Raw genomic sequence first — 230,686 nt, 5'->3', positions numbered from 1 at the left:
GCATCTTCGGTCGCGAGGTTTTCGGGACGCGTATTCGAAAATCCTTGCGCATCGACGCGACGGATACGTAACACCTTGCCCGTAGTATGACGATAATAGATAGATGAGGTAAACGAGCCTTTTTCGAAATAATTGATGTGTCCAAAATCATACGAATTGGTAAACTCAGGGTTCAAATCAGGGTTTCCGGAGAAAAAGTTACGCTGGTCGGAGAAAGTAACGTACGGACTCAAATCATTGTAGGTGGGGCGACGCACCCGACGGCTATAACTTACCTGTAAGGCATTGTCTTTGTTGAGGCTATACGTAGCGTGGGCGCTGGGAAACAAATTGGCATAATTGCGCGGATTGGTCTCGTTGGTCTCGCGCAGAATGGTCGTAATGTCCGTTATTTCGGCGCGCAAGCCCGCTTGGTAGCTTATTTTCCCCGTTTTATTACCAATGATTCCGTACCCTCCGTAGATGTTTTCTTTGTAGATAAAATAGTTGTCTAACCCTGGAAGTGTCTCAAACACGCCTTGGTCATTGCGTTGGGTCACGATATAATCATTAACCATATCCCTAAAACTGGTACGAACGCCTGTCTCAAATTTTCCTTCTTTTCCAACGGGGTGAATATAATCCAACTGCACCAAAAACTGGTTTTCATACTCGTCGTTTAGCGATTTTTGAAGCAGATTTCCTGCCTTATTGGGTGAGCCATTGGCAAACACGCTACTTTGCGTGAAGGTCTGGTCGGAGCGCTCCCAGTAGGTCAGATAGCGCACGTCGGCCGTCAGTTCTTGTCCTTTTTTATTGTACGTTTTCTTGTATGTAAGCGCATATTCCGAATAAGGCTCCGCTTCCGTTTCCCGCTGCTGGCGGTCGGTAATGGCACTTAGATTATTGAGGGTATTAATGTAATCTTTGTACTGGTTATCCGTAATCCGCAGCACATCTGTCCGCCGAAACTGATACGAAGCCGTTAGAATGTTTTTCTCATCAAAGAAGTAATCTAAGCCTCCACGAATGGTATTGGCTACGGTTTTGACCTGACTGTTAGTGGTTTGCTGCAACAGCGTTGTGGTATCTTTTCCCCGAACTTCTTGGTACAATCTGCCTGCACCGATGGGCACGCGGTACGCAATGCCGTAGTTGAGGAAAAAATTCAGTTTGTTTTTGCGGTAATTGATATTGGCCGCAATGCCGTAGTTGGGCCGAAAGCCCGTTACGACCTCAAACGAGCCGTTGAAGCCCTGTTTGCGTTCTTTTTTCAATACAATATTAATAATCCCCGACATTCCCTCGGCTTCGTAGCGGGCCGAAGGGTTGGTAATGATTTCGACGCGTTCTATTTGGTTTCCCTGCAATTGTTGTAAGCCTGCTCCACCCTTAAAACTCACCAATCCAGACGGTTTTCCGTCAATCAAAATGCGTACGCCATCGCTTCCGCGAAGTTTAACATTGCCTTCCGTATCTACCGACACCGACGGCACATTGCTCAAAATATCAATGGCCGTTCCACCCGCGTTGGCAAGGTCTTTTCCGACGTTAAATATCTTTTTATCCAACGACAATTCCATCGAGCTTTTCTCGGCCTGAACCACCACTTCATCCAATGTTTGGGAAGCTACCGCGATTTTCAAAACACCTAAGTCCTGCGAGGATTGTTCTTTCGAAAGGCTAAAAACCGCCGTTTTTAAGGGTTTATAACCAATAAATTCAACAACAGCGTAGTATTCGCCAAAGGCTGCATCGACCGTAAATTGTCCTTTTTCATCCGAAATCCCACCACCAGCCAAGGTGCTATCGGTGCTTTTCAGTACCCGAATCGTGGCGTAGGCCAAAGGTGCGTTGGTTTGAATATCGATAATTTTACCCTTAATAACGGCTACTTTCTTGGCAGTTTGGGCTTGCACGCACAGTGCCGTAAAGATGAAAAAGCTTATAATTCCAAAAGCTTTAAAAAGTGAATGGAGCGGTGTAGTAGTGTTCATAACTCTATAAAGAAAATGGGTTGCGGGATGTACTCAAATCAGGCGGTTTTTCTTTAAATTATCCAAATCCACCTGATTTTTTTTCCCTTCTTATTTTGCGGGAGGAGGTCCCTGTGGGCGACGCATTACGAGGCTGTCGGCGGGGTAATTGGCCTTCAGCGAATCCATGTTGGCTTCGGCCCAACTGATAAGTATCTGTTTTTGTGCTTCAGTCAGCTTTGCACCAGAGTGTAGGCCAAAATAAGTATACGACGGCAAAGGCATTTCGCCTTCTTTAATCATCTCAATCGTTTCTTCAAACTTATGGTTTTGATAGGCAATGGGTCGTGAGGTAAAATTAGAAAAGTTCAAATGCCGCTTTCCATCAACAACGTGATGATCCAGAAACCACGCTACCGGCTGAATGTTAGAATACCACGGGTATTCAGTTTTATTACTATGGCAATCGTCGCAGGCTACTTTCAACGTGCTTTTTACTTCTTCGGGCACCGCGTATTTGGTGGAAACATCATAGGTACGGTCATCAGAGAGGTTTTTTTCGGGGTGAAAAAATTGGATTACCACCAATACCACTCCCAAGCCAATCAAGATTTTCTTTATCATAAGTTTAGAGAGGTTAAAAATGAAATAACATTCAGCAAATCACAAAGATACCCTTCCCGTCCTTCCAGAAAAATGACTTACGTTGCTAATCGGCACTTACCGCGTTTTCACCGACAGATAACCAGAAAAGGTTGATTGGAGGATGAATGATACACAACTTAAAAGGTGTTATATCAAAAATATTTTTGACAATAAATTTGTTGTCAAAAATATTTAACAATAAATTTATTGTCAAAATAAGATAACAACAAAAATATTGTCAAACCATGTCCGTAGATTGGATTAGCCCCAAAATCATAATAGGCCCAACAGCCAAAGGTTCATATTACTACAATCGGCCACAAATAGTAGCAGCTATTTGGGAGCAAATCAACACTGGTACTCACGTACTGTTGGCGGCTCCTCGAAGAGTAGGAAAATCCTCGGTGATGGAGTTTATGGTGGAAAATGGCGAAGAAAATACAAAATGCGTTTTTCGGAATATTCAGGGCATTAAATCTTCGGATGAGTTCTATAAGCGATTTTATGAACTCATTATTTTTTGTCTCTCCAAATTCGACAAGGCAAAAAGTAGGTTTGCGGGCTGGTTTAAAGAAATTAATTTTGAGGAGGTTACCTTAGAGGGTGTCAAGTTTGGTGACAGAAAGTCAATAAACTATTTGGAGGAAATCGGGCGTATACTTCCCAAGTTACAATCCGAAAAAGTAAAAGTGGTGCTGTTTTTAGATGAACTCCCTGAGGTATTGCATAATCTCTATAAAGCTGGCAAAAAAGAAGAAGCTAGTTCCATTTTAGACAATTTGCGAGTGTGGCGGCAGGATGCTCGCCTGAAAGACTGTTTTTGTCTGGTTTTGGCTGGTTCGGTGGGTATTCATCACGTAGTGAAGACGATTGAAGGAAGAACGTCGGACTTAAATGATTTAAAGACCATTGACTTTGAGCCGCTTAATTATGAAGAAGCCTCCGACTATGTGGATAGAGTTACCTACGAGGCAACAGTACAGTACAATGATGAACTGAAAACTATCCTGCTCTCAAAGATTCACTACTACCTTCCGTATTTTATCAACTTAATGTTGGATGAGCTCAACAAAATAGCCCGCAAAACGGGCAACACAACCATATCTCAAAAATCCATCGATACAGCTTTTGATGCTATCGTCAAAAACAGCGACCACTTCAAAGAATGGAAAAACCGGCTGTTTGACTATTTTCCTGCCGACGATGCAGAATACATGAACGAAGTGCTGACGTACATTGCTCATAAAGAGGTGATTAATAAAAGGAAACTCTATGACTTGGCCGGCAAATACAATAAGAAGAATGTGTACGTAGATATGATGGATGGTTTGGAAAAAGACGGTTACATCACTGAGCAAGACGATCAATACGTCTTTATCTCTCCCTTTTTGAAAGCTTTTTGGAAACGCAATAACCCTATTTATGATGGCGAATAGTGAACTGAAAACAGGAAATTGGTTTGTCGATAAGCTTAATTATTATCAGGCAGCCAACAGCGACAACGAATCTCTGAAGAAGAATTTTGTGATTCGTAAAGCTGAATTTGAACTCATTATTGAGGCTTTACGGAGTAAAAAAGCAGACGACCCCTTACAACACGAGTTAGTGCTGGGACGACGCGGAAGCGGCAAATCTACCTTGCTCAAACGTATTCAGATTGAAATAGAGGAAGATGCCGAGTTATCTAAAAAATACATTACCATCAATTTAGCAGAAGAACAGGCTGGTATTTACCGTCTGTCTGACCTTTGGTTTGAAGTTTGGCAGGAATTGACAAATCAGTTAGGCATCTCCGTTTCGTTGCTTGACTTTTCCACGTTCAAGAATGACCAGGAGTATACTCGTTATTTGTTTTCAGAAATCCACAAAGCGTTGACCAAAGCTCATAAAAAGGTGGTGGTATTACTGGATAATCTTGACCGAATACTGGAAAACCTTGACGATGATGGCAATCTGCTGCGCGAACTGTTGCTCAACTATAATGATGTTCAGCTCATTGGCGGAAGCACGCGGATGGACGAGCATTTTTGGCAGTATGATAAACCGTTCTACGAATTTTTCAGAAGGCATCGCTTGGAATCTCTCACATTTGAAGAAATCAACTTGCTCCTGAATCATTGGAGTGATGCCATGGGACTTCCTCCGCTGCACGGGTATGCTCATCAAAACCGAGGTAAAATTGAAGCCATTCGGATTTTAACGGATGGACTGCCACGGACTTTGCAGTTTTTTATTCAAATTCTTCTGCACGAATCTGATTTGTATGGTTTTGACTACATCCGCAAAGTAATGGACAAGGCTACGCCCCTTTACCAGGAGCGACTAAACAGCTTGACGCCTGCACAACGAAAAATTGTTTTGGAAATGGCTTTCCTCTGGGAAGCGTGTTCGACGAAACAATTGGTGGAAAAATGCCGTATGGAGGGAAAACTCATTTCTTCTTATCTAAAACAGCTCTCAAATTATGGTATTATAGAGACAATTCCGACGCAAACAAAAAACCACCTTTATCGTCTTTCGGAGCGGTTTTTTAATATGTGGCTCATCATTACCCAAGGCAACCCGGAGCAAAAACGCAAAGCCATGTGGCTTACCATTTTTTTAGAATCTTGGTACGATGCCGCCGACCTGAAAAACCTTGCTCAGAACTATAAGCAGAAATTAAAAGAGGGAGAAGTGGCCTATGACAAAGCCAATGTATTAACAAAAGCCTTCAGCCAATCTAGGTACATTACGACGTTAGAACGCGACGAATTAATAGACCTGACCACACAATTGGAAAAAAAAATGGCAGGTAGCAGTCAGATATTACCTAAAAAATTTGAAGAAATTTATAATGAAGTCCTTAAATTAATAAATGCCGAAAAGTACGAATTGGCCTTACAAAAAGCAGACGAGATTGAGAATGAAGAAGACGGGGTCAAATTTGGATTAAAAGCGAATATATATGCCGATTTAAGGGAAATAGAAGAGGCTGAAAATTATTACTTGTTAGCCATCGAAAAAGGAGATACAGGTGCTTTGTTTAATTTGGCCAATCTGTACCGTGAACAGGAGAAATTGCAGGAAGCTGAAAATTATTACCTGTTGGCGATTGAAAAAGGAAATATACGGGCTTTATTCAACTTGGCTCTGATGTTCCATGAGCATGAAAAACCCCAAGAAGCCGAAAATTATTACCGGTTAGCCATCGAAAAAGGAGATATAGGTGCTTTAAACAATTTGGCAAATCTTTATCATAATCGAGAAAAATTGCAGGAAGCTGAAAAGTACTATCTGTTGGCCATCGAAAAAGGAAATACACTTGCTTTGTTCAATTTGGCTTTTCTGTACCGCAATCAGGAAAAACCACAGGAAGCGGAAAAGTATTACCTGTTGGCCATCGAAAAAGGAAATAGTAATGCTCTTTATAACTTGGCCTTTTTGTATTTTGAAGAAAACAGGCAGAAAAGTAAAGCTCTACAATATATTATCGAATATAATCAGCATTATAAAGACAAAGACTCTTCCGAATTAGAGATTATTTTCCTGATTTGGAATGGCATCTTCGATAATGTAGACGAAAAAATCAGCTCGTTTTTTGCCGAATACGGCTATGAGAAATTAGATTGGCTACTGGAAAATCTGCTGTACCTAGAACAAAAGCACTTAGTCTTATCTCTCTTTGAAAGTGAACAACATGGCAAAGAATTAAAAGACCGGTACTCATTGTTGTACTATGCAACGTTGATTTTAACCAATAAATCCGACAATAACCTTGAACTCAGAATTCCTCCCGAAGTGCAACCTACGGTGCAGGGAATCATTGAAAAAGTAAAGGAGAAAAATGCTTTTTACGCGCAATAGCTATTGATGCTTACTCCATTTCCAGGCAGCGCCTGGAGACCATAACCTGTCCGGAATGCTCATTTCTTTGTATTCAAAAAATCGCCTACTCATGAAATACCTTGTTCTAAACCTCTTCTTCCTTTTCAGTCTTCACTCATACGCCCAACAAGCCGAGCTCTGGCTCACTAAAGCCGACCAATCGGTGTTGTTCCAAAAACAAACGGAGTCGTTGGCCTTTGGTCCAGAGGTGGGCACTTCACCAAGCATTTACGTTGACGACACCAAGCGGTTTCAATCCATGGATGGGTTTGGGTATACACTCACGGGCGGGAGCGCCACGCTTATCAATGGCCTGAAATCGGCAGAAAAAGCGGCGTTGCTGAAAGAATTATTTGCCACCGATGCCAACAACATCGGCGTCAGCTACCTGCGCATCAGCGTCGGGGCTTCCGATTTGAGCGACCATGTCTTTACCTACAACGACCTTTCTGCGGACCAAACCGACCCCAAGCTGAGTCAATTTTCATTGGCAGAAGAACAAAAAGACCTTATTCCAGTATTAAAGCAAATTCTGGCCATCAATCCCCAAATCAAAATACTGGGTTCTCCTTGGACGCCGCCGTCTTGGATGAAAACCAACAATGATTCTAAAGGAGGAAGCCTCAAGCCTGAGTTTTACGAGGCGTATGCGCGTTATTTGGTGAAATACGTGCAAGAAATGAAAAAACAGGGCATCCAAATTGACGCCCTGACGGTACAGAATGAACCATTGAACCCCGACAATAACCCTAGTCTGCTGATGCCGCAGGATGAGCAGGCAGACTTCATCAAAAAGAGCCTCGGGCCTGCTTTCAAAACCGCTAAACTCAGCACAAAAATCATCATATACGACCACAATGCCGACCGCCCCGACTACCCCATTAGCATCCTGAATGACCCTGATGCCCGCAAGTACATCGACGGTTCGGCTTTTCACCTGTACGGTGGCGGCATCGATGCACTGCGCGATGTGCATGAAGCTCACCCTGACAAAAACCTTTATTTTACCGAACAGTGGCTCGGCGCACCCGCCAATTTCGGGGGAGATTTGCAATGGCACATCAAAAATCTGCTCATTGGCGCACCACGCAATTGGAGCAAAACCGTTTTAGAATGGAATGTAGCCGCCGACCCCAACCAAGGCCCACACACTGACGGGGGCTGCACGGCCTGCTTGGGTGCCGTTACGATTGGTGAAACCGTCACCCGAAATCCCGCTTATTATATCATTGCCCACGCGTCAAAGTTTGTACGACCAGGTTCTGTACGCATTGCCTCCAACGTGACCATGAGTCTGCCCAACGTAGCGTTTAAAACGCCCGACGGTAAAACGGCCCTGATTGTCCTGAACGAAAGCGACAAACCAATGACGTTTAATATCCGCACAAAAAACCGTCAAATCACACCCACGCTCAGCGGAAAAACCGTCGCCACTTTTATCTGGTAATGCCCACAAGGTGGCACTTCCGCGCGGCGGGCTGTTCCGAAGCACTATCCCATTGGAATTTTACACTACATTCACTTTCCTTTAAGAATGTCGGCAGGGAGAATATTCTCTAAATAGACATTTACTTAATTTTTTTCTTTAGTGGCCATCTTATTTTAAAATATTTTTTGAATAAAAAGATTTTTCAGGCATTTTTACAGAGACTTTCCGCCTATATGCACTATTTTAGTCGTTTAGATAACCTGACCCAATGAAACAACTTGACCGCAGAGAATTTTTAAAAACAACCTCATTGGCAGGCATTGGCACACTAATTCACGCCAATGCACTTGCCAACGAATTTCCCTTGGTGCGGGTCGCCGCTGGGCAACGTAAATTTAATAGCTCCGTCATTGAGGCCACGATAAGCCGCATGAAAGGTGTTATAAAAGACCCAGAATTGGCGTGGCTTTTTGAAAATTGTTTTCCCAACACTTTGGATACGACCGTTCATTTTAAACAAAAAGACGGTCGTCCTGATACATTCGTCATCACAGGCGACATCCACGCCATGTGGCTCCGCGACAGCACCGCACAAGTGTGGCCCTATTTGCCATTGGTGACAAAGGACGAATCACTTAAACAACTCATTGCGGGGGTGGTCAACCGCCAAACGGAGTGCATTTTGATTGACCCTTACGCCAACGCGTTCAACGATGGCCCTGGCCACAGCGAATGGCTCAAAGACCACACCGACATGAAGCCCGAACTCCACGAGCGCAAGTGGGAGCTTGACTCTCTTTGCTACACGGTTCGTTTGGCGTATCACTACTGGAAAACGGCGAAAGATGTCAGCGTTTTTGATGAAAAATGGCTAAAAGCAGCGCAGCTCATCATCAGCACCTGCCGCGTACAACAACGCTTGAAAGGCCGTGGACCTTACCGTTTTGGGCGCACCACATCATGGTCAACGGATACGGTACCTGGCAACGGCTACGGCAACAACACTAAACCCAACGGACTCATTCACAGCATATTTAGACCATCAGATGATGCCACGCAATATCCTTTTTTGATTCCATCCAACTTATTTGCCGTCGTTTCTTTCCGTCAAATCGCGGAGATTGCGGAGCAAGTTTATAAGAATCAGGCATTTGCGAATGAATGCAAAAGCTTTGCCAATGAAGTGGAACAGGCCATCAAGAAATACGCCGTTATCAACCATCCCCAATTTGGTCCGATGTACGCCATGGAAGTCGACGGATTCGGCAATTGCCTTTTTCAAGACGACGCCAACGTTCCCAATTTGCTTGGGTTGCCGTATTTGGGCGCGGTGAATCCCAACGATAAAATCTACCAAAATACGCGTCGGTTTGTATTGAGCGAGTCTAACCCGTATTTTTTCAAAGGCAAAGCAGCCGAAGGTATCGGTAGTCCGCATACGTTGGTGAACCAAATTTGGCCCATGAGCATCATCATGCGCGCCATGACGTCAAACGACGACGCCGAAATTCTCGCCCAATTGCGTTTTCTAAAAAATACGCACGCCAAAACGGGCTTTATGCACGAGTCATTTGACAAAGACGATGCGAGTCAATTTACCCGCAAATGGTTTGCGTGGGCCAACACACTTTTCGGAGAGTTATTGCTCAAAATTGAACGCGAGCGACCGCATCTATTAAGCAAAATATAATTCACAGAGAGACGCTAAGGCGTAGCGTAAATAAATCAAGATGACTTTTATTGATTATTTCTTCGCATTTGTCATTCGCACCAATATGCCCCTCACATTCTCGAATTTAAAAGACCATTAAAACCAATGAAAAAAAGTTTTTCTTTCTTACTAACGCTGCTGATTACGCATACGCTGGTTGCCCAACAACATTCGGAGCAAAATCACAGCAAATACATGGCCCCTTCTGACCCACAGGTAAAACAAAAACTGAGCCAGTGGCAAAATGTCAAGTTTGGTCTATTGATGCACTGGGGCCTTTACAGCCAATGGGGCATTGTAGAAAGTTGGAGCCTTTGCCCCGAAGACGAAGGCTGGTGCGAACGCAAAGGGCCTTACAAAGACAACTGGTTTGAGTACAAAAAAGCCTACGAAAATCTACAAAGCACCTTCAATCCCACGCAGTTTGCCCCCGAAAAATGGGCCGCTGCCGCCAAGAATGCAGGGATGAAATACGTGGTTTTTACGACCAAACACCACGACGGTTTTTGCATGTTTGACACCAAACAAACAGATTATAAAATCACCAAATCGCCTTTTGGCAGCAATCCACGCAGCAATATCGCCAAAGAAGTATTCGGGGCGTTCCGCAACGAAGGCTTTATGGTAGGGGCGTATTTCTCCAAACCCGACTGGCATACCAACGATTATTGGTGGTCGTATTTCCCGCCTAAAGACCGCAATCCGTCGTACCATCCTGCCAAATATCCTCAAAAATGGGAAAGCTTCAAGAAGTTTACCTACAACCAAATTGAAGAATTGATGAGCGATTACGGCAAAATGGACATCCTCTGGCTCGACGGCGGTTGGGTGCGGCCTTTCAGCAGCATTGATACGACCGTTTCGTGGCAAAAAGCCATTCCGTTTGACCAAGACATCGACATGGCGCGCATTGCCAAAAGAGGCCGCGAACTTCAACCGGGCTTATTAGTGGTAGACCGAACAGTGTCGGGCGAGTTTGAGAACTATGTGACACCCGAACACCAAATTCCTGACCATTACATGCCTATTCCATGGGAAACCTGCATGACGATGGGTGATTCGTGGAGCTACATTCCCAAAGAAAACTTTAAATCAGCGCGTAAATTGATTCATATTTTGGCCGACATTGTTTCTAAAAATGGTAACTTGTTGCTCAACATTGCCCCTAGTCCCGACGGAGATTTTCATGCCGAAGCCTATCAACGCTTAGAAGAAATCGGAAAATGGATAAAAGTAAATGGTGAAGCTATTTACGAAACCCGAGGCGACAATGAAGTCGGCAAACAAGGCAAATGGGTCTTTACACACAAAGGCACTAATACAACCTACGCGATTTATCTTGCCGATGAAGGCGAGGCTTTGCCGTCGAACGTCGAAATTGGAAAGTTAAATTTGGATAAGACCGCCAAAATCTCGCTCTTAGGAAATCCTGAAAACCTAAAATGGACCATGAAAGAAGGGAAAGTAGCCGTGCAGATTTCCGAAAAATTGGCAAAGAAAACGCCCAATAGTTATGCTTACGTTTTAAAAATCACAAAGTAAAGTATAAACTTTCTTACGAACACTACCCAACCTACAAACTAACACACATGCAATCAAGAAGACACTTCATCCGTTGGTCGGCGCTTAGCCTGCCGCTGCTTTCATTCAGCAAGGCATTTTCTAAGAAAATCGCCGTAACTAAGCCCATCGTTGTTTCCACATGGGACAGTGGCTTGCCCGTCAACGCCGTGGCTTGGAAAGTATTGAAACAACCCAACGGACGGGCACTGGACGCCGTGGAAGCGGGGGCGCGCTCCATCGAAGATACCATCAATTGCTGCGTAGGTTTGGGCGGCAATCCCGACCGGGAAGGGAAAGTCACCTTGGATGCGTGCATCATGGACGACAAATTCAACTGCGGCTCCGTAATGGCGCTCCAACACATCAAACACCCGATTTCGGTAGCGCGAAAAGTGATGGAAAACACCCCGCACGTCCAGCTCGTAGGCGATGGCGCCCTGCAATTTGCGCTGGAGAGTGGTTTTCAGAAAGAACCCGATAAACTTTCGGCCGATGCTGAAAAAACGTATAAAGAATGGCTAAAAAAATCTGAATACAAGCCTGTTATCAACATCGAACAGCAACAAAGCAAAGGCCAAAAAACCAAAGGCGGCCCATTTGCCCCCAACTTTTTTGACGACGGTACACCCAACCACGACACTATGGGAACCATTGCGATGGATGCTGCGGGCAACCTGTCGGGCGCGTGTACTACCAGCGGCATGGCCTTCAAAATGCATGGCCGCGTGGGCGACTCTCCCATCATCGGTTCAGGATTGTACGTTGACAATGAAGTAGGAGCCGCCACCGGTTCTGGCCAAGGCGAAGAAGTCATTCGCGTAGCGGGAACGCACCTCATTGTGGAGATGATGCGCATGGGTAAAAGTCCCGAAGAGGCCTGCAAAATTGCCGTGGAGCGCATTGTAAAAATCAACCCAACCAAGGCCAAAGATTTTCAGGTGGGATTCATCGCCATCAATAAGCAGGGCGAATACGGTGCGTACTCTATTCACCACGGCTTCAATTACTCCGTCACACACACCGACGACGGTGGTAAGGTATTTATGGCGAAGAGTATTTTTCCGAAAGGCTAATTTCTGCCAAGTTTTTTACTGACCTCGGTGTAGCTCCGTGTTTCCTCTGTGGTTAAAAACCGCCTCCTAACCCATGAAAAAATACTTTTTTCTATTCTTTGTCTATCAATCAGTTTTTGCCCAGGACTGGCTCGTTGCGCCTATTGCCCCAAAAAGCGAAGTGAAGCTCCTGAAAAATGGCCGAATCATTGAAATCAGCAACGGACTGATTGCCCGTCAAATTCAGATTTCGCCCAATGCCGCCACCGTCAGCTACAAAAACCTGACGACCAACGAGCAGTTTGTGCGGTCGGTGCGCCCCGAAGCCCGCGTAACGCTCAACGGTAAATCCTACAACGTGGGCGGGCTGTATGGCCAGAAGGAACATGCGTATATGTTGGAAGAATGGACGGACGCGTTTAATGGAAATTCAACTGATTTTCAGTTTGTTCGTCACGAAATCGTCGCTATAAAACCCCATTTTGAGTGGAAGCCTACCACCTGGACGGCCAACAAAAACCTACCGACGGGCAAAGGCGTGGTTCTGTATTTTGCCTCAAACAACGCTGAACTGAAGGGCGTAGAGGTAGCCGTTCATTATGAAATATTTGACGGAATACCTGTATTGGAAAAATGGGTAACGATTGAAAACAAATCGGGCAACGAGCTAAAAATCAATCAGGTAGTCAACGAGATTTTGGCCACGCCCGAGGAAGAATCGGCGGTGGTGGGCAAGCCCGAAAAGATGAAAAAGCCGCATAAGCTCTACATCGAAAACAATTTTGCCTACAACAACGCCATGCGCTACGAGCTATCTGACCAAGCCACGCACTGGAAAATCGACAGCAGCTATACCTCGCAAGTCAACTATTATCTCGAAACCCCCTGCGTGGTAGAAGTGTATCCAATGTTGGGCGTTGGCATCGATTTGGCCGCTAAAGAATCTTACACCTCCATTCGTTCGTACGAATTATTGTTGGACTCCTACGACCGCGAACGCAACGGCTTGGCGCGCCGCAAAATGTACCGCACGCTGTTTCCGTGGACCACCCAAAATCCCATTTTTATGCACCTCATCAGCACGGAGCCAGAAAAGGTCAAAAGCGTGATTGACCAGTGTGCCGAAACGGGTTACGAAATGGTTATTTTGAGTTTTGGCAGCGGCCTCAACATGGAAGATGCTTCAGAGGCTAACATTCAAAAATTTAAGGCATTAGCCGATTATGCCCACAGCAAAGGCATTAAACTAGGCGGTTATTCACTATTCAGCAGTCGCCGAATTGACGACGAAAACGACGTCATTGACCCCGTTACGGGCTTGCCCGACAAAGCCGCTTTCTTTGGTCATGCGCCTTGTTTGGCGAGCAAATGGGGGCTTAATTACATAAAAAGTCTGAAAAAATTCATCGCCGAAACGGGTTTTGACCTACTCGAACACGACGGCCCTTATCCCGGCGACGTATGCGCTTCGACCAAACACCCGGGCCATAAAGGATTGGACGATTCGCAGTGGGTACAAATGTCGATGCAAAAAGAATTGTATCAGTGGCTCAACGGTCGTGGCGTTTACATCAATGCACCCGATTGGTACTTTCTGGATGGTTCACACAAGATTGCATTGGGCTACCGCGAAGTCAATTTTTCGCTGTCACGGGCACAGCAAAAAATACTCAATCGGCAGAATATCTACGACGGGTTGTGGGAAAAAACGCCGTCGATGAGCTGGGGGTTTGTGCCACTTACCAAATACCAAGGCGGCACCGCCGACGCAGTATTGGAGCCGTTGAGCGAGCACCTGACCGACTACAAACAACTCATGATGCAGTACTACGGAGCGGGCGTGCAAGCCTGCTACCGAGGTCCCCGCCTGTACGATACCGACGCCACCAAACAGGTTGTAAAAGAAACCATTGATTGGTATAAAAAATACCGCGACATCCTCAATTCTGACATTCTTCACCTGCGCCGCCCCGACGGCCGTGACTGGGACGGCATCATGCACGTAAATCCAGCGTTGAAAGAAAAGGGACTGATGATGGTGTATAATCCCCTGAAAGAAGCCATTACCCGAAAAATAAAACTGCCGCTTTACTACACTGGTTTGAGCAAAGAAGCCCTGATTCGTACCCAAGAAGGCAAAGCCGCAAAGTATGTATTGGACAGAAATTATAACGCCGAAATTACCGTCACTATTCCTGCCGAAGGTTATACGTGGCTGGTGGTGGAATGATGTATGCCTCTAATGCAACGAATAAACCCTTTCAGGGTGACACTTTACGTTATTTCAATGAAACAACTACCTACCTTTCTTCTTTGCCTTTTTTCCGCCGTTGCTTTGGCCCAAGCCCCCATTGAGCTTAAATGGTGGAAACCCTCCGACAGTCCGTTTGCCGTCATTGATGGGCAGGCGTGGTCGGGTGAGATGCGCGATACTATTCAGCGTTTTCCACCACGAGCGGAGAGCATGGTTAGGAAAGCCGTTTGGAATCTGTCTCGCAACAGCGCAGGGCTTTCGATTCGGTTTGTGAGCGATGCCCCACAAATCATTGTTCGCTACAAAGTAACTGGCAACACCGCCATGCCGCACATGCCCGCTACGGGCGTCAGCGGGGTAGATTTATACGGCCTTGACAGCGACGGAAATTGGCATTTAGCAAACGGGAAGTACAGTTTTAAAGATACGGTTCAATACAATTTTGATAAACTGAAACCCAACGACAATTATCATAAACTGGGCCGTGAATACCGCTTGTTTCTTCCGTTGTACAATAGCGTCAGAGATTTGGAGATTGGCGTGCCTGCGGGCAGTATTTTTACCGTTCTTCCTCAACGGATGGAAAAACCCATCGTGGTCTATGGTACTTCCATTGCGCAGGGTGCGTGTGCCTCGCGCCCGGGCATGGCTTGGACCAATATTCTAGCCCGAAAACTCGACCGTACGGTGATTAATCTGGGTTTTTCAGGAAACGGGCGTTTGGAAAAGGAGGTTATTGACCTCATCAACGAAATCGACGCCAAGGTGTTTGTGTTGGATTGTTTACCGAATCTGATTTACCCCATTGTTGAACGCAAAGAGTTACAAAAACGAATCATCGAATCGGTCAAAACCCTGCGCACCAAACACCCCAATACGCCTATTTTACTCACTGAGCACGACGGCTACACCGACAGCTACTTGATACCACACCGTCAACCGCTGTTTGAAGAGGCCAACCAAGATTTGCGTGAAGCCTTTACTCAATTGACGAACGAAAAAGTGTCTAACATTTACCTATTGCCCATCTCTGCCATTGGAATTGACCATGAAGGAATGGTGGATGGCACGCACCCCAACGATTTGGGTATGATGCGGTATGCCGATGCTTACGAAAAAAAGTTGCGTGAAATCTTGCAACAACCCGTTGGCACACTCAAAACGCAAATTCCCGTGCGACACAACCGCGAGCCGGGCAGTTACAATTGGGAAGAACGACACAACGCAATCTTGAAACTCAATCAAACCGAGCCGACCAAAGTGCTAATGATTGGCAATTCAATCACGCACAATTGGGGTGGCAAACCCCTCAACAACCGCATAAAGGGGGCCGATGCTTGGCAAAAGTACCTAGAACCGTTTCAGGCCCGCAATTTTGGTTTTGGCTGGGACAGGGTTGAAAATGTGCTTTGGCGCGTGTATCATGACGAACTGGACGGAATTTCACCCGATAAAATAATCATTAACATCGGCACAAATAACCTCCACCTCAACACCGATGATGAAATTATTCAAGGCCTAAAACTCTTGGCGCAGGCCATTCAAACTCAACAGCCCAAAGCTAAAATCACGCTACTGGGCATCTATCCGCGTCGTGAGCAGGAAAACCGCGTCGTGACGTTGAACCAAGGCATTCAGGCGCTGGCCCAATCCATTGGCGTTGGTTACGCCAATATTGGCAAACCTCTACTCCTAAAAACTGGCAAAATCGACGAAAAGATGTTTTCCGACGGCCTGCATCCCAACGCGGCTGGTTATGAACTTCTAGGCAAAGAACTACAACCCATTTTAAAAGAAAATTAACCCTTCAACAAACCACCCCATTATGAAAAAAAATGCTATTTACATTGTACTCTTTCTGTTGGCAATTCTAAATTCTTTCGCTCAAACCAAGTCCAAAGAATTTAAAGTAGTGGGCTATTACGTTCCTACGATTCCCGCCGAACAAATCCCGATTGACTTACTCACGCATATCAATTTTGCCTTTGCTATTCCCGCCAAAACGGGCGATACGCTAGAACCGTTGAGAGACCCCGAGCCGCTGAAAAAATTGGTCAGTTTTGTACATAAAAACAAAAAACAAGTGTTCATTTCCATCGGTGGCTGGGGCATTGGTGATGGCGGCGGCGATGATACGCGCTTTCATAAAATGGCCGAACGCCCCGAAGGACGGCATACATTTGTCAAAAATGTAATGAAATTTGTTCGTACCTATAACGTTGACGGCGTGGACTTGGACTGGGAATACCCCGACGAAGACAGTCGCTCGGCCGATGATTATGTGGCGTTGGTCAATGAATTGGGCGATTCGCTTCACAGTAAAGGCAAAAAGCTGACGGCAGCGGTGATTTCGTACGGCAAAAAAGGTTACGGCATGAAAAAAGAAGCCTTGGATAAAATGGACTGGATCAACCTCATGGCCTACGACGACGACTACGGCCCGAGCTACATCAAAGCACATTCGCCTTATTCTTTGGCCGTCAAAAGTTTAGATTATTGGACGAAAGAAAGACAAATCCCCGTCAACAAAACTCTCTTAGGATTGCCGTTTTACTCCAAAAAAGGAATGGGAAACTACGGCCCCGACTACAAATCCCTGCTCAAAGATGGTGCCAGTCCGTTGGACGATTATTGGAAAGGAGCTTTCTACAACGGTACGTTGACCATCGAACAAAAAACCCGCATGGCCAAAGAGCGCGGTTGCGGTGGCGTCATGATTTGGGAAATTTCCTGCGACACAAACGACGAATATTCCCTTTTGAAAGCCATTAAACGCGGCGCTCAATAGTTTAATCTGTCTCTCTACACCTGTGGTTTAAAAAACTCGCTTCACTATGAAATCATTCCCTTTATTCATACTCTTACTGTTATGTTTCTACGAAAGCCGTTCGCAAACCAACGACGTTTGGCAGATTACGTATCTAAGAAAAAACAACGGAAAAGTACCACCCAATCAAGACCCGATTATTGTATTAGCGTCGGTCTCTGGGACGAGCGTTTCGTCGGAAAAAATCATCAAAGGCGAGACTAAAACTCCTTTTGAAATCAGCTTTGTAGACCGAGCCGATAACAGCCTGTATCAAATTGCGTTTTTCGCCAACGGTAAAACCCTCATGACGCAGGACAGCAAAGCATTGGCAGAGCAAAAAATTGAATTGCTACCAGAAACACAACTGATTTTAGGTTACACCTGCAAAAAAGCCACTACCGTTGTCAACTCCAACCGCATCGACCTTTGGTACACCGAAGAGCTAAAAGTAAAAGGTGCACCCTCGGCATTGGGACAAAACTTGGGGATAGTTTTGAAAATGGTACGCAACGGCAACAGTGAAACCGAAGCCGTGAAGATTGAAAAAAACACCCCTTGGGCGGCCAAAAACCAACTTCCTCAACCCAATCCGCAGCGAGTAGATGCCCTTACGTACAAGGACGAACTTTGGAAAAGTCGATTTATTCAACTGCCCGTTTTCAGCCACCAAATCATCAATTTTTCGGATTCGGTTCATGCCGCAAATCAAGTGGTTCGGTTTGCTCACGGCACCGTGATTGCCAAAAAAGTAAAATTCCCCTCGGTTGGTGCCAGCTCAAATGTTTTTCTAGAACTTTCGCAGTATTCCAACGGCGACGCCTACGACCGCACAGGTTCGGTATTTATGATTCCGACCCAGCGTAAACTATCGTTTTTGGACGCCCTGCAAAAATCGGTGAAAGAATTGCCCATTTACGAAAACGGCAATGGAAAACAGTACCAAGGTGTTGTCCAAACGCCTGATTATCTGCCCGTACTGGAGTTGATGCGGTTTTTTACGCCTTTTGGCGTACGTCAGTACAATTATTTACAACTCAAAAACAAAACTTGGGCCGATTCCACTTATTACCGTCAGGACATCAGCGACTTGCTGCCTGCCTACAACGGTCAGGAAGTGTGGGTGGCGGTCTTTATCGGTAATTACGACAAAGGCGGCCATAAAGTAAGTCTCAATTTTTCTGTTCACCCCAACGAACGCCCCACCGCTAAGCAGCAAGCCCGAATAGTGCCGCTTTTCAACACCACTAACGTCATGGAAATGGCAGGCCAAGAATACGGAACAATGTTCAACAACGAAAAAGGCTTACAAGTGACCTTCGATGTACCCGAAGGGGCCAAAAACCTAAAACTCCGCTACATCACAACGGGCCACGGTGGCTGGGGCAACGGCGACGAATTTGTACCCAAAGCCAATACAATCTCCGTAGACGGCCGACAGATTTTTACCATCACGCCGTGGCGCGCCGACTGCGGCAGTTACCGGCTGGTCAATCCTGCTTCGGGCAATTTCAACAACGGACTCTCGTCGTCTGACCTGAGTCGCTCCAACTGGTGCCCTGGCACCGTAACCAACCCAATTTGGATAGAATTGGGCAACCTACCGGCTGGCAAGCATACCCTCCAAGTACACATACCACAGGGCCTCCCCGAAGGCGGTAGCTTCAGCGCATGGAACGTGTCTGGTGCGCTGATGGGCGAATGGTAAGACCGCGCAAAACGGCACGAAGGTAACTTTCCTGCGTACATTTCGTTACCTTCGTGCAGTTATTTGCCTCATTTCCCATGCGCATGATTTCCCCAAACAAGCTTTTACTGCTCACCCCGCCGTTTACCCAACTCAATACTCCCTACCCGGCCACGGCCTATATCAAGGGTTTTTTGAACACGTTGGGCGTGCCGTCGTGGCAGGCAGATTTGGGCATTGAAGTCATTTTAGCGCTTTTTTCTCCCCACGGACTTACCCAATTGTTTGACGCCCTCGACCACGCCGAGCATGACATCGAACTATCGGACAATGCCTTTCGCATTTATAGTCTCCGGGACGAGTACATCACGACCATTGAGCCCGTAATTCTTTTTTTACAGAACAAAAATCCCACGCTCGCTCACAGCATTTGTGACCGTACGTACTTGCCCGAAGCCTCCCGCTTCAAAGAAGTAGAAGACCTCGAATGGGCCTTTGGCACAATGGGCACGCAAGACAAAGCCCGTCACTTGGCCACGCTATATTTGGAAGATTTGGGGGATTTTATTCAGGAAAGCGTCGACCCGCATTTTGGTTTTAGCCGCTACGCCGAGCGTTTGGGCCGCACGGCTACGCATTTTGATGAAATGCAAGTGTCGCTGAAGGCTCCCGATACGCTGATTACAACGCTGTTGACGGAATTGCTCGACCAAAAAATCAACATGTTTTCGCCGACGGTCGTTTGCCTGACCGTGCCCTTTCCGGGCAATCTTTTCGGGGCTTTCAAATGCGGTCAACACCTAAAAAAACACTATCCCGACATCAAAATCGTGATGGGGGGTGGGTTTTGTAACACCGAACTCCGCTCACTGTCAGACCCGCGCGTGTTTAAGTACGTCGATTATATCTGCTTAGACGATGGGGAAGCACCTTTGCGCTCGCTGTTGGAGTATCTGGAACAAAAACGACCGCTGGAAAAACTCAAGCGTATTTTTTCATTGGTGGATAACCAAGTGGTTTTCCAAAACGGAGCCTCCGAAAAAGACGTAGCCCAACGCGAAACGGGCACGCCCGATTATACCGATTTGAAATTGATGGATTATTTGTCGGTCATTGAGATTGTCAATCCAATGCACCGGCTCTGGAGCGACGGGCGGTGGAACAAGCTGACCTTGGCGCACGGTTGTTATTGGGGGAAATGCTCTTTTTGCGATATTTCACTGGATTACATCAAAAACTACGAACCCCTAACGGCCTCACTCATCTGCGACCGCATCGAAGAAATCATTCAGAAAACCAAACAGAACGGTTTTCATTTTGTAGACGAAGCGGCGCCACCAGCGCTGTTGCGGGATGTAGCCATCGAAATCATTCGTCGAAAATTAACCGTGGTCTGGTGGACCAACATTCGTTTTGAAAAGAATTTCACGCATGATTTGTCCATTCTCCTGAAGGCTTCTGGCTGCATTGCCATGTCGGGAGGGTTGGAAGTAGCATCGGACCGGTTATTGGAAAAGATGAAAAAGGGCGTTACCGTGGGGCAGGTTGCCCGCGTCACCGACGGTTTTACGCAGGCGGGTATCATGGTTCATGCCTATTTGATGTACGGTTTTCCGACCCAAACTACGCAGGAAACCGTTGATTCACTAGAAATGGTGCGGCAATTGTTCCAAAATGGCGTGTTGCAATCGGGCTTTTGGCACCGTTTTGCCATGACTTCACATAGCCCCGTGGGCTTGCACCCCGAAGCTTTTGATGTACAACGAATTGGCCCCGATTTCGGCGGTTTTGCCGACAACGACCTCTATCACGACGACCCAACGGGAGCCAATCACGACCAGTTTGGGGAGGGTTTGCGCAAGTCGCTGTTCAATTATATGCACGGCGTAGGGTTTGAGATTCCACTCAATAAGTGGTTTCCGTTCAAAGTACCTTCCACGACCATTCCTCCAAATTATATTCAAAAGCAAATTACCCAGTACGAAGATTCGGTTCGTAAAAACGCCTTTGTGGTTTGGTTAGGAAGCCTGCCTTCGTTGGCCAATTTTGAGGTAAAACAAGGCAAAAAAACAGTGCAGATGGCCGAACTTCATTTTTACCACAAAAAGCACGATTTAGTGCTTGAAGTACCTGCCGCAATGGGAGATTTCTGGATGGAGATATTCCCAAAAATTGCGATTACTAACTTCGAGAAGCCTTTTTTGTATCAACAATTACAAAGCGATTTTGAAACTAAATCCTTCGGAAGTTTTGACGCTTTTAGCAAAACTACCGCTTGGAAGCAATTGCGCGAGAATGGATTGTTAATTCTGTAATTTGTGATCGCCCCTGACTTCTGTCCCTTACGCCAATTTCAGTCCAACCACCAAGCCCCACATCAGCAAAAAGCTGATTAACAGTGAGATATTCACCAATACGCCCGCAATACGTGAGTCGTAATTAAGTTCATCGGCAAAAGGAAGAATCGTCATACCAATCGGTAGAATAACACAGACCAACAGCACATTGCGGGCAAGCGTAGGCTCGGGAATCAATACGTACAAAAGCAAAATCGCGATAAAACCACAGGCATAACGAATCGTCAGGACCTTCACCACTGCCCACACCTGACTTCGCTCCAACGAAAAACTCATATAAATCCCCATGAGTAGCAATACAAGCGGCTTGTTGGCTTTGGCCAATACATCCAAAAAATCATAAGCAACCACTGGCAACTCAATCTTTAAGGCATTGATGGTCAAACCAATAAACATCGCCTGCAACGGAGGCAATTGAATTACTTTTTTCAAAACTCTTCCGTAGTTCACCCGTCCTTCGCCCTTCACTGCAAAATAACTACCTACCGAATAAACCAAGCCAAAGGTGATGATGGTATTGCCGATGTCAAACATCGCCACGTACACCAGTCCTTCGCGCCCCCAAATACCCTCAATGATGGGAAACGCAAAAAGCCCTACGTTCAGCCCACCACACGACATGGTCAACACGCCACGCAGCCGATTGGGATAATCCTTAAACCAAACCCACCCCACCAACGTCATGACAACCCCCAAGGCAATGCAAATCAACGGAATAAGAAAAAGCGTAGGTTCAAATTTGATGCGAAGCATACTGACAATCATCAGCGCGGGAAAAGTGGTGTGCATCAAAAATTTTGAAATGGCTTTGCCATCCTGCTCGGTTACAAAATCAAATTTTTTAATCAAAAAGCCCATCGTCGCAATGCCGAGGGTGATTAAGAAAACACTGTTGGTTTGATTCATTTGAACGGGATGGGAAGATTCATTTACTTTAAAAATACAAAAGTAATAAAGGGACAATTAGTCTCCCCTAAAACTTTGAAAAGTATAATTTTTTATCATTTTTTCAGAATCACTTTTCTTACTATAAACTCGTTCAACACGGGGCCTATTCTTGATTCTTTACAATCTATTTTTTGTTAAGTACAATTCGGCAACGTTACCGATAACGTTTGCATAAAAATATCGGTCAAAATCATTGACTAACAACTAAAATAAAGATAAACTCAATCCGTCGGTTGCTAACTCCCCAAAAAGAGTCTGTAACTAGTTCTAACTGAAAAATACAATTTTAAATCTTTTATGCATCCTTCATTCGAAAAAGTACTGGTCGCCGACGATGACCTTCCGTGGGAAGTCGTCGATGAGAAAATAAAGCGTAAAGTCATGTCATACACCAATGAGTTGATGTTGGTAAAAGTTGCTTTTAAACAGGGAGGAATTGGAACAATTCACCAACACTCCCATTTGCAAATCAGCTACGTGGCAAGGGGCGTGTTTGAAGTGACCATAGGCGACCAAACCCGAAACTTAAAAGAAGGAGACGTCTATTTTGTACCTTCCAACGTATTACACGGAGCCGTTTGCTTAGAAGAAGGTTTATTGATTGACGTTTTCAATCCCATGCGTGAAGATTTTGTCTAACTATCAGCTATAAACTGAGTCATACTTTAAATATGAAACACCTACTATTTTGTTCATTCATTCTGGCCATCAGTCATTCACTCGTTGCCCAAAAAACGCCCTACTCGGTTCGGATGGCCGAATCGGTGATGAGTTGGCACAAAGATTCCATTACGGTCAAGGAAGGGAAGCCAGCAGGCTGGGATTACGAGCAAGGTTTGATTTATAAAGCCATCGAAAAAGTATGGAACCGCACTGGCGACGGCAAGTATTTTGAGTACGTGGTGCGGGATATAAACCGCTACGTCCAAAAAGACGGCAGCATTCGTACCTATAAGTATGACGATTTCAACCTCGACAATATCCCGACGGGACGCGCGCTGTTGACAATCTACCAACAAACCCAGCCCGACAAAGAAAAATACCGCAAAGCCGCCGATTTGTTGTGGAAACAAATTGAAAACCAGCCCAAAACCAAAGAAGGCGGGTACTGGCACAAAAAGCGTTATCCCAACCAAATGTGGCTCGACGGGCTGTTTATGGCCGAGCCTTTTTCGGCCGAGTACAGCCTAATTTTCAACCATCCAACGCATTTTAACGACATTGCAAAACAGTTTGCATTGATTGAGAAATACGCCGTTGACCCAAAAACAGGGCTCGTTTACCACGCATACGATGAAAGTAAATCCGAAAAATGGGCCGACCCAAAAACGGGCCTATCGCCGCATTTCTGGAGTCGGGCCATCGGCTGGTATGCTATGGCGTTGGTCGATGTGTTGGATTATTTTCCCCAGACTCACCCTGAGCGTGCCAATCTGGTCAACTACCTGCAACGTTTAGCACCCGCACTTGTCAAGTATCAAGATGCCAAGTCGGGCGTGTGGTATCAGATGACCACCCAAGGTACGCGCAAAGGCAATTATTTTGAAGCCTCCGCTTCCTGCATGTTTGTGTATGCATTGGCCAAAGGCGTACGCATGGGGTATTTGCCCCAAACTTATTTGCCTGCCGCCCAGAAAGGCTACGCAGGCATCCTCAAAGAATTTGTGGAAGAAGGGGCCAACGGCACAATTAACCTCAACAAAACGGTGAGTGTAGGTGGTCTTGGCGGCACACCTTACCGCGACGGAAGCTATGAATACTACCTTAGCGAGCCCATTCGAAAAAATGATTTGAAAGGCGTAGGCCCGTTTATCTTTGCCAGCGTCGAAATGGAAATTGCCGCCGAAAACAACCTTGGCAAAGGCAAAACCGTCGCCACAGATTATTATTTCAACCGAGAGTTTCGCAAAGACTGGAATGGGCAGGAAGAGCAGTTTCACTACACTTGGGAAGACCCCATGCATTCAGGATTCAAGGTGTGGGGGAATATTTTCCGTGATTTAGGCGCAAAAACCACGGCCATCCAATCCGCCCCAACGGCCGAAAATCTCAAAAACGTAGACGTTTACATCATCGTAGACCCCGACACGAAAAAAGAAACGGCTCATCCTAATTTCATTCAAGACACCGACATCCAGCAAATCAGCAATTGGGTAAAGGCCGGCGGAACGCTCGTGCTGATGGCTAATGATACAGCAAATTGTGAGCATAAAAATTTCAACCGTTTGGCCAATGAATTCGGCATTCAGTTTTTGCCCAAAAACGTGAATATGGTACAAGGCACGCAATGGGAGCAGGGACGCATTGACATTCCAACCGGAAATCTAATCTTCAGAAATACCAAGGCTGTATATATCAAAGAGTTGGCGCCACTCAACTTGAAAGCTCCCGCGCAAGAGATTTTGAGCCATAAAGGAGACGTAATTATCGGCGTAGCCAAAGTGGGAAAAGGAACGGTATTCGCCGTAGGCGACCCATGGCTGTACAATGAATACACCGATGGCCGCCGAATTCCAGTTGTTTATGAAAACTTTTTGGCTGCCAAAGATTTAGCTACGTGGCTACTTTCTGCCAAAAAATAGCCGTTCACTAAAACCAGTCAACCAATACGGCACCATGACATATCTATCTAAAAATGAATTAAAACAGCTTAGTGACCGACCGAATTTAATCGTTCCTAAGGAGTCTGTTTTTGAATTACCCGAAAAAGTGCTGCAATTCGGCACCGGCGTTTTGTTGAGGGGATTACCCGATTATTTGATTGACAAGGCCAATCGGCAAGGCATTTTCAACGGCCGTATCGTAGTGGTCAAATCGACCGATGGCGGCGATGCCTCCGCTTTTGACGAGCAAAACAGCCTCTATACGCTGTGTGTTAGAGGGGTTGAACTGGGGCAAAACGTCGCAGAAAATATCGTATGTTCGGCCATCAGTCGCGTGTTGTCGGCCAAATCGCAATGGCAGAGTATTTTAGATTGTGCCAAGAACCCCGAACTACAAATCATCATTTCTAACACCACGGAAGTAGGAATTCAACTCACGCAGGATGATATTTCTGCCACTCCGCCCGCGTCGTTCCCCGGGAAATTGTTGGCGTTTTTATACGCCCGGTTTCAGGCTTTCGGCGGCAGCAAAGCCTCAGGGTTGGTGATTATTCCTACCGAATTGATTACCGACAACGGCACTAAACTGGAGTCCATCGTCGTCGAATTGGCCCACCGCAACGGATTAGAGTCCAGTTTTCTGGATTGGCTCGAAAGCGCCAACCATTTTTGTAACTCATTGGTAGACCGAATTGTACCCGGTAAACCTGACGCTGATACTTATCAAGGACTTACCCAGGAATTGGGCTACGAAGACAAACTGCTCACCATGAGCGAAGTATTCAGACTGTGGGCTATCGAAGGCAACGAACACGTAAAACAGATACTTTCTTTTCACAAAGCCGACGATGGTGTTTTTGTTGAGCCAGATATTAACCTCTTTCGCGAACTTAAACTGCGCCTGCTGAACGGCACCCACACTTTGAGCAGCGGCTTAGCTTATTTAGCTGGGTTTGACAACGTTATTGGTGCAATGCAAAACGAAACGATGTCGGCGTATATAAGCAATCTGATGTTGTCCGAATTGGGTCTTGCTATTCCGTACCCTATGGACGAAAAAAGCCCGCAACGTTTTGGAATGCAAGTATTGGATCGTTTTCGTAATCCTCATCTCAACCACCAATGGCTCAGCATTACGCTCAATTATACCTCAAAAATGAAACTGCGTAATGTTCCAACGCTTCTCCGCTATTACGATATTTTCAACTGCGTACCTGAATATTTTTCGTTGGGTTTTGCGGCCTATTTGTGTTTTATGAAATCGGTTGCCAAGGAGCGTTTTGTCTATTTTGGCGAAAGAAACGGGCAGCTCTACCCTATTCAGGACGAAAAAGCGGAGTATTTTTATCAACAATGGCAAAAAAATACCCCTGCTCAATTGGTTGAATCGGTGCTGCAAAATAAAACGCTATGGGACACCGACCTTACTTTATTACCCGGTTTTGCCCAAAGTGTAATTGAAAACGTAGAAAATATGCTTGAAAATGGGGTAAAAACCACACTTGAAGCCTTTTTTTATAAAAATACCACTCCATTCATAGAAATTAACGCGACTCTCTAACCTTCTAGCTATACTAAAATGTTGGTCACTAAAACTTTTTTAGACGAAGACTTTTTGCTGCAAACCGATGCGGCACGCACGCTTTATCATGAGTTTGCGAAACAGATGCCCATCATTGATTACCACAATCACTTGCCACCCGACCAAATCGTTAACGATAAAAACTTTGAGAATTTAACGCAGATTTGGCTCTATGGCGACCACTACAAGTGGCGGGGAATGCGCACCAACGGCGTAGACGAGAGCTACTGTACGGGCGACAAAAGTGATTATCAAAAGTTTGAAAAATGGGCCGAAACCGTTCCCTATACCCTTCGAAATCCGCTTTACCACTGGACACATTTGGAGTTACAGCGTTATTTTGACGTTCACGATATTTTGAGCCCTAAAACCGCCCGAAAAATCTACGATGAGTGCTCCGAAAAACTCCGCACGCCCGATTATTCGGTACGAAATCTGTTGCGTAAAATGAACGTCGAAGTCGTCTGTACCACCGACGACCCGCTGGATTCGCTGGAATACCATCAGCAATTGAAAAACGAAGGCACCTTTGAAATTCAAATGCGTCCCGCTTTTCGTCCCGACAAATTTGTCTTAATCGGTAATCCAAACTTTGCCAATTTCATCCAAAAACTGGCCGCTATCGTAGGTTTTGAAATCAGGTCATACGACGACTTGACCAAAGCCTTGCGGGCTCGGGCAGACTTTTTTGCTTCCTTAGGTTGTTTGTTGTCTGACCACGGTCTAGAGCAATTATACGCCGCTGATTTTACGACCGAAGATGCCAACGCGATTTTCAAAAAAGCATTGGCGGGCCAAACCATCACTTCGGCGGAGCAGGTGTTGTACCAATCCGCGATTTTGCACCACCTTGGCACCATGTACCATGAACTGGGCTGGACGCAGCAATTCCACATCGGTGCATTGCGCAACAACAACACCCGCGCCCTGCGTCTGCTTGGTCCTGATACGGGCTGGGATTCCATCGGCGACTGGTCGCAGGCAATGGCTTTGTCTAAATTTTTAGGCCGTTTGGATGAATACAACCAATTGGCAAAAACCATCATTTATAACCTCAACCCTGCCGACAACGAAGTGATTGCCACCATGATTGGCAATTTCAACGACGGCTCAATAGCTGGTAAAATCCAGTTCGGCTCGGGTTGGTGGTTTATGGATCAGAAAGACGGCATGGAAAAACAAATGAATGCGCTGTCGAACATGGGGCTGTTGAGCCGGTTCGTCGGAATGCTTACCGATTCACGTTCGTTTTTATCGTTTCCTCGCCACGAGTATTTCCGTCGTATTTTGTGTAATATGTTCGGCAACGACATCGAAAATGGCGAATTGCCCAATGACACCGAGTGGATTGGACAGGTAGTTCAGAATATTTGCTACAATAACGCCAAGCAATATTTCGGATTTTAATAGTCTGTTGGGTTGATGTTAGAGCGCGTGTGGCGGCGGTTTCTCAAAACCGTCGCCACGCATTAAACCAGCCATGAACGTTAAACCGCAATAATCGTTTAATTAAACAATTGATAACCAAAAGAATACACCCTTGAGTACAGGAAATACTATTTGTTGTTTTGGAGAATTACTGTTGCGTTTTTCGCCGCAACTCAATGGTGAGTGGATTAAACAGGCGAACATGCCCGTTTTTGTCGGCGGTGCCGAACTCAACGTAGCCAACGCCCTTGCCAATTGGAAAGTACCAGTACGCTACAGCACAGTTTTACCCGAAAACCAACTCTCGGCCGAAATCGAAGCCTATATTGAAGAAAAGGGGATTGAAACATCTGGCATTCGGCATTTTGGGTCGCGCATCGGTGCGTATTATTTGCCACAGGGTGCAGATTTAAAAAACGCTGGCGTGATTTACGACCGGGCTTTTTCTTCATTTTCAGAATTAAAAGTGAACAAATTAGATTGGGAACAGATTTTGGAAGGTTGCTCATGGTTTCATTTTAGCGCTATCAGCCCCGCCCTCAACCAAGATGTAGCAGATGCCTGTCTGGAAGCATTACAGGTAGCTTCGCGCTTGGGCATCACCATTTCTGTAGATTTAAATTATCGCGCCAAACTGTGGCAGTTTGGTAAAAAACCCGTCGAAATCATGCCCGACTTGGCGCAGTACTGCGACGTAATCATGGGTAATATCTGGGCCGCAAATACACTTTTGGGGATTCCAGTTGATAAAACAGTGGAGCAAAACCCTACGCAGGAGAAGTATCTGGCCCACAGCATTGCTACTGCCGAAAATATTCAGGCAGCATTCCCGAAATGCAAAGTCGTGGCTAATACCTTCCGTTTTGACGCGTTTGAAGAAGGAATTCAGTATTATACTACTTTGTACAAAGACGGAATACAGTACGTTTCCCCCGAATTTACCACCCAGAAAGTAGTGGATAAAGTAGGCAGCGGCGATTGTTTTATGGGCGGCCTTATTTATGGCCTGCATCACCAACACACTCCGCAAGACATCATTGATTTTGCGGCAGCGGCGGCGTTTGGCAAATTGCAAGAATACGGCGATGCCTCGCAGCAAACCGTAGAAAAAGTAAAAGAAACGTTAAATAACGTTTTGAGTGAGAATTAATGTAATCAACAACGATATCAATGGCTTTTGAACCACAACTCGTTTATCAAACCCTGGCAAGCGCACCCATCGTCCCGGTGTTTTATCATCCCGACGCAGCAGTAACCTGCCAAATCATTAAAGCCTGTTACGACGGAGGGATTCGGGCGTTTGAGTTTACCAATCGCGGCGAAAACGCCAAAGAAGTTTTCAAAGTATTATGCGATTTTATCAGTACAAACTACCCAAAAATGGCTTTAGGTATTGGAACCGTTTTCAATGCTCTTCAGGCGGAGGAATTCATTGCACTGGGCGCTGATTTTGTGGTTCAACCGTGTACCACAATGGATGTGGCCGAGGTATGCAAAGCGCAAAATATCGCTTGGATGCCTGGTGCTATGACCGTTTCGGAAGTTTACAATGCTACTTCACTAGGGGCAGAAATTGTAAAAATCTTTCCCGGAAATGTCGTGGGTTCAGGATTTGTCAAAGCCTTGAAAGGCCCTTTACCTAAGGTTAAAGTGATGGTAACGGGAGGCGTAGAACCCACCCCCGAAAGCCTCAAAGAGTGGTTTAGTGCGGGGGTAAGTGCGGTGGGCATTGGCTCACAACTCTTTCCAAAGGCCGTCGTCGAAGCAGGTAATTTTGAAGAAATAGCCCAAAAGATAAATACATTACTAACCTATTACCAAACCCTCGCTCCAACTGCATAGAAACACAGATTGTATAGCCGGAAGCTATGTGCCCTTTGTGCCTATGTTGTTACAAAACCCTTCTTCTAAATGGAAAAAATCGGTAATTATCGCTGGACCATTTGCGGTCTGGTATTTTTCGCAACCACCATTAACTACCTCGACAGGCAGGTAATCAGTTTATTAAAATCCACTCTTTCGGAAGAACTGAACTGGAACGATGGTGACTACGCCAACATTGAAATCGCCTTCAAACTATTTTATGCCTTCGGGATGCTCGGCGCTGGGCGTTTGGTCGATAAACTGGGTACTAAAATCGGCTACGCCGTTGCTACTACTTTATGGAGCGTGGCAGCCGTAGCCCATGCCTTGGTAAATACTGTTTTTGGGTTCGCCGTCGTGCGTTCAGCGCTTGGTATTACAGAAGCAGGAAACTTTCCCGCCGCCATCAAGACCGTTGCTGAATGGTTTCCTAAAAAAGAACGTGCTTTTGCCACGGGCATTTTCAACTCTGGCACCAACTTTGGCGCCATCGTGGCTCCACTTTCGGTGCCTTTCATCGCCGCCGAAATGGGCTGGCAATGGGCATTTATCATTACAGGGATGTTGGGTTTTGTGTGGCTCGTACTTTGGCTGATGTTTTATGAAGTACCAAGCAAAAGCCCCAAACTTTCAAAAGCCGAATACGATTACATCCATTCTGACGCCGCTGAAGTACTGGCCGACAAAAACGATGTCAACAAACCGCAGGTTTCTTGGTTCAAACTTTTAAGTTTCCGCCAAACTTGGGCATTTGCCCTTGGAAAACTCCTCACCGACCCTATCTGGTGGTTTTATCTTTTCTGGTTGCCCGACTTTTTGCAAAGCCAATACAAACTTACGGGTACACAGATTGCCATTCCAGTGGCGGTAGTGTACACCCTTTCAACCTTTGGGAGTGTTTTGGGCGGTTATTTACCCATGTACCTTATCAAAACCGGCTGGCCTGTATTCAGGGCGCGCAAAACTTCCATGCTCATTTATGCCCTTTGTGTATCACCGATTATTTTCTCGCAAATTTTAGGCAGTATTGACATGTGGTATGCCGTTTGTGTCATTGGATTTGCCGCCGCTGCTCACCAAGCATGGAGCGCCAATATCTTCACTACGGTTTCCGATATGTTTCCTAAATACACCACCGCTTCCGTCACCGGTATTGGCGGAATGTTTGGCGCTTTGGGCGGGATTTTACTTTCTGCTTTGGTTCAAAAAAACATGTTTGTCTATTACCGTTCTATCAACCAAATCGAGACGGCCTATTACATCATGTTTTTCGTATGCGGAGCCGCTTACGTGTTGGCGTGGACGATTATGCACTTCTTAGTACCTAAAATGAAACCAGTAGATTTATAAAAATGACATGAAAAAGACACTCGCATTTTTACTGATTACTTGTTTCTCGGTTCTCAATACAACTTTTGCCCAATCGAAAGATGAAGCGGCGGTTGCGAGCGCCGTGGAAGCACTCAAAAAAGCAATGATTGACGCCGACAAAGCAACGCTCGAAAGTCTCACCGATGAAGCCCTCAGCTATGGCCACTCCAACGGCAAAATTGAAGACAAAGCGGAGTTTGTACGCGCTATTGTTAGCGGCGAATCTGATTTTGTGACCATCAATCTGACCGAACAAACCATCAAAATAGTGGGCAATGCGGCCATCGTTCGCCATAAATTGGCGGGGACAACCAACAATAGTGGTAAGCCCGGTACAGCAAACCTATCGCTTTTGATGGTATGGCAAAAACAAAAAGGAGGCTGGAAATTGCTGGCCCGACAGGCAGTAAAAATTTAACGGCTTCACTTTTCATAAAAAATCCCCTCGGCTTCGGCCAAGGGGATTTTTTATGGTTTATTTATTTGCAAAACCCGCTACCATTATCCTTCAACCGCTCTTTCTGAGGCAGTTTATAAAAAGAAAAAACGGATTATATGAGGGTAGTGGGCCGAAAAAACTATTTTTGTCCTGTAAATCAATCTTTAGTTCAACCCACTGGAATCCTATGAAAACCGTAGATTCGTACAATTTTGCAGGGAAACGAGCGCTTATTCGCGTGGACTTCAACGTGCCCCTCAATGAAAAATTTGAAATTACTGACGACACCCGCATTCAGGCTACCCTACCTACCATCCGCAAAATTTTGGCAGATGGCGGCTCCTGCGTTCTGATGTCACACTTGGGACGCCCGAAAGACGGTCCAACCGAAAAATATTCACTTAAACACTTAATCAACCCATTATCGGTAATCTTAGGGGTTTCAGTTAAATTTGCCGATGATTGCATCGGAGAATCTGCCTACGACCAAGCTACCACCCTCCAACCCGGCGAAATCCTGTTGCTCGAAAACCTTCGTTTTTATAAGCAGGAAGAAAAAGGCGATGTTGCCTTTGCCGAAAAACTTTCAAAACTCGGCGATGTTTGGGTAAACGATGCATTCGGAACCGCACACCGCGCCCACGCTTCTACGGCCGTTATCGGACAGTTTTTTGAAGACCGTATCTGCGGTTACGTTATGCAAGCCGAAATCGACAATGCCCAGCGCATTCTCGAACACGCCGAGCGCCCTTTCACGGCCATCATGGGGGGAGCCAAAATCTCGGACAAAATCCTCATCATTGAGCGTCTTTTGGACAAAGTCGACAATCTCATTATCGGGGGCGGAATGACTTATACATTCACAAAAGCCCTCGGTGGTCAAATTGGAAAGTCACTTTTAGAAGCTGACAAACAAGAATTGGCCCTCGAAATTCTGGAAAAAGCCAAAGCCAAAGGCGTGAATATCATCATGCCCGTAGATAATGTATGCGCCGATGCTTTTTCGAACGACGCCAATCGCCAAATCGTTGCTACTGGACAAATCCCCGACGGCTGGGAAGGCTTAGATATTGGTCCAGCAAGTATTGCCTTGTTTGAAGAAGTAGTACGTACGTCAAAAACCATTCTTTGGAACGGCCCAATGGGTGTATTTGAATTCCCTAACTTTGCCATCGGTACTGACGCAATTGCCAAAGCAGTGGTCAAAGCAACCGAAGAAAACGGTGCGTTCTCGCTCATCGGTGGGGGAGATTCGGCCTCGGCCATCAACAACGCCGGCTACGGCGACCGCGTGAGCTACGTCTCAACGGGTGGCGGAGCATTGCTCGAATACATGGAAGGAAAAGAATTGCCAGGCGTAGCAGCTTTGGCTTAATTTTTCAATATTCATTCAAAAAATAAGGGCGCATTTCCTGCGCCCTTATTTTTTTGAAGTACTCTAAAATTTTGATAATCAATAATTATTACCCTTCATACTTCTCCACTACGCGCAGAATATCCTCTTCTTTCGATAATTTCAACTTTTGGTCTTTGATAAACGTTTCGAGCTCGGCCTGCTTGTCGCCGAGAGCTTCCAACAACGCTTTTTTGTCTTTTTTGAGGCGGATCAGGGTGCCATTTTTAAACAAATACAACGCATCTTCTTTCATAAAACGTTTGGTCTGGGTGGCCGAGCTGTACAGTTTTTCGGTCTGAATCCTAACGGTGCTGTGTTTTAATAATTTAACATTTCCGTCGTACATTACCTGATAAAAATTTCGGGCGGTAAGGGATTCTATCGCTGGAAAACCGCTTCTAAACACGCCGTCGTTGGTCGAAAACTCCGTGATTTCGCTGCTGAATCGGTATGGCTTTTGATTTTCTTCGTATTCAAGTTCGTCTTTGTAGAGGTCATACCGCATTTTTGCCAGCTCATAAGTTTTGCCATTATTTTTGGCTTTGACACTCCCCCTCGACCATGCGTCGTTGAGGTAGGGCGAACCTTCGATTTCTACGTATCCATTTTCGAAGATAGGACGCCCGTTGATGTCCTGAATAAACATACTTTGGGCATAAGTTACGAGGGTTAGTAAAATCAATCCCCCACAGAGTAATGACTTTTTCATGTTGCGTTGTACTTTTGCGAGCAAATTAAACAATCTACCTTGCGACTCCAAGACCATCTTTACCACGTTATCCAAAGTCTGCCCGGTTTTTTACCTGAAACGTGGCTGGCAGGAGCCTTTTTATTCATTATTCTCAGTGAAATTCTGCTAAAATACAGCCCTTGGCAGTTGCAGACTACTGGCATCCTGCGTAGTTTAACCATCGGAGCGCTGGCGGTTGCTTTGGTCTTGGTTTGTCTTCAATGGAACGACTTGGGCGGTTATTTATTTCATCACCTGATTTATCTTGACCACAAAGCCGTTTTCTTCAAACTTATTATTCTCGTTACGGGGCTATTAGTGCTGCTGCACGTACAATTTGTGCAGGCAAAACTCCCCGCCGAGTTTTACAGTATTTTGTTGGCCGTAGTATTAGGGCTTTTTCTGATGACGATGGCCACCAATGGCCTGAGCGTGTACCTATCCATAGAGCTGGTATCGATTGGGTCTTATTTAATGGTCACCTTTGGCAGCGGTAAAAAACCCGCAGAAGGCGGAATTAAATACCTTTTGTTTGGCGCACTCAGTTCGGCTATCATGCTGTACGGACTTTCGCTGCTTTACGGGATGACGGGTACGTTGGATTTTACGAGCGACGTATTTGGCAGTCAGTTAGCCCAAAATCCGCCACTTATTTTGTTGGTGGTTGGGTTTCTCACCTTGAGCGGTGTACTATTCAAACTTTCGCTGGTTCCGTTTCATGTTTGGCCGCCAGATGTGTACGAGTCTGCCCCTACGCCCATTGTGTCTTTTTTATCTACCGCCCCCAAAGCCGCGGCGTTGTTGCTCTTGATGCGCCTTTTGAGTGTATTCCCTGCCGATTTTCAAAAACTCATGGCCATCATTGCGTTGGTGAGTATTTTGGTCGGCAATCTCGCTGCCCTTTGGCAAAACGACCTAAAACGACTCATGGCCTACTCTGGCATTGCACAAGCAGGATTTATCATTGTAGGATTGACGGCGTTTAATCAAACGGGTTTTGAAAGCGCGGCGTTTTACATCACGGTCTATGTCATCATCAACATTGCGGTTTTCTTACTTATTGATTTAATGGGGCAAGATACTCCTTCCCCCACTTTGGCTTCTATCACGGGCAAAGGCGCGGCCTATCCCTTACTGAGTGTTTGTTTTACGGTGCTGATGCTGGGTTTGGTTGGATTGCCACCTACGGCAGGGTTTACGGCTAAATTACTCGTATTCTCTTCGCTCTGGGAAGCGTATCAGGCCAATGGTGACCCATTGTTAGTGACATTGTTGGTCGTTGGGTTGCTCAATGCTGTTGTTTCACTATTTTATTATTTTAAAATTCCTTTTTATCTATTTTTTCGAAAAACCCCATCGACACTGGTTTCCTCGCCTATTTCGTACGCAGCAACAATTCTTATTTCTCTCCTGACAATCACCATTTTAGCCCTCTTTTTTAAGACCGATGGGTTGATTGAATGGATTCGACTGCTATAAGATGTTTTTCGCCTGTTCAACCGCCTTATGCTATACTGTATTGACTGATTCTTATCAGATTAGTGAATAATTTTGGGCTTCCGAGAACAACGGATAGCCCAAGCATTTATATTTGTCCGACTTTTTCACCAAATCTGCGGAAACCCACGTTCTAAAAGCGATTTAAAATTAGACATACATCCCTGCTTCATAACCAGTGCTTCCTATCATTTTATAGAACAAACGATTTTCATGGAACAAGGTAACGGTCACCACAATTTAGACAAAATCTCAGGCGCGGGATTATTGGTTGCATTGGGGATTGTGTATGGAGATATCGGAACCTCTCCGTTGTACGTAATGCAGGCCATAATTGGTAAAAGCCGTATCAATGAAGAGGTTGTATTGGGTGCGCTCTCGTGCGTATTCTGGACGCTCACGCTGCAAACAACCATCAAATACGTTATATTAATTTTACGGGCCGACAACCGGGGTGAAGGCGGAACTTTAGCCCTTTTTGCACTGGTACGACGTCATGCCAAGTGGCTCACCATCCCTACCATGATTGGAGGCGCCGCACTATTGGCCGATGGTATTATTTGTCCGCCGATTTCGGTTTCTTCGGCGGTCGAAGGATTGGAGATTTTATATCCGAATATTCAGACCGTCCCGATTGTATTGGTCATTTTGGCGGTTTTGTTTCTGATTCAGGTTTTTGGGACAAAGGTAGTGGGCGGAGCTTTCGGGCCTATTATGTTGGTTTGGTTCTCGACTTTGGGGATTTTGGGATTTTCGCACGTTATCCAAAACCCATTGGTTATCAAAGCCCTCAACCCTTATTATGCTTATCAATTGTTGGTTGAACACCCCGGGGGATTTGCACTTTTAGGGGCCGTTTTTCTATGTACCACGGGAGCAGAAGCACTGTATTCCGACTTGGGTCACTGCGGCCGGGGCAATATTCGCGTAAGTTGGGTATTTGTAAAGTTCACTTTACTACTCAATTACTTTGGCCAATCGGCATGGTTGATGGCGCACAATGGCCAGTACCTCAACGGCCGTAAGCCTTTTTATGAACTCATGCCAGACTGGTTTTTATTGCCTGGCATTGCCATTGCTACGATGGCGGCCATCATCGCCAGCCAAGCGTTAATTACGGGCTCGTTTACGTTGGTCAGCGAGGCGATTCGCCTCAATTTTTGGCCAAAAATCAAACTTAAGTACCCTTCAGCCCAAAAGGGGCAGTTGTATGTACCGAGCATTAACCTGCTTCTTTTTATCGGTTGTGTGGCTGTGGTACTGTATTTCAAGCGCTCCACCAACATGGAAGCTGCGTATGGTTTGGCCATCACACTCACCATGCTCGTAGACACCCTACTGATGTCTTACTATCTCTATACTCACCGCTACAATATGTGGCTAGTTATTGTATTTTTGGTAGTGTATTTCGCGGTAGAAAGCGCTTTCATGCTCGCCAATTTAGAAAAATTTGCGCACGGAGGTTGGGTGTCGGTATTGATTTGTACCATTCTGGCAACGGTCATGTTTATCTGGCTCAAAGCTGGCCAAATCAAAGCACAATTGACCGAATATACCAAACTTGCTACGTACATTGATGCGCTCAAAGAACTCAGCCGCGACGTAAGCATCCCCAAATACGCCACACATCTAGTGTTTATGTCAAACGCTTCGCGTACAAGTGAAGTTGAATCTAAAATTATTTACTCAATTTTCGAAAAACGCCCCAAACGGGCCGATATATACTGGTTTGTCCACGTTGACACGACCGATGAACCGTACACAATGCAATACAAAGTCGACGTCATTGAACCCGACGATGTCATCAAAGTCACTTTCCGATTGGGCTTTCGAATCGAACAGCGCATCAATCTCTACCTGCGCCGTATTATTGAAGACATGGTAAAAAACAAAGAAGTGGACATCACCAGCCGTTATGAATCGCTTCACCGCCACAACGTTATCGGCGATTTCCGCTTTGTTGTGTTGGAAAAATTCCTTTCTTATGAGAATGAATTGCCCATCTTTGAGCAGCTTATCATGAAAGCGTACTTCTTTATCAAAAGCTTTACCAACAGTGAAGATAAGTGGTTTGGATTAGATAGCAGTGCTGTAAAAATCGAAAAAGTCCCACTCATCATCAGGGCCATAGACAAAGTAAATCTGCAACGGATTTATGGCTAATTTTTAACCAAATATATATGGAATCTAACGAATCCCACCGGCACGACAACTCCAAAGTCACAGCAGCCGGGTTGTTGATTGCACTCGGTATTATTTATGGGGACATCGGTACCTCTCCCCTTTATGTCATGAAGGCTGTCACCGGAACTACCAAGCCCATCGAAGAAAACGAAATTTTAGGTGCACTTTCTTTGGTATTTTGGACACTCACACTTCAAACTACTTTTAAATACGTCATTCTGATTCTCCGGGCCGACAACCGGGGTGAAGGCGGTATCTTTGCGCTTTACGCTCTGGTACGCCGGCATGCCAAATGGATTACCATTCCAGCCATGATTGGCGGGGCGGCTTTGTTGGCCGACGGCATCATTACCCCTCCCATCTCAGTTTCATCGGCTATTGAGGGGCTAAAAATTATCTACCCTGAGTTGCAGACCATTCCGATTGTCATTGCGATTCTATCGGCCCTTTTTTTAATTCAGGGTTTTGGCACAAGCGTAGTAGGTCGGGCTTTTGGGCCAATCATGCTTATTTGGTTTTTGATGCTGGCAACTTTGGGTTTCATTCATATCAGCGACGCCCCCGAAGTGCTCAAATGTTTTAACCCCTACTATGGTTATTGGCTGTTGTTTGAATATCCAGAAGGTTTTTGGCTTTTGGGGGCGGTATTTCTCTGTACCACTGGGGCCGAAGCGCTTTACTCTGACCTTGGTCACTGCGGACGAGGCAACATTCGGGTGAGTTGGGTATTTGTAAAAATCGCACTTTTTCTGAATTACCTCGGTCAAGGCGCATATTTACTAAGCATAAAAGGACAGCCTTTGGGCACTCGTAATCCATTTTATGACCTTATGCCCGACTGGTTTTTACTTCCGGGCATCGGTATCGCTACCATGGCGGCGATTATTGCGAGTCAGGCGTTGATTACTGGTTCTTTTACATTGGTCAGCGAGGCAATACGCCTCAATTTTTGGCCCAAAGTAAGGCTTCGTTACCCAAGTCTCCAAAAGGGACAGCTGTACGTTCCGAGCGTCAATTGGCTTCTTTGGGCGGGGTGCGTCGGGGTTGTTTTATATTTTAAAGAATCTTCTCGCATGGAAGCGGCTTACGGATTAGCCATTACACTAACCATGCTGATGACCACGCTCTTGATGTCTTACTACTTATACGCACGGCGCTACAATGCCTGGGGAATTGTACTGTTTTTTGTGCTCTATTTAGGAATCGAAGGCTCTTTTTTGGTGGCCAATCTACTCAAGTTTACCCACGGCGGATGGGTGTCATTAATTATCGGCGGTGCCATTGTCTCTTTGATGGTCATTTGGTATAACTCGTTTTTTATCAAACAACAATTGACCGAGTACGTTAAACTAGAAAGATTTCTGGAATCATTGAAAGAGCTCAGCCGCGACGTAAGCATTCCCAAATACGCCACTCACTTGGTGTTTATGTCGAGTGCTTCGCGTATAAGCGAAATTGAGTCAAAAGTGATTTATTCAATCTTCCAAAAACGTCCCAAACGGGCCGACATCTATTGGTTTGTACACGTTGACACCACCGACGACCCTTACACAATGGAATACAAAGTCAGCATCATTGAACCCGACGACGTCGTCAAAGTCAATTTCTATCTGGGTTTCCGGGTAGAGCAACGCATCAATCTATACCTTAGAAAGGTGATTGAAGAAATGGTTAAGAACAAGGAAGTAGATATTACTAGCCGTTATGAATCACTCAACAAGCAAAATGTGGTCGGCGATTTTAGGTTTGTGGTACTGGAAAAGTTTTTGTCTTACGAAAACGAATTACCTTTGTTTGAACGAATCATCATGCAGGCGTATTTTTTTATCAAACAATTTACCCCTAGCGAAGACAAATGGTTTGGACTAGATGCCAGCGCCGTGAAGATCGAAAAAGTGCCGTTGGTCATTCAACCCGTAGAAAATGTCCTGCTTAAAAGAAGATATAATTAAATAGACCATGAAAATTCTGATTACCGGCGGCGCCGGCTTTGTAGGCTCTTCGTTAGCGATAGCATTAAAAACCAACTATCCTTCTTACGAAATTTATTGTTTAGATAACCTAAAACGAAAAGGTTCAGAACTCAACGTAGCCCGAATCTCCCAACTCGGAATCACGTACGTTCACGGTGACATTCGTAACAAAGAAGATTTTGATTCGCTACCAGCTGTGGATGCTGTCATTGAGGCATCTGCTGAGCCCTCGGTTTTGGCAGGATTGGACGGAACGCCCGATTACTTAATAAATACCAATCTTTTTGGCACCGTCAATTGCCTTAATTACGCCCTCAAACACCGCGCGAAATTCATTTTTTTGTCTACGAGCCGGGTATATCCCATCAAGACCATTGAAAAACTGAATTTTGTCGAATCCGAAACCCGGTTTGAATTGACCGATGAACAACCCGTTAAAGGGGTTTCATCCAAAGGAATTGCCGAAGATTTTCCGTTGGACGGTGCCCGTTCTTTGTACGGAACCACCAAACTAGCTTCGGAATTAATCATTCAGGAATACAATGAATTTTATGGTTTACAGACCGTGATCAACCGCTGCGGCGTGATTACGGGCCCTTGGCAAATGGGCAAAGTAGACCAAGGCGTGATGGTTCTTTGGATTGCAAAACATTATTGGGAACAACAACTGGGGTATTTTGGCTACGGCGGTACGGGCAAACAAACCCGTGATATGCTACACGTGGCGGATTTATACCGTTTGATTGACTGGCAATTACATAATTTGGAAAAAGTAAATGGTGAAATTCTCAACGCGGGCGGAGGAAACGAAAGCAGTACTTCCTTGCAAGAACTCACCAAAATCTGTCAGGAAGTAACGGGCAAGACCATCCCTATCAAACAAGTGGCCGAAACCCGCACGGCAGATATTCGCCTGTATATTACCGACAATTCGAAAGTAACACGGCTCACTGGTTGGGCCCCTCAGATTGGGGTACGCCAGATTGTCGAAGATATTACCGAATGGTTGGACCAAAATCACATTGCTTTAGCACCAATCCTGAAATAAGTCAGTGGCCGCGAGTAGGGCTACGCTGTGGCCCAACTGCTCACGACTCTTTAATCAATACACATTACTCTTATGCACATCCAAGTTCGACATGCTACCAATCCGACGGATTTCAAACGCTACGATACGCACCGAATCCGTGAGGAATTTTTGATGGAGAAACTGTTCGTTCCGGATCAGTTCCATTTCGTTTATTCCCACTATGATCGCATGATTGTAGGGGGAATAAAGCCAGTAGGGCAATTGCATAAACTACCCGTTTATGAGGAACTCCGCGCCGATTATTTTCTTGAACGCCGCGAATTAGGTATTCTCAACGTGGGTGGCGATGGGTTTGTGATGGTAGGAGAAGAACTTTTTACACTTCAAAAACGCGACTGCCTGTACGTAGGAAAAGGCCACAAAATGGTTTCGTTCAAGAGTTTGGACCCAGAGTTTCCTGCTAAGTTTATTTTGATTTCAACGCCCGCGCATCGTCTTGTGCCAACGGCCCTGATGAAAGCCGCCGATGCCATGCCCGTAGACATGGGCTCTCCCGAAAAAGCCAATACCCGTACGATTTATAAGTACATCCACGCGGGCGGCTTGGAGAGCTGCCAGCTCGTGATGGGCATGACGGCCATGAAATACAGCAGTGTTTGGAACACCATGCCGCCGCATGTCCACGACCGCCGTTCCGAAATTTACGTCTACTTTGACATGGAAGAAGACCAGCGTATTTTCCATTTTATGGGGGCTCCCGAAGAAACCCGCCACTTGGTAGTAGCCAACGAACAGGCCATTATTTCTCCGCCGTGGTCCATCCATGCCGGAGCCGGAACCACCAGTTATTCGTTTCTGTGGGCAATGGCTGGAGAAAATTATTCCTTCACGGATATGGATATGCTGACAATGAGTGAAATAAAATAAAATTTCAAAAAAACTAACCGTAATGCTTGGTTTTTAAGAAAAAAACACACAGTTTAGATTTACAATCGTTGAAGGTAGACTTCAATTTTAGAGATAGCGGTCTGGCGATGCAGACCGCTATTTTTTCCCCCTTTGAGTCCACAAATATGATTGTCAATTAATTGTTAAACTAAAACTGTGCGTAATTATGAGACTTCAAGTGCACGCGATCCACTTCGACGCAGATTCAAAATTGCTCGAATTTATTGAAAAGAAACTAGGAAAACTCGAAACATTTTATGACCGAATAACCAGTGGAGAAGTATACCTCCGATTAGATAAAAGTGAAAGCAGTAAAGTCAAAAATAAAGTTTTAGAAGTCAAAATCAAGGTTCCCAATGCGGAACTATTTGTCAAAGAAAGTGGCAAAAGCTTTGAAGAAGCCACCGATTTAGCCCTTGAGGCCCTCAAAATTCAGATAAAAAAATACAAAGCCAAACGGCAAGAAGTAGAAAACAAAACCATCAAAGAAGCCACTACCAATGGCTCAGAAGTAGCCGAAGAAATAGAAATAGAGGAGATTTAGAAAAGGCTGCATTCATAAAAAGGGCGAATACGACGGGTATTCGCCCTTTTTGTTAGACTTCATCGCCCAAAAGTCTTTAATCTTGATTAACTTTGAAATACCATTACACTCCATCTACCCCAACTTCCTTTATGAAAAAGCTTTTCTTCTTATTGTTCTTCTTTATCACCCAATTTTCACTCCCGATTTTGGCCCAAGTCCAAAAAGCACCCAACCGAGCCGAAGGAGACGGCCCTCACAAACGACTTATCATCAGAGGCGTGACCATCATCAACAGCACGGGCTCGCCCCCAATTGGTCCCATGGATATTGTGGTTGAAAATAACCGCATTGCCCAAATTCGTCAAGCAGGTTATCCAGGAATGCCCGCTGACCCCAAAAATGGCGTAAAAGCCAACCCAAGCGACAAAGAAATGAATTGTCAAGGCATGTACTTGATGCCAGGCTTTGTAGATATGCACGGCCATATCGGAGGTGTACAGCAGGGAGCCAATGCCGAATATGTGTTTAAACTCTGGATGGCCCACGGAGTCACGACCATCCGCGACCCATCTTGTGGGAATGGACTTGATTGGGTGCTGGACCAAAAAGAAAAAAGTGCTAAAAATCTGATTACTGCTCCGCGAATTAAAGCCTACACAGTATTCGGACAAGGAGCCAGCGATTTTATATCCACGCCCGAGCAGGCCCGTGAATGGGTACGCCAAAACGCAAAAAAAGGCGCTGACGGCATCAAATTCTTCGGTGCCGAACCCGAAGTTTTTAAGGCCGCCCTCGACGAAAACAAAAAACTAGGGCTTGGCTCTGCCGCCCACCACGCCCAAACCGAAGTAGGGCGCATGAATGCCTTGGCCACCGCTAGAGCTGGCTTGACAAGTATGGAACACTGGTATGGGCTCCCAGAAGCACTATTTGATGACAAAACCCTCCAAAATTATCCAACGGATTATAACTACAACAACGAGCAAAACCGTTTTGAAGAAGCTGGTAAACTCTGGAAACAAGCGGCTAAACCCGGTACCGAAAAATGGAATCAGGTGATGGACGAAATGTTGAAACTGGATTTCACCATTGACCCCACCTTCAACATCTACGAAGCCAACCGTGAACTAATGCTGGCCCGCCGCGCCGAATGGCATGAGGAATACACGCTGCCTTCTCTGTGGCGCTTTTATGGCCCGAGCCGCATCTCTCACGGGTCGTATTGGCACAACTGGGGCACGGAGCAGGAAGTAGCATGGAAAGAGAATTATCGTCTGTGGATGGCGTTTATCAACGAATACAAAAATCGCGGTGGGCGCGTTACCACAGGTTCTGATTCGGGATTTATTTATCAATTATACGGATTTGCTTACATCCGTGAACTAGAATTGCTCCGCGAAGCAGGATTCCATCCTATGGAAATCATCCGGGCCGCCACCCTCAAAGGAGCAGAAGCCCTCGGCATGGCCAAAGATATTGGCTCGGTAGAAGTAGGAAAACTGGCCGATTTTGTGATTACTGAAGAAAATCCGCTCGCCAACCTGAAAACACTTTACGGAACGGGAGCCATTCGACTCAATGAAAAAAACGAAGTGACACGCGTAGGTGGCGTAAAATACACCGTCAAAGATGGCGTGGTGTACGATGCTAAAAAACTGCTGGCCGACGTGCGTAAGATCGTCGCAGATGCTAAAAAAGAAGAGAATTTTGAAATTACCCAGCCGGGCATTCCCCAAAAATCAGGAAAAGTATCGGGCAGTAATTAGTAGTAATCAGTGATTGGTGGTTTGTGGTTAGTTGGGAAGAATGTTTAACTTTGCAGTCTATTATTGAAGCTAATTGAGTGCTGAAATTGTCCCTAAGCACTACCCACAAATCACTAATCACCCGATGCTAACCGAACGAGTCAAAGAGATATTTCAGGAAATAGAACAGTTTGAAGTTGCTACCAAGGAGCAACTAGAACAATATCGTCAACGCTTTGTAGGACGCAAAGGCGTCGTCGAAGCCCTTTTTGAAGGACTGAAAGACATTGCCAAAGAAGAGCGCCGCGCCGTAGGGCAGGAATTGAACGCTTTAAAAAATTTTGCCATCGACCGCTTCGCCGTCATTCAGGCCGAGTTTGAGGCCAACGACAGTGGCTCTAGTGGGCCGTCGGTTGATTTAACTTTGCCCGTCGTTCCTAACCAACTCGGCAGTATACACCCGCTCACCTTGGCCCGCGCCAAAATCATCGAAATCTTTGAGCGCATGGGTTTCAGCGTGGCCGACGGCCCCGAGATTGAATCCGATTGGTACAACTTTACGGCCCTCAATTTCCCCGAAAACCATCCCGCACGCGAAATGCAGGACACGTTTTTCGTGGCCAAAAATGCCGAAGACCCTACGCAAGATATGCTCCTGCGTACACATACCTCAAACGTACAAATCCGGATGATGGAACGCCAAAAGCCGCCCATCCGCGCCATTATGCCCGGGCGTGTGTACCGCAATGAGGCCATTTCGGCCCGCGCGCACTGCTTTTTCCACCAGGTAGAAGGCTTGTATATTGATAAAAACGTAAGTTTCAAAGACCTCAAAGACACGCTTTATCACTTCTCCAAAGAGATGTTTGACAAAGACGTAAAAATACGCCTCCGTCCGTCGTTCTTCCCCTTTACGGAGCCAAGCGCCGAGATTGACATTTGGTTGGGCACCGACACGGAAGAGACCTACCGTTTATCCAAAGGAACGGGTTGGGTAGAGATTGCCGGCAGTGGCATGGTAGACCCCAACGTCTTGGCCAACTGCGGCATCGACCCCGAAGAATACACTGGTTTTGCCTTCGGCATGGGTATTGAGCGCATTGCCCAGCTCCGCTACGGCGTTCGTGACCTACGCCTATACTCTGAAAATGATGTACGCTTTTTGCGTCAGTTTGAAGGGGTGTAAATCCACGATTAACGTCATCAAAAAAGGGTTGAAAACTAGTTTTCAACCCTTTTTTGATGACGTTTTTAGGTTTTATAGGATAAATAATTAACCAATTTCCTCATTAAATTTATCAATATTATCTCTGAGTTCACAGAATTTTTCTAAATAAAAATCTTCGTTACGTCTCGTTCCCGTAATAGGTACTGTTGAGTTAAATTTATCGACAATAATTGGAGCATTACCTCCGACCATTTTATCTTCATTTCCTGTGACCACAAACTCTTCAGATTGGTAAAAGAAAATCCACCCAAATTTAAATTCTACCGTTTCACTTTCCATTATTTTTAGACGGCGGGTAGCTCTTTTTTCAAGTTCTTTCAATTCACCTTCTACAAGTTTTTTTGCTTGTTCAATATTTAACATAAATATTTACTCAAATGAATTATTCAATTTTTTCAACTCAGCTACGGCTGCCTCTTTTAGCAATTGATTTTTTGAAGTTGCAAGCATCTGTAATTTTTTCAGAGACTTTTTATCGTTTATAGCACCTAAAGCCCATATACATTTCTTTGCTAATGGAATAGGTTCATCATCATATTTACTTTCATCAAGTAATGCAACGGAAAATAATGTGTCAATGCTATTAATATCTTTCAACTCCTCTAAATATTCAGCTACATCTTCTTGGCTTGAATGCCAATTTTCTTCCAATAGCTTACAAAATATGTCAGTATATTTATTATTCAGCCCATCTGTTTCTGAGGCGATTAAAGAGCATTCTAATAGTGAATCATTCTTTTGGAAACGTGCTTCATTAATTAACTCTATTAAACTGTCAGTATACTGATGTTTACGATAGGGAATAATTAATTTAATATCAGGGGCTAATGGTCTATTAATTTTCGCTATTTCCTTTAGCTGTAATAAGACATTCATCATTCTTCTGACTCTTGAAACTCTATGCTGAAAGTTTTATGGGTATTTTTCAACTGCAAGAAACGACGGGGGAAGAATAGTAGATTGAAAACGCAATCACTTGGCTAAAACCCACCACCAATCCACTGCTCGTCGTCAAAGTCTCCTTCCAACTCGCCCGATTTAGAAACGAACAACGGGCGGGCTTTTACGGGGCGCTCAGGTTTGACCGTCATGAAGTTGCGGTATTGCTCATCAGAAATTACCTCCAACGAAAGCGCCCGTTTTAGCACAATCGGGAACGGAACCCGAAAAAAATCAGCAATATCTACGGCCAGAGAAGAAGATATTTTGGTAATGCCCCGATGAAAGAAGCTCTGCACTTCACTTTCGGGCAGCAACGCATCAAAAACGAGTTTTTCCGAACGTTGACACAAGGCATCTGGCTGTGAATAACTCATGTACAACCCCAACGAAGCCGTCAGTAATGCCGTGTAATAACAGCGCTCATAATCATTGGCCTTGGCATTCAAAAACACCCACCCTTTGTTTTGAAACAAAGCTGAAAAGCCGACAAATTCGGTTTCTACCGCGTGTAATTGCGCCACTTTGACCACTTCTGGATAAGGCAAACGGCGGCCTAACTGGCGGATAATATCCTGCCCCGACGATACATCGGCGGCCTCACCAGCTGGCTCCAATAGCCAATCGCCCGCCAATAGTCCCTGAAATAAACGCTCACCGTCGCGCTGGGCCGCGATTTGCCCCAAATGAAGCAACGTACGGTCTTGCAATCGGAAGTCAATCGGGACTTGATTTTCAGGTTGTTTTTTCTTCCCCATTTTACCTTAAAAGGTTGAGTATAAGACAAAAGTAGACGAATTTTGAAAATGTACAAACGAAAAAAATGACAAAAGGTAATAAATAAGTGTATTTTCAAATTGTCCAGTTTTCAAATTTTCAAATTAGAAGGGTAGCTTTGTAGCAACATTTCAACAGACCACATATGACTGATCAACTTAAAACGGTTCCGCTCAACGACCTCCACCAAAAATTGGGAGCAAAAATGGTACCATTTGCGGGCTTTATGATGCCCGTTCGCTATTCATCCGACCTTGAAGAGCACCATTGTGTTCGCAACGGAGTAGGCGTATTTGACGTGTCGCACATGGGTGAATTTATCCTAAAAGGCCCCAAGGCCCTCGACCTCATTCAGCGGGTATCAGCCAATGACGCGTCGGTGTTGTTTGACGGCAAAATCCAATACAGCTACCTGCCCAACGAGCAAGGCGGTGCGGTTGATGATTTGCTGGTGTACCGAATCGACGAGGAGGAATACTTTTTGGTAGTCAATGCCTCCAATATCGAAAAAGACTGGAACTGGATTCAAAGCCATAATACCGAAGGCGTTCCGATGATTAACGCATCGGATGATTTGTGTCTTTTTGCCGTACAAGGCCCCAAAGCGGCCGAAGCGCTGCAAAAACTGACGAGTATTCACTTGGCAGAAATGGAGTATTATACCTTCAAAAAAGGGACCTTTGCGGGTTTGCCAGATATTATCGTTTCGGCCACGGGTTATACTGGGGCGGGCGGCTTTGAGTTATACATTCCCCGATACGCGGCCATTCATGTTTGGCACCACATTTTTGAAGCGGGCAAAGAGTTTGGCATCAAACCCATCGGCCTAGGTGCACGCGACACACTTCGCCTCGAAATGGGTTATTGCCTCTACGGAAACGACATCGACGATACCTCCTCTCCGCTCGAAGCAGGCTTGGGTTGGGTGACCAAATTCACCAAGAATTTTATTAATTCTGAAGCACTTCTCCAACAAAAACAAGCGGGATTACAACGCAAACTGGTTGGTTTTGAAATGATTGACCGAGGTATTCCGCGCGGCCATTATGAACTGTGCGATGCCGAAGGAAATATGTTGGGCCACGTAACATCTGGAACCCAATCACCTACCTTGGGCAAGGGCATCGGACTGGGGTATGTACCTACCGCTTATAGCAAACCAGGAAGTGAGATTTTTGTAAAAGTACGCGAAAAATTGCTGAAAGCGCAAGTCGTAAAATTACCATTTGTAAAACCAACCGTATAACCGAAAAACCGTTTTATGAACTGTGTTTTCGTTACGTTAATAACATCGTATGAAATCCATTGACGTCTGCCTGACCCCTGATTTATTACACCTTCATGCCATCGACAATACCATCGTCGTTGTTGCCGACATTTTCAGGGCTACCTCCTGCATGGTCACGGGACTGGCGTATGGCATCGAAAGCATTACGCCCGTTGCTACGGTAGAAGAATGCTATGCCTATCAGCAAAAAGGGTATTTCGCGGCAGCAGAGCGCAACGCCTTGAAAGTAGAAGGATTTGAACTAGATAATTCTCCTTTCAGCTACATGGACGACCGCCTCGTAGGTGGGCACGTAGCTATGACCACCACCAACGGCACCTTGTCTATCACCAAAGCCAAAGCAGATGCCGTAAAGGTATTGGTGGGTGCCTTTCTTAATTTAGGCGCCGTGGCCAACTACCTTCAATCTCAATCGTACGATGTGCTGGTGTTGTGTGCAGGCTGGAAAGGCCGCGTCAACTTAGAAGATACGCTTTTTGCGGGGGCGTTGGTAGAAGCCCTCAAAGAAGAATACATGATTGCCGAAGACAGCGCTCTAATGGCGATGCGAGCCTATCAGCAAGCCAAAGATGACTTATTGGGCTACGTGTCCAACTCGTCACACGTACGTCGCCTGCAACGTCTCGGTATTCAAAAAGATATTTCGTATTGCCTCCAACGAGACTTGTACGATGTAGTGCCCATTTTGCGTGGAAGTACGCTAGTGGCTATGTGATGAAAGCCGAGAAAAAGAAAAGTCAGGAGAGATAAGTTCTCTCCTGGCTGACTTTCTTCTACATCCTATCTGGTACTTCAATGCCCAATAGGCCCATTGCTTTTTGGATGCCGTCGGCTACGGCTTGTGAAAGCAGCAGACGCGCTTGTTGGGCATCGGCATTGGGTTCTTGCAATATTGATACTTCAGCATAAAACGTATTGTACGCCTTCGCCAATTCGTAAGCATACTGCGAAATCAAGGCAGGCGAATAATTGCGGGCGGCGTCGGCCACTCGCTCGGGGAATTGGGTAAGGCAAAAAATAACCTCTTTCTCCGAATCCGTCAACGGAACCGTCACGGCGGGTTTGGTCCACTCCACCCCCATCTGTACCGCTTTCCGCAGCACCGAACGAGTACGGGCGTGGGTATATTGAATAAACGGTCCAGTATGCCCATGCAACTCCACCGACTCGGCCGGGTTGAACAGCATTCGCTTTTGTGGGTCTACTTTCAAAAGATAGTATTTCAAGGCACCTAAGCCTAACATCGAGAATAGTTTTTGTTTTTCGGCCTCGCTAAAATCATCAATTTTTCCTTTGGCGTTGCCTTCCTCGGCGGCGGCGGCGGTTACTTCGGCCACCAGTTCATCGGCATCCACGACCGTTCCTTCCCGTGACTTCATTTTTCCCGAGGGCAAATCCACCATGCCGTAGCTCAGGTGATAACAGCCTTCGGCGTAAGCACGACCCAAGCGTTTAAGAATGGCAAACAAGACCTGAAAGTGGTAATCTTGCTCATTTCCGACAACCCAAATGGATTTATTGGTGTGAAAATCGGCAAATTTCAAGTCAGTTGTTCCCAAATCTTGGGTCATATAAACGGAAGTGCCATCGCCCCGCAACACGAGTTTTTCGTCTAAACCTTCGGCCGATAAATCAATCCACACCGAATTGTCAGGTTTTTGGAAGAACACACCCTTCGCCAAGCCTTCGTCCACGGCATCTTTTCCCAAAAGATAAGTGTTGGATTCGTAGTAGGTCTTGTCAAAACTGACCCCGATTTTTTGATAGGTATCGTTAAATCCAGCGTAGACCCACGCATTCATCTGCTTCCAGAGCGCAATCGTTTCGGCATCGCTTTGTTCCCATTTCAGGAGCAGTTGCTGGGCTTCGAGCATCCAAGGGGCTTTTTTCTCGGCTTCTTCTTTGGTCTTACCTTCGGCTACCAAGGCTTCAATTTGTCGCTTGTATTCTTTGTCAAACAAGACGTAATATTTACCAATCAGGTGGTCGCCTTTGAGTCCAGAAGACTCGGGGGTTTCACCGTTGCCGAGCTTGGCATAGGCCAACATTGATTTACAAATATGAATGCCTCGGTCATTGACCAAACAAGTTTTGACAACGTCGTAGCCGTTGGCTTTCAAAATTCTGGACACCGAGTCGCCCAAAAAGTTATTCCGTAAATGCCCCAAGTGCAAAGGCTTATTGGTATTGGGCGACGAAAATTCGACCATGACCGATTGCCCATTGGGGGCCGAAAAACCAAAGTTTGGATCAAGCGCCAAGGTGTTGAGGGCTGCAATCCAAGCCGATTCGGCAATACTGAGGTTCAAAAAACCCTGCACCACGTTAAATTTGCTCACCACGCCCGATTTTTCTACCAGATACTGTCCGAGGCTATTCCCGATTTCGACGGGAGGTTTGCGGAGGCTTTTGGTGTAGGGAAAAGTAACAAATGTATAAAAACCTTCAAAGTCTTTTTTGGTCGGCTGAAGCAGGATTGTTTCTTCGGCAACGTTATAAATTTCCTGCAATGCGCTTTGGATATACGTCTTGATAATTGATTCTATATGCATAATTCCGTATTCATTATTCCGTTATTCGTCGTAAATCGCTCATTGTTACCCTAAAAAGAATAGTAACCGATAAGGGTTTCAAACGAGTCGCAAAAGTACTTCAAATTCGTCAAGCAAATAATAATTTAATCGTATTTTCGTATCTTCAACCCCTCAGTGCGCACAAATAAGTTGATTTTAAATAAAGCGTTTGCTACTTTTATTGATAACAAGCGTTTATGATGAACTTCTAACCATTCGGCACTTAACAGTCAAGAAATGAAAATGTTGAAACAAATACTACGCTTATTGATGTTCACTGGTGCCCTGTATTCAGAAGCGCAGGCACAATTGGAACAATCTTTACGGTTGGAGTTTAAGGTCAGCCAAACTAACGATGAATATTTTGACGTTACGCCGCTCAACAAAGACGGCTTGTTGGTGACCCAGCGCAAAGAAGAATATTATGGCAACGAAAAATGGTCTTTTTTCCGTTTTGATACCCTGCTCAAACAACAATGGTCGGCAGAATATAAGTTATCTTACGAACTGCATCCTATCAAAACTTATCACAACCAAAATTACCTTTTTTGGCTGCTTCAAGAAACCGACAGCGACAAGCTGACCGTGCTACGGGTGGACTTACACAACGGTGAAATCGAGACTTTTAAGGGAGATTTGTTGACCCGCGCCGACATTGTGCATTTCAAAGTATTGGGCAACACCGCTTTTATCGGCGGCTACCACCACAGCCGGCCCGTGGTCATGGCTTTTTCTTTCTTTGACAAAAGCATCAAAGCGCTGCCGTATCTGTACACCACCAACACTGAAATCAGTAACATCGAACTCGACGAACAACGCAATCAACTCAATGTGTTGCTCTACACCATCAAACGGGGCGATTGTCAATTTACCATCAAAACTTATTCGTACGAAGGCAAACTCATCAAAACAACGACGATGCCTTTTGAAGACAACAACGGCCTGATTTCGGGCAAAATCTTACCGCTCGACGAGGCTTCGTCACTCATTGTCGGCAATTATGCGCAGGGCTGTACCCAATATTCGCAAGGGCTTTATTTCTCAAGAATCAAAGATGCCGAGCCGGAAAAACTGCAATGGGTCGATTTTTCTAAATTAGAAAACTTTTTTAATTACCTAAAACCCAAACGCAAACAGCGGGTAGTAGAAAAAATTTCTAAGCGAAAAGAAGAAGGAAAAGAGCCTAAGTTTCGGTACCGATTGCTGGTTCATGAAGTTATTAAATCCAACGATGAATTCGTGCTGGTGGCAGAGGTGTACTATCCCGTATATAAAAATGGGAACATGTATAGTGGCGGTATGGCAGCTCGAAACCCCAACCGCGAATTTGATGGTTTTCGCTATACACACGCCATCGTTTGTGGATTTGACAAGGCTGGAAATCTGCTATGGGATAACTGTTTTGCCCTCGAAAATGTCGAAAGCATTGAGCTACTGCCCATGGTTCAGGTCACCCGCCGCGATGGGCTGCTGGTGCTGGGCTATCCCAAAGACGGAAAGATTAACACAGAAGTGATAGAGCGCAACAAAATAGTGCGTGAAAAAGAGGCCTTTACCATCAAAAGCGCCGACGACAACGACCGCATTGTAGACAACGAACGCGGACTTTTGGCAGCGTGGCATGACCATTACTTTTTGGCTTATGGTTACCAGAAAATCGGCAGCGAAAAATGGGTAGGTGCCCCGCGTGAAGTTTTTTACATCAATCGCTTTTCTTACGACCCCAACGCACCTCGTTTAGATGCCAAGGAAGAAACAAAAAAGGGGAAATCATCGGGGAATTAATCAGGCAATAATTTTTTCGTTAAAGCTTCTGACCGCCTGCGCGATTTCGGGCAAAAGGTCGGGGTTTTTCTCAATGCCGTTTCCAACCACTACCACATCGGCTCCCGCTTCAAGCGCTGATTGCGCTTTTTCGACGGAATTAATGCCGCCGCCGACAATAATGGGGGTATCTACCGCTTGGCGAACCGCCGCAATCATCTCGGCCGAAACGGGCTTTTGTGCCCCACTTCCTGCATCTAAGTACATGATTTGCAACCCTAACAATTCGCCAGCCATGGCCGTACAGGCCGCCACTCCAGGTTTATCGTGGGGAATAGGAGTAGTGTTACTAATGTAAGACACCGTAGTGGCACGGCCACTCTCGATGAGCATATAACCCGTGGGCAGAATTTCCAATTTGCTCTTTTTCAACAGCGGAGCCGCAATAACATGTTGCCCAATGAGGAGTTCAGGATTTCGGCCCGAAATAAGCGATAGCAACAAAATAGCATCCGCCGACGGCTCTATGTGCAGGCTGTTGCCCGGAAAAAGAATCGCAGGAATATGGGTATGTTTATGAATGGCCGCAATAATTTCATCTGAAGCATACCGGGTAATGAGACTGCCGCCCACAAAGAAAAAATCGACTCCGTAACGCACACTTTCGGCGAGCATAAACGGAAACGACTCCAACTCCACCTTGTCGGGGTCGAGCAACACTGCGAACGCTTTTCGCCCGTTTTGAAGATTACTTTGAAGTTTCGTTCGTATCTGTGCCTGCATTCGTATTTTGCTGAGTAGCCAAAAAATCCATTAATTTTTGTCGTGCTAGTCCTAGTAGCCAAGTCGTTGCATAAGAAGTAACGGTTTTGACAACCCACGATGTTTTTTCTGTATGACGCTCAATGCCCCCCGAAACGTTGCTCGTATTTTTTGCTTTTATTTCAGGTTCATCTTCTGGCAATAGCGCATCTACCAATAAATAAACCACCGCAATCACGCCACCGATGACCAACGCCTGCTTGCCGATTTCGACGGCATCCACTTTTAAGTCTTCTATTTTTTCTTCCAACAGACGGCGATACCCTTCTGAGGCTGTTTGTAATTCGGTAATCCGGCCATTGGTGTCACCAAATGGCTCCTCAAAAGTCAGGATATTTTTTGGGAGTGAAGCCATTATGTGGATGTTTTTAAGTTGATTACTGGGCTTTTAAGGGTGAATAACAGAGACAATTTACGCCAAATCCATTCAATTCCACTTAAAATCAGCTAGTAAATCTTTCTCAAAAGTCGTAAAAACCTACTAGAAGCCCAAAACTGAACCTAATTTTTAAAGAAATTGTAACGCAAAAGCGTCTAAGCGTGTACCTTTGTATGTTTGTATGGAGTAGTTAGTACATTGCATCGTATTTATTAGGACCAGAATAACCCTTATTTGTAACATAAATTGAGTACCATCAATATAAAATAACCAATGCCACTCGACCAAGAATTTGATAAAGAGAATGCCACCGGCGACGAAATGAGTTTTATTGAGCACCTCGAAGAATTGCGTTGGCACGTAATTCGGGCCGTAGGGGCGATTTTAATTTTTACCATTGCCGCTTTTATTTACATTGAAGAAATCTATGACAAAATCATATTGGGCCCTTCCAAGTCTGATTTTTGGACTTACCGGATGCTTTGCAAAATCGCTGACTTTACGGGTGCCGAAGGGCTTTGCATTGAAAAACTAGACTTTGAGTTACAGAGTCGTGAGATGGCAGGCCAATTTACCATGGCACTACTTTCTTCGGTTATCATAGGTTTGTTGTTTGCGTTCCCTTATGCTTTTTGGGAAGTATGGCGCTTTATCAAGCCAGGTCTTAAGCCTGCCGAGCGGCGCGTATCGCGGGGCGCGGTTTTCTACGTTACGTTTCTATTTTTGTCAGGTGTTTTCTTCGGATACTATATTGTTTCTCCACTGGCTATCAACTTTTTGGCCAATTTCCAATTAGACCCCCGTATCAAGAACCAATTTGACATTACCTCGTATGTAGGGCTGATTTCGGTATTGACGCTTGCCTGCGGTCTTACATTCCAGCTACCAGTCGTTGCGTTTGTTTTGTCGCGAATCGGTTTTCTTAACCCTCGCTTCATGCGCGAATACCGCAAACACGCCTTTGTAGTTATTTTGATTTTGGCGGCGGTCATTACTCCTTCTCCCGATGTACTCAGTCAGGTATTGGTTGCATTACCTTTAACCCTTTTGTACGAAATCAGCATCTTAGTTTCAGCTTGGGTAGAGCGTACTAAAAAAGAAGATGCAGAATTGGAAGCCAAGGAAGAAGAAGCCAGTGCAATGGGTGAGCCTTGGAATCCTGATGCTGACATGTAATTAATCATGATTCAATTTACCGACATTTCTAAGTCCTTCGATGGACGCATGGTATTGGAGGATGTTTCTGGGACGTTCAAACCCGGCGATACAAACTTAATCATTGGCGGGAGCGGCACGGGTAAAAGCGTGCTGCTCAAATGCCTAATTGGTCTTGTCAAACCCGACCAAGGCAATGTGCTCTACAACGGTCGGGATTTTTGGAACAGCGATGAAGACACCCGCAAGCAGATTCGCCGCGAAATGGGCGTTCTTTTTCAGGGTGGGGCGTTGTTTGATTCCAAGACCGTGGCCCAAAATGTACGCTTTCCGCTCGAAATGCTCACCAACATGAGCGAAAGTGAAAAAGAAGACCGCGTAAATTTTTGCCTCAGCCGCGTAGGTCTTGAGCAAGCCGCGGGGCGGATGCCTTCCGAAATCAGCGGCGGAATGAAAAAGCGCGTCGGCATTGCGCGGGCCATCGTAATGAATCCAAAGTATTTATTTTGCGACGAGCCAAACTCTGGCTTAGACCCGCTCACGTCCATCAAAATTGATGAGCTCATCAAAGAAATTACGGACGAATATCACATTACTACCGTTGTGATTACGCACGACATGAACTCAGTCTTAGAAATCGGTGAAAAAGTGATGTTTCTGTACAAAGGTCATAAAGTCTGGGAAGGCAACAATAACACCATTACCGAGTCAAAAGTGACCGAATTGAATGAATTTATTTTTGCCAATAAACTACTACGAGACATGAGCCGCCAATAAGGTTTTTCGATTTATTTACGAAAACACATTACGGTAAATGGGCTTTCTGTACAAAAACTGCCCGTATAAAAGAGGGTAAAAAAGGTAATCTGTCAGGATAGAAGGTGTACGAAACTCGATTTCGTCCGCAATGATGGTATGCTCACCGTCTTTAATGATTCGGTGGTGGTGCCGCCAATAACTTAAGAAAAACGGAAGTTTTACACCTTCGTCAATAAAAAAAACCTCCTCGACATTGCCTTGCTGCTCCGTAATTTTGCTGGTCCAGAGTTGTTTGAAGAGAAAAAAATTCAATTCTAATTCCACAATATTTCCTTTCAGACATCCGTCAAAACGAACCACCCGAACGGGAGGAAAAGGAGGACTCAGCCGACGAAAAAGTGTTTCATCAAAGCCTCTCCAAACCTGTAGGTAAGACTGCTGAACGGTGGTTTTTAGAATAAGTTTCATGACTATTTAACACGCCCTACTCAAAAAAGTTTTCTACTTTGCAGTTCAATTCACCAATACTTTTACCCTTATGCTGACCGTTTACGGAATTCCCAACTGCGACACCGTCAAAAAAGCAATAACAGCGCTGAAAGAAAATCAACTTCCCTTCACGTTTCACGACTATAAAAAACACGGCATTTCGCACGAAAAGCTGACGCTCTGGCTCACCCAACAGCCCAAAGAAACTCTCATCAATCGGGCAGGAACCACATGGAAACAACTCTCTGACGAACAAAAAAACGCCGTGCAAGACAACGAAAGCGCCATTGCACTCATGATGGAAAAGCCTTCGGTGATTAAGCGCCCTATCGTTGAAAAAGATGGAAAGATTGTGGCCGTAGGGTGGAAACCCGATACGCTGGCGAGCATCGCATAAATTAACCCTGTCTTCAATGCCATTTATATATTGTTTAATACCCAAAAAATGAAGTTATTGACCGTATTCGGTACCCGCCCCGAAGCCATCAAAATGGCCATGGTGGTACGAAATTTAAGCCAAAACCCACATGTAGAGCATAAACTGTGCGTGACTGGACAGCACCGACAGATGCTAGACCAGGTATTAGATATTTTTGAACTAACGCCCGACTTTGACCTCAACGTGATGCAAGCTGGGCAGGATTTGACCGATATTACCTGCCGTATTCTGACGGGCCTACGCACGCTTTTTCAATCTTATCGACCAGATGTTGTGTTGGTACACGGAGATACCACTACGTGCATGGCTACGTCGTTGGCTGCCTTTTATGCAGGCATTAAGATTGCGCACGTTGAAGCAGGATTGCGTACGGGTAATCTTCAATCACCTTATCCTGAAGAAGCCAATCGCCTCATTACCGACCGTTTAGCCAATTATTATTTTGCTCCCACCGACCGCAACGTACAGGCGCTTTTAAAAGAAGGCATTGCTCCTACACTTATTTTAAAAACGGGCAATACTGTCATTGATTCTTTACTCTACGTCAGCCAACGAGCCACGCATTTTTCTGATGATATTCCGCCTTCTGTGCAACACATTTTTGAATCAGGTCGGAAAATTTTGCTCGTGACTGGGCATCGTCGCGAGAATTTCGGTGATGGCTTTATCCAAATTTGTGACGCATTACGTCATTTGGCCGAGAAATACCCAGACCTAGAAATCGTGTACCCCGTTCACCTCAATCCCAACGTTCAGCAGCCAGTTTATGACCGATTGGGCAACCTACCCAACGTACATTTACCAGCGCCGATGGATTACACCAATTTTGTGTACGCCATGAAAAAAAGCTGGGCCATTCTGACCGATTCGGGTGGGGTGCAGGAAGAAGCTCCGAGTTTAGGAAAGCCTGTTTTGGTCATGCGCGACACTACCGAGCGCCCCGAAGCCATCGATGCGGGTACAGTTAAGCTTGTGGGTGCCAATCGCGACTCTATTATACAATCGGTCAGTGAGTTGTGCGAAAACGAAACCCTTTACCAGCAAATGTCGGAGGCCAATAATCCCTACGGCGACGGCTTGGCAAGTGAGCGAATAGCGGCATTTTTGAGAGGTTTATAAAATTAAGCATCATAAAAAGCCTATATCGTTACTACAACGGCATCTTGGAAGGTTCTGTCACGGACTTCTTATTTACATTTTAAATTTTTTTGTTTTTCAGTTCTCAACTTTACCTTTCCGCTTTTTGCTCTTTTGGAAAAGGAATAACGCCCGTTTGTTCATACAACTGCAACCATTCTTTTTTGGGACTTTGAATCGTCAGGTAAAAATCATAGAAGGGCTTCATATCTTTGACGTAGTCGCCAGTGAGGTAAATAGGCTCACCAAATACCACCAGTTTTCGGGTATAATCAAAGCCAACAAGCACAAGCGGCACCTGGGCTTTGAGCGCCATAAAATAAAAGCCCGTTTTGAGTTTGGAGGTATTGCTGCGGGTGCCCTCGGGGGCAATAGCGATGTGAATAAACTCGTTTTGATTGAAAGTCTCGGCCACGGCATCCACCAAATTATTGGATTTTTCACGGTACACGGGATACCCACCCAATGCCCGAAAAAACCAAGCCGAATACCATTTAAAGAGAGAACTTTTTCCCAAAAAGCCCATTTTAACGCCAATGGAAGCCCTTGCGCCAACTCCAATAAAAAAATCAGAGCTGTTCCAGTGCGGGCAAACTACCCATATTCCCTTTTTTAAATCTTTGGGAACACGTCCGAGAATTCCCCATCCAAAAATTCGGTATAAAAATGCAAAGAGCCAATTCATCATCATCAAGGTTTAGGTACCTCAAATTTAGGAACTCCTTTCGATTTGGCAACAGGTAGCGTCAATGATTTCTCTACTATTTTACTATTGTTTATAAAATAGTTTACAGGCAAATCATGCTCATTCTCTTTTTATATTCCGTGGGGGTCTGCTCGGTGAAGTTTTTAAAGGCGTCGTCAAACAAAGCGATAGATTCGTACCCCACTTTGTACGCGAGGTCTTCCATTTTGCTTTGTTGGTATTCGGGCATTACGAGCAAGCGCTTGGCTTCCTGAATACGGTAAGTTGAAATCAATTCGGGGAAGCCTTGTTCTAAATTTTCGTCGATTACCTGCGTCAACTGCGCCGCCGTAACATTGAGTCGAGCCGCCAATGATTCTAGTGAAATATTTTTTTCGAGATACGGTTTTTCATCGTTCATGAGCCTGAACAGGCGATTTAGTAGACGAACGCCGTATTCTTGATTTGCCTTTCTACCAAAAAACAGCAAGTTGATTTTTATGGGTTTTTGAAGCATTTTTTCAGAGCGTACCACAAAAAGCAGCACCCAAACCAAACCTCCGAAGAGGCCCATCCACCACAATAACCCATTAAAATTAATCGGTAGTTCTTTCATCTCATGGCTGATTTAGTGATAAGATGAGAAAAGGACCCTCAACGTTGCACGAACTGTTAAATCAATTTTACTTTTTTCTCGTACGGGCCACACAAACAAAAGATTTTGAGCAGTGAGCCGCCTACGCGATGCCATTGCCGAGATTGATCCTTTGGCCTTTATTGTTCAACACGGAATAGATGACGCCCGCGGGGGTATTGTAAAAGGAAGGCCGTCGCATTAACCCATTGTCTATCAAACGCCGAACAAATTGAAAAACAGAGCAATACCCATATCTTTTTCGTCAGATTCTTTCTTTTATAGATTCAACGTGAAGTTTGGGGTATTCACTATGTGCAGGAATGCAGTGTTTAATAACGACCATTTTTTAAGTTCTTTTTTGACCTGAATTTCCCAAAACTAATGTTGCGGAACGCATTAGCAACTTCTTCCAAAAAAACTGAAAATTATCAATCTACCCCTAATAGTTGACAGTGCTGGCTATTTTCTATCCCAACATCGCTTCCAACAACTTCATTTGGCGAGGTTCGGGCAGGTTGAGTTTACGGAGAGATTTTTGGGCGTTGTGATAGGCAGTTACGCGGTCGTATTGGCGTTGAAGATTCAACCAAAACTCGGCTGAAATATCCAAAGCCTGTTCTAACCGTAACGCCATTTCTAGCGATACCCGTCGCTTTTTGTGCAATAACTGGCTAATAATCGCCTGACTTACACCCATTTGAATCGCAATCGTTTGCTGCGTCAGGTTTCTGGCTTCCAGTTCATCTGCCAGTAGTTCTCCGGGATGAGTCGCTACTGCAGGTATCAATTCGTTTGCTCTTTTCATTAGTGATAATCCGTCAAGTCTTCCAGTGTGAGTATTTCTATCGTTTCTTCTTCATCCAATCGAAAAATCAAACGGTATTGGTCATTTACCCTTGCGGCGTATTTGCCCGTTAATTCTTTTTTGAGTGGGTGAATACGCAGTGAGTTTATTTTTTTTGAGTTCATTAAAATTAGGAGCAGCGACCATGTAATTAACTACTTTCTGATACTGTCTCACCACAGAAGACTGAAAAGGGAGCTTCCCTCGGTGAGTGCCTTCATAATAGGCCACTAATTCGTTATTATCAAACTCAATAATCATTCACTAAAATTATAACATAGTATGTTATAAAACAATAAATTTACTCAGTTTGTAACAATTTGACAATAAATTGTCAATATCCACTGACTGCATTTTTGGCAGAATGCTCGTTTTCGAATAGCTTTGAGCCTTTCCTTTTTTTAACCTATGCTACAGTTAATCAAAAACGCCTCCCAAACCCAAGGCAATCAAGCCATTGTCGCTGACAATCAAACCTATACCTACCAACATTTACTGGAAGCTTCGCACGGATTTGCGTCAATATTACTTGAACAAACAACTGATTTGGCCGAAGCTCGCGTCGCTTTTATGGTCTCCCCCGGTTTTGATTATGTGCGCGTGCAGTGGGGTATATGGCGCGCTGGCGGCGTAGCGGTTCCGTTGTGTATCACGTACCCATTGCCCTCCTTACAGTACGTCATCGACGATACCGACGCGCAAATCATCGTGGCGGGGGCCGAATATGCCGAGCTTTTAGAGCCGTTGGTTACCCAAAAAGGCCTTCGTTTCATTGCCTTAACGGATATTAAAGACGCTGCTTTATCTCCCCAAAAATTGCCCAATATTTCGCCCGACCGTCGGGCAATGATTCTCTATACTAGCGGCACCACTAACCTACCCAAAGGCGTGGTCACGACGCACCGCACCATCGAAGCACAGGTATCAACCTTGGTAAAAGCCTGGGAATGGTCGGCCAATGATCACATTCTGTGCGTGTTGCCGTTGCACCACGTTCACGGCATCATTAACGTCATTTCGTGCGCACTGTGGTCGGGCGCGACGGTAGAGTTCTTGCCGTCATTTTCGGCAGAAGCGGTCTTTGGGGCATTTTTGCAAGAAAAAATCAACGTATTCATGGCCGTCCCGACCATTTATTTCAAACTCATTGCCTACTGGGAAAGTCTGCCAAAGGATAAACAACAAGTCATTTCAGACAACCTTGCTCGCTTTCGACTGATGGTTTCTGGCTCGGCGGCATTGCCTGTATCGGTTATGGAAAAATGGAAAACCATTAGCGGACACACGCTTTTGGAACGCTACGGCATGACCGAAATCGGCATGGGCATTAGCAATCCCTACCACGGCGAGCGCAAAGCAGGCTACATCGGCAAACCTCTGCCTGGCGTTCGGGTTCTGTTGGTCGATGAGCAAAATCAGGTCGTCAAAACGGGCCAACCTGGCGAAATTCAGGTGAAGGGAAAAAACGTATTTTTGGAATACTGGCAACGCCCCGAAGCCACCCAAAAGACTTTCACGGAAGATGGTTGGTTCAAAACAGGTGACGTGGCAGTGGTCGAAAAAGGCTATTACCGCATCTTGGGCCGCGATTCTATCGACATCATTAAATCTGGCGGTTACAAAATCTCCGCGCTCGAAATCGAAGAAGTATTGCGCACGCATCCCGCCATCAGCGATTGCAGTGTGGTGGGCGTTCCCAACGAAGAATGGGGGGAGTTGGTCGTTGCGGCATTGATGGTCAAAGCCCCCGAAATCGACCTAAAAGCGCTCAACCAATGGCTACGCGAGCGTATGCCCGCCTACAAAGTACCTCGCCACTACAAAATCATCGACGAACTCCCCCGCAATGCCATGGGCAAAGTCACCAAAAACGACATCAAGAAGTTATTTTAATTTCCTTAACGTCGGCAGGGTTAATCGTCACAATCTCAAACCCTGCCGACGTTCCCTAAACCTTTAACCTCCAAAAAATGATTATTTACGGCGTAGCCATTTTGGCTTTTTGCTACATCCTCGGCCAACTCATCGGTGAATTTTTGGGTAAACTCATCGGCGTCGACGCCAACGTCGGCGGAGTAGGTTTTGCCATGTTACTTTTGATTTTCCTGAGCGATTGGCTTCACAAAAAAGGTTATTTTGATAAATCTACCGAAAACGGAATTCTGTTTTGGAATCATATGTATATTCCGATTATCGTGGCGATGTCGGCCATTCAAAACGTAAAAGTGGCGGTTTCGAGTGGCTTTATCGCCATTGTGGCGGGGATTGTCCCTTTTGTGATTTGCCTGCTTGCCATTCCGCTTTTAGCCAAACTTTCTAAAAATACCAAGCCCGACTGAGCATGGAAATTATCGTCAAATTCCTCGAAAAAAATGGGTTGGTCTTTGCCTTTTTGGTCGTAGGGCTTATCATTTATCTGTCGGGCATTATTTCCGACAAACTTACTCGTCGTAAAATCCCCGCCTCGGCCATCGCTATTCTTACGGGTCTGGTCATTGCCTACTTCGGTGGGGTGTATTCGGGTGGGGAAAAGGGCATTGCCGATATTAAGATTTTTTCGGGCTTCGGTACGCTGGGCGGCTCCATGTTTCGCGACTTCGCCATTGTTTCTACCGCTATGGGCGCGAGTTTTTTAGTGTTGAGGCGCACGGGCTGGGTGGGCGCTTTATCGCTGTTTTTGGGCATTGTACTTTCTTTTTTGGGCGGTGTTGGCGTGGCATTGCTATGGGGTTATCGCGACGCCGTCAGCCTGACCACCATCGGCGCGGGGGCATGTACATACATTGTCGGGCCAGTAACGGGCGCGGCCATCGGTGCCTCGTCCGACGTCATTGCCTTGAGCATTGCGGCGGGGGTGGTCAAAGCCATTACCGTAACCATCGGTACGCCCTTCGTGGCCAAATACATCGGCCTCGATAATCCACACACCGCCCTCATCTACGGTGGATTGATGGGAACCACCAGCGGCGTAACGGCAGGATTGGCCGCCACCGACCCCAAACTTGTTCCCTACGGTGCCCTTACCGCCACATTTTACACGGGTCTGGGCTGCCTCGCCTGTCCTTCGATTCTGTACCTTCTAATGCGGCTGACGTTGGGGAGCTGATGCGCTTATTTTCTACAAAGGTTATGCATCTACGAGGCTTCTTTCTGTTAGGGGCTTTTGTTTAAGCTCTTTCACCTCCTTTTTTTCTCAATTAAATCGTCCATAGACACAATTCAATCATTTCTGGCTATTAAAAATGGGCACATTAGGGCAATTTTGGGGTAACGAGCGCTCTGAAACGCTCGTTGATGAATCCGATTTGTTTAACTACACAGCCAAAAATGAAACATTTTCTTCCTCGATTGACCATGGGCGTCTGGCTCGTGGGTCAAATTGCCTGCCAAACACCTGGCAGTCTTGTTAATGTTGAGCCGATAGGCAACCTCCCCGCCGAAATCACCGAAAAGGGAAAGCCCATCGGTGCGCCCGTTGCCAAATCTATCGGCCCCGAAGGTGGCACGCTGACTTCCCCCGACGGGAGCCTACAATTGACTTTTCCAGCGGGTGCGCTCAGTGCCCCTACCACCCTTCGGCTACAAATGGTAGAAAACAAAGCCGCTGGGGGTATCGGGCCAGCATTTGAAGTAACGCCCAAGGAGACAAAACTCAACAAACCTGTTTCACTCGCTTGGAAATTTGGCAAGGACGGCCTCAACGGCACCGCTACCAATGTGGTGGGTCTGGCCAGGCAGCGCGAAGACGGTGCTTGGCTTGGCAAGTCTAACCTCAAAGCAGACGTTGCTACTCAAACACTTACCGCCCCGACATTTGACCTAAAATACCCTCTCGCTTTTTATCAGAATTTTTATCTGAAATACGACGCCAGTGTGTTGGTTCCTAACCAACAAATAATGCTTACGGTGGCCTATCAACCCAACCACAGCGACAAAGAGGAGGCTGAGTCAAGAGAAACATTATTGGCTCCGCTTAAGCCGTGGGAGCCCGTTGACCATACCAACCTCAGAAACTGGCGTCTCAACGGCGAACCCGCACTGTCGGCCAACAAAGCCAATGGCTCGTTAAGTGTTCACAACAAAGGAGAAAAAGCACTTTATATCGCTCCCAGCAAAGTACCCGCCACCCACCCGATGACCATCAGTGTTGACCTAAAAACGGGAGGACGTAGTCAAATCATTTTGGTTGCTAACGTGACCGTTGCAGCGGCCAATCGAATGACCATCAATGGAAAAACCTACGAAAATCCTAAAGTTTCGGCCAATAACGACGAAAGCGGCAACAGTATTTATATCAGTATGCAAGAAGTTATGCCCCCAGATGCGAGTTATCCAGCAGGTCTAAGCGTTTCCATCAAAAATTTCAAAGGAAAAGGTACCTACACAATTGGGCCAGACGAGAACTGCCGTATGTCTGGTAAGGAGAGCGGAAAAACTGGGAAATTATTTAATTCTCAATACCTCGACCCCGTTAGTTTCGACTTGGTTTACTCCAAAGGCTCGATTACCATCACGGAATACAACGGCAAACTTGGCACCATTGCGGGTACTTTCAGCGCTACCCTCTACCATGAACCAGGTCGTTATAAACCCGTCCAAGCAGGTGCTTTCGGGGGAGAGTTTCGCACCATTGAGAATTAAGATTGGGGTAAGTCATCGCTCAAATAAACCGCTCCTTCCTTGCCTTTTCAATGGCTTCTGCTTTGGAGTGGACTTCGAGTTTCCAATAGATGTTTTTGATGTGGGTCCGGATGGTTTCTTTATCCACAAACAATTCGTCGGCAATGGTGGTGTAACTTTTTCCTTGCGCAATGCGCTCCAACACCTCCGTTTCGCGGGCGGTTAGGGGAGAATGATGATTTTTCTGGAACGACGCCACCACCATGCGGGCAATATTGGTACTCATGGGGGCGCCGCCCTGTCGTATCTCACGAATGGCCTCAATGAGACGACTGGGCGGCATGTTTTTAGTGAGGTATCCGCCCGCACCAGCGCACAGCGCTTTAAACACCAACTCATCATTTTCGTACACTGTCACCACAATAAGTTGGGTTTGAGGGCGTAGTTTTTTGGTGCGCTCAATGCCTTCTACACCGCCCATGCGCGGGAGTTCAAGGTCCATGAGCACCACGTCGGGGCGGTCGGTGCCGAGGTTGCGCAGGTAATCTTCACAATTAGAATACGAGCTAACGACCAAAAAATCTTCGGTATTGTTCAGCAAATCGGTAAATGCTTCGCGGATGAGGTGATCGTCTTCGACGAGGGAGAGGCGGATTGGCATTGTTGGAATAATTTAGTCAGAGCTAACGCCCCGTTTTGTCAGTTTTTGGGCTAAATTGTACTCCAGCCCTTACTTTTTTTCGAAATTCTATACAAGTTCCTTTGCCTTCCAGTGTTCGGATGATGGCGCTACCGCCTATTTTTTCAGCGCGGGTCTGGATGTTGGTCAGTCCGTTGCCCTGCCGGGTTTGGTCAGCGCAAAATCCCTTGCCGTTGTCTTCCCATTTGATGCTCATTTCACCGTTTTCAACGCCAAAAGTAAACGAAACGTCCGTGGCTTGGGCATGTTTGAGGGTGTTGCTGATAGCTTCTTTGAACAGCAACACTAAGTGCCGGCTTTCGCCCATGTAAAGCGTCACCGCGCGAAGCTCATCATTGAGGCCATTGACCGAAAACCGAATTCCCGTTTTATCAAATGCATCGTCGCCAAAATCTTTGAGGCGAATGGCAATCTCGTAAAAATTATCGTGTTCGGGATTGATAGCCCAAATAAAATCTTTCGTTCCTTGATACATGCGGTTGGAATTGTCACCGATTTTGGTGAGCAATGTCCCAATTTCTCCCTTGGCCTGACCGTTGAGGCGGGTTTTAATCATCTCCGTTAACAACGAAATCCGGGTCAATGTATTTCCGAATTCATCGTGCAAGTCTTGGGCGGCGAGTTTACGTACGCGCTCGTTCTCCTCCAACTTAACCCGCTCCAAGTCAAACAGATACTTAACTTTAGCCCTTACTCGATAATCGTAAAATAACTTAGATACGGTCACCAACATCAACAATGCCAACGCATAAAACCACCACGTTTGCCAAAAAGGGGGTTGGATATACAGCGGAATGCTGAGTATTTCTTTATCATTCCACAGCCCCTCGTTGTTGGCGGCTTTGACGCGCAGCGTATACTGGCCAGGGCTCAAATTAGTAAACGTCAAATAGCGACGTGTACCCGCCATAACCCATTCTTTGTCAAACCCTTCCAACTGATACGCAAATTGATTCTGGGTGGGGTTGGTATAATCTAACGCCGCCAATTCAAACGAAAAAAAATTTTCGTCGTATTTTAGGGTGATAGGCTCTTTCAACGCCAGCAGACTGTCAATATCCCATTCTTTTTCAAACTTTTTGAAGGACGTAACCGCGACTTTGGGCAAGTGCCGATTGGGCACTAATTCGGTAGGACGACAACTCAGCAACATACCGTTGCCTCCAAAAAACAACTCTCCATCGGCGCTTTGGTGAAAACCCCCAGAGTTAAATTCGCCACCGCCGAGTCCATCTTGGGCGGTATAATTGCGAAAAGTACGTTTGTCGGGGTCAAAACAAACCAAACCGCCGTTGGTAGTGAGCCATATTTTCCCTTTCGAGTCACTCAACGCCCCGTACACGAAGGCATTTAGAAGGCCTTCTTTTTCGGTAAAATGCTCAAAAGTCACCTTCCCTTTTTCTTCAATCACTCGGCTGAGCCCTTTGGTGGTACACACCCACACGCGCTGTTTAGCATCGACATGAACGTCCAATACAGTATTGTTTATCAACGATTTAGGGTCAATAGGCTTATTTTGGAATAATTGGGCAGCCCCTCCGTTGGCGGGCCATTGCACCAATCCGTTTCGCATCCCAATCCAGAGTGTGCCTTTGGTGTCCATCTGAATAGCCCCGACGTTACGCAGTTCAATTTTAGTATTTTGGGCAGCGGGTAGTTCCCGAATGATTTCGGGCGAGCCAGTCGGAGTGAATTTGGCCAGATAAGACTGAGTGCCTACCCACATTTTTTGTTGTTTGTCTTCGTAAATCCGTAAAACCCAAGGTTTTTTATTGTCGAATGAGGGCAGCACAAACGGAACAAAACGATCACGAGAGCGGTCATACCGAAGCAAACCCGCATTGCCACCTATCCACAACGTACCTTGCACATCTTCGGTGATGGTTTCGACCAAGGCATCATTGGGTAATGCGTATTTTTTAATGGTCTGAGACTGACGGTCAATTCGGTACAAATTGGCAAAAGTCCCCGTCCACAAAAACCCTTGTCGATCGGTGCCGATGCCGAAGTAACTTTTTCCAGCGGCATTTTCTTTACTAAATAGCCGTTCCCAATGCTGAAATGTATTTTTTGAACGTGAATACAACTGTACTCCCGCCTCGCGTGTACCTACCCAAACCACATCTTCGGATGCTTCTCGCCCTTCATAAATACACGTAATATGACTACTTCTGAGACCATTTTTGGCCAATAAATCTTCCTGAAAACTCCCCAGACGTACCAATTGCCGCGCGGTTGCGTCAAAACGATAACGAAAAATACCATTTCCCTGCGTTCCTATCCAAATCACACCGAGCCGGTCGGTCCAAACGGTCGAAATTTGGGCTTGGGCGGGCAAGGCTGCCGTCAGGTCTTCCCATGCACCCGTGTGGGGATTGGCCAACCCAAACTGCCCCTGAACACTCACCCACAACCCCTTACCACGCCCACTCCAGACGTGCGTAGGAGGTTGGTCAGCGTCATAAAGCGGCAAGGAGCGATTACGACTATTTTCGAAGCGTATGGTATTGCCCATCAATAGTTTATTGAGGCCTTTGGCCGTTCCTATCCATAAATTTCCATCGGCGTCAAGGGTCATACTCCCCACAAAATCGTGCGAAAGCGAATAAGCATCGTCTGCCGAATGACGGTACAAAAAATGCTGAAATTCATCTCCTTGTGGCCGCAGGCACCATAAACCTGACGACGTTCCTACCCAAATCGTATGGTTTTTATCTTCCACAATGCTCGTGACCATGCCTTGGATTTGCGGAAAATGTTGAAAAGTATGGTGGCGAAACAACCGCCTATTCAGGCCTTTGGTGGTGCCCACCCAGAGATGATGCCGCGCATCTTCGTACAAAAACGTAATGTCATCGTGCGAGAGGGTAGTAGAGTCAAACGGGTTGTGGCGGTATTTTTTGATGGTCTGTCCGTCATAACAATTGAGGCCGTCTTGTGTGCCCATCCACATCAACCCTCGGTGGTCCTGCACGATGCTACGCACTTCGTTTTGGCTCAGGCCTTCGTTGAGGGCAAGGTGATCCCAGTAGTCGGAAGGAATCACGTTGTTGGCCCAAACGACATTAGAGATGCAGATAGAAAGCAGTAACAGGTATTTTTTCATTGTTAACCTCACCGCTGCCCCTCTTCTTAAACAAGGAGAAGGGGTATACGAGTTATATTTTACAAAAGTAGGTTGGAACGCCCGTTGTTTCATTCACCCAAAATAGGGGATTATCAAAAGGGTATCCTCCTAAAACTTTGACGGGTAATTTATCCATTTTTCGTCAAATTCATTTAATACAAATCCCCCTAAAAGTTAATCTTGTTTTTACCTAAAAAAATAGCTAGGTTCGTCGACTTAAACCCCTGATGTTCAACGGCAATGAAATACCTTATTCTTTTCCTTCTGTGTACTGAGGTAATTGAAAGTGGAAGCAAAAACAACCGCACATCTCTTTCAAATGGAATTGAAAAAATCATCCGATAAAACCTTGCTTTTCACGGTTCATTATTCAGCACAAATCGCGCAAATCGTCAATGGTATCTTCCGGGTTTTATTCATTCGCATACATCGCTTTTTTGTTCAGAAAAAACTTTGCTTTGCTTAAACCTCAACACGCATAAATCATTGAAGCTGACTAGCGCTTCGTTTTTCAGCAACTAGAGAAGGGGAGCTGATGAAGTTGTTTTTGATTCTATTTGTCAATCACGGTTTTTTGGGGTGTATTGTGCCAGTGTGCAACATTCAGCCTCTCCGAGTCGTATTTAATTAAAACAAGATAGGAATCACGCAAATCAGCATTTTACATCCTTTTTGACACCCAAAACAGCGTGCTTTGTAAAGTTGCATTTCCCTTATAACTTCACCCCACCGTTTTTCGTTTATACAAGAAATACCCTTATACCCTTCTTATGCACTACCGTTTACCATTCATTCTCCTAGGGCTATCCTTTTTTTCATTGACTAGCTACGCGCAACTCAAACCATTGTATTCGGGCGAGCAACTGCAAAAAATCCACGAATCTCATAAATCCATTGAAAATCAACACCTTACCCTCAACTCCCGACTAAAAACCTTGGCTAGGCAGAACAATTGGCCTTTGCGGCAAGATTTCTCCGACGGCAGCGTAGTGATTTTGAGCGGAGTGAGCGAAACTGGGCAACCGCTCTATAACATCACAACAACCAACCGAGGGGCCGCAATCACGACCCGTACCAACGCACTCTACGATGGCGGCGGATTGGGCCTGAACCTCACGGGCGCTAGCAGCGTGATGAAAGACCGGTTGGGGATTTGGGACGGCGGTGCCGTTTTGAAAACCCACAGCGAATTGAACGGACGCATCACGCAGGTAGACAATGCAACCAGCGTAAGCAGCCACGCTACCCACGTAAGTGGCACCATGATTGCCACGGGCATCAATCCCCGGGCGCGTGGGATGGCTAACGGGGCTACCCTACTGGCCCATGACTTCAACAACGACACCCCCGAAATGGCCAATGCGGCCGCCAACTTACTCGTTTCAAACCATTCGTACGGAACACTGTCGGGATGGCGGTTGAATTCCGAGCGGCCTGGCACCGACAACAACCTTAAATGGGAATGGTACGGGGATTCGACCGTGAACAATCTTCAAGACTACAAATTCGGTTTTTACGATTCGCGCACCCGCGAATGGGACCGCATTGCTTATAATGCTCCTTATTATCTCATTGTCAATTCGGCGGGCAACGACCGGGGCACTACTGGCCCACCCGCAGGAACTGCCTATTTTTTGGGCAGTAGCAACCGTAAAAGCACCACTCCACGCACCGCCCAAACAGGATACGATTTAATCTCGACTTACGGAACCGCCAAAAACAGCCTGACGGTGGGTGCCATAAGCGTGTTGAATAATGGATATAATCAAATTTCTGACCCGCGCATTTCAAGTTTTAGCAGCTGGGGACCGACCGACGACGGGCGCATCAAACCCGACATTGTGGGGGTGGGTGTGAGCGTTTTCTCAACCACCTCCACGGGCAATAACGCCTACACAACCCTCAACGGCACGTCGATGTCGTCGCCAAATGTATCTGGCTCTATTTTTTTGTTGCAGGAATTATACCATAGCCTAAACGGTACGTTTATGCGTTCTGCCACATTAAAAGGGCTCGTATTGCATACTGCCGACGATGCGGGCAATCCTGGACCCGACTACCAATACGGCTGGGGATTGTTGGACCAACGGCAAGCTGCTGAAGTGCTACTCAACAAGGATAAATCGCATTTAATTACCGAGCGCACCTTGTTGCCCAACGAAATCTACACAACACAGGTGGTGGCCTCGGGAAAAGGACCGCTCATTGCCACCATTTGCTGGACTGACCCTGAAGCCCCTGTTTTTGCTGTCAACTCCGCCAATTTTAATAACCGTACCCCTAAGTTAATGAACGACTTAGACATCCGTATCTCCGACGGAACGACCGAATCTCTGCCCTGGGTGCTAGACCCTGAACAACCCGCCAACAACGCAACACGAGGGGATAACATTCGGGACAATGTGGAACAAATCTTGATTCCCAACGCGGTTCCGGGGCGCACCTACACCATTACTATAAAGCACAAAGGCACGTTGACCAACAACACCCAACTTTACGCACTGATTGTCAGCGGCATCGGCGGTAAGGCGTATTGTGAATCCCGGTCTATATCCGACGCAGACACTAAAATCACGAAAGTGGTACTGGGAAATGTTACACAACTTGCCAATAACGGCTGCCAAACGTACAGTGACTTTATGAGTCAAGTGGTAGCGATTTCTTCGGGGCAAAGTATTCCTTTGGAAATAAGCGTCGGCTCTTGCGGCGGAGATTTCAATAAAGTGGTAAAAGCGTTTGTTGACTGGAATTCAGACGGAGATTTTGACGATGAAAATGAAACGGTAGCTGCTTCGGCGGTCATGGGCGATGGCGTTTTTTCGACCGTACTTAAAGCGCCGTCTGGGTTAATCTTCAATAACCTGTCCCGCATACGCATCGTAACAACCGAAACCAACAATCCCGCTGCTGTAACGGCCTGCGGCACCTACACCAAGGGAGAAACGCAGGAGTTTTTAGTGCGTTTTACACGCCCCTCGCGCGATGTAATCCTATCTGCGTTGGTCACGCCTGAAAATAATTTTTGCAGCAATCAACTCAGCAACGTTACCGTTCGACTTAAAAACAACGGTTCGGAAGCGCTAACGGCTATTCCCGTTTCGGTTCAGGTATCCGAGCCATCAGGGGCCGTACTCGGAACCATTACCTCAACCCTTACACAGGCTTTAGCGGCTTTTTCGGAAGCTACATTTTCGTTGACCGCACCCTTTTTGAGTGAATTAAAACCCGCAACAAACTATACCTTTACCGTCAAAGCGCTCCTCTCCGACGATCAGGATTCGCTAAACAATACCTTAATTCAGGCACGAGCAGTGGCTGGTCTAACAACGATTACTTCGGCCACGGCTACTTACTGCGGCACCGACCCGCTATCGCTCATCGCCAAAGGCAACGGAACCGCTTTTTGGTATGATAGCCCTTCTTCTTCTCAATTTATTGCCGCCGGCAATTCAACGAGTAGCAGTATTCGTTTGCCCGGTGGGACATTTTACGTATCCCTCAACGACTTCAGCGGCACCTTAGGCCCCGCCACAAAATCCGCATTTACGGGAGGAACCTATTCGGGGAATTTCGGCCCCGCGCCGTTCATCCGCACCGAAGTACCCGTTTTATTAGAAAGCGCTCGGCTCTATACCTCCTCAGCTGGTCGATTGACGTTTACCGTATACGGTTTGGATGATAAATTTATTTCTACCACCACGATTGACGTGACCGCCAGCCGAAACCCCAACGCCCCCAATCAAGGTGCCCCGACGGGCCAAATCTCCGACGACCCCAACGACCCAGGCAAGGTATACCCACTTAATTTGCCCATTCCCGCCGCTGGAGATTATAAAATTACGATTGAGTACGAAAACGGTGCTACTATATTCCGAAGCAATGCGGGCGTATCAGGCTTTCCGTTCAGCATTCCCAATATTATTACGTTGAAAGGGGCATTGTTTGCCCAAAACGGCGGTATCGATACCCTCACCAACGCCTATTACTATTTTTATGATTTGAAGGTTAAATCGTTGGGTTGTTCAAGTGGCAGGATTCCCGTCGTGGCTCAGTCCTCCAGTAGCACTACTCCGACCATCTCGGTTACGGGAAGTACCACCATTTGCGAAGGCACGGTCATTGACCTCGCCGCCCCCGCAAACGGCGGCGCGTATCAGTGGTTTCTCAATAATCAGCCCGTCAGCGGAGCCACAAATGCTACCTTTTCGGCGGGCAATTCAGGCGTGTATACCGTGAGCACCTCGGTCAACAACTGTCTGCCTTCGGTATCATCGCCCGTGACCATCACGACCAAAAAAGCCGAAAAACCCACCATTACGACCAACGGTATCGAGCTTACATCCAGCGCAACTTCGGGCAACCAATGGTTGTTAAACGGGCTGCCGATTGCGGGTGCTACCGCCAAAACATACATGCCAACACAAACGGGCAGCTACTCGGTGAGAGGCAATGTAAATGGATGTGGCGAATTGATTTCAGACGAAGTACGGATTACAATTACGGCCGTGGATCCCGTTTCTCCGATTGCGGGGGTATATAAATTATATCCCAATCCAGCCGAAGATTTTGTTATTTTAGAATATACTTCACCGACCCCCATTTTGCAAAAAATAATGGCTTCTTTGTATGATTTACAGGGTCGTTTGATACTGAAAAAACAGATGGACGGGGATGAAAAAAAATTTAGTACACAATTTAACCTCAAAATGCTACAAAGCGGTACGTTTTTTGCTATAATTGAAGTGGAGGGTACACCAACGCGCATCATTAATGCCATCGTAAAACACTAAGTTGCGCGTCTGTACTGTGAGAGGATGTCTGCTATTTTACCCCGTAAACTATTTTTTAGTATTTCTTCGCTGATAGGTAGACTTTTAATGGTCTATCTATCAGGCATTTGTCTTTTTGTACAGGGCCAAACCATTGAAACCAGCCTAAAAATACCAGAAAACACGGCAGGTTTACGCCTCCTCGACCTCCAAAAACGCTACACCCTGAATCGCCAAAAGGCGCTGAATCTTGCCAAAAAACAGAAATGGTTTATTAGCAAAAAATATGCCAAGGGGCGCACTTTAACTTTACAGGGAGTTGATACATTTGGTATACCCGTTTATTACACTGTTCATAACATTCTGGCTTCTACAGGTACCCACACCACCAATCTCTACAAAGGCGGGGGCTTGGGGATTGACTTGAAAGGCGATTTGCCACAGCTTAATGGCACCCTTTGCCTCTGGGATGGCGGCTTACCTCGTCTTTCGCACATTGAATTTGGGGGGCGAATTCGTCAAAAAGACGGCAATACCCTACTGAGCGACCATGCCACGCATCTATCAGGAACGATGGCCGCTGCGGGTATCAATTCGCAAGTCAAAGGAATGGCGTACGCCGCTAAATTAGATGTCTGGGACTATACCGACGATTTGGTGGAAATGTCCCGCGAAGCATCAAAAATGTTGGTTTCAAACCATTCTTACGGCCCTGTTGTGGGGTGGTTTTACAATGAAAGCCGGCCAGGTAACGACCCGACTCGCAAATGGGAATGGTGGGGTAATACGAGCATCAGCACAAAAGAAGATTATCGCTTTGGGTTTTATGACGAAAAAGCGCGGGACTTGGATCAATTGGCCTACAACAACCCCTTTTACCTGATTGTAAAATCGGCCGATAACAAACGTAGCGAAACAGGCCCGCCCATCGGAACGCCTTATTTTTTACGAAATACAAACCAAACAAGTATTTTGGACCGGTACCGCAACGATGCCTACGACGTGATTCCCGCCGAAGCCAACGCCAAAAATATTTTAACCGTTGGCGGTGCAGAACTACAACTACAAAACGGCCGCATCGGTGGTTTCTCCGTCTCCGATTTTAGCGGTTGGGGGCCCACTGACGATGGCCGCATCAAACCAGATTTATTGGGCGTCGGGACAACCATCATTTCCTCCATCTCAAACGCCGACAACGCCTACGCAACCATGTCGGGTACTTCAACTGCCTCTGCCAATGTTTCGGGTACGTTGATTCTGTTACAGGAGCTTTTTTATCGTCAAAAAGCCTATTTTATGCGTTCGGCCACGTTAAAGGGACTCGTACTCCACACGGCCGACAAACCACTCAATAAATTGGGCCCAAGCTACGAATACGGCTGGGGCTTGCTCAACGCCGAAAAAGCAGCCAAAGTCCTGATTAATTCAGACAATAATCATGCAGTGCTGGAAAAATCACTTCGGCAGAATGAAACTTTCCAACAAAAAATAATCGCAACGGGCAACACTCCTTTGGTCGTAACGCTCAGTTGGACCGACCCCGAAGGTGCACCCACCAGAATTACGACCCAGACCGTAGATGACCCGGCCATCAAACTCATCAATGACCTCGATGTACGTCTAAGCGACGATGCGGGCAATACGTGGTTCCCGTGGGTACTTGACCCCGCCAATCCCGCCAAAGCAGCCACCAAGGGCGATAATATTAGGGACAATACCGAGCAAGCAGTGATTGAATCACCAACGCCCGGGAAAGTATACACGTTGACCATTCGGCACAAACGAACACTGCAAACTGGCACTCAGCCATACTCCCTGTTTATCAGCGGCATAAGCCCTCAGGATTGCAACGCCGCCGTTCAGTTAGTGGCTGGAAAAGATACCACGCTTTGCGGAAATCTGGCCCTGAAAATGCAAATCAAAGGCGACAATGGCCTGACCTATCAATGGATGAAAGACGGGCAGCTGTTTGCTACCTCCACTTCTACCTCATTGAATATTTCACAAGAAGGTGTGTATTCCGTCAAAGCCATCGGGTATCAATGTTCAGCCCAATCCAAAGCCATCAATGTCCGTGTTTCTACACTGACTGCTCAAATCAGCCCTTCAGGAAGTTTTGCTATCTGCACAGGCAAAGCGGTACGGCTGACGGCAAATGAAGGTTTGGGCTACCGCTATCAATGGCAGCGCAACGGCACTGCTATCGCAGGTGCTACCACATCGGTTCTTACCCCAACAGAACCCGGAACCTATAGCGTCATCATTCGAAGCAACAGCTGCATTGCCATTTCAAAGCCGACTCAGTTACTTTCAGCCCTTCAACAGCCCGTAATTTCAACCACCGATGGCACCCTCATCCCTCCGAAAGGGAGCATTAGGCTTACAACCATTACGGGCGAAAGAATGACTTACCGCTGGTTTTTAAACGACAATGCCATTGCGACCGCAACCGGAGCGCGGCTGACCGCCTCATTACCCGGGAAATATACGGTTGAAATTACCCAAAACGGGTGTTCAATTATGTCTGCCCCCCTCATCCTGATCAACGTTCCGTACCCAACAAATACCCCCGCCACCGTTCCGGAAATATTGATTGTGAAGGAAAACCTATCGATTTTTCCAAACCCTGCCGTTCATACCCTGACCGTCGCGTATGCATCCGACAACACGTACGATTTAACGGCACACATTGTAACGCTAGACGGTGTTAAACTCGCGGGCAAACTATTATACGATAACGGCAGTGTATTTCTGAATCAGTTTGATGTGTCAGAACTCCCACCAGGTAAGTACTTCATTCAGGTCAGCGACGGGCGGCGCTCCATTGCCAAACCTTTTGTGAAGCAATGACGTTTTGCGGGTATGAATCATGCCATCGAACTTAGTGTTTTATCGCCCATGGCCTCGGTCGAATCTATGCTTGAGGCTTTTGGAGCCGTGCAGCAAAATGGGTTTGCCACATTGACTGTCCCTCCTTTTTGGGTCAAAAAATTACATCGCGATTGGCCTGAATCCACCCAAGCTATTTTATCGACCGTGATTGGGTATCCTCTGGGCTACCAACGCACCGAAACCAAGCAAACCGAAACTGAATGTGCCCTTAACGACGGCGCGCGCGAAATTCAGGTGGTTATGAATACATCGGCTTGGTTTTCGAATTCAAACGGTTGGCCCAAAGTGGAATTTGCCAAACTCGCCAAACTGATTCACCAACGAGAAGCTATTTTTACGGTAATTATCGAAACCGATTTTTTTGACGAGCCTAGCCTCATTCGCGCCCTCAAAACTGCTGCCGACGCAGGAGCGGATTACATACAAAATACCACCGGATTTTTCCAAAAATCATTTGACCTAGAAAAAGCGTTGCGCTTCAAGCAGCTCACTCCCGCCCGAGTTGGCTGCAAAGTTTGGGCTGAGGGTGCCACAAACGAAGATTTTACGAAACTCTTGGAACACGGAGCGGAAAGGCTATGTTTGCCTTTTGGAAGCTAACGTACCTAATTTGTCCTTTTTGTTTCTGGAAAATTTTCATGCCTGTTATTTCAACCAATACCCACCGTCCGCCTTCGTGGTTGCCCAATGGACATTACCAGAGCATCTATCCTGCTCTTTTTCGGACCATCAATCCTTCCTATCAACGCGAGCGTCTTACCACGCCCGACGATGATTTTTTAGATATAGACTGGAGTTTTTCAAAAAAGAACAAAACAACCGATAAAAAAGAAACTGTCAATCTACCTACTTCATTACCTCCTTTGGTGATTCTGTCGCATGGGTTGGAAGGAAGCAGCACCCGGCAGTACGTAACGGGAATGGTGAAATTTCTGACCACCAACGGATTTGATTGTTTGGCCTGGAATTACCGAAGTTGCAGTGGCGAAATAAACCGCCAACTGCGATTTTACCACAGCGGTGAAACCACCGATTTGGAGTTTGTGATTCAATACGCCCTCGCCAAAGGCTACACCGAAATCAACCTGATGGGATTTAGTTTGGGGGGAAATGTGACGTTGAAATACGTCGGCGAAAACGGAGCTAATATTAATCCTGCCATCAAAAAAGCGGTGGCCTTCAGCGTGCCGATGGATTTATTGGCTTGTAGCCGCAACATCGAAAAACCCGAAAATAAAATCTATTTGTGGCGATTCTTAAAATCGCTAAAGCCCAAAGTAGCGGCCAAAGCCCAACAATATCCCGAGCATTTTGATTTAAAGAAGTGGAAAAGCATCAAAACATTCTGGGATTTTGACCACGTTTACACTGGACCGCTGCATGGGTTTGAAGGTGCTGATGATTATTACCAGAAAAGCAGCTCCAAAGGTTTTATTCACGCAGCGGCCATCCCAACGCTCATCGTCAATGCCATCAACGACCCTCTGGTGCCCTACCAAAGCCTACCTGCCGATGTAATTGCAAATATGCCCAACGTGTGGCTGGAACTCACGCAGTCGGGCGGGCATTGTGGTTTTAGGCCCGATACCTTTAGCCACAAAGACGCGTATTGGTCGGAAGTTAGGGCGTTAACATTTCTTACTGAGGCATGAATGCGCTGATTCTGGCGGGCGGGCGCAGTACGCGGATGGGTACTGACAAAAGCCTATTGACCTACCATCATCAACCCCAATGGCGCTATTTATATGAATTGCTGACGCCGTACTGTTCTACCGTTCTTATCTCCTGCCGAGCCGACCAAAAAGACAATTTTGACAGTTTCGCCTGCTTGATTGATAACCGTGAAATCGGGCCGTTGGGGGGGATTTTGTCGGCGTTTGAACATAGTCCAAACGAAGCATGGCTGGTCGTGGCTTGTGATATGCCTTTTGTGTCGCCAGAAACGATTGCTTTTTTGGTCAGTCATCGCAAGCTCAATCAAATAGCAACGGCCTTTCAACACCCCGAATCCCTATTTCCTGAACCTTTATTAACCATCTGGGAGCCTGAAAGTTACGCATTCATACAAGCACAATTTCAGCAAAACCGCTTTTCGCCACGGCAAATTCTAAAAAAAGCCAACGTCCATTTGCTCCCCTGCCCTACACCCCGTTGGCTCCAAAACATCAACACACCAGAAGATTTCAAAAATACAACTGGGCAATGATTTCGACGGATTGAAAATACCCGTTCTACACCGTTCATAAAAAAGCATAGACGTTATTTTCCGTTGCCTAAAAAGGCTTTCATTAATTAGTAAACGGCCATTTTTTTCGCCTTAACTACCTTATTTTTGAAAAAAACAACGCTATGTTTAAAGCCATCCTTGTTGACGACGAACGCATGAGCCTTGAAGTTCTGGCCATCAAATTGCGTAAAGTTGCCCCCGAAATCAACATTTTAAGCACTTTCCAGTCGCCCGAGGAGGCGGTTGTGGGTATTCGACAACTAAAACCTGATGTGCTTTTTTTGGACATTGAAATGCCGCTGATGGATGGTTTTACGCTTTTACGTCAATTAGAACCTTATTCGTTTGAAGTTATTTTTACCACGGCCTATAACCAATACGCCATTGAAGCCATTCGTCAGAGTGCGCTAGATTTTTTGTTGAAGCCCGTTCGAGAAATTGAACTCAGCTCCGCACTGCAACGCCTTGAAAAAAAACGCCACAGCCAACAGGCATCTCACAACGAAAGCCTAGCTTTGTCTTCGTTACAGTTCAATAAAATCGCCATTCCCTCTTTGAAAGGCGTCACGTTTGTGCCCATTCAGGACATCGTTTGGCTCGAATCAGATAGTAATTACACGGTTTTTCACCTCGCTGCTACCGGAATGCCCCCTCGTAAACTGGTGGCATCGCGCACGCTTAAAGAATTTGAACACATGCTTGCCTCAGCTCACTTTTTACGCGTCCATCGTTCGGCCGTGATTAACCTATTGCGGGTCAAAGAATACGTACGCGGAGAAGGAGGCACTGTGCTGATGGACGATGGCTCGGAAGTAGAAATTTCACGGAATGAGAAAAAAGGATTTTTGGAAAAACTGGGGTTATAATCTTTGTTCATTTACAGGATTATGTACTTTTATTCCTTCAAAACCACCTAATTCTGTTTTTTTATGCCGCAGTCACGCACCAATATTTCTTCGGGCTCTCCGTGGGAGGCCACCGTGGGGTATTCAAGAGCCGTCAAAATCGGCGCTGTCATTGAAATCAGCGGAACCGTCGCCGTTGAAGATGGCCAAGTAGTAGGATTGGAAGACCCCTACGTCCAAACCAAAGTTATTCTCAAAAAAATTGAGGCTGTATTGGCCGAAGCGGGCGCTTCGCTCAAAGACGTGGTACGTACCCGTATTTTTGTAACTGACATTTCTCAGTGGGAAGCCGTTGGTCGGGCGCATGGCGAGTTTTTTGGGGAGATTCGGCCGTGTACCACGATGGTAGAAGTATCTCGTTTAATTGCCCCCGAATACATGGTGGAAATTGAAACTACCGCAATTCTTGAAAATTAACCCCAAGACTTTTAAAACAAAGCGGGGGAAGCTTTCGCCTCCCCCGAATGTTTAAATATATTGGCTGCCTAGCTGCTTGGCATCCGCCACAAAGTCTCTGACTCGCTGCTCTTCGTCAATTTTACAAATCATGAGTACACCGTCGTTTTCGGCGATGATGTATCCATCCAGCCCTTGCACCACCACGAGCTTATCTTTAGGTGTCTTTATAATACAATTCCCTGTATTATAAAGCTTTATATTACCCTCAGTGGCATTTTGCTGAGCATCTTTCGGCGAAATATCGTAGAGCGATTTCCACGTTCCCAAATCTGACCAGCCAAAATCACTTAAAACAACGTAGACATTCTGGGCCTTTTCCATGATGCCCACGTCGATAGAGACGTTTCTACAAAGCATATACGCTTTATCAATAAAGGTTTTTTCCTGCTCGGTATAGTAATCTTGCTCGCCCGCCATAAATACCTCCGCTACTTCGGGCAAATAAGCCGCGAATGCATTAATAATGGCCTGGACATTCCACACGAATATCCCTGCATTCCAGACGAAATCACCACTTTCTAGAAATTTAACCGCAATTTCCAATTGAGGTTTTTCGGTAAACGTTTTTACTTTTTTGGTCTCACTTTCGGAAGGTATGAACTGAATGTAGCCATAGCCCGTATCGGGACGAGTGGGTTGAATGCCGAGCGTAATCAGAATTTCTTCTTTTCCAGCCGCCTCAAGTGCAAAAAGAATTTTTTCACGAAATATTTCTTCTTTCAGAATAATATGATCGGAAGGAGCCACCACCACCCTAGCCTGAGGGTCTTTTTTGGCAATCTTATAACACGCATAAGCAATACACGGGGCGGTATTGCGGCGATTAGGTTCCAGCAAGATTTGATCGTCTGTCAGGAATGGAACTTGTTTTTTAATCAAATCATAGTATTCGGCACTGGTCACGATGTAGATGTTTTCGGGAGGGCAAACCCCTTCAAAACGACTTACGGTTTGTTGAAGCAGTGTTTTTCCAGTTCCCAATACATCATGAAACTGCTTGGGGTTGTTGTTTCGACTGAAAGGCCAGAACCGTGTTCCAGCACCGCCTGCCATGATAATTACAAAATTGTGATTCATAAGCGATGAGTGATGTGAAGCGTTAATAGTTGACAGGAAAAGTACTGTATTCAGACGATAAATCCCCTTTTACGTTACATTTTCTGGTTTATTTTTGCTCTTGTTGGATATAGTTTTCAACTCGTAAAGCTACATTTTCCCGGATACTTTGCCAAAAAAGGTTTATGTCGGCCGAATGCCACACTTTATTCCGTATCAAAGACCTCCCTTTTACGTAGGGTTTGTTAATCCACAAGAGCCCTTGGTGAACCTGCGCATCAGCCAATTGTGGCACAAACGTAAACTTTAGGCCCACACCACCTTTGTTCAGGCTTTGAGAAGCATATTCTTCGGTTAAACGCCACGTCAGCGGATTGGTGCAAGCCGCAGTAGAAAAGTGATTGGGAACGTACTTGTCGGGAAAAAAGCCGCGCAAATACGTGTGCCACGAGGCAAAACCACCTACTTCTTCGGGAGTCTTTGCTGGTTTAATGGTTTTAAATTCATCGGGCTGGGCAGGCACCCCCGTGATGTCTCCTACCAAATAGGCAAACACTAGTTTTTGTCGGAGCGGGCTGTCATCAAAAAAATCCTTCAGCAAGCGTTTGGCGTGGGCGGTTCCTTGGCTATGCGAAGCAATGACGATGGGACGGCCCTGATGAAAATTTTGTAAATAATACTCAAACGCAGCTTTCACATCAGAATACGCCAAATCCATTGCTTTTTGTTTTTCCAGTTGGTTTTTCGTCACAAAGCTGTAGTAATGCGCCTGACGATAACGGGGCGCGTACACTTTGCAAGAACCATTGAAGACCGAAGCCTGATTGAGAATGGTGGAGTTGTCCACCTTTTGATTCAACGCTGCATCATTTACATCGGCATTCCACTCAAAAGCGCCGATGGTTGGTTGCTGCGTATAAATTGTAGGGTGAATAAAAAAAACATCTGCTTTTGCGAATGCTTGTCCATCTTTGAGACCCGACTTCAGAGGCACACTATCGGCGGCATCTTTTACCGTGGGCAGGGCCGCCCAGTAGAGTGATTTAGCATAATCGGGAGCAGCGGGAACATTCTCTAAAACGTACTGACTTTGTAACGTCACTGATTTTGAACACCCGGCTACAATCACTAAAAGGGCTGTAAAAAGTACCGATGGAAGAGATTTTAGTTGATTCATTATTGTACTTTTCTAATAATTATGCGTGCATAACAATTTTTTTTATGAATATAGGAAGAAAAAATTGTAACCTATTTTCAAAAGAACGAATATTACACAAAATTACGAATGAGTTACACCCAAAAACAACTTTAAACCTATGGATAAAATTTTAAGAAATGCCATACTATATTCTGTGGCATGGTTAATGAGCGCAGGCATAGTATTGGCTCAAACAAAAGTCGCCGGAAATGTAACGGATGCAACAACGCGTGATGGATTGGTGGGAGTGAGCATTCAAGTGAAAGGAAAGGTGGTTGGAACTATTTCGGACGCAAAAGGTAATTTTTCATTGACTACCAATACCCCCACACCTTTTATTTTGGTCGTCACGTCTGTTGGGTTTGAAACCCAAGAAGTACAAATTAACGGCGATCGCACGGACCTCAAAATTGTCCTCAAAGAGCAGGCATTGATTGGTCAGGAAGTAGTTGTATCGGCTTCTCGGGTCGAGGAAAGCGTTTTGAAATCGCCCGTGAGTATTGAGAAAATGGACATTCGTAACGTCCGTGAAACCCCAGCAGCTAACTTTTATGATGCCATTCGTAACCTAAAAGGGGTAGAAGTGAGCACTCAATCATTGATGTTTAGTTCTGTTAATACGCGTGGATTTTCAGGAAATGGCAATACACGCGTGGTACAAATGATTGACGGAATAGACAATCAGGCTCCGGGGCTCAACTTTGCCGTAGGCAACATAGTTGGGATTTCCGAACTTGATTTAGAAAGTGTTGAACTTCTTCCTGGATCTGCTTCTGCTTTGTATGGCCCCAATGCCATCAATGGATTGTTATTGATGAACAGTAAAAATCCATTTCTTTATCAAGGAGTAAGTGCTTACACAAAATTGGGCTTGATGAGCGCCGATAATCGCTCCACCAAAACTACGCCTTTTTATGATGTAGCTTTTCGGTATGCCAAAGCCTTCAATAATAAATTCGCCTTCAAACTCAATGTTGGCTACATCACTGCTCAAGATTGGCAAGTGAATGATTATCGCGACCAAAGTTTTCGAGGAACTACCCCTGACAATGGAACTCGCAGTAATCCTGGGTATGACGGCATAAACGTTTATGGAGATGAGAATTCAAGCGGTGCTGGCTTAGCGAGTTTACGTGGCACATTCGGCCAGTTACTTGGAATACCTCTTGCTCAATTAAACGCTATCAGCGCTCCATTGGCTCAACTGGTTGGCGGTATTAATCAGTTTTCTACTGCTACGGGTATTCCAAGCTCGCAGTTGATAAACGATATTTTGCTTCCTAATGTAGCCGTATCGCGTACAGGCTACAATGAGTTTGATTTAGTGAACTATACCACAAAAAGTTTGAAATTAAATGGTGCATTACACTATCGTATTAACGATAAAGTAGAAGCCATCGTTCAGGCCAACTGGGGAGCGGGGTCAACAGTATATACTTCTTCAGACCGGTATCAGCTCAAGAATTTTACAATGGGATTGTATAAAGCTGAATTGAGAGGATCTAACTTCTTTGTTCGTGGCTACATGACCGCCGAAAACTCGGGAGATACCTATGCCGCTGGTTTGCTCGGCACCTACATCAATGAAGCGTGGAAACCAAGTGTACCACCGGCGTCAGCGGGTTTAGCAGGCTTGGCGCAAGGGTGGTATCCACAATATGCCCTTACGTATGCTGGTGGTGCATTCCAAACTTTTGTACCTGCTTTTCAAGCAGCATTGAGGGCTGGGCAAACCCCACAAGCTGCTTATGCTACTGCCTTAGGTACAGTTAATTCAAACGCTGGCGCATTGCATACCGCAGCTCGCGGTGTGGCAGACCAAGGCCGTGTTTTGCCAGGAGATCCGCGCTTCGACCAAATTGCGGCTCAGGTAAAAGCCAATGCCATTCCAAGCGGAGCCTTATTTGTAGATCGTACCCGGTTGTACCACGCTGAAGCCATGTATAATTTCAATGAAGTAATTGATCCTAAAGTAGTTGAAATTATTGTAGGGGGAAATTTTCGAAAATATGCATTGAATTCTAATGGTACACTATTTTTGAAGAAATCAGATGGGAGCGAGTTCAGCATTAACGAATTTGGAGGATATACTCAAGTGAGTAAAAATTTCAATGATGTATTTAAGTTGACGGGTTCTGTTCGTTATGATAAAAATGAAAATTTTGCTGGCCAATGGAGTCCACGTATCTCGGCGGTTTACACTGTCAATAAAAACCACAACATCCGGGCTTCTTACCAAACAGGTTTCAGAATTCCGACCAACCAAAACCAATACATCAATCTTAATACGCCCGTATCTTTATTGATTGGTGGGTTACCTGCGCTCTGGGACAATTACAAACTTCGGGAGGGAGCTGGCTCTGTTAATATTGCTACTGGTCAGGCATGGAGTTTTCCAGAATTCAAACCTGAACGCGCTTTGAGTTTTGAAGTGGGATACAAAGGAATGATTGCCAAAAAATTGTTGATAGATGTATATTATTACAACACCACAATGAAAAACTACATCGGTGGTGTTTTACTAAGAAACGCGGCTATTCCGCAAGTGATATCAATGTCAACAAATTATACAGGAGATATTAAGACACAAGGTTTTGGTTTAGGGTTTGATTATTTATTACCCAAAAACTATACTTTAGGCTTTAACCTTTCCAATAATACCCTTGATGCGGGCGGCGTCAAGATGTTTAGTGGAGAGAAAAATCGCAACGTGCTGGATGACGGTTTTCAAGTGGGATACAACACCCCTAAATATCGACACAATATAACATTTGGGAATCGTAATTTAGGCAACTCAGGTTGGGGCTTCAATGTAGTATGGCGTCATCAGACAGCATTTGATTGGTTGGACCTCCTTCAACCTGCTTTGGCCCGACAGCCCCAGAACAGTACTCAACTTACCATACCAGCATTCGGTACTTTAGATGCCCAAGTGAGCAAGAAAGTTTCTTCTATTAAATCAATTTTTAAGATTGGTGGCACTAATCTATTAGGAACTCAATACCGCACAGGCTGGGGAAATCCAGTTGTTGGTTCGATGTACTATGTTTCACTTACTTTTGATGAATTATTAAATAAATAGCGCCTAAACAACGCTCTTATTTTTACAAACAAAAAAGGCTCCGCTCGGAGCCTTTTTTGTTTGTGTACAGTTTCCTACTTTCCAAGTTTCTAAAACTTGGAAAGTATTCTGCTCTTGTAGCATTAATTGCCCCCACCAGTGCCTTTGGTACCAGTAGCTACTATAGGTGGCGGAATGGTAAGCGCTGTGCCGTTGCCAGCTTGGTCGGCTCCGATGTCTGGTTTTGCACCTCTTGCCCCGCCGTCGTAGTCTTTTTCTACCAAAGTCCCCAGTGCTTTTCCTATACCGATGCAAGGGCTGCCCGCGGTGAGGTGGTATTGACCGTCGAGTTTAGGGTCAACGTTGATGCTGCTTGCATCAAATTTAGATTGGGTTTTCCAGTTTGCAAAACCCTCAAATTCAGTATAATCATCATCAGACTTATCAATTCTGAAAGTGAGCGTTCCGGGTTTGAAATAAACGTTATTGCTCAATTCGTTGGTCCCTTGGGGAATTCCCCGCAAGCGGGCAATATAGCCTTTGGCAGCGGCGGTTTGTACAAAAATATTATTAGAAATTTTAAGGTCTTTGCAATTTGGGTATTGATCGCCTTTGGGTGTGCCATAAATTTCGCCCCGGGCAATCATCAAGGCTGCGCTTGCTTCCTGCGCTACGTTGATGAGCGTATTGTTATAGACTTGAGCATTAAGTGCCGCATAGAGTCCAATCCCTTCCCATTTAGTATTGACCACAATATTGTTCCGGATAATGATGTTTATGCTTTCAAAATACGTAGGGTTAGAGATTGTATTGAACCACTCCGCATCAGTATCCAAGTAGCCCGCTACCAATCCACCCTCGCCGCAATTCATGATGAGATTTTGCTCAAAAATGCAATCTTTTGCCCCTCCTTTAGCGTACAGCGCGTTGGTGGCGATGTCGTGAAAATAGCAATTACGAACCGTCATATTGGAGCCGTTTACGTTGTCAATTCCTTCGGCATTTTGCGCCGATATGTTGGCTGGCCCCACGCCAGAGCGGTAAATTTCGCAGTTAAGGACCTGAATATTCTGGCATCCTGGCGTAATTTTGATACAATCGCGGCCTGTATCGTGGATTTTGCAGTTCAAGATTTTAATATTACGTACCCCTCTCCGCTTGTCAAAAGGTACGCTTCGGTCATCGTCCCAGTTGCTTTCAAATTTAATTCCGTAGTAATACCCCCCAATAATTTCTACGTTTTCAATGGTTATATTTTCACTCTCTGGTTCTCTAAACCAGAGGCAGCTGGAAATATCTTCCACCGTCATTATCGCTTTGATAACTGCCCACTCACCCGGATAGGAATGCAGATTGATATTGGAAGTTCTGAACTTTACTTCTTCGCTCAGGTGGATACCACCACGCAGAATGATTTCCAAACCTTTGGCGGGGTCGGCAACGTCAGCGGCTTTTTGGATGGTTTTGAAAGGCTTCCCTTCACTGCCATCATTGGAGTCGCTGCCGTTGGGTGAGACATACACCTTTCCACTGAGGGTCTGCCCGCCATTATTTCCTGGGTCGCTGCAACTTGGCGGCTCCTGTGGGCAGCCGCAGGCAGTAGGGTCAGCGTCGCATTCGTCGGTTTCAACTTCCGCTTTTTTACAACCTTCAATGATCGAAAAAAGGGAAATGAGGGCAAAGAATAGTAGCTTTTTCGCATCCATATCAGATACAATCTTATTGTTTTTGGCGATTAAGGGTAACGGTTACTTTTTTATCAAAACGCGGGTCTGCACTACTCCAAAACGAAGATTTATTGGGTCGACGAAAACTGAAATTCAGCGTCAAGCTCATTGAATCATCGCGCCAATTGTTAGGGTCAGAATCGTTGATGTAAAAGTTATTAATTGGCAACATTTTCGTCTCATCCGTAATAAAATCAAGGGTAAACAAATGATAGTCATCCTTATTCACGCCTCCCCACAACTCATAACTTTCCTTACCTAACTTACTCTCAACCAACGCAACACCCTCAAAATTTCGGCGGGCCGAAGAACCTCGCCGACGGCGGCTCTTTCGCGCTGCCTTCTCCCATCGTTCTTCATCGGTGATTGGCACAAAAATTTCTAATGCAAGCTTTTTAGCCACCCCATCCGGATCAGTAAAGCGGCCTTGCCATTTCCCTACGAGTAGTTTGGCGTTTTCGTCGCGACTATAAGCCCACGGTCGGTCTTTGAGATCGGAGTAGTAGCTGTAATAGTATTTACATTCATACACTCCCCAACTTAATGCTGCCAAAACACCCAAAAAAAGCAATAGCTTTATACTCTTTGTCATTGATTATCTACAATTTATGGTAGGTGTAAATTAATGTATTCTGTTTGTACGGGCCTATTTTGGTTGCATCTACCCTTAGAGACATTATTTTTGCCTCGGATGAAGTCTCAATTGCATAGGTTAAATCACTACTTTGGCCTAACGTTTCGGCCAATTGTTTTTCTTGGGTACCTATAATTTTCAACTCCCCGACATCAATGTTCACCCCATTCAATCGCTTGACTTTCAGCTCCCAACGCACTTCACGGCTTTTCCCATCCTGCGTAGCGACCAATCTTCCATCGCTGAAAAATTCCCATATGATGACATTTCCTTTTGATTTAAGTTCAGTTCCAGTAGCGATTTCAGACCCATCCTGTTTCACTATTTCGTAAACAAAGCGTATCGCCTCCCACTTACCAATTAATGACTGGAAATTATCGGGCTGAGCGGCTTCGGTTTTCGAGCCGCAACCAGCACTCAAGTTGAGGACTAAAATGCTCAACAGTACGGCGCAAGAAAGTAGTTTTTTCATGGCCTTATTGGGTTCTTTTCATATACCACCTCACCAAACTATAATCGGTATTTCCCACAAAAGGACTGCCATTAACTACCCAGATAATCTCATTGTCGCTAAGTATTTCCAAGTGTCCTATTAGTTGGTCTCCATAAACTTCGGCGATGTCTTTATTGTCATTGTAGAGCGTTAATTCGCCCGTTCCAGCGGCGGCATTTTTTACTTTGTAAGACCATCGGCCTTGCTTTTCGCAGGTTTGTTGGAAGCAGCCATCCATTGAGCCATCCGTATAAAATTTATAGCCTAAGTAGCCATCTTTAATAGTAAGGGTGATTTTATCACTTGCTGATTCAGAATAGGTTTTGTACACATCCCAGCGGCCGCCAACCAGCAGTTTAACATATTCGGGCTCGGGTTCTTCTTTTTTGTCACTGCAACCCGCTCCCGAGTTGAGGATGAAAACGCTGATTAACACAACGTACGCGATTATTTTTTTCATGGTTGTTATTGATTAAGGTTTTATTTGCCCCATCCTTCTTTTTCTATCCGTTCTGCTTCTTTCACAAGCCTCATCGCCTCCCCTTCAAACTCTTCCTTTCTTTGAAAAGTCTCTCCCGAACGCGGCCGCAATTCCCGCATCCTCCGTTCTGGAAGTGTATTCAAATAATAGCGAACTGGGTTAAAAACGCCGTTTTCGTGTCGAACATAGTTGAAAATAAGCTCCGGTACCTGCTGCGTCAGATTCCAAATCAACCTTTCATGTGGAAATTGCGAATAGGGATAACCAAATTGGTTTGGGTCAGCATGAAGTATCAGAAATCCTTCGTCGTGACTACACATCCCCGTGAGTTGTGCCTCGGTGTGGTCTCTGCGTAGCGCTGGCCTGCCTTTTGCCGACATGTATATATTGGTCAATAAAACTGCCGCAAACTCACCAAAAGTATGGTAATAAAAATTCGGGGGAACAAACAATGCCATATCTTGCTTTGTGCCATGATGCATAAAATAAGCATGAATAAGTTCGTGTAAAATTATTTCATCAGGCATAAAACCTGGGCTTTTGTTAGCTGTTCCCTTCACATATTCTACTGAAATAGGAATTTCTATGGCATTGCCCCAACTGGGATTTCGTCTATCTTCCGCACAAGCATTTCCATTGATGGGGTCAGGCGTGATAATGACTTTTTTATTGCTCATCTGGCCAATAAGGTTGATGATTCCTAACCCCGTCCAATTCGCTTTCATAATATCTGCCAACAACGACAGCACTCGTTTTTGGAAATCTTCAAAATCGTCTACGTATTTGGTTCCCGGTGCAACGATGATATTGGGAGCATAGATAAAAGAGATCGATTTACTCATGGTCGTATTATTTTCCAGCGTTGTAAATACTCATCAACAAAGCCTTGCTGATGCGCTGCCCTGCTTTTTTGCCGATGTGCCCCTGTCCGTCGGAAGAATCAATACCATTTACATCCGACGGATCGGAGGCGGTGTTACGGTTTTCGGTACAAATACGCCAAACGTTATTCTGTTGACACGCGCCGTTGTTGCTTTCCAATTCCTGTAAATCAAAGATGACATCGGTATTTTTGAAGGTATCTTTCATCCATTGCCCCACCTTCATTTTGGCGGCGTTTCCCTCAAACGAAGTGGTGGAGTAAACCAACGGCGGCGTGACATGAACAAATCGGAGCGTGGGCGATTGAGCCCTGAGGGCATCTACGAAGGCTTTGTATTCAGTTTTTACTTTTTCGAAATTATCGTCCATTACGTCGGCATAACCAAACTTAAAAATCGCGATTTGAAGCAGGTCTTTATTGCGGGTTACATTTTCCCGAAAAACCCTGATTTTTTCGAAAGGGTTACCATTGGCAATGCCGCCTACATCCACAAAGATACCCCCTCGTAGGCCGCCATCGGTTTTGTCGTTGGGGCCATAATAATCAAACGGAAATCCGTTGGCTTTACAGCCTTCTTCTAAATCTTGGCCAACAGACTGATGCAGAAACAACGCATTCCAATTCTTGATGCGGTCTTTTTCGCTCGATGCAAGTTTGTCCCAGGCCTCTACTCCCGCGAGGCCCACCACACCCGGCTGGCCTTTGCCGAGGGTGCCGCCACCTGTGTTAGAGCCATTGTTAGTATTATTTCCTGAATTATCGGGCTCTGGATCGCCTCCACCGCATTGAAAAAGGCCAATAGATAGGGAGAGCAAAAAAAGGAAAATGAGAAATCGTGACATTTTTGGTACACTGTTAAATTTTGGTCAAAAATCAGGGAAAATACCGTGAGTCAACAAGTAAAAAACGGACATTATACAAAAATCAGAATCAGCACCAGCACCACGAGTAGTACATACAAAAAGCCCTCATAGATGCTTTGTCGAGTAATACGCTTCTTCATACAAAAAAGATAGTGCCTATAATTTGATAAACGAAAGCTATACAAAACTCCCAAACGGCAATAGCACCCTTGCGTAAATGGCTGCACCCAGTGAGCCAAAGGCCAAAACGCCTTAGGGAACTACTCTTTCAGTTAATACAAATCACCCATCGTGATAACGATGACGAAGCTCATACGCCCTGCCTCATCCTGAGCAAAATCATTCGTTTTGTTGTATTTTATCATTCAATTGTTATGTTTCAACGTCTAGCTTCGCCTTAGTTTTTTATCACTGCTTACTTTCATCAATCGCTACTTTTACTATGAAGCTGACAGATTACTTATTCAAAAAACGGTTCGTTTTGCTCTTGCTTTTCGTGCTGAGCGCTCAGGCAGCATTTACGCAAACCACCTTTGTAGGCTTCAAGTCAACGGGGTGGAAATATCGGACGGCCAATCAGGAACCCGCTACGTTTGGCAACGGAACGTGGAAAACCAACGCTTACAACGACGCAGCTTGGGCGAGTGGGCAGGCTACACTGGGCTATGACGACGGCACGCCTACTCACACCATCAATACGTGGGTGTGGCCATACAGCGCAAGCCGAACGGGCAACAATAGCGCCAAAACCCACTATTTCAGGAAGACATTTAATGTAGGGAATCCTAATGATTATAGTAGCTACAAAATCAAAACTTGGTGTGACGACGGTTTGGTGGTGTACCTAAACAATAAAGAAGTATACCGCCTCAATATGCCTGCGGGTGCCGTTGACTCGCTTACTTCGGCCTCAATGGCACCCGCCAATGATTCCATTTATGGCGAAGTCACAATCAATCTACCAAGTGATTTACTCCCAGGAACCAACGTCATCGCTGTAGAAGTGCATCAATCAGGCGTGAGCCTTGACCGCTATTTTGACTTATCCATTGAAGGAACATTAGGGAGCATAGTTACGTATCCCGAATGGCCAGTTACTTTCAAATCAACGGGTTGGAAATACCGCACTGCCAATCAAGAGCCTGCCACTTTTGGCAACGGAACTTGGAAAACCAACGCTTACAGCGACGCGGCTTGGGCGAGCGGGCAGGCTACGCTGGGCTATGATGATGGCACGCCTACGCACACCATCAACACGTGGGTATGGCCATACAGCGCAAGCCGAACGGGCAACAACAGCGCCAAAACGCATTATTTTAGAAAATCGTTTAACATAACCAATCCTGCCCTCTTTTCGGGTTACAAAATCAAAACTTGGTGCGATGATGGGTTGGTTGTCTATCTCAACAATAAAGAAGTCTATCGCTTAAATATGCCTGCGGGTGCCGTTGACTCGCTTACTTCGGCCTCAATGGCACCCGCCAATGATTCCATTTATGGCGAAGTCACAATCAATTTGCAAGGCGATTTGCTCCCAGGCACCAACGTCATCGCCGTGGAAGTGCACCAGTCAGGTGTGAGTCTGGATCGTTATTTTGATTTATCCATTGAGGGAATCCAGATTATCACCTGCCCCGAATGGCCAGTTACTTTCAAATCAACGGGTTGGAAATACCGCACCGCCAATCAAGAACCCGCCACTTTTGGCAACGGAACTTGGAAAACAAACGCTTACAGCGACGCGGCTTGGGCGAGTGGGCAGGCTACACTGGGCTATGATGACGGAGCGCCTACTCACACTATCAACACGTGGGTATGGCCACTCAATCCGAGCCGTACTGGCAACAACAGCGCCAGAACGCACTACTTCAGAAAGTGTTTTAATGTTACCAATAAAAACCTTTATACTGGGTATCGCATCAAAACTTGGTGTGATGATGGGTTGGTGGTCTATCTCAACAACAAAGAGGTATATCGCCTCAACATGCCTGCTGGACCCGTTGACTCGCTTACCTCGGCTTCTACCGCCCCCGCCAATGACTCCATTTATGGTGAAACAACCATTTTCTTACCCAATGATTTATTGAATGGCCCCAACGTCATTGCCGTGGAAGTCCACCAAGCAGCCTCCAGTCTTGACCGCTATTTTGATTTATCCATTGAAGGCGTAACGACACCCTGCGGTGTAACATTAACGAGACAACCTTACCTGCAGTTATCAACACCAACAAGCATGACCGTTAGATGGAGGACAAATGCAGCAATTATTGGACGCGTCAAATACGGAACCTCAATGGGTGGCCTCACCCAATTTGTGGACGATTCGGCCCCCACAACAGAGCACATCATTACCCTCACGGGATTGACTCCGAATCAGTTGTACTATTACTCAGTAGGTTGTACAGATGGAACCGCTATACAGGGAGACGCCAATAATTACTTCAAAACCCCACCAACTGATACCGAACGTCCTTTACGCTTCTGGCTTTTTGGTGATTCGGGAAAAACCTCAACAAGTCGCCAAACACAAACCAGGCAGGCGTACTTAAATTACCTAGGTAATAATTACGTAGACGGTGTGTTGTTGATGGGAGACATAGCCCTCCGAGAAGATTATGCCACCGAACCTGGCGACGGCACCGATGGTATCTTGCAACAGAAGTTTTTCAACCAGATGGGAGATGTATTGAAAAAGTTTCCGAGTTGGACCACCTTTGGCAATCACGATTATCGCGGTTTTCCCACTCCTGGGGGAGCTCCTGGTGATTCCTCCGTCGCTTTTCACTTAACGGATGCCGCTATTTTTAATTCTTTTTCATTTCCGTCGTCGGTGGCAGATGGAATCAGTTCTGATAAAAACTACTATTCTTTCGATATAGGAAATGTTCACTTTGTACAAATCAACCCTTACTATATTCCATCGGCTACCTATGGAGGTCCATCAATCGCCACCACCGCTGATACAATTACTGGAAATCTGATTAATTGGTTAAAAAAAGATTTAGCAGCTACTCAAAAGCTTTGGAAAATCGTATTCTTCCATATCCCGCCGTATTCAAAGGTAAAACACGATTCTGACACGGATAATATGTTAATCAATGTCCGAAGAAGTTTAGTGCCAATTCTGGAAAGGTATAAAGTAGATTTGGTTTTATCTGGGCACTCCCACGGAATGCAGCGCTCAAAACTCATCAATGGGGTATTTGATCCAGGCATACCTGCACCGTCGTCTATTATTCAGAGTCAGTCAGCGCGCTATCCTGCTTCAGCCCCTTACACCAAAAATTCGGGCGGAAAGGGCACCGTATATATTGTAAATTCGGACGGCGGACAAGGGCAGGATAGTTTTGGGTATGACTACACCTTACCCCCCTCTCCTCACCCTGTGATGTACTACACTACGACTGAACGTTTAGGAGGCTCTTCTGAATTACGGGTTTTCAAGAATCGAATTGATTTCGTTGGTATCAAACAAGATGGCTCCAAACCCGACTCATTTACCATCATGAAAGATGTCAACAAAAAAATAACTTATAACACTCCCACTCCTCCGCTCATTCTAACAGCCTCGTGGGAAGGGAATTATTCGTGGAAAATCCTCGGTGGCGGTAGCCTACCCAATACGACAAAAAGCATTACGGTGGCCCCCTCGGCCAATGTTACCTATATCGTCAACGACGGATATAACGGAGGAAATGGTTTTTTGGCCGATACTTTTATTGTCAACGTATGTACTCCAACGATTACGCTGACTTCAACGATTTCGACAAATACGGTTTATCGGGCTTCTCAATGGATCAAAGGAACCAATACCAACATCATTGCGCCATCGGCTACGGTAGAATACCACGCCGGCTACATTGAGTTGAAACCCTCTGGAACAGGCACTGCCTTCTTGGCTACTCCAAGCAGCGGTCATTACTTCTTGGCCCAACCCGACGGGTGTGCTCCTGGTGGCGGTGGTGGCGAAAGCAACAATAACACCCAAGGTCAGGAAAGTAGCAATAAAGCCCTTTTGCCATCCTCACGTGCGTCGTCAAAACTCCAAAAAAGAGAGCCTAAGCCCTGAAAACAAACACAGATTATACATTTTGGATTTTTAAAACTCTACCACAATGAATACTATTTTAATTCCCGGTTACTCCAAGAATTCATTAATACAAACAAATGAAATCATACGGTTAGAAGGTTCTGGAAATTATACCATTTTTCACATGCTTGATGGTCGTCATTTTCTTACTTCCAAAAGTCTGATTTATTACGAAGAGCTACTTCCTTTCCCGTTTGTACGAATTCATAAATCTTGTTTAATCAATATCCACCATGCATTGCAGCGCCAAACCTCCGATTTTGTGCGTATGGTGGATGGCACTGAAGTACCAGTAGCAAGACGGAGAAAACCCGAACTGAAAAAGTATTTGAAATGTCCCCGCAAACCAAGGTTACGTCTTATCTAAGTCTTTATTTTGCGAAAAAAGAGGTTGAATATTCAACCTCTTTTTTCGCAAAATAGGGTGCCATTATCTACCTCACCACTATTGAATTACTTCAACGAATCAGATTTGCTGAAACTAGTAATTTATTATCAGCTAATTATTGCATTGCAACATTTTTATTATATTTTTACTTCAAATTGTACTATATAAGCTTAAACTTTACCCTTACAACAAAGGTCTTACCTTTTTTAGTTGCCATCCAATCTCATCCCTATTAAAATCAGATATGAGTTGGACGAAAACATCTCCACCCCAAAACCAAAATAACTTGTCAGTTTAATTACTGTCATTAATTTATCTGCTCCATTACATAGCATACCTCTGGTCATACACTTTTGGGTATATGCTGTGACTTTGAATAAAACACAGGAAGTGATTTACCTTATCCATTAAACGATAACAACTTACTTCCCAGCAGTCACCGCATTGGATACAAACACTTTATCTTACCCAATATGAAAACCTCTCCTATTCTCTTTAAGGCATTTCTGGTGTTTTGCGTGATATTTTCGATTATTGGAAGCACCTTAGCACAAACCACTTTTGTTGCTTTTAAATCAACCGGCTGGAAATACCGCGAGGCTTTTCAAGACGCAGTAAACATTGGAAACGGTAACTGGAAAACGGACGCTTACAATGATGCGGCTTGGAGTAGCGGTCAAGCACCTCTGGGATATGAGGATATTATATCGACGCCACCGAAGCCTTTAATTAACACTTGGCTTCGACCTGCAGGGTCACATACTTCCTCTTCTCTACCAAGAACCAACTATTTTCGAAAATCATTTACCATCGTTAATCCTGCTCAATACAGCGGCTACCGTATCAAGACATGGTGCGACGACGGATTGATTGTATATATCAACGGAATAATGGTTTTCAGTCACAACATGCCAATGCCCCCTATTGATTCGCTTACCTTGTCTTCTGTAACTGCACCCAATGATTCTCTCTACGGCGAAATTACCATCAATACGGCTTTGCCAGGTAACAATGTCATCGCAGTAGAGTTGCATCAATCATCCAACAGCAGTCAGGACCGCTATTTTGATTTGTTGGTGGAAGGAATCACCGCACCAAGTACCTGCCCCGAATGGCCCGTCACGTTCAAATCAACGGATTGGAAATACCGAACCGCTAATCAAGAACCTGCCACTTTTGGTAATGGAACCTGGAAAACCAACGCCTACAATGACGCAGCGTGGGCGAGCGGACAGGCTACCCTTGCCTATGAAGATGGTAGTGGAGGTACGCCTACTCACCCCCTCAACACGTGGCTATGGCCTTACAGCGCAAGCCGAAACGGCAGCAACAGCAGCAAAACCCACTACTTCAGAAAGTGTTTTAACATCACAGATAAAAGTACGTATACGGGGTATCGTATCAAAACGTGGTGCGATGATGGGTTGGTGGCTTATTTGAATGGGCGAGAGATTTTTCGATTAAACATGCCCGCTACGACCATAGATTCACTTACCTCAGCGGTTGTTGCCCCACCTAATGACTCTATTTATAAAGACACGACCGTCTATATTCCAGCCGATTTACTAAACGGAACCAACGTCATTGCGGTAGAAGTGCATCAGGCAAGCACCAGTATAGACCGTTACTTCGACTTATCTATCGAAGGGGTAGGAGGGTGTCCTTCGGCAACGCTTGTACGCCAACCTTATTTGCAGATAGGCACGCCTACGTCGGTGATTGTACGCTGGAAAACCAACGTAGCCACCAACAGTAAAGTAAAATACGGGACCGACCCCAACAATCTTAATCTGCAAGTAACCTTACCAGCAACCACCGTTGAGCATATTGTAACATTAGCGGGGTTATCACCCAACACAAAGTATTATTATTCAGTGGGCCATACCTGCGGAATGGCCGAAACTACCCTAGCGAGTGGCACTGACTATTATTATTACAGTATGCCCAACAACAACACCACCGATTCCTTGAGGTTGTGGATTTTAGGAGATGTATGTAGCAACAATCCACTGGGCTTGCCGAGTGTGACCGACGGAACGCGCCGCCAAGTAAATGTCCGAAATGCCTACATGAACTATCTCGGCAATAAGCGTTTGCATGGCATTCTCTTTGGGGGGGACAATTCAAAGTTGGAGGGCTTCGATGGCACTGACGCGGCACTTGATTATAATCTATTCCCTGTTTACCCAAATCAATTCAGGAATACCGTTTCTTGGATTTCATTAGGAAACCACGATTATGGATATAGACCCTACGCTGATTCAACGATTGCTGGCTACAATGCCTTCTCCTACCCAACGATGGCAGAAGCTGGCGGAGTACCCTCCGCAAGCAAAGGCTATTATTCCTTCGATTTAGGAGATGCACACATTATCATGCTAAATCCTTATCATCCAGATGCTTTTCTTACTCGAGGGTCTATCCCCGGCTGTACGGGCGGTGGTTGGCTTTGTCTCACCAGCTACCCTATGTCGATGTTCTTGTTGAAGTTTGATGAACCTGCTAATCGCTTAAATATCTTTAATCAACTTCAGCAGGTCAAATGGTTGAAGGCAGATTTAGCCGCCACAACCAAAAAATGGAAAATAGTGCTATTCCATACACCTCCTTATACCAAAGGAACCCATGATTCTGACGCGCCTTCCACTGCGTGGGATAAGCCCGAAGGGGAATTAAAGATAATGCGCGAACTGCTGGTACCTGTTTTAGAACAGTATAAAGTAGACTTAATCGTGACCTCCCATACGCACGCTTATGATCGCTCTTTCTTGATGCAGGGCGTAACGGGCACGCCTACCAAAGCGCAATTCAGAGCAAATCCTAACCAATTGCTCCAAAATTGGTCAGGGACCTACGGCCCATCCTCAAAGCCATACTTCAAAAATAGCCCCTACAACGGTGCAGTTCACGTGGTTACGGGCAACGCGGGCAGAGGGGCTACCCCGGGAGCGGGCGATGGCAAAGAGACAAACGTGGCTTCTCGGCCCCACCCCGTCATGTTTTACAGCGATAGTACCGATGCGCTCCTTTCCACAGGAGGAAGCGTAGAGCTTGTCATCAACCAAAATCGTCTGGATGTTAGGTACTTAAAACTCGTTGATGATAACAGCCTAAGTTCTACTCCTCCGTACACCATCAAAGACCAGTTTACTATCATGAAGGATGTAAACAAAAAAACCACTTACAACAACCCTACTCTACCCCTAAACTTGACGGCCTCGTGGGAAGGAAACTACTCGTGGAAAATCCTCGGCGGCGGCAGTCTACCCAATACCACGAAGGGAATTACGGTATCGCCCGTGGCCAACACTACCTACATCGTCAACGATGGCTACAACGGCGGAAACGGGTTTTTGGCCGATACTTTTATTGTGGTTGTGAACGCCTGCCCTCCAACCCTCACCCTCAACACCACCATTCCGACAAGTACTGTCTATCAGGCGTCGCAGTGGATCAAAGGGACAAATACCAATATCATTGCGCCGTCGGCTACGGTAGAGTACCGAGCGGGCTATATTGAATTACTACCATCAGGAAACGGTACCGCATTTCTGGCAACCCCAAGCAGCGGTCATTACTTTTTGGCCTTACCCGTGGGCTGTAATCCTGGCGGGGGAGGAAGCGGAGACCAACCTAGTTCACCAGCCCAGAAAGTTTCTGAAGGCATCGTACCTGCGAATACAAATACCATCAAAAAGAAAAAATAGAGCCTCAAAAAATTTAGTGCAAATGCGCTTCTATCAATTTTTGCGCGATGGCCTCCCACGTGTAGCGACGTCGGAGGTCATTATCAAAAATAAAATCTTTCTTTTGGGCAATCAATTGTTGAAGTAATAATTCAGAATCGGTAGTATAGTAACTTTCCAACACATAACCGAGTCGATTATCGGCTACAAATTGGGCTACTTTAATCTCGGAATTGATGATAACGGGCGTTTGCGATTGCACCGCGTCATAAATCTTATTGGGACTGGCGTTGAGGTTATTGTCATTGATGGGTTCGTACACCGACAAAATATAATCACATTCCGAAGCGAGTCGCATGGTTTCCTGCTGGGTTTTTACGCCCCAAAAGGTCACTTGTGGGTGTTGACTCAGCAGCCGTGTAGGCTCGTCATAGACCCAGCCAATCATCCAAACTTTTACCTTGGGCGAGTGTTTCAATAATTCTGCCAAAAGCACCGTACCTCGCGTAACGCCCAACGAACCGCTGTATAAAATCAGCAACTCGTCGGCCGCTGCGGCCTTGGATTGAACGTCATAAAAAGCGTAAGGATAATTTTCTACAACGACAGTTTTTTGCTGAAACTCATTCGGAACGAGGGTTTTACGATTATCGTCGGTAACTATGATGGTTTTGGGCAATCGGTACAAAAGGGATTGCAGCGAATGTACGATGGGGCTGGCAGAGCGCAGAAAAATAGAATCAAAAATATCGGCCACAACCCGCCGCCGACTCCAAATCAAAAACGGAAAAAATATCAACAGCAACTGCTCATTGATAACGTGAATACTGCGAAATGACTGGGTAAAATAGCGTTTGGCAAACGCAAAAAAATACCGAACGAGCGTTCCAAGAGATTTATGATGGCCTTGAATTAGGCAAAATTCCGCACAATAAGGCTTAACAAACGCTTGCGAATCATCACGGCCAATGCCCAAATAAACAACATCAAAATGAGCAGCTAAGGTCTTGATTTCTTTATTGATACGCGTATCAGAACCATCATTGATACAAATATAAAGCAGCTTCGGTAAAGACATATTCTGTGGTACGGGCCTCCTGCCCGTCATAATTTAATCAATTTTATGTTTTTATTGTATGTCCAGGCAGACACAAACGGAACGCCGCTGCGGGCCTACCCCTACTCGGGAATCTCCATGCGAATCCGCCATTCTTTGGGCAGATAATTATTGATACGATTTCCCAATCCTTTGACCCAGCCCAATCCTAATCCTCGATGCGTCACCAACAGCCAACCTTTGGGCGCATCAAAAAGCAAATTCTCTTTTTTCAAAAACTGCAACGCTTCGCCCTCCGAAAGCTCCAGGCGCGGCAGTTGAGCTGAAAGCGCAGTACTCAATGCCAAGGCGTGAGAAGGAATAAAATCAGTGCCCTTAAACGACCCCATTTCGAGTCCCAACCCTTTGGCAAACAATAAATTATCCAAAACAATCAAATCATTTTTTTGGCTTTCCAACAAAGCTATCACTTCACCGTTGGGCTTCTCATAAAAACTAAACTCGTCGGGTTCTTGTAGCCATCGGCTTATTTCCTTTAGCTGTTTTTTGTGCAACGGCTTGAACGAACGCGGCCGTCCGCCCTTTTCCATATTATAATAAAATGAATCCAGTTGTGCGGTTTTTCGAAACGCCGCCAGAAAAAAACCCTCCCCTCTTACCTTGTGGGGATAACATTGATACCCCATTTTTTTGGCCACAATGCCCCAGTCGGCAGGCCATTGCAGCTTTACTTCTTCAAACTGATGGGTATCCACCACAAACGCGCTGCTGTCTTGATTTTCGGCATCGTTGTAAGTACAAGTACAATAAATCAAAACACCGCCCGCACTCAACAACGGCATGGCCGCACTCAAAATCCGTTTTTGTCGGCCCGCACATATCTGCACATTTTCCACCGACCATTCGTCTACGGCAGCGGGGTCTTTTCGAAACAGTCCCTCGCCCGAACACGGTGCATCTATCAAAATTACGTCAAAAAAACCTGCTAGTTTTTCTAAATCTTCGGGGTCATGGTTGCTTACGTGGACGTTGGGGAAACCCCATTTTTGCACATTCTCTTTCAGAATCATCACCCGACTACGAATGACTTCATTGGCCAATAAAAGGCTATCCGACGATAATTGTGACGCCAAAAGCGTTGTTTTTCCGCCCGGTGCCGCACACAAATCAAGCACTCGTAACGACTCCGAAAGATCGACGGTCTGTGCCAAAGCCTCACCAATCAGCATCGAAGACGCTTCCTGCACATAATACGCCCCAGCGTGGAAAAGCGGGTCGAGCGTAAATACGGGCCGCGACGCCAGATAACGCGCCTCCGAACACCATTTTACGGTATCTTCAGTCGGAAAATCAGGAAATTTGCCGGAATTATACCGAATACTGACAGGAGGGGATTGCTGCAATTCAGCCTCAAAATCAGCGTATTCATCGCCCAATTGGGCTTTTAGTTCTTGTATAAACGGTTGGGGAAATTGCATCATGGAATTACTTTCAGAAAAGCACTACATCAAATAAAGCACCAGCGTGAGGCACAGGCGTCCGACGGTTTGAACGGGGGCCGCATCGGCGTACCGACCTAGCCCGTCAGACGCTTACACAGTCAGACAGTTGATGGCTACAAAGATGCGTAGATTTCCGTCAACTCTCTCGCTATTTTCTCGGCCGCAAACTCCTTTACGTGTTTTTGCCCTTCTGTTATCAGAGATTTTCGCAATGTTTCGTCTTGCCAAAGTAGGGTCAACGTTTGGGCCAAAGCGTTCACGTCATTTGGGTCAACGTACAGGCCGCCTTTACCGCCAGCTTCTTCCAAACACGAGCCAGTTGATGCTACCACGGGCACATTGCTGTGCAAGGCTTCGACAATTGGAATGCCGAATCCCTCAAAAAACGAAGGATAAGCAAATACCCGAGCCGAGTGGTATAACGCAGGCAAATCGGCAAAGGGAACGCCGTTTAAAATCTTGACTTTGGTAGCCAAGTGATGTTGCGCAATGTACGCTTCGATTGCTTGCTGATAGCTTGTTTTTCCTCCAATCAGCACCAGTTCAGCGTCTGTCAATTGCGCCGCATGAAACGCCTTGACCAAATGAAGCTGATTTTTGCGCGCTTCGATGGTGCCCACAGTCAAAACATAGGGTTTGCCAATATTGTATTTCTGAAGGAGAGGCGAGACTTCCCAAGGCTGGGCGCCCCCGACTGGGCGTCCACGTTTTAAAACTTGGGAAGTCAGATGAAATGCCTCGTGACAATCTTGATACACCACTTTTATCTTCTTGGGTGAAGTACCGTAAAACGCTACAATATCGCGCTTAGTCTGCTCGCTTACGGCCACAACTACGTCGGCTTCGGCACAGGCATTTTTGAATTTTTGACGGTAAAAAAAACGGTCAATAGCGGGGTATAATTCAGGATAACGCAAAAAAATCAAATCATGAATCGTTACCACAGACTTAATGCCCGCCGCTGATAGTCCATGGGGGAGTTCATTGCTTAACCCATGAAACACCTGAACGCCCTCTTGTACCATTTTTTTTTTGATGCCATAACTCCGCCACCACGCCCCGTACAATTTGTTTTTAACCTCAGGAAATCGAATATATTTTTCAGGAAACTCATCAAAAAGCCCCACCTTGAATTTTGGTGTGTAGGCTAAATACTGGTGTTGGGGCGCAAAATGTTGCAGCGCGTTGAGCACAAAACGGCTGTAATTCCCCAATCCAGTACGGTTATTAAAAGCCCTTTTGGCGTCAAATCCAATGCGCATCACGCTATATTATCTGGTTTATGAACGTGTTTAACCTCTTGCAAATCAACCCATTCATTACAGTGAGGACATTGAATATATTTACGTCCTTTGTCCCGACGAATTTGCTCCATAAATCCCGATGCGATAATACCCGTAGGAAGCGCAAACAACGCGATTCCCAAAATCAGTACAACGCCTCCGAAAAACTTTCCAGCAGCCGTAATGGGATACATATCGCCGTAGCCGGTCGTGGTCATCGTAATCACCCCCCACCAAAGCGTCGCGGGGATACTCTTAAAGCGTTCGGGCTGCACATTATGTTCCAAATAATACATCACACTCGACGAAATAAGCAAAGTAAAAATAATAAACGAAAAACAGATAAGCAGTTCTTCTTTGGTTTCCAGCAACACGTTCCGAATCATTTTGAGAGCATGCGAATACCGCGTAACCCGAAACAATCTGAATAAACGAAATACCCGTAGAATACGAATGATGCCAAAATCGGAGGTAAGCAACGTGAAATAGAAGGGAAAAATCCCCAAGAAATCAACGATAGCCCAGAAGGAAAAAATATACCGTAATCGCCCTTTCCAGCCATTTCCATAACGCGGATTCTCAACACAAGACCATATCCTGAGAAAATACTCAATGGTAAATATGACTACCGAAAAAATCTCAAAATCCTGAAAAAACCGATCATAATGCTGATTGTGTCTGATTTCGGGAACGGTATGAAGAATAATAGCGACAGAATTAAGGAAAATAATCGACACCAAACCAATATTGATGTACAGGCTCAGCCCTCTCCGCCCGATGGCCGAAAACTCTAGCGTGTTATAGACTCGTTTGCGTAGGGTCACGATTGGTACTTTTTTATACAAAAGTACGGAGAAGTTGTGGTAAAATTCGAGTTCGTTATCGCTAAAAAACAGCCCCCTTTGGCCAAAGGGGGCTGTTAAGAATGACATGAGACGAAGACCTTACTCTAACCTAATCTGAATTATCTGGACTTTCTGTTTTGAATCTGTACCGGGATTTACATGCAGATAATAAATCCCACGAGGTAGGTCACTCACATTTAACTCCACTTTAGGGCCTTCTTCGGAAGCATTACCCTTTACAAAGTCCTTTACGGGAATAGACTTGACTCGTTCAGCGGATTCCTTAGAATAAATGTCAATAGAAGATACATCTTTGCTTTTAAGTTCAAGTGTCAATACATTTTTCGTTGGGTTCGGATAGGCCATCATTCTATAGCCTTCCGCAGCGGGTATGTCATAGTAAGTAGCGGCAGAGGTTCCACAGGTATTGGAAGCCGTAATAGCGACCAAGGCACCTCCGGTGGTAGTCACATAGCAACCATTAATATTGGGAACCAAAGTGGCTGAGCCTGACACCAATGTCCAAGTATAACTCGTGCCAAAATAGGGGGTTATTATGTTGGAACATTGCCACATATTCGAGTAGGAGTCAAACAACCATTGAATAGGATTACTGATAGTTGGAGTACCAAAACTAACATTGCGAACGATGGAGTTGCTACTTACAGTCCCGCAAGCCGACGAATAAGCTTGTACTGTAACTGTACCTTGGTTTGTAGCAACAATGTTTACAGCACCACTAACATTTTGAGGACTTGAATTCCCGTTTACTGTTACGTTTGAGGATGGTGTCCAAACAAAAGAGTCTGCATTCGTACCACTGGCAGAAATTGATTGAGTAGTTCCTGAGCATACTACTAAATTATTAATGCTCGTAGAATTTATAATTGGCAATTGACGATTAACTTGGACCTGATTATTTTTTATTAAATTACCATCAGCCCGCTTAGCTTCTACTTTGAGCGTACCTTGACTACTGGTAGATGGTGTAGCAGTAACAGTCGGAGTAGTGGTTGTCGCAGGGCTTGACCAGCCGCTCGGGTAATACCAGTAATAAGTTACATACGTAAAAGGGCCATCTGTCTCAACTGTTGGAACAGATATAGCAAGCGTATTGCTTCCACACGCTAGAACGGCAGTTCCACTATAACCGGAACCATTTATTGTAATTGTACCTACATTTCCAATTTATTTAACCTCAATAGGTTGAGTTAGACTCTCTACTTCATGGGAACCACCCGACCAAGTCCATTTAACTTTAAGTTTTAGTGAATGGGTAGCATTGCCACTTATATAGTTTTTTTTATTTTCCCATATTATATAGGGTATTTCCGAATTAGCATTAGTACTAAGAGTAAAAGCTCCTCCGGTCAGAGTCCATATGTAAGTTTTGATTGCACCGGAAGGTATACCGCTAACACTAGTAATCAGAGGTCTATACTTAAAGCTTGTAATCTGAGGTTCCACACCATAAAAACAGTTTCCGTTTCCGGGAGGGCAATCATCACTTTCTATATCGACAGCAGCTGATTATGCCAATACTTGTAAAGAAAAGAAACAGAAAATCGTAAACAATGCTGGGATAAATTTGTCGTAATTTTTCATAAGTTTTAATTAATTAAAAATGATAGCTGAGATTTAAAAAATATAAGGGAAAATAAGAAAGTTGGAAATCAACTTGCTCATGTTGGTAAGTAACAACTCCATTATCAACTGATTTTTCGTTAAGTCGAGCGTGAGTAAACGTTAATTGGCTTTCAATCGCAAGTGAGAATCGGTGGTTTATAAAATAACGGGCTCCTAAAAATGCAGCTGCCCCTATCTCCCAGTAACGCTTCTCATCGTAGTTGGATGAAGTGCCTGGTAAACCCCCAATACCAATAGTTGCGCCCACTTTAGAATAATCATAATTAAACCGAATATCCATTCCATAGAATAGCATAAATCTACCAGACCTTTGCTGCCATTCATATCCCGGAGCAAAAAAGAGCCCTACAGTTGGTGCACTCCTCTTGACTCCAACACTATGAGCACTAAGAAAATAAGGCATAATCCTTAGCCTAAAAGCCCGACTGTCATTATTGTGGTTGACATAATTTTTCCGAAAGAATAAAGAGACGTTGTTTCCTTTGCCTATTAAATCAAGTAAATTGACGGAAACATCCCATTGATGCCTTATCATTTCGGAGTCAACATATGGTCTAAGAGTATTGAGGGTAGGTGATTGTCGCGAACTTTGTGGAATAGTATCTTGCCCAAACAATCTAACTGAACAAAATATATAGATTAAAAAGAATAGTAGTAGTATTGTGTTTTTCAAAAATATGTCTTTCTGTTTTGGGGTAGTGCCTACTTGCTTGCGGGCGTTTGGGGAAGGGCCCTCGTTGATCAACATCACAATGTTAGGAGTTGCCACTGCAAACAGCTTGCAGTGAGTCAATTTTTTTGATGGATTTTTCATAGCTTTAGCATTTTTTTTATTTAAATATTTGATAATCAAGAAATTACCACCCCCAATTTGTGTTATAGAGGGGGTAATTAAGGAACTTTTGCAGGAAATCTTCCCAATGAGAAGCGTCGTCGGTGTAGTAGTAACTGCACCTGAAGCGGCAGTAAAGAATCGGTAGTCCGTAGTCGTTACGGAGTTGGTCGAGCAGGTAATACCACGCTCTTTCTGAAATCCCAAGGCGCTGGGCCATTTGGCGGGGTGTGCCGGTAGATTTGGCGGTGATCAAATCGTGGCTCGCTGTACTAATACAAGCTGATGGTGAGGAAGCATAAAAGTTGGAATACATCTAAACGTTGAGGCGAATTATTCCAAACTTCTGTTATTTTTCTAAGCTTTACAATAGATTTTCAAAAAATAACACTACAAAATTGTCCAAAATTAGGTGGTGAATCATCGGTCAGCTTGAAGGTGGCAGCCAAACCGACCGATGATTATGCCGAATACGATTGATTACTTCCGCTCAAACACCTTCTCGCCAGCTACGTAGGTTTTCAGCACTTTTACTTCGCGGAGTTCATTGGCGGGGGCCATCATCAAATCTTTTTCCAAAATGATAAAATCGGCGGCTTTGCCCGTTTCGATACTGCCCAAACGGCCTTCTTCAAAATTGCCGTAAGCGGCCCAAATCGTCATGCCGCGCAGGGTTTGTTCGCGGCTGAGCGCGCCTTCCATTTGGTAGCCACCCTCAGGAAATCCTTTGGCGTCTTGCCGGTACACAGCCGAATGAAACGTATAAAACGGTGAAACGGCCTCCACCGGAAAATCGGTTCCAAACGTCACCTTACCGTTTTGTTGAAATAACGCCTGAAACGCATAGCCATTTTTTGCGCGCTCTTTCCCCAAACGCTCAGCTGCCCAGTACATATCAGACGTTGCGTGGGTGGGTTGAACAGAAGGCAAAATGTTAAACTTCCCGAAAGTGGGCACGTCGGCGGCATCCACAATTTGGGCGTGTTCAATGCGCCAGCGGCGGTTATTTTTTTCTTTCAGGTATTTGGCGTACAGATTGAGCATCAAGCGGTTGGCCGAGTCGCCGATGCAGTGCGTATTGGCCTGAAACTCGCTGTTGGCGATTTGCTTCACAAAATTTTCCAGTTCTTTAGGGCTTAGCAACAAAAACCCGGTGGTTGGAGCATCGCTGTAAGGCTTGAGCAAACACGCACCCCGCGAGCCCAACGCGCCATCGGCATAGATCTTAAAAGAACGCACATTGAGGCGGTCGGTCACGTACACGCCTTTTTTCAGCATTTTATCCACATTTTCCTGATTGATGCTTACCATCGGATACAGCCGTATCTTCAATTCTCCTTTTTTCTGCAAATTATCCATCAGATCGATCACTTCCGGCGATACGCCAGCGTCACCCACGTTGGTCAGGCCATAGGAAAAACACACTTCCTGCGCTTTGAGCAGCATGTCTTTGATTTCGGTTTCCGACGGTTGAGGATTGGCAGCCCGCGCCAAACGCATGGCATTGTCGACCAGAATTCCCGTTGGCTGCCCGTTTTTCATGGGAATGTCGCCACCATCAACTTTCGTTTTACCGGTAATTTTGGCCAATTGCAGCGCCTTGGAGTTTACCCAAGCCGCGTGCCCGTCGATGCGAGTCAAGTACACCGGATTATTTGGGAATGCTTTGTCCAACATATCTTTATCAGGAAATTGCTTCACTGCCCAATCATTTTGATCCCATCCGCGCCCAATGATCCATACGCGGTCAGGGTGCTCGGAATGGTATTTTTTTAGGCGTTCCACCACCTCTTCGGCCGACTGCGTTTCTACCAGATCGGCTTGGTCGAGCTTTTGTCCCAAGCCGTAGAAGTGGGCGTGGGCATCGTACAATCCAGGATATACGGCCTTGCCTTCGGCATTGAGCACAGAGTCGGATTTGTACGCACCAAACACCGAAGCTGAGTCGCCAACAAGCACAAACTTCCCTTCTTTGATGGCAAACGCGGAGGCTTTGCTGAAGGTAGAATCAACGGTGTAAACGGCCGCATTATAGACAATTAGGTCTGCTTTCTCTTGGCTTGAGCATGACGCTAAAAAGGCGGCGAATAGCGCGTAAAAGTAGTTTTTCATCGTGTCGGGTTTAATTGATGCTTAAAGCTACGTTATAAAAAGTTATTTTTGAAACGTCAAACGCGTTTTGTCGCCCTGTTGGGGCCTATATTCCCGTTAATAGATGCTAAACGACATGACAAAATAAAGCTAACCTGTTTCGTTTTTGCTTGTATGACACGATTTTTGCTACTGCTGTTTATTCTTTTTGCACCAACTTTTGCTTCCTTTTCTCAAGAACTTTTGACCCTTGAAAACGCCATTTCTGTGGCGTTGGAAAAAAACTACGCCATCAAAATAGCCCGCAGCCGCGAAGCCATTGCCCACAACGACAACACGCGCGGCAATGCTGGTATGCTGCCCGTCGTGACGGGCTCAACGCAAGCCAACTTCAATAACAACAGCGTTAATCAAACGTTTTTTCCACTAGGGACCACCACCCGCGAGCCCCTCATCCAAAGAGGTGTGCAGAACCGCAACTCCAACTCGGGTATCAACTTGGTGTGGACGGTTTTTGACGGAATGGGCATGTTTGCCACCGCTGAGCGACTACGTGAAATTGAACAATTTGGCAAAACCACCGTAAAAATCAACATTGAAAATACCGTAGCGCAGGTAGCAGCGGCTTACTATGACATCATTCGCCAAAAACAGCGCCTAGAATCACTCAAAGACGCGTTGGATATTTCGAGTACTCGCCGCGAATTGGCCAAAGCCAATTATGAAGTGGGAGCCACTTCGAAGTCGGAGTATTTGGCCGCGCAGGTAGACTACAACGGCGACCAAGCCGCTTTGGTGGCGCAGGAGCAATTTTTACAAAACACCAAAGTAACCCTGAACGCACTCTTAATGAGGGATTTAAACCTTGACTTTACCACTCCTGACACCATTACCTTTCGGAAAGATTTGGATTTGGTGCAATTGCAGCAAAGTTTAAAAAGCCAAAATCCGAATTTACTGGCCGCCAATCAAAATCGTAAAATTGCCTCAGTAACGGAGCGTGAAATAAAAGCGGCCCGCCTCCCACAAGTGGATTTGTTAGGAAGTTATACCTACAATACCCTTAACAACGAGGTAGGTTTTGGCGTAAAAACCAGCCGAACCGGCTCTCTGAACTACGGCGCTCGCCTCGTTATTCCGATTTATGACGGCTACAACCAACGCCGTCGTGAAGCGAACGCCAAAATCGGAACGATGATTGCGGAATATCAGGAGTCTGACCTAATGGTGCAGTTGCTTTCGGCCCTTGAACGGACCTATAATACGTACCGAAACAGCATTGCTCTTTTTAGTTTTGAAGAGCAAAACCTTAAAATTGCCCGCCAAAACGTAGATTTGGCGTTTGAGCGCTATAAGTTCGGAAACTCAACGGCCATCGAATTTCGGGAGGCACAACGCAACGCTGTAGCCACCGAATCGCGCCTGATTGAAGCGGCCTACAACGTCAAAGTAACCGAGATTGAACTGCTTCGCCTGAGTAGTTCAATTATCAGTGACGTTAAATAAAAAAATAAATGACCATTAAGGGCTTTGGCTTACCTTTGTTAAAAACGCTTGGTATTTAATAAAGGTTGTTTTATGGAGCCATTTTGGAACAAAACCCTCACACGCGACGCCCTCCTTACGGTCTTTACCAGTGCTATTTTAGCCCTAAGCTGTTTCTATGGCCCAACGATTCATCTCCCGTTTTTAGTCGGGGTGCTGTCGGGCATAAGTCTGGGGGTACTTCAACCGCGTAAGGGCTGGATTCTCGCCGTGGAGCAGGTGATGCTCGTCATAGGCTTCTATTTTCTTATCAACAACCTTCGGCTACTTCCGCCTTTTGACGCCGACGCTACGCAGTTCACGGCTTTTTTGCAGTTCTTACCCGTTTTTGCGGGTAGTTATTTAGGCGGTTTTCTCAAGCGAGCTTTTTAAATTTTGGAATACTGCTCGCATTTCACCAGAGAACGTCAACTGATGCGGCCTAGCTCAATTGCCTTCGCTGCCGTATTGCTCAAGGAATGAACCCCCATAATTAGCCCCGCAAAGCGTTCATCTTTGCTAAACCCCTGCTTCCAACGCGCATAAATCTGCTGAATCACCACGGTATTTTTAAACAACCCAAAGACGTAGTAATACAGAATATTGGAAACATCACGCCCGCTTTGTTGAGCATAGCGGTCCGCAAACTCTTGACGAGTAAAGTTGCCCGGAAGCCACGTCAGATTGAAGCTTTTTTCAAACGCTCCATCCGTGGCCTCTGACCAATATGAGAGCGAAGTGCCTACGTCCATCAGCGGGTCGCCAACGGTCGTCATTTCCCAATCTAACACGGCCAAAATATCGGTCAAGTCGTTGGCATTAAGCACTACGTTGTCGTATTTATAATCGTTGTGAATGAGCGTAGGCGTGTTTTCAGCGGGAAGGTTTTGCGACAGCCATCGATAGACTTGCTCAAAGACGGGTACTTCGTCGGTTTGGGCGTGCTGGTAACGTTTGTACCAACCTTCCACCTGACGCTGCACATAGCCTTCGGGTTTGCCTAAATTAATCAATCCCGTGGCCTGAATATTAATGGAATGTAGCGCCACCATATTGTCCACCAAAGCCGCCGACAGCCGTCGGAATGTATCGGGGTCAATGCCCATTTTGGGAGCGGAATGGGCGCGCAAAATCACTCCCTGCACCCGTTCCATTACATAAAACGGACAATCTAGCACACTTTCATCCTCACAATAGGCAATCGGGACGGGGATTTTGGCGTATTCTGCCGCTTTCAGGAGCGACAACACCCGAAACTCGCGCCCCATGTCGTGTGCCCCTTTGATGTGTTTAGCCCCAAACGGCGGCCGACGTAGGACATATTCTTTCCCCGTATCGGTTTTCAAAAAATACGTTAAATTGGAATAACCACCTGGGAATTGGTTGACATCCGTAATCACGCCCAAATCAGGCACTTGCTCAGCAAAATACGCATTCAGTTTGGTAATATCCAATTGTTCGCCTTCACGCACCGCTACGGGTACATCAGTTTTGGGGGTAGACATCAGGTCGGTTTCAGGTGATTTTCATGAATCAATTCCAAAACAAAATTAAGGGAATTTATGACAAAAACCCGTAGGGGCAGGCCTTGCGTCTGCCCAGGGCTTGCGTCTGCCCAGGGCTTGCATCTGCCCAAGGGCCCCGAAATTACCATCGTATTTTTCAAAAAATGGCTAACTATTACCCTTATTTACACAAAAAAAGGGCGGAGGTAAACCCCCGCCCATACATTTATTAATTTTTGGCACCGCCCTGTTGACCAGTTTTGGGCGGCTGATTTTGTTGCGCTTCTCGCATTGGGTTGGGTGCCCGCTGAATTCCCTGTGATTTAAACAGCTGGAATCGAGTCGGTTGCGCGGGTTGGCGCGGAAAACTGTTATTTTCAGTGTCAATATCGGCAATTTCCTGATAGGGGTCAAGCGTCCATTGAACCACTTTTTTCTTGCTCGTAATCACTTTCGAAATATCTTGGTCATTCAAACGCCAGATTTCGGCGGGAAAACGCGCTACCGAATCCGTACCGTCTTCGTATTGCATTCTGATAATGACTGGCATCGGTAACCCTCCCTTATTTTTCAGCTTGATGGTATAAAAATTCAAGCCAGATTCGACTAATTTACGCTCGTCGGGCGTCAGACTTGCCAAATAGGTTTCGTATTTTTTCTTGTCGTTTTCAGTCACCTGATATGGGTCGTAGGTATTATAAAAATCCTTCATGTCGGGGTTTTTGTCTACTACGCTTTCTTTGATGTATTCTTTGTCCCGCTGGCGCGCCACGGTGTTACGCTTGGCTTCGGCGGCTTTTTTGGCTTCGGCTTTATTGACTTCAGGATTCTGGGTATCCAACGCAAACCATTCGACCTCGGTCAAATCCTGATCAACGGGCTGTGTGCCGTAGAACCAACCTTTCCAGAACCAATCCAAATCCACACCCGAGGCATCTTCCATTGTGCGGAAGAAATCAGCCGGGGTAGGATGCTTGAATTTCCACCGATTGGCATATTCTTTAAAAGCATAATCAAACAATTCGCGCCCCATGATGGTCTCACGTAGGATGTTTAAACCCGTAGCGGGCTTGGTATAAGCGTTGGGGCCAAAACCCATGATGTTGTCAGAACTCGACATGATAGGCACTTGCTTGCTTGGGTCGGTGCGCATGTATTCGACGATGTTTTGCGGCTCGGCCACGTCGCCGCCCATGTCGCGGTCCCACTCTTTGGTCGTCAAATATTCCATAAATGAGTTTAATCCTTCGTCCATCCACGACCATTGGCGCTCATCCGAGTTGACAATCATCGGGAACCAGTTATGACCTACTTCGTGAATAATTACCTGAATCAAAAAGTCTTTGGTTCCTTTTGAATACGTGCCATCCGCTTCTGGACGCGCACCGTTGAAGGAAATCATCGGGTATTCCATACCACCCACAGGACCGTGGACCGATTGCGCCACAGGATAAGGATAATCAAACGTAAACTTTGAATAGGTTTTGACCGTATGCGCTACCAACATAGTCGAGTATTGTCCCCAAAGCGGATTGGCTTCTTTGGGATAAAACGACATTGCCATGATTTTTTTGCCGTTCAATTCCACATTCATTGCATCCCAGATGAATTTTCGCGAAGTGGCAAAGGCAAAATCACGTACGTTATCGGCTTTGAAAATCCAGGTTTTCTTGCCTGAAGGCTTATTGGCTTCGTTCCTTGTCGCTTCTTCCTGACTCACAATCAACACTGGTTTGTCAAACGTTTTACGGGCCTGTTCTAGGCGCTTAAGTTGCTCAGCCGAAAGCACTTGATTGGCATTTTGCAGTTCTCCCGAAGCGCCAACGATGTGGTCATTGGGAACGGTAATGGCAACTTTGTAATTTCCGAAAGCCAAGGTAAACTCTCCTTGCCCCAAAAACTGCTTGTTTTGCCAGCCATTCACATCATCATAAACGCACGCACGCGGAAACCACTGGGCTATTTCGTAGATAAAGTTGTTGTCTTTGGCAAAGTATTCGGCCCCCGAACGGCCCTGCGCGAAACGGAAATCAGTGATGTTATAGTTCCAATCAATCTGGAAGCTCGCCGATTGGCCCGTCTTAATAGGAGCCACAAGTTCTATGCGCATCATGGTTTCGTTGATGGTGTAGCGCAGCGGCTGCCCTGATTTAGGGTCTTTTACGGCCGTAATCTTATGACCATAATCTTTGTCAATCATAGAGCGCATGGTGCTGCTCATTGGCATTCCTCTTTCATTGACCGAACTCGTACGGGTAAGATTTGCCATTGAGTTTTTGGTGAATACGTTCTGGTCTAGCTGCATCCACACATAGCGTAGCTCATCGGGAGAATTATTGAAGTACGTCACCACTTCCGAGCCCGTCAGACGTTGTTTTTCGTCGTCTATCTCGGTTTTGATATCGTAATCCACTCGGTTTTGCCAATAGTCTTTACCTGGCGCGCCCGAGGCGGTGCGGTAGGTGTTTGGGGTAGGCAGTTGGGTGCCCATTTGCTCAAAACGCGAATTGGCGTGGTAAGATGCTGGGGCAGGGGCCTGAGCTTGCAAATAATGGGTAGTTTGCCATAGGCACAAAACTAGAAACAGGGTTTTTCTCATGGAATTCGTCTGCTGAATGATTTTTACAAAAATAGGATTTTCTAGGCAAATAGGAAGGTCATCAAACAAAGGTATGCATCAATATCCCCCAATTTGGGTGTAAAACAGGATGTGCGTTCTTAGCGGGGTAAGGTTTTATAAAGCACAAACCCAATGCCGGCAAAGATGATATTGGGCAGCCATACCGCCGCCACCGCAGGGATTTTGCCCGATTCGGCAATGCCTTTGGCCAGCATGAAGAAGAGTAGATACACAAACGCCAAAATGAAGCCCAAAGCAATCTGCCACCCGGAGCCCCGCCGGCTTTTACGGGCCGATACCACTACGCCTATGATGGTCAGAATAATAAAAGCAAAAGGGTGCGTAAAACGCGTATATTTTTCGAGCAGGTACGTCTGAACGCCATCGGCTCCGCGCAAATTGAGTAGATCGATGTACTCATTTAACTGACTCAAGGTCAGCTCTTCAAAGCGGTTTTTATCATTCTCAAAGTCTTTTGGGCTCAGCGAAATAGCGGTATCTATCTTAACACCTTGGGTTAAGAATTCTTTTTGTCCCTCAAACTTTCGCACTTTATAATCATGAATTTCCCACTTTTTCTTCTTGGGAGCCCATGTAATGCGGTCGGAAGTTAGCTTTTCCTTTAGTTGATTGCCTTCGATACGCTCCAAAGTAAACTTATAACCCGTTTGCGACGTATTGTTGTAGCTTTCGAGGTAGGCGTAGGTAGTGGGCGCGACCTTTACGTGGAAATTCCGACGGTTGAAATAAAATTGTTCTTCGATGTATTTGTACTCAAAAGCCAACCGGATTTTGTTGGCGCGCGGAATAACCCAGCCTACCATGTAGAAAGTAAAAGCCGCCAATATGACCGAACCGATAAAATACGGGAACAAAATTCTGATAAAGCTGATACCGCTGCTAAACATCGCGATGATTTCGGTACGGGCCGCAATACGCGCCGTAAAAAAAACCGTAGAAATAAAAACCAACAACGGACTGAGGTAATTGGCGTAATAAGGAATAAAATTGAGATAGTAATTTACGATAATTTCGTAGGGCGTAGGGTTTGTTTTTCTGAAATTATCTACCTTTTCCGTGAAGTCAATCACGCAGATAATCAGCAGCGTGACAAGTACCGTAAATACGTAAGTGATTAAAAAATTCTTGAGAATATATCGGTCTAATATTTTCATGCAATAAGTCTTTCGTCGTATGTTGTCCGTCTTGCAGTACAACGCAAATCTCCACAAGTTATGCTTTGATTCGGTAAAGGTTGCTTTTTTTAGATTTTTTAACAAACAAAGCAACCTCCCAAAAGCTGAAACTTTGGGGAAGTTGCTTTTGAAGGATTCTCGAAGACTTTCTTATTTCCAGAAAGCCTTCTTATCTGATTTACTTTTTATATTTTGTCAATCCTTCATCCAGAAAACGCGTAAATTCTTCGGCACTTGTATAACCAACGGGCTTGGTCAATAGCTCGCCTTCGGGCGTGACCAAACAGTAAAACGGCTGTGCGTTGTTGTTGAATTTTGTAATCTGTAAGTCGGCATTTTTATCGCCGATGGTGGTTTTTTCACGTTGGTCGTAGGTAGACACAAACTGCTTTTCCTTAGGCAGTTCCGTTTTGTCATCTACGTACAGCGACGCAATCACAAAATTCTTTTTAAGACGCTCCAATACTTCTGGCTGTGGCCAAACATTGGCTTCCATCTTGCGACAATTGGCACAATTGAAGCCTGTAAAGTCGATGAATACGGGTTTGCCCTGGGCTTTGGCCTCGGCCAATGCTTGCTCATAGTCAAAATAACCTTCCAATCCGTGCGGCAAATGCGGCTTGCGACGCCCCGATGCCGTCAGGGCAGGAGCCGAAGTTCCACCGCCAACGGCGTTGGTCAGGTAAAAATCCTGCGTTTGCTCGGGAGGCAACCACCCCGACAATGCCCGCAATGGCGCGCCAAACATGCCCGGAATCATGTAGACCACAAACGCAAACGTGGCCGATGAAATCAGCAAACGCGGGATGGTGATTCCTTTTACGGGTGAGTCTTTATCCATGCGCAGTTTTCCCAATACGTAAAAACCAATGATGGAGAACAAAACTATCCAAATAGCCAAAAACACCTCACGGTCAAGCACCTGCCACTGATACGCTAGATCTATATTTGATAAAAATTTCAAAGCCAATGCAAATTCTAATAAGCCAAAAACGACTTTAAATTCATTGAGCCACCCGCCTGACTTAGGCAGGCTTTTGAGGAATTTCGGAAACATGGCCAAACCCGTAAACACTACCGCGAACGGCAAGGAGAAGAATATCATCCCCAACACTGGGCGCATTACTTCGTTGCCTTTGGAAGCCAAAATCAATAATGAACCCGCAATCGGGGCCGTACACGAAAACGAAACCACCACCAACGTAAGCGCCATGAAGAAAATCCCGATGAGGCCGCCTTTGTCGGCTTGTTTGTCCACACTGTTGACGAAAGAGTTGGGCAATACAATTTCAAATAATCCCAAAAACGACAGACCAAAAAGGATAAAAACTACGAAGAAAATCGCGTTGGGTGCCCAGTGGGTACTGATAAAGTTAGCGGCTTGTGCACCGCCAACACGCGACACCAAAAAGCCCAACAACGTAAAAATGGCCACAATCGAAAGCCCGTAAACCAAGGCTTTACCAGTGCCGTGTTCTTGCTTGGTGAAATAACTCACCGTCATGGGCATAATGGGATAAATACACGGCATAAAAATAGACGCCAATCCGCCGAGGAAACACGCCAACAAAAAGCTCCAAAGTGATTCTTCAGGCTCAGAGACTGGAACATCAGAGATTGTGTTTTCCGCAGAGGCCGTGGCTTCGGCCTGAGTAGTATCTGCTTTGGGTGTCGTTGTAGGTTGCACATTTTCAGTCACCTGTGGCTCTGCGGTTGGGGCTGTGGCTTCTGCGGTTGGAGTTTCTGTATTAGATGCCGCGACTACTTTTAGCGTGTTTATTATAAAATCGGCATTTCCCATCGTACAAAGCCCATCGTTTTGGCATGTTTGATACGAAATAGCTACTTCAATTTGCGGCGCGACCTTTAGAATCTTTACTTTTTGCACAAAACTCCCTTTTCCTTCGGCCACGCTGGTATTTCCGCCCCATACTTCTTCGTAAAATTTATGGAATCCAACAGGCTTAATTTTCCCTACAAGTTGGTAGCTATCATTGGGTTTAAAGGCAAACTCGGTAGGATTAGGGCCGTCTTTGACCTCAAACTCCGTTGAATATAAATGCCACGTGGGGTCGATGTCTGCATTAAATTTTATTTCTATAACATCTCCAACTTTCACTTCTTTTTTAGGAACTTCAAACGACCATTTGGCATGGTTTTGAATCTGTGAAAAGGTCGAAACCGACACCAACAACAACAGCAAAATAGCAGCTATGCGCTTCATATATATTTGACAGATAACAGTTTACAAAACAGTTTTTACTTTTTATTCTTCACCAACGACTTGCCGTCTACTTTTCGTATCACTTCGTTCTTTAGAAACTTTACGCGCCATAGTCCTAGTTTCGTGGCATCGTCGCCAAAACACTTTTGACAAATCATATTTTGAACCGCAATGGGCGCATTATAAATCAGCACCGAGTCGCCTAATTTCTGAATATTGGTGGATTGGGGGAGTTTGTTTTCGGCATTATAAAGATACGCATCCAACACCTCCTTTTCTTTGGGCGAGAGTTGACCGTTTTTCATGTCTTTCGTTCCCAAAAGCAAGATTTGTACCCCGTACAATTTCTCCAATGAGTCTATTTCAGCAATTCCCTGCAATTGACACAACGCCGAAAGATTGGCGTTGGGCTTCTTGGCCTGTGCTTCCCAGTCCAGCTGCGCCTGCTTAACAATCCGCTCACCCCAGTCATCTACGATGGTCACTACTTGGGGAGAAGTGACGCGTTTGATTTGCATACTTTTCATTTTCTCGACCGCTTCTTTGGAGCCTTCTACGCGCCGTTCGGGGTTGCAGGAGGCAAAAAACAGGCCAGTAATCAATATACTATAATGAATCAGTCGGTTGCTCACGGTTATTTTTACTTCAAAATTACAGGTTATTCTCAGCAAAATGAAAACGCCTCTTGCCGCCGTTTGGTTCAGGCAAAAAGTTTGTAACTTGCCATTGCCTATTTATTCAGAACAAAAGACCACTGCCCATACGCCATGAACACCTCTTTTAAAACCCTTCTTATCGACGATGAGCCGTTGGCCCGCGCCCGTTTGCGCCGGCTGTTAAACAAATTTGAAGCAACGTTTGAAATCATCGGCGAGGCTGCCAATGGCGCAGAAGGCCTCACGCTGGTGGAAGAATTACAGCCCGACGTCATTTTTTTGGACATCGAAATGCCCCTAATGAACGGCTTTGAGATGCTTTCTCAACTGACGTTTATGCCAATGGTCATTTTTGCCACCGCCTACGATCAGTACGCAATACGGGCCTTTGAAGAAAACTCTATTGACTATTTACTCAAACCCATTGAAAACGACCGACTCGAGAAAACGGTGGAAAAATTAAGAAAAAGGATGGCTTCACCTCAGGAAGAAACCACCCAAAATACCTTCAATTCCAGCCTTTTACAGATTATTGAACAGTTCAAACCTAAAAAAGACCTACACACGATTTCGGTCAAATTTGCCGATAAGATTTTGTTGATTCCTCTGGATGAAATCAGCTATTTTGAAGCCGAGGATAAATATGTATTTCTAGCCACCAAAGAAGGACAAAAGTACCTAACAAGCTACACCGTGGCGACGTTGGAGGAAAAACTCCCCGACCATTTTACCCGCGTCAGTCGGTCGGCGATTCTTAATTCCCGCCATATACGTGAAATTCAGAAGCATTTTGACGGTAAATTCATTTTGGTTCTCAATGATAAAAAAAGCTCCAAAATTACGTCTGGGCAGTCATTTGCCGAAAATGTTCGCCGACTGTTTGAACTCTAACAATGCAGTTGTCTTGTCTTTTGGTGGTTAACAAATTAAAATAATCTAATTTTTCTTATTTTCTTCTTATTCATTTTGTATTTGACAGCGTCGCAAAATTTTGCGTCTGCAAAGGATTTTTGGTCAATTTCTCCAAAACATTTCATTTTGACAACGTTCCCGATAACGATTGCATAAATAAATCGCCTTTTATCTTTACAAAGTTTAATATCATCTATATATATTACAATAGATTACACATTCCACTGAAAAGGTACTTTTTAAGATTTTCTTAGAAAAATTCAAGAAGTCTGCTATGACAACCACAATTGCTTCTCTCTCTCGCCGTCGCGGCCATCACTTTGGAATAGACCATTGCCAAAGCCCGGCGGCCCTGTATCAATTGCAATTTAATCCTTCCGACAAGATGCCTAAATACAAGCAAATTGTCCATTCGGTGATTAAAGACATTGAAAGGGGGGTTTTGCAAAAAGGGAATCAATTGCCTTCCATCAGCGAGCTAAGCATTGAATACCTGTTGGCCCGCGACACGGTAGAAAAAGCCTATCGGGAGTTGCGCGCGCGCGGCTACATCACATCCGTACAGGGGAAAGGATACTATATTCAATCAAATCACGACAAAAAGCTAAAAGTTCTGCTCATTTTCAACAAGTTAAGCTCCTATAAAAAAATCATTTACTACTCTTTTTTGAAAACATTGGGCGACCAAGCCACGGTAGATTTGGAGATTCATCACTACAGCGCGGGGCGTTTTCAGGAAATTATTGACAAAAACCTAGGCAAATACAATTACTACATTGTAATGCCTCATTTTACGGAAGATTTAGATAAAGCGGATTACCTTCAAACGCTCAAAAGCATCCCCGCCAATGAGTTAGTGCTGCTCGACCGCGAAATCCCCGAGCTTCCACAACAGCCGCTGAGTATTTATCAACGTTTTGACAAAGACATTTTTGAAGCGCTGGAAAATGCCACAGATTTGTTGTCAAAATACCAACGAATGGTATTGATTTTTCCGAGCGATGGCAATTATCCCCTCGAAATTGTGCGCGGATTTCGGAATTTTTGCATCAATTACCACAAAGAATTTGAAGTCCGAGAAAATAGCGATGAATCTGTGATTGAAGCCAGAACGGCCTACATTGCCGTGGAAGAAAATGATTTGGCAGAGCTAATCAAGAAAGCCCGTCGCAAAGAACTTACCTTGGGAAAAGACATTGGGGTAATCTCGTTCAACGAAACCGCCCTCAAAGAGCTTTTGGACATTACGGTCATCACCACCGATTTTGAACTGATGGGCCAAACTGCCGCCACGCTTTTAATTAATAATCAGCGTGTTAAAGTAAAAAATCCATTTTACATGATTCGAAGAGGTTCACTGTGAGGAAATCAAAAGACAACGCATAACATTGCCTAAAAAAACCAACCCCTGGCGAACACAGGGGTTGGGAAACGAGACAGATTTTAGGTGGGTAAAACTACAATTTTGCTACTTCAGTGCCCGCCAACAGAAAACATCCCAAGCCAAAATCTTCATAATCGGGTTCTTTCTCGAAGCTCAACGGCTGTCCATCTTTAGGCTCCTTGCCCGTTCCTTGTACCCAACCCAAAAAGCCGTTGGGATGTACACAGTCTTTGAGCATGGCATTCATGGCCTTGGCTACTATGGGTTGATAGGTCTTTTTATCCAACAAACCGTTGCGCATTCCCCACGCCATACCGTATACAAACAGCGCCGTTCCGGTCAATTCTTTACCGCCAAAATCCGTTTCATCGGTCAAGCTGACATTCCAGAAGCCATCCGTGCGTTGCAATGGTGCAAGGGCGCGCATCATCTCCAAATAGGTCTTTTGGTACTCATCGCGGTGGGGAGCGTCTTTGGGCATAATGTCCAACACCCGCACCAAAGCGGCCACTACCCAACCATCCCCGCGCGACCAATAGCAATTTTTGCCCCCAGGTGTTTTGTAGGGTGGATCAAAGTCTTTGTCACGCCACCAGAGCCCTTCGGCGGGGTTGTAAAGGCCCTTGTCGCCGTGCTGGTTTTTGGTAAACATATACATCTCGTACATTTTTTCGTAATAACGATTATCGTTGTACAGCACGCCCAATTTTGCAAAAACGGGCATGGCCATTTGCAGCGCATCTACCCACGACCAATCATCTTTTTTGTCGCTGTTGACCATGTTGTCCATGCAGGCTTTGATGTCACGAATGCGCTCCTCTTTTTTGTCTATAAGGTACAAATCTATGTAGGTTTGGCCGCAGCATTGGTCGTCGCCGTTGCGGGTAGTAATTCCATTGCGCAAACCCCATTTGTGCGCTTCACCCCACGAAACAGCGTAGTCTAAATAGCTTTTTTGCGGGTCAAGTTTGTACAATGCCATCAATCCTTCGTAGTATACACCCCGCGTCCAGATGTTGCTCGGGCGCGTACGGTCTTTCCCAACGATGGGTTTGCCCACATCCGGCCATTTGTTCATAAAATAAGCATTGGCCGACGTCATGGCTTTCAAAAGCTCCTTTTTGGGGGGGAGTTTTTGGGCCAAGGTCATGGATGCGATGAATAAAAGGCAAACGAGAAGCTTTGTTGATTTCATACGATTATTTAATTTGAATGTTTATTTACGGCCTACCCAAACATTGTCAATTTTGTAGGGCAGGTCATTTTCGTCTTCGCCAATTACTTCGCAATACTCCCAATGAAGGTTTTGTAAATGCTTTCCGAATTTTTCAAATGGTACTTCCTTGAAAAATGGCGATTTATCAAAATAGTCTCGTCTATTAGCTTTTGCACAAACTACTTCACTGCGGATATATTCTTTTTCAAAAATCCATAGTTGTAAATCATAATCAGCACCTTGCTTTTGAAATTCACTCTCCCAATTTTCAAAAATCAGGGCCATTTTTTGGGTGATTAATCTGAAATACCACAAAGGCGGATTCGTTTTATTAAGCCTATAAAATGGATCAATCCAGATTTTAACGTAGTCACTCTTCTGCTTTTCAAAGTGGTCTAAATCAGGCAAAACATTTGCTTCGAACCACTTTTCGATATGAACAACCCGACGTTTCCAGCCTCGTATTTTCATTTACCTTCATAATTTGATATTTCAATTCTCTTTATGCCAAAGCATCATTTTTTATTAACCACCTTGATTAAAGGTTTAGGCACTTTTTTCATACCAGTACCCAAGTAATAACTTGTATGTGGGGGTTGATTATAGGCTACATTTTGGGCAGCAATGCTCAGCCGATACTGGGGGTCGTGCATGAGCGTAACAAACCGATGTTCGGTCGGGATAGTGGTCGAATAAATGCGTAAATTTTTGTTGTCGGTGGTTCTAAAAATAACTTCTTCGCGCCAATCCCCAAATAAATCAGCGCTGAGCGCAGGCGTAGATTTGGTACCGTTGTTGGACGTACAACCTTCGGCGGTGAGCAGGCGACCGCCTTTGTATTTGTCAATGTGATTTCCATCAAGCAATTCACGGCCCAAATCACCGTCCCACCACGCCAGAAAATTAGCGGAACTAGGCGCTTCGCCAATGTCTTCGCCTTTGATACTTAATAAGCGACTTTTGCCATCTACCATCATCCCACCCCAAAGTTCCGCGCCCAAATGCTCGGGGTCAATATCAGCGGCTACCCCTCGGCCTACGTCTTTTCCTTCGGCGGTTCTGACCAAAGTTGCGCCTGTTTTGGCATCATACAGCGCCATGCCTGGGCGGGCAGCATCCTTATCTTTGTTTTCGTGAATACCAAACACTTCCAATCCCTCGTGCGTGGGGTCTAAGTCGCTCACATGAATGGCATCTCCATGCCCAAAGCCTGTAGAGAATAAGCCTTTGCCATTATCATCAACAACCATTGCGCCAAATACAATTTCGTCTTTGCCATCTTTGTCTACGTCGGCAGCGGTGAGGTTATGGTTTCCCTGTCCTTCATAACTCGGGAAGCCATTTTTAGTATCAAATACCCAACGGGAGGTTAATTTCCCATTGCGCCAATCCCAAGCTGCCAGCACGGTACGGGCATAGTAGCCTCGACACATGACGACACTAGGTTGTTTGCCATCGAGGTAGGCTACACACGCCAAAAAGCGGTCCGCCCGATTGCCGTTTCGATCATTATGTTGGGGTGTGCCCCAACTATCAATCGGAAAGCGACTCGGCAAATACTCGGTGGTAGTCAGCACCGCGCCCGTTTGTCCGTCAAAAATGGTAAAAAACTCCGCTCCGTCTAAAATTCTTCCTTGGGCATTTCGGTAGTCTTTGGACGCATCTCCGATAATTTTTCCTGTGCCATCGGTTGTTCCATCGGCAGTTTTACAGGCGATTTCGGCTTTGCCATCCCCGTCTAAATCATAGACCATAAACTGAGTATAATGTGCGCCAGCTCGGATATTTTTCCCTAAATCAATTTGCCACAATCGTGTACCGTTGAGTTTATAGGCATCCAAAAACACGTTACCAGTATAGCCATCTTGAGAGTTGTCTTTGGCGTTGGAAGGCTCCCATTTCAGGATGATTTCGTATTCACCATCGCCATCTAAATCTCCAACACTTGCATCGTTGGCGTTGTAAGTATAGGTTTTCCCGTCAGGGGTGGTGCCGCCAGGAGGAATTTGTAAAGGAATTTCTAAATAAGATTTTTTAAAACTTAATGCCGTTGCTGCATTTTTCTGTTCTACTCCTTTCAGCACCGTTCGAACGCTGTAAACAGCCCCATCTACGGGATTTTTGTCCGTAAAATTACTGCTCTCCAGTGGCTTGATATTTAGTTTTTCCTTGTTCCGATAAATATTAAAAGCCACACTTTCAGGGTCATTGCCTAACAGCCTCCAACTAATAAACATGCTTCCTTCGACAGTGGGCAACGCCACTACGCCTCGGTTGAGGTATTCCATTTGCCGTTGAGCAAAGGTGCTAGTCAGTAAGGTCAGGCAGCAACATACTGACAAATGAATCCATCTCATATTCTTGCCATTATAAGGTAAATGTTGAATAACATCAATGGATTTACTTCTTCTGCAACAACTGCACTGAGCTGTCATTGATTTCAAACTTCTTGTTTTTCAACAAACTAATCACCTCAGCCCCCGCCAAAATCACAGGCCCGTAGCCATGAGCCGCAAAAGGGCTGATGGGACGATGGTAGTAAAAAGCAGGGTCAAAACCCATGCCTGTACCTACACACGTTCCTTCTACTTGGCCTTTTTCATTGACTTTGGTGGCCACGGCATTCCATCCCAAGAGCGTCATAGGTGCATACGCTAAGCCGTCAATCCAGCCTTTATTGATGGCGCGGGCGATGGCATACGTATAAATCGCCGTGGCCGATGTTTCCAGATACGAATCTTCTTTATTGAGCAACTGATGCCAAAAACCTGACCCCGATTGGTACGACGCCAACCCTTTGACGTGCGCTTTCAAAAGCGCCAAAATCGCGGGGCGCGCCGGGTGGTTTTCAGGCAATACATCCAATACCTCCACTTTGGTCAAAATAGCCCAACCGTTGGCTCTGGCCCAGTGAAATTGCGGATGCTCAGTCATGCCTTCGACCCAACCGTGCATGTATACGCCTTTTTCTTTGTTAAACATCCGACCCGCAAATTGCAATATTTGTTTAGCGGCTTCGTCGTAGTATTTTTTATCACCCGTCAGCTTACCCATTTGAGCAAGTGCGGGTACGCCCATAAACATATCATCCAACCAAAGGGTATTGGGCTGGGGACGATTTCGGGCCAGCGTACCGTCTTTTAGTCGATGTTCTTTGGTCAGAATATAATTAATGTGGCTGTCAATCAACGGGCGCAAATTTGACTTATTGCCTTCACGCGTGGCCTTAATCATGGCAGCACACATGGCCCCGCAATCGTCCAGAGCATGGGGCGTCAACAAACCCCGCAGAGGCCCTTTCGTGCCCCAATCGGTGTTTTCTTCAGTCGTTTTTTTGAAGTAAGGCGCGGCGTTAGCGATGAATTCCAGCCGCTTTTCGGTGTATTCTTTATAACGATTATCGCCCGTTACCTGGCTTGCCAAGAGCATTCCCCCGTAAGTAACCCCCCATTCATAGCTAACTAGCCGATAATCGCCTTTTTGCAAGGCGGTATTTTCGTCAATTTGGGATAAATCGGTCAGTACTTCACCCGTTTTGGCATTGACAAAGGCAGCAGGAGTCACATTGTTTAAATATCCGTGAATTCTATCCAATATCCCCTTTACTTCCTCGGTTTTCACAATCCCGTAAGGTACTGGATAATCGGGTTGCAGCAAATGCAAAGGCGTATTGGAGTCATTAGCATTGGTCACGTTGCGTTGCGCAAAAAGGGGCGTTGTCAGGCATAACACCGCTCCAATCGCCGACAAATTTTGACTAGACAGCAAAGTTTTCATAGGTATAAAAGGGGAATAACCGTGGTTTTATTGGAAAGATACAAAGTTGCGGGGAATTACGACATCAACATTCCCGTACCCACCTGTTCAGGACTGCGATAAAAAAGCCCTCAACTTCGAAAGAAATTGAGGGCTTATCAAATTCGGACGTATCAGGTCCTTTGAGGATGACAAAAAATATAATTAGGCTTCTACCATGCACGCACCGACGGTCACGTGGGAAGTCTCATCAATCAGAATAGCTGCACCATTGGCGCGGTTTTTCAGGTATGAATCGTAGGCAAGCGGTTTTGCCGTGCGGAGCGTCACTTTAGCGATATCGTTTAGCTTGAGGCTTTCGATATCTTCCAAGTGCTCATAATTGTTTACATCAATGCGGTATTCGATGCCTTTGACGGAGCAACGTACTAGGCTTGTACCGTGTTGTAGCGTGTATTTATTGCCTACTTTCAACTCTTTTCGGTCGTCCATCCAACAGATAGTGGCTTCAACGTCTTGACTCAAAATCGGCTGATTTCCCGCACCGCTGATTAAGTCTCCGCGGCTGATGTCCACGTCAGTTTCCAGCAATATCGTCACTGATTGCGGAGCCGTAGCTTCTTCCACTTCTTCGCCGTAAACTTCTATTTTGGCGATTTTAGAAGTTTGCTCTGAAGGCAAAACGGTGATAGAATCACCTTTTTTGAAAACTCCGCTTTGAATTCGTCCCGCATAGCCCCGATAATCGTGTAATTCTTCCGTTTGCGGACGCAGTACGTATTGCACTGCCATACGTGCATCGGTCAAATTCAGGTCGTTCAGCACGTTGACATTTTCGAGAAAATGCAGCATTGTTTCGCCCGTATACCAAGGCATGGCTTCCGATTTATCCACAATGTTATCACCCGCCAACGCACTGACAGGGATGATTTTCAAGTCTTTAATTCCGAGTTTATCCGCCAGTTTTTTGTATTCTTGGGCAATTTGCAGAAACGCATCTTCTGAATAGCCCACCAAATCCATCTTATTGACCGCCACTACAATATGAGGAATGCCTAACAAAGACGCAATCAACGAGTGCCGGCGTGTTTGCTCCACCACTCCTTGACGAGCATCAATCAAAATAATGGCCAAATCTGCATTGGAAGCCCCCGTCACCATGTTGCGGGTGTACTGAATGTGACCGGGCGCATCAATGCTGATAAACTTCCGATTGGGCGTTTGGAAATATTTATAGGCTACGTCGATGGTAATGCCTTGCTCCCGCTCCGAACGAAGTCCGTCTGTTAATAAAGCCAAGTCAATTTCGCCGTCGCCTCTGGTTTTGCTGGCGCGCTCAACGGCCTCCATTTGGTCGGCCAAAATGCTTTTTGTATCGTAAAGCAAGCGGCCAATCAACGTACTTTTTCCGTCGTCAACACTACCTGCGGTTATAAATCTTAGAATGTCCATTTGTTCTATTTACGGTTTAAACGGGATCGCCCGAGCGGTTTACAGTTAGTTCTATTTTTGGACGGTTCAATCTTACTGTGAACTGCCTACTTTTGGCTGTAACCTCTAAAAATACCCTCCCTTTTTACGGTCTTCCATCGCCGCTTCGGTTTGTTGGTCGTCGATGCGGGTTTCGCCGCGTTCGCTGATGCGCGTTGCTTTGATTTCGTTGACTACTTTCTCAATCGTATCGGCATCCGACTCTACCGCCGCAGTACAAGTCATGTCACCCACCGTGCGAAAACGAACGGTTTTGGTTACAATTACGTCGTTTTCATCTTTGAAAATAAAATCGGCATTGGCCAATAGATTTCCATCGCGCAAAATCATTTCGCGTTGGTGCGAGAAATAAATGCTAGGCAATGGAATTTTTTCGCGCTCAATATACGACCACACGTCGAGCTCGGTCCAGTTGGAAATCGGGAAGCAACGTACGTTTTCGCCTTTGCTGATTTTGCCGTTAAACAAATTCCATAGTTCAGGGCGCTGCCGCTTAGGGTCCCATTGACCAAACTCATCGCGGAAAGAGAAAATACGCTCTTTGGCGCGGGCTTTTTCTTCGTCACGACGCGCCCCACCAATACACGCATCAAATTCAAATTCTTCAATGGTATCCAGTAACGTAAAGGTTTGCAACCAGTTACGGGTAGCATTTTTACCAGTCTGTTCTTTCAACCCTTTGGCTTTGATGGTATCTTCGACCTGACGTACAATCAACTTTGCTCCTACTTCATTGGCCAACCAATCACGGTACTGAGTTGCTTCAGGAAAATTATGGCCCGTATCGATGTGTACCAATGGAAAAGGGATTTTGCCAGGAGCAAAGGCTTTTTGGGCCAATCGTACAAGGGTAATCGAATCTTTACCGCCCGAAAACAACAACGCGGGGCGCTCAAATTGCCCTGCCACTTCACGCATGATGTAAATGGCTTCGGATTCGAGTTGGTCTAAATAGTCCTGACGTTGGACAATAGACTCTGGACTTTGGATATTGGACATGATTTATCGTGTCTGATTTTGTAATTTACTTTTAAAAGAACGGGGATTCCTTCTCTTCTATTTAGCGTGTAACCCACACTCTTTTTTGCTTTCATCTTCCCACCACCAGCGGCCCGCGCGGAAGTCTTCTCCTTCTTGGATGGCGCGGGTACAGGGGGCACAACCAATACTTACAAAACCTTTGTCGTGCAGTGGGTTATAAGGCACATTGTGCGCCTTCACGTAGCTTTTTACTTGGTCGAACGTCCAAGGCAAAAGTGGATTGTATTTAAACAATTCATGCCCTCCGTCCCACTCAATGGCCTGCATATCGGTACGGTTGGGGGATTGCTCCGCGCGGATACCCGTCACCCAAATTTTCACACCTTTCAGCGCACGATTCAAAGGTTCTACTTTGCGAATAAAACAACACTCTTTGCGGTTTTCGATGGACTCATAAAAACTCAAAGGACCTTTTTCGGTCAGCAGTTGTTCAACCGCTTCGTTTTTGGGGAACATCACTTCGATTTTGGTATCGTAGCGATTATTGGTTTTCTGGAGCGTCAGATAAGTTTCGGGAAACATCCGGCCCGTATCTAGCGTAAAGATTCGGATGTCAATTCCATTGGCTAAAATCATATCCGTGATTACTTGGTCTTCATAGCCCAAGCTGGTCGAAAAAGCCACCTGTCCAGGAAACATTTCTGCCAGTAAACGCAATGCTTCCACTTCGGTTTTACCGCTAAGTAAACTAAGTAACGATTCTGTTGTATGTGTTTCGGTGAGTATCATTTTACGGTTCAATAAGTGTTCTTTTTTATACCTCTCAGGTAGGCATTTTTTCGTATTGTACTATCCAATCGTGAATTGTATTTAAGACAAAACTCATATTTTGTTTTATCTCTTTGTCGTCAAATCTTAGAAATTGTATTCCAAAGCTTTCTATTTTTCGTTGACGAATTTCATCATTCACGGCTACTTCTTCCCAGGTATGACTGATTCCATCAATTTCAATTACTAACATCAGCTCATGACAAAAAAAGTCAACGATATAATTGTCAATCGGTTTTTGTCGGTGAAAGTCGTACCCTCGCATTTTTTTCCCCTTCAATTCAAGCCACAATAACACTTCTGATAAAGTACTATTATTTCGTAATTGTCGGGCTATTTCTTTCAGTTTAGGGTTATACGGAATGATTTGACGACGTTCCATAATTGCTGATTTCACACACCCCGCCCTTCGGGCACCCCTCTCAAGAGGGGATTAACGAAAATTCCCCTCTTGAGAGGGGTGCGGCTTTAGCCGCGGGGTGTGTAGATAATAAAATTAATGAGAAATAACTTATTTTAGCATTTCGATAATTCAACAGCTAACTTATTTTATTTCCAACCACCACTTCATCGTTTCTAATTTCTCTTTTTCAACTTTAGTTAATACCGCTTCATTGGAAATGCTTTCTAAAGTGTTTTTACATCTCTCCGTACCATAGTTTTCTTTGAACCAAAATGGAATCTCTTCTACACTTTTATTCCAATTGCTTAAAATTCTTTTTAGAATAATCTCAAGGGAAACATCTGTTTTAGGTTTAATTTCTTTCAAAATTTGCCCTGCAAACTCTTGATCTAAAATCTCAGTTTCCCTTCTATTATTATTTTCAAAAACTTTAATTAGACCCTCAATTATTAATTCATCAGGCACGTTTGATAAAATTTTAATCAACTGTCTAACTCGCAAATCTCCAATCTCAAGGTATTTATCTACTGAAATATAAATCTCATTAGTCAATTCGCTTGCTGTAAGCGGAAATTTCATATCTGAAAGCTATATTTTGCAAATCTATCTATATCTTCTCCGCAATCACTTCAGCGCTCACCACTGCCGCCTGCGTAAAGTCTTCAATCAAATCTTCTACGGCTTCTAAGCCAACTGAAATACGAATCAGGCCTTCCGTAATACCCAAAGCCGCTTTTTCGTCGGGTTTGAGTTTGGAGTGAGTAGTCGTAAATGGATTGGTGATAATGGTACGGGTATCGCCCAAGTTTGACGACAAGGTTGGGATGGTCAACGCTTTCATAAACGCACTTACGCGCTCAAAACCGCCTTCTAATTCAATGGTCACAATTGCACCTCCCGCGTTCATTTGCGCTTTGGCAAGCTCATATTGGGCGTGGCTTGGCAAATAAGGATAGTTTACCTTTTTCACTTCGGGCAATGCCTCCAAGGCTTCGGCCAAACGTAACGCATTTTGGCTGTGGCGCTCCATGCGTAATTCAAGCGTTTCGAGGCTTTTGCTCAATGTCCACGCATTAAACGGCGACATAGAAGGGCCTGTATGGCGGCAAAAAAAGCGAATCGGGGCAATGTATTCAGCTTTTCCAACCACAACTCCTCCCAATACACGCCCCTGCCCATCCATAAATTTGGTGGCAGAGTGCACAATCAAATCCGCGCCAAAATCCGCGGGTGTTTGAATGATGGGGGTAGCAAAGCAATTATCCACGTTGAAAATCAGGTTGTGTTTTTTACAAATACGACCAATCATGGCCAAATCAACCAGTTCCAATCCAGGATTAGACGGAGTTTCTAGATACACCATGCGGCTATTGGGTTGCACAGCCGCTTCCCACTGTTCTTCAGAAGCATCGGCATCCAAGTACGTATAAGTAATACCCCACTTCGCAAAAATCTGCGTAATAATCTGGTGCGCCGACCCAAACAATGCCCGACAGGCAATGATGTGGTCCCCAGACTTGAGAATTCCCGCCATGCTCGCAAATACCGCCGCCATTCCTGTGGCGGTAGCAAGACCATCTTCCGCACCTTCCAGCATACACACTTTATCGACAAACTCCTGAACACTGGGGTTTGAAAAACGGCTGTAAATATTACCTTCCTCGGTTTCATCAAAGAGGGCCTTACCTTGCTCAGCCGACTCAAATGAGAAACTTGAGGTAAGAAACAATGGCGTCGAATGCTCGCGGTATTGCGTCTTTTTGGTTTGGATGCGGATTGCTTTCGTCTTACGTTGCATACTTTTCTTGAGAATATTAGACTTCCGATGTGCCCACCAAATAATCTGGAAAACACACCAAGTCTTTTAAATGACCTGATTGGATGAGGTCGTAAAATTACACATTTACTATAAAATAGCTTTCAATACAACCCTTAATCCTAAGAATATCACCAATAAACCCACAATTACCATCAATGGTCGACGGTTGACCCGGTTTACTAGATAAGCACCAAGCGGAGCGGCTATCATGCCTCCGAGCATCAATCCCAGTACAACCTGCCAGCTATTGATACCCTCAAAAAGGAGAAACGTAACCCCACTGGCAAACGCAACGGCAAATTCGGCGGCGTTGACCGAACCAATGGTATAGCGCGGGTCACGGCCACGGCCAATGAGCGTAGAAGTTACAATCGGCCCCCAGCCTCCCCCGCCAACGGCATCCATAAAACCACCGAAAATGGCTAGAACCCCCAGTCGCTTAGTGGGCTTTTTGACATTCGTCTTTTTAATGCCTTTGCTCACAATAATACAACCCAATACAACCATGTAGGCCGAGATAAAAGGCTTAATGACATTGCCATCTATTACATCCGAAAGCAAATAAGCACCAATAACTGAACCGATTACACCCGGAATCAATAAAGTTTTGAATAGCTTTTTATTGATATTCTTGAATTTGAAGTGTGAAATGGCCGAGGCACCCGTGGTAAACATCTCTGATAAGTGAACACTCGTGCTGCTTACCGCTGGAGGAACGCCCAGCGTCAATAAAAAAGACGTAGCCGTAGCGCCATAGCCCATGCCCAACGCACCATCTACCAACTGAGCCATTACCCCAACCATCAGGTAAAACGCTAAATCTGAATTAAAACCCGCCATGAAAGAGTCAATAGTAAAACTTCCTGCGTGTTTGTAAATCAAATATCCTATGATAATCGTCAACAGCCCAACGGGTATACCAACCCACAGCCAATCTTCAAGGTCTCTTGGTTTCTCGACAGGAATAACTGGTGGTTTTGTCATGGAGCTCATAGCCGTTTCTGAAATTTATACTGGTGGTGGAACAATTACTGCGATTAATTTGAAAGACAAGCAAAATCTTAAACACCTAATACCAGATATAGTATATTGATTATATAGAGAAATTAAGATAAATTAAATGCCGCTTTTTGGGGCGGCATTACAAAAGTAGAAGCAATAGTTAAAAAGTCCAAGAAATGAGCTTAAAAACTTATTAAATTCTTACAAAAATCCGATTTCGGTACATCCAACGCAAAATGAGCCACTCGACTAAAAGAATCAATCCACCCCGAACCAAGGACTCATACGTAATTCCAAATACCTGATCGTAGGTTTGCGACACATGTATTTGAATAGAGTGATGAATAAACTCTACTATGGTATGGGAGATAACGTAGGCTGCAATGGAATTAGTCCCGATAATAATCAACCAAATAAATGCTTTACGCCACCCCTGTATATCTACCAACCAGTAAAAAGCCGCGAGCAACACAAAGCACCATCCACCGCTAAACAACACCCAAGTAGGCGTCCAAATACGTTTGACATTGGGACAAACCCCTAGCCAGTTGAGAAGAGAACCGACCACCAAAAGGGCTACGCCTAAAGTTGCAAACCGCTTTACTTTTTCCATCGGTGATGAATCTGATTTGAGCCACTGACCCGCCAACAGCCCTAAAACCATTGTACCCAAGGTTGGAATAAAGCTTAACGTAGAATACCCGCCACCGTTTCTAATGAAAGGTTTCTCACGAGGAAAAAGGTTCATAAACCATTGGTCAAATGCCCATGCCGCATTGGTATTTTTATTCCAATGAGCTGCAAACCCCTTTAAATTATGTTCCCAATCGGCAGTAACACCAACGGCTGCATAATCAAAGTCGGCGCCAGGAAGTGGGTAGACGGCAAAGAAAAGCCAATAACCTACCAAAATGGTACCCAAAGCAATGAGTTGGGTACGGAAGGTACGAAAACCCAGCCAAAATAAAACAGGGTAACCCAAGCCAATTTGCGTAAGTGTATCTTCAAACGTAAAATTGGTTTGTTCGCGATGCATAGAACGCAGAAAAATACCGAGAAAAATCAGAATCAACGAACGCTGAATGGTGTGCCCAAACATAGCTCCGAAATTTTGCCCTTTAGCCATCCGACTCGCAATAGAATACGGCAATGCCACACCCACCAAAAACGAAAACGACGGTTGAATCAAATCATGCAACGAGCAACCTACCCATTCGACATGGTCTTGGTTATAGGCCAAAAACGCCCAAAAAGAACTATCGGGCAGGGCTTTGGAAATACTACCGAATTCGAGCACTTCGGCCATCATCAAAAACATAACAAAACCTCGGTAAGCATCTACCGACGAGATACGGACGGGCAAGGTGGGCGCCATAGCGTTAGGAAAAGTTTAGGAACGTAACAGGGTTTGTATACCTAAAGTAAACAAAAGTGAATTTATAACTTACGGGCGAACTATGCAGTAACATCCCCTGTTTTTGATATTACTGAATTTCAATCTGTTGATACCTTTTCTCGCCCTAAAAAAAATGATTATCAGCTTCGTTTTTGTCCTGTCGCTGGCAGGAGGTTTTTATTTCTTTATGTATGAGCGTTTTACGTGGGAGATAAGCGGCTATCGCTCTAATCCTGATTTAAAAACCGTTCGCCACGATTGGAAAGGCAACCCTGTAAATCCGCAAGGACGCTTTTTGAACGAAAACTTGGAGCCTTTGCCTGGGTTTAGTGATTTATTGAAATGGCAACGCGAAACCAATCCCCAAAAAGCCGAGAAAAAAACGGACACATTTCGCCTGAAAGTGACTAAAAACAGCGATTTTCTAAATAACAACGACGATTGTGTCGTGTGGTTAGGTCATGCTACGTTTTTTATTCGGCTCAACGGTGTCCGAATTTTAACCGACCCTGTGCTGGAAAGTCCCTCTGCGCTGATGAAACGGTTTTCGGAATTGCCCATGGCGGTTTCAGAATTAAGGGATATGGATTACATCATTGTCTCACACGACCACCGTGACCATTGCGACGAAAAAAGCCTCAAAACATTGGCCCCTCAAAACCCAAATGCCACTTATCTGACGGGCCTAGGACTGGACACGCTGCTCAACAATTTCACAAAAAGCCCTAATATTCAATCCGCTGGCTGGTATCAAACCTATCAAACAGATACCTCTAAGGTTGAAATCATCTATTTACCCGCCCGTCATTGGGCACGACGTTATTTAAACGATACCAACAAAAATCTGTGGGGTGCGTATTTGATTCGAGCCAATGGCAAAAGCATTTATTTTGGGTCCGATTCGGGCTACGGAACGCACTATCAGGATTTTGCCAAGTATTTTGGCGGGGTTGATGTGGCCCTGTTGGGGGTTGGTGCTTATAAACCCGAATGGTTTATGTCTGCCAGTCACGCTGGGCCAAAAGACGCCGTACAGGCAGCCCACGAAATGAAAGCGAAACGAATGATTCCGATGCACTACGGCACGTTCGATTTGTCAGATGAGCCGTTGGGAGATTGCTACCGCTCGCTTCAAAAATTGCAGAAAGAGCCACAGAATCAGGGATTAATCCAGTTGGCGGGCGTTGGAGAAGTGATAAAGTTGTAGACTTGGAAAGAATTATAAAAAAAATCCTCGGCAAGGCTTAAAGCGTTGCCGAGGATAAATCAAGCTATAAAAATTAATTCACCGTAGTTTTGAAGGCTTTTTTTGCGGCCAAATCGTGGGCCGTATCGTAGTAAGAGCGCAGATTTCCCCAATCGAATACATCCGAAATATTCTCTACTTTATTACGTTGTTGAATCCGCTCACGCAGGTTCATACGCACAAATTTGAACATGATGTTGGCCAATTGGTCGGCGGCCTGATCAAAGTTTTGCGTTTTGCGATTAATCACATAAATACCTCGGTTTTCGTAATCTCGCATGATTTGCATAATAAAATCACCGAAACCCGACAAGTCGCTCGTAACGGTGGGAATACCGCGCACTACGCACTCCAACGGCGTATAACCCCACGGCTCATAGTAGCTTGGGAAAATCCCTAGGTGACATCCTCGCACAAATTGGCCGTAATCCAATCCAAAAAGTGGATTTGTTGAAGCAATAAAATCAGGATGGTATACGATTTTAACGCGGTCTTGCTCGTGGTTTTTCAGGCCCGAACGTTCGCAATATTCGGTGATAGAATCAGGTTGTTTCAGGTCGTGGGTTACGTAGGGCGGCAAGCGTTTCGTTTTCCAAGTTTGAATGGTTCGACGGAGACGCAAGCGCCAATATTCATCCACAAATTGATTCAGATCAGGCAAATGATGGTCGGTAGAAGAAGCAGAAGCCAAAAATAATTTATCACCCAATTGCTTTTCAATCGCTTCGCAGGTATCCTGTATTTCACCCAAAACTGCTCTAGACTGAAGTACATCGGGGTTGATAGAATGATAAGGTTGACGCGTCACGATAAACATCACCACCGTCATATCCATCTTGGCCTGCACCATTTTCCAGTTCAACCGCGCCAAGGCTTCCATCGTAATATCGTAGCCTTTGTTGACAAATTCATAGCGGCCCGACGTGAAGAAATAAAGCGTTTTATCCAGATTGAAAGAATAGCTTTGGAAAAAGTGACCCATGATAAACCGATGGATATTTTCCTTATACTTCATGTGTAGGTTCTGAAACTCGTGTACTGCGGCAAAACGCTGAATATTAAGGCCATTTGGCAACACCAAGTCAGGGTATTTCCCCAAAAACACTTCACATTCACGGGCCGTTACGTCGCTGACGGTTGTACTCACGTGGGCGCTCAAGTACGCAAGGCGTTCGATGGTGGCCTGAGCCTCAATGGCGTAGTACCGCGCCTCGTGTTGCCAATCAAATGAGGGAAGTTTGGTATAGAAATCACGCTCGTTGGAAGCGATATACCGTCCCAACATAGTAGCGTGGGTGGTAAATACGGTCGCAATCCGAACATCATCTTTGCGCAAATCAGGCAATCCCGAACTTGCCATCCATTCGTGAAAATGGGCCGTAATTTCAAATTTTTTGGCGTAATCTTCCGCAAACTGGGTCAGAAAAACCCGCACCATTTCGCCAAAACCCAACGTTTGATTGACCAAGTCTTCAATATTGACCGTCGAGATTCGATGCCGTTCCCACAGACTATATTTTATACGGTCTAGCTGCGCCGCTACACTCCTAATGTCAAACAGTACCACGCGGGGTTTTCCGGTAATGAGCCAGTAGCCGTATTCGACTACAAAACCCGCCTCACGCATCTTTTCTACGGTCTGATAAATCCCCGACCCGTCGTCTGAAGTGATTGGCTCATATTCTGTTAAAGCACGTTGGGGGAAATAAGGCCCCAAACATACATAATCATCCCCCCATTGGTCGACCATTGCAGGGACTTTGCTCCGAATTACGGTATAAATTCCTCCCACTTGGTTGCAGACTTCCCAAGCGACTTCAAATAAGAGGGCTTTTTTAGGTTTCTTTTCCACGATTAATGAAGATTTTTAATGTACAATTTTTAATTCAAAATGTACAATTTTATAGTTTTAAATTGCAATAATAATGTTTATTTGCTTTTATTCAAGGAAAACAAACGCTAAGGATAAAGTTGATTATAATACATACAAAATGCGTTAGGAAGGTTTTCGACCTGTTTTTCCAAAATACAGCTTACTCTTTATTTGACATCCGCCTACAATCTGCTCCCAAACACCTCACTCTCAACAAAGTGGTTTTATTACCTAAAAATAGATTTACCCGTTACACTACTTGATTATTTGATATTATTTTATCAGTAACTATTTTGGAGAGTCTATTTTCTAATAGCATTCTAATATTCTTAACAAGAGCATCACAGTTCCTAAAGATAATGCCCATATCATTTAATAGGGGCATAAATGAGAAAAAATAAAATTTCTTTCCCAACAATACTATACAAAATAATGGCATCATCCCTCATTACTGCGGGGATTTTGGGAAGTTTTATCAACCTTCACACTTAAACAAATAGCCAACTCCTTTGAGGGTGACTATTTCGAGGGCAGGGTCGTCGCGCAGATAGTCGCGTAGGCGGGTAATATAGACGTCTAAATTACGGGAATTGAAGAAAGAATCGTCGCCCCAAACCCGCATCAAAATATCGCGACGCGGTACGGTGAAGTTGCGGTTTTCGGCCAATATTGAAAGCAGTTCCGTTTCGCGGTGGGAGAGTTTGCGCAGATTGTCGGCGCGGTGAAGTTCGTACTTATGAGGATAAAAAGTATAGCTACCAAGCACAATATGGCCGTTTGGAGCAACTAAGACGGGCTTAGCGTTGGTCAACTGAAGCAAATTCTGAATCCTGACAATCAGTTCCTCCATGCTGAAAGGCTTCCGCACATAGTCATTGCCTCCCGCCTGAAACCCCTTCAGTACATCTTCGGTTTGGGTTTTGGCGGTCAGAAAAATAATGGGTATTTCAGGAGCCAATTGACGAATATCCTGCGCCAATGCGTAGCCGTCTCGGTGCGGAAGCATCACATCCAACACACAAATAACGGGCTGAAATGCTTTAAATTGGGCAAGTACATCTCGCCCATCAGCTACCATGCACACCTCAAATTGGCGACTTTCGAGGCTTTCTTTTACAATTTTCCCTAAAAAAGGCTCATCTTCTACGTACAGAATCTTGGTCATACTTTGTTTTGGGTGGTGACAAACGGTCGTCGTCGCAATTTGGGTTTCGGGCGGAGGCAAACGGTCAGCTGATGCGGCCCCGCCTCTACGGTTTAGGGATGATGATGGTAAATATACTACCTTTACCTACTTCACTTTCTACTTCGATGCGGCCTTGGTGTTGTTTGACAACCGATGATACGTAGCTCAATCCTAGCCCATACCCTTTTACGTCGTGCGTATCGCCCGTGGGTACCCGGAAAAATTTATCAAAAATTCTCGACAAAAATTCCGACTGAATACCGATGCCGTTGTCCTTGATCGAAAGGCGCAGCTCCGCGTCGGTTTCTTGTAAAAACAACGAAATTTGAGGGCGTGTTTCGGTGTATTTTAGGGCATTATCCAATAAATTATAGACTACATTGGTAAGGTGGATTTTGTCGGCAGAGAGCAAAAAAGAATGTCCTTTTTTATCAAAATCTACTTTTGCAGCGTATTTCTCAAATTGCAGTTTCATTGAGTTCAACACAAGTTGCACAGTCTCTGCCCAATCAACGGTTTGGAGTGAAAGCGTCAGTCCCTGTTGCTCAAAGGTTGCCATTTTCAGTACTTTATCCACCAGCAACGTCAGGCGATTGAGTTCACTTTTTGAAATTTCAAGGTATTCTTTGGTTTGCTCGGGGTTTTGCGACACGCCAAAATTCTGCAAGGCTTCAATGGCTACGCTGACGGTGGCAATGGGCGTTTTGAGTTCATGCGTCACGTTGCTGATAAAATCATTTTTTAGTTCCGTCAGGCGGCGCTGCTGACGAAGATTTTGGTAAATCGCCCCAAAAGCCAAGCCTGTAATAGCCAACAGAAAAAATGAAAACAGGCTTTGTGGCAGGATTTTCTTCAATAAAAATCCATTATAATCGAAAAAAACCGCACTGTATGTACTTCCAAAGGGGATGGTCGTAGCGACGGCCGACGTAGACAAGGTGGATTGATTTGATTCAGCCGAAGGTTTTACTTCCTGTTTTTCAGGAGAAGACTTCACTTCCTGGCGTACAACCTGAAACGGCAGGTCAATTTTTGACTTTCTGATTTGTCGCACGTAGGCACGTTGGATGTCTTGGATTTTGAGCGAATCGTTGCCTAAACGGATAATGAATTGATTTTCCACGGCTTTCGCCTTAGCTTTCTTTTGCGTCGATAAGGCCTGTTTTTCAGTACGTTCAACAACCGATATTCTTATATTATTATTTTCACCCGAAAGTGGCGTAAATGACAAAACACTGTCGCGATTTGGGCGATTATACATCACCACTTTGGCCATTCGGCCAAGCATTCGTTGGAGGGTGTCAGACGGTTGGTGCGATTTTACAATGATAATTTCGGATTTGCCCTGCGGTGTAGTGTCGGCAACGGTCAGTTTAGTAATATCCAAGTTGCCCACTGAATTCATCTTAATGGCGCGAATATCTTCGGGTCGGGTCTTTCGTAAAACGTCTTGCAGTTTACTTTTTGAAAGCGTGGTATCTACCCCCAGCGATTGAGCCATTCGAGCCGCCGTTTGAATATAAAATAAGTTGAATGCTTCTGCTCTTTCATTTTTGCCGTCAGGCGCTTTTTTGTCTGAATAAACGATAGGTGTAGGAGGCGAACTTTCGTGGGTATATCTAAAGGTAAACTTTCGGTCAATAGCCACTTTATTTGTTTTTCCTGCTGGCGAATCCGACGCAAATGCTTTTCGCATCGGAAAAGTTATCTTTTTCTGAATCACCGAGTCTTCCAAGGCCTGAATGGTGTTTTTGAACAAAATATCAGCTTCCTTTTGCAGGAGGCTTTTTTGTTCATTGTATTCTTTGCGCAGCCAAAACACCTGAAAAGCCGCCAATAAAAGCATACTGGCGACCATCAGGGATAAAGAAGTAATAGCTGACTTAGTATTCCTCATTTTTGTTAACAGTGTATGAGTCAAATAGGCCCTTTCAAGACGACAGAATACTAATTCCGAATGATTCTGATGCCACCTTGTCCGCCCATTTCTTTCATGAATTCATCGCGTTTTTTGGTAAACTCGGCTTCGGTTATTTTCTTCCCACCCGAAGGAAGTTTTATATCGTTTGCGGCCAATTTTTTAAATTCCGCTTTGGTCAGACTGTAAATCATGTCGCCATCATTGACGTCTACTTCCAAAATTAAGCCAGGCAATCCGCCAAACCCTGCGGGTCCGCTAGGTACGGGGATGGCCTCCGTAAACCACGCTACGATGGGCTGGTTATTTACTTTATTGGTCATGGTAGCCTTCATGCAGTCATAGCCCTGAATCTTTTTGGTCTCTCCCGCCAATTTCCACGGCATCCGGCGCAGGGTATCTTCAATCAGAAACTTTTGCCCCGCCAATTCGCGCAATTCTACGGTTTTTTGGGTTTCATAGTTGCGGTAGGTTTCATTTTGCGGAACGCGAATCACCATGCGCACCGTATTTCCGTTGGCATCCGTATTTTCTTCGTCTTCGTTGGGTTGCGCGGCAGCCTTGAACAATGATTCGCTGGCCCGAACCAGAAGTTGCATTTTGTTGGTACGAAACTCCGGCACCATAGCCTTCATCGACTCATCCTGCATGCGTTTGTGCATATTGATTTTTTGGTCGTACAGCACAATCCCTTCGTTTTGTTGGCCAAAAGCCTGCAATAAACAAAATATCAAAATTAGGCTTAAACTTGTCTTTTTCATTGGTTTATGATTTAATTATTTGTTTAAAAACGAATATTTTTACCCTTGACGTATCACGCGCATTCCGCCCGATGGCATACCGCCCATGAAGCTTTTGAGACTGTACGTAAAACTCAACAGGAAGTAGCGGCCCAAGGAGCGAATCCGCTCGTCTTGTACGAAATTTGCCTGCGCAATGCGGTTGATACCCACGTTACGATTTAGCATATCGACCACCGAAAATTTGAGTTCTCCACGATTACCTTTCAAGAAAAACTTAGACACCGACGCATTCCAGATAGGCACTTTTTGGTTAAAAGTTGAACCCGCAAAATCGTAAATGCTGTAGTCCAAGGTCGAGTTAAGAGTTAGTGTTTTGGTTACTTTTAAGTTACCTTCTACATCATATACCTGATTCACAAACGACTGATTAAGATTGGGATTGAGCGAATAACTGGTTTGGTTGTACGTGATGGCCGCGCTCGTCGAAAAGTCCAAAATTTCCTTATAGCGGTATTCCAACCGAAGTCGGTTACGACTTTCGAGGCGACGCGTGAGGTTGTCTACGTTGTTGACGGGCGTAATGCCCCGATTTAAGACCAAATTAGTACTAAAATTCACCCGAGTCCCAAGGGCTTTAATCCTAAATCCCTGCGAGATATTGGCGTTGACGGTATAATCATCTTTTACGTTGACGGGGCGATACGTGCGTACCAAATTAGCATCTACTTGTTGAGCATTGGCAATTTTGTTGGTGGTATAAGTCAGGTTGGCAAAGGCAAAGAAGTTACTGAATTTGAGCTGATTAAAATTAAAGAAATTCAAGTTTAGGCGATGATTGTATTCGGGCCGCAGGTTGGGATTACCAGTCACGATGTTGAGCGGGTCGCTGTTGTCTACAATTGGCGAAAGTTGCTGAATACTTGGTTCTCGCACGTCGGTATCGTAGGTCACATTCAGGTTGCGGCTGGGGGCAAAATTGTATTGATAACGCAGGTTGGGCAACACATTCACAAACGTGCGGGCAATGCGGGTATTTTGCAAAATCAACTCACCATCCAACCCCGACCGCTGCACGCTTAGCCCCGTGGAGAAGTTAGCTTTTTGAGAATTCATTCTGAAATTCAACCCACCGCGTTGATACGTAAAATCATTACGAAACTGATTGCTCAACTGCGCATTGAAGCGCGGAGCGCGCCCCTCGCCGTTGACGTCAAATACCTGCCTGTCAACGTCGTTTTGAGAAAGATTCAGCGCATAATTGACCTCCAAATACTTACGTTTACCCAAAGGCTCAGTGAAAGATGCCGTGATACCGTAGCTTTGACGGTCGTTGGCCTGTGTATTGGTCTGGCGTAGCGTATCTACACGGCTTTTTTGACCAGCGGGATTGTAAAAAGTATTGACGGCACGCAAAGTTCCATCGCGGTCGCTTTGTTCGAGACCCAAAGTAAAATTGGTCGAAAGCGTACGCCCTTTTTTGGCAAACTTGTGTCGCCACAACAACTCAGAGTTAATTCTCCAGGTATCGCCTTCTGCATCTGATTGCCGTATACCTTCATTTTCGAGCGCGCCGCGGCCATTGGTAGAAAGGCTGCTGCTGCCCGTGTTGGACGAATTTTGGGAATAGTTGAAGTTATTGGTCCATTTCAACGAATTGAGCGAATCAATTTTATGGTCCAAGGTCACATTCCCTCGGTGCGTAGCGTTGGTGGTTTTCTGGGCGGTGTTTTGATTGGTTTTAAAATTACCCATCGGCAGAAAAGTCTCATGATTGGTCTCACGTTCAATCAATTGGTCGAGTTGATTATAGAAATAGTTACTTTGCAACTCGGTCTTTTTGCTGAGCTGGTCATTGTAGTTCAAGCCCGCCCCGCCCGAGGTGACAAAGCCATTATTGCGCCCACCAAAATTGAGGGGAATGGCGGCATCATCGTCTGAGTTAAACTGCAACCGCACCCCACCGCCAGCCATCATACGTTGCGACGCTCCAGTGAAGTTCATGTAATCATCTATGGAAAACCCCTGTTGATTGATGTTGTTGGCCATACCCAAAAACGACAACTGACGGGTTTTGCTGAAACGGTTAAAATTACCTTTGAGCGAATATCGACTCGCATCACCCACCCCCGCCGTGACATTGCCAAAAATCCCTTTTTTCTTTTCCTCTTTCAACGTTAGGTTAAGGGTTTTCTCCCGCTGACCATCGTCAATGCCCGTAAACTGCGCTTGGTCTGATTTTCGGTCAAATACCTGTACTTTATCTACCACGTCGGCGGGCAGATTTTTGGTCGCCATTTTGGGGTCTCGGCCAAAAAACTCTTTGCCGTCGACCGTCACCCGTTGTACCTGCTGTCCTTGGGCGCGAACCGTTCCGTCGCGGTCTACTTCTACGCCTGGCAGGCGCTTGAGCAATTCTTCTACGGCCGCGTTGGGCTGTACTTTAAAAGAGCCTGCATTGTATTCAATGGTGTCTTGCTTGATGGTCACGGGGTCGCGCTCGCCTTTGACAATTACTTCTTTTAAATCCTTGGGAACAGGCGCCATCTGAATAGCACCTAAATCCAATAAATCTGTTGTTTGTGGCTGAATTAATTGACTCAACGGTTGCAAGCCCACATAGGTGGCTTTGAGAAAATACGGGGCATTGGTTACGTTTTTAAACTCAAACGCACCCGTCGATTGGGACCTCGAAAAAGAGACAAGCGACGTATCTTTTCCATCCAACAACATCACCGTTGCACCTTCCAACGGGCGGTTGGCCGTGTCGCGAAGCGTTCCTTTGATGGTCAATTTTTGGGCAAGTGAAGCCGTCGAAAGTACCAGACAAAAAAGCCCCGACAGGGCATAACGTTGAAAGAAAAAAGTTGCCTTTTTTGTCAACTTCGTGTTCTGTCGGGCAGTTTTCGTAACGATTTTTAAAAAATAACGCATGGCTGTAATGGGTTTTTGAATGACTACGGGACAAAACTAATGAGGCTCTTGGCCAAAGTAGGTTAATGGTCGTAGAAACAATGTTAATTAAGGTTAATGCCAAAAACCCTATCTTTGCAAATACTCATCTTAGACATCTTCATTCACCATGCATTGCTACTTCAACGGTGACATTATCCCTGTCGAACAGGCTTCTGTCAAAATCAACGATCTTGCTTTATTGCGCGGCTACGGCTTATTTGACTACTTCCGTACCTACAACGGCGTTCCGTTTGAGTGGGATGGATACTGGGCGCGTTTTACCCGCTCGGCCGAAGTGCTACGCCTGCCCGTGGCCCTTACACAAGCCCAAACCGCCGATGTATTGGCAGAACTCTACAAACTAGCCGACAAACCAGATATTGCCTACCGTTTTGTCTTAACTGGCGGCTATTCGCCCGACAGTGTTAGCGTGGTAGAGCCCAATTTTTTGATTATTGCCGAAAACCTGCCCAAAGACAACCCCGAAGGGCGTTACCGAGGCATCAAAGTGCTACCCTTTGAGTTTGTGCGCGACCTACCCGAGCTTAAAAGCACCAATTATCTCCACATGATTCGCCTAGCCGCCGAGATGAAATCGCAGGGAGCGGCCGATTTATTATACCATAAAGACGGCGAAGTAAGTGAATTAACGCGCAGTAACTTCTTCATTTTCAAAGGCGATACACTCATCACGCCCGACCAAAACATTTTGCACGGCATCACGCGCCGAGTGGTGTTGGAACTGGCCCAAAAAGATTTTAAGGTAGAAATTCGCCCGCTGAAAGTGGAAGAACTGGAAGAAGCCGACGAAGCCTTTACCACCAGCACAACCAAATGGGTGATGCCCGTGGTGCAAATTGGCCGTCAAATTGTGGGCGACGGCAAGCCCGGTGTCAGAACCTTGAAGCTATTGGAGCAGTTTGAGGAATTGGTGACGGGGTATGGATTGGTAAAGGCATAGTTTTTTAGCGGCTTATTCTCAATATTTTTAGGTTTTAACGTTCTATCTACCGCTTCTTTTAACCAATAATATTCCCATGTCTATCACCAATCCTGCCGAGCTGGTCGGCATGAAAAAAATCAGCGAAGCCGTCGGCACTACCCTCCGAAAGATGCGCGAATACGCCCGTCCTGGCATGACAGCCAAAGAACTAGACGATTACGGCGGACAAATACTCCAAGAATTTGGGGCCAAATCGGCCCCACGCCTTACCTATGGTTTTCCGGGATGGACGTGCATCAGCCTCAACAACGAAGTAGCGCACGGTATTCCTTCAGAACACAAGATTTTAAAAGAAGGTGATTTAATTAACATTGATGTTTCGGCCGAACTCGGCGGGTTCTGGGCCGACAATGGCGGATCTTTTGTGTTGGGCGAAGACAAAAACAATCACCTGAAACTTGTCAACGCCTCGAAGCAGATTTTACACAAAGCTATTCATCAAATCAAAGGAGGCGTCAGAATTGCCGATATTGGAAAATTGATTGAAACCGAAGCCAAAAAATCAGGCTATCGGGTCATCCGCAACCTTGTCGGACACGGCGTAGGTAGAAGTTTGCACGAAGCACCCTCCGAAATTCCTTGTTTCTATGATCGCTTCAACACAGGCCGTTTCAGAAAAAACTCCATCGTAGCCATAGAAACCTTCATTTCCACCAAAGCCACGCTTGCACACCAAAATGGCGATGGGTGGACGTTTGTGACCAACGACGGCAGTTTTGTAGCCCAACACGAGCATACAATCATGATTACCGACGGAAAACCCGTTATACTTACCGAAAGCAACGAAATTTGGAATTGAACATGAAACAGGCAAAGTATTGGGTAGAGAAATACCAAATGCAGACGCATCCTGAAGGCGGCTATTTTACCGAAACTTATCGTTCGACGGAAAGCATTTCCCAAAGTGCACTTCCTGGCCGTTTTTCGGGGGACAGAAGCTTTGGCACGGGCATTTATTTCTTACTCGAAAATCATCATTTTTCGGCGTTTCACCGCATTCAGGCCGATGAAATGTGGCATTTCTACGCGGGCGGGCCATTACAGGTGTACGTAATTCACCCGAACGGACGGCTTGAAATTATCAAATTGGGAGCAAATCCTGACAATGGAGAAGTATTTCAGGCAGTGGTGCCGGCCGGTACATGGTTTGGGTCTAAACCTGCGGCGGAAAGTGATTATTCGTTGGTGGGCTGCACCGTAGCGCCAGGCTTTGATTTTGCCGATTTTGAATTGGCGAAGCGTGCTGATTTATTAACTGCTTACCCCGAACACGAAGACGTGATTCGGTTGTTGACTCCAGAGGTTTAGGCAAAGAGCAAAAACAACAAAGGCTTTAGCCCTGACTCTTTGCAAACAAAGGAATCAAGACTAAAGCCCTATCTAACTCCCTACTTTATTAGTTCTCCAATTTCTTCAATTCGCCAATCAACGCTTCTACCTGCTCAAACGATACCGCAGGGAAATTAGCGATACGAATTTGACTTTCCTTGAAAGGTCCATAACCGCTCCCGACAATCATATTGGCCTGTTTTATCTGAGCAATTACTTCGGGCGACGGAATGCGGGTATTGGCCACTATCACCGTGCGCGAACGATGCCGCTCTTCGGCTACCGACGGGCTGAAAGCACGACTGGTTTCAATGTATTTATTAAGTAGTTTATATTTTTCTTCGGTCTGCTTACGCACCGTTTCGGCACCGATTTTATTCATATCTTCGGCTACTTTTCCCAAAAGATAAATGCCAATCACGTTGGGCGTAGCGGGAGTTTCGTAATTCTTAAAATTCTTCCACAGCATGGGCAAACTATTGTGCGCTCCGATGCTAACATCCTCGTACTTCTGCAAGCGCTCGGCTTTGGCGAGGCATTTTTCGTTGGCAATCCATACCCCCAAACCCGCTGGTAAGCCAAAGGCTTTTTGAACCGAAAAGAACGCCGTATCTACCACCCCAAAATCTAACTCAGGATAAGGCGCCGAAGAGACCATATCGACCGCAATGAGTTTTTTTAAATTGCTCCGCTTCAGTTTGTGAATGTCGGGCTCACGCATTTGTACACCCGAACTGGTTTCATTGTGCGTGACACAGATCAACTCTGCATATTCGGGCACTTCCACTTCGGCGTAGTCAAAGCCTTCGCCAAATGGCTTTTCCTGCTTATGGGCGTATTTCCGAAGCGATGCGCTGTACTCGTAAAATTTCTTGGAAAAAGACCCGTTGACCAAGTGAAAACTTTCGTGCTCTACACAGTTTTGTACCACCCGCTCCCACACTTCTGAGGCAGAACCCGTGAAGAAAATACCGTGCGTATCGGGGATGTTCATCAAAGTACGGAGCTGCTCTACCGTAAACTGATAAATGCTCCGAAACTTCTGACTGCGGTGCGAAATCGAACCCAATTGCTGTTCAACGGCGGTCAGTAAGTGCTTCTCAAACGTAGGATACATCTCAGCCGGCCCGGCTGTAAAATAGACTTGTTTCATCTGATTTGGAGCCCTATCGGTAAGGCCTTTGGTTTGAGGGGGCAAAATTACGCTAAAAACCCATTTTTTATACCAATTACTACAATTCTTGCTTCTTTTTAGGAGCGTTCAATTTTTTTTGCAGTGTCTCATAAAACTTACATACGTGCGTCAGTTCGCATTTGTTGCATTGAGGGCTGCGCGCCACGCACACATAACGCCCGTGCAAAATCAACCAATGATGTGCCAATGGAATCACCGTATCGGGGATGTATTTGACGAGTTCTTTCTCAACCGCCAGAGGAGTAGTGGCGGTTTTGGCAACCAAGCCCAGCCGGTGCGAAACCCGAAAAACGTGCGTATCGACCGCCATCGTGGGCTGATTGTAAATGATAGAAGCAATGACGTTGGCCGTTTTGCGCCCTACGCCCGGCATTTGTTGCAATTCCTCAATCGTGCTCGGAACCTCGCCGTCAAATTTATCAAGCAGCATCCGGGCCATCCCTACGAGGTGCTTGGCTTTGTTGTTGGGGTACGACACCGACCGAATCAGTTGAAATACTTCCTCTGCGGTACTATCGGCCATGGCCTGCGGGTCAGGATAACGCTGAAAAAGTGCCGGCGTAACCATATTGATACGCTTGTCGGTACACTGGGCCGACAAAATGACCGCTACCAACAGTTCAAACGGATTGGAATAATTTAGTTCTGTTTCAGCTTCGGGAAATTTTTGCGAGAAATGTTCGATTAAAAGACGATAGCGTTCTTTCTTTTGCATAGGTTTGGACAGCCCTTTTTTGGACTTTCAAAGATACTTGTTTCCTCAAAATGTACCCCCTTGAAAACATAGAGTTTTAGATAAGAAGCTTAAACCAGGAAATGCGCGAGGAATTTTCCCGCAATATGGGTGATTTAATGGTTGCTCAAGTTTTCCCTATCTTTGTCTCATTGCGTCTTATTTGTTCACTTATTCATCAATTTCATGAGAAAAACTTTTCCTTCAACCCATTCTCGGTTTACCGTTTCATCTTTTATTTTTTCTTTGTTTCTTATCTCGTTTGTTCAAGCCCAGCAAAAAACCGTTACCCTCCATGATATTTACGGCCCACAAGGCTCTGTCTTTACCCCGCGCAGTATTTCGGGCGTAAACTGGATGAAAGCTGGTGGGTTTTACACCACCCAACAAAGCGGAAAAGTTATTAAATACAGCATTACCACGGGCGAGGCCGTCGAAACGCTTTTTGACCAATCGACCGTCAAGGTAGAGGGCACCAATCAAAACATACAGTTTGACAGCTACGAACTCAGCGCCGACGAGCGCAAGCTGTTGTTGACCACGGGCATCGAGCGCATCTATCGTAGGTCGTTCAAGGCGGAGTTTTACGTGTATGATTTGGCGAGCAAAAAGTTGGTGCAGCTCTCCAAAAACGGCAAACAAATGTTGGCTACGCTTTCACCTGATGGCAGCAAAGTGGCTTTTGTTCGAGACAACAACCTTTACCTTACCGACCTTTCTACCCTCACCGAACAAGCCATCACCACCGATGGCAAACGCAACGAAATTATCAACGGAGCCTCCGATTGGGTCTATGAAGAAGAATTCAGCTTTGCCAAGGCCTTTGAATGGGCTCCCGATGGCAAGAAAATTGCTTTTTATCGCTTTGATGAAAGCCGCGTTCCTGAATACAACATGCAGCTTTGGGGCGATTTGTACCCTAAAGATTACCGTTATAAATATCCCAAGGCGGGAGAAGCCAACTCGCTGGTGGAGATTTGGGTTCATGATTTAGCTTCCAACCAAAAAACAAAAGTAGACGTTGGCCCCGAAGCAGACCAATACATTCCGCGCATCAAATGGACACAAAATCCTGGTTTATTGTCCATCAAACGTATGAATCGACTGCAAAATCGGTTAGACATTCTGCACAGTGACGCCGCTACGGGTCAATCCAAAACCGTGTGGAGCGAAGAAAGCAAAACCTACGTGGATTTGGAATTTACGGACGACCTTACCTATTTGGCCGACGGCAAATCGTTTATCCAATCTTCCGAGCGTAGCGGCTACAAGCATTTGTACCAATACGATATGAATGGCACGTTGCTCAAAACCCTAACCTCTGGCGATTGGGAAGTAACGGATTTGGTCGGAATCGACGAAAAAACGCAGACACTGTACTTTACTTCGCCGATGGTTTCGCCGATGGAGCGGCATTTGTACAGTTTGAGTTTTGCCACTCCTGCTGTCAACAAAAAATCCAAGAAACCCCTTCCAGTGCCTCAACCCGTAAAATTGACCGAGAAATCAGGTTCAAATACGGTCAACATGAGTCCTGACTTCAGTTATTATTTGATTTATAACCAGTCGGCGCAAGAACCGTTGATTGTGAGTCTGCATCAGGCACCTACGGGCAAAGCGGTACGTACGTTGGAGGCAAATCAAAAACTCCGCGAGCGCTTGACCGAATATCGCATTTCTAAACAAGAATTTTTCAAATTTACCACTACGCAGGGCACAAGCCTCAACGGCTGGATGATGAAACCGCTTGACTTTGACCCCGCCAAAAAATACCCCGTTTTAATGTTTGTTTACGGGGGCCCCGGCTCCCAAACCGTAACCGATACTTGGGGTGGTGGGTTGTTTTATTGGTTTCAGGTATTGGCCAGCAAAGGCTACATGATTGTGTCGGTAGATGGGCGCGGTACGGGCGCGCGCGGCAATGCCTTCCGGACCGTTACGTACGCTCAACTTGGCAAATACGAAACCGAAGACCAAATTGAAGGGTCCAAGTATTTAGCCTCCTTGCCCTACGTGGATGCTTCTCGCATCGGAATTCACGGCCACAGCTACGGCGGATACATGGCCTCGCTGTGCATGACCATCGGTGCCGATTATTTCAAAGCGGGTATTGCAGGCGCGCCCGTGACCACGTGGCGGTATTATGACACCGTTTACACAGAACGCTACCTCAAACGCCCGCAAGACAATGCTTCGGGCTACGATGACAACTCCCCCATTCAGCACGTTAATAAACTGAAAGGCAAATTCTTTATCGTTCACGGAACGGGCGACGACAACGTCCATTTTCAGAATTCCGTCGATTTTGTCAATGCCCTTATCAAGGCTGGCAAACAGTTTGACAGCTTTTATTACCCCAACCGCAATCATGGCATCAGTGGCGGTAATACCCTGATGCATCGCTATCAAATGATGACAGATTGGGTATTAAAGAATTTGTAGTTTTGAGGAGAAAGGAGTGGCGGAACACGGAAGCGCGGAGAATACGTTTTTCCGTACTTCCGTGTTCCGCCACTTCAATTAAATCGTTCCTTCAAAATCAAGCCGCAACGCTTCAATTTTTTCCAGTTTTCCCAATACTTGATTCAGGAGTGTTTTGCGGATTTCGATTTGAAGGCTACATTCATTGTCGAATTGCTGTTTTTGAGGCGTCAGGTCAAACGCTTTGATGACTTTCATGACCTCGTTCATTTGCTCATACGGATACGTCAGCGTGTACACGTCGCGCACGTGTTTAGTTACAATTTGAGCTTGACTGAGCGCTTCTTCGGTGGCTACTTTGTAGGCATTAATCAAGCCCGGAACCCCCAACAGCGTACCCCCAAAATAACGAACTACTACCACCAGTAGATTGGTAATATCATGGGCATAAAGTGTATTTAGAATGGGTTTTCCAGCTGAGCCCGACGGTTCGCCGTCGTCATTAGCACGAAAATGAGTTCGGTCTAGCCCAAGGCGGTAGGCGTAGCAGTGATGGTTGGCTTTGGGGTGAATTTCACGTAATGCAGTAAGGTATTGTTTTACGTCTTCTTCGTTTTGGATTGGGTACCCAAAAGCTAAAAATTTACTTCCTCGATCACGAAAAAGTCCTTCTACAGGGGTGACTATTGTTCTGTAACTATCGTCAAATAACATTAAATCAATAACTTTGTTAAAAAACTAATTTTTTCGTTTTAGCCTACTGTTATGCCAATTTATTTATCAGCAAACCTTGATTTCGACCACTTATCCACAATAAATTTGTGAACAAGTGCGTAAACAACTTGTTTTATCATTTAATTCTCTTATCATCTAAACTTTCGCAATCCATGAAACAAACAAAATTACTATTATTTATGGTAGTTTTCGGTTGGGCAAATGTAGCCTTTTCCCAAGTCGACCTTAAAAAGCCCATTCCCTTTGACCCAAAAGTCCGCTATGGCAAATTGCCCAACGGGATGACGTACTACATCCGTAAAAACGAAGAACCCAAAAAGCGCGCCGAACTCTATCTAGTCAACAAAGTAGGAGCGATTCAGGAAGAAGACAAAGAAAATGGCTTGGCCCACTTCACGGAGCACATGGCTTTTAACGGCACAAAAAATTTCCCAAAAAATGAATTAGTCAGCTACCTCCAACGCGCTGGGGTTAAATTTGGCGATGACTTAAATGCCTTCACGGGTCAGGACCAAACGGTATATCAACTTCCCGTACCGACCGACTCCGCCGATATTTTCAACAAAGCGTTTGTCGTACTTGAGGATTGGGCGCACAACATCACCATGGAAGGCTCCGAAATTGACAAGGAGCGCGGGGTAATTTTGGAAGAATTTCGCGGTGGCAAAGGTGCACAACAACGCATGCGCGATAAATGGCTTCCTATTCTTGTTGGGGATTCAAAATATGGTAAACGTACCGTGATTGGAACCGAAGATATTCTCAAGAACTTTACGCACGAAACCATCCGCAACTTCTACAAAACCTGGTACCGTCCTGATTTGCAAGCCATTCTAGCGGTGGGTGATTTCGACATTGATCAAGTAGAAAAAACCATTAAAGAGCGCTTTGGGGCTATTCCGAAAGCCACCAATGCTAAGCCGCTCGGAAAATATCCAGTAGCCGATTTTAAAGGAACCCGCGTAGCAATTGTCACTGACCCAGAGCAGCCTTACATGATTGCTCAAATAGTAACGAAATTGCCAAAAGCGGAAGAAAAAACCTTGAATGACTCGCGCGAAACTATCAAACGCAACCTGTTCAACCAAATGTTACAGGCACGTTTGCAGGAATTGCAACAGCAGGCCAACCCTCCTTTCTTGTTTGGCGGAGCAGGCTACGGCGGTTTTATTGGCGATTATGACTCGTTCAGCAACATTGCAGTTGCCAAAGATGGCAACCTTGAACTAGCCGTCAAAGCAGTATTGGATGAAGGAATCCGGGTGAAAAATTTCGGTTTTACCGCTACTGAGTTGGAGCGTACCAAAACGCAGTTGCTGACCAGCGTTGAAAAGCGCTTCAAAGAAAAAGACAAAACCAAATCAGCGAGTTATGTAAATGAATACATGAATCACTTTTTGGAGGATGCGCCCGCAACAGGCATTGAGTTTTACTACGAATTTGTAAAAGAGCAACTTAGTGGCATCAAAATCGAAGAGGTAAACGCCTTGGCTGCCAAATATTTAACACCCGACAACCGCACGGTCATTATCATGGCCTCGGAAAAAGACAAAGCGAAGCTACCGACCGAAGCCCAAATTCTGGAATGGGTCAACGGAGCAGGCAAAGGAGTGACCGCCTACGAAGACAAAGTCATCAACAAACCGTTGATCGAAAATTTACCAGCGGCGGGCCGTACGACTTCCACTAAACAAATCGCCGAACTGGGCGTGACCGAACTTACGTTGAGCAACGGCGTCAAAGTTGTGCTTAAACCCACTGACTTCAAAAATGACGAAATCCTCATCGGCGCCCGCAGCCAAGGAGGTACGTCGCTTTATAGTGACAAAGATTTTATGAGCGCTGGACTTTCAGACGCGGTGGTAGAAGAGAGCGGTGTGGGAGAATTCAACCAAAATGCCCTCAAAAAATACCTAACTGGCAAGGTGGTCAACATCAGCCCTTTTGTGAGCGAAAACGAAGAAGGTTTTACGGGTAGCAGCAGTCCCAAAGACCTCGAAACAGCCCTCCAACTGGTGTACGCCTACTTTACAAAACCCCGCAAAGACAACGAAGTCATCAAAGGATTCATGACCACGCAGCGCTCGGCTATTCAAAACATGAAAGCGTCGCCGTCGCCAGAAATGGTTTTTCAGGACACCTTGAATACCTTGTTGGGCAACTACAATTTCCGCCGTTTGCCCATCAGCGTAGAGCGTTGGGATATGGCCAACCCAGACCGTTCGTACGAGATTTATAAAGAGCGTTTTGCCGATGCGTCTGATTTTACCTTCTTCTTTACGGGTTCATTCAATGTAGAGCAAATCAAGCCTTTGCTTGAAAAATACCTAGCCGTTTTGCCAGCACAGGGCAAAAAAGAGTCATTCCGTGACTTGGGGATTCGTGCGCCGAAAGGCAAAATCGAGAAGAAAGTCTACAAAGGCATTGAGCAAAAAAGTCAGGCGACATTGGTTTACAGCGGTGATTATGAATACAATGATGACAACAACTGGCAACTTGATGCGTTGGAAGAAATCCTGAATATAAAGTTGATTGAAGTCATTCGCGAAAAAGAAAGCGGCGTATACGGCATCGGTGCTCGGGCGGCTTACAGCAAGATTCCAGCTCCTCGCTACAGTTTACGCATTGGTTATGGCACAGGCCCTGAGCGCGTCGAAGAATTGGCCGTTAAAACTTTAGCGGTCATTGACGAAATCAAGAAAAACGGAGCCTCGCAGACCGATATTGATAAGTTTAAAGCCGAAACCCGCCGGGCCATGGAAGTCCAAACCAAAGAAAACGGTTTCTGGCAGAGCCAGCTAATCGACGCCTACACCAAGGGCGAAGATCCAAAAGCGCTGTTGGACTGGGAGAAGCAACTAAACAAAATCACCGTAGCAAGCACCAAAGCAGCAGCCAACAAATACCTCAGCGATGCCAACTTCATCAAAGCGGTGTTGTTGCCAGAAAAGAAGTAATAATCCGTGGAAATACCAAAACAAAAAAGCCGGGCTAGCCCGGCTTTTTTGTTTGTAACTCGCAACATATCAACGTTTTTTCTTCTTTTTAGCCACGGTTTTTTTCTTTTTAGAAGAAGATTTTCTGCGAACTGGCTTCTTCTTTACGTATTTTCGTGCTTCCGCTTTTTTGATGGCCGCTTCCTGATCTTCATCCGAGACAACACCCGTAGGAGCCTCCTTCACAATGGCCGCTGGCGCACCCAATTCGGAGGCAGCCTGTGACTGAGCCGTTATTTCGGGCAACACCGTCTGAACCACCGTTCCGATTTGTACGGTAGCATCTAAAGGACGTAAACGGAAGGAATAATTGTATTCTTTTTCGGTCAAAAGAAATTCAGGATGCGTACGCGGGGTCCAACTGTCATCCCCGCCAAGACCCATCATTTGATGATCAAAATGCAGCACCGTAACCATTCCACGTGATAGATTTTGCGTTGTTTTAGCCGCCAATAAATCCGCATCGGTATAATCTTTGGCGCTAAAATTCAGCGTAGGCTCACCGATAACCAGCCAACCAAAACCCAAAGAATCTGTCACGGCCGCCCAGCGTACATCTGTTTTATTACCATTCTCTTGGGCCATGATGTACGGAAAGTGCTGGTCCATTACTTTACCGCTGTACTCTCCTACGAGCGCCGCGGTTTTGCGATCACTATAACTCTCAAACGGCCCTCGGCCATACCAACTCAGGTTACGATATGCAGCGGGGAGCTGCATCTGCATCCCTACTTTTGGCAGGGGAGGTACATTATTTCCGTTTACGAGAATATTATTTTTGACCTGCATGTCTCCCGAACCGTACACGGTATAAGTGGTTTTATGGACAATTGAAGTCCCCGCTTTTCCCACCCAGGTTGTTTGGGTGTGTACACGCGCAATAGAAGGACTTATCTGCTCCACCCGAATATCGCCACCCATCCGCCGAAGGCTATCTAGGCCAGCCATACGCCAACGTTCTGCAAAACCCACATTTCCTCCACCTTCATCATTATCGGTCGGGACCCGCCAAAACTCAGGTTGGAGCGGCTGCCCGATCAGCTCATGACTTTTATAAACGAACGAACTAATTCCCACTGATTTGCGGTCAAAAACCACTTTAAACTGGGAATTGGTTAGTTGAATTCCTCCGCCCCGAATGAGCCCTACTTTTACCGTTGCATTGGTAGGCCACGTCAGCAGCGGCTTAGGAATTGGCGGCGTTTTAATGTACATCTGTTGAAACGCCACTTCATGCCCCGTCGACGCCCAAGGCATATTTTCTTTCAGTTTCAGGCTTAAGTTCAAAAAATATTCACCTCCTGTACCCCCTGGAATGGTATACGGTATGGTCACGTTTTGGCTTTTGCCAGCAGTGGCCGTCAAAGAAGAAATTTCGCCCTGCTGAATCGGCCTTCCATTTTCGAGCAATTGCCACACCAATTTAAAAGGGCTAAGGCTCAGAAAATCGTAGTTATTAATGAGCGTGACAGTCTGGTTTTGGGGTGAAATCGTATCTTTTGGCGTAAATTTCACGTATTGATATACGTGCTTCACTTCATTAATTTCAGGTTGAGGTGTGCGGTCTGGATTCACCAGCCCATCGCCCGCATTGGCACCATCGATGTAATTTACATGGTTGACATACGAGCGTCCATTTTTATCTTTAACGAACAACCCCTGATCAACCCAATCCCAGATAAATCCACCCTGCATCCGTGGGTGTTTTTCGATAACATCCCAGTATTCTTGCAAATTACCGACGCTGTTTCCCATCGAATGGGCGTATTCACAAATAATCAACGGTCGGCTCGGGTCTTTTTCAACCATTGCTTCCATAACCTTCACGGAAGGATACATCGTGCCATTAATGTCGAAATTGGTGCTGGGTTGGTTGACCTCTTCAAATGTTTTGGGATAATTGGCCCGTCCTTCGTAATGAATAGGACGCGTAGGGTCAATCAACTTGATGATCTGCGCCATGTCCTGAAAATTGCTTCCCATCCCCGACTCATTGCCCAACGACCAAATAATGATGGACGGATGATTTTTGTCGCGCTCTACCATGGCTTTGCCACGGGCAATAAACGCTTCTTTCCAGTCGGGATTATTGGCCAACACAATGCCTTTTTGTTGCCATAACTCATGGCTCTCAATGTTGGCTTCATCAATGACATACAAGCCGTATTCGTCGCACAGGTCGTACCAAAGGGGATCGTTTGGATAGTGAGAAGTGCGTACCGCGTTGATATTGTGTTGTTTCATCAACAAAATATCTTTTATCATAGATTCACGGCTGATAGTCCGCCCAGTATTGGGGTCAAATTCGTGCCGATTCACTCCTTTAAACATGACGGCTTTTCCATTGACCAACAACTGTCCGTTTTTGAGCGTCACCTCCCTAAAGCCCACCCGGGTGCTGAGCACTTCCGCCGTTTTTCCCTCACCATCTACCACCTGAATCACCAGTTTATAAAGATTGGGAGTCTCGGCAGTCCAGCGCGCAGGCGATGTAATGGGCACATTTAGGGTCAGATAAGACTCGTCTTTGGGGTCCATCATCGGAACGTTTTTCACAAATTCCCCCTGAAAAATCCGCCCGTCGGGGTCATAAAGTTTAAACTTGACCTGATATTTATCCTGAACTTGCGTCGAGAAATTTTTGACAAAAGCCGATACTTTCAGCGTACCGTTTTGATAATTTTCATCCAAATCAGTGACCACGTAATAATCCCTGACGTGAATTGTAGGTGCGGCAAACAGGTACACGTCCCGGAAAATACCCGAAATACGCCAAAAATCCTGATCTTCCAGATAACTTCCATCTGACCAATTGATGACCTGCACCGTTAGTTGGTTTTCGCCTGCTCTTAAATATTTTGTTACGTTAAACTCAGCCGGTGTCATGCCATCTTCGTGGTACCCTACCTGCAATCCGTTAACCCACACATAACAGGCGGATTGAACTCCCGCAAAATGCAAAAACACATCGCGGCCCTGCCAATTGGGAGCAATCGTAAACGACGTACGATACAGCCCCACGGCGTTGGTATCGCTCGTGATACGGGGCGGTTTGGTCGGAAACGGATGTTTTATGTTTGTAAAAATGGGGCGGTCGTACGCCCGCCCTTCACGCGCCCCCACCACCTGCCAATTGGAAGGAACGGGCAAATCATCCCAGCCAGAGATGTTTGTATTGACCTGAAAAAAATCACCTGGCACTTTGGAGGGGTGAGAAACCCACTTAAATTTCCACGTTCCGTTTAATGACTTAAAGAAAGGCGACGCCGCACGGTCAGATTTAAGCGCCGATGCTTCGTCGGCGTAGGGGATAATCGTAGTATGAGGCCGTTCGGTATTTCGGCTAATCACCGACGGGTTTTCCCAGTCGGGCAAATCTTGAGCAAATCCAACACAAGGTAGTAAGAGGGATAAAAAAACGCTTAACTTGCGCATAAATCATTAGCGGGTTAAATTTTCAGAACGCAACTCAGTTTCACAAAATAAAGGACTTTTGGCTGAACCAATAGAAAGACAACGAAAAAAGACAGCCGAATATTGGATAAAAACGACTTGCTTCAACGAATCGATTCGGTGTTTTGGGCAGTTTCCGTTGAATTTTCAAGCCAATTGTACTCCAATAAGCCTTTTCGATTCATAAAAAATATACCATCACAAACCTCAGTCTATCATGCTTTTAGCCGTTGACGCAGGCAATACTGACACCGTTTTTGGAATTTGGCAAAATGAGGAATGGACACACATCTTCCGTACGCGTTCACTGCCCGAAGAATCTCCGAATTATTTTGAAAGTAAATTACGGCTTCATTTTTTAGAGGCCGACTTAGCCTTGGAGAATATCACAATTACGGTTTTAAGCAGTGTGGTTCCGCCGCTGACGCCCACCCTGCGTACCATGCTATCCAACCTCTTTGGGGAGCCTCCCGTAGTGGTCGGGCCCGATATTTACCCAGATTTAAAAGTAGAAATAGACCATCCCCACGAAATCGGCAGCGACCTCGTAGCCAATGCCGTGGCGGCTTTTACCAAATACAACCGAAATGCCGTGGTGGTGGATTTTGGTACAGCACTTACCTTTACGACCGTATCGGGAGATGGCCGAATTTTGGGCGTTGCCATCGCGCCAGGCCTGAAAACCGCCGTCAAAGCCTTGTTTTCCAACACCGCTCAGTTGCCCGAAGTACCGTTGAAATTGCCAGAATCGGCCATCGGAAAAAATACCACGCACGCCATTCAGGCGGGTATTTTGTTGGGTTATGAAAGTCTGGTGCGGGGTATGGTTACGCGCATCCGCCGCGAACTCGACGGAGATTGTATTGCGCTCGCTACAGGTGGTTTGTCCTCCATTATTGATACCTTACACGGCGAGTTTGTGGAAGTAAATCGGAGCCTTACGCTTGATGGACTGCGCATTATAGGCGAAAAGGTTAAACAAAAAAGTATATAAAATGGGGCGAAAGCTCGCCCCAAACCTCAAAATTTTACTTTATAGCCCACACCAATCAGAAACCGATTTTCCTGACTTCCAATCAAGCGGTAATCGGTAAAGCCCGATATTTCCAGTTTATGGTGCTTATTGAGCGCAATTTCTACGCCCGCTTTATTACGCATTTGGTCAAAACCGTTCCCGATTTCATAGAAAAAATCGGTAGAAACGTAAGGCGTAAAACGTGATTTATTGGGATACGACAATTCAAATTTATTACGGATGTAGCTGCTGCTATTTTCGGCCGCGCTTTCATCATCCTGAAACTGATTCTGGTAGCGCAGACGATAATCAAATTTCAATTTCCAAAGCTTATGATCATAGGCTAAATCAGCATAAAAACGATTGTACGAGCGGTATTCATAACCAGTTTTATCCTCATTTTTTTTACGTCGGGCTATGTAGCGATAATATCCGCTCACTTCCCAATGCTTGGTGAGCTTGTAAGAGAGACCTACCTCCCCCAAATACGCTTTTAAAACGGAAATATTGTCCGTAAAACGGGATTGGACATTGATGTTGGCCGACCATTTTTTAGTAATCTTTTTCTCCACTCCCACACCCGACCAAAGGCCAATATCGGCGGCTTGCGAATAACCCATCATTGGTAAAACCAACAGCACCAACGAAACATAAACTCCTCTAAACCAATACCTTGACAATCCTTTGATAAGCGCAGGGTTATTTCCTAAATTATGCATTTTCCAAAATATTTTCTTCGATTTTCTTTTCATTTTTGGCAGGAGTTTGATAGTAAAAAATCATAATAAGCGCCGAATCTCTCAGAAAATCCATGGTTTGAATTTCTACACGGTGAATATTCAAACCCGTACGTGCCCGCAGGTCTTGAATCAATTCGGCACGCCGCTCGGGCAAAATCAGATCAATTTTGTCGTATTGCACAACTTTTGTCAACTCCCGTTTGATAAGCCAGTTGCCTTCCAAAAGCCACACACTCAGCACAATCATGCCATTGACCAAGCCCAATTCGTCCCAACTTCCTTTGATAATAGCGGAGATAAGCCCCAGCGAAATAACGATGAAAAGATAAGTCATGTCTTTGGCCGAAAGCCCTTCTGTACGGTAGCGGAGCATCGAAAACACGGCAAATAACCCAAAGGCTGCCCCCATCGACATCTGCACTTTATTGAGCAGATACGTAATGAGAAAAATGACCAAATTGAAACCAAAAAACGTCAGAAACAAGTCCGTACGACGGTAGAGTCGGTAATAAATCAGTCGGACCAGAATCGTGACCGTCAGCAAATCAACCAACAAGCGTACGAAAAACTTTTCGGGAAGTTTATTAAACCATTCAAAGGTGTCGGCAGTGGCAAGCTCTTGGAGAAAAATCATTTTTTTATCGTTAGGTATCAGACAATGTTAAGCAGAATAATGGCTATTTTCGGGCAAGGAAGTACATCGGGCATTTATTTTTAACACATGATTCAACTTTTCTTTAAAGCGATTGTGTTTGACCGTTTTGTTGAGACTAATAACGCCCAAGCAATACTTACTCAGTGAGCCTTCCCGCAGTTGATATTTCTTCATTAAATCCGAAAATCGGGAGTGTTTTAGCGAATCTTGTTTTACTTCGGCTACCACCAATTGTTCATAACTTTTGCGGCTTGCCTCATTGTGAAACGTCAAATTCAAATCCAGCGTTAAGCGCTCAGCCGTTGTGCGGCTCACAAGGGTAATCCGGGTATAATCCACCCGAAGTACTGGCGTCAGTGTGGCAGGATCAACTGGTGTTTGTAGGCTTAGAAAAGCGTTGGTTTCCTCGGTCAGGGTAGTATTGACGGGTCTTTGATTCAGCAAACGGGTCTTAATCGTACGCCCTTTATTATTCTTGAATTTTACTTCCGTAAAAATTGTGTTGCTATGAACATACTTACGTTGACGAATTTTATACCGATTCAATCGTCCTGCTTGGTGGTCGTGGTAAAACCGTAAATCAGGCGTATCAAAGTAGAGCGTTTCATAATCACACATCCGATGCCCGTTGATTTCCAACAAACGATAGTAGGGCCGCAAATCCTCCAACAAAGTAGGCAGCATTTTTAGGGGGACTAAAAACTTGACATCGGTGCGGTTCATGAGTTTGACGCCGTCCATTTCGGCCAGCGAAATAGGATCATACAACCCTATTTTCTGTACAATTGTGGGGGTGAGGAATTGCGCTGCCATCTATTTTAAAAAGGTATTAACGGCCTGATTTCGCGTTGATACATGTTGTTTTAATGCCGTGAGAGCGGTGGCAAAAGCGGCGGTATTGGTAAGATTGGTATATGGTGCCATCTCTTTTTCCGTTCCGTTGACGTACGGCGTAATCAGGTTTGTGTATTTGTCAAACAACTCATTCATTTTGGCCGTCGTAAATACTTCATCAGTGAATGTCCTAACGTATTGTTTGTACTTGGCATAATACACTGGGTCGGCCGCAACGTAGCGAATCAACGGCCAGCCTGTCCCGACTTCGGTCATGGCCAACGACACTGCCGCTCGCCCCCCGCCGCCAGCACCGCCGGCATTTCCACCCCCAGCGGTACTTGTCATCGACATGTTATGGTCCCACGGAATCCACATGAGCTTATTGGTGGGTGAATTGTAAAGATAATAATTATGCGCCATAGCCCCGTAGGTATCCCAGTTGACAATCGTGTTGTTGATAGCCAAAAATTTTAGATAATGATCCACGTTGAACGTTTTCTCCAGATTGGCACGCCATTGGGCGGCATTAGTTGTGCGGTCTGTGCTGTTGAGGGCCCCCACAAATGCTTGTACATCACTGTAATCGGCAGCAGTTTCGTTGTTTTTCTTTTCAAATTGGGATTGCACAAATGTCTGAAACGTTGATTCAGGTTTGTAGATATTGCCTTTGTCTTCCCCAAATTGATCTTTGACCATCGTGTCGTCAATGATTTCGACCATGGTATAGACGCCGCAATATTTAAGGCCATCGCCAAAATTCAGATACACTTTATAAAAGGCAGTCCGGGCCGCTGCCACGCCACCCATTCTGAAAATATCCGCTACTACTTTCTCCCGAATAAGCGAATTATCAGAAAATGCAGGCGACATCGACAGCTCCTTAAATCCATAAAAACGTTGGTTATCAATTTCGGGATACTTGTCTTCGTATTCATCCATTTTGAGACGAAACGGCAATTTATAAATCCCCGCCCGCCAGATAGACGAAAGGCTAGAATTACCTTTGAGTCTGAACCCTACGTTGTTCCAAGCTTTTCCGTTAAATTTCATGGTAGTAGCCACATAAATGGGGTCTCCCGGAATAAGATCCAACCCTCCAGCACCATTTCCCCCAGGAGGAATACCACCCAACATTCCGCCAGGAGCCATTCCTCCCTGACTCGTTCCTCCACCCGCTCCAAAAGCCGTTCCACTTTTGCTTTGCATATCGGCTTTGATGGCGGTCCAGTCGGCGGCCGTCATGGTGATTTCTAAGGTGTTTACTTGATTTTGCGGAAAAACAATGTCATAGTTGGGGGCTACATCATTACTGTGCGATTCGGTGGTCCAATCAGAATTGGCATTTTGCGGCACAAGGTCGGTATTTTTATCCTTACAGGCCGAGGCTACCCATAACAGCGCAGCGGTAAGCAGCGTATAGTGAATTGATTTCATAGTAGTGTTTATTGGTGTTCAGGTATGTTTTGATGTATACGCAAGTTTTTGCGTCGTCGTTGCGAAAAACCTTATCACCACAGGCACTTTCTGATGGTTATTTTCGACACAGCTTATCAGACCTATGCGTTGGAAGGTTTGTGAAGATAATCAATTATTTATTGACGGTTTATAACCATCCGCAAAAAGGCCTTTGACCTATTTGTACTGAGAAATAGATAGAGAAGTTTACAAAATACAGAGCACGGCTTCCACTGCTTCAATTATGCAGAGTGCATCAGTCGTTCATGGTAGCGTTGGATAAAATCACCACGCAAAACGCTAACGTGCCAGCAAAACAGTTCCTGTTTTGACGAAGTTAGCGCCCAAGGAATCAGTTATTTCAATCCGAAAAACGTACGTTCCCTCTACGGCTGGTTGCCCGTTGATGGTGCCATCCCAACCTTCGAGTGCGTTGTTGTTTTCAAAAAGAACCTGTCCCCAGCGGTTATACACAATCATGCGTGACTTATCCACAAATTGACCTTTAGGAGCAAAAACATCGTTGACATTGTCGCCGTTGGGCGAAAAAGCATCAGGAATAAACAGCAGCGCATTCTTCTTGAATACGTAGAAGTTGGAGTAGCTGTTGCCACTGCCGCCCTGCGCAAACCCTAAAATCCGGTACCGAAACAACTGCTGGTCAGAAACATTGGGCGAATAGCTGGTGTTCACCCCCACCGGCACTTGGTCGTATGGATTGCCCTGTTCGTCCAGAATCTCCAGTTGATAACGATTAACGGGCACTAAAAATGGTGTTTCTGGGGTCCAATCGACCGTTGAACCTGATTTGGAAGACAAATAAATGGAACAAAGAGGCTCGGAGGGCTGCGAGCGATTGCCGCAAGAATTCTCATACGCAATCCGGTAGCAATAGGATTGCTGGTTGGGATTTACGGCATTATCGACATAGGAAAGTACATTATCTAACGACGCTATTTCTTTAAAGTCTCCACTACCGTTTTCTGTACGGAAGAAAATCGTTTTGAACTTAGCGGGGGTCGCTCCCGAAGCGGGAGGAGTAGCAAAAATGTTTATTTTCCCTTCATCTTCTACCGTAACAAATGCATTTTGAACCACCGCCGGAAACTCCGTAGAAATGGCCTTTACGCACACCGAAGGCGATACCGACTCTACTCCGCCCGCCAATCGGACTGTTACCTGATAACAATATTGCTCCCCACAGGTCACATTGGCATCGGTTTGGGTAGTATTGGTACGCACACTTGCTCCGCCCAAACTTACCAGATTACGCGTAATACGATAATTCTGAAAATCGGCAGCGTTGGGATATTCTTTCCACGCGGCCACATTCTGGCGGTTTTCTGCTTTTACTTCTAAGGGCGTGGCACAAACTACATTGGAAGTTAAAGCGGCATTATTGGCACATCCATCGTTGGTATTCAGTCGGAAGCAGTACGTGTCTTTAAGCGCATTTACGTCTCTGACCGTAATGGTTGCAGTGTCTCTTGTAAGGGTTATTTGCCCCGGAAGGCCCGTAAAAGCGCCGCTATTTTGACTTACCTGCACGGATGTGGTCGTTCCCACTGGGGCTCTAATCAAGACCGCTACTGAGCCGTCGTTGTTTAGGGTTACTCTACGGATTGAAGTGGTTGACAAATCTGTACTGTTAAGAACAATAGGCGCCACAGAAATCGAACAACCTAATGATTGTCCTCCAACGCTCCCGGTGACAAAAACCGTCGCTATACTGGTTGCAGGACTGTATGAGTGCGTATATATTCCAGCTTTAGAAACATTTTCTTTTACATCGCCCCAATCTATAGTGAATCCCTCGTAGAGCTTGGTGGTACTATCATCTAGAATGGTAACCTGTATTTTTCGATTACTACAAGCTTTGGCTGTAAAATTAGGTGGTGAATACACATTAACAGTCCGACAAAAAACCGACCCCGAACCGTTACTGCCAAGTTGTAATATCTTGTAGGTACCCTGTTTAAGGTATTTATGGGTTGTAACATCTTCTGGTACATAGGGAGTTCTGAGAGGACTTCCTCCTTTATAATCGTAGATATACTTATAATTATCCCCTACCGTTTTTTCAACTTTAACTTCAAAAGGGGCACAGCCATTAGAAGAACCAACTACATTAAATCCCCCTTGTGATACTCCCATAGGAGGATTTGTACACCAATCTTCCTGTGCGTAAGAAGCTCCAATTGAAAATGCAAGTAAAACTAGTAAAAGATAGATTCTCATAGATTTGGTTATTCTTCTTTCGTTCCGTTCAAAGAACGTATCTTTGCCCACAGTTGTTTTAACTGCACAACCATGCTCACAATGAGCCAACTCAAGCGGGTAACTAAGCATAAAACGTAATTTTTGACAAACTATTTTTTTACTTGATACATGGATAGCAATAATAATACCAATTCCATACAACTTGATAGAATTGAAGATGCCATTGCCGATATTAGGGATGGAAAAATTATCATTGTAGTAGACGACGAAGATCGGGAAAATGAAGGGGACTTTGTCTGTGCCGCCGAAAAAATTACCCCCGAAATGGTAAATTTCATGGTCCGCGAAGGACGTGGGTTGATGTGCGCTCCGCTCACCGTAGAGCGCTGCGAAGAATTAGGCCTTAAAATGATGGTGGGTGATAATACCTCCACCCACGAAACGCCGTTTACGGTTTCGGTGGATTTGCTGGGCTACGGCTGCACCACTGGCATCTCCGCTTCCGACCGCGCCAAAACCATTCAGGCGCTGGTAAATCCCGAAACAAAACCGGAAGAATTGGGCCGTCCGGGACATATTTTCCCGCTTCGGGCTATGCCAGGAGGGGTATTGCGCCGCACGGGTCATACCGAAGCGACCATTGACTTTGCCAAACTGGCAGGGTTAAAACCAGCAGGGGTGCTCATCGAAATCCTGAACGAAGACGGAACCATGGCTCGTTTGCCGCAATTGCGTATTTTGGCCGACAAATTCGGAATGAAGTTGGTGTCTATCAAGGATTTGATTGCCTATCGTCTCCGTACCGAATCACTCATCAAACGTGAAATCGCGGTTGATATGCCTACCGAATGGGGCCATTTTGACATGATTGCGTACCGCCAGTTAAACACCGATGAACTGCACTTAGCATTAATCAAAGGTTCGTGGGAAAAAGACGAAACTGTGATGGTACGCGTCCATTCTTCCTGCGCCACGGGCGACATTTTCGGGTCGTGTCGCTGCGATTGCGGCCCTCAACTCCACGCCGCCATGCAAATGGTCGAACGTGCTGGAAAAGGGGTGGTATTGTATATGAATCAAGAAGGCCGAGGTATTGGTTTAATCAACAAACTCAAAGCCTACAAATTACAAGAAAATGGTTTGGATACCGTGGAAGCCAATCTTGCATTAGGGTTTAAGATGGATGAGCGTGACTACGGCGTCGGAGCGCAGATTCTGCGGGATTTAGGCCTGACCAAAATCAACCTCATTTCAAACAACCCCAAAAAGCGCGTTGGATTGATGGGGTACGGGCTCGAAATTGTGGACAATATTCAAATCGAAATGGCCGCCAATCCTCACAACGAGGATTATCTTCGGACCAAATACAACAAAATGGGCCACCGCCTGACGCAGTTCACGACCGTCAAAGAAGAATAATACCCCTGTTTTTCACAAACAAAAAGCGCCTTACTTGCTCAGTAAGGCGCTTTTTGTTTGTGTTTTTTTCACTTAAAACAACACCGCCCTAATCACCAGCGGGCTAGAGGTTGGATAGATGTTTTGAGTTCTATCGCTTGGATTCACCAAGTTATTATAACTTAAATTATACAAAACAATTAGGTTAAAGGCCCTGACAAATCTCCCACCGATGGGGGTAGAATAAGAGGCTCCCACCATTGCTGAATTTAGCCAAGTTCTTCTATAAATTTGGGAGGTAAAATCAGGATATTCTACATTTAATGATTCATATTCAGCATTTAAATTAATGCTTTCAAATATATTGAACATCCCAAAAAAACGGCCACCATAGTTATTTGAGTTAGTTTTAACCCTCGTATATGGATTTTTATAACTTGAATAAGTATAGCTAAGCCCTCCTCCCAAAGACAAGCGTTCGGTTACTTGATAACCTGCTATTGGTGAAACTCCAATACTTGTAAAAGTACCAAACGACAGCGGGCCGATACTGCCTCCCAAACGGATTTTATCAAGTGCTGAAGGGGGGCGTTGGGGGTCTTCGCTTTTACGGGGCGGCGCGTCTAGCACCTTGATAGGGCCTTCATTCTGACGAACGGGCGGCGGGGGCGCATCAGGATTAGCCGTACTTTGGGCCGTTGCCGAATAGGTCAACAACACACCAAATGCGAGCATTAAATAAGTCTTTCTCATGGTTGTCTTTTCAAATAAATACGCTTCTGTTACTATTACGTCAAAATCGAAAATTATGTTTCAAAACGAAGAATAAAGGTCGACTATTGCATGGTAAGCTCCCGGAAAACCACTTCTAGCGGCTTACCTTCGTTTTGCAAGTCTTTCAGGGAGCGGTCGGCCACTACCTGCCCACGGTTGATAATCACGACCCGGTCACAAATCGCTTCTACTTCCTGCATGATATGAGAAGAAAACAAAACCGTTTTTTCTTTGCCCACGGTTTTAATCAAGTTGCGAATTTCTACCAGTTGATTGGGGTCCAAGCCCGTCGTAGCTTCATCCAAAATCAAAACGGGTGGGTTATGAATCAACGCCTGCGCGAGTCCGACGCGTTGGCGATAGCCCTTAGACAATTGGCCTATTTTTTTTCGTTGTTCAACCTCCAACCCACAGATTTCAATCATTTCGCTCACCCGCTTCGTCAGGGTTTCGCCTTTTAAATGATATAGCGCCCCCACAAATCGCAAAAATTCCTTGATGTACATGTCGGTATAAAGCGGGTTGTGCTCGGGCAAATACCCGATACTACGGCGTACATCCATAGAATGTTGCGCCACGTCAAAGCCGTTGACTTCCACCTGACCGCTTGTGGCGGATAGATAGCAGGTTGTGATTTTCATTGTCGTTGATTTCCCAGCCCCGTTTGGCCCCAAAAAACCTACGATTTCGCCACGGCTAACGTCAAAACTTACGTCATTGACGGCCTTCTGACTGCCGTACACTTTGGTTAAATGTTGAATCCGAATGGACATGATTTTCTATAATTGGGGCGAAAATACAAAATTCTCGCGTAGGGTCTTGTATCTTTGTCAGCAGGAAAAAATGCAGTTTGAATGTCCGAAGGATAATATCCTCTTTTTAAGGAGTTATACCAAGCGATTAACATTTAACGGAAAACGTTTTATGAGATTGTCTATACGTGTTGAGTTAGTACTGATTTTGCTTTTAGTTTTGGTAAAAAACGCCCTTTTTGCTCAGCTGCCCACCATTGTCACCAACAACGTCAGCGGAGGGATGGTTTGTGCAGGCACGACAATCCCCGTGTCGTTTGTTACATCCAACCTGACCACGACCAATCGGCTGTTTATTGTTCAGCTTTCCAACGCTGCCGGCGCTTTTACCAACCTAACCTCCATCGGCACGGGTACCAGAAGTCCCATTCAGGTAACGCTCCCCGCAAGTACTTTAGGCGGAGACTATCGCCTGCGCGTAATTACCGACACAACGGGCGTGAGCTACACACCATCTGCGGTCTTTATGATGCTCAAAGCACCGACTGCTTTTTTGAGTGGTGATACCAGCATCAACGTAGGCGGTACGGCCCAATTATCTATTGCATTTACAGGCAACGGCCCCTGGACGTATACCTTTACCAATACCAACACCTCGACTACCTCAATCAACCCACTAAGAGGGTTAGTGCAACCCACTGTTTCAACCACCTACGCGCTGCAATCCGTCACCAATATTTGTGGCCCCGGCATAGTATCTGGCAGTGCCCGAGTCACGGTTTTTCCACGAATTACCACAGATTTCACCGCCACAAGTTTGTGCGCAGGTGCTGCCGTAACGGTTCCTTTTACCGTTACGGGCACTTTTGCTAGCCCTGGAGTCACGTATGCTGCTCAGCTTTCGAACGCCGCTGGAAGTTTTCTCTCGCCCACCACCCTCGGCTCAGGCACTGCAAGTCCTTTGAATGTAACCCTACCCACCAACTTGGCAGCAGGGAATTATCAGGTTCGCGTTATTGCGAGTTCGGTGGCTACGTATGTCAGCAGCAACGCCTTTACGGTCAAGCCCTTACCTACCGCAACCCTCAGTGGAACGGCCGCTGTGGGTATAGGAGACACCACAAGTTTAAGCATTGCGTTTACGGGTGATGCACCTTGGACCTACCAACTTGCCTCTGGCTCCGCAACGACAACTTCCACTAATCCCACGAAACTCGTTGTTAATCCCATGGCAACTACGAACTACAGCTTGGTGTCGGTCAGCAACGCTTGCGGCGCAGGAACGGTTTCAGGAACCGCTACCGTCACGGTAGTACCTAAAATCAGCGTAGCAGATGTCGCTTTAGGTGGAGTCTGTGTCGGAACCAACGTAAGTCTTCCTTTTTTGGTAACGGGAACGTTCACAACACCAGTTACTTACACCGTACAACTTTCGGACATAGCTGGGAGTTTTGCTACCCCGCGCGTCTTAGCTTCCGGAGCGAGTAGCCCCATCACTATTAGCATTCCCACCAACGTTGCGGCAGGCACTGGATACCGTTTGCGCGTAGTGGCTAGTGCAGCCGCCTCGTCTATCAATAGTCCAGCCTTTACGATTCGAGCGCGCCCTAGTGCCGCTTTGAGCGGAAGTTCAACCGTTAATTTCGGAGAAACAGCCTCCCTCACACTCAATTTTACGGGTGAAAGTCCCTGGACATTTACCCTTTCTGATGGCAGCACTTCCACCGCCACCCAAACCCCTTTTACGGTCAATATCACACCCACCCAAACCGCAACCTATGTGGTAAGCTCAGTACGAAACGTGTGTGGGGAAGGCACTACATCGGGCAGTGCACCCGTCACCGTTATTCCGCGTTTGCTGACCGAAAATCCAAGTACTGCCATCTGTTCGGGAAAAGACGTAGAAATCAAATTTACGGTTGGCGGCGTATTGTCGGGCACGACTGGTTTTCAGGTGCAACTTTCTGACAGCGTGGGCGCATTTACCAACCCAGTGCTGATAGGCACTGGCACCCAAAGCCCAATCATTGCGTCTATACCTGCCACTACACCCGTAGGTGGTAGGTATCGCATCAGGGTAATTGCCACGGGAGGCTCAGCCATCACCTTGGTACCTACCAATGCTTTCTTTCTAGGACGGCGTCCTGGAGCGGTTTTGAGCGGTGGTGGCACCACACCACTCAAGCCTGGAGAAGATGTTTTTTTGGTCATTCAGTTCAGCGGTGATGGCCCATGGACGTACACTTTATCAGACAATACCACTGGCACCACCTCTATCAGCCCTGCGTTGCTGACTGTTGCTCCGCAATTGCCCACCACTTATACCCTCAAATCGGTGAGCAATACCTGCGGTACTGGGAATGTTTCGGGCAGTGCGTTTGCCAACGTGATTATCACCAGCATCACCGACCTCATCAAAAGCGGCATCAATTTTTATCCTAATCCTATATCCAAACAACTGAACGTCAGCATCTCTAATACTGCCGCAACCGAATGGCAATTGGTGGATAATCAGGGAAGAATCTTAAAAAGTAATCGCTGGGAATCTCGCCCCACATATGAAGAAACCTTAGACACCCATTCATTTCCCGCTGGTGTTTATTTTATGAAGATAAAAATAAACGACCGTTGGTTCAGCACAAAAATGATGAAAGAATAAGTAAATGAATCATATATTGAGAGGTTAAAGGTTTTTTGGTTCTTATTTTGAATTTAGCCACTTTAACCTTTAACCTCTCTAATAATCCCCTATGACTGGTGCTCTTTACGGAGCAAGTCATTGACGGTTTTTACGGGGTTAAACGTAATCAAAGGTACTTCTACAAATACCGTGTTCCAATCAGACATGGAGCCGTTCCACAATCCCGGCAACTCCTGTGCTTTGAGGTCTTTACCGTCTTTTGATTTTTGGGTGATGAATCCCGTATTGGTGTCTACGTATTTCATCAGTTCAAATTTCTTGCCTTTATAGCCTCTCAACGAGCACACCAAATCGACGGGGTTGAAATGCGTAGCCGTATCAAACAGGGCTTTTTGGGCCGTATCTGTCATGTCAATCTGCGCTGATTCAACCACTTGGAGCGACGTAGTTCCGTCGGGGTTGCTGGCCCAAAACGGCCCACCGCCAGGTTCTCCCACGTTTTGTACCATACCGCACAGACGGAATGGGCGATCCAGTTTTTGTTGAAAATAGGCTAATTTCTCTGCCGAAGAAGACGCTTCAAACCCTGCGGGAGGTAGTGTAAACAAGGTTTTTTCAAAATAGTGGGTCAACTCTTCCAGCAGAGCATCGCTGGTTTCTCCGTTTTCGATCCGTTTCTGAAAATCAAAACCTTGTTGACGGTAGTTCAACAACAAAGCCCCCAGCACTTTCTTGTACGTAAAGGTGGTTTCTTTCAGACTATCAGGAACCACGTTGTCAATATTTTTGATAAAGACCACGTCACCGTCTTGTTCGTCGAGGTTGGCCAACAACGCCCCATGCCCAGCGGGACGGAACAACAAACTGCCATCGGCATTGCGGAAAGGCGTATTGTCTAAGTTGACCGAAATGGTATCTGTCGACGGTTTTTGTTCTGAGAAACTAATATCGTAAACCACCCCAAACTTATCTTCATAAAGCGGTTTTACGGCATCAATCAAGGCTTCAAAACGGCTCCGGTGTTCGGGCGAGACGGTAAAATGAATGCGCACTTTACCCCCCGAATTTGCATAGTTTGTACCTTCAATCAAATGCTCTTCTACGGGCGTACGGGCACCGTCGGGATAGGCATGAAATTTCAGGAGTCCTTTGGGTAAGTTGCCGTAATCCAGCCCCTTGCCCGTGAGCAGATAATCCGCAATCTTCCGAAATTCTCCCGCGGCCATATCGGCTTCAATGGCTCCGCCCTCCGCGGCCATGATGGTTTGTAGATCTTCAAAAAAGGCAAAATCGCGCAAGCGTTCGCTAAACTCAACGATGGATTTATCGCTTTTACCTTCATCCTTGAACGCAAATAATGCCTTAAACATACGCGTAGCGGCGCCCGAAGCAGGAACAAATTTCAACAAAGACACTTGATCGGTTTGCGCGTCAAACGCCTTCACCAATGCCTCCAATTCGTTTTCTTCGACCCGTACAATTCCATCCCCTACGGTAGCCGCTTTGAGCACTTTGAGATACGGAAAACCGTTAACAAAATGACTGATTTGTTGTTGAATAGTTTCGATTGGAATGCCCTGTTTGGCAATTTGCTGATAATCTTTTTCCGTAAACATAATTTTATAAAAGGGTTGAATAAAATCTTACACAATAAAGGGAATACAGGTCAAAAACCACTTGTAACTTGGGTTGAAAGTAAAAAATATTTCTCAAGTTGACGACCGCTTGATAAAAAAACCGTTCACAAATAATTTTCCGTCGTACCTTTGTGCAAAAAAACACCCATTAGTATGTCTACCCCATCTGAACATTCGAAAAATATCGTGATGGTTCCTTGCGCCATTTTCGAAAAAGATGGGCAATTGTTTGCCGCTCAACGCAGTAGTACCATGTCGTTACCGCTTAAATGGGAATTTCCTGGCGGAAAAGTGGATGAAGGTGAATCTGAAACCGAAGCCCTTCACCGCGAAATCATGGAAGAATTGAGCATCGAAATTGAAATTGGCCCGCGCCTCGCTCCTGCCTACAAAGAAGACCCCAGCCGTAATCGTATTATTTGTTTAGTGCCTTATATCTGTCGCATGACTAGCTCGCCCGTCATTCTTACCGAACACGCGCAGTACAAATGGGTACGCATCGACCAACTTTCAAAAGTAGACTGGGCTGATGCCGATTTGGAAGTGATTGATACATACCTCAAATACAAAGAACAACGAGCGCTTTGCTGGAATAAATCAAAGGTTAGAGTTTAATCAGTTTTCTGACAATCGTTTGTTCGCCCAGCGAAATTCGCAAAACGTAGGTTCCCGAAGGCAATTCTTCGACGTCTATCTCAAAACTACTCCGCTGGCTTTTTCTTATACTCCCCTCTTTCACCATTCTGCCATCTACATTTACCAACTCCCACATCAGTGATTGGCTTTGCGGAGTATTCACTTCTACCTTCACTTTTGTTTGGGCGGGATTAGGAAATATTTTTATCTTATTTTCTTCTTCCTGCACGGTGCCTGTAATAATCACCTTCACTAAAGCACTTCCGCTCACCACACCTGCGCCGCATACATTCGTTACTGATTTTAAGGTATAAACCGTGGGAACGGTCGGAGAAACCGCCACGGTAAAAGGGGAAAAATCCACGGTATTCGTTGAATTATCGGAAAGCGCGTAGGTCCAGGGTGGTGTGCCCTCAAAGCGCAAGGTTAATGAAGCCCGCTCTTCAAATTTAATGGCAGTATCACCGCTGATGGTGGCCGAAGCACGCTGACGTATGGCAAATACCCCCGAAGGTGCAACGTTGGCAGAGTTATTATTATCAGCAACGATACGAATCCGATAGCCCGTTCCAAGGGTAGCTGAAAGTGGGATGGTGACTTTGACGGGACTTTGGCTGCCCGAACCGATGAGCGTTGGTGTAGAAAAATCACCATCTTTGTTTGACAGTTGGGCTACGTAATTCACCGCTGTTTCAAATTGCCCCACTTGCGCAAAAGGCACATCCAACACCGCTCCGTTGCACACAGTGACCGTAGTGGGTAAAGTTGTTTCGATACGCGGCACTACCACAACGCGGGCGTTGCCAGTGGCAGAACCATCACCGCAGGCATTTGTAAGAGCAGAAAAGGCATAGAGCGTGGTTTTCAAAGGATTAACTGTCAGCGACAACGGATTAGCAGAAGTAGTACCGCCAGTGTTGTCAGAAAGACGATAAGTCCACGGGGCTGAACCTGTAAATGTCAGCGTAATATTTGCGGTTTTGCCAGCGTCAATGGTTGCGTCTCCCTTCAGCGTGGCGGTTGCTTTTTGGCGCACGCTAAACGCCGCCGAAGGTGTATAATCAAACCCCTGTGCGTTGGCAACGACCCTTATTTTATAACCTTCTCCTGCCAAAAGATTTGCGGGAATATTGACAGTGAGTGATGTTCCACTGCCACTACCCAATGCAATGGGCTGTTCAAAGCTACCCATCGCATTCGACAATTGCACGGTATAGGTCCATTTGGCGGCGTCGGTATTGGTAACCGAAAATGGCACCGTCAATGGCTCGCCGCTGCAAACGGTTTTAAGGGTTTCGGTCGTAATTTTGGGGCGGGGAAATACATCAATTTGGAAACGGTCTTCCAAACATCCAAGGCTATCGCGTACGATGATGGTAGTATCACTCAAAAGCATCAGTTCTTTGGTGTGTTTGCGACTGCCATCTGGCCAGAAATAGCTCCCTTTCCACGATGGCGCCAGTTTTACCACTTCACCGTGTCGGGCTTTCAGCTCGGTAGTTTTATTCACATTCTTGTAGATAGTAAATTGGTCATGAACAATTTGGTCTGAACCTAACCAATTAAATTCCAAACGGTTGTCTTCTACATCAATGTACGCTGACCCGCCAACCGTCGCATTTTTAAAAGGCATCGCGGGGTGAGGTATGCCATTGAAACCATTGTTTTGGCCCGAAGAACCCACGACTGCGTAGATGACCCCTTCCGTAGCGGGATTTTTGATATAGGCGCAAGAATTAGGCGACCCATCATATCTACCCGACGACGTATTGACGACGTGCCTGTTGGCATCAAATGTGCTCGAATGTTCGGTATGCCCCCGCATCAATTTTGAGCGTTCGTATAAATGACTATGCCCACTCAAGACTAAATCAACCTTGTACCGCTCCAAAATAGGCGTCAAGTTTTTGTGAATTTGGACAAGTTCATTTTCAGCATCTGAGTCGTGCGAATTTTTTGTATACGGAGGATGGTGAAACATCACAATCGTCCAAGGCTGTTTATTAGCGGCTAAATCTTTCTTCAACCAAGCTACCTGCGGGCCAAGGGTATCGTAGAGTCGGTACTTTCCTTCTTCTATGCCATAAGAGTCTAACCCAACAAAGTGAACATTGGCGTAATCGAACGAATAATACATCTTGGTCCCTGACGGCACCCCTCCAGCCTCTCCATTTTGAGCGAAGGAGAAAATGTTGAAGAACGCTACTTCCCGCTTGGTTTGGTCTCCCGAATAATACTCATGGTTGCCTGGAACAGCCCACAGCACGTTGTTTTTCAAAAAGTGATTTTGGTATATGTTAAAAAAATTATTCTGGTATTCCTCTTCTGTTCCTGTACCATAGGCATTATCCCCCAAGAGTAGTACCAAATCCGTGGCTCGGTTATTTTTTTTGATGAAGTTCATGTACGAATCCCGCACGCTCAGCTGATTAGGGGTACCACTGCCCATATCACCCATGGTCCAAATACGTATTTTTTGTTTGCTGCCCGCAGGAGCGGCGGTTTTGAAATAATAATCATTGCCACTTCCCTGCACACCGCTAGTTGTACCCACCGAATAGAAATAAACCGTATTAGGCTGTAAATCAGCCAATTTTACTTCATGCTCGGTAGTAACGGCTTCGTCAACAGCGGTACGGTTTAGCTGATCGGCAGCAAGTCCAAAGTTAATTTTGCTGTTGGCAGGAACATCTGTTCGCCACCGTATTACAATACTTGTGGGAGTCCCAAGTTGGAGATAAGGCCCTCGAACGATTTTTTGACCCCAAATTTCTCTTGCCCCCACGGTCACAAGAAGTACGATAAGAAAAGTTTTACACCACGAATACATCATAAAGTAGGATTGGCATGAAAGAGTAGACAAAAATGCACATTTTTTCACTAATTTGGTCTCCCAATTCTCAACCCTTTTTTTTCATGAAAACAATCAAAATGGCCCTTGGCCTTTACGTGCTGTTATTCTTCTGTATTTCAGCTTGTAAGACCTCGCCTGAACAAACAAAAGTGTTTACCCAAGCTGATTTTCCAGCGCCTCCCAAAGCCCCAAAAAAGCCGCAAATATTTACCAATCACGGCTACCAACGCTCCGACGATTATTTTTGGCTCAAAGACAAATCTAACCCCGAAACCATCGCATATCTAAAAGCTGAAAACGCCTACGCTGACACCGTGATGGCTAGTACCAAGGGGCTACAAAAAACGCTTTTTGAGGAAATGAAAGGGCGTATCAAAGAAGAAGACCAATCTGTTCCATCCCTCGACAATGGCTACTATTACTACTCTCGCCAAGAAAAAGGCAAACAATACAGCATCAATTGCCGTAAAAAAGGCAGTTTAGACGCTCCCGAAGAGATTATTCTAGACCAAAACAAAATGGCGGAGGGCAAACCCGCTTTCATTTTTGGTGGTTTTGAAATAAGCGACGACAACAACATAATGGCGTACGTCAGCAATACCACTGGCTCGTATGCTGAGTATGAACTGAAATTTAAAGACCTCCGCACGGGAAAAGAATTGCCCGACAAAATAGCCCGCATGGCCGGTGGTATTACTTGGGCAGCAGACAACAAAACTGTTTTTTACAACGTCCCCAACGCGGCATTACGCTCGCACCGTATTTATAAACACGTATTGGGCAATCCAAGCGACGCCCTGGTTTACGAAGAAAAAGATGAATTGTTTAACGCCTACGTGGGTCGTTCCAAAACGAAAAAAATGATTGCCATTTACGCCACGAGTTTTACAAGCTCCGAGGCCTACCTGCTCCCCGCCGACCGCCCCAACGATGCATTCAAGTCATTTTTGCCCCGTCAGAAAGACATCCAATACGGAATTGATGATTATCCTGATCGTTATTTCGTCACTTGGAAAGACCCCCAAAACAAAAACCAAAAGGTGTATGAAGCCCCAAAACAGGGCTATGAAAACCGCTCCAAATGGAAAGAAATCATCGCCCACGACCCGCAAGCCAAGATTGAAGGAGTCGAAGTCTTTGAAAAATACATGGTCGTCACTAAGCGCGTCAACGGATTACTGGAAATGAATGTGCGGGAAATCGCCAGCGGAACTACCAAAACCGTCAATTTCCCCGAACCCGTCTACACCGCCTACTCCAACGGCACGCCCGAGTTTACTTCAACTAAATTTCGTTACTCATACACTTCCCTCAACCGCCCGACCACCATTTATGACTACGACATGGTGACCAACCAAGCCACAAAGCTCAAAGAGCGAGAAGTGCCGAGTGGTTTTAATGCCGACGACTACGAGGTAAAACGCCTATGGGCTGTCGCCAAAGACGGGGTAAAAGTACCGTTGTCGATTGTCTACAAAAAAGGCATGGAATTAAACGGGAGCAATCCTTGCCTGTTGTACTCGTACGGTTCGTATGGGTATTCAACCGACGCCAATTTTAACGCAAATGTATTTAGTCTGGTAAACCGGGGTTTTGTGTACGCCATTGCCCACATACGCGGCGGCTCGGATTTGGGAGAACAATGGTATGAAGACGGAAAGTTGCAGAAGAAAATGAACACGTTCACTGATTTTATTGCCTGCGCCGAGCATCTAATCAAGGAAAAATATACCTCTTCCTCAAAACTCGCCATCAACGGTGGTAGTGCAGGGGGGCTTTTGATGGGGGCCGTCACCAATTTACGTCCTGATTTATTTAGAGTAGTGGTGGCCGAAGTTCCCTTTGTTGATGTCATAAACACCATGCTGGATAGCAGTTTGCCACTCACCACGCAAGAATATGAACAATGGGGGAACCCCAATGTCAAAAAAGACTACGACTACATGATGACGTACTCTCCTTACGATAATCTTAAAAAAGCCAATTATCCCGCTATTTTGGCCACTGGCGGTCTGAATGACTCTCAAGTAGGCTTCCATGAACCAGCCAAGTGGGTTGCCAAATTGCGCGACCTCAAAACCGACAACAATATTTTGTTGTTGAAAATCAACATGGATTCGGGTCACGGCGGCGCCACGGGGCGGTTTGACTATTTGAAAGAAGAGGCATTTAATTTTGCGTTTATTTTATCTCAAATGGGAATCTCAAACTAACATCTTTGTATATAAATGACGGAGATAAGCACTTATTTACACCTCACATGTATACCAAAATCATGTATTTCACCCATAAATTACCAACATCCATCCTCAAAAGCATTGACAAAAAAGCACAATTTCCGACTTTGTGAAGTAGACTATCTCTACTCAACGATTTGAATAAGTCTCCCCGGCAAAGATGTCATTCCTTTGTCGGGGTTTTATAAATTTTCCACCGCCCCGCATTTTATCCCACTATGAATCGTCTGCTGATTTGGGCTTGTATGAGTCTGTTTGTTAGAACGTTATTGGCACAAAACGTCGCTGTTCCCGACAGCCTTTTACGCACACCATATGATTCTCTAAAAATCCGTTCGTTAGCCAACCTGTCCCAAAACTTTATTTTCATTGGTGATTTCGACAAGGCAAGCGCCTACCTCCAAGCGGCGGTTAAAATGAACAAAACCGTACGTTCCAAATTTTGCGAAGCGGATATTATTTCTCACTATGGGCTTTTCTATCTGCACCAACACGATACGCCCAAGGCCGTAGAGCATTATTTAAAAGCGCATGAGCTTTTTGACCGTCATGCGTTCTACCGAGGCGCTTTTCTGAGTATTCATAAAGTCGGGTATGCCTATTTCAACGAACATGAGTTTAATCAGGCCGAAAAATATTACCAAAAAGCGCATCAGTACTACTTAGCTCATGCGGCTAAACTCCCCAAGAATTTCTTAGCCTATGTTCTCGAAAGCTTTGCAGCAGTAGAAGGAAAACGAAAAAACCACGAGAAAGCCCTAGTCTTCAATGAACGAGCCTTGGAAATTTACAAACATGAAAACGACGACGAAGCCTATTTTTCAGGCATGTACAATTACGCCCTTAAACTGGCACATCTAAAACGCACCGATGAGGCAGCTGCCCGTTTTAGTGAGATAGCACAGTATGCCAAAAAAGCAAAAGACAATTATTTGGAAATGTACGTTCAGAAAGGTCTTTGCGAGGTGTACCTTACCATCAATAACCCCGATGAAGCCATCAAAGTGGCAAACTATGGCATCGCGCTTTCTAAAAATCAGTCCGAACAAAAAGAGCATCAAAAGGACTTTCACCAGTTTCTTTCTCGAGCCTACGAGCAGAAAAAAGATTTTGGTCAGGCACTTTCCTACTATCGAAGTGCCGTAGCGCTGAATGACAGTGTGCGGGACAACGAAAAAAAGAAGGCCATTGCCAAAATTGAAGCCGAATTTCAAACCAAGCAAGCGCGTGAGGCGGCCATGATTAACGCCCTCAACCAGCGAAAAATAGCCGAGACGCAGCAACGGTTCCAAATAGAGCAAGCCGAGTATTTGGCCATGCTCAACGTCCAAAAAGAAAAACAGTTGGCCTTCATCAAAGCGCAGTCGGAAGTTGAAAAAACCCGGTCGATTGCGGAAATCAGCACAAAATACGCGACTGAACAAAAGGAAACGAAAATTCAGCAGTTAAACTCAGAAAATCAGAGTAAAACACGCCAAATGCAATGGCTCGCGGCTGGAATGGGGGTATTGGCACTACTGTTGGGCGGGATGATTTTTCTTTACCAAAAAGTACAAAAACAAAATATTACGCTTGCCACTCAACGCAATCAGCTAACTACCCAAAACCAAACCATCAGCGAGCAGTCCAATAAACTGGAATTGATGATGAAAGAACTCCACCACCGGGTAAAAAATAATCTACAAATCGTGTCCAGCCTGCTGAATCTACAAACCTACAACCTCGAAGACAAAAAAGCCGTACAGGCCATTCGAGAAGGGCAGCAGCGCATCGAGGCCATGTCGCTTATCCATCAGAGGCTCTACCAAAAAGAACACCTCACTACGATAGACATGCGGGAGTACCTAAGCAACCTTGTCGAAAGCATCATGAAAACGTACGGCCATACCCCTGAGGATTTTGACCTTACGTTAGACATTCAGGAACGCGAACTGGACGTAGAACTAGCGATGCCCATTGGACTCATTGTCAATGAATTAGTAACAAATTCGTTCAAATATGCCTACCAATCAACCCACCATCCGTCGTTGACCGTATCTTTAAAGAATGACAACGGAATTCTGTTGGATGTGCGCGACAACGGCCCTGGCATCGACCTTGCCACGTGGGAAGGTCGCAAAGGTTCTTTCGGCAAAAAACTGATAAAATCGCTGTCGGAACAACTGGGTGGCGAAGCACAGGTTCAGAACGACAACGGCACTTGGTATCATCTTCATATTCCGAGTACACGCCTAAAAACAGCGGCTTAATCAAAAATATCTATCGCCTTAACTACTACTCACTTCTGACTTTTTAACCCACTATGCATTCTATCAAAATCTTGATTGTAGAAGATGAAGCCGTTGTTGGACTTGATTTGGAGGCGCGCCTAGAAGCCGAAGGATACGAAATCGTGAATGTGGTAAATAACGGCCCCAAGGCAATTGAAGTCTATAAATCCCAACAAGTAGATCTTATTTTGTGCGATATTAAGCTTATCGGCAACATGACGGGCATTGAAGCCGTTCAGGAAATGATTGCGTTTCGGGAAGCTCCCGTCATTTACCTGACCGCCCAAGCCGACCGTTCCACCATAGAAGCCGCCATGAAGACTTATCCTTCGGCCTATATTACGAAGCCTTTTAATAACGAAAGCCTTAAAATTGCCATTGATTTAGCCATCAACAATTTTGCACTTCGCGCTCAAAATCAGCCGTTTACCAAAGAAAAAGAAGATCCAATAAAACCTTTGCATCCAACCCCCAAACTGCCCGACCGCGAAACCATCCTACAAATCAATGACTACGTTTTTATCAAAGAGAATTATAAGTTTCAGAAAATACAGTTGAACGATATTCTATTTTTTGAAGCCGACAAAAACTACACAACCATTCATACCGAGTCCCGAAAAATTGCCCTGCGCCTCACCCTAAACACCGTTTTGGAACGACTTTCCACCACCAAATTTATCAGAGTGCACCGTTCGTACGCCGTCAATATTGACAAAATTGATTCTTTTGATGAGCACGACCTCAACATTGGCAAATTTCAAATCCCCATTGGCCGGAGCCATAAGGAAGACTTTATGAAGTATTTTCTGTTTCGATAAATAAAAAAAGGGATGATTTAACCGACTGTCAACGCCGTCAAACCATCCCCTGATTTTTGTATTTTGGGCCGCTTAATTGGCCACTTCAATTTTTACCTTCAATAAAAATTCGTCGATTTCTATCTCGGTGGCGGAGCCGTTCAAATCAGCAACCAAATCCAACGAAACAGCCTGCACTTCCTGGCAAATGTAGTCTTTGTTGGACGTCACGGCTTCGGCCAATTCGGGACTGTTGTCTTGCACCGTAATTTTGATTTTATCGGTCACTTCAAAACCACTGTCTTTGCGTAGATTTTGAATACGATTGACCACGTCACGGGCCAGGCCTTCGCGGCGCAGCTCTTCCGTGATGGTCACATCAAGCGCCACCGTCAGGCTTCCCTGACTTGCCACCAGCCAGCCTGGTACGTCTTCGGCAATGATTTCGACGTCGTCGCGGAGCAGTGAAAAATCTCCTGACACAAGTACGCCTTCTTTTTCAATCACCGAAATATCGGCGGCGCTCAGTCCGTTGATGATGGCCGCGACTTCCTTCATTTTGGGACCGTATTTAGGCCCTAATGCTTTGAAGTTAGGTTTGATTTTTTTCTTCAAAATTCCGCTGTCATCGCTCACAAACTCAACGGCTTTCACGTTTACTTCCGACATAATGATGGGCGTAACGTGCTCAATCTGTTCTCGTATTTTTTCACTCAATACCGGAATCAATACTTTCGACAACGGCTGACGCACCTTGATTTTGTTGCCTTTGCGCAACGAGTGTACCAACGAGCAAATATCCTGCGCTAGCTGCATCGACGCCTCTAAATCCTTGTCTACCCAATATTCATCGTAAGTATGCCAATCCGTGAAATGCACCGATTCGTGCTTAAACGGGGTGTTTTTCTCAATGGATTCTTCACGAACGTGGTCAGTCAAATTCCGATACAGCCATTCGCCAAAAAACGGTGCAATTGGCGACATCAACTGCGCCACCGCCGCCAAACAGTGTTGCAGTGTTTCATAGGCGGCTCGCTTGTCGGTCGTCATTTCCCCCTGCCAGAACCGCCGACGACACAAACGCACGTACCAGTTTGACAAATCATCGCACACAAAATCCTGAATCAAACGCCCTGCTTTTGTGGGGTTATAATTATCAAACTGCTCAGTTACATCTTTCACCAAACTAAACACTTTTGAAATAATCCAACGGTCAAGCTCCGACAATTGCTCTTTCGGCACGCGGTTAAACTGCTCAATCTTATAACCGTCTAAGTTGGCGTAAAGCGCAAAGAAGTTGTATGTGTTAAACAGCGTACCAAAAAATTTACGCTGCACTTCTACCACTCCGTCTATGTTGAACTTGAGGTTGTCCCAAGGTTCGGCGTTGGTAATCATGTACCAGCGCGGCGCGTCGGGACCGTATTTATCAATGGTTTCAAACGGGTCAATACCATTGCCGAGGCGTTTCGACATTTTGTTGCCGTTTTTATCCAATACCAATCCAGTAGAAACGACGTTTTTGAAAGCAACCGAATCAAACAAAAGCCCCGCGATGGCGTGTAACGTAAAGAACCAGCCACGCGTTTGGTCAACGCCTTCGCTGATAAAATCGGCAGGATACGAAGTAAGCGACTCATTGGCCGCCGTACCACCCATACTTTGGGGGTATTTGTCCAAATTCTCAAACGGAAAGTGGAACTGCGCGTAGGGCATCGCACCCGAATCAAACCATACATCAATGAGGTCGGTTTCGCGCGTCATTACTTTGCCAGCATCCGACACCAAAAATATTTCATCCACGTAAGGGCGGTGTAAATCAAAGGCTTCAGTTCCTTTTGACTGAAGGAATGACTCATTTTTAGCTCGTTGCTCATCTGTCAAAACACTGCTTGCCAAGGCTTTTTCAAGCTCAACGGTCAACTCTTCTACGGAGCCAATGCACTTTTCATCACCTTCCTCATTGCGCCAAATCGGCAAAGGAGTACCCCAGTAGCGACTACGGCTGAGGTTCCAGTCTACCAGATTTTCGAGCCAGTTGCCAAAGCGTCCCGTCCCCGTACTTTCTGGATTCCAATTGATGGTATTGTTCAGCGCCACCAAACGGTCTTTCAGTGCGGTTGTTCTGATAAACCAGCTATCCATTGGATAGTACAACACGGGCTTATCCGTACGCCAGCAGTGTGGGTACGGGTGCTCGTATTTTTCAACTTTAAACGCGCGGTTTTCTTCTTTTAATTTTATCGCAATCAACACGTCTGTGGGCTTAAAATCAGGATCTTCCTGCTCTTCGGCCGAGTAGTATTGCTCTTTTACAAATCGTCCGCCAAACTCCCCGATTTCGGGCACAAAACGCCCCTGCTTGTCCACAATCGGCACTTCTTTGCCATTTTCATCGCGGACCATAATGCCTGGTACGCCATTGGCTTTGGCCACTCTAAAGTCATCCGCTCCGAAGGTAGGTGCGGTATGCACCACGCCTGTTCCGTCTTCGGTGGTCACAAAATCACCTAAAATAACGCGGAAAGCTTTATCGGCATCTTCCAGTGGTTGCACGTACGGGAGCAATTGCTCGTACTGAATTCCCTCCAAATGCTGGCCTTTAAACTCCATCACAATCGACCACGGAATCACCTTATCGCCTTCTTTATAAGCCCCCAACTTGGCGTCTTTTCCTTTTTCAGAAAAATATTTTCCCACCAAATCTTTCGCCAAAATGACGTTGATGGGAAGGTGTGTGTATTGATTAAAAGTTGTAATCAACACATAATCAATGTCTTTCCCAACGGTCAGTGCCGAGTTGGCAGGAAGGGTCCACGGGGTAGTCGTCCACGCCAGAATGTAGATATTGTCACTATCGGCAGCATCAAACAAATAACCTGATTTACCAGTCAATTTTAACTTAAACTGCGCAACAATGGTTGTGTCTTTTACGTCTTTATAGGTGCCCGGCATGTTCAACTCGTGCGAGCTGAGTCCCGTTCCCGCCGCGGGCGAATACGGCTGAATCGTGTAGCCTTTATACAGCAATCCTTTTTCGTAAAGCTGTTTCAGCAACCACCAGAGGCTCTCGATGTAGTCATTTTTGTAGGTGACGTACGGGTCTTCCATGTCCACCCAATACCCCATTTTTTCGGTCATGGTCAACCAGCGGTCAGTAAAACGCATGACCGCCTCACGGCATTTTTTATTGTAATCCTCGATGCTGATTTTGATGCCGATGTCGTCTTTCTTGATGCCCAACTCTTTTTCTACCTGCAACTCAATGGGCAAACCGTGCGTATCCCAGCCCCCTTTGCGCTTTACCTGATAGCCGCGCAGGGTTTTGTACCGACAAAACATATCCTTAATGGTACGCGCCATTACGTGGTGAATACCCGGAGTACCATTGGCCGACGGAGGCCCTTCATAAAACGTAAACGAGGGTGCGCCTTCACGTACCTCAACAGACTTTTCGAAGATTCGATTTTCTTTCCAAAACTCAAGGATGTCTTTGCCCAACTGTGCGTAGTCCAACCCTTTATACTCTTTATAGTTCATCGGCATTTTTGATTATAAAAATGCCGTTAATCGTCATTTGTTAAACGTTACGGGACCCTTTTTCGGCTATCCTTGTTGTTCAACCATTAACCATTAACGACTTCTATTGACAAATTTCTGAAAACGGAGTGCAAAGTTATGAATTTTTTAACTTAATCTGGTTTTAGAAACATTTCTCAATTCCTGCCTAATCGACGAAAACAATCTCAGTTTGCCGCCTTAAAGCGCCTCTTTGGGGGCTTATCCAAAAAAAATAAGTGCAGCTCCTCAACCATTGAAATCGCAGGCAATTATTCCCAAGCTGATTTTAATCATCCAAGTAGGCTCACCACCATCATTGCAGCCCAACCAAATACAGACTAAGTTTCAAACGAAACAAGAGCCATGTAGTGGAGTGGCCTCTGCGTTTATTACCTGCATAAATGTTTATGCGGTTTATCATTTTCATTCTTTATCTACTCCAAATCAGACAATAGCACATGCGTTTATTTACAAAATGGGTCGGCCTAAGCATCGGAGTTTTCATTACTACCCTTACGTGGGCGCAACAATGGGTGGTGACCACCGCCACTGATGGGCAGGGCATTTACGGGATAAAAGGCATCCCGAGCGCCGAAAATTCGCCAGGAAAACGAATCGGTGCCGCCTCATGTACCGATAAAAACGGCAATCTATGGCTCTATGGCGGAGGAACCGACGGGAATAACCTAGGTGATTTATGGCGATTTGATGTCAGTACCTATCAGTGGACGTGGGAGAGCGGCTCCAATCTGCCCAACAGAGCCGCAAACCACGGAACCAAAGGAGTTGCTTCCACCGAAAACTTTCCAGGCGGCCGAGTTGGGCATACCCTGTGGGCCGACAACGACGGCAATCTATGGCTCTACGGCGGTAGCCGCCCTTTAGCCGACGATTTTGCTACCTCCATGATCATTGGTAACGACTTATGGAAATATAACCCCACCGCTAAAACCTGGACTTGGATGCACGGCTCCAATCAAACAGTGCAAAGCGCCAACAAAGCTATTTATGGTACATTGGGAGTGCCCACGAGCCAAAACACCCCTGGTGGGCGGTACTTCGGTACGGGCTTCAAGGATAAATTTGGCCACCTGTGGCTGTTTAGCGGCAACGAAGGCAATGACCTTTGGAAATATGACGTCCAAGCAAACGTATGGTTGTGGATAAAAGGCAATAATACCCCAAAAACTGCTGGTAGCTATGGACAAAAAGGCGTTGAATCTCCGCTTAACCTACCCGACAGCCGCACCCGCACCACGGGTTTTACGGATGCCAATGGTGATTTCTGGATTTTTGGTGGCCAACATTACAACGACGACGATGATAGTTTTTACCTGAACGACCTCTGGAAATACAATTTCGCCACTAACCGCTGGGTGTGGATGAGTGGAACGCAATCTTATAATCACAAAGGTTCATATGGCACACTGAGGGTTCCATCTGTCAACAACATCCCAAGGGCGCGCGAGAGCGCAGCAGGGTGGGTGAATAAAGACGGCTATTTGGTGGTTTTTGGTGGCGGAACGGAGCAGGGGAATCTGCTCAACGATACCTGGTACTACAATCCCAAAACGCAGGAGTGGTCTTGGCGCTCGGGAAGTAACGAAGTAAATTCTGATGGCGAAATAAGCCGCACCGACCCCGATGAAGACAATGCCCCCAGCGCCCGAAGCATTGCTGCCGTTTGGGAAGATTCGCTCGGCAGTTTATGGATGTTTGGAGGACTCGGAATCAAGCGACAATATACTTTCGAGGGCTATACACCCATTAAACATCTCGTGATGAGCCACCTCAACGACATGAATAAAATTTGGGTGCCTTCCGTCGATTTAAAAGCAGCTGTCAAAACGGAAGCCGTTACGTATGGTGAGCAAAACCTGCAACTGCTCACGATAACCGTCAGTGAGCAAAGCAACTACGGCGCAACCCGTATAAAAGTACGTACGCCGCTTCCCAAAGGCATGAAGTTTTACCGACGTAAATCCAGCAGCGTTGTCTTGGGAGACCTGACGGTTTCAAACGACACCCTCGATTGGTACATTCCGTATGTTGTTCCTAAAACGTCCGCAACGCTTCAATTTTATGCGCAATTGGACGCGGCCCAACAGCCCGATGGCAAGTTTCAGGTATGCAGCTCTATCTATTATCAATACGCACAAGAGTCCAACGACGCCGATAATCAAGCGTGTATCACGGTCGAAAGCAGCACAAAAGTGATCAGCCGAGGCACTTCATGGGCCTATTTGGACAATGGGACACTTTTGAACGGCACCGATTGGCAAACAAACACTTACAACGACGCTACATGGAAAACTGGGAGCGCACCGCTGGGCTTTGACCGCAACAACCGCTGGGCCAACGTAGATTACAAACCAGTAACTCTGCTTTCGCAAGGCCCTACCAGCGCTCAACACAAACAATATTATTTCCGTAAACAATTCGCCTCTGGTAAAACAACGGCCAATTTTCGCCTAAAACTCTGGTTTGATGATGGCATTGCCGTTTTTGTTAATGGCAAACCCGTCTATCAGAAAAACGCGACAGACACCGACGGCGATGGGTATGTAAACTATCCCAACGGCTCGGAGGTATTGACCGACACCCTCCTGCGCCTCAATAATCTTTCAACCACCCAAGCCAATCAGGTGGCCGTAGTGGTCTATCAAAACAGCCCGACGAGCAGCGATTTATTGTTTGATTTTCAGCTAGAAACGATTCCGCTAGGTCTCACTCGCCAGCCCTATTTACAACTACCCGGGCCCAATACCATGACCATCCGTTGGTACACCACCGAAGCCATTAACGGCATTGTACGCTACGGAACCGACCCCGCCAATTTAAACCTAACGGCGCAGGATTATACCCTCGACACGGTCCAGATTGTCAAGCTAGAAGGGTTGGCAAGCGGTACCAAATATTACTATTCGGTAGGCTACGGCGACCCCGAAAACCCCGTTGTGTTACAGAGCAATCCCGAAATCAATCAGTTTCAGACATTATCCAGCACATCCACTACCCTGCGTTATTGGCTTTTGGGAGATGCGGGAGCGGGAAAAGCCCAAAACCAACGTCCCTATCGCGTCCGCGATGCGTACTTGAATTACCTCAAATCAAAAGGGAATCCCAACATAGACGGAATCCTATTTTTGGGGGACAATTCCAACACCCAGCCTTTTGAAGGGCTACAACAGGCTTTGGATACGACTTTTTTCAGGTTTTATAACCGCCCTGCTGACAAGCCACTTTTGTCTAAAACCCCCTTTTGGACAGTATTAGGCAATCACGACTATGATCCTGACAACGCTTTTGTACTCAATGATAAAATTGTTAAAATCCAAAAAGCTTACCACAAACAAACAGCGGCAAGTTATTCGGCCTTTTCGTATCCTCGCCCTACATTGGGGGTTGAAAAAGGGTATTATTCCTTCAATCAGGGGGATGTTCACTTTGTGGTTTTGAATCCATATCTTATTGAGGGGCATAGCCTATGGGTAGACCCCAACGAGCAAGCAGAATACAAACAAATATGGGGCGACCTCTCCATTGTACGGGACCAAAACGAAGGCGATGTAAATCAAATACCTCAGATACAGTGGCTTAAGAATGATTTGGCTAACAACACCAAACGTTGGACCGTGGTCACCTTTCACATTCCTCCTTTTTCTACCATCGGACATTTTGAAGACGAAGCTGATTTGAAGAGAGTGAGAGAGCGCCTGCTGCCTATTCTGGAAGAGCCTGCCTACCACGTAGATGCTATTGTGGTTTCTCATACCCATGCGTACTTACGGGCGGGTATGGTTAGAAAAAGCGGCACTACCCGTAAAACTGATTTCAGCCTAAACGGTAACTTGGGGCGCACAACCCCATACGTAAAAACAAGCGCCGAAACGGCTTATTCTTACATTTTGACGGGTTCGGCAGGTAGAGGTTTTTACAGCCCCACTTTAAACGACGGCGGATACAACCCTACCGATGCCAATGTGGTCAAATCACCAAGTACTTCCATGCTTCCATTGGATGTGCTTGCGTCGAGCAATGATTTTTACCACGTAACTGGCGGCTCGGTCGAATTACTTTTCAATGACAATCGCCTAGATGTTAAGTTCATCAAAGAACCCGAAGGTAGCAATACCTTCGTCGTTGCCGACTCGTTTAGCATCATCAAAGACCCCAGCGTAAAGCGCCTGATGCCTTTTACAAGTACTTGGTTTTCGCACGTGGAGTTGCATTCTTGCGTTAGCGGCAGTGGTGGCCCTTATTACGCTCCCGAATGGAGCAATTTTACCGCTTGGAGCAAGGATACAGTCTGGAATCCCCAACGTGACAATGATTGGTACGGTCAGGCACCTTTTGTAGATTATACGGCTTGGAATACCAACGGATTGAAAGATGGAACCCTCATCAGAGACCTTGAGATTGGCGGAAACGCGTATTTCAAGAAAATCTTTATCTTATCCCAAAAAAACAACTTTACGGGCTTTCAATTGCAGATTTCCCGTTTCCAAGACGTGGCAGTGGGTATTTATATCAATGGCATGAAGGTCGATACCCTTCTCGCCCAATCTGGACCTATTTTCACCAAAAATATCCTTAGCATTCCGACTCAATTTTTTAAAGAAGGAGTCAATATTATTGCTTTAAAAACCCGTCCGCTGTGGTCATGCGGCGGTGGGCGCAACTACACGCCCTATCTGTTGGATGCTGAACTCTCAGGCCTAACTGGTGCAACACCTGCCCCTGCTTCGAAGGCAGTTATGGAAGTACAAACCAATAAATTGGCCTATCCCACTTTGTGTTCTGGCAATAGCTACAACATTCCTTTCAGTGTAAAAAACAATGCTCCTAACACCGTCTATGAGGCCTATTTATCAGCTTTAAGTCCTAGCTTTTATCCAAAAAGAACCGTTATTGGCACTGGTCAAACCAGCCCTATGAAAATTACCTTGCCAGATTCATTGCTCCACGGTGACTATCAGATTGCGGTGGTCCCTGCCCAAACTTCCATTTTTGAGGCAAAACAAGCGGCTTTTTATACCATTCAACTGGCGCCCAAAGTTACCTTTTCCACCCAAGACAACCGGCAAAGCGCTGAAATCTGGAAAGGCGAGAGTATTCCGATGCAGCTTAAATTTACGGGCATTCCTCCTTGGAGTTTTACCCTTTCAAACGGCCTGACAGACCAAACCGCTCAAAACACCTACTTGTTTCGTACCACCCCCGACTCAAGCCTAACTTACACCGTAACCATGAAAAATAGCTGCGGATTGGGTCGCGTGGAGGGTCAGGTGCGCGCAGTGGTCAAAAAAGCTACGGTCCAAATAACCAGTTTAAACAAAACAAATTACTGCCCTGCTGATTCGATAACAATAGGCTTCAAAGCCGATATTCCGACTGCACCGACGTATAAATTTACGGCTTATTTATCCGACAAAAACGGTCTTTTCAACCGCCCAATTACGCTCGGAACCAATTCCGTTACCAATCCTGTTTTTCCATTTAACGAAGTCATCAAAGCGAAATTGCCTGATACGCTATCCATGGGTGCGGCCTACCAAATCCGCGTAAGTACCTCTACCACCCTTCCCACAGAAGAAGTTGTTTCGGTACCTTTTGGGATGCGAATCTTGCCCAGCGGCACCCTTGTAGAAGCGCAGAAGAAAGACTCTTTAAGCATTCTGACGGGCGAGCCTATCACCCTTCAAATGGATTTTAAAGGCAGTTTTCCGTGGAATTATGTCATTGGCTACGGCTCCTCCGACACGCTTTCGGGTAGTACCACCCGTACGCCGCTTCTGAGGAGCGTTCAGCCCAAAGGATCAGATGTGTACACGCTGCGCTCGGTGAGCAATGCATGTGGAGAAGGGAAAGCATCGGGCAGAGTGACCGTCACGCTCATTACGGCCGTTGACAATTGGGGCGTCGCTCAGTTACGGGTTTATCCCAATCCAACCACCGATTATCTTCATATCGTGATTTCAGAAATTATCTCAAGCGAGATTCAGTGGCAGGTGGTTGATAATACTGGGCGTATTTTGCTAAAGAAAGAAGCAAAAAATCTTTCTTCTTATGACGAAACCATCAACACTACGACTTGGCCCGCAGGCACCTACTTCTTAAATCTAAAAATGGGCAACCGTAAGGCTACTTTCAAAATCAGTAAACAATAAATGTTACCAACGGAGCCGTGGTTTAAACGGCTCCGTTGGCTATTTTTAATCTTTCTTCACACTGCTTCCGCCCGATACATTGGAGCGTACTTCTGGGTTGCCACGGTAGCGCAAGCTGCTACCGCCGCTCGCATCTACTTTCAAAGATTTATCAACCAATACGTTGGCGTTACTTCCGCCCGAGAGGCCCAAATCAACATTATCAACCACGTAATCAAAAGCATTTAACTTAGAGGCCCCCGACAAATCGCCGGTCAGGCTTAGCCCCTGCCCGCGCAATGTAAGATTGGAGGCTCCCGAAAGGTCAATGTCTACGCGTTCCCAGTCGCCGTCAATGGTCGATTTTGATGCGCCCGACAATTCCACTTCCAAATCACGGGTATTGGTAAAGCCGTCAATGGTAGAAACGGTGGCACCTGAAAAATCAACTCCGCGTAAAACAGGCATCGTAATATCGACGTCCATGTCATAGCGCCGAACCCGGTAATTACGGTAGCGAATGACCAACTTACCGCTGCGATCCACAAACACTTCTAAGTCATCAATATCGCGGCGGTCACCGCGCACAAAAATACTGAACTGGCCCGATTGGCGCACCTTTACGTCGAAGGCGCTACCCATTTCCAACCGGTCAAAATCGCGGAGATCGAAGGTTTCACTGTCAGGATTTTTAGGATCCAAACGAGCATCGCCATCAATAAAAACACAGGATTGAAGGGCAAAAATAAAAAAGACAAAACTTGCCAACCGGGCAGAAACAACACTTAACTTTTTCATGACTGTTATGGTATTAATTAAACTGTTTTGAACCTATGACAACTTACATTTCATCTTCCCCCATACTACACTGAAAAAAATATTTTCTTTTTTTTCAGTGGAAGCACCTCACTTGAAAGACATCAAAAAAAATACACGCCTCACGTAGGGGTAAACTTTGGTTCGCTTGTCCTACCTAAAATGCGGTTCCAACCATCATTTTCAACAACTCGTCACAAAAACGGCCCTATCGTTAAGGGTAAAGCGTTAACTTTGCCCCAAAACGATTCGTCATTTCGTGCAATTATCGGATACACAAATACTTATAGCCATTGGGCAGGGAAATGAAGGGGTTTTCGAACAGGTGTTTCGAAAGCACTACGGCAGCCTATGCGCCTACGGACGTTCGATTTTGCGGGATGCTGACGAAGCGGAGGAAATTGTCCAAACCGTGTTTGTGAACATTTGGGAAAAACGAACTGAGATTGAAATTACTCAATCATTGAAATCGTATTTGTACCGGGCAGTGCATAATCATTGCCTTAACCGAATCAAACACCAAAAAGTAAGGGATGAACACCAACAATACGCCACGTATCACCAAGAAACCACGTATGAATCAGTAAGCCAAACGGTCTATAAAAATGAGTTGGAACAACAGTTATCGGTAGCCATCGAAAAACTGCCCGAACAATGCCGAATCATTTTTAAATTGAGTCGTTTTGATGAACTAAAATACCAAGAGATTGCCGACCAACTGGGTCTTTCGGTCAAAACCGTCGAAAACCAAATTGGAAAAGCCCTCAAAATATTACGAACTGAGCTTGCGGATTACTTACCCGTTTTGATTTGGTTGGGTTTAACCGACTACTTATGATTGACAACTACTAAATGAATTCGAACGTACATATTCCTGACGATTTGCTGGCGCGTTACGTGGCAGGGGAAACCACCCCCGACGAAACCCGCCAGGTAAAAGCGTGGCTGGGCCAATCGGCGGGCCACGAGGAAGAACTGCTTCGTTTTCAGAAAATATGGGAAGCAGCAGAGGCTGTCAAACCAGTGTCCGAAGTCGACGTAGAGGCGGCTTGGAAAAAAGTCAGTGGTCGGTTTGAAGCTCAACCTTCAACGCCAGCCATGAACGATTCGGAAGTCGCCGCACAAAATCCGCTTCCGTTTACAATCCACAAAAACGACGACGACGTTCGGCCGCTTCGCTCGGGCAAGTCGCCTTCGAGCTTCCGTTTTTGGCGGGCGGCGGCGAGCATTTTAATCGTGATGGGCCTTGGTTGGTTGGGGTACCGTTTTTTTGAAAAATCAAACGAGCCTGCCATTGCCAGCGTCCTGAAAACCCAGCAAAAAACCACCGAGCATATATTGCCCGATGGAACAAAGGTTTTTTTGAATCACAACACAACCCTTTCGTACGCCAATGATTTTGGGCAGGATACGCGTACAGTTATGCTGAAAGGTGAAGCTTATTTTGACGTAAAACGCGACGAAAAACGCCCCTTTATCATTCAAGCTAACGGAACGGAAATCAAGGTTTTGGGGACATCTTTTAACGTACGTGCTTACGACCAAAAAGTCAACGTGGCCGTAACGAGCGGAAAAGTGCAGTTTTCGACGCCAAAATCCAAAACACTGTTGGTTAAAAATGAAACGGCCACCGCCCAAGCCGATACCATCATCAAACTTCCTGCCGTCGATTTGAACGCAATGGCGTACCGTACCAAAGTGTTCGTCTTTGACAAAACCAACTTAGGCGATGTGGTTGCATCGCTACGAGAAGGCTACCAAACCGACATTCAATTGAGCGGTCGTTTAAAAAATTGCCAATTAACGGCTCGCTTCGAACGCGAAAGTCTGGACGCTACCCTGAGCGTCATTGCCGAAACGCTCCACCTGCAAGTCACCCGAAAAGGGCAAACCATCCTGCTCGACGGGCAGGGTTGTCCTTAAAACATACTAGCCATGAAACACGTATTGACTCTCAACATCTTCCGCTTTCTCAACTTGCGGAGCCGCGTAACTTACGTCATTTTTCTTTTAACCTTTGGGTTTAACAGTTCGTTGAGCTTCGCTCAGAAAGCCTCGATTCTCGACCGAGCCATTACGGTACGGGTCACCAACGAGCGCCTCGAAGAAGTATTACGGATAATTGGCGAACGGGGTAATTTTAGCTTCTCGTATAATCCCAACGAGTTTGATTTGAATCGGCGCGTTACGCTCAATGCCGCTGGAAAAGCCGTTCGGCAGATATTGGACGAAATATTTAAAGGGGGGGCGGCCTACAAAGAGCGGCGTGGGCACATTATTCTCCAAAAAATCGCTGAATTGCCTGCCGAAAAACCCCAAGACATCATCATCAACGGTTACGTTTTTGACCGCGCCACGGGCGAGCGAATTGCCCAGGCCAGTATTTTCGAAAAACGCACCCTGGCATCCGCCATAACCAACCAGGCAGGATATTATCGTCTAAAAATACCTGCTACCCTCGCCAATCCGCGTCTGGAGGTTCGCAAGGAGCGATATTTTGGTTCTAGCATTGCGGTCACCGAACGCTCTTTGGACATCAGCTTGGTACAAATGCCCCTCGATGACCGATTACAGGCGGTTGCACCGCAACTCAAGACGATTTCTCGCCCCGCAACCGATACCCTAATCGTTCGGGTTCCCACCGTACAACCAATATTAATCGCCTCAAATGATACCGCACTTACCACGGCCAAGCCCAAGCGAACCAATTTAGATAAAGTTGAAAAAACCTTTGTCGATGCCTTTGCCACGGCTAAACAGGCGGTTCACATTCAAAACGTACGAGATACGCTTTATCGACCGTTTCAGGTTTCATTGCTTCCGTTTGTCGGGACCAACCACGTCATGAGCGGGAACGTCGTCAATTCAATGTCTTTTAATATCATCGCAGGCTATTCACTCGGCGTTAACGCCTTGGAAGTGGGTGGTTTTGCCAACCTTGTCCGTTGGAATGTACACGGTGCTCAATTTGCGGGCTTTGCCAATTTGGTGGGTCGGAACGTATACGGATTGCAAACATCAGGCTTTGCTAATGCCGTTTTAAAAAATGTTGAAGGCATGCAATTGGCAGGCTTTGCTAATGCCACAGGAGGCAATCACAGCGGGGTTCAGGTAGCGGGATTTGCTAACTTAACGGGTCAGAATTTTTATTACGGCTTCCAAAGCGCTGGCTTTGCAAGCGTTACAATGGGCAAAATGTACGGCTGGCAGATAAGTGGCTTTGCCAACGTAACGCTCGGCAACATGCGCGGCTGGCAGATAAGCGGATTTGGCAACGTAGCACTCAGGAAATTTCGCGGTGTTCAGATAAGCCCTTTTATAAACTATGCAACCATCCACGAAAAAGGGCTCCAATTGGGGGTATTCAACTATGCTGACTCATCAGGTGCCGTTCCCATCGGAATATTCAGTTTTGTAAGACGCAACGGGTATCGTCGTTTTGAAATCAGTACCGACGAACTCAATTACGCCAACCTTACCTTTAAAACAGGCGTTCGACGTTTGTACAATATTGTCACCATCGGTGGCAGTTTTGGCATGGCCGACAAACCCCTCTACACCTTTGGCTATGGCCTTGGCACCGCTATCAACTTCGGGCGTGGCTGGATGACCAACCTCGACCTCACCGCCAATAAAATCATGGAAGCCACCAATCGCTTCGATACATCCAATGGAAATTTTTACCGGGCAAGTTTAGGACTTGAAAAAAGAATCGCGCGCGGGGTGGCCCTCTTCGGCGCGGCCTCTCTCACAGCCATGACAGCCCAACCTGGTTATCTAAAAGTAGACAAATCAACTCTGTATCAAGTCTTTCCAAACACAACGCTTCGCAATGGCCTTGATTTGACCAATTGGGTAGGTTTTCAGGCGGGATTAAGGATTATGAACCGTTAACAATCGTTAACCAAACATTCAGTGACACGCTAAAATACCCGCGTCTAAACGTCGTTAAGTGATAAAACAACTTTAGACATGGTACCAACTTTACGTAACTTTTTTATTTTTTAATTAACCATCTTCTGACAAAATGAAAAGATTACGTCATCTATTAACCGCCCTTTCCGTAGTATGTGTAGGTTTATCGACCCAAGCACAAGTATCAATTGGGGCACGTGGGGGAGTATCGCTTGCTAAAACCACAGGCAACGGCGGATTTATCGAAAATTTTACGGGCAACCTTGATTATATCGTGAGTGGCAACGGTGCCATTTTCTTAAAAGTGCCGATTGCGGGCGGCTTATCGTTCCGTCCTGAGCTTGGATACAAGCAAAGCGGAGCGGGGATTTCTTCCAATAATCTGTTGGATCTCATCGGCGTAAATATCCCGTTGGGTGGAAGCATCAAGCAGCGTCTCACCTACATTCAGGCGCCTATGCTGTTCCAATACGATTTTGGCTACGAAGATAGCCCCGTCCAACCTTACCTCATTGCAGGGCCAACGTTCAATTACCTGGCCGATGGAAAAATCGTTTCGCGGGCGGATTTGATTTTATTTCAAACCCAACCTACCCGAACAAAAATTGGCTTGGGGACGTTTAACCGCTTTGAAGTAGGGGCTGCGGGCGGTGCGGGCCTTAGTTTTACGGTAGGAAATAGTAAAATATTTGTGGAAGGTCGTTACGAGCGTGGTCTGACCCGACTCTACGATACCCCACTCGTTAGGGTCCCCGTTCATAACCAAAGTTTCAGTGTTTTGGCAGGATTTGCAATACCTCTCGGACAGTAACGCGTGGGGGATTGCGGCAACCCAAAGGTCAGTTTTGAGAACCACATCGACGAGCCGCCCAACAGGTATCAGGTGAGCTAGGTTTCTCAAAACCTAGGCCGAGGTTGCTCACAACCTCGGCCTAGCAAAAAACCCTGACAGAACTGCATAAAAAAACCGCCTTTCATCAAGGCGGTTTTTTTGTTATTAAATAAAACTACATCGTTATTTTTTCAGCCAAGTATACAGATACGCTACGGCATGAATAGCGGCAAAAACCAAGGAGAAATAAAACAGCGGAGCATCTCCCTCAATTGATTGATTGTGGTGTACAAAAGCGACCACTCCCAATACTGCGGCGAGCGCTAATCCTGACAAGCACACTATCTTAAAATCCCCTTTTAAGGTACCTACTCCCGTAGACAATTTACTATTGTGGATACCATACCACAGATAGATATCGAAACCGATAATCATCCAGACAATCAAACGAATCCAAGTATCCAAAGGCAAAAATGCCATCATAAAGAAACAGGTAACAACCCCCAAAATAGGAACCAACGGCACCAAAGGAGTTACAAAAGCCCGGGGAGCATTGGGCATCTGCTTGCGCATTACGATGATACCGAGGCAAACCAGAATAAAGGCAAACAAAGTACCGATACTCGTCATCTCGCCTACCACCCTTGCGGGGATAAATGCTGCAAACAAGCTCACAAACAGCATAAACATGGCGTTGCTTTTGACAGGCGTTTGGAATTTAGGATGAACGCTTGAAAAGATTTTTGGCAACAATCCATCTTTACTCATACTGAAGAATACGCGCGTTTGACCCATGAGCATTACCAGAATAACCGAAGCATACCCCGCCAAAATCGCCACGATAATCGCCCGGTTCAACCAAGGATAATCTGGCACAATCACTCCTGCGGCATTGGGCGTTCCCATGTGCTCAATGGCTACGGCAACTGGCGCAATCCCATCCTGACCTTTAAAAGAAGTATAGCTTGTTACACCCGTCATGACATGGGCAAACAAAATATAGAGAATCGTACAAATCGCCAACGAAGCCAAAATACCGATAGGCATATCCTTGCGCGGGTTTTTAGCTTCTTGGGCGGCGGTACTTACCGCATCAAATCCAATGTATGCAAAAAAAACAATAGCCGCCGCTCGAATGATACCACTAAATCCATATTCACCAAAGGTGCCCGTATTGTCAGGAATATAAGGAACATAGTTATCGGTGTTGATATATTTCCAGCCCAAAACGATGAAAATAATCACAACTGCTACTTTCAAAGCTACAATAATACCGTTGACGGTAGCACTTTCCTGGGTTCCTTTCATGAGTAACAAACTCATCAGAACAACGATAAATACGGCAGGTAGGTTGATAAGCCCGCCATCCCAAGGCCCAACCGTGAGCGCAACGGGTAGGTGAACATCAAAGCCTTCCAGAAATTTCACTAAGTATCGACTCCAACTGATACTCACCGTAGCAGCCCCTACAGCGTACTCTAACACTAAATCCCAGCCGATAATCCACGCGATGAACTCCCCCATGGTAGCGTAAGAATAGGTATAGGCACTACCCGCCACTGGAATCATGGAGGCAAATTCGGCATAACACAACCCAGCAAAAGCACAACCGAATGCAGCTACTATAAAAGAAATGGTAATGGCAGGTCCAGCCTGATTGGCGGCAGCTCCCCCCGTAATTGAAAATAACCCCGCGCCGATGATTGCTCCAATACCAAGAGCAATCAAACTGCCGGGGCCAAGTGTACGTTTTAGTTGGTTACCTTCACCCGAAGACTCATTCATGAGTTTATCTAAGGGCTTTCTAGTCCAAAGTTGATTTGCCATGCTCGATTAGGTTAGAAATTTTAACAATAAGGTACTATCTGTTTGTGAATGAAATGGAATTGAAAAATACGCTCTTATTGGGTTGTTACCAAACAAACGCAAGGTAAACTTATTTTAAGGCAAAATAAAAGTGGTTAGTGGAATGACGGATGATTTGCTGAACAACTATCCAACTTTTCATACGACATTCACGACTAACCACTTTGAGTTACTCTATTTTTTCAAAGAAGGCTTAATCAAAGGCGCTTTCTTTTCTTTCTTTACTTTCTCTTTTTCTTCTTCTTCTTCCTGCGGCATCTCTACTTGCTGCAAGCCACCGCGAGGAGTATCAGGAAAATCAGAAATCAAACGAGCAGGCGCTGCTTTTTTCGCCTCACCAGCGGCTTCATCTTTGGCTTGGTCGCGGGTCAATGAATCTACTACGATTGGCGTAGCCACAAACAATGAAGAATATGTACCCACGATTACCCCAATCAACATCGCAAAGGAGAATCCGCGAATTACCTCTCCCCCAAAAATGAATAATACAATCAACACAAACATTGTCGAAAGACCCGTTACAGCCGTACGGCTAAGGGTGCTGTTCAAGGCGTTGTTGATGATGGCCGGAATCGTTTCTTTCTTGCCTTTATTGTCTCTCAAATATTCACGAACCCGGTCAAAAACCACGACGGTATCGTTCATTGAATAACCCATAATGGTCAGAACCGCCCCAATAAATGCTTGGTCAACATCCAATGAGAAAGGCAGCAAACCGTTGAAGATAGAGAATACCGCCAAAATAACGAGGACGTCGTGGAACAAGGCCACAATAGCCCCCCAAACAAACGCAACCTTACGGAATCGAATAAAAATGTATATCGATACCACCAGCACCGCCAGCAAAATCGATTTTAAGGAAGTCATAATCAAGTCAAACGCAATCGTCGGACCTACTTTTTGTGAACTTTGAATGGTTGCCTTATTATTAGTCAACTTGCTTAATCCTTCGTTCAATTTGGCTTCGGCCTGCTTATCGGCATCTGGCGTGGTGGCATCGGCCAAAAAGCTGGTCGTTACTTTTACCTGCTCATTAGCTCCGATACCGATTCCCCCAAATGTTTTTACTTCAGGAGCAGCACCAAACACGCCCGTCAAAATCTCACGAACTTCAGAGGTTTCCACGCCTTTTTCAAAACGGACAACATAACTACGACCGCCTTTGAAGTCAACACCCAACCCAAATCCTTTGAAAATGACAGAGATAATTCCGAATCCGATAATGACCGAAGAAATAATATAATACACACGACGACGTGATACGAAGTCGAAGTTGGCATCTTTGAACAGGTTTTGCGACCATGAAGCGAAGAATTCAATCTTACGGCCTTTGCCAACCCACCATTCTAAAATCAAACGAGATACAAACAATGCCGCAAACAATGACGTCAGGATACCAATCACGAGGGTCGTGGCAAAACCTAAAATCAAGCCTGTACCCAAGAAGAAAAGGATAATACCCGTCAACAAAGTCGTTACGTTTGAGTCAAGAATAGAAGAAAGTGAGTTTTTGAAACCATCCGAAATCGCTAATTTCAATTCTTTACCCGCCGCTAATTCTTCCTTGATACGTTCAAACACCAACACGTTGGCATCCACCGCCATACCAATGGTCAATACGATACCCGCAATACCTGGCAGGGTAAGGATTGCTCCCAACGAAGCCATAATTCCCATTAAGAAAAACAGGTTGATAACCAACGCAACGTCGGCAATCATACCAGCCTTGTTGTAGTAGATGACCATGAAAATCAATACAACCAGCAAACCTACCAATGAAGAAATTACCCCTGCACTGACCGATTCTGAACCCAAAGTAGCTCCTACGATGGCCTCTTCCACGATAGTGGTCGGTGCGGGAAGCTTACCTGCTTTGAGCACGTTGGCCATGTCCTTGGTTTCATCAATGGTAAAGCTACCCGTGATGCTTGAGTTTCCGTTAGGAATTTCATTTTGTACGTTTGGTGCAGTGTATACAAATCCGTCCAAAATAATAGCTACCGGACGGCCAACGTTAGCAGCAGTCAGGTTTTTCCATTTACGGGCTCCTTCGGCGTTCATACGCATCGACACTTCCGGACGGCCGCGGTCGTCGTAATTGTTACCCGTTGCATCTACAATCACATCTCCTTCCAACGGAGCCTGTCCGTTAGCTTTCTTAATGAAATAGATTCCAACGATTTCGTTGCGTTTATCCGTTGTTTCAATTCCTTTGCGATCCCACATAATAACGGCGTCAGAAGGAAACATCGCCTTTACTTCTGTACGGGCCAAAAGCTCATTGGCACGGGCAGTATCTTTGGCATACACACCTAGTTGACCTTGAGAAATTGGCACAAACAAACTAGCAAGACCCGTTTGGTTAGCAGTTGTATCTTTTGAGGTAGAATCTGTTTTTGCACCTTTGGCCAACTGAGCTGCCAATCCGCCAGCTTTTGAAGTATCGGCAGCGGAAGTACCTTTTTCAGCGATTTTCTTTTCCAAATCCAGCTGGGTAAGATAAGCACCCAATGCATTAAGCGCAGGAGAAACTTCATCCAATGTATATACCTCACAGAATTCAAGCTTGGCTGAACCCGTCAAAAGGCGACGCACACGTTCGGGGTTATCTACGCCTGGCAACTCAATCAAAATACGGCCTGAACCTGGCAAACGTTGAATGTTAGGGTTGGCTACCCCAAATTTATCCACGCGTTGTTGAATGATTTGGAACGCACGGCTCGTAGCACCGTCCACTTCTTCTTTCAAAAACTTCGTTACTTCGCTGTCCGATGAGCTGTTGCTGATTTTTCCGCGATTGGTGCTATTAGAGAAAATTTGCGCCAAAGTTGCGCTTGGAGCCACCTTTTTGTAAGAACTTACAAACAAGTCTACATAATTAGACTGGCTCGATTTCTGCGCCTCAGTGGCCTGTTTGAGTGCTTCGTTAAATTGACTGTTGCGCGCATTTCCACCCGCTAGTCCTCTCAAAATATCGGTGGGAGCCACTTCTAGCACCACGTGCATACCTCCTTGTAAATCAAGACCTAATCCTAACTCACGTTGGGTAACTTCCTGATACGTACTGCCCAAATAAACGGGCTCGCGACGAAGTGAGTCGAGATAACGCTCTTTTTTCTTTTGGTCTACAAGACCATCTTTTCCCGTAGCGTAGGTTTCAGCATCTTTACGAATCCCGCGCGCTACAAACGTGAAGGACAGATAATAGATACTCAATACCGCAACAACTACGGTCAAAATCCAAATGCCAAGTCTGTTTTGCATTGTTTTATTGAAGTAAATAAATGATTGAAATAAATATTTGTGAAACGAGAGAGGGGTTTTATCCCCCTAAAAGGCCTTATGACATGCCTCAAAAAGAAAATACAATGTGCTTTCACAACTGCACACGGAATCGAAGTGACAAAATCACCGTCATTTTCGCCTCAACTAAGGCGCATTAATCGCAATAAAATGTCCGAATACATTTCGGAAGAAGGAGAAGAAGTAATAAAAGATGTCAAACCGCTTCGGAAGGGCATTGGTGCCAGGCAGTTCAATACTGAAAATAGTAGGTAAAAAATAAAAGGATTGCTCAAAATCAAACGAAACCGCGGGAGCCACGACTGCCACCAACGACATTTCCTGCACCACAGGCCGTTCTTGGTTGGCTTTTTTGCTTTTGGAAGTTTCTTCAGAAACAGGCTTTTTGACAGCGGCTTTGGGCAACAACAACGACTTACCTGCGGTAGCTGTTATTAATAGCAGCAGCGCCAAGGCAGCGGAAGTCAGTTGCGTAAAAAACCTGCGTTGTTTCATTTCTTTGGTTTAAGCACCGTTTCGACCCATAATGGTCTACGGTTTTAAAGGGCTCGCAAAGTTCGTACCATTTTTTTTGCAAAACAATAGTCCCTTCGTTTTAGATTATCAATTTTGTCTAGCTATTTCTCTGAAATATCATACAAACTCAAAATACACCCCTATTTTCATACAATCACCCTCGTTATTTTTTTTAAATGCGCACAAAAAACGCACGTACCGAGGCACTTTGTTGGCTATGTATGCCTTTATTGAATATTAATCCTTTGCTTTGAACCGACAATACGACATCAAAAATTTTCGTTTTACTGAAACATTGTTTTCGTTTGCGGTGTATAACGAGAACACATAAAAAAGAATGCTATGAATCTGATGAAGCCAATTACCTCCTTTATATTTTGTGTTTTTACTTTCACCTTTTTGTTTTCGTGCGCACGCCCCGTCACTACATCCGACGGTGGCTTAGGCATCCCCATCAAACTCGCCAAAGCAGATTACCCCATTGATGTATTTTACGAAAACCAACCTACCACCCGTCTTTATACCCCCATTGGTCCTGTCAAAGTTGAGAAGGAAGTCCCCCTGAGTGAGCGACAAACCAAGGAGGGGCGAATGCTTTTCAGAGGAAACGACGAAGATCAAAAACGGGCATTGCTTGACCAACTTATCTTGCAGGGTGTAGGCATGGGCGCCCACGCGCTCGTCAACGTTAAATATCAATACTATACCGCCAAAGATTATCAGGGTTTTGTCATGACAGGCACGGCGGTGAAGTACGGAAATCAGTAAGGGGTTGTGTTAAAGCTTTTCTGGGAGGGTTTTGAGAAACACGGCGGCGATCCATTCTGCTTCACCTCCGTGTTTCTCAAAACCAACCAAACGGTTACTAACAACCCCATTTATTTATATCATTTTTAATGCGCTTCTAGCCAGTTATTCCCCAGTCCAATCCCCGTATCCATTTTCACGGGAAGCGGAATAGCGTTGACCATTAATTCTTTTACGTGCTGGCTCAATAGCTCTACCTCGTCGCGGTGGGCATCAAACACCAATTCATCGTGTACCTGAAGAATCATCTTAGAGCGGAGTTTCTCTTTCTTCAGAAAATCGTGAATATTAATCATGGCCACTTTTATCATATCGGCCGCTGAGCCTTGGATGGGGGCATTGATAGCGTTTCGCTCGGCAAAACTCCGCGTTGTTTGGTTCTGAGAATCAATATCGGCCAAATACCGCCGGCGCCCCAGAATGGTTTCTACATATTTGTTTTCCCGGGCTTTGTTTATTGATAAATCCATGAATGTTTTTACGGCGGGGAATTCTTCAAAATAGGCACGGATAATTTCGCCAGCTTCACCACGCGGAATCCCCAACCGTTGAGCTAATCCAAATGCTGAGATACCGTAGATAATACCAAAATTGACCATTTTTGCCTTGCGTCGCATGTCAGAAGTAACGTCAGCAAGATCCACTTTAAATACCTTACTTGCGGTACTGGCATGAATGTCTAAGCCCTGATTAAACGCCTCCAACATGGTAGCATCCTGACTGAAAGCCGCCATAATTCGCAATTCGATTTGGGAATAATCGGCCGAAAGAATCACAAACTCGTCGCTATGCGGTACGAACGCTTTGCGAATTTCCCGCCCTCTGGGCGTTCTTATCGGAATATTTTGGAGGTTGGGATTGGTACTACTCAAACGCCCTGTAGCCGCTACAGCTTGATTAAAGGAGGTGTGAATCCGACCCGTTTTGGCATTAATCAATAATGGCAAGGCATCCACATAGGTAGACTTCAGTTTTTGTAACTCCCGATAATCCAGGATTTTACGCGCTATTTCGTGCTCCGCTTCCAAGTCCGACAGAATATCTTCGCCCGTAGCATATTGACCCGTTGCCGTTTTTTTAGGCTTTTTAATCAATTGCATTTTTTCAAACAACACCACGCCCAATTGCTTCGGCGAAGAAATATTGAACTCCTCTCCCGCCAATTGATAGATGTCTTTTTCTACCAATTTCATATCCGTCTCTAGCACACCCGACATTTCTTTTAGGGCGTTCATATCTACTTTAATACCTTCGCGTTCCATCCCTGCCAACACTGGTACCAGCCGCACTTCCACTCCTCTGAAAAGTTTATCCGCCTGATTTTCAATCAATATGGGATTCAGTTTTTCTTTCAATTGTAGCGTCACATCGGCATCTTCGGCGGCGTATTCCACCAACTTTTCGATGTCTACATCCCGCATCGTGAGCTGTTTCGGGCCTTTTTTACCAATCAATGCCTCAATCGAAACGGGCTCATAATTCAGGTACGAATTGGCCAAAATATCCATATTATGGCGCTTATCTGGTTCAATCAGGTAATGCGCCAGCATGGTATCATAAATGGGTCCCCGAATCTCAATGCCGTAGTTTTGGAGCACGAGCAAATCGTATTTAAGGTTTTGGGCGATTTTCTCAATCTTTTCATCTTCCAACACCGCCCTAAAATCTTCCACTACCTTTTGAGCTTCTTCGCGGTCAGCTGGAACGCTCACGTAAAACGCCTCTCCTTTTTGGTAGGCAAACGACATTCCTACCAATTCGGCATCAATGGCATCCAAGGAGTTGGTCTCGGTATCAAAGCAAAAAGCCTCTTGCAAACTCAGATAATGCGCCAACGACTGCCGCAACTCGGGGGTATCAACCAAATGATAGCGGTGGAGCGTATTGGCTACCGTACGGCGCTCCGAAGAAAATTCGGGCGTTTGAAACGGCAACTCGCTTTCAGAAGATACTGCTGGTTTGTGTTGAGCGTTGCTTTCGGGGGTAGGAGCACTTTCTCCAAACAAACTAAGTTGGCCTTTTTTATCAGCCGAAGAAGCCGCGGCCGACAAGTTTGTTGGTTTTACGTCGGCGGCATCTTCGCCCAGCATACTTTTACGCAACGTGCGAAACTCCAACTCATCCAGCAATGCCGACAGCATATCACGATCGGGTTCACACATGAGGAGGTCTTCTTCGTGAAATTCAATCGGTACATTTATATCAATGGTTGCCAAATGCTTTGACAAAATGGCTTTATCGGCACCTTCGATGACTTTTTCTTTGAGTTTTCCCGCTAGTTTGTGAGTATTGACCAACAGGTTTTCGATAGAGCCAAACTCTTCAATTAGTTTTTGAGCGGTCTTCTCTCCCACACCTGGAATCCCTGGAATATTATCCACCGCATCGCCCTGCAAACCCAGCATATCCACCACCTGACTAATATCTTTGACCCCCCAACGCGCACACACTTCGGCAGGCCCCATTATTTCAACGCCTTTGCCCATGATGGCGGGTTTATAAAGATAAATATGTTCCTCAACCAATTGACCGTAGTCTTTGTCGGGCGTCATCATAAACACCTCAAATCCTGAGCGAGCGGCCTTTTTGGCAAGCGTTCCCACCACATCATCTGCTTCATAGCCATCTACCTCCAACACAGGAATACACATAGCCTTCAGCAATCGTTTCACGTACGGAACCGCGATAGTAATGTCTTCGGGTTGCTGCTGCCGCTGGGCTTTGTAGGCCTCAAACTGTACATGACGAAATGTAGGCTTGGGCGTATCAAATGCTACCCCCAAGTGCGTTGGTTTTTCGTTTTTCAAAACTTCCCGCAAGGTGTTCACAAAACCAAATACGGCACTTGTATTCAACCCTTTAGAAGTAATTCTGGGAGTTTTAAGAAAGGCGAAGTGGGCACGATAAATCAGCGCAAAAGCATCTAAAAGAAACAGTTTTTTGTCGGGCTTCATGGGTCATTTAATGAGTAAATGATGCAAAGAAAGGAAAGTTTAACGGGATTTTTGATTTTTCTAACGAGTTGTTAAACTACCTATGGCGTTTGTGCGTTATTTTTATGCACTATCTGTACATTACGACTCGCATTCTGTAAAAGTAACATGGAAAATCCAATCCAAAATGATCGCCGCACCGTACGGTTGCCGATTTTATTGAGTATTACGTTAGCCGCTGGGGTATTTCTGGGGGCTACGTTTTTTGGGGGAAGCAAGGGAATCACTGACGTGGCCCGAGGCTATACCAAATTTAAAGAAGTGCTTCAACTGATTGACAATAACTACGTTGATACGGTCAACACCGACGAGTTGGTGGATTATTCTATCACTAAAATGCTCGAAAAGCTCGACCCGCACACCTATTATTTTAACCCCAAAGATGCCGTTGCGGCTCGTTCTCAGCTAGAAAGCGGGTTTGACGGAATCGGTATTGAGTTCAACTTGTACAAAGACACCGTTTATGTGGTTTCTCCACTCGTAGGCGGCCCTTCTGAAGCGGCGGGTATTCAAAGTGGCGATAAGATTTTGAAAGTCAATAACGAAGTCTTTACGGGAACTAAGGTTGATAATGCTTTTATTTTTTCTAAGCTGCGCGGACCACGCGGCAGCGAAGTTAAAATCGAGATTTTACGCAGAGGTGTTCCTAAACCATTGGCTTTTCAACTGAAACGAGACCGAATTCCCACTTATTCGGTAGACGCTTCCTATATGATTGATAAAGAAATAGGATATGTTAAAGTGACCCGTTTTTCTGAATCCACCTACGACGAGTTTAAAAACGCCATAAGCAGCCTCAAGAACCAGGGAATGAAAAAACTACTGTTGGATTTGAGAGGCAATCCAGGCGGCTACATGGACCGTGCCACCAACATGGTGGATGAATTGATTGCGGGCGACAAAATGATTGTTTATACCGACGGCAAAGATGACCGGTATGACCGCCAAACCCGCACCAAAAACGTGGGCATGTTTGAAAACGGAAGCGTGGTAGTCCTCATCGACGAAGGAAGTGCTTCGGCCTCTGAAATTGTGGCGGGGGCATTGCAGGACCACGACCGCGCCTTGATTGTGGGTCGACGCTCGTTTGGAAAAGGGTTGGTGCAAATGCCGGTCAATTTATCGGATGGCTCGGAGTTGCGTTTGACCATTTCCCGTTATTTCACCCCGAGTGGTCGCAGTATCCAAAAACCTTACACCCATGGGGATGTAGAAAGTTACGAAAAAGACATTAAAAATCGTTTTTCACACGGAGAACTTTTCGTGGCGGATAGTATCAAAAACAACCCCAAACTCCAGTTTCGTACGGATGCAGGGCGGGTCGTTTATGGCGGCGGCGGAATTACTCCTGATGTGTTTGTTCCCCGCGATACCAGCATGATGACGCCCTATTTGTACGAGTTGTTTGGCAAAAACATCGTTCGCGATTATGCCGTACGATACGTGGGCGAAAATAAAAAACAGTTGGAAAAACTTACTTTTGCCGACTACCTCAAAACCTTCACCCCAAGCGAGGCAGACATGGAGATTATTCTTCGCAATGCCAATAACGACGACATTAAGTTTAACGAGCAGCAATACAAACGCTCAAAGCCTTATATCCGTACTTATTTGAAAGCGATGATTGGTCGTTATGCCTACCAAAAACGCGATAAAGCGGGCTTAAATAATGAATTTTACCAAGTAATGTCCGACTTAGACGAAGGCTACAAAAAAGCAGTGACCCTTTTTGATGAAGCCGAAAAACTGTCGCGCATGAGTGTAAGCTTAAAAGACGGCAAAAAGTAAGTTTGCGAATCCTCAGGTTATTGTAGATTTTTGTTAGAAGTTCTCTAATAAAGTCTGCAATAACCTATTTTTTTGCCCATGCTCGCCAAATCTGTCAACTTTTCCCGCACAACCATTACGGAATTAATGATTCCTTCATACGCCAATTTCGGGGGTAAAATCCACGGAGGAATTTTGTTATCACTCATGGACAAAGTGGCTTATGTGTGCGCCTCCAAGCACGCAGGCACGTACGTAGTGACGGTGTCGGTCGAAGGCGTAAACTTTCTCCAACCCATCGAAGTCGGGCAATTGGTATCACTCCATGCTTCCATCAATTACGTAGGTCGTAGTTCGATGGTAGTGGGTATCAGGGTGATTGCGGAAGATGTTAGAACAGGGGTTCAGAAACATACCAATACCTCCTATTTTACCATGGTTGCCAAGGACGACGAAGGAAAGCCCACCGAAGTACCTCCGCTCAGCCTCGAAACCAAAGAAGATACGCGTCGGTTTCTGGAAGCCATCAAACGCAAAGAATTGAAAACCACCTACGCGGGTGAATTCGACAATGAGAAAACGCGGATGAAATTGGAGGAGAATTTGCATCTGCTCAAAAATGAGCGATGTATTGTTAACCACGAGGCTCAAAGTTCATAAACTCGCGCATCTCAATCTACAAAGGCCATTCCGAAGCTTTTTTGATTTTTTCTCGCCTATTTCTCTTTAGGCTAAAAACAAGAAACCCGTCGCTGATAACGACGGGTTTTCTTATGCTTAAAACGAGTTCTGTTTGATAAACTAACCAGAACCCAGCCTGTTTATTTTGCGTAGGCTACGGAGCGCATTTCACGGATTACCGTTACTTTGATTTGGCCCGGGTACTGCATTTCTTTCTCAATTTTTTGCGAAATATCAAACGAAAGCTTACCCGCGGTATCGTCATTGACGGTATCGGAATTGACAATAACGCGCAACTCACGCCCCGCTTGAATGGCATAACATTTATCAACGCCTGGGAAGTTGGTAGCTAACGCTTCCAAATCCTTCAAACGCTGAATATATGACTCCATCATCTCGCGACGAGCGCCTGGGCGCGACCCCGAAATAGCATCACACACCTGAATAATGGGCGACATCATACTCGTCATCTCAATTTCATCGTGGTGAGCACCGATGGCGTTGCATACTTCTGGATTCTCTTTGTATTTTTTCGCCAACTCCATCCCCAGAATTGCGTGCGGCAGCTCTGATTCTTCGGGCCATACTTTTCCAATATCGTGCAGTAACCCAGCACGTTTGGCGAGTTTGGCATTTAATCCCAACTCTGATGCCATCGTAGCACAAAGCCGCGCTACTTCGCGCGAGTGTTGGAGGAGGTTTTGGCCATACGACGAACGGAAGCGCATCCGTCCAATCATTTTTACCAATTCAGGGTGCAAACCATGAACCCCCAAATCGATGACGGTACGCTCGCCGATCTCGACAATTTCGTCGTCAATATTTTTCTTTGTTTTTGAAACAACTTCTTCAATACGCGCCGGGTGAATACGTCCATCCTGCACCAAACGGTGCAGCGACAAGCGGGCTATTTCGCGACGAACGGGGTCAAAACCTGAAATAACGATTGCTTCAGGAGTATCATCAACGATGATTTCACAACCAGTAGCCGCTTCCAGCGCCCGAATATTGCGTCCTTCCCGGCCAATGATTTTTCCTTTGACGTCATCGCTTTCAATGTTGAATACCGAAACGGTATTTTCGATGGCGTGCTCAGAAGCGGTGCGTTGAATGGTTTCGATAACGATTTTCTTGGCTTCTTTGGTAGCCGTTAATTTAGCCTCATCAATGGTATTTTTAATGTATGCCGAAGCTTGCGACTGGGCATCGGCCTGAAGGGCTTCCACCAATTGCTGCTTGGCCTGCTCGGCGGTCAGATTGGCGATTCGCTCCAATTGTTCGACTTGTGAGCGATGCATTTTTTCGGCTTCATCACGGCGTTTTGTAGCCACCTCGGTTTGTTGTTCGAGGTTTTTCTTAAGAGCTTCCAACTCGTTCTCACGACGTTTGTTTTGTTCCGTCATTTGGTTGAGTTGCTGCTCACGTTGCTTGATTTTCTGCTCGTTTTGAAGAATAATCTGCTTCTTTTTATTTGTGTCGTCTTCAAACTCTGATTTCAACCTCAAATATTTTTCTTTTGCTTCAAGAATGCGGTCTTTCTTAATATTTTCGGCGGTAATTTCCGCATTTTTAAGGATTTCGGCGGCGCGCTGTTGGGCGTCTTCTTCGGTTTTCTTGGTTGTCTTTTTAATAACGAAGTAGACAATTACTGCACCCACAACCGCCGAAACGGCAGCGTCGAGTAAAAACAATAATATATCGGGCATCTGTGTCTGTGTTTATAGGTTCAACATATATTCCCTAAACGCAGCCTTGAGTGTACCGAACCTATCCCTTTTTGAACGTATTGGAAGAGACCAAAAGGATTAGTTTTGGCCCGATGGATTGAAGTGTCTTTGTAGGTAGTCTAAGTGTTTAAATACTGTTGACTGTATGACTTCTAAATCGTTATCTCCTTTTAGGCGAGCTACCATCGAGTCAAGGCAAACCATTGCCAAAACCTTCTGAATATCCCCTTCTTTTTTCATTCGAAGTTCTACCTGTGCATCAACTTTCTTGGCTGCTTCTCTCATAAAAGACTCATCTTCGTCTGAGTCAGCCCAGACTTCGTAAGATTTATCGGCAATCTTTACTCTTACGATTCGCCTTTTTTTTATGGTTTCCATTGCGTCTGGGTCACAACGTGTGTAACAAATTGATGGTTTCTTCTACGTATCGAATGTATTCGTCCAATTTGGTGTTCAGTTCCGTAATCGCGTCTACGTTTTTCGGGTTTTTTACAATTATAGACAATTGTTTGAAATTATTTAACTTTTCTTTCAAAGAAAGTTCTTTTTCTCGCAATTGTTTATTTTCCGTTTTTAAGATTTTAATTTCTTGGCGTTCAAATTTTAACTCTTCGTTTTGTTTGTCATAACGCTTTTGAAGGACTTCAAAGCGTGATTTTAGCTCGCTATGCGCCGCCTTTTCGTGGGCGTAAGCCGCTTGCAACGCACTGACACTTCTTTCCACAAACAGAAATTGAAAATTCAGCTCATCTAAAAGTCTATCGTCTTCGAAGGTTACAAGTTTCATGCCGAGTTATGTTATCCTGTAAAACTTCAACCTTGGACATTAAAAACGAACACTCTTCTAACGTCCAAGGTCATCCATCTGGTATTTGTTATTTACGTATTACTGCATTTAAGTCTTTTTCAAAGGCCATCATTAATTTTTGCATGGTTTTGTCAATGACTTTGTCGGTCAGGGTTTGGGTCTCATCCTGAAGCGTGAAGCTTACCGAATACGACTTTTTATCTGCTCCGATATTTTCTCCTTCATATACGTCAAACACGTTGATGTTGGTCAACAACTCTCGCTCATATTTATGGGCTGTCTGACGAATTTGTTCAAAAGTGACGGCTTTATCCAACACCAACGACAAATCACGACGTACTTCTGGAAACTTAGAAACTTCCGTAAAACGCACCTTATCGTTGTATTGTTTCAACAAATAGGCCCAATCAAAATCGGCGTAAAAAACAGGTTGTTTGATATCGGCGATTTTGGTCAGCTTCGCTTTTACCTGTCCAAAACTAACGACGGGCTTCTTTTTAATGGTATAAGACAGGCCATACTCAAAAATTGTTTTGTCTTGAATTTCCTGCTTCTCTACCTGCGCCACCCGAAAGGCATTCAAAACCAAATGTACCATCCCTGCCAAGTCGTGAAAAGCCAGTTTTTGGTCTTTGGCCAACCAGCTTTCGGCCCGTTGATGCCCCGCCATCAATAAAACCAAGTGCGAAAGTTCCTTGTATTTCGATTCGAGCGGCGTTCCGCCAATCTTATGATACGTTTTTCCAAATTCACATATTCTTAAATCACGCTGACGGCGGTTCAGGTTATAAGCCAATGACTCCAATCCCGAAAACAACATCGTCTGCCGCATCACCGAGAGGTCTTCGCTCAAAGGGTTGAGCATTACCACATCTTCTCCAGGCAAACTCGCCCGAACTGCGTCGTTGTACATGGGTTTTGTCAACGAATTTGACATGGTTTCGTTAAATCCATTGGCGGCTAAAAGGTTAGCAATGCGCAATTTCTGTTTGTCAGGGTCGACAATTGGGAAGCCCGACAGGAAATCAGTGGCTAAGTTTTCGGAAAGCTCTATGTTGTCGAATCCATAAATCCGCAGGATTTCTTCAATGACGTCCGCTTCGCGCGTCACATCCACGCGATAAGGGGCCACAGAAGCCAAAAACCCTTCGGGTGTTTCGTCTTGAATTTCGATGTCGAGGCTGGTTAAGATCTGCTTAATCAGCGCGCGGTCTAGTACTTTGCCAATGAGTCTATCGACATTTTTGTACTTAACTTTCACTTCATGATTGGGAATCGGATTGGGATAAATATCCACAATTTCCGACGATACTTGTCCGCCAGCTACCTCCTGAATCAACAACGCCGCACGCTTGAGTGCATAGACGGGCATATTGGGGTCGGTTCCGCGCTCGAAGCGGAAAGAGGCGTCGGTTTTCAGGCCGTGAAAAGTACCCGTCTTGCGAATTGAAGCGGGAGAAAAATAAGCAGCTTCCAGAAAAATATCCGTCGTTTGCTCCGAAACACCTGACTTAGTGCCGCCAAAAACGCCCCCGATACACATGGGTTCTTCGGCGTTACAAATCATCAAATCTCGGTCTGACAGCTTGCGCTCTACGCCGTCAAGGGTCACGAAAGGCGTACCAGCAGGAAGCGTTTTTACGATTACTTTGTTGCCGATGATTTTGGCCGCATCAAAAGCGTGCAACGGTTGGCCGAGTTCGTGGCAAATGTAGTTGGTGATATCCACTACGTTGTTAATCGGCCGCACACCTACCGCCTGCAATTTTTCTTTCAACCAATCGGGCGACTCAGTTACGGTCAAGCCCGAAATCGTCAGCCCTGCATAACGCGGACAGGCTTCGGAGTTTTCAACACTTACTTCGATAGGCGAGGTTGTAGTTGAAACGGTAAAGTTTTCAACTGCGGGCATTTTCAGTTCTCGGTTCAGCACCGCTTTCAAGTCGCGAGCCACGCCGAGGTGAGAGGCCGCATCGGCGCGGTTGGGCGTCAGCCCGATTTCAATGACGTAATCGGGCAACAAGCCGAAGTATTCCGCCGCCGACGTGCCATTGGGTAAATCAGTATCCAATACCATGATGCCCGCGTGTGATGTACCCAAGCCGATTTCGTCTTCAGCACAAATCATTCCTTCGGAAGGGTGGCCATACACTTTGCGCTTCGCAATGGTAAAAGGCTCCCCGTCAGTCGGATGAATCGTGGCTCCCACAGTGGCTACGACTACTTTCTGCCCAACAGCTACGTTGGCCGCCCCACACACGATATTGGATGGCACATCCGCGCCAATATCTACCGTAGTAAGGTGCAATGTTTTTTCTTTGACGGTAAAAGGTTCGCACGTAAGCACCTTTCCAATCACGATGCCCTCCAATCCTCCTTCCACGCGTTGGACCGGGTCGATGCCTTCCACTTCGAGACCCGTGGCGGTCAACAATTTACCGACTTCTTCGGCAGACTCCTGAATATCAATTAGTTCTTTAAGCCAGTTATAGGAAATTTTCATTGAGAATTTGTTAATCGTTATACTAGTCTGCCGTTATCGGGCAACGTTTTTCAACCAACGTCCAACCAATAACCAGCAACTTTTGCCCAAAGGCACCGCAAAATTAGGGGATTTTAGGGAAAAGCATTGAAATACTACGCTTCCAATGGAGGTAAGTTTTTCCAAATCCAGAAGATCTTCAGGACAGCGGTCTCATTCTTCAACTTTACTCATGCTTCTCATAAATCTTCTCTCCCGCTTCCACCCGTACGGGCAAGTTATTCTCTTTGGGCGGAATGGGGCAGGCGTAAGTAGGGTTGTAAGCGCAGTAGGGATTATAGGCGACGTTGAAGTCGAGGGTGAGTTTGCCGTCGGTTATATCGTCGGTTTTAAAATCTAAATAACGCCCGCCGCCATAGGTTTCCTGCGGGGCTGTGGCATCGCGAAACAGAATAGAAAGGCCTTTCTCATGTTTATAAATGAGCAGGCGATACACGTTCAGCTCGGCCGCCTTGCTTGCATCAGGCAATGTAAATTCCGCAAAACCGTATTTTTCGTAGGTGGTGGTGCTGCCGTCGGTCATGGGTACGGCTACTTGCTTATCTTGAGCGTGGTAAGGGATAATAGTAGCCACCACTTTGTAGGCAGGGTTGGGTGCGAAATAATTAAGACCTTTAAAAGCCGCTTTGTCGCCAATCGGAGAGGTATCGGAATCTTGGTAAAACTTATCTTTTTCTTTGCGGTCTTTCTCCAACTGCGCCACATAGTCGGCGTCCGAAACCGTTGTTTCTTCCCCAAAAAAAGTATAGCCAATCACCCCGATGATAACGATGGCAATCAGCAATTGTAAAAATTTATTTTTCAACATAGCTTTCCAGATTTAGTGCTAAAAGTGAAGGGGTTAGAAGTTAAGTCAATACCTAACACCTAACCCCTTTACGCTTACATTTATGATTATAGAATTGCTTTTTCCAAGGTAGTTTTTACGCTAGTGTTCATCATTTCCGCCAAATACTCCGTCACGGTTTCGGCAAAACCAGGGAGCTTGGTCAAATCGGTATCCCAAAGTTTGGTATTGCTCAATACCGCTTGCACAAATGCAGGTACGGTTTCGACCGTCACGCCCTGCCATTGCTCGTAGAAATACGCCGCTTGTTCGTCATTGATAACGTAAAACTCCTCCCCACGTTGACCGAAATAATGCTCATTTTGTTGCTTAACAGCCCGCATAAACAGCAAATAGGCAGCAAAGCCAATCGTAAACAACTTAGGCGCTTTATTGAATTGTTGATAATAACGACGAATGGTGGCTACATTGCGCGCGTTCATTTTCGACGATTGCTGAAGCGTAATCCCGATGAGTTTTTGCTGAATAAATGGGTTACGGTAACGATTCAGAATATCCCCCGCAAATACTTTCAGCTCGTCCATTTGCTCCTCAAACGGCAGCGTCGGGACTATTTCGTCGTAGATAATCTTTTCGTAATATTTCGACATAGCGGGGTCGTTCATGCACTGAAACGTGATGTCAAACCCGCTTAAATAACCCAAAGGAGCCGCCGCGCTGTGGCTTCCGTTCAGAATACGTAATTTGCGTTCGCGGTAATAAGAAATATCTTCGTCGACAATGACATTTTCGCTGATTTGCTCAAAAGAAAGGGCTTTCTTCACGCGCTCATCTCCTTCAATCGCCCACAACAGATAAGGCTCAGCTACCGTCAAAAGCGCATCTTCATAGCCGATTTTCTCTTGCAACGCCGCAAGTGTGGCCGCGTCGGGCTTACCTGGCACAATCCTGTCTACCAACGAGTTACAGAACTTAACATGGTATTTAAGCCATTTATTAAACAGCTTGCCTAACTCATTATATACGGAAATTTTTTCTACGCACTCACGGAGTTTGAGGCCGTTATCGGTAATCAATTCAGTAGGAACTACCACCAACCCCTTGTCCTTTTTGCCTCCGTAAGTACGAAAACGCTCATACAAAAACGCGGTCAACTTGGCAGGAAATGATTGCGGCGGGCTCTGGAAAATGCTCTCCTCTACGTACTGAATGCCTACCTCAGTAGTATTTGAAATAATCACTTCCAAATGCGGATTGCGCGCCACCTGTAGGATGCTCTGCCAACTGTCCTGCGCCGAAATGACCCGGCTGATAGACGTAACGGCCGTGGCCTCGTCGATGGTTTGGCCTTCATTGTCCACCCCACGTACGCAAACCGTATAGAGGCCATCCTGCTCGGCAAAATCATCGGCCGAACCTGCAGTAGATTTTACCACTACAATTCGTCCATTGAAAATATGTTGCTTGTTTGCTTTATCAATCAGGTAGTCGCAAAGCCCTCTCAGAAGCACTCCTGTTCCAAATTGTAATACTTTTACGGGCAAATCAAAGGTATATTGAGTTTCGCTATCAATGACTTGTTTAGATAATTTCGGCATAGCTAATGGTATATTTAACAGTTTGGCAGGTCAAAAATGTTTGTATTGGCAAACCTAATAAATTTTGCGCAAAACTTATCTTTGTAGCGACCAAAGCCGTCAAAACTCTAATAGATTTTATTCATTCCGTGGATTTTAGGCCATCTAGTCCAGTCTAAATTTCGTAGAATCGAACCGCTAAAATCATTCTTATGAACAATTACATCCTTTATGACGATGCCGCCGTCCGTCCGCATCTGTTGCCGTTTACTTTCACGCGTCCCGTGTCAGAAATCCGCTGCGGCATCCTGACATTGACCGAAAAGTGGGCGCATTTTCTTCATGCCCAACCCTCTTTTTTGACCGAGCCTTATCTTCAGCATAAATTCCCGTTTGTTGCCACCAACGATAATATTTTCCTCAACGGTGCCGTCTGCGCAACTGATTCAGTCGCAACGGCCGTTGGCCAATTAAAAGCGGGGGAAGCATTGATTGCCCTCGCAAACGACCAAGTCATTGCCTACCGTTCACCGTTTGAAGTAGTAAACCCCGTGAGTGAGTTGAAAACAGTTCGTTTTTCCGAACCTATTGTTACCATTAAACGTCTTTGGGATATTTATGGCGAAAACGGTCCACAAATCAAAGCAGATTTTGTGGCTCTTACCCAAGGCAGAGTCAGTGAGCCCTTGGCAGACCCTTTTACGCACGTCTACGCCCCAGAAAATGTATTTTTGGAAGAAGGAGCCAGCGTACGAGCTTCCATTCTGAATGCCGAAAATGGTCCGATTTACATCGGAAAGAATGCGACCGTCAACGAAGGCAGCGTTATTATGGGGCCGTTTGCGTTGGGCGAGGGCTCTACCGTCAATTGGGGCGCTAAAATGCGCATGAATACTAGCGTTGGGCCGCATTGCAAAATTGGCGGCGAGGTCAGCAACTCGGTACTTTTTGGTTTCAGCAACAAAGGTCACGACGGTTTTTTGGGGAATTCTGTTTTGGGAGAGTGGTGTAACTTAGGGGCGAATTGCAACAATTCCAACCTCAAAAATGATTATACCAACGTGAAGCTTTACAGCTACGCCACCGAAACCTTGGAAGACACAAACCGTCTGTTTTGTGGCCTCTTTATGGGCGATTTTACCAAAGCGGGCATCAGTACTTTGTTTAATACGGGTACGGTGGTGGGCGTGAACACCAACGTTTTCGGCGCAGGCTTTCAACCCAAGCATATTACGTCTTTTTCGTGGGGCGGCGCGGCCGAAGGCTTCACGGAATACCGAATCGAAAAGGCCCTCAAAGTAGCTTATGAGACCGTTAGCCGACGGGGCGAAGCCTTCGGAGAAATAGAGGAAGAGATTTTAAAGCACGTGTTTGAGCTAAGTCGAGGCAACAATCAGAAGTAAGGAGCGAGGAATGCCAAGTGAGCATGGGCAATTATTAATTTTGTACATCCAAAAGTCAAAGCAATGATCAAGCGAAATAAAGTAACTTTGTCACTCTGTATGAATCTACTTCTGCATCGTATCTTTCTGCGGGAAATCGTTTTTTTTCGACCACGCCTCCAACGTCTTTTATTATTGCTTTGGCTCATCGTCTTCAGCGCATTGTTCATTCCTTCGTCATACGCCCAAACCGACACCCTAACGGTGCGTGGAAAAATAGAAAATCTCACGGTAAGGCTGTACCGTCAGGCCCCCGAGATCACGGTGGCACGGGTAAATATCTTACAGGCGAACCGAGAAATTGTGCGGGTCGCTCAACTCCAACCCGACGGCAGCTTTGAGCTAAAGATGCCGTTGGTTTATCCGTTGGAAGAATGTTATCTGACCTACGCCAACCTAGTGATGCCTTTTTTGGGGGAAAACGGAACGGTAAAAGTCACGATCAATGGTGATTCACTGACGCGGAGTGACGTACCTCTGCGTTTTGAAGGCGTTCATGCCGCCACCAATAACCTACATGCCCAATTTTATGTTGACTTTAACAAATGGCTCAAAGCCAATCCCGAAAAACCTATTAAAGCCGCCAGCACACTGCTCTTTTGGGAAAAATCTGCGTCGGAACGCCAACGTAAGCTGGACTTTTATCGCTCCTATGCCAAAGGCAAAGATGCCTTACTGGACCAATGGGTAACTTCATCGCTGAATGAAGCGGCCAAAGCAAAATTATATAATTATCTGATCCAACAGCAGGAAATACTACCGTTGGCTTTGTCTGCAACGGCCGAATTGGACACCAATCGCTTTTTTACGTTTGCCAAAGCCGACAGTTACCGACAATTTACCAATTACGCCTTGACAACCACGCCCGATCTTCCCGAGTCGTCGCTTCCTGTCAATACACTAGCCCGTTTGATTTTACAATACGTTCCTGATATTTCACCCGACGACAGCTTAAAATTGGCGAGATATGCGCAGGGCGAAACAGCCAAAATGCGGGAGTTGAAATGGTTGAGCAACCTCTTTAACCGAAAAGAGGATACACTCAGACGGATCGCAGCCTACGAATTGTTCATTCGTAAATTCGGTACAGCCCATTCTGCCAATAAACTGGATTACCTGAAGGCGGCGTTTTATGCAGAAAACATCAACAACGTTACCTTAAAGAACCTGACGCTGTGGTATGATCACCTTCGACCTTCGCTCAAAAATTCTTTTTATGTCCGCTCATTGGATGAACTTCACCACATTGAGAACCTTGATTCAGCGGTGATTCGTAACGCCAAATCAAAAATAGAGACAGCAACGGTCGATGACCCGTTGGAAGTCAAGTCGGGCGTATTTCTGGCTAAATACAGTGAATTTACAAGTGCTATTACTATTTGGGAGCAAATCAAGAAAAAATATTTAGGGAGAAATATCTACCTGATTTTTTGGACCAATGACGATGTAGGGCGTGCTGCTTTAGAGGAAGCAAGAGCGTTGCGAGAGCGATTACCCGAAAACAAAATAGCCTTTGTCTATCTATGTGAGCATCAAACTACTAATGAGCTTTGGATTCAGTCGGTGATAAAAAACAAAAGTAGAGGTTTACATATCAAACTAAGCGAAACTCAAGATGTCAATTTTGTAACAGAATGGGAAATTGACAGCGTGCCTCACTGTGCACTTCTTGACGCCAAAGGCAAATATATCCGTCGCAATGCGCCCCTGCCCGCCGACCGTGAAGGCTGGAATAAAATTTGGAATAAGGTTTTTAACTGATCTTACTTGGCAAAACGCGCGTTGAGCATCGGGTATATAATCACCGACAGCAATATCACCACCGAGCCAGCATAAAAACCCGCCGTCATGCGCTCATTGAGGATAAAATACGCCAGTGCCATGCCGTAGACCGGCTCCAGATTGATGGTTAGATTGAGCGTAAAAGGAGAGACTTTTCGCAATAAATGCACGCTTGCCGAATACGCGTACACCGTACAAACGAAAGCCAAAATACCTAGCCAGAGCCAATCCGTTGATTGCGGAATCATTTCCTCGTCAGTCAGCCCGCTCGTAAAAGCCACGCCCGCCAAACCTATCAACATGGCCATAGTGGCGCCGTTCATTTCATAAAAGGTAATCAGAAGCGCATTGTGTCGGCGCGCAAAACGGCTGTTGGCAATGGTAAAAAGAGCCGCCAAAAACGCCGAAACCAGCGCTAAACCCAAGCCTAACGATTGGTCTACCTCAAACCGAAAAATGAGGTAAAGCCCTACAATCACCAGCAAGCTCAGCAAAATTTCCAGCGGCCGCACCCGCCGCCGCGCAAACAACGGCTCCAACAATGAAGTAAAAAGCGACGTAGTAGACATTCCCGCCAAACACACCGACGCACTCGATACGTGCGCTGAGCCAAAGAACGTCAGCCAATGCAGCCCCATGATAGCCCCCACCCCGAGCATGGCCCAACGATCGTTGGCTGGTACGCGCTTCCATTCTTTCCAAAGCCACAGCACCACGGCCAAACCAACGGCCGCCAATAAGGTTCGAAAAAACGTGAGACTAATACGCGAAAGTTGCGGATTAATCAGTTTCCCCAAAATGGCCGTAAAGCCCCAGATAAGTACTAAAAAATGCAAATGCAGGTAATCGACAAAAGTGGGTTTGTGCAGCGGAGAATTCATACGGGAGATTGATTACGAAAAAGCAAAAATAGGGATTTTGTGTTGACATTACCTTAGCTTTTGCGAAGAAGGCAAGAAGCAAAAAACACACAAAATATGTCTTTTAAGTCGGCATTTTTTGTAACGAAAACAAAAAATATCTAATTCGCGAAACATCTGACAATTGGCCATGGTTGTGTCATTTCACGGTCAAATAGTTAGGTTTCACCCTTATTTGGCTACTTTTTCAATTATTTTATTTTGGAATCACTATTTTCTGTTCTAGTTTTATGGCACAGTGCTACGTTATGGGAAACTATAGATAAAGTTACATTTATAGAACCCAAAGCCATAAAACATGTCTTTAATTCTCTCTCAAAAACTGTTGGCACTTGCGTACCAACAGCCCAACATCAAGCCTGAAAACGTTCAAACATTGGCTTGTCTTACTTCACAAGAGGTCATTGTTCTGATTCACTTAGCCGACGACCTCACCGCCGCCGAGCTGGCCGATAAGATTTTGTAATTTCAAATAAAGGCAAACTTACCATATCAATTGACAAAAGTTCCTGATTATGAAACCCACAATTCACCCAATAATAACGCTTGTTTTTTTATGTACCGGTGGAGTGTTGACTTTTGTTTGTCTAACCAATCCTAATTCGTTCAATAATTCTTATTTGAGATATTTTGTCTTATTTATAGGCATAGCCAGTGTTTTAATGGGAGTATTTTTGGAATACCTTAATTGGTTAACATATACACCCCTTGTAAAAAAAACAGTTATTTGGATTCTTGTAATTTTGCTACCTTTTTATGCGTCTATACTTTATTACGTACTTAGCGACAAATAGGATGAGACTTTATATTTTAGCGGTCCTAGTGGTGTGTAGTTTACATAACGGGTATACCCAGGGCCGTTTTGTCAGCAAAGGGGATGGGCAACCGGCGTTAGAAACAAAATTTTCGGGCGTTGAAGGAACACCTTACTGGAATGATTCCTTTGTGGAAGGAGAAACCAAATCACGGCAAAATGGGAAGTGGTATCGGTATCCCAAAGCAAGATTTGATACCTACAAAAATGAGTTTGAGTACGAGCAACCTTCTACGGCCAAACTACTCCGATTGGATGCCGCACAAATTTCTGAATTTAAACTCAATCAAGCTACTTTTCGGTGCGGATTCCCCCCAATCGGCGAGCAAGGTCCGCGTCATTTCTACCAAGTTCTGTATGATCAGCACACGAAGTTGTTGAAAAATATTCATACCAAAAAGATCTCCGAAACTGAATTTGGGTCAGTCGTAAAATCATCAAAATTTGTCCAGGAAGAAGAGCTATACCTCGTAAAAGAGGGACAAATAAGTCGTATCAAACGAAAAAAATCGGCGATTTTGGAGGCATTAAGCGACAAAGCCTCGATGATTACGGAGTTTGTTAAATCCAACCGTTTGGATTATTCCGTCGAAAGTGATTTAATAAAAATCCTTGAATTTTATGACCAGGAAACTCCCATAAAGTAATTGAAGAAGGGCTTTTTCAAAAACACTAAGTCCCCTCCCCAAAAAATAAATCCGCCTTTCCTACCCCTCACTCCCGACTTCTCCCTACTTTTGTATTCGTCTTGGGTGCCTCATGCCTGCTTCGTGGCAGGCTTTGACGGCTTAAAAGGGAATTCCGTGCAAAACGGAAACTGTCCCCGCAACTGTAAGTTTCATCCAAGGTCGCTCTTAACAACTGCATAAACCACTGATTTTCAAACGTAAATCGGGAAGGTGCAAGGGCGATGAAACAAGTCAGGAGACCTGCCCAATGAACTATTTAGTCGCCGCGCACGGAGGATGCGCAGCTAAACCGATTTTATTCTTTTAAATAGTATGAAAAACACCCTCAACCCCCGTCTGCTGACGTTGCTATGCTTTATGCTGGCCGCCGCGCTGATTCGTATTCTGAACGTGGCGCAGCTCTCGCCCGTTTCCAATTTTACACCGCTTGGCGCGATGGCGCTGTTTAGCGGTGCGTATTTCACCACCCGTTGGAAAGCCTTTGCTTTTCCGCTCATCACCCTTTTTATCAGCGATTTACTCATCAACGCCGTCATTTACCAAGGCCGCTACGGTATCATCTACGAGGGCTGGTATTGGGTATACGGCATTTTTGCGCTGATTGTTTTTTACGGAAAAGTGTTACTACAAAAAATCAACGTCAAAAACGTCGTTTTGGCCGCCGTCATTGCCACGTTGTCGCATTGGGTCTTGTCGGATGGTAGCGTGTGGCTGAGCGGTGGCATTGATGTGCGCACGGGTCTGCCACTTACCCGCGATGGGGCTGGGTTTGTACAATGCCTCACGCAGGGCGCGCCGTTTATGCGTAATTTTCTGGCGGGTACGTTGGCCTATAGCGCCTTGCTTTTTGGCGGCTTTGAAGTTCTGAAAATGCGTTTTCCCAAACTGGCCGTTGCTGAATAATGCAGACGGCTCTCATGAATTGGTCGGGAGGAAAAGACTCGGCGCTGGCATTGTATCATAGTTTGCAAAACAAAGCCTGCGACGTTCGTTACCTCCTGACTTCACTGAACGACTCCTTCCGACGAATCTCGATGCACGGCGTGCGCGAAGAGTTGCTCGACCAACAGGCCCAACGGCTCGGCATCGAACTGCTCAAGCTGCGCCTGCCCGAAACTACGTCTATGGAAGAATATCAACTCCGTATGGCTCAAATTCTCCAACCCCTAGCCGACGCGGGCATCACAAAATCCATTTTTGGCGATATTTTTCTGGAAGATTTGCGCCTTTACCGCGAAAATCAACTGGCGACCGTTGGAATGCAAGGAATATTTCCCCTCTGGAAACGTCCTTCGATGGAATTGCTGGAAGAATTTTGGGGCTTAGGATTCAAAACCATCGTCGTCAGCGTAAACGGAAATGTGTTGGACCGATCCTTTTGTGGCCGCGTGCTAGACCGCGATTTTGTCAGCGAATTGCCCGCCAATATCGACCCCTGCGGCGAAAACGGCGAATTTCACACCTTTGTTTTTGAAGCTCCTTATTTCTCCCAACCCATTGATTTTCAAAAAGGAGAAACCGTCGAGAAGACCTATCACTTCCAAAATACCGAAGGAGAAGACTTGACTTCCACTTATTTTTTTACAGATTTGTTGCCCATTTAAAGTTATTGCGCAAGATGAATCCTACGTTATCGAAAGACGCGGTACGCGAAATTTACGAATCTCCTATTTTGGAGTTGATTTACCGAGCCGCCACCGTTCACCGCCAACACCACGACCCCCAAGAAGTACAGGTCTGCACTTTGCTGTCTGTCAAAACGGGGGGCTGTCCCGAAGATTGCGCCTATTGCCCACAGGCTGCGCGGTACCACACGGGAGTACAAGCCCATAAATTGATGGAAGTGGATGAAGTATTAAGTGCCGCCCAACGCGCCAAACAAGCGGGCAGCACGCGCTTCTGCATGGGTGCCGCCTGGCGCGAAGTCCGTGATAATCGCGATTTTGATAAAGTATTGGAAATGGTCAAAGGCGTGAATCAACTCGAAATGGAAGTATGCTGCACGTTGGGAATGCTGACCGAAACCCAAGCTCAAAAACTGAAAGAAGCTGGGCTTTATGCCTACAACCATAACCTCGACACGAGCGAGGAGTTTTACGGCGATATTATTTCGACCCGTACCTACGACGACCGCCTCCAAACCATCAATCACGTGCAGAAAGTGGGAATTTCAGCCTGCTCAGGCGGTATCATCGGCATGGGCGAGAGCCACGACGACCGCATCGGAATGCTTCATACCCTGGCGTCGCTTCCAGAGGCTCCTGAATCGGTGCCTGTCAATGCCCTGGTGGCCGTAGAAGGCACGCCGCTGGAGCATCAAAAACGCGTATCGGTCTGGGATATGATTCGGATGATAGCCACGGCCCGCATTCTGATGCCCAAAGCCATGGTTCGTCTCTCGGCGGGCCGTGTCAATATGACGATGGAAGAACAGGCACTTTGTTTTATGGCAGGGGCGAATTCTATTTTTGCGGGAGAAAAGCTGCTAACAACCCCCAATCCTGATGTGGATGCCGACCAAGAGATGTTTCAAACCCTGAATATAAGGCCGCGTCCTGCCTTCAAAGCACAAAAACTGGAAGCGGTTTAGTCGCAACGTGCTCATTTGTTCTTGAAAATCCACTATTTTTGACTTTTATTTCGTTATCTCACTAAAAGAGACACTGAACCAGGACCAAATGCCGCCGCTAAAACCTGCCCAAGGAAAATTATTAATTGCCGAACCAACTTTGGGTGACCCCAATTTTGAACGGAGCGTGGTGTTTTTGTGCGAACACAACGAACATGGAACCTTTGGATTGGTCTTTAATCAAACCACCAATTTACACCTTAACGACGTTCTGAAAGAGCCCGTGGTGACCAATTTGCCACTTTATCTGGGCGGCCCAGTCGAACAGAACACATTGCATTTTCTTCATCGGTTGTCATTTATTGAAGATGCCGTGCCCGTAGGTGATAATTTATATTGGAGTGGCGATTTTGAACAAATTATGAGCATGCTCAACGTCGGAAAAATAACCGAACGAGATTTGCGTTTTTTCATTGGATATTCAGGATGGTCAGCGGGACAGTTGGACGAAGAACTCAGCAAAAACGCCTGGATTGTATCCGACACGGATGCTAGCTTTATCTTTGACACCCCAGTTGATCAATTTTGGAGGGCAGTTTTACGAAAAATGGGCGGAGAGTACCGGGTCAAATCGCATTATCCCACCGACCCACGGCTAAATTAAAGACAAACAATTAATAATCAATCACATAAACAATAGTGAGGTTGTCACTAACACAGCCAAGTGGTTTGAAAACCACCATAAACTAACTTTTTGAATTGTATCATGAATTTGAACCTTAGATTACTTCTACTTTTGGTGATTGTGTCCATTGGAGCACAGGCCCAGACTGTTTACATGAAACCCCATCTGGGTTTGCGCGCAGGATTAAATATTTCCAGCAGTACCTATTCTCCCAACTTTATTTACAGCCTCAAACGCCAGTCTCACCCTAATTTAGGTGTTTTCTACCGTATACGAAATCAAAAATGGGTTTTTCAACCAGAAGTACAACTTTCGGTACGCGGCGGTACATTTAAGGGAGAACTTGAAGTAGTACGCAACAATTTCAACTACGCCAGCTTTGTACCAGTGGTAGGATACATTCTCACCGAAGGCTTAACTTTTGAGGTTGCGCCAGAGTTTAGCTACGCCGTCAATAACCTCCGAAGCGTGGTTCCCCTTCGTAAAAACGAATTCAGCATGGGTACAGGGCTACGGTTTGACTTTATGGATATGGCGGAAGATTTCAGCCTGAACCTTCGTTACATTCACGGGTTCACCAATTTGTCAACTTCCAAAACTGAATCGCTTTACAATCGTACGTTACAGGTTTCGGTCATTTACAATTTGTACAAAAAGAAGTAGCTCAGGCAATCCACAAAGGGTTTTTTGAGGAAGAATAAATAAAATTTGGATTTATAAATCCCGATTGTAATTTTGCAACATGATTTTAAACGTAAAAAATAGCGCATGGTGGTGGCGTTCTTCTTACAAAAAGATGAACACGTAATGCTATGCTTATTTTTAACCCAAAAAGCTCGCTGTTCATCGCACAGCGAGCTTTTTTTATTTTCAATTCCCAAACTTGATAACTAACAAATTCAACCGATATAGGTAATGACAACGACCGATACTACCTTCAAAATCAGCACTCAAAGCCGTAAATTATTAGGAGATATGCTTACGCCCGTTGGCGTTTACCTCAAACTCCGCGATAAATTCCCCTACACCGTCATGCTCGAAAGTGCCGAATATCACGGCATGGAGCACGGCTTCAGCGTCATTGCCTGCGACCCCGTAGCCTCATTTGTGTTGGACGAAGACGTGGTAACGCAAACCTTTCCTGACGGCTCCGAAGATACGTTTGGTTTGCCTCATCGCAAACACGCTATGCAAACCCTACGGGATTTTATCCAGCGCTTTGACACTCCAAAAAATGATTACCCTTTCATCAATGGTGGTTTGTTTGGGCATATTACCTACGACTCGGTGGAATACTTTGAAGATATTGAAATTCAGCCAAAAACACCCGACAACGCCATTCCACAGATGGTGTATCGCGTGTATCGTTTTGTGATTGCGTTCAATCATTTCAAAGATGAAGTGTATTTGTTTGAGCATGATTATGGGGTGGCAAGACATGATTCCAGCCACAGCCGAAGTATGGGCATGGATTTGGATTCGTTGGAGATGATTGTTAAAGCACCCAAAATGGCGACGTTCCGCTTTAAAGCCAATGCCAGCGAAGAAAGCAACGTGACCGATGAACAAATGGCGGGGACGATTCAGCAATGCATCAATCATTGCTTGCGCGGCGATGTATTTCAGATTGTACCTTCGCGCCGTTTCAGCAAAAAATTTGAAGGCGATGAATTCAATGTCTACCGGGCTTTACGCTCCATCAATCCTTCTCCGTATCTTTTTTACTTTGATTTTGGCAATTACAAAGTGTTCGGTTCGTCGCCCGAAAAACAAATTTACATCAAAAACGGGCACGCCGAAATTCACCCCATTGCTGGCACTTTCCGACGTACGGGCGATGATGAAAAAGATGCTGAACTGGCGCGTCAACTAGCCGCCGACCCCAAAGAAACAGCCGAACACGTGATGTTGGTAGACTTAGCCCGTAATGATTTAAGTCGGAGCTGCGACGTGGTCAAAGTAGAAACCTACAAAGAGGCACAGTTTTTCTCACACGTGATTCACTTGGTTTCTAAGGTAACAGGAAAAATGAGCGCGGGGGTTAATCCACTCCAATTGGTTGCCGATACATTTCCCGCTGGAACGCTCTCAGGCGCCCCCAAACACAATGCGATGACCATCATAAATCGTCTTGAAACCACCAATCGTAGTATTTACGGCGGTGCATTGGGTCATATCAGTTTTAGCGGAGACTTCAATCACTGCATTACGATTCGTACTTTTTTGAGTAAAAACAATACGTTGTTTTATCAAGCAGGAATGGGCGTAGTGGCCAAATCGAACATTGCTTCTGAGATGCAGGAGGTGCATAATAAGCTCGCCGCGCTCCGCAACGCCATTGAAATGGCTAATGAATTGTAATAAAGCACCAAAACACAAAATCGTCCGTAATTCGAAACTGATTTTTTTCCAAAGTTTGTCTATCTTTGTTTCGTTTATTGCGTATATATTCTGTAATCAAACAAGAAAGTATAATGCATAATCGTTTTCACGGTATGAGGAAACTTTTTACACTACTGACCATTTTTTATTCCACACTCGCATTTGGACAGGGTTATATTGACCTTTCTTCAAATACAGAGGTGACGCCGTGGAGACCCGATGGCGCTTTATTGCAGACATTCAGTAACATTGGCACTCCACAGGTGACCGTCACGGCCACCGTTCAGGGGAACACCAATCGACTTCGTAACCAAACCCCCCGTAATGACTCCCGGGGATTGTGGTTAAACATCGCGTTAGGAAACCGTACCGAAGGCATCAGTGTTACGTTCACATTTAGTGAGCCCGTAACCAATTTATCATTTGGAATTCTGGGAATCGACCGCGAATTAAGCTTTAGTAACTATCAAGATCGTGTACTTATTGCGGGTTATGACGACAACGATATAGGCGTCACACCGGCCATTTCTTATAATCCTAATTTTGCCTTTTTAACCAACGGAATAGAGCCTTTTGTAAGAATTCTATCTGGTTTCAATTCCGATCCCTTAGACAGTACCCGCTCGACGGTTACTTTTCCAGGCACTGGTGTAAAAAAAGTGACCATTGCGTTCAATAGCGGTGATAATATCCGCAGCGGAGCCACTACTGCGCAAAGTATCTTCCTGACCGACCTATCATGGGCCAGTATTGTACCTGTTGAACTTATTTATTTTCGTGGAAAAGCAGAAAACGACCGCGTACGCCTGAATTGGGCCACCGCCAACGAATCCAACAGTGACTATTTTCAGGTAGAGCGCAGTACAGACTTAAAGGAATTTACGTCAATAGGGCGCATTTCATCGAAGGGAGATTCGAAGCAACGCGTCGAGTACAGCTTTTTGGATGAAGCGCCCTTGCCAGGAGTGAATTATTATCGACTGAAACAAGTGGACAAAGACCGTGCTTCAGAATATTCAAAAATCATTGCAGTCAGCCCTCAAACTGCCTCCTCACGGTTTGTTATTTATCCAAACCCTTCCGATGGGCAAAACATAAAACTGCAATTTGATAACCTTGAACTAGATGGTCTACGTTTGTCGACTTTACTTGGTCAGGAAATCCCTTTTGAGATTCAGGCCAGCAATACCAACAGTTTGACCATTAAACCGCTGCGCGAACTACAAACGGGGCTGTATTTCATCACCTATGCCGACGCAATGGGACGAGGAAGATTGACCCAAAAGCTGTGGGTGAATAAATAAGGGCTAGAAAAGGAGTCGACAGAAAATATTGAGTAATTATATAAACTCTTGCTGAATTTCTTCCTTAACAAACTTGAGCGCTGAAGCCGTAGGGTTGCGGTTTTCCTGAATGATTTTCTCGAAAATCTTCTTGGCTAAATCAAGCGGAGGCGCGTCGGGGGCCACCTCTGAGGCGGCTTGATTGATAAGCGTAATCACTTCCTGCTGGGCGCCCCGTATTTTCTCCCATGCCTCATGGCTCATATAAACTTGTTGCGAAAGATTATGATTGAATTCTTCGCGTACTTCATGCATTAAAATCTGCTGAAATTCAATGGCTTGAGTAGCCGAACCATTTAAACGAACTATAAGATTATTGGGGCTGATTCGTTCCAAAAAAAGGCACATCCGCTCGTAAGCCTGAAGCCGAATCGGCAGGGTTATTTCCAACTTTTTACTTCGGTTTTCCAGCTGTTTTTCCACAAATTGTTTTTTCAAAAAGGCAGTTACGGTCAAATACACCGCATATAACACCAAAGCGGCAGGAAGTACTATTTTCAAAAGGTCGGTGACAATTTCCATTCGTTTATTGTTTGTTTACCAGTAAAGAGTCTCCGCAAAGAACGCAAACTGTCGGCAAAATAGTGCGTATTTTTGCGGATTAACGCATAAAACTCCCATGATTACCAAAAATCCTATTAGAATCTCCCCCATTGCCCACCAAGAAATAGTGGATACTTTACGCATCAACAAGATTCCAGACACGTACGGATTAAGGGTCGGAATGAAAGGCGGAGGGTGCGGCGCCCAGTTCTTGTTGGGTTTTGATCTACCCACCGAAAACGACCACGTGTACATGGTAGATACCATCAAAGTCATTATCGACAAACGCCACTTAATGTACGTAATCGGCACAGAGGTAGATTTTGAAGAAACAAAGGAGGGGGCGGGATTTACATTGGTAAAATAACCTCACCTTGATAGCTAACCGCACCGCACTTTCAGTTATTTCAATCAATACTTATATAAGCAATGGTAACTTTTGGCACGATTTTAGGTCTGAAATAGACTGAATACATAAAAACCGGCAAAACCAATTTTTGGAACTTCGTGCGAAAAATTAGGAAACATATACCAGCCATTCTGGCTACATGTTCGTTACTGGTAGCATTATTGTCTTTCTTTTTCTTTGAAAGAGGGGCTTTGGGTGCGGCAGAGGAGACTTATTTCTCGGCTGTCAAAGAACGAATCAAGCATGAACTTTCGGTTTCGCAGGAGGAGATTGAACGCATTACCATGCTGGTTTCCCAAACCACAAATCCGCAGTTCTCGGACCTTCGTCTGCCCACCAAATACCCTTACTACGTTTACCAAAACGGGCGTTTGATTTTTTGGTCCGATTATCGATTTATTCCAGACTATGAAGCTATTTATAAAATATCTCAAACTCAACTTGTTACCTTTGACCAAAGCAAGTATTTAGTCAGTCGTCGGCAGTTTACACGACCCAATGCACGTATTGATGTAGTTTCAGTCATTAATTTGTACCGATACTATAAGAACGAAAATAACTACTTACAATCGGGCTACAACACAACTCTTTTTACGGTAGACCCCGAGCTAATTTCAACCAATTTTGGGCCAGCGTATCAAAACATTCTGGACAACCAAAATCGATTTTTGTTTTCTATCATCCCCCCCAAATTTGACTCCTACCATAATCAAACAGCCCCCGTCAACACCATCACATGGGGAATATTAGCGGCAGTTTTGTTCGGGATATACATTATCCAATGGGTCATTACATTAAGCAAACAGAAGCGTTATGAAATGGCATTTTTGCTATTGATGATATATTTGGTACTCCTTCGGGCAGGGATGCTTTATTTTGGAATTCCTTTTTTATTCTCCGAAAACGATTTATTTAACCCCAAATTTTATGCTTCCTCACCTATTGCCCCTTCCCTCGGCGACTTTTTGCTCAATTGCATAGTTTGCTTTATATTATCGCTTTACGTAGCTGATTTTTATTTCCGTTCAAAGGCTTACCTATTCTTAGTAAATATCTCCCAAAAAGTACAACCTATTTTATCAGTTCTATTTATCATTCTTAGTTTTGGGGTATTTTACCTAAGTCTGTTAGAACTTAATAACATCTACGAAAAATCACAATTTACGCTCGACATCACGTTAAGCATCTCGTTCTCTGTCCTTAAAATAGCCTGCCTCATTATCTTTATTCTTATTTCGAGCATCTATTTTCTGTGTACTCACTTATTAGTAGGATTATTTATTCGACTCAACCCAAAAAAAATATATGGTGTGCTGATATTTGCGATTGGCGCCCTTATCTTTCTACTTCTGGCGATTATTTTGGGAGGCGACCTTAAATGGATTTTGGGTGTTCATGCTCTTTATTTTTTATTGTTATACTTCGCCCGGTTTCCACGTGTTTTATACACATTTCGTTATCGAACCACCATTTATTATTTTCTGGGGGCTTTTTTCTGGGCCATCGTTACGACCTACGTGGTCTACAATGAAGAAGAACAAAAAGACATTGCCAACAAAAAAGAATTTGGAGAGCAAATTTTTTCTGAAAATGATGGTTTGGGTGAATTTTTGTTGGACCGCGCCAAAGAGTCAATCAGTAAAGACCCCGAAATCCAAAATTCATTTGTCAGTGATACAGTTTTGTCCCGAGAGCGTATTCAGCAAATCGTGAAGAGTATTCACTTGGATAAATACTTTGATAAGTATGATATTGAAGTAGTGTCGTTTCGGGCCGATGGGCAGCCTTTAGATACGTCCATTTCGGATGAAACATTTGACAACTATACTAAGTTTTACCAGCTGTCCAAATACCAAACCAAGTACCCTTCCCTTTATTTTATTAATGATCTTGTCAACAATTTCAAGAAACAGTACTTGAGTTTGATTGATATTCGCAAAGGCTCAACCTTAGTTGGGCGGGTAGTACTCAACCTAAACCCCCGCGAAGAGCAGTCCAGAAATGTATATCCAGAGTTATTGATGGATAAAAAGTTTGTGCAGGCTCCCGAAACACGTCAGTACAGCTATGCCGTCTATGATACGGCCAAAAACCTTATTTATAGCTCAGGCAGCTACAACTACGACCGAAAAATGCCGCATGTTGAGTTGGACAATCCAGTTTTATACACACGGGGCATCCAACTCTATGATTACAAACATATAGGCAATCGCGATAAAAACAACCGATACATGATTGTATCGTCTAAATCGTATCCTTATAAAAGTATTATTTCCAATTTCTCATTTTTGTACCTCATATTGGTATTATACGTCATTGGTATTATTGGCGTATATGCCCTAAAATATGGCTTACGACGGCTGAAAATCAGCTATACAACCAAAATTCAGATTTTGCTCAATGTTGCTTTTTTCACGCCATTATTACTCATTGTACTTATTACCCTACAAGTTATTACGGCCAACTACAACAGCAATCAAGAAAATACCTATCTCACCAGTACCAAAAACATCGGCAACAACTTTGCCCCTTATCTGGAAGAGTACCTTAGTGGAAAAAGAAGCCGAGACGCAATGGAAGAAGAACTTGGGAAAATTGCCCGGGATGCCAACGTTGACATTAATTTCTTTAATGAAGAAGGCAACCTCAGCATCACCACCGAGCCCCTGATTTATGAAATCAAACTTTTATCCAAATGGCTCAACCCTGATGCTTATATTCACCTGATTCAAGACCGGGAAAACGAAGTATTATTGGACGAATCGCTGGGAAAAAAGCAGTATCGCACCGCATACGTGATTGTTCGGGCTCGCAACACCAGCAAGCCATTGGGTATTTTGAGCATTCCATATTTTGATTCAAAACCAGAACTTGATCGGCAAATCATTGAAGTAATTTCAACGATTTTGAGCGTGTTTGCCATTATGTTTCTATTGTTTTTAGCCATTTCTTACTGGGCTTCCAACCTATTGACTATTCCGCTACGCATCCTGACGCAGAAAATCAGACGAATCAACCTGCACCAACTTAACGAGCCCGTCAATTGGAAATCAGACGATGAGATTGGCTTGTTGGTAGGTTCTTATAACCAAATGTTGAAGAAACTAGATGAGAGCAAAGAAGAACTCGCCAAAAATGAAAAACAGTCGGCATGGCGCGAGATGGCCAAGCAGGTAGCGCACGAAATCAAGAACCCTCTAACACCGATGAAGCTGACGATTCAACAGCTTCAGCGAACGATGCTGCGTGATTTGCCGCCTAATTTACCCCAAAATGAGCGCATAAAACGCACCTTCGAATCGTTGATTGACCAGATAGACAATATCAGTGACATTGCCACGTCGTTTTCAGATTTCGCCAAAATGCCACTTCCCAAAAATGAGCTATTTGAGATTTCATCCGTACTGAATAAGGCCGCTGATCTGTATGCCGACGACACCAAAATTATCCTTCACCGAGATATTCAAAACCGAAGAGTGAACGTAATCGGTGACCGACAACTCATTGGTCGTATCATCACCAATCTGATTATCAATGGAATACAGTCTGTTCCAACGGGGCGTCGGCCAGAAATATTCCTTCGATTACGGATTGATGAAGGCAATGTTTACATCGAAGTACAAGACAACGGAAATGGTATTCCAGAAGCCATCCGTCCAAAAGTATTCTTGCCTAACTTCAGTACCAAGCAAGATGGTTCAGGCTTAGGACTGGCCATTGCCAAGCGAGGGGTGGAACATGCCGGAGGCTCCATCTGGTTTGAAACAGAAGAAGGAACAGGAACTACATTTTTCCTATCCCTCCCCTTGAAGCACAGCGACCGTACT

At 45.5% G+C, this 230,686-nt stretch carries 171 protein-coding genes, 1 pseudogene and 1 riboswitch (2 of these 173 cut by a window edge); of the genes and pseudogenes, 89 read left to right on the top strand and 83 right to left on the bottom strand.

The window, feature by feature from the left end; translation table 11 throughout:
• Both GVN20_RS12410 and GVN20_RS12405 read right to left on the bottom strand, forming a co-directional pair.
• Positions 1-1,976, bottom strand: partial view of an outer membrane beta-barrel family protein gene (locus GVN20_RS12410; protein WP_166558623.1) — the 5' portion only. The gene continues 481 nt to the left of window position 1, outside the view; the window shows 1,976 of its 2,457 coding nt (coding positions 1-1,976); its start codon is at positions 1,974-1,976; its stop codon lies off the left edge, out of view.
• 90 nt (positions 1,977-2,066) lie between these two features.
• A complete protein-coding gene (locus tag GVN20_RS12405; RefSeq protein ID WP_166558622.1) occupies positions 2,067-2,579 on the bottom strand; it encodes a heme-binding domain-containing protein in 513 nt (170 codons plus the stop codon).
• A 266-nt stretch (positions 2,580-2,845) separates the two neighbouring features.
• Between GVN20_RS12405 and GVN20_RS12400 the strand changes: the two genes are divergently transcribed.
• The 11 genes from GVN20_RS12400 to GVN20_RS12350 all read left to right on the top strand — a co-directional run bounded on the left by GVN20_RS12400 (position 2,846) and on the right by GVN20_RS12350 (position 21,284).
• Entirely contained in the window at positions 2,846-4,036 is a 1,191-nt protein-coding gene (locus GVN20_RS12400; RefSeq protein ID WP_166558621.1) for an AAA family ATPase, read from the top strand.
• Positions 4,023-6,446, top strand: coding sequence for a tetratricopeptide repeat protein (locus GVN20_RS12395; RefSeq protein WP_166558620.1), 2,424 nt, complete (start codon positions 4,023-4,025; stop codon positions 6,444-6,446). The genes GVN20_RS12400 and GVN20_RS12395 overlap by 14 nt, the downstream gene beginning before the upstream one ends.
• A 91-nt stretch (positions 6,447-6,537) precedes the next feature.
• A complete protein-coding gene (locus GVN20_RS12390; RefSeq protein ID WP_166558619.1) occupies positions 6,538-7,914 on the top strand; it encodes a glycoside hydrolase family 30 beta sandwich domain-containing protein in 1,377 nt (458 codons plus the stop codon).
• A gap of 250 nt (positions 7,915-8,164) precedes the next feature.
• Complete coding sequence (locus GVN20_RS12385; RefSeq protein WP_166558618.1) at positions 8,165-9,586, top strand: glycoside hydrolase family 125 protein; 1,422 nt, start codon at positions 8,165-8,167, stop codon at positions 9,584-9,586.
• 126 nt (positions 9,587-9,712) lie between these two features.
• Positions 9,713-11,149 carry an alpha-L-fucosidase gene (locus GVN20_RS12380; RefSeq protein WP_166558617.1) on the top strand — a complete coding sequence of 479 codons (1,437 nt, stop codon included), beginning with the start codon at positions 9,713-9,715 and terminating at the stop codon, positions 11,147-11,149.
• 47 nt (positions 11,150-11,196) lie between these two features.
• Positions 11,197-12,243, top strand: a complete 1,047-nt coding sequence (locus GVN20_RS12375) for an isoaspartyl peptidase/L-asparaginase family protein (RefSeq protein WP_166558616.1) — start codon at positions 11,197-11,199, stop codon at positions 12,241-12,243.
• A 73-nt stretch (positions 12,244-12,316) separates the two neighbouring features.
• Entirely contained in the window at positions 12,317-14,452 is a 2,136-nt protein-coding gene (locus GVN20_RS12370) for a glycoside hydrolase family 36 N-terminal domain-containing protein (protein WP_166558615.1), read from the top strand.
• Positions 14,453-14,509: 57 nt separating this feature from the next.
• Positions 14,510-16,279 (top strand): SGNH/GDSL hydrolase family protein, encoded by a 1,770-nt coding sequence (locus GVN20_RS12365; RefSeq protein WP_166558614.1) that lies wholly within the window; start codon positions 14,510-14,512, stop codon positions 16,277-16,279.
• Between the two features lie 22 nt (positions 16,280-16,301).
• Complete coding sequence (locus tag GVN20_RS12360) at positions 16,302-17,264, top strand: glycosyl hydrolase family 18 protein (protein WP_166558613.1); 963 nt, start codon at positions 16,302-16,304, stop codon at positions 17,262-17,264.
• Between the two features lie 46 nt (positions 17,265-17,310).
• Positions 17,311-18,990, top strand: a complete 1,680-nt coding sequence (locus GVN20_RS12355) for a PNGase F N-terminal domain-containing protein (protein ID WP_166558612.1) — start codon at positions 17,311-17,313, stop codon at positions 18,988-18,990.
• 77 nt (positions 18,991-19,067) lie between these two features.
• Positions 19,068-21,284, top strand: a complete 2,217-nt coding sequence (locus GVN20_RS12350) for a radical SAM protein (RefSeq protein WP_166558611.1) — start codon at positions 19,068-19,070, stop codon at positions 21,282-21,284.
• A 27-nt stretch (positions 21,285-21,311) separates the two neighbouring features.
• Here GVN20_RS12350 and GVN20_RS12345 read toward each other — a convergent pair whose 3' ends face one another.
• Entirely contained in the window at positions 21,312-22,232 is a 921-nt protein-coding gene (locus GVN20_RS12345; protein ID WP_166558610.1) for an AEC family transporter, read from the bottom strand.
• 339 nt (positions 22,233-22,571) lie between these two features.
• Here GVN20_RS12345 and GVN20_RS12340 point away from each other — a divergent pair, with 339 nt between their 5' ends.
• The 9 genes from GVN20_RS12340 to GVN20_RS12300 all read left to right on the top strand — a co-directional run bounded on the left by GVN20_RS12340 (position 22,572) and on the right by GVN20_RS12300 (position 32,935).
• Positions 22,572-22,913 carry a cupin domain-containing protein gene (locus GVN20_RS12340; protein WP_166558609.1) on the top strand — a complete coding sequence of 114 codons (342 nt, stop codon included), beginning with the start codon at positions 22,572-22,574 and terminating at the stop codon, positions 22,911-22,913.
• A 32-nt stretch (positions 22,914-22,945) separates the two neighbouring features.
• Positions 22,946-24,856 (top strand): glycoside hydrolase family 88 protein, encoded by a 1,911-nt coding sequence (locus GVN20_RS12335; RefSeq protein ID WP_166558608.1) that lies wholly within the window; start codon positions 22,946-22,948, stop codon positions 24,854-24,856.
• A gap of 34 nt (positions 24,857-24,890) precedes the next feature.
• A complete protein-coding gene (locus tag GVN20_RS12330) occupies positions 24,891-26,438 on the top strand; it encodes a tagaturonate reductase (protein WP_166558607.1) in 1,548 nt (515 codons plus the stop codon).
• A gap of 18 nt (positions 26,439-26,456) precedes the next feature.
• Entirely contained in the window at positions 26,457-27,866 is a 1,410-nt protein-coding gene (gene uxaC / locus GVN20_RS12325) for a glucuronate isomerase (protein ID WP_166558606.1), read from the top strand.
• 133 nt (positions 27,867-27,999) lie between these two features.
• Positions 28,000-29,037 carry a sugar kinase gene (locus GVN20_RS12320; RefSeq protein ID WP_166558605.1) on the top strand — a complete coding sequence of 346 codons (1,038 nt, stop codon included), beginning with the start codon at positions 28,000-28,002 and terminating at the stop codon, positions 29,035-29,037.
• A 20-nt stretch (positions 29,038-29,057) separates the two neighbouring features.
• Complete coding sequence (locus GVN20_RS12315; RefSeq protein WP_166558604.1) at positions 29,058-29,729, top strand: bifunctional 4-hydroxy-2-oxoglutarate aldolase/2-dehydro-3-deoxy-phosphogluconate aldolase; 672 nt, start codon at positions 29,058-29,060, stop codon at positions 29,727-29,729.
• A 69-nt stretch (positions 29,730-29,798) separates the two neighbouring features.
• Complete coding sequence (locus tag GVN20_RS12310) at positions 29,799-31,100, top strand: MFS transporter (RefSeq protein ID WP_114068597.1); 1,302 nt, start codon at positions 29,799-29,801, stop codon at positions 31,098-31,100.
• Between the two features lie 7 nt (positions 31,101-31,107).
• Positions 31,108-31,539 (top strand): nuclear transport factor 2 family protein, encoded by a 432-nt coding sequence (locus tag GVN20_RS12305; RefSeq protein ID WP_166558603.1) that lies wholly within the window; start codon positions 31,108-31,110, stop codon positions 31,537-31,539.
• Positions 31,540-31,747: 208 nt separating this feature from the next.
• A complete protein-coding gene (locus GVN20_RS12300) occupies positions 31,748-32,935 on the top strand; it encodes a phosphoglycerate kinase (RefSeq protein WP_166558602.1) in 1,188 nt (395 codons plus the stop codon).
• Positions 32,936-33,023: 88 nt separating this feature from the next.
• Here the strand turns inward: GVN20_RS12300 and GVN20_RS12295 are convergent, their stop codons facing one another.
• The gene (locus tag GVN20_RS12295; protein WP_166558601.1) at positions 33,024-33,665 is read right to left on the bottom strand and encodes a hypothetical protein; all 642 of its coding nucleotides are present in this window, start codon (positions 33,663-33,665) and stop codon (positions 33,024-33,026) included.
• A gap of 39 nt (positions 33,666-33,704) precedes the next feature.
• Between GVN20_RS12295 and GVN20_RS12290 the strand changes: the two genes are divergently transcribed.
• The 8 genes from GVN20_RS12290 (at position 33,705) to pheS (ending at position 44,775) form a co-directional block, all read left to right on the top strand.
• Positions 33,705-35,165, top strand: coding sequence for an NADH-quinone oxidoreductase subunit N (locus GVN20_RS12290; protein ID WP_166558600.1), 1,461 nt, complete (start codon positions 33,705-33,707; stop codon positions 35,163-35,165).
• A gap of 231 nt (positions 35,166-35,396) precedes the next feature.
• Positions 35,397-37,346: a KUP/HAK/KT family potassium transporter gene (locus tag GVN20_RS12285; protein WP_166558599.1), complete on the top strand. Its 1,950-nt coding sequence runs from the start codon at positions 35,397-35,399 to the stop codon at positions 37,344-37,346.
• A 17-nt stretch (positions 37,347-37,363) separates the two neighbouring features.
• Positions 37,364-39,319, top strand: a complete 1,956-nt coding sequence (locus tag GVN20_RS12280) for a KUP/HAK/KT family potassium transporter (RefSeq protein WP_166558598.1) — start codon at positions 37,364-37,366, stop codon at positions 39,317-39,319.
• A gap of 7 nt (positions 39,320-39,326) precedes the next feature.
• Positions 39,327-40,388 (top strand): NAD-dependent epimerase/dehydratase family protein, encoded by a 1,062-nt coding sequence (locus tag GVN20_RS12275; protein WP_166558597.1) that lies wholly within the window; start codon positions 39,327-39,329, stop codon positions 40,386-40,388.
• Positions 40,389-40,460: 72 nt separating this feature from the next.
• Positions 40,461-41,297, top strand: a complete 837-nt coding sequence (gene kduI, locus GVN20_RS12270) for a 5-dehydro-4-deoxy-D-glucuronate isomerase (protein WP_114068591.1) — start codon at positions 40,461-40,463, stop codon at positions 41,295-41,297.
• A gap of 187 nt (positions 41,298-41,484) precedes the next feature.
• Positions 41,485-41,862: a ribosome hibernation-promoting factor, HPF/YfiA family gene (hpf, locus tag GVN20_RS12265; protein WP_114068590.1), complete on the top strand. Its 378-nt coding sequence runs from the start codon at positions 41,485-41,487 to the stop codon at positions 41,860-41,862.
• Between the two features lie 131 nt (positions 41,863-41,993).
• Positions 41,994-43,610: an amidohydrolase family protein gene (locus tag GVN20_RS12260; protein ID WP_166558596.1), complete on the top strand. Its 1,617-nt coding sequence runs from the start codon at positions 41,994-41,996 to the stop codon at positions 43,608-43,610.
• 124 nt (positions 43,611-43,734) lie between these two features.
• Positions 43,735-44,775 carry a phenylalanine--tRNA ligase subunit alpha gene (gene pheS, locus GVN20_RS12255; RefSeq protein WP_166558595.1) on the top strand — a complete coding sequence of 347 codons (1,041 nt, stop codon included), beginning with the start codon at positions 43,735-43,737 and terminating at the stop codon, positions 44,773-44,775.
• Positions 44,776-44,862: 87 nt separating this feature from the next.
• Here pheS and GVN20_RS12250 read toward each other — a convergent pair whose 3' ends face one another.
• The 3 genes from GVN20_RS12250 to GVN20_RS12240 form a co-directional block, all read right to left on the bottom strand.
• The gene (locus tag GVN20_RS12250) at positions 44,863-45,180 is read right to left on the bottom strand and encodes a YrhB domain-containing protein (RefSeq protein WP_166558594.1); all 318 of its coding nucleotides are present in this window, start codon (positions 45,178-45,180) and stop codon (positions 44,863-44,865) included.
• Positions 45,181-45,186: 6 nt separating this feature from the next.
• Positions 45,187-45,696: a hypothetical protein gene (locus GVN20_RS12245; protein ID WP_166558593.1), complete on the bottom strand. Its 510-nt coding sequence runs from the start codon at positions 45,694-45,696 to the stop codon at positions 45,187-45,189.
• A gap of 101 nt (positions 45,697-45,797) precedes the next feature.
• Entirely contained in the window at positions 45,798-46,514 is a 717-nt protein-coding gene (locus tag GVN20_RS12240; protein ID WP_166558592.1) for a hypothetical protein, read from the bottom strand.
• Positions 46,515-46,678: 164 nt separating this feature from the next.
• Between GVN20_RS12240 and gcvT the strand changes: the two genes are divergently transcribed.
• Both gcvT and GVN20_RS12230 read left to right on the top strand, forming a co-directional pair.
• Positions 46,679-47,779 carry a glycine cleavage system aminomethyltransferase GcvT gene (gcvT, locus tag GVN20_RS12235; protein ID WP_166558591.1) on the top strand — a complete coding sequence of 367 codons (1,101 nt, stop codon included), beginning with the start codon at positions 46,679-46,681 and terminating at the stop codon, positions 47,777-47,779.
• Positions 47,780-47,828: 49 nt separating this feature from the next.
• Positions 47,829-48,536, top strand: coding sequence for a 2-phosphosulfolactate phosphatase (locus GVN20_RS12230; protein WP_166558590.1), 708 nt, complete (start codon positions 47,829-47,831; stop codon positions 48,534-48,536).
• 58 nt (positions 48,537-48,594) lie between these two features.
• Here the strand turns inward: GVN20_RS12230 and argS are convergent, their stop codons facing one another.
• Positions 48,595-50,373, bottom strand: a complete 1,779-nt coding sequence (argS, locus tag GVN20_RS12225) for an arginine--tRNA ligase (RefSeq protein WP_166558589.1) — start codon at positions 50,371-50,373, stop codon at positions 48,595-48,597.
• A gap of 258 nt (positions 50,374-50,631) precedes the next feature.
• On the opposite strand from argS, the gene GVN20_RS12220 reads away from it, so the two are divergent.
• The gene (locus GVN20_RS12220) at positions 50,632-52,179 is read left to right on the top strand and encodes a hypothetical protein (RefSeq protein ID WP_206023252.1); all 1,548 of its coding nucleotides are present in this window, start codon (positions 50,632-50,634) and stop codon (positions 52,177-52,179) included.
• Here GVN20_RS12220 and GVN20_RS12215 read toward each other — a convergent pair whose 3' ends face one another.
• Positions 52,180-52,941, bottom strand: a complete 762-nt coding sequence (locus GVN20_RS12215; protein WP_114463998.1) for a geranylgeranylglyceryl/heptaprenylglyceryl phosphate synthase — start codon at positions 52,939-52,941, stop codon at positions 52,180-52,182.
• The gene (locus tag GVN20_RS12210; protein WP_166558588.1) at positions 52,907-53,335 is read right to left on the bottom strand and encodes a hypothetical protein; all 429 of its coding nucleotides are present in this window, start codon (positions 53,333-53,335) and stop codon (positions 52,907-52,909) included. The genes GVN20_RS12215 and GVN20_RS12210 overlap by 35 nt, the downstream gene beginning before the upstream one ends.
• Positions 53,336-53,632: 297 nt before the next feature.
• Between GVN20_RS12210 and tatC the strand changes: the two genes are divergently transcribed.
• Both tatC and GVN20_RS12200 read left to right on the top strand, forming a co-directional pair.
• Complete coding sequence (tatC, locus tag GVN20_RS12205) at positions 53,633-54,535, top strand: twin-arginine translocase subunit TatC (RefSeq protein ID WP_166558587.1); 903 nt, start codon at positions 53,633-53,635, stop codon at positions 54,533-54,535.
• A gap of 6 nt (positions 54,536-54,541) precedes the next feature.
• Positions 54,542-55,291, top strand: coding sequence for an ABC transporter ATP-binding protein (locus tag GVN20_RS12200; protein WP_166558586.1), 750 nt, complete (start codon positions 54,542-54,544; stop codon positions 55,289-55,291).
• Positions 55,292-55,306: 15 nt separating this feature from the next.
• Here GVN20_RS12200 and GVN20_RS12195 read toward each other — a convergent pair whose 3' ends face one another.
• Positions 55,307-55,741 (bottom strand): hypothetical protein, encoded by a 435-nt coding sequence (locus tag GVN20_RS12195; RefSeq protein WP_166558585.1) that lies wholly within the window; start codon positions 55,739-55,741, stop codon positions 55,307-55,309.
• A gap of 70 nt (positions 55,742-55,811) precedes the next feature.
• On the opposite strand from GVN20_RS12195, the gene GVN20_RS12190 reads away from it, so the two are divergent.
• The gene (locus GVN20_RS12190) at positions 55,812-56,159 is read left to right on the top strand and encodes an arsenate reductase (RefSeq protein WP_166558584.1); all 348 of its coding nucleotides are present in this window, start codon (positions 55,812-55,814) and stop codon (positions 56,157-56,159) included.
• Between the two features lie 48 nt (positions 56,160-56,207).
• The gene (wecB, locus tag GVN20_RS12185) at positions 56,208-57,320 is read left to right on the top strand and encodes a non-hydrolyzing UDP-N-acetylglucosamine 2-epimerase (RefSeq protein ID WP_166558583.1); all 1,113 of its coding nucleotides are present in this window, start codon (positions 56,208-56,210) and stop codon (positions 57,318-57,320) included.
• A gap of 109 nt (positions 57,321-57,429) precedes the next feature.
• On the opposite strand, the gene GVN20_RS12180 is transcribed toward wecB, so the two are convergent.
• Together GVN20_RS12180 and GVN20_RS12175 are read right to left on the bottom strand one after the other, a co-directional pair.
• On the bottom strand, positions 57,430-58,023 hold the full coding sequence (locus GVN20_RS12180) for a 1-acyl-sn-glycerol-3-phosphate acyltransferase (RefSeq protein WP_229599044.1): 594 nt from the start codon (positions 58,021-58,023) through the stop codon (positions 57,430-57,432).
• A 103-nt stretch (positions 58,024-58,126) separates the two neighbouring features.
• Positions 58,127-58,639 (bottom strand): helix-turn-helix domain-containing protein, encoded by a 513-nt coding sequence (locus GVN20_RS12175; protein WP_166558582.1) that lies wholly within the window; start codon positions 58,637-58,639, stop codon positions 58,127-58,129.
• Positions 58,640-58,751: 112 nt separating this feature from the next.
• Here GVN20_RS12175 and GVN20_RS12170 point away from each other — a divergent pair, with 112 nt between their 5' ends.
• Positions 58,752-58,862: a DUF2179 domain-containing protein gene (locus tag GVN20_RS12170; protein ID WP_229599043.1), complete on the top strand. Its 111-nt coding sequence runs from the start codon at positions 58,752-58,754 to the stop codon at positions 58,860-58,862.
• A 264-nt stretch (positions 58,863-59,126) separates the two neighbouring features.
• On the opposite strand, the gene GVN20_RS12165 is transcribed toward GVN20_RS12170, so the two are convergent.
• Both GVN20_RS12165 and GVN20_RS12160 read right to left on the bottom strand, forming a co-directional pair.
• Positions 59,127-59,465, bottom strand: coding sequence for a HigA family addiction module antitoxin (locus GVN20_RS12165; RefSeq protein ID WP_166558581.1), 339 nt, complete (start codon positions 59,463-59,465; stop codon positions 59,127-59,129).
• A complete protein-coding gene (locus tag GVN20_RS12160; protein WP_166558580.1) occupies positions 59,465-59,629 on the bottom strand; it encodes a type II toxin-antitoxin system RelE/ParE family toxin in 165 nt (54 codons plus the stop codon). Before GVN20_RS12160 ends, GVN20_RS12165 begins: the two co-directional genes overlap by 1 nt.
• A 283-nt stretch (positions 59,630-59,912) precedes the next feature.
• Between GVN20_RS12160 and GVN20_RS12155 the strand changes: the two genes are divergently transcribed.
• From GVN20_RS12155 to GVN20_RS12140, 4 genes are all read left to right on the top strand, one after another.
• Complete coding sequence (locus GVN20_RS12155) at positions 59,913-61,397, top strand: acyl-CoA synthetase (RefSeq protein WP_166558579.1); 1,485 nt, start codon at positions 59,913-59,915, stop codon at positions 61,395-61,397.
• A 77-nt stretch (positions 61,398-61,474) separates the two neighbouring features.
• On the top strand, positions 61,475-61,843 hold the full coding sequence (gene madL, locus GVN20_RS12150) for a malonate transporter subunit MadL (RefSeq protein ID WP_166558578.1): 369 nt from the start codon (positions 61,475-61,477) through the stop codon (positions 61,841-61,843).
• A 2-nt stretch (positions 61,844-61,845) separates the two neighbouring features.
• The gene (gene madM, locus GVN20_RS12145) at positions 61,846-62,610 is read left to right on the top strand and encodes a malonate transporter subunit MadM (protein ID WP_166558577.1); all 765 of its coding nucleotides are present in this window, start codon (positions 61,846-61,848) and stop codon (positions 62,608-62,610) included.
• Between the two features lie 221 nt (positions 62,611-62,831).
• On the top strand, positions 62,832-64,145 hold the full coding sequence (locus tag GVN20_RS12140; protein ID WP_166558576.1) for a hypothetical protein: 1,314 nt from the start codon (positions 62,832-62,834) through the stop codon (positions 64,143-64,145).
• Positions 64,146-64,164: 19 nt separating this feature from the next.
• Here the strand turns inward: GVN20_RS12140 and GVN20_RS12135 are convergent, their stop codons facing one another.
• Both GVN20_RS12135 and GVN20_RS12130 read right to left on the bottom strand, forming a co-directional pair.
• The gene (locus tag GVN20_RS12135; protein WP_166558575.1) at positions 64,165-64,785 is read right to left on the bottom strand and encodes a response regulator transcription factor; all 621 of its coding nucleotides are present in this window, start codon (positions 64,783-64,785) and stop codon (positions 64,165-64,167) included.
• Between the two features lie 22 nt (positions 64,786-64,807).
• Complete coding sequence (locus GVN20_RS12130) at positions 64,808-67,930, bottom strand: two-component regulator propeller domain-containing protein (protein ID WP_166558574.1); 3,123 nt, start codon at positions 67,928-67,930, stop codon at positions 64,808-64,810.
• A gap of 791 nt (positions 67,931-68,721) precedes the next feature.
• On the opposite strand from GVN20_RS12130, the gene GVN20_RS12125 reads away from it, so the two are divergent.
• The 7 genes from GVN20_RS12125 (at position 68,722) to GVN20_RS12095 (ending at position 79,161) form a co-directional block, all read left to right on the top strand.
• Entirely contained in the window at positions 68,722-72,741 is a 4,020-nt protein-coding gene (locus tag GVN20_RS12125) for a S8 family serine peptidase (RefSeq protein WP_166558573.1), read from the top strand.
• An 87-nt stretch (positions 72,742-72,828) separates the two neighbouring features.
• On the top strand, positions 72,829-75,570 hold the full coding sequence (locus tag GVN20_RS12120; protein ID WP_166558572.1) for a S8 family serine peptidase: 2,742 nt from the start codon (positions 72,829-72,831) through the stop codon (positions 75,568-75,570).
• 12 nt (positions 75,571-75,582) lie between these two features.
• Positions 75,583-76,212 carry a deoxyribose-phosphate aldolase gene (locus GVN20_RS12115; protein ID WP_166558571.1) on the top strand — a complete coding sequence of 210 codons (630 nt, stop codon included), beginning with the start codon at positions 75,583-75,585 and terminating at the stop codon, positions 76,210-76,212.
• Positions 76,213-76,250: 38 nt separating this feature from the next.
• Positions 76,251-77,264, top strand: a complete 1,014-nt coding sequence (locus tag GVN20_RS12110) for a YheT family hydrolase (RefSeq protein WP_166558570.1) — start codon at positions 76,251-76,253, stop codon at positions 77,262-77,264.
• On the top strand, positions 77,261-77,818 hold the full coding sequence (locus GVN20_RS12105) for a molybdenum cofactor guanylyltransferase (protein ID WP_166558569.1): 558 nt from the start codon (positions 77,261-77,263) through the stop codon (positions 77,816-77,818). The genes GVN20_RS12110 and GVN20_RS12105 overlap by 4 nt, the downstream gene beginning before the upstream one ends.
• A 143-nt stretch (positions 77,819-77,961) precedes the next feature.
• Entirely contained in the window at positions 77,962-78,705 is a 744-nt protein-coding gene (locus GVN20_RS12100) for a LytTR family DNA-binding domain-containing protein (protein WP_166558568.1), read from the top strand.
• A gap of 63 nt (positions 78,706-78,768) precedes the next feature.
• Positions 78,769-79,161: a RidA family protein gene (locus GVN20_RS12095; RefSeq protein WP_166558567.1), complete on the top strand. Its 393-nt coding sequence runs from the start codon at positions 78,769-78,771 to the stop codon at positions 79,159-79,161.
• Between the two features lie 51 nt (positions 79,162-79,212).
• On the opposite strand, the gene GVN20_RS12090 is transcribed toward GVN20_RS12095, so the two are convergent.
• Together GVN20_RS12090 and GVN20_RS12085 are read right to left on the bottom strand one after the other, a co-directional pair.
• On the bottom strand, positions 79,213-80,280 hold the full coding sequence (locus GVN20_RS12090; protein WP_166558566.1) for a mannose-1-phosphate guanylyltransferase: 1,068 nt from the start codon (positions 80,278-80,280) through the stop codon (positions 79,213-79,215).
• A gap of 88 nt (positions 80,281-80,368) precedes the next feature.
• A complete protein-coding gene (locus GVN20_RS12085) occupies positions 80,369-81,436 on the bottom strand; it encodes a DUF3089 domain-containing protein (protein WP_166558565.1) in 1,068 nt (355 codons plus the stop codon).
• Between the two features lie 139 nt (positions 81,437-81,575).
• Between GVN20_RS12085 and GVN20_RS12080 the strand changes: the two genes are divergently transcribed.
• Positions 81,576-84,539 carry a TonB-dependent receptor domain-containing protein gene (locus GVN20_RS12080; RefSeq protein ID WP_166558564.1) on the top strand — a complete coding sequence of 988 codons (2,964 nt, stop codon included), beginning with the start codon at positions 81,576-81,578 and terminating at the stop codon, positions 84,537-84,539.
• Positions 84,540-84,661: 122 nt separating this feature from the next.
• Here GVN20_RS12080 and GVN20_RS12075 read toward each other — a convergent pair whose 3' ends face one another.
• Genes GVN20_RS12075 through GVN20_RS12050 form a run of 6 tightly spaced genes read right to left on the bottom strand, consistent with a single transcriptional unit; the run spans position 84,662 to position 89,578 of the window.
• On the bottom strand, positions 84,662-86,224 hold the full coding sequence (locus tag GVN20_RS12075) for a right-handed parallel beta-helix repeat-containing protein (RefSeq protein WP_166558563.1): 1,563 nt from the start codon (positions 86,222-86,224) through the stop codon (positions 84,662-84,664).
• A 13-nt stretch (positions 86,225-86,237) separates the two neighbouring features.
• Entirely contained in the window at positions 86,238-86,837 is a 600-nt protein-coding gene (locus GVN20_RS12070) for a hypothetical protein (RefSeq protein WP_166558562.1), read from the bottom strand.
• Positions 86,838-86,844: 7 nt separating this feature from the next.
• A complete protein-coding gene (locus GVN20_RS12065) occupies positions 86,845-87,351 on the bottom strand; it encodes a hypothetical protein (protein WP_166558561.1) in 507 nt (168 codons plus the stop codon).
• Between the two features lie 4 nt (positions 87,352-87,355).
• Positions 87,356-87,832: a hypothetical protein gene (locus GVN20_RS12060; protein WP_166558560.1), complete on the bottom strand. Its 477-nt coding sequence runs from the start codon at positions 87,830-87,832 to the stop codon at positions 87,356-87,358.
• Between the two features lie 20 nt (positions 87,833-87,852).
• Positions 87,853-88,695 carry a M91 family zinc metallopeptidase gene (locus GVN20_RS12055; RefSeq protein WP_166558559.1) on the bottom strand — a complete coding sequence of 281 codons (843 nt, stop codon included), beginning with the start codon at positions 88,693-88,695 and terminating at the stop codon, positions 87,853-87,855.
• Positions 88,696-88,702: 7 nt separating this feature from the next.
• Positions 88,703-89,578 (bottom strand): hypothetical protein, encoded by an 876-nt coding sequence (locus tag GVN20_RS12050; RefSeq protein ID WP_166558558.1) that lies wholly within the window; start codon positions 89,576-89,578, stop codon positions 88,703-88,705.
• 463 nt (positions 89,579-90,041) lie between these two features.
• Here GVN20_RS12050 and GVN20_RS12045 point away from each other — a divergent pair, with 463 nt between their 5' ends.
• The 3 genes from GVN20_RS12045 to GVN20_RS12035 all read left to right on the top strand — a co-directional run bounded on the left by GVN20_RS12045 (position 90,042) and on the right by GVN20_RS12035 (position 97,784).
• The gene (locus GVN20_RS12045; protein ID WP_166558557.1) at positions 90,042-93,668 is read left to right on the top strand and encodes a metallophosphoesterase family protein; all 3,627 of its coding nucleotides are present in this window, start codon (positions 90,042-90,044) and stop codon (positions 93,666-93,668) included.
• 46 nt (positions 93,669-93,714) lie between these two features.
• Complete coding sequence (locus GVN20_RS12040) at positions 93,715-94,056, top strand: LytTR family DNA-binding domain-containing protein (protein ID WP_166558556.1); 342 nt, start codon at positions 93,715-93,717, stop codon at positions 94,054-94,056.
• A gap of 494 nt (positions 94,057-94,550) precedes the next feature.
• Positions 94,551-97,784, top strand: coding sequence for a metallophosphoesterase family protein (locus tag GVN20_RS12035; RefSeq protein WP_166558555.1), 3,234 nt, complete (start codon positions 94,551-94,553; stop codon positions 97,782-97,784).
• A 13-nt stretch (positions 97,785-97,797) separates the two neighbouring features.
• Here GVN20_RS12035 and GVN20_RS12030 read toward each other — a convergent pair whose 3' ends face one another.
• The 9 genes and pseudogenes from GVN20_RS12030 to GVN20_RS11995 form a co-directional block, all read right to left on the bottom strand.
• On the bottom strand, positions 97,798-98,841 hold the full coding sequence (locus tag GVN20_RS12030) for a glycosyltransferase family 4 protein (protein ID WP_166558554.1): 1,044 nt from the start codon (positions 98,839-98,841) through the stop codon (positions 97,798-97,800).
• Positions 98,842-98,942: 101 nt separating this feature from the next.
• Complete coding sequence (locus tag GVN20_RS12025) at positions 98,943-100,301, bottom strand: methyltransferase RsmF C-terminal domain-like protein (protein WP_166558553.1); 1,359 nt, start codon at positions 100,299-100,301, stop codon at positions 98,943-98,945.
• Between the two features lie 134 nt (positions 100,302-100,435).
• Positions 100,436-101,584 (bottom strand): glycosyltransferase family 1 protein, encoded by a 1,149-nt coding sequence (locus tag GVN20_RS12020; RefSeq protein ID WP_166558815.1) that lies wholly within the window; start codon positions 101,582-101,584, stop codon positions 100,436-100,438.
• Positions 101,584-102,537 carry an ion transporter gene (locus GVN20_RS12015; RefSeq protein ID WP_229599042.1) on the bottom strand — a complete coding sequence of 318 codons (954 nt, stop codon included), beginning with the start codon at positions 102,535-102,537 and terminating at the stop codon, positions 101,584-101,586. The genes GVN20_RS12020 and GVN20_RS12015 overlap by 1 nt, the downstream gene beginning before the upstream one ends.
• A 12-nt stretch (positions 102,538-102,549) precedes the next feature.
• Positions 102,550-103,026 (bottom strand): T9SS type A sorting domain-containing protein, encoded by a 477-nt coding sequence (locus tag GVN20_RS12010; RefSeq protein WP_166558552.1) that lies wholly within the window; start codon positions 103,024-103,026, stop codon positions 102,550-102,552.
• Positions 103,027-103,392: 366 nt separating this feature from the next.
• Positions 103,393-103,614 (bottom strand): annotated as a pseudogene (locus GVN20_RS30115) (hypothetical protein); the annotation flags it as partial.
• A 454-nt stretch (positions 103,615-104,068) separates the two neighbouring features.
• Complete coding sequence (locus GVN20_RS12005) at positions 104,069-104,911, bottom strand: hypothetical protein (RefSeq protein WP_166558551.1); 843 nt, start codon at positions 104,909-104,911, stop codon at positions 104,069-104,071.
• Positions 104,912-104,954: 43 nt separating this feature from the next.
• The gene (locus GVN20_RS12000; RefSeq protein WP_166558550.1) at positions 104,955-105,149 is read right to left on the bottom strand and encodes a hypothetical protein; all 195 of its coding nucleotides are present in this window, start codon (positions 105,147-105,149) and stop codon (positions 104,955-104,957) included.
• A 260-nt stretch (positions 105,150-105,409) separates the two neighbouring features.
• Entirely contained in the window at positions 105,410-107,041 is a 1,632-nt protein-coding gene (locus GVN20_RS11995; protein WP_166558549.1) for an amidohydrolase, read from the bottom strand.
• A gap of 153 nt (positions 107,042-107,194) precedes the next feature.
• Here GVN20_RS11995 and GVN20_RS11990 point away from each other — a divergent pair, with 153 nt between their 5' ends.
• Together GVN20_RS11990 and GVN20_RS11985 are read left to right on the top strand one after the other, a co-directional pair.
• Entirely contained in the window at positions 107,195-108,526 is a 1,332-nt protein-coding gene (locus tag GVN20_RS11990; RefSeq protein WP_166558548.1) for a TolC family protein, read from the top strand.
• 72 nt (positions 108,527-108,598) lie between these two features.
• On the top strand, positions 108,599-108,937 hold the full coding sequence (locus GVN20_RS11985; protein ID WP_166558547.1) for a hypothetical protein: 339 nt from the start codon (positions 108,599-108,601) through the stop codon (positions 108,935-108,937).
• A gap of 35 nt (positions 108,938-108,972) precedes the next feature.
• On the opposite strand, the gene GVN20_RS11980 is transcribed toward GVN20_RS11985, so the two are convergent.
• The 5 genes from GVN20_RS11980 to GVN20_RS11960 form a co-directional block, all read right to left on the bottom strand.
• Positions 108,973-110,049: a phosphotransferase family protein gene (locus tag GVN20_RS11980; protein WP_166558546.1), complete on the bottom strand. Its 1,077-nt coding sequence runs from the start codon at positions 110,047-110,049 to the stop codon at positions 108,973-108,975.
• A 229-nt stretch (positions 110,050-110,278) separates the two neighbouring features.
• The gene (locus GVN20_RS11975) at positions 110,279-112,648 is read right to left on the bottom strand and encodes a M1 family metallopeptidase (protein ID WP_166558545.1); all 2,370 of its coding nucleotides are present in this window, start codon (positions 112,646-112,648) and stop codon (positions 110,279-110,281) included.
• A gap of 119 nt (positions 112,649-112,767) precedes the next feature.
• Complete coding sequence (locus tag GVN20_RS11970) at positions 112,768-113,844, bottom strand: LptF/LptG family permease (protein WP_166558544.1); 1,077 nt, start codon at positions 113,842-113,844, stop codon at positions 112,768-112,770.
• Positions 113,845-114,043: 199 nt separating this feature from the next.
• Positions 114,044-116,089 carry a thioredoxin family protein gene (locus GVN20_RS11965; RefSeq protein ID WP_166558543.1) on the bottom strand — a complete coding sequence of 682 codons (2,046 nt, stop codon included), beginning with the start codon at positions 116,087-116,089 and terminating at the stop codon, positions 114,044-114,046.
• Between the two features lie 35 nt (positions 116,090-116,124).
• Positions 116,125-116,760 (bottom strand): hypothetical protein, encoded by a 636-nt coding sequence (locus tag GVN20_RS11960; RefSeq protein WP_166558542.1) that lies wholly within the window; start codon positions 116,758-116,760, stop codon positions 116,125-116,127.
• Positions 116,761-116,856: 96 nt separating this feature from the next.
• On the opposite strand from GVN20_RS11960, the gene GVN20_RS11955 reads away from it, so the two are divergent.
• Complete coding sequence (locus GVN20_RS11955; protein WP_166558541.1) at positions 116,857-117,636, top strand: LytTR family DNA-binding domain-containing protein; 780 nt, start codon at positions 116,857-116,859, stop codon at positions 117,634-117,636.
• 295 nt (positions 117,637-117,931) lie between these two features.
• Entirely contained in the window at positions 117,932-119,020 is a 1,089-nt protein-coding gene (locus GVN20_RS11950) for a GntR family transcriptional regulator (RefSeq protein ID WP_166558540.1), read from the top strand.
• A gap of 94 nt (positions 119,021-119,114) precedes the next feature.
• On the opposite strand, the gene GVN20_RS11945 is transcribed toward GVN20_RS11950, so the two are convergent.
• The 12 genes from GVN20_RS11945 to GVN20_RS11890 form a co-directional block, all read right to left on the bottom strand.
• Positions 119,115-120,236, bottom strand: a complete 1,122-nt coding sequence (locus tag GVN20_RS11945) for a glycoside hydrolase family 88 protein (RefSeq protein WP_166558539.1) — start codon at positions 120,234-120,236, stop codon at positions 119,115-119,117.
• A 21-nt stretch (positions 120,237-120,257) separates the two neighbouring features.
• Complete coding sequence (locus tag GVN20_RS11940; RefSeq protein ID WP_166558538.1) at positions 120,258-120,728, bottom strand: hypothetical protein; 471 nt, start codon at positions 120,726-120,728, stop codon at positions 120,258-120,260.
• Between the two features lie 44 nt (positions 120,729-120,772).
• The gene (locus GVN20_RS11935) at positions 120,773-122,614 is read right to left on the bottom strand and encodes a rhamnogalacturonan lyase (RefSeq protein WP_166558537.1); all 1,842 of its coding nucleotides are present in this window, start codon (positions 122,612-122,614) and stop codon (positions 120,773-120,775) included.
• Positions 122,615-122,657: 43 nt separating this feature from the next.
• Positions 122,658-124,034, bottom strand: a complete 1,377-nt coding sequence (locus GVN20_RS11930) for a glycoside hydrolase family 105 protein (protein WP_166558536.1) — start codon at positions 124,032-124,034, stop codon at positions 122,658-122,660.
• 183 nt (positions 124,035-124,217) lie between these two features.
• On the bottom strand, positions 124,218-125,465 hold the full coding sequence (locus GVN20_RS11925) for a sulfate adenylyltransferase subunit 1 (RefSeq protein ID WP_166558535.1): 1,248 nt from the start codon (positions 125,463-125,465) through the stop codon (positions 124,218-124,220).
• Positions 125,466-125,570: 105 nt separating this feature from the next.
• Entirely contained in the window at positions 125,571-126,503 is a 933-nt protein-coding gene (gene cysD, locus GVN20_RS11920) for a sulfate adenylyltransferase subunit CysD (RefSeq protein WP_114068528.1), read from the bottom strand.
• 57 nt (positions 126,504-126,560) lie between these two features.
• Positions 126,561-127,274, bottom strand: a complete 714-nt coding sequence (locus GVN20_RS11915; RefSeq protein WP_166558534.1) for a phosphoadenylyl-sulfate reductase — start codon at positions 127,272-127,274, stop codon at positions 126,561-126,563.
• A 34-nt stretch (positions 127,275-127,308) separates the two neighbouring features.
• Positions 127,309-127,695 (bottom strand): endonuclease domain-containing protein, encoded by a 387-nt coding sequence (locus GVN20_RS11910; protein WP_166558533.1) that lies wholly within the window; start codon positions 127,693-127,695, stop codon positions 127,309-127,311.
• Positions 127,696-127,857: 162 nt separating this feature from the next.
• Positions 127,858-128,295, bottom strand: a complete 438-nt coding sequence (locus GVN20_RS11905; protein WP_166558532.1) for a hypothetical protein — start codon at positions 128,293-128,295, stop codon at positions 127,858-127,860.
• A 28-nt stretch (positions 128,296-128,323) separates the two neighbouring features.
• Positions 128,324-129,514 carry a PLP-dependent aspartate aminotransferase family protein gene (locus GVN20_RS11900; RefSeq protein WP_114068524.1) on the bottom strand — a complete coding sequence of 397 codons (1,191 nt, stop codon included), beginning with the start codon at positions 129,512-129,514 and terminating at the stop codon, positions 128,324-128,326.
• A gap of 108 nt (positions 129,515-129,622) precedes the next feature.
• On the bottom strand, positions 129,623-130,519 hold the full coding sequence (locus GVN20_RS11895) for a sulfite exporter TauE/SafE family protein (protein WP_229599041.1): 897 nt from the start codon (positions 130,517-130,519) through the stop codon (positions 129,623-129,625).
• 211 nt (positions 130,520-130,730) lie between these two features.
• The gene (locus GVN20_RS11890; protein WP_166558530.1) at positions 130,731-131,912 is read right to left on the bottom strand and encodes an acyltransferase family protein; all 1,182 of its coding nucleotides are present in this window, start codon (positions 131,910-131,912) and stop codon (positions 130,731-130,733) included.
• Between the two features lie 154 nt (positions 131,913-132,066).
• Here GVN20_RS11890 and GVN20_RS11885 point away from each other — a divergent pair, with 154 nt between their 5' ends.
• Positions 132,067-133,140 carry an MBL fold metallo-hydrolase gene (locus tag GVN20_RS11885; protein ID WP_166558529.1) on the top strand — a complete coding sequence of 358 codons (1,074 nt, stop codon included), beginning with the start codon at positions 132,067-132,069 and terminating at the stop codon, positions 133,138-133,140.
• 73 nt (positions 133,141-133,213) lie between these two features.
• Here GVN20_RS11885 and GVN20_RS11880 read toward each other — a convergent pair whose 3' ends face one another.
• The 5 genes from GVN20_RS11880 to GVN20_RS11860 all read right to left on the bottom strand — a co-directional run bounded on the left by GVN20_RS11880 (position 133,214) and on the right by GVN20_RS11860 (position 141,830).
• A complete protein-coding gene (locus GVN20_RS11880; protein WP_166558528.1) occupies positions 133,214-135,031 on the bottom strand; it encodes a glycogen synthase in 1,818 nt (605 codons plus the stop codon).
• Positions 135,032-135,527: 496 nt separating this feature from the next.
• Positions 135,528-136,217 (bottom strand): response regulator transcription factor, encoded by a 690-nt coding sequence (locus GVN20_RS11875; protein WP_166558527.1) that lies wholly within the window; start codon positions 136,215-136,217, stop codon positions 135,528-135,530.
• Positions 136,218-136,302: 85 nt separating this feature from the next.
• The gene (locus GVN20_RS11870) at positions 136,303-138,135 is read right to left on the bottom strand and encodes a cell wall metabolism sensor histidine kinase WalK (RefSeq protein ID WP_166558526.1); all 1,833 of its coding nucleotides are present in this window, start codon (positions 138,133-138,135) and stop codon (positions 136,303-136,305) included.
• Positions 138,136-138,185: 50 nt separating this feature from the next.
• Complete coding sequence (locus GVN20_RS11865; RefSeq protein ID WP_166558525.1) at positions 138,186-138,917, bottom strand: GLPGLI family protein; 732 nt, start codon at positions 138,915-138,917, stop codon at positions 138,186-138,188.
• 39 nt (positions 138,918-138,956) lie between these two features.
• A complete protein-coding gene (locus tag GVN20_RS11860; protein ID WP_166558524.1) occupies positions 138,957-141,830 on the bottom strand; it encodes an outer membrane beta-barrel family protein in 2,874 nt (957 codons plus the stop codon).
• Positions 141,831-141,978: 148 nt separating this feature from the next.
• On the opposite strand from GVN20_RS11860, the gene GVN20_RS11855 reads away from it, so the two are divergent.
• The 3 genes from GVN20_RS11855 (at position 141,979) to GVN20_RS11845 (ending at position 144,162) form a co-directional block, all read left to right on the top strand.
• Positions 141,979-142,812, top strand: coding sequence for an aminotransferase class IV (locus GVN20_RS11855; RefSeq protein WP_166558523.1), 834 nt, complete (start codon positions 141,979-141,981; stop codon positions 142,810-142,812).
• Positions 142,813-142,888: 76 nt separating this feature from the next.
• Positions 142,889-143,653 carry a type I methionyl aminopeptidase gene (gene map / locus GVN20_RS11850; RefSeq protein ID WP_166558522.1) on the top strand — a complete coding sequence of 255 codons (765 nt, stop codon included), beginning with the start codon at positions 142,889-142,891 and terminating at the stop codon, positions 143,651-143,653.
• Between the two features lie 2 nt (positions 143,654-143,655).
• Entirely contained in the window at positions 143,656-144,162 is a 507-nt protein-coding gene (locus GVN20_RS11845; RefSeq protein ID WP_166558521.1) for a cupin domain-containing protein, read from the top strand.
• A gap of 88 nt (positions 144,163-144,250) precedes the next feature.
• Here the strand turns inward: GVN20_RS11845 and GVN20_RS11840 are convergent, their stop codons facing one another.
• Both GVN20_RS11840 and nth read right to left on the bottom strand, forming a co-directional pair.
• Positions 144,251-145,336: an aminotransferase class V-fold PLP-dependent enzyme gene (locus tag GVN20_RS11840; protein WP_166558520.1), complete on the bottom strand. Its 1,086-nt coding sequence runs from the start codon at positions 145,334-145,336 to the stop codon at positions 144,251-144,253.
• Positions 145,337-145,415: 79 nt separating this feature from the next.
• Positions 145,416-146,093: an endonuclease III gene (gene nth / locus GVN20_RS11835; RefSeq protein ID WP_166558519.1), complete on the bottom strand. Its 678-nt coding sequence runs from the start codon at positions 146,091-146,093 to the stop codon at positions 145,416-145,418.
• Between the two features lie 204 nt (positions 146,094-146,297).
• Here nth and GVN20_RS11830 point away from each other — a divergent pair, with 204 nt between their 5' ends.
• The gene (locus tag GVN20_RS11830; protein ID WP_166558518.1) at positions 146,298-148,553 is read left to right on the top strand and encodes a S9 family peptidase; all 2,256 of its coding nucleotides are present in this window, start codon (positions 146,298-146,300) and stop codon (positions 148,551-148,553) included.
• 78 nt (positions 148,554-148,631) lie between these two features.
• On the opposite strand, the gene GVN20_RS11825 is transcribed toward GVN20_RS11830, so the two are convergent.
• The gene (locus tag GVN20_RS11825) at positions 148,632-149,246 is read right to left on the bottom strand and encodes a YigZ family protein (protein ID WP_166558517.1); all 615 of its coding nucleotides are present in this window, start codon (positions 149,244-149,246) and stop codon (positions 148,632-148,634) included.
• Positions 149,247-149,419: 173 nt separating this feature from the next.
• On the opposite strand from GVN20_RS11825, the gene GVN20_RS11820 reads away from it, so the two are divergent.
• The gene (locus tag GVN20_RS11820; protein WP_166558516.1) at positions 149,420-152,224 is read left to right on the top strand and encodes a pitrilysin family protein; all 2,805 of its coding nucleotides are present in this window, start codon (positions 149,420-149,422) and stop codon (positions 152,222-152,224) included.
• 69 nt (positions 152,225-152,293) lie between these two features.
• Here GVN20_RS11820 and GVN20_RS11815 read toward each other — a convergent pair whose 3' ends face one another.
• Entirely contained in the window at positions 152,294-155,698 is a 3,405-nt protein-coding gene (locus tag GVN20_RS11815; RefSeq protein WP_166558515.1) for a glycoside hydrolase family 2 TIM barrel-domain containing protein, read from the bottom strand.
• A gap of 235 nt (positions 155,699-155,933) precedes the next feature.
• Here GVN20_RS11815 and GVN20_RS11810 point away from each other — a divergent pair, with 235 nt between their 5' ends.
• Positions 155,934-156,710, top strand: coding sequence for a type III pantothenate kinase (locus GVN20_RS11810; RefSeq protein ID WP_166558514.1), 777 nt, complete (start codon positions 155,934-155,936; stop codon positions 156,708-156,710).
• Between the two features lie 26 nt (positions 156,711-156,736).
• On the opposite strand, the gene GVN20_RS11805 is transcribed toward GVN20_RS11810, so the two are convergent.
• From GVN20_RS11805 to GVN20_RS11785, 5 genes are all read right to left on the bottom strand, one after another.
• Complete coding sequence (locus tag GVN20_RS11805; RefSeq protein ID WP_166558513.1) at positions 156,737-157,483, bottom strand: DUF2490 domain-containing protein; 747 nt, start codon at positions 157,481-157,483, stop codon at positions 156,737-156,739.
• Positions 157,443-158,105 (bottom strand): DUF4956 domain-containing protein, encoded by a 663-nt coding sequence (locus GVN20_RS11800; protein WP_166558512.1) that lies wholly within the window; start codon positions 158,103-158,105, stop codon positions 157,443-157,445. The genes GVN20_RS11805 and GVN20_RS11800 overlap by 41 nt, the downstream gene beginning before the upstream one ends.
• Positions 158,106-158,132: 27 nt before the next feature.
• Positions 158,133-158,939, bottom strand: a complete 807-nt coding sequence (locus GVN20_RS11795) for a polyphosphate polymerase domain-containing protein (RefSeq protein ID WP_166558511.1) — start codon at positions 158,937-158,939, stop codon at positions 158,133-158,135.
• The gene (locus GVN20_RS11790) at positions 158,940-160,397 is read right to left on the bottom strand and encodes a CotH kinase family protein (RefSeq protein WP_166558510.1); all 1,458 of its coding nucleotides are present in this window, start codon (positions 160,395-160,397) and stop codon (positions 158,940-158,942) included.
• Between the two features lie 321 nt (positions 160,398-160,718).
• Positions 160,719-162,572, bottom strand: coding sequence for a gliding motility-associated C-terminal domain-containing protein (locus GVN20_RS11785; protein WP_166558509.1), 1,854 nt, complete (start codon positions 162,570-162,572; stop codon positions 160,719-160,721).
• A 234-nt stretch (positions 162,573-162,806) separates the two neighbouring features.
• On the opposite strand from GVN20_RS11785, the gene GVN20_RS11780 reads away from it, so the two are divergent.
• Positions 162,807-164,057 (top strand): bifunctional 3,4-dihydroxy-2-butanone-4-phosphate synthase/GTP cyclohydrolase II, encoded by a 1,251-nt coding sequence (locus tag GVN20_RS11780; RefSeq protein WP_114462741.1) that lies wholly within the window; start codon positions 162,807-162,809, stop codon positions 164,055-164,057.
• A gap of 72 nt (positions 164,058-164,129) precedes the next feature.
• Here GVN20_RS11780 and GVN20_RS11775 read toward each other — a convergent pair whose 3' ends face one another.
• Together GVN20_RS11775 and GVN20_RS11770 are read right to left on the bottom strand one after the other, a co-directional pair.
• A complete protein-coding gene (locus tag GVN20_RS11775) occupies positions 164,130-164,789 on the bottom strand; it encodes a hypothetical protein (RefSeq protein ID WP_147277124.1) in 660 nt (219 codons plus the stop codon).
• Positions 164,790-164,872: 83 nt separating this feature from the next.
• A complete protein-coding gene (locus tag GVN20_RS11770; RefSeq protein WP_166558508.1) occupies positions 164,873-165,583 on the bottom strand; it encodes an ATP-binding cassette domain-containing protein in 711 nt (236 codons plus the stop codon).
• A gap of 151 nt (positions 165,584-165,734) precedes the next feature.
• Between GVN20_RS11770 and GVN20_RS11765 the strand changes: the two genes are divergently transcribed.
• Entirely contained in the window at positions 165,735-168,221 is a 2,487-nt protein-coding gene (locus GVN20_RS11765; RefSeq protein ID WP_166558507.1) for a T9SS type A sorting domain-containing protein, read from the top strand.
• Positions 168,222-168,310: 89 nt separating this feature from the next.
• Here the strand turns inward: GVN20_RS11765 and GVN20_RS11760 are convergent, their stop codons facing one another.
• A complete protein-coding gene (locus tag GVN20_RS11760) occupies positions 168,311-169,819 on the bottom strand; it encodes a DUF4301 family protein (RefSeq protein WP_166558506.1) in 1,509 nt (502 codons plus the stop codon).
• Between the two features lie 174 nt (positions 169,820-169,993).
• Between GVN20_RS11760 and GVN20_RS11755 the strand changes: the two genes are divergently transcribed.
• A complete protein-coding gene (locus GVN20_RS11755; protein ID WP_166558505.1) occupies positions 169,994-170,455 on the top strand; it encodes a (deoxy)nucleoside triphosphate pyrophosphohydrolase in 462 nt (153 codons plus the stop codon).
• Here the strand turns inward: GVN20_RS11755 and GVN20_RS11750 are convergent.
• A complete protein-coding gene (locus tag GVN20_RS11750) occupies positions 170,445-173,261 on the bottom strand; it encodes a metallophosphoesterase (protein WP_166558504.1) in 2,817 nt (938 codons plus the stop codon). The genes GVN20_RS11755 and GVN20_RS11750 overlap by 11 nt on opposite strands.
• A gap of 131 nt (positions 173,262-173,392) precedes the next feature.
• On the opposite strand from GVN20_RS11750, the gene GVN20_RS11745 reads away from it, so the two are divergent.
• From GVN20_RS11745 to GVN20_RS11735, 3 genes are all read left to right on the top strand, one after another.
• A complete protein-coding gene (locus tag GVN20_RS11745; RefSeq protein ID WP_166558503.1) occupies positions 173,393-175,543 on the top strand; it encodes a S9 family peptidase in 2,151 nt (716 codons plus the stop codon).
• A gap of 242 nt (positions 175,544-175,785) precedes the next feature.
• Complete coding sequence (locus GVN20_RS11740) at positions 175,786-177,816, top strand: histidine kinase dimerization/phosphoacceptor domain -containing protein (RefSeq protein WP_166558502.1); 2,031 nt, start codon at positions 175,786-175,788, stop codon at positions 177,814-177,816.
• 53 nt (positions 177,817-177,869) lie between these two features.
• A complete protein-coding gene (locus tag GVN20_RS11735) occupies positions 177,870-178,655 on the top strand; it encodes a LytTR family DNA-binding domain-containing protein (RefSeq protein ID WP_166558501.1) in 786 nt (261 codons plus the stop codon).
• A 72-nt stretch (positions 178,656-178,727) separates the two neighbouring features.
• On the opposite strand, the gene ileS is transcribed toward GVN20_RS11735, so the two are convergent.
• Positions 178,728-182,174 (bottom strand): isoleucine--tRNA ligase, encoded by a 3,447-nt coding sequence (gene ileS, locus GVN20_RS11730; RefSeq protein ID WP_166558500.1) that lies wholly within the window; start codon positions 182,172-182,174, stop codon positions 178,728-178,730.
• A gap of 479 nt (positions 182,175-182,653) precedes the next feature.
• Here ileS and GVN20_RS11725 point away from each other — a divergent pair, with 479 nt between their 5' ends.
• Entirely contained in the window at positions 182,654-188,365 is a 5,712-nt protein-coding gene (locus GVN20_RS11725; RefSeq protein WP_166558499.1) for a kelch repeat-containing protein, read from the top strand.
• Positions 188,366-188,410: 45 nt separating this feature from the next.
• Here GVN20_RS11725 and GVN20_RS11720 read toward each other — a convergent pair whose 3' ends face one another.
• A complete protein-coding gene (locus GVN20_RS11720) occupies positions 188,411-189,142 on the bottom strand; it encodes a head GIN domain-containing protein (protein ID WP_166558498.1) in 732 nt (243 codons plus the stop codon).
• Between the two features lie 277 nt (positions 189,143-189,419).
• On the opposite strand from GVN20_RS11720, the gene GVN20_RS11715 reads away from it, so the two are divergent.
• The 4 genes from GVN20_RS11715 (at position 189,420) to GVN20_RS11700 (ending at position 193,886) form a co-directional block, all read left to right on the top strand.
• Positions 189,420-189,998: an RNA polymerase sigma-70 factor gene (locus tag GVN20_RS11715; protein ID WP_166558497.1), complete on the top strand. Its 579-nt coding sequence runs from the start codon at positions 189,420-189,422 to the stop codon at positions 189,996-189,998.
• A 14-nt stretch (positions 189,999-190,012) separates the two neighbouring features.
• Positions 190,013-191,083 (top strand): FecR domain-containing protein, encoded by a 1,071-nt coding sequence (locus tag GVN20_RS11710; RefSeq protein ID WP_166558496.1) that lies wholly within the window; start codon positions 190,013-190,015, stop codon positions 191,081-191,083.
• A gap of 12 nt (positions 191,084-191,095) precedes the next feature.
• The gene (locus GVN20_RS11705) at positions 191,096-193,054 is read left to right on the top strand and encodes an STN and carboxypeptidase regulatory-like domain-containing protein (RefSeq protein ID WP_166558495.1); all 1,959 of its coding nucleotides are present in this window, start codon (positions 191,096-191,098) and stop codon (positions 193,052-193,054) included.
• Positions 193,055-193,187: 133 nt separating this feature from the next.
• Positions 193,188-193,886, top strand: coding sequence for a porin family protein (locus tag GVN20_RS11700; RefSeq protein WP_166558494.1), 699 nt, complete (start codon positions 193,188-193,190; stop codon positions 193,884-193,886).
• Between the two features lie 204 nt (positions 193,887-194,090).
• Here GVN20_RS11700 and GVN20_RS11695 read toward each other — a convergent pair whose 3' ends face one another.
• The 3 genes from GVN20_RS11695 to GVN20_RS11685 all read right to left on the bottom strand — a co-directional run bounded on the left by GVN20_RS11695 (position 194,091) and on the right by GVN20_RS11685 (position 199,571).
• Entirely contained in the window at positions 194,091-195,734 is a 1,644-nt protein-coding gene (locus tag GVN20_RS11695) for an amino acid permease (protein ID WP_166558493.1), read from the bottom strand.
• A gap of 213 nt (positions 195,735-195,947) precedes the next feature.
• Entirely contained in the window at positions 195,948-199,037 is a 3,090-nt protein-coding gene (gene secDF, locus GVN20_RS11690; RefSeq protein WP_166558492.1) for a protein translocase subunit SecDF, read from the bottom strand.
• A 165-nt stretch (positions 199,038-199,202) separates the two neighbouring features.
• Complete coding sequence (locus GVN20_RS11685; protein ID WP_166558491.1) at positions 199,203-199,571, bottom strand: hypothetical protein; 369 nt, start codon at positions 199,569-199,571, stop codon at positions 199,203-199,205.
• 372 nt (positions 199,572-199,943) lie between these two features.
• On the opposite strand from GVN20_RS11685, the gene GVN20_RS11680 reads away from it, so the two are divergent.
• Positions 199,944-200,360: a hypothetical protein gene (locus GVN20_RS11680; protein ID WP_166558490.1), complete on the top strand. Its 417-nt coding sequence runs from the start codon at positions 199,944-199,946 to the stop codon at positions 200,358-200,360.
• Positions 200,361-200,485: 125 nt separating this feature from the next.
• Here the strand turns inward: GVN20_RS11680 and polA are convergent, their stop codons facing one another.
• Positions 200,486-203,353, bottom strand: a complete 2,868-nt coding sequence (polA, locus tag GVN20_RS11675) for a DNA polymerase I (RefSeq protein ID WP_166558489.1) — start codon at positions 203,351-203,353, stop codon at positions 200,486-200,488.
• 147 nt (positions 203,354-203,500) lie between these two features.
• Between polA and GVN20_RS11670 the strand changes: the two genes are divergently transcribed.
• Together GVN20_RS11670 and GVN20_RS11665 are read left to right on the top strand one after the other, a co-directional pair.
• The gene (locus GVN20_RS11670; protein ID WP_166558488.1) at positions 203,501-205,180 is read left to right on the top strand and encodes a S41 family peptidase; all 1,680 of its coding nucleotides are present in this window, start codon (positions 203,501-203,503) and stop codon (positions 205,178-205,180) included.
• A 78-nt stretch (positions 205,181-205,258) separates the two neighbouring features.
• Positions 205,259-205,819 carry an acyl-CoA thioesterase gene (locus GVN20_RS11665; protein WP_166558487.1) on the top strand — a complete coding sequence of 187 codons (561 nt, stop codon included), beginning with the start codon at positions 205,259-205,261 and terminating at the stop codon, positions 205,817-205,819.
• A gap of 161 nt (positions 205,820-205,980) precedes the next feature.
• Here the strand turns inward: GVN20_RS11665 and rny are convergent, their stop codons facing one another.
• From rny to GVN20_RS11635, 6 genes are all read right to left on the bottom strand, one after another.
• The gene (gene rny / locus GVN20_RS11660; protein WP_114461637.1) at positions 205,981-207,546 is read right to left on the bottom strand and encodes a ribonuclease Y; all 1,566 of its coding nucleotides are present in this window, start codon (positions 207,544-207,546) and stop codon (positions 205,981-205,983) included.
• 99 nt (positions 207,547-207,645) lie between these two features.
• Entirely contained in the window at positions 207,646-207,945 is a 300-nt protein-coding gene (gene zapA, locus GVN20_RS11655) for a cell division protein ZapA (RefSeq protein WP_114461638.1), read from the bottom strand.
• Between the two features lie 10 nt (positions 207,946-207,955).
• On the bottom strand, positions 207,956-208,354 hold the full coding sequence (locus GVN20_RS11650) for a hypothetical protein (protein WP_114068474.1): 399 nt from the start codon (positions 208,352-208,354) through the stop codon (positions 207,956-207,958).
• 88 nt (positions 208,355-208,442) lie between these two features.
• Positions 208,443-210,878: a phenylalanine--tRNA ligase subunit beta gene (gene pheT / locus GVN20_RS11645; RefSeq protein WP_166558486.1), complete on the bottom strand. Its 2,436-nt coding sequence runs from the start codon at positions 210,876-210,878 to the stop codon at positions 208,443-208,445.
• A gap of 205 nt (positions 210,879-211,083) precedes the next feature.
• Positions 211,084-211,725, bottom strand: coding sequence for a DUF1684 domain-containing protein (locus GVN20_RS11640; RefSeq protein ID WP_166558485.1), 642 nt, complete (start codon positions 211,723-211,725; stop codon positions 211,084-211,086).
• Between the two features lie 86 nt (positions 211,726-211,811).
• Positions 211,812-213,302 carry a tagaturonate reductase gene (locus GVN20_RS11635; RefSeq protein WP_166558484.1) on the bottom strand — a complete coding sequence of 497 codons (1,491 nt, stop codon included), beginning with the start codon at positions 213,300-213,302 and terminating at the stop codon, positions 211,812-211,814.
• 191 nt (positions 213,303-213,493) lie between these two features.
• On the opposite strand from GVN20_RS11635, the gene GVN20_RS11630 reads away from it, so the two are divergent.
• Positions 213,494-214,684 carry a putative sugar nucleotidyl transferase gene (locus GVN20_RS11630; RefSeq protein ID WP_166558483.1) on the top strand — a complete coding sequence of 397 codons (1,191 nt, stop codon included), beginning with the start codon at positions 213,494-213,496 and terminating at the stop codon, positions 214,682-214,684.
• A 99-nt stretch (positions 214,685-214,783) separates the two neighbouring features.
• Positions 214,784-216,484, top strand: coding sequence for a DUF4369 domain-containing protein (locus GVN20_RS11625; protein WP_166558482.1), 1,701 nt, complete (start codon positions 214,784-214,786; stop codon positions 216,482-216,484).
• A gap of 2 nt (positions 216,485-216,486) precedes the next feature.
• Here the strand turns inward: GVN20_RS11625 and GVN20_RS11620 are convergent, their stop codons facing one another.
• A complete protein-coding gene (locus tag GVN20_RS11620; protein WP_166558481.1) occupies positions 216,487-217,386 on the bottom strand; it encodes a DMT family transporter in 900 nt (299 codons plus the stop codon).
• Positions 217,387-217,723: 337 nt separating this feature from the next.
• Here GVN20_RS11620 and GVN20_RS11615 point away from each other — a divergent pair, with 337 nt between their 5' ends.
• From GVN20_RS11615 to GVN20_RS11575, 9 genes are all read left to right on the top strand, one after another.
• Complete coding sequence (locus tag GVN20_RS11615) at positions 217,724-217,891, top strand: hypothetical protein (protein ID WP_166558480.1); 168 nt, start codon at positions 217,724-217,726, stop codon at positions 217,889-217,891.
• A 329-nt stretch (positions 217,892-218,220) separates the two neighbouring features.
• The gene (locus GVN20_RS11610; RefSeq protein WP_166558479.1) at positions 218,221-218,886 is read left to right on the top strand and encodes a hypothetical protein; all 666 of its coding nucleotides are present in this window, start codon (positions 218,221-218,223) and stop codon (positions 218,884-218,886) included.
• 86 nt (positions 218,887-218,972) lie between these two features.
• Positions 218,973-219,191, top strand: a riboswitch (cobalamin riboswitch).
• 49 nt (positions 219,192-219,240) lie between these two features.
• The gene (locus tag GVN20_RS11605; protein ID WP_166558478.1) at positions 219,241-219,831 is read left to right on the top strand and encodes a DUF6580 family putative transport protein; all 591 of its coding nucleotides are present in this window, start codon (positions 219,241-219,243) and stop codon (positions 219,829-219,831) included.
• On the top strand, positions 219,831-220,532 hold the full coding sequence (locus tag GVN20_RS11600) for a diphthine--ammonia ligase (RefSeq protein ID WP_229599040.1): 702 nt from the start codon (positions 219,831-219,833) through the stop codon (positions 220,530-220,532). Before GVN20_RS11605 ends, GVN20_RS11600 begins: the two co-directional genes overlap by 1 nt.
• A 14-nt stretch (positions 220,533-220,546) precedes the next feature.
• Positions 220,547-221,518 (top strand): biotin synthase BioB, encoded by a 972-nt coding sequence (bioB, locus tag GVN20_RS11595; RefSeq protein WP_166558477.1) that lies wholly within the window; start codon positions 220,547-220,549, stop codon positions 221,516-221,518.
• A gap of 88 nt (positions 221,519-221,606) precedes the next feature.
• Positions 221,607-222,161 (top strand): YqgE/AlgH family protein, encoded by a 555-nt coding sequence (locus GVN20_RS11590; protein WP_166558476.1) that lies wholly within the window; start codon positions 221,607-221,609, stop codon positions 222,159-222,161.
• A gap of 102 nt (positions 222,162-222,263) precedes the next feature.
• Positions 222,264-222,845 (top strand): outer membrane beta-barrel protein, encoded by a 582-nt coding sequence (locus GVN20_RS11585; protein WP_166558475.1) that lies wholly within the window; start codon positions 222,264-222,266, stop codon positions 222,843-222,845.
• Positions 222,846-223,097: 252 nt separating this feature from the next.
• The gene (locus tag GVN20_RS11580) at positions 223,098-224,543 is read left to right on the top strand and encodes an anthranilate synthase component I family protein (protein WP_166558474.1); all 1,446 of its coding nucleotides are present in this window, start codon (positions 223,098-223,100) and stop codon (positions 224,541-224,543) included.
• A gap of 134 nt (positions 224,544-224,677) precedes the next feature.
• A complete protein-coding gene (locus tag GVN20_RS11575; RefSeq protein ID WP_166558473.1) occupies positions 224,678-225,868 on the top strand; it encodes a T9SS type A sorting domain-containing protein in 1,191 nt (396 codons plus the stop codon).
• A gap of 36 nt (positions 225,869-225,904) precedes the next feature.
• On the opposite strand, the gene GVN20_RS11570 is transcribed toward GVN20_RS11575, so the two are convergent.
• Complete coding sequence (locus GVN20_RS11570; RefSeq protein WP_166558472.1) at positions 225,905-226,429, bottom strand: hypothetical protein; 525 nt, start codon at positions 226,427-226,429, stop codon at positions 225,905-225,907.
• Between the two features lie 97 nt (positions 226,430-226,526).
• On the opposite strand from GVN20_RS11570, the gene GVN20_RS11565 reads away from it, so the two are divergent.
• A complete protein-coding gene (locus GVN20_RS11565) occupies positions 226,527-226,817 on the top strand; it encodes an iron-sulfur cluster assembly accessory protein (protein WP_166558471.1) in 291 nt (96 codons plus the stop codon).
• 140 nt (positions 226,818-226,957) lie between these two features.
• Positions 226,958-230,686 carry the 5' portion of a PAS domain-containing sensor histidine kinase gene (locus GVN20_RS11560; RefSeq protein ID WP_166558470.1) on the top strand. Its footprint extends 27 nt past the window's final position, so the window shows 3,729 of its 3,756 coding nt (coding positions 1-3,729); it begins with the start codon at positions 226,958-226,960; the stop codon falls past the right edge of the window.

The sequence above is a fragment of the Runella sp. CRIBMP genome (genome assembly GCF_009905605.1).
Taxonomy (GTDB): domain Bacteria; phylum Bacteroidota; class Bacteroidia; order Cytophagales; family Spirosomataceae; genus Runella.
This window is presented reverse-complemented; position numbering and strand designations above follow the sequence as displayed.

What these genes read in the sequence shown, in the direction of transcription:
- GVN20_RS11910 (WP_166558533.1), bottom strand. Translation starts at nt 127,695, where the DNA reads ATGGAACGTCGTCAAATCATTCCGTATAACCCTAAACTGAAAGAAATA.
- GVN20_RS11805 (WP_166558513.1), bottom strand. Translation starts at nt 157,483, where the DNA reads ATGAAAAGAAAATCGAAGAAAATATTTTGGAAAATGCATAATTTAGGA.
- GVN20_RS11845 (WP_166558521.1), top strand. Translation starts at nt 143,656, where the DNA reads ATGAAACAGGCAAAGTATTGGGTAGAGAAATACCAAATGCAGACGCAT.
- GVN20_RS11625 (WP_166558482.1), top strand. Translation starts at nt 214,784, where the DNA reads ATGAATCTACTTCTGCATCGTATCTTTCTGCGGGAAATCGTTTTTTTT.
- GVN20_RS12370 (WP_166558615.1), top strand. Translation starts at nt 12,317, where the DNA reads ATGAAAAAATACTTTTTTCTATTCTTTGTCTATCAATCAGTTTTTGCC.
- GVN20_RS12020 (WP_166558815.1), bottom strand. Translation starts at nt 101,584, where the DNA reads ATGCGCATTGGATTTGACGCCAAAAGGGCTTTTAATAACCGTACTGGA.
- GVN20_RS12160 (WP_166558580.1), bottom strand. Translation starts at nt 59,629, where the DNA reads ATGAACTCAAAAAAAATAAACTCACTGCGTATTCACCCACTCAAAAAA.
- GVN20_RS12055 (WP_166558559.1), bottom strand. Translation starts at nt 88,695, where the DNA reads ATGAGTAAATCGATCTCTTTTATCTATGCTCCCAATATCATCGTTGCA.
- GVN20_RS12015 (WP_229599042.1), bottom strand. Translation starts at nt 102,537, where the DNA reads ATGTCATTCTTAACAGCCCCCTTTGGCCAAAGGGGGCTGTTTTTTAGC.
- GVN20_RS11935 (WP_166558537.1), bottom strand. Translation starts at nt 122,614, where the DNA reads ATGAGATGGATTCATTTGTCAGTATGTTGCTGCCTGACCTTACTGACT.
- GVN20_RS11865 (WP_166558525.1), bottom strand. Translation starts at nt 138,917, where the DNA reads ATGAAAAAGACAAGTTTAAGCCTAATTTTGATATTTTGTTTATTGCAG.
- pheT (WP_166558486.1), bottom strand. Translation starts at nt 210,878, where the DNA reads ATGAAAATTTCCTATAACTGGCTTAAAGAACTAATTGATATTCAGGAG.
- GVN20_RS11795 (WP_166558511.1), bottom strand. Translation starts at nt 158,939, where the DNA reads ATGGCAGCGCAATTCCTCACCCCCACAATTGTACAGAAAATAGGGTTG.
- GVN20_RS12345 (WP_166558610.1), bottom strand. Translation starts at nt 22,232, where the DNA reads ATGAATCAAACCAACAGTGTTTTCTTAATCACCCTCGGCATTGCGACG.
- hpf (WP_114068590.1), top strand. Translation starts at nt 41,485, where the DNA reads ATGAGACTTCAAGTGCACGCGATCCACTTCGACGCAGATTCAAAATTG.
- GVN20_RS12025 (WP_166558553.1), bottom strand. Translation starts at nt 100,301, where the DNA reads ATGATGCAATTTCCCCAACCGTTTATACAAGAACTAAAAGCCCAATTG.
- GVN20_RS11640 (WP_166558485.1), bottom strand. Translation starts at nt 211,725, where the DNA reads ATGTTGAAAAATAAATTTTTACAATTGCTGATTGCCATCGTTATCATC.
- cysD (WP_114068528.1), bottom strand. Translation starts at nt 126,503, where the DNA reads ATGTCCAATATCCAAAGTCCAGAGTCTATTGTCCAACGTCAGGACTAT.
- GVN20_RS11860 (WP_166558524.1), bottom strand. Translation starts at nt 141,830, where the DNA reads ATGCGTTATTTTTTAAAAATCGTTACGAAAACTGCCCGACAGAACACG.
- GVN20_RS11635 (WP_166558484.1), bottom strand. Translation starts at nt 213,302, where the DNA reads ATGCCGAAATTATCTAAACAAGTCATTGATAGCGAAACTCAATATACC.
- GVN20_RS11585 (WP_166558475.1), top strand. Translation starts at nt 222,264, where the DNA reads ATGAATTTGAACCTTAGATTACTTCTACTTTTGGTGATTGTGTCCATT.
- GVN20_RS12085 (WP_166558565.1), bottom strand. Translation starts at nt 81,436, where the DNA reads ATGAATCAACTAAAATCTCTTCCATCGGTACTTTTTACAGCCCTTTTA.
- GVN20_RS11980 (WP_166558546.1), bottom strand. Translation starts at nt 110,049, where the DNA reads ATGTCTACCCCCAAAACTGATGTACCCGTAGCGGTGCGTGAAGGCGAA.
- GVN20_RS11915 (WP_166558534.1), bottom strand. Translation starts at nt 127,274, where the DNA reads ATGATACTCACCGAAACACATACAACAGAATCGTTACTTAGTTTACTT.
- GVN20_RS12000 (WP_166558550.1), bottom strand. Translation starts at nt 105,149, where the DNA reads ATGGCCCAGCGCCTTGGGATTTCAGAAAGAGCGTGGTATTACCTGCTC.
- rny (WP_114461637.1), bottom strand. Translation starts at nt 207,546, where the DNA reads ATGCCCGATATATTATTGTTTTTACTCGACGCTGCCGTTTCGGCGGTT.
- GVN20_RS11775 (WP_147277124.1), bottom strand. Translation starts at nt 164,789, where the DNA reads ATGAGAAAGACTTATTTAATGCTCGCATTTGGTGTGTTGTTGACCTAT.
- GVN20_RS11745 (WP_166558503.1), top strand. Translation starts at nt 173,393, where the DNA reads ATGAAAACAATCAAAATGGCCCTTGGCCTTTACGTGCTGTTATTCTTC.
- GVN20_RS12190 (WP_166558584.1), top strand. Translation starts at nt 55,812, where the DNA reads ATGCTGACCGTTTACGGAATTCCCAACTGCGACACCGTCAAAAAAGCA.
- GVN20_RS12260 (WP_166558596.1), top strand. Translation starts at nt 41,994, where the DNA reads ATGAAAAAGCTTTTCTTCTTATTGTTCTTCTTTATCACCCAATTTTCA.
- GVN20_RS11755 (WP_166558505.1), top strand. Translation starts at nt 169,994, where the DNA reads ATGTCTACCCCATCTGAACATTCGAAAAATATCGTGATGGTTCCTTGC.
- GVN20_RS12110 (WP_166558570.1), top strand. Translation starts at nt 76,251, where the DNA reads ATGCCTGTTATTTCAACCAATACCCACCGTCCGCCTTCGTGGTTGCCC.
- GVN20_RS11840 (WP_166558520.1), bottom strand. Translation starts at nt 145,336, where the DNA reads ATGAAACAAGTCTATTTTACAGCCGGGCCGGCTGAGATGTATCCTACG.
- GVN20_RS11925 (WP_166558535.1), bottom strand. Translation starts at nt 125,465, where the DNA reads ATGGACATTCTAAGATTTATAACCGCAGGTAGTGTTGACGACGGAAAA.
- GVN20_RS11780 (WP_114462741.1), top strand. Translation starts at nt 162,807, where the DNA reads ATGGATAGCAATAATAATACCAATTCCATACAACTTGATAGAATTGAA.
- GVN20_RS12360 (WP_166558613.1), top strand. Translation starts at nt 16,302, where the DNA reads ATGAAAAAAAATGCTATTTACATTGTACTCTTTCTGTTGGCAATTCTA.
- GVN20_RS12275 (WP_166558597.1), top strand. Translation starts at nt 39,327, where the DNA reads ATGAAAATTCTGATTACCGGCGGCGCCGGCTTTGTAGGCTCTTCGTTA.
- GVN20_RS11590 (WP_166558476.1), top strand. Translation starts at nt 221,607, where the DNA reads ATGCCGCCGCTAAAACCTGCCCAAGGAAAATTATTAATTGCCGAACCA.
- pheS (WP_166558595.1), top strand. Translation starts at nt 43,735, where the DNA reads ATGCTAACCGAACGAGTCAAAGAGATATTTCAGGAAATAGAACAGTTT.
- GVN20_RS11810 (WP_166558514.1), top strand. Translation starts at nt 155,934, where the DNA reads ATGCTTTTAGCCGTTGACGCAGGCAATACTGACACCGTTTTTGGAATT.
- GVN20_RS11985 (WP_166558547.1), top strand. Translation starts at nt 108,599, where the DNA reads ATGGAGCCATTTTGGAACAAAACCCTCACACGCGACGCCCTCCTTACG.
- GVN20_RS12210 (WP_166558588.1), bottom strand. Translation starts at nt 53,335, where the DNA reads ATGGCTTCACTCCCAAAAAATATCCTGACTTTTGAGGAGCCATTTGGT.
- GVN20_RS12130 (WP_166558574.1), bottom strand. Translation starts at nt 67,930, where the DNA reads ATGAAAAAATACCTGTTACTGCTTTCTATCTGCATCTCTAATGTCGTT.
- GVN20_RS12010 (WP_166558552.1), bottom strand. Translation starts at nt 103,026, where the DNA reads ATGTGGCAATGTTCCAACATAATAACCCCCTATTTTGGCACGAGTTAT.
- GVN20_RS12280 (WP_166558598.1), top strand. Translation starts at nt 37,364, where the DNA reads ATGGAATCTAACGAATCCCACCGGCACGACAACTCCAAAGTCACAGCA.
- GVN20_RS12305 (WP_166558603.1), top strand. Translation starts at nt 31,108, where the DNA reads ATGAAAAAGACACTCGCATTTTTACTGATTACTTGTTTCTCGGTTCTC.
- GVN20_RS12315 (WP_166558604.1), top strand. Translation starts at nt 29,058, where the DNA reads ATGGCTTTTGAACCACAACTCGTTTATCAAACCCTGGCAAGCGCACCC.
- GVN20_RS12060 (WP_166558560.1), bottom strand. Translation starts at nt 87,832, where the DNA reads ATGAAAAAAATAATCGCGTACGTTGTGTTAATCAGCGTTTTCATCCTC.
- GVN20_RS12230 (WP_166558590.1), top strand. Translation starts at nt 47,829, where the DNA reads ATGAAATCCATTGACGTCTGCCTGACCCCTGATTTATTACACCTTCAT.
- GVN20_RS12375 (WP_166558616.1), top strand. Translation starts at nt 11,197, where the DNA reads ATGCAATCAAGAAGACACTTCATCCGTTGGTCGGCGCTTAGCCTGCCG.
- gcvT (WP_166558591.1), top strand. Translation starts at nt 46,679, where the DNA reads ATGACTGATCAACTTAAAACGGTTCCGCTCAACGACCTCCACCAAAAA.
- GVN20_RS12245 (WP_166558593.1), bottom strand. Translation starts at nt 45,696, where the DNA reads ATGATGAATGTCTTATTACAGCTAAAGGAAATAGCGAAAATTAATAGA.
- GVN20_RS11940 (WP_166558538.1), bottom strand. Translation starts at nt 120,728, where the DNA reads ATGAAAATACGAGGCTGGAAACGTCGGGTTGTTCATATCGAAAAGTGG.
- GVN20_RS11855 (WP_166558523.1), top strand. Translation starts at nt 141,979, where the DNA reads ATGCATTGCTACTTCAACGGTGACATTATCCCTGTCGAACAGGCTTCT.
- GVN20_RS12115 (WP_166558571.1), top strand. Translation starts at nt 75,583, where the DNA reads ATGAATCATGCCATCGAACTTAGTGTTTTATCGCCCATGGCCTCGGTC.
- GVN20_RS12100 (WP_166558568.1), top strand. Translation starts at nt 77,962, where the DNA reads ATGTTTAAAGCCATCCTTGTTGACGACGAACGCATGAGCCTTGAAGTT.
- GVN20_RS11995 (WP_166558549.1), bottom strand. Translation starts at nt 107,041, where the DNA reads ATGAAAAACTACTTTTACGCGCTATTCGCCGCCTTTTTAGCGTCATGC.
- GVN20_RS12355 (WP_166558612.1), top strand. Translation starts at nt 17,311, where the DNA reads ATGAAATCATTCCCTTTATTCATACTCTTACTGTTATGTTTCTACGAA.
- GVN20_RS11870 (WP_166558526.1), bottom strand. Translation starts at nt 138,135, where the DNA reads ATGAGGAATACTAAGTCAGCTATTACTTCTTTATCCCTGATGGTCGCC.
- GVN20_RS11565 (WP_166558471.1), top strand. Translation starts at nt 226,527, where the DNA reads ATGATTACCAAAAATCCTATTAGAATCTCCCCCATTGCCCACCAAGAA.
- GVN20_RS12385 (WP_166558618.1), top strand. Translation starts at nt 8,165, where the DNA reads ATGAAACAACTTGACCGCAGAGAATTTTTAAAAACAACCTCATTGGCA.
- GVN20_RS11725 (WP_166558499.1), top strand. Translation starts at nt 182,654, where the DNA reads ATGCGTTTATTTACAAAATGGGTCGGCCTAAGCATCGGAGTTTTCATT.
- GVN20_RS12350 (WP_166558611.1), top strand. Translation starts at nt 19,068, where the DNA reads ATGCGCATGATTTCCCCAAACAAGCTTTTACTGCTCACCCCGCCGTTT.
- GVN20_RS11630 (WP_166558483.1), top strand. Translation starts at nt 213,494, where the DNA reads ATGAACAATTACATCCTTTATGACGATGCCGCCGTCCGTCCGCATCTG.
- GVN20_RS12080 (WP_166558564.1), top strand. Translation starts at nt 81,576, where the DNA reads ATGGATAAAATTTTAAGAAATGCCATACTATATTCTGTGGCATGGTTA.
- GVN20_RS11800 (WP_166558512.1), bottom strand. Translation starts at nt 158,105, where the DNA reads ATGATTTTTCTCCAAGAGCTTGCCACTGCCGACACCTTTGAATGGTTT.
- GVN20_RS11825 (WP_166558517.1), bottom strand. Translation starts at nt 149,246, where the DNA reads ATGTTATTTGACGATAGTTACAGAACAATAGTCACCCCTGTAGAAGGA.
- GVN20_RS12220 (WP_206023252.1), top strand. Translation starts at nt 50,632, where the DNA reads ATGAAAATGTTGAAACAAATACTACGCTTATTGATGTTCACTGGTGCC.
- madM (WP_166558577.1), top strand. Translation starts at nt 61,846, where the DNA reads ATGGAAATTATCGTCAAATTCCTCGAAAAAAATGGGTTGGTCTTTGCC.
- GVN20_RS12405 (WP_166558622.1), bottom strand. Translation starts at nt 2,579, where the DNA reads ATGATAAAGAAAATCTTGATTGGCTTGGGAGTGGTATTGGTGGTAATC.
- GVN20_RS12250 (WP_166558594.1), bottom strand. Translation starts at nt 45,180, where the DNA reads ATGTTAAATATTGAACAAGCAAAAAAACTTGTAGAAGGTGAATTGAAA.
- GVN20_RS12045 (WP_166558557.1), top strand. Translation starts at nt 90,042, where the DNA reads ATGAAGCTGACAGATTACTTATTCAAAAAACGGTTCGTTTTGCTCTTG.
- GVN20_RS12090 (WP_166558566.1), bottom strand. Translation starts at nt 80,280, where the DNA reads ATGAATCACAATTTTGTAATTATCATGGCAGGCGGTGCTGGAACACGG.
- GVN20_RS12365 (WP_166558614.1), top strand. Translation starts at nt 14,510, where the DNA reads ATGAAACAACTACCTACCTTTCTTCTTTGCCTTTTTTCCGCCGTTGCT.
- GVN20_RS11990 (WP_166558548.1), top strand. Translation starts at nt 107,195, where the DNA reads ATGACACGATTTTTGCTACTGCTGTTTATTCTTTTTGCACCAACTTTT.
- GVN20_RS11735 (WP_166558501.1), top strand. Translation starts at nt 177,870, where the DNA reads ATGCATTCTATCAAAATCTTGATTGTAGAAGATGAAGCCGTTGTTGGA.
- wecB (WP_166558583.1), top strand. Translation starts at nt 56,208, where the DNA reads ATGAAGTTATTGACCGTATTCGGTACCCGCCCCGAAGCCATCAAAATG.
- GVN20_RS12140 (WP_166558576.1), top strand. Translation starts at nt 62,832, where the DNA reads ATGAAACATTTTCTTCCTCGATTGACCATGGGCGTCTGGCTCGTGGGT.
- GVN20_RS11610 (WP_166558479.1), top strand. Translation starts at nt 218,221, where the DNA reads ATGAGACTTTATATTTTAGCGGTCCTAGTGGTGTGTAGTTTACATAAC.
- GVN20_RS11790 (WP_166558510.1), bottom strand. Translation starts at nt 160,397, where the DNA reads ATGAAATCAATTCACTATACGCTGCTTACCGCTGCGCTGTTATGGGTA.
- GVN20_RS11895 (WP_229599041.1), bottom strand. Translation starts at nt 130,519, where the DNA reads ATGACAAAACCACCAGTTATTCCTGTCGAGAAACCAAGAGACCTTGAA.
- zapA (WP_114461638.1), bottom strand. Translation starts at nt 207,945, where the DNA reads ATGGAAACCATAAAAAAAAGGCGAATCGTAAGAGTAAAGATTGCCGAT.
- GVN20_RS12390 (WP_166558619.1), top strand. Translation starts at nt 6,538, where the DNA reads ATGAAATACCTTGTTCTAAACCTCTTCTTCCTTTTCAGTCTTCACTCA.
- GVN20_RS12195 (WP_166558585.1), bottom strand. Translation starts at nt 55,741, where the DNA reads ATGAAACTTATTCTAAAAACCACCGTTCAGCAGTCTTACCTACAGGTT.
- madL (WP_166558578.1), top strand. Translation starts at nt 61,475, where the DNA reads ATGATTATTTACGGCGTAGCCATTTTGGCTTTTTGCTACATCCTCGGC.
- GVN20_RS11685 (WP_166558491.1), bottom strand. Translation starts at nt 199,571, where the DNA reads ATGAAACAACGCAGGTTTTTTACGCAACTGACTTCCGCTGCCTTGGCG.
- GVN20_RS12135 (WP_166558575.1), bottom strand. Translation starts at nt 64,785, where the DNA reads ATGCCAATCCGCCTCTCCCTCGTCGAAGACGATCACCTCATCCGCGAA.
- GVN20_RS12310 (WP_114068597.1), top strand. Translation starts at nt 29,799, where the DNA reads ATGGAAAAAATCGGTAATTATCGCTGGACCATTTGCGGTCTGGTATTT.
- GVN20_RS11615 (WP_166558480.1), top strand. Translation starts at nt 217,724, where the DNA reads ATGTCTTTAATTCTCTCTCAAAAACTGTTGGCACTTGCGTACCAACAG.
- GVN20_RS11770 (WP_166558508.1), bottom strand. Translation starts at nt 165,583, where the DNA reads ATGTCCATTCGGATTCAACATTTAACCAAAGTGTACGGCAGTCAGAAG.
- GVN20_RS12380 (WP_166558617.1), top strand. Translation starts at nt 9,713, where the DNA reads ATGAAAAAAAGTTTTTCTTTCTTACTAACGCTGCTGATTACGCATACG.
- GVN20_RS11570 (WP_166558472.1), bottom strand. Translation starts at nt 226,429, where the DNA reads ATGGAAATTGTCACCGACCTTTTGAAAATAGTACTTCCTGCCGCTTTG.
- map (WP_166558522.1), top strand. Translation starts at nt 142,889, where the DNA reads ATGTCTATCACCAATCCTGCCGAGCTGGTCGGCATGAAAAAAATCAGC.
- GVN20_RS12300 (WP_166558602.1), top strand. Translation starts at nt 31,748, where the DNA reads ATGAAAACCGTAGATTCGTACAATTTTGCAGGGAAACGAGCGCTTATT.
- GVN20_RS11785 (WP_166558509.1), bottom strand. Translation starts at nt 162,572, where the DNA reads ATGGGAGTATCACAAGGGGGATTTAATGTAGTTGGTTCTTCTAATGGC.
- GVN20_RS11905 (WP_166558532.1), bottom strand. Translation starts at nt 128,295, where the DNA reads ATGAAATTTCCGCTTACAGCAAGCGAATTGACTAATGAGATTTATATT.
- GVN20_RS11650 (WP_114068474.1), bottom strand. Translation starts at nt 208,354, where the DNA reads ATGAAACTTGTAACCTTCGAAGACGATAGACTTTTAGATGAGCTGAAT.
- GVN20_RS11970 (WP_166558544.1), bottom strand. Translation starts at nt 113,844, where the DNA reads ATGAAAATATTAGACCGATATATTCTCAAGAATTTTTTAATCACTTAC.
- GVN20_RS12295 (WP_166558601.1), bottom strand. Translation starts at nt 33,665, where the DNA reads ATGAAAAAGTCATTACTCTGTGGGGGATTGATTTTACTAACCCTCGTA.
- argS (WP_166558589.1), bottom strand. Translation starts at nt 50,373, where the DNA reads ATGCATATAGAATCAATTATCAAGACGTATATCCAAAGCGCATTGCAG.
- GVN20_RS11945 (WP_166558539.1), bottom strand. Translation starts at nt 120,236, where the DNA reads ATGAAATCAACAAAGCTTCTCGTTTGCCTTTTATTCATCGCATCCATG.
- GVN20_RS12030 (WP_166558554.1), bottom strand. Translation starts at nt 98,841, where the DNA reads ATGTCTTTACCGAAGCTGCTTTATATTTGTATCAATGATGGTTCTGAT.
- GVN20_RS11815 (WP_166558515.1), bottom strand. Translation starts at nt 155,698, where the DNA reads ATGCGCAAGTTAAGCGTTTTTTTATCCCTCTTACTACCTTGTGTTGGA.
- GVN20_RS12040 (WP_166558556.1), top strand. Translation starts at nt 93,715, where the DNA reads ATGAATACTATTTTAATTCCCGGTTACTCCAAGAATTCATTAATACAA.
- uxaC (WP_166558606.1), top strand. Translation starts at nt 26,457, where the DNA reads ATGTTGGTCACTAAAACTTTTTTAGACGAAGACTTTTTGCTGCAAACC.
- GVN20_RS12120 (WP_166558572.1), top strand. Translation starts at nt 72,829, where the DNA reads ATGGTCTATCTATCAGGCATTTGTCTTTTTGTACAGGGCCAAACCATT.
- GVN20_RS12215 (WP_114463998.1), bottom strand. Translation starts at nt 52,941, where the DNA reads ATGCAGGCACAGATACGAACGAAACTTCAAAGTAATCTTCAAAACGGG.
- GVN20_RS11765 (WP_166558507.1), top strand. Translation starts at nt 165,735, where the DNA reads ATGAGATTGTCTATACGTGTTGAGTTAGTACTGATTTTGCTTTTAGTT.
- GVN20_RS11930 (WP_166558536.1), bottom strand. Translation starts at nt 124,034, where the DNA reads ATGAAAACTTTGCTGTCTAGTCAAAATTTGTCGGCGATTGGAGCGGTG.
- GVN20_RS11600 (WP_229599040.1), top strand. Translation starts at nt 219,831, where the DNA reads ATGCAGACGGCTCTCATGAATTGGTCGGGAGGAAAAGACTCGGCGCTG.
- kduI (WP_114068591.1), top strand. Translation starts at nt 40,461, where the DNA reads ATGCACATCCAAGTTCGACATGCTACCAATCCGACGGATTTCAAACGC.
- GVN20_RS12105 (WP_166558569.1), top strand. Translation starts at nt 77,261, where the DNA reads ATGAATGCGCTGATTCTGGCGGGCGGGCGCAGTACGCGGATGGGTACT.
- GVN20_RS12155 (WP_166558579.1), top strand. Translation starts at nt 59,913, where the DNA reads ATGCTACAGTTAATCAAAAACGCCTCCCAAACCCAAGGCAATCAAGCC.
- GVN20_RS11700 (WP_166558494.1), top strand. Translation starts at nt 193,188, where the DNA reads ATGAAAAGATTACGTCATCTATTAACCGCCCTTTCCGTAGTATGTGTA.
- GVN20_RS11665 (WP_166558487.1), top strand. Translation starts at nt 205,259, where the DNA reads ATGCTCGCCAAATCTGTCAACTTTTCCCGCACAACCATTACGGAATTA.
- GVN20_RS11890 (WP_166558530.1), bottom strand. Translation starts at nt 131,912, where the DNA reads ATGGCGCCCACCTTGCCCGTCCGTATCTCGTCGGTAGATGCTTACCGA.
- GVN20_RS12395 (WP_166558620.1), top strand. Translation starts at nt 4,023, where the DNA reads ATGATGGCGAATAGTGAACTGAAAACAGGAAATTGGTTTGTCGATAAG.
- GVN20_RS12065 (WP_166558561.1), bottom strand. Translation starts at nt 87,351, where the DNA reads ATGAAAAAACTACTTTCTTGCGCCGTACTGTTGAGCATTTTAGTCCTC.
- GVN20_RS11670 (WP_166558488.1), top strand. Translation starts at nt 203,501, where the DNA reads ATGGAAAATCCAATCCAAAATGATCGCCGCACCGTACGGTTGCCGATT.
- GVN20_RS12035 (WP_166558555.1), top strand. Translation starts at nt 94,551, where the DNA reads ATGAAAACCTCTCCTATTCTCTTTAAGGCATTTCTGGTGTTTTGCGTG.
- GVN20_RS11760 (WP_166558506.1), bottom strand. Translation starts at nt 169,819, where the DNA reads ATGTTTACGGAAAAAGATTATCAGCAAATTGCCAAACAGGGCATTCCA.
- GVN20_RS11830 (WP_166558518.1), top strand. Translation starts at nt 146,298, where the DNA reads ATGAGAAAAACTTTTCCTTCAACCCATTCTCGGTTTACCGTTTCATCT.
- GVN20_RS11705 (WP_166558495.1), top strand. Translation starts at nt 191,096, where the DNA reads ATGAAACACGTATTGACTCTCAACATCTTCCGCTTTCTCAACTTGCGG.
- GVN20_RS12095 (WP_166558567.1), top strand. Translation starts at nt 78,769, where the DNA reads ATGCCGCAGTCACGCACCAATATTTCTTCGGGCTCTCCGTGGGAGGCC.
- GVN20_RS11710 (WP_166558496.1), top strand. Translation starts at nt 190,013, where the DNA reads ATGAATTCGAACGTACATATTCCTGACGATTTGCTGGCGCGTTACGTG.
- GVN20_RS11885 (WP_166558529.1), top strand. Translation starts at nt 132,067, where the DNA reads ATGATTATCAGCTTCGTTTTTGTCCTGTCGCTGGCAGGAGGTTTTTAT.
- bioB (WP_166558477.1), top strand. Translation starts at nt 220,547, where the DNA reads ATGAATCCTACGTTATCGAAAGACGCGGTACGCGAAATTTACGAATCT.
- GVN20_RS11680 (WP_166558490.1), top strand. Translation starts at nt 199,944, where the DNA reads ATGAAGCCAATTACCTCCTTTATATTTTGTGTTTTTACTTTCACCTTT.
- GVN20_RS11955 (WP_166558541.1), top strand. Translation starts at nt 116,857, where the DNA reads ATGAACACCTCTTTTAAAACCCTTCTTATCGACGATGAGCCGTTGGCC.
- GVN20_RS12050 (WP_166558558.1), bottom strand. Translation starts at nt 89,578, where the DNA reads ATGTCACGATTTCTCATTTTCCTTTTTTTGCTCTCCCTATCTATTGGC.
- GVN20_RS11740 (WP_166558502.1), top strand. Translation starts at nt 175,786, where the DNA reads ATGAATCGTCTGCTGATTTGGGCTTGTATGAGTCTGTTTGTTAGAACG.
- GVN20_RS12330 (WP_166558607.1), top strand. Translation starts at nt 24,891, where the DNA reads ATGACATATCTATCTAAAAATGAATTAAAACAGCTTAGTGACCGACCG.
- polA (WP_166558489.1), bottom strand. Translation starts at nt 203,353, where the DNA reads ATGAAGCCCGACAAAAAACTGTTTCTTTTAGATGCTTTTGCGCTGATT.
- GVN20_RS12400 (WP_166558621.1), top strand. Translation starts at nt 2,846, where the DNA reads ATGTCCGTAGATTGGATTAGCCCCAAAATCATAATAGGCCCAACAGCC.
- GVN20_RS12075 (WP_166558563.1), bottom strand. Translation starts at nt 86,224, where the DNA reads ATGGATGCGAAAAAGCTACTATTCTTTGCCCTCATTTCCCTTTTTTCG.
- GVN20_RS11580 (WP_166558474.1), top strand. Translation starts at nt 223,098, where the DNA reads ATGACAACGACCGATACTACCTTCAAAATCAGCACTCAAAGCCGTAAA.
- GVN20_RS12070 (WP_166558562.1), bottom strand. Translation starts at nt 86,837, where the DNA reads ATGACAAAGAGTATAAAGCTATTGCTTTTTTTGGGTGTTTTGGCAGCA.
- nth (WP_166558519.1), bottom strand. Translation starts at nt 146,093, where the DNA reads ATGCAAAAGAAAGAACGCTATCGTCTTTTAATCGAACATTTCTCGCAA.
- GVN20_RS11720 (WP_166558498.1), bottom strand. Translation starts at nt 189,142, where the DNA reads ATGAAAAAGTTAAGTGTTGTTTCTGCCCGGTTGGCAAGTTTTGTCTTT.
- GVN20_RS12240 (WP_166558592.1), bottom strand. Translation starts at nt 46,514, where the DNA reads ATGGGGAAGAAAAAACAACCTGAAAATCAAGTCCCGATTGACTTCCGA.
- GVN20_RS12175 (WP_166558582.1), bottom strand. Translation starts at nt 58,639, where the DNA reads ATGAAAGAACTACCGATTAATTTTAATGGGTTATTGTGGTGGATGGGC.
- GVN20_RS11975 (WP_166558545.1), bottom strand. Translation starts at nt 112,648, where the DNA reads ATGAGAAAAACCCTGTTTCTAGTTTTGTGCCTATGGCAAACTACCCAT.
- GVN20_RS11605 (WP_166558478.1), top strand. Translation starts at nt 219,241, where the DNA reads ATGAAAAACACCCTCAACCCCCGTCTGCTGACGTTGCTATGCTTTATG.
- GVN20_RS11900 (WP_114068524.1), bottom strand. Translation starts at nt 129,514, where the DNA reads ATGCAACGTAAGACGAAAGCAATCCGCATCCAAACCAAAAAGACGCAA.
- tatC (WP_166558587.1), top strand. Translation starts at nt 53,633, where the DNA reads ATGCCACTCGACCAAGAATTTGATAAAGAGAATGCCACCGGCGACGAA.
- GVN20_RS11820 (WP_166558516.1), top strand. Translation starts at nt 149,420, where the DNA reads ATGAAACAAACAAAATTACTATTATTTATGGTAGTTTTCGGTTGGGCA.
- GVN20_RS12165 (WP_166558581.1), bottom strand. Translation starts at nt 59,465, where the DNA reads ATGAAAAGAGCAAACGAATTGATACCTGCAGTAGCGACTCATCCCGGA.
- GVN20_RS12340 (WP_166558609.1), top strand. Translation starts at nt 22,572, where the DNA reads ATGCATCCTTCATTCGAAAAAGTACTGGTCGCCGACGATGACCTTCCG.
- GVN20_RS12005 (WP_166558551.1), bottom strand. Translation starts at nt 104,911, where the DNA reads ATGAAAAATCCATCAAAAAAATTGACTCACTGCAAGCTGTTTGCAGTG.
- GVN20_RS11965 (WP_166558543.1), bottom strand. Translation starts at nt 116,089, where the DNA reads ATGAAGCGCATAGCTGCTATTTTGCTGTTGTTGTTGGTGTCGGTTTCG.
- GVN20_RS11695 (WP_166558493.1), bottom strand. Translation starts at nt 195,734, where the DNA reads ATGGCAAATCAACTTTGGACTAGAAAGCCCTTAGATAAACTCATGAAT.
- GVN20_RS12285 (WP_166558599.1), top strand. Translation starts at nt 35,397, where the DNA reads ATGGAACAAGGTAACGGTCACCACAATTTAGACAAAATCTCAGGCGCG.
- ileS (WP_166558500.1), bottom strand. Translation starts at nt 182,174, where the DNA reads ATGAACTATAAAGAGTATAAAGGGTTGGACTACGCACAGTTGGGCAAA.
- GVN20_RS12125 (WP_166558573.1), top strand. Translation starts at nt 68,722, where the DNA reads ATGCACTACCGTTTACCATTCATTCTCCTAGGGCTATCCTTTTTTTCA.
- GVN20_RS12200 (WP_166558586.1), top strand. Translation starts at nt 54,542, where the DNA reads ATGATTCAATTTACCGACATTTCTAAGTCCTTCGATGGACGCATGGTA.
- GVN20_RS11575 (WP_166558473.1), top strand. Translation starts at nt 224,678, where the DNA reads ATGAGGAAACTTTTTACACTACTGACCATTTTTTATTCCACACTCGCA.
- GVN20_RS11875 (WP_166558527.1), bottom strand. Translation starts at nt 136,217, where the DNA reads ATGACCAAGATTCTGTACGTAGAAGATGAGCCTTTTTTAGGGAAAATT.
- GVN20_RS11620 (WP_166558481.1), bottom strand. Translation starts at nt 217,386, where the DNA reads ATGAATTCTCCGCTGCACAAACCCACTTTTGTCGATTACCTGCATTTG.
- secDF (WP_166558492.1), bottom strand. Translation starts at nt 199,037, where the DNA reads ATGCAAAACAGACTTGGCATTTGGATTTTGACCGTAGTTGTTGCGGTA.
- GVN20_RS12335 (WP_166558608.1), top strand. Translation starts at nt 22,946, where the DNA reads ATGAAACACCTACTATTTTGTTCATTCATTCTGGCCATCAGTCATTCA.
- GVN20_RS12180 (WP_229599044.1), bottom strand. Translation starts at nt 58,023, where the DNA reads ATGAATTGGCTCTTTGCATTTTTATACCGAATTTTTGGATGGGGAATT.
- GVN20_RS11950 (WP_166558540.1), top strand. Translation starts at nt 117,932, where the DNA reads ATGACAACCACAATTGCTTCTCTCTCTCGCCGTCGCGGCCATCACTTT.